Below are 197700 nucleotides of genomic sequence, written 5' to 3' on the forward strand. Positions count from 1 at the left end.
GCCCCGCTCCGCCCCCGACCCAAGGACCGTTCCCCGATGCGCGCAAGTTTCGTCTTCAGCGAGGTCTTCACCGGCTTACGCCGGAACGTCACGATGACCATCGCCATGATCATCACCACCGCGGTGTCCCTCGGCATGCTCGGCGGTGGTCTGCTGATCGTGCGGACGATCGACAAGATGCAGGTCGACTACATGGCCGACGTCGAGGTCTCGATCTACCTGACTCAGGACGTCAGCTCGAACGACAAGGACTGCTCGCAGGACCCGTGCCGCAGCCTGCGCCAGGACATCCAGAACAACCCGGCCGTCGAGTCGGTGGTGTTCGAGAACCGCGACCAGGCCTACGCCCGGTTCAAGAAGATCTTCCAGGACAACCCGATCCTGGTGCAGTCCGCGCGGCCGGAGGCACTCCCGGCGTCGCTGCAGATCAAGCTGCACGACCCGAGCCGCAGCGAGATCGTCCAGCAGCAGTACGGCACCCGGCCCGGCGTGGACCGGGTCGAGGACCAGCAGCAGTTCCTGAACCGCTTCTTCGGCGTGCTCGGGGCTGTCCGGGACGGCACCTTCGTCATCGCGCTCGTGCAGGCGCTCGCCGCCCTGCTGCTGATCTCGAACACCGTGCAGATTTCGGCGTTCACGCGGCGGACCGAAGTGGGCATCATGCGGCTGGTCGGCGCCACCCGCTGGTATACCCAGCTGCCATTCCTGCTGGAGGCGGTGATGACCGGCATCGTCGGCTCGGTGCTGGCGATACTCGGGCTGATCGGGTTGAAGTACACCTTCCTCGACAAGATCCTCGGCGTCGCCTCAGGGGTGATCCCGCACATAGAAGTACTGGACATCATCGTGATCTCGCCGTGGCTGCTGCTGACGTCGATCATCATCTCGGCGACCACCGGCTACGTGACATTGCGCTTGTATGTCCGGCATTGACCCGTACTAACCTGGAACTATGCCCAAGGAACGTGGCCAGAAGGTGATCGTGTCGAACCGCCGTGCGCGGCACGACTACTCGATCATGGACACCTACGAGGCCGGTATCGCGCTGATGGGCACCGAGGTGAAGAGCCTGCGCGTCGGGCGTGCCTCGCTGGCGGACGCGTTCGCCACGGTGGACGACGGCGAGGTGTGGCTGCGCAACCTGCACATCCCGGAGTACGAGCACGGCACCTGGACCAACCACGAGGCGCGGCGGCACCGCAAGCTGCTGCTGCACCGCGGTGAGATCGAGAAGCTGATCGGGAAGACGAAGGAAAGCGGCCTTTCGCTGGTGCCGCTGTCGATGTACTTCAAGGACGGCAAGGTCAAGGTCGAGCTCGCGCTGGCGAAGGGCAAGAAGTCCTACGACAAGCGGCAGGACCTGGCCAAGCGGGACGCCCAGCGCGAGATGACCCGGGCGATGGGCCGCGCGCTGAAGGGGCGTCGCTGATCGTGGAGGCCGGCCCGGAGCGCGACGAGGACATCGCGTCGTGGGTTCGAGGGCTGGGCCTCGACGGCCTGGTCGACCTGCACCTGCATTTCCTCCCGGACCGGATGATGACCAAGGTCTGGGCCTACTTCGACGCGGTCGAGGAACGGCTCGGCGCGGCCTGGCCGGTCTGGTATCGCACGTCGGAGGCCGAGCGGCTCGCGACGCTCGAGTCCTTCGGAGTGCTGCGGTTCGCGCCGCTGGCGTACCCGCACAAGCCCGGGATGGCGGAGTGGCTCAACGGCTGGCTGGCCGATTTCGCCGGCCGGGTGCCGGCGGCGGTGCCGACGGCGACGTTCTACCCGGAACCGGCCGCGGGATCCTATGTGGAATCCGCGCTGCGAGCGGGGGTCCGTTGCTTCAAGGCGCACGTGCAAGTGGGTGCGTACGATCCGCGTGACGAGCTGTTGAGCCCGGTGTGGGGTGCGATCGCGGAGGCCGGGGTCCCGGTGGTAGTGCACGCGGGGCACGGGCCCGAGCGGGGGCCGTACACGGGGCTCGACGTTTTCGGCGAGGTCCTGACGCGGCATCCGCGCCTCACCGCGGTGCTCGCGCACGCCGGGATGCCCGACTACGAGGACGCGCTCGAACTGGTGCACCGGTATCCCCGGACGTACCTCGACACGACGATGGTCGGCGTGCCGTTCACCGAGAAACTGATGCCGAGCCCGGCGGACTGGGTGGGCAGGGTGGCCGACATCGCCGACCGGATCGCGTTCGGCACCGATTTCCCGAACATCCCGTACCCCTATTCGGCGCAGTTGCGGGCGATCGCCGGCTGGGCGGCCGACGATCGACTCGGCGAAGCGTTCCTGCGGCTCGTCCTGCACGACACTCCGGCGAAGCTGCTCAACCTCTGACCGGAGCCGGAACCCGTTTGCCGGCAAGGAGAACGCTCACCAGCACGAGGCAGGCCCAGGGGACCGGGCCGTCGAGCAGGGTGCCGTCCGGGGGAGTGGTGAAGCCGCGGGCGGCGAATCCGAGCAATCCGACGGAGCCGGTCACCGCGGCAACGGCGAGACGTGTCGTGGAAGCGCCGGAAACGCCCGAGTGTCCCGTTGTCTCGAAGCGACCGAAGATGCGCAGCAGCCCGAAAAGGACGGCCCCCGCGCTGGCGATCCACAGTGGCGCGGCCGCGAGCCAGCGTGCGGTGCCGGGTTCCGGTGTAGCGTAACCGAAACCGATCACGCTCACGCCGGTGATGACGACCAGCGCGGGCATATGCCACAGGTACACGCTCATGAAACGCGCGCCGATCCAGCGCAGCGCCGAGCCCGTTCCCGGCCGGTCCGCGAGCGCGGCCAGCCTGGGGCGCAGTGCCAGCACGAGGCCGATCTGTCCGACTGCGAGCGACAACAGGACGGCGGTCGGCGGGCTCATGTTCGACACCGCGGCGCCCGGCATCCCGATCATGCTGGTCGGGTAGGGGCCGAAAGCCACCAGCAAGGCCGTCACCCCGAACCCGCCGAAGCAAAGCTTCATTGCTCCGGAACTGCCGATTGCGCCGAGCTTGCCTTCGGTGTAATGGAACCCGAGCTGGTGCACGGCCATCCATACGAAGATCGCGTTGGCATAGCCGATCATGGGCATGCCGTCGAAGCGCGCGAAGTCGACCAGCGCGGCCAGCCCGGCGAGCGTCAGCGGGACGGCGATACCGAATCGCCGGTGCGCGGCGACCATGAGCGGTGTCGCGAGGATCAGGAGCAAATACACCCCGAGGAACCACAGCAACTGCCCGGCGATCGCGCCCGCGACATGGAGCGGCTGCTCTGGAACACCGAAGCCGCGCAAGAGACCGGGTACGCCCAGCCAGACCGCGGCCAGCGGGAGCACGGGAAGCATGAGCCTGCCGATGCGCGCGGCGAGCCACGCGCGGGCCGACGGCGCGCGCCGCAGCGAGATGAGATTTGCTGCGCCGCCGGCGAAGAACACGAGCGGCATCACGTTGGACAGCCACGTGAAGATCGCCCAGCCCGGGGTGGTCAATGCGTTGCCGGTGGTGAGAAAACCGTTGTGGTAGCTCAAAACCGGCATCAGCCAGTGCTGGCCGATCACCGCGAGGATGGCTCCGGCTCGGACCACGTCGAGGAATTTGTCCCGTGACTGCCGCTCGGACAGGCTTGTTGGCATGGCCACAAGCCTGGTCCGGCAAGGCCTTTCGGGCAGCCGTGCCAGCCGCCGTCTTGATCGTGGGGTTCAGCGGGGGAGTGCTGGTAGGGCGTGCCCTACTCAGACCTCGTCGACCTCCGGGGTCGCGAGCCCGCACAGCCGGTATTCCCAGCCGTTTTCGGGCGTGTAACCGAGCCGGTAGTGCGTCTCGATCTTGGGGCCGTCGTGCAGGTGCACGTGCCGCATGACGCTGCCGCGCACCGGCTCGGAATCGCCGAGCGCCTGCACTCGTCCGTCCAGGGGACCGCCGAAGAAGCGGACGCTTACCTCGGTCATGTGTCCCTCCGGGAAAAGCTCGGGGTGCTGACGTCCGCCTATGGTAGGTGAGCTCTCGGCCGTTTGCCGCCCTCAGATCGGGTGAGAGTTCACCACACGGGACGAAGTGTCACAGGCCGGCGCGTGGCCGTGTCCCGGACGAACTCGCGCAGTCCGTTTTGGAGCTGGTCCAACTGGTCGGCGCCGATCAGCCCCGCCCAGTGGCGCTCGATTTCCGCTGACCAGAACACCATGCGTTCGATGCAGAACCAACCGCGCTGGGTGAGCCTGATCAGGCGGCTGCGGCGGTCGGTCGGATGTGGTCGTCGCTCTACGTAGCCGCGTTGGGTGAGCTCGTCGATGAGCTGGACCGCGGCCTGCTTGGTCATGCCGAGGTGTTCTCCCAGTTCGACCGCGGTCACGCCTTCGGGGCGATGGGACAGGTACTGGAAGGTGAAGGCGTGCGCGGGACGTACGTCGCTGAAGCCTTCCGCCGCCAGGTTCTCGTGAAGCTGATCTATGACGGCGCGGAACGTCAGCGCGAGGAGTCCCGGTAGTTCGCTCATCGACAACTCTTCCCATTGGTCAAGCTGCTTGACTAGTTGGTCAGGCGTCTTTACTGTATTTCTCGTCAAGTTGCTTGACTACTTTGGAGGTTTCCATGACAGTCGCCTCGCTCGCCGACGCTCCCCGGTTCGAGAACTTCGGCTTCGTGTTCCGCCCGCTCGCCGTGCCCAGCCGCGGCTCAACCGAGTTGGCGGTGTGGACGCTCGAAATGCCCCCAGGCGCTACAGGCGAAAGACACACTGTGAGCTGCGAAGAGGTCTTCGTGCTTCAGGCGGGCGAAGTGCGATTCGAGGTCGGCGACACCGTGCCCGACGTCGCGGTCGGAGACGCCGTCATCGTTCCGCCTGGTGGGTCGCTACGCCTGTCCAACCCGGGCAGCTCGTTGGCGAGGCTCGTCGTCTGCACGTCGAAAGGAATCCTCGGCACGATCAAGGGAAAGACCATCGTGCCGCCCTGGGCCCAGTGACCGGGAGAGCAATGAATGTTTGCTACGGCTCGGCTCGCGCGGCAGGTGCGGCGGGCCGGGGCGTAGCAAACGTTCCTTGCTCCCCGCGGGCAGGTGAGGGGCGGCATTGGAGCAAACGCACCTTGCTCCTCAGGTGCGGCCGAGGTAGGTGAGGACGGCGCGGACCCGCCGGTGTTCCTCGGAACTGGCCTCGAGGCCGAGTTTCGCGAAGATGTTGCCGATGTGCTTTTCCACGGCGCCCTGCGAGACCACCAGCGTGGCTCCGATCGCCGTGTTGGACAGGCCTTGCGCCATCAGGCCCAGCACCTCGGATTCGCGCGCGGTCAGTGAGTCGAGCGGGTTCTTGCGGCCACGTGCCATCAACTGCGCGATCACCTCCGGGTCGATCGCGGTGCCGCCGCGGGCGACCCGCTGTACCGCGTCGAGGAATTCGGCGACATCGGCCACCCGCTCCTTGAGCAGGTAACCGACACCGCCGGCCCCGCCGGAGAGCAGTTCGACCGCATAGCTTTCCTCGACATACTGCGAAAGAACCAGCACCGGCAGGCCCGGTACCGCCTGGCGCGCGCCCAGCGCGGCGCGCAGGCCTTCGTCGGTGAAGGTGGGCGGCATCCGCACGTCCACGATCGCCAGATCCGGCCGGTGCGTCACCGCCGCCTGCACCAGATCATCGCCGTTGTCCACGGCCGCCACGGTTTCGATGCCCTCGTCCGCCAGCAGCCGCTGCACCCCGGCCCGCAGCAGGACGGCATCCTCCGCGATCACAACCCGCATGCCCGCTCCCCAGTCCGTGAGTTAGTCGAGGGCTATTCACTCACGGCCGGGCTCACCACTGACACGGCAGGTCGGCCCGGATGACCGTCGGGCCACCGGAGGGACTGACCACCGTGATCACGCCGTCGATCGTCGCCGCGCGGTCCGCCAGGCCGGCGAGGCCACCGCCCGGGCGCAACTCCGCCCCGCCGCGGCCGTTGTCGGTGATCTCGACGATCACTTTTTCGTCCGTGCGCCACACTTTCACCCCGGCTTCGGTGGCGCCGGAATGCTTGGCGACATTGGCCAAAGTCTCGCCGACGATGAAGTACGCGGTGGTCTCGACCGCGGCAGGCGGGCGCGGTTCGACCTCCACCCGCACCTCGACCGGGATCGGCGATTTCGCCGCCTGCGCGGACAACGCGGCGTCCAGACCACGATCGCCGAGCACCGCCGGGTAGATCCCGCGGGCCAGATCCCGCAACTCCGACACGGCCAGTTTCGCGTCCGCGTGCGCCTCGTCGATCAATGCGCGGACGCCTTCCGGATCACCCGTCTTCATCTTGTTCTTCGCGCGGCCAAGGCTCATCGCGACGGCGACGAGGCGTTGCTGCGCGCCGTCGTGCAGATCCCGTTCTATACGACGGCGTTCGGCCTCGGCGGCGTCCACGCCACGGGCCCTCGACGCCTGCAGGTGCTGCGCCTTCACCGCGAGCCGCTCGGCCTTGTTCGGGCCCAGCAAAGCGATCGCGAGCGAACCGTGCATCCAGCCGATCCACGGCGCCACCCAGATCGCCATCGGCAGCAGGATGATCGACGCCAGCCCGATCGCGCCCTCGGCGACCGCCAGCGGGAACGACAACAGCAGGAAACCGAGATCGCGCCATGTCGTGGGATCGACCAGCCGATACCGCCACCGTCGAAGCAAAGGTCCCTCGGTCGGCAGGCGGTCGGCGTCGGGGAGCGGGGTGTCGAGCATGCGCCTCGCGAAGCGGCGTTCCAGGTCGCCGAAACCGCGCACCATGCTCGTCGTGAGCATCAGCAGCGGGATGCCGACCCAGATCACGACGGTGCCGATCCCGACCGCCAGCAACGTCACGATCAGCACGAACTCGACCAGCCGGAGTACGAACCCCGTGATCAGGTAGGTGATGGTGCGCACGGCCCGGGGTCGCGGCTGTTCGAGCGGCGCCCGCTCCTCGGCCATGTCACTCATCATGCCACCGAGTGAACCGCGGCCGGGGTGGCTTCATCGGCTTCCGCCAGCCGTTTCGCGAACGGCCCTGGCCCCAGGATGAACCTCGCGATCCTCGCGTGGGCGCTACCCAGCGCGCGGGTCAGCACGAACGCCAGCGCCAGCACGAACAATCCCAGCGCGGCCCACGGCAACGCCTTGACCGGAGAGTCGACGACGATCCAGCGTTCGTCGTAGCCGGGGAAGAAATACGCGCCGTCGGGCAGATAGCGGTAGTAGAAAGGCAAACCGGCCAAGGCCAGCCCGCTCGACCAGGCCGTCACCATGATCGTGAACTCCGCGATGCCCAGCGGGAACAGCAGAACCAGATAGCCGAGGTCCCGCCAGCTCGCGGGGTCCAGCAACCGCGCACGCCAGCGCGCACGCTGTCCCGTCGCCGGCAGCGGCCGGTACGGCGACGCCACATAGGTCCGGAGCATCCCGTGCACACGGGCGCGTTCGCCGCGCGCCGCCGCCCGGCTGCCCAGGAAGAGCAGCGCCAGCACCGGCAGGCCGGCCCAGATGATCACTGTGCCGAGGCCGACCGACGTGAACGTGACGACGAACACGAAAGCCGCGATGCCCAGCGGCAGGTTGAGCAGCAGATACAGCAGAGAGCCGCCGACCGGTGGCCGGGGCCGGGTTTCGTCTCGTTCGAGCACCGCCGACGCCATGATCAGGTCCTTCCTCCGCCGGATACCCGACCAGCATCGCCTCGGCGCACCCCGGACTACCAGGGGGAACGCGGGCGTTTCCAAGGTAGGGAGAGCCCTACCGGCGGCGGGGAATGAACTCGGTTGCCGCACGCGTTAGACTTGACGAAACACCAACAAGGGGGTGAACGGTTTCGACTTTGGACGTTGAGTCAAGAGAAGCGTGCCGGTGCAGGCGAGAGACCACCGTAAGCGTCATCGCACTAAAATAAGCGCCAAGACGAATAGTCGCGCTGACTACGCCCTCGCCGCCTGAGCGAGCGCGTGTCTGTCGGCCCGGGGGCGCCTCCGCCCCGGTAGCCGGCATCAGCTAGGAGGCTCACCTACCGGACCCGGCCGCGGGGTCCGGATGGGAAAACCACAGCGGCTGGGCCCGCCACATCGGCTTGTTCGCGTGACCGATGGGGCCGAGTAGAGGCATAGCGAACTGCGCACGGAGAAGTCTTGGTGAGGCGCCAGAGGACCCGGGTTCAATTCCCGGCACCTCCACCCGAAATGGCCGGCGAGTGCTCGCGGTGAGCGCTCGCCGGTTTTCGTGTGTCGGTCCTTGTTTGGGGGTCGGACCCCCAAGCCCCCGCCAGGGGGCGAGCCCCCTGGACCCCCTATCGGGCGGGGCGAGTTCGACGGTACGGGGTGTGCATTGTGGACGATCAAAGTTTTGGTGGATTGGACCAGTGGGGCCGGCTGCCGGATACGGGCTGGTTGCGGGGGCGTGACGGAGCGCAGCAAGGGTGGACTGGGTCACCCGGGGCTGCGATGCTGAGTTCGTGCGCGGCGGACAACCGTCGCCATGCGAAGCCGGAAGAAGGTGCCAGATGGCCCGGGTAAGCCGTGCAAGCAGCTCCGACGAGGCCCTCGAACGGGGTTGGCTCGCCGGGGTGCGCGCGGAGGAGAAGGTCCTCCGGGACGTTCAGGAGAGCAAGGCGGTCCGCACCGTCGCCGGGCATTCGAGCAGCGCCACCGAATGCGCCGAACTGCTCGAGATGCTCGGTCTGCACGCGGAGCAGGGCAAACAAGCTCAACTCTGACGCGAACGGCCCCGATCCGCACCGGTCACGGCCCACGAGCCGAAGCAAACGTCCCTTGCTCTTCGCCGGGGCGGAAGTCGGCTCCGCGAGGCGGGAAAGCTGCTCCAGGCCACCTGTCTCGGATATCAGACAGAACCGTTCGAAGGTCTCCTGCGGTGACCGGCTCCGCGGAGTGCAATGAGCGCATGGTGTGGACTGTGCGGCTCGATTCGCGACCGGTGACCAGGGACCAGGTGGTGGCGGTCGCGCGCGGAGCCGCCGGGGTCGAGCTGAGCGAGCCGGTGCTCAAGAAGCTGGCCCTGACGCGGCAGCACGTCGATGCCCTGGCGGACGCCGAAGATCCGACGTACGGGGTGTCCACCGGGTTCGGGGCATTGGCGATCAGGCACATCCCGCCGGATCGGCGAACGGCTTTGCAGCGTTCCCTGATCCGCTCTCACGCGGCGGGTGCGGGGCCGGCCGTGGAGCCGGAAGTCGTGCGGGCCTTGATGTTCCTGAGGTTGCGCACTTTGGCCTCCGGCTACACCGGCGTGCGCCCGGAGACGGCAATAGCGCTCGCCGGCCTGCTCAATGCGGGCATCGTGCCCGTCGTGCCCGAGTACGGCTCCTTGGGCTGCTCCGGCGATCTCGCGCCACTTGCCGCCGTCGCGCTCGCGTTGATGGGGGAAGGGGAAGTCTTCGACGGAACCGTTCGCAAGCCGGCGGCCGACGCGCTGCGGGCGGCCGGGCTGAAGCCCGTGACGCTCGCGGAGAAGGAGGGCCTCGCGCTCACCAACGGCACCGACGGGATGCTCGGGATGCTGGTGCTCGCGCTGGCCGATCTGCACCGGCTGCTGGACACCGCGGACCTGACGGGTGCGATGAGCGTTGAAGCTTTGCTAGCGACCGACCGGGCATTCGCTGCTGACCTGCAGGGATTGCGGCCGCATCCGGGGCAGGCGGTGTCGGCGCGGCGGATGTTCGCGGCGTTGCAGGGCTCGGAGATCGTCGCCAGCCATCGCGGCCCCGACTGCACCCGGGTGCAGGATGCGTATTCGCTCCGGTGCGCGCCCCAGGTGCACGGTGCGGCCAGGGACACGGTCGGCCACGGCGAGCTCGTCGCCGACCGGGAACTGGCTTCGGCGATCGACAACCCCGTCGTGCTGCCGGACGGACGTGTCGAGTCCAACGGGAACTTCCACGGCGCTCCGGTCGCCTATGTACTGGACTTCCTGGCCATTCCCACCGCGGACGTCGCGAGCATCGCCGAGCGCCGGACCGACCGGATGCTCGACATCACGCGCTCGCACGGGCTGCCGGCCTTCCTCGCCGACGATCCCGGTGTCGATTCGGGATACATGATCGCGCAGTACACGCAGGCTGCGGTCGTCAGCGAGTTGAAGCGGCTGGCCGTGCCGTCGTCGGTGGATTCGATACCGAGCAGCGCCATGCAGGAGGACCACGTCTCGATGGGCTGGTCGGCCGCGCGCAAGCTGTGCCGGGCCGTGGACGGGCTGACGACAGTGCTTTCGATCGAGCTGCTTTCGGCGGCGCGGGCCCTGGACTTCCGCGCGCCGCTGCGCCCCGCGCCGGTCACCGCCGCGGTGCGTGATCTCGTTCGCGAACGCGTGGGCGGGCCTGGGCCGGACCGGCATCTCGCGCCGGAAATCGCTGCGGTGGAAGAACTCGTGCGCTCCGGGCGCATTCTGGGAGCACTGGCTGACGCCTGAGTGGTACGTCGTCCGATGTGGACGATTTGGCGCGTAGTAGGCGAATCCGCCGTGGACGGAGAACGACACCGATGCGGGCCGGCTAATTCGCTTAAGCAATCAAGAATTGTGGAAACCCTGAATTCATGGGGAGTTCAACCAGGGTGATTGCCGCTCTCGGTAGCGTGGTTTCAGTTGTTCAATTCCCTTGAGAAGGGCTAGAGGTGGACCCCTCGCTGATCGTCATCGTGGTCGTCATTGCCGCGTTGGCCTTCGATTTCACCAACGGATTTCACGACACCGCGAACGCCATGGCGACGTCCATCGCGACGGGCGCGCTGAAGCCGAGAGTGGCGGTGGCGATCTCGGCGGTGTTGAACCTGGTCGGCGCGTTCCTCTCGATCGAGGTGGCCAAGACGATCTCCGGCGGGATCGTCGACGACACCAAGGTGACTCCCGTCGTGGTGTTCGCCGGATTGATCGGCGCCATCATCTGGAATCTGCTGACCTGGCTGTTCGGCCTGCCGTCGAGCTCTTCGCACGCGTTGTTCGGCGGGCTGATCGGCGCGACCTGGATCGCGTCCGGCGCGGACGCGGTGCACTTCGCCGCGGTGGTCGAAAAAATCCTGATTCCCGCATTGGCTTCGCCGATCGTCGCCGGGGTGGTGGCGTTGGTCGGCACGTTCCTGGTCTACCGGATCACGGCTTCCGCGCGGCAGGACACGGTTTCGAAGTCGTTCAAGACGGCGCAGGCGTTGTCCGCTTCGCTGGTCTCGCTCGCGCACGGCACCAACGACGCGCAGAAGACGATGGGCGTGATCACGCTGGTGCTGATCTCGTCCGGTTCGCTCGCGGCGGGTTCGTCCCCGCCGCTGTGGGTGATCCTCAGCGCCGGCGCCGCGATCGCGGCAGGCACGTACTTCGGTGGCTGGCGGATCATCCAGACCATGGGCAAGAAGATCACTGAAATCCAGACGCCGCAAGGGTTTGCGGCGGAGACCTCGGCCGCGGCGACCATCCTCGCGTCGTCGCACCTCGGGTTCGCGCTGTCGACCACGCACGTGTGCTCGGGCGGGATCATCGGCTCCGGTGTCGGGCGGAAACTGGCCGAAGTGCGCTGGGGCGTCGCGGGCCGGATGGTGATCGCGTGGCTGCTGACGCTGCCCGCGGCGGCCGTCGTCGGCGCGATCGCGTCCGAGGTTTCCAGCCAGGGCAGCATCGGCACGGTGCTGGTCGGCATCGTCGGTGTGGTCGTCGGTGTGGTGATCTACCTATGGTCGCGGCGGCACCCGGTGACGCACGCGAACGTCAACGAGAGCGAGCCGCAGCCCGCGGCCGTGGCGGCGTGAGGAGGCCCTGATGAAAATCGACTGGGCTGCTCTCGGCAGCGTATTCCTGATCTCCCTGGTCGCGGTGGTCGTGGTGACCGGCCTGTTCGCCGTCGGCGTACGCGGTCTCGCCGCGCGGGCCACGGCGCGCGAGGGAGGCACCAGCGGCGGTGGCCCGTTCACGGGCGCGATCGCGTGCTTCGCGGTGTGCGTGGCCGTCGTCGGCTACGGCATCTACCTCATCGTCGCCAAGTAGATCTGGAGCAAACGCACCTTGCTCCCAGGGCGGAGCAAGGTGCGTTTGCTTCGGTACCGATGGGCCTTGGAAGCAAGGGACGTTTGCTCCAATCCGGGGGCAGGGATGTTCGCCACGGCAGCTCCGTAGCAAACATCCCTTGCTTCTTTCCACAGGTCAGGTGGGTTAGCCGGCCAGGTCGTCGCGGAGTGCGGCGAGGCGGTGCGGCGGGAGCAGCCGCGCGATGTCGGCGATGCGCGCGGGGTCATCGAGCATCGCGGCGACCTGCGGGAGCGCGTGGTCCGGCACGACGTCGATGCTGGCCTTGATGGTGCTGTCGGGCAGGTGGTCGACGAACCGCGCGATGGTGATCCAGTCTTCGCGGCGTGCCAGTTCCTTCGCCACCGCCGACACGACCGGGCGCGGGATCCCGGCGATGATCCCCGACGCGCGGCGCGGGTCCAGTTCCGCGGCGACGTCGGCGAGGAAGGCGGGCGAAAGGCGTTTCGAGATGTCGACCCCGCGCGACACCTCAACCAGGCCCGCGATGCGCGCCGACAGCAGCGGGCCGAACACCCGCTCCGCCATTTTCGCCAGCAGCGGACTCGGCAGCAGCTTGCTCGCGCCCGCCATCCGTTCCAGCACACCGAGATGCGCGTCGAACAGCGCGCTCGTCACCTGTTCCCGGAACCGGCGGAGATCGTCCGGCGGCACGTCCCGCAGATAAGCGAACCGTTCGGGCGGCGCACCGAGCACCCTGGCGAGTTTCCGGATTTCCGCGTCGTTCGCCATCTAGAGCCCCACGGCCTTCCGGATGGCGGGCCGCAGCAGCGCCGGGACATACCGCAGGGCGTCGTTACCCGCCTTGGCCAGCGCCGAAGCCTGCCGCCGCCGCGCGTCGCGAACCGCGTCCGCCAGATCCTGCCGGTGCTCCTCCGGCAATTCCTCGATCCCCTCGGGCAAAGTCCCGAGCTGTCCGGCCAAACTGCGGTCGCTCATCGCGCGATCATCTCATCTCACTACGGTTTTTCGCATGACTGCGCAGATCGAGACAGCGAAGATCACCATCGGCGAACTCGGCGCCCACCTCGCCCGGCCCGCGGGCGGCTCCACCGGAGGCATGCTCCTGCTGCCCATGATCACCGGTATCGGTGCCAGGGTCCGCGAATTCGCCGAGGACATCGCGAGGGCCGGGGTCACCGCGTTGGTTTGGGACCCCTTCCACGGTGTGAGCAGCGACGACGCCTCTCACGAGGGACTGTCCGCGCGCATGCGCGAACTCGACGACGAAACCTGCCTCGGTGAGCAGCGTCACCTGCTCGACCACCTCCTCGGCGAGCTCGGCTGCACCAAGGCCGGCGTCATCGGCTGGTGCCTCGGCGGCCGGTTCGCCCTGCTTCTCGGTGGGCGCGACAAGCGACTGTCCAACGTGGTTGCCTACCACCCGACCGTCCCCGGCACCCCGGCCCCGAACCACACCGTCGACGCCGTCGAGCACACCGCGCGCATCACCGCGCCGACGATGATGCTGTACCCGGGCAAGGACACCCTCGTCCCGCGGGAAAGCTTCGAGCGCTTGCAGAACGCACTGCAATCCCGTCCGTCCGGCGCGAGCATCGTGCACGTATACCCGGAGGCGGAGCACGGATTCAGCGACAGCAAGCGCCACGGCAACCCGGTGAACGCGGACGCCTACGCCGTTTCCTGGCCGCAGGTGCTCGAGTTCGTCAAGGCGACGACCGCTTAGTCCGCTTGGTCGCGACCGCCGTGAGCGGGTCGTCGGGCCACGGGTGCTTCGGGTAGCGGCCGCGCAGTTCGGCGCGCACGGAGGCGTAACCGTTCTGCCAGAACGAGCGCAGGTCGCTGGTGACCGCCGCGGGCCGTCCGGCGGGGGAGAGCAGGTGCAACACGACCGGCACCCCCGCCACCCGCGGCGTCTCCAGCCAGCCGAAAGTCTCCTGCAGCTTCACGGCCAGCACCGGTTCGTCCGAGCCGTAGTCCACGCGGATCCGCGACCCCGACGGCACCTCGATCCGCTCGGGCGCCAGCTCGTCGAGCCGGGAAGCCGCAGGCCAGGGCAACAATCGCCGCAGCGCGGGAGCAAGGTGTATTTGCTCCAAATCGGCGCGGCGGCGGGCGGTGGCCAGTTCGGGCAGCCAGTCGCGCGGGGACGCTAGCAAAGCTTCATCGCTCACGTCCGGCCACGGCGGGCCGAGTACGCGGTGCAGGAAGGCGAGCCGTTCGCGCAGGCGCTCGGCGTCCTCCGTCCACGGCAGAATCCGCAGGCCTTCCTGGCGCAAGGCAGCAATGAACGTTTGCTCCAACAGGGCTGGGGAGGGGGTGCGGAGGGGGCGTTCGGACAGGACGATCGCGCCCAGCTTTCGCACCGACCTGGCCACGACGTCACCGTCGGACCACGCCACCTCGTCCGTCTCCGACACGAGGTTCGGCGCCGCCCGCAGGGCCAGCTCCGCGTCGGCGCGCGCCGCGAGGCGGATGACGCCGTGCGCGCGGCCCGGCGCCCGCGTTGCCTCCGCGACGGCCAGCCACTCCACGTCGCCGAGGCCGCTGCCGCTCGGCAGCTCCGCCGCTGTGCCGCCCGCCATGAGATAGACCGGCGAACCCTTTTCCCTTCTCCGGGCGAGCCTTTCCGGATACGCCAGCGCGACCACGAGCGCGGGGTCGGGAGCCTCTGGCGCGTCGGGCACCAGGCGCGCGAGCCGCCGCACCTCGGCGCGCCAGCGTTCGTCTTTGGCGGACCGAAGCCGGCGCAGTTCGGCCTCGACATCGGTGAGCTGGCCGCCATTGTCCAGCACGGCAACGACTTCCGCGGCCGAGCGTGGCCCCACCTCGGCGGCCCCGTCCAGCAAAGCCCGCGCCAGCCGCGGGTGCAGGCCCAGCGCCGCCATTTTCCGGCCCCGGCCGGTGATTTGCCCGCCTTCGACGGCTTCCAGCGTGTTCAACAGTTCGCGTCCCGCGGCCAACGGTCCCTCGGGCGGCGGATCCCACCACGACAGCCCGGAACCGTCCGGAGTGGACCAGCACGCGAGCTCCAGCGCCAGCCGCGAGAGCTCCGCCGTGCGGATCTCGGGCTCCGGATACGCCGGGAGGCTCACCTGCTCATGCCTTGCCCAGCAACGAAAAGCGCGCCCAGCCGCCTCACGGCCCGCGCGCCCGGCCCGTTGTTCCGCCACCGCGGCGGACACCTTCACCGTCGCCAGCCCCGGCAGCCCCCGCTTGTGGTCCACCCGCGGCACCCGTGCCAGACCGGAATCCACGACGGCCCGCACACCGGGGACCGTGAGGCTCGACTCCGCGACCGAAGTGGCCAGCACCACCCGCTGCCGCGACCCCGGCCGGAGCGCCGCATCCTGGCGTGAGGCGGGAAGCCGTCCGTGCAGCGGCACCACGTCGACATCGTCCAACATCGACGAGACCCGGCCGATTTCGCCGACACCGGGAAGGAAAGCCAGCACATCACCGTCCACTTCAGACAGTGCGGTGTGGATGGCCCGTGCCACCGTCGCCTCGATCCGTTCGCCGCGCGTGGGCGGCACGTAGTCGACGTCCACCGGGAACGTGCGCGCATGCGCCGTGACCACCGGCGCCGCGAGCAGTCGGGACAACTTCTCCGAGGCGACGGTGGCGGAAGTGGCCAGCAGCCGCAGATCGTCCCGGAGCCCGGCGCGGACGTCCAGCAGCAATGCCAGCAACAGGTCCGCATCCAGATGCCGCTCATGGCATTCGTCCAGCAGCACCGTGCTCACGCCCGGCAGTTCGGGCTCGTTTTGCAGCCGCCGCACCAGCAAACCCGACGTGACCACCTCGATCTTGGTGCGGGCCGAGACCTTCCGGTCGCCCCGCACCGAATAACCCACCGTCTCGCCGACCGGTTCTCCCAGCAGTGAAGCCATTCTCGCCGCGGCGGCGCGCGCGGCCAGCCGGCGAGGTTCGGCGACCACGACACGTCCGGCCGCTTCCTCGGCCAGCGCCAGCGGGACAAGCGTCGTCTTGCCGGTACCCGGCGGGGCGACGAGCACCGCGGCTCCGTGCTCGCGCAGGGCCGTGGTCAGCTCGCCGAGTACCGCGCGGACGGGCAGGTCGGGAAGGTTCATCGCTCCGTCACGGTAGGCGGAGCCGGCAGCGGGTAGCCCGACGGCCCGATGTTGCGGCGCAAGGAATCCAGCCAGGTACCGGAGGAGATCATCTTCTGGATCGCGTCGTCCAGCGCGGCCTGCCCGCCCGAATCGTGCTGCCGCAGGCCGATCCCGTAGCGCTCGGTGGTGAACGGCTTGCCGACCACCTTCAGCAGCTCCGGGTTCTCCGTGACGTACCCGGCGAGGATGACGCCGTCGGTCGTCACCGCGTCCACCTGCCCGGCGAGCAACGCCGTGACGCAGTCCGGATACCGGGGGTATTCCACCAGCTCCACGGCCGAAGCGAACCGGTCCTTGACCTCCTGCGCCGGGGTGGAGCCGGTGACCGAACAGAGCCTGCGGCCGTTGAGCTTCTCCGGGCCCGTGATGGTGTCGTCGGTCTTGCGCACGAGCAGGTCCTGGCCGGTCTCGAAGTAGGGCCCGGCGAAGGAGATCTGCTGCTTGCGTTTGTCGGTGATGGAGTAGGTGGCGACGACCAGATCGACGCGGCCGGACGTGAGGTCGGTCTCGCGCGTGGCGGAGGTGGTTTCCTTCCAGGTGATCTCCGAAGGCTTCACGCCGAGCTGTCCCGCGACGTACTGCGCGACCTCCACGTCGAACCCGACGAACCGCCCATCGAGCGTGTGCTCGGCGAGTCCTGGCTGGTCGAAGCGGATTCCGATGGTGAGCTCGCCCGCGTCGGCGCGGCCGAGAAGGGTGTCGGGATCGTGCCCCGAACACGCTGTCAGCGCCCCGAGCAGGGCCAGCACGACCATCACCCGGACGAGGGTCAACGGACTGCTCCCTCCCCGGCCGGTGGCGTGACCTCACAGCTTTCTCAGGACCCGCGGCTAGCCTATGTGCGTGTTCCGACCATCCCAAGCCGTACTCGATGTCGTCGGCACGCTGGTCAGGCTCGGACTGGCCGCGGTGTGGCTCGTGTCGGGTTCGATCAAGATCTCCGACCCCGGGCAGACCTACCTTGCGGTGAAGGCCTACCAGGTGTTCCCCGACGGACTCGTGCACCCCGTGGCGACCGCGCTGCCGCTGCTCGAACTCGCGCTGGGCGTGTTCCTGCTGATCGGCCTGTTCACCAGGGTCGCCGCGACGGTCGCCGCCGTGCTGCTGCTGTTGTTCATCGCCGGCGTCGCGCAGTCGTGGGCGCGGGGGCTGACCATCGACTGCGGATGTTTCGGCGGTGGTGGCCAGGTGGCCGACGGGCAGACCCAATATCCTCAGGAAATAGCCCGTGACGTGGGCTTCCTCATACTCGCCGGCTGGCTGATCGTGCGCTCGCGCACCAGGATCGCACTCGACGGCTGGCTGCGTGCAGGGCAGGCGCAGGTACACGCGGACGCGGAGCACCAGAGCGAAGCAGAAAGGATCTGAACAAGGTGGGTGGAGCTGAGCGGTCCGCGCGGAAGCGTCGCCAGAACCAGTCCGCGGGGGCGCGGGCCGTGGCTCAGGCACGCGGCAGGTCGGGCGGTGGTGGCAACCGGACGGTGGTCGTCACGGTGATCGCCGTGGTCGTGATCGCCGCGGTCGTCATCGGCGGCGTGATCTGGTCGAAGTCCTCGAGCAAGGACACGGAGGGCCAGGCGATCGCCGCGCAGCCCGCGAACCCGGCGCTGGACAGCGCGAACGAGCGGAACGGCGTGGTCGTCGTGTCCGGCAAGGCGGACGCGAAGGCGAAGATCGACATCTACGCCGACTTCCTGTGCCCGTACTGCGGCCAGCTGCAGAAGACCTACGGGACGCAGATGGAGCAGCAGATCGAGGCGGGGAACCTGCAGATCAGCTACCACATGATCCCGTTGCTGGCGAGCAGGTCTGACCCGCCCGGTTACTCGCTGGACGCGGCCAACGCCGCACTGTGCGCGGCGGACGAAGGCAAGTTCACCGCCTTCCACGACAGCCTGTTCGCGCAGCAACCCGAAGAGGGACAGCGCGGTTACGACAAGTCGCAGCTGATCAAACTCGGCCAGGACCTGGGCATCACGTCGACCCAATTCAGCAACTGCGTCAACGGCAGCACGTACGACGCGCAGCTCAACCAGGCGCTGCAGACCATCTCGGCGGACCCGAACTTCCAGGGCACGCCGACGATCCTGCACAACGGCCAGTCACTGAACTGGCAGGACCCGAACTGGCTGACCACCCTCGTCGGCCAGGGCTGATCCCGCTCCCGGGGGTCCGCCGCGCGCCGGCCGGACCCCCGGTGAGGGCCGCTTTCGGGGTCATGTACCGTATAGACACAAGCGACGCGGAGTTCACTTCGCGCACGGGGCTATGGCGCAGCTGGTAGCGCACCTCACTGGCAGTGAGGGGGTCAGGGGTTCGAGTCCCCTTAGCTCCACTCTTCGACGGGACCCTTTCGATCTAGCTGTCTAAGCTGGTCGGAAGGGCTTTCTTGTGTTTGCGTGTTGATCTCTGAAGATCGCGATCCGGATGACTGCGATGTCCCGGCTGGGGCGGTTCTGGGGCACGATCTTGTCGCGTGTCGCGTGTCGCGTGTCGCGTGTGGCGTTGGCTCGACGGTGTTTCCGTTGTGCGCATTGAGTTTTCCGTCGGGGCGTCGGGGTGTTCCACCGCGGCACCCAGTACACATCTCGAGAATTCGCCGAATACTGCACGGAGATGGTGTTGGAGAAGTCGCTGTCACTGCGGCCGGACCAGGTCGGGAGTGGAGCTAGCGCGTCCGCCGCCGACGCTGCGGCCAGATGCCTTGCTTGCCGGCGGCAAGGATGCCGTTGGGGTCCACGGCGTCCTTGAGCCGGCCAAGGGATCGTCCTGCTTTCCCGCGTGCGGGATCATGGGCCATCGACGAGATGCAGGTCTTTTTCTATCGCCGCGGCGCATTCCCGCAGTCGTGGCACCATGGCGCGGAGTTCCTCGAGACTGCGCAGGCCGGCGCTGACCGCGATGTTCGCCGCGGCGATGACGGCGCCCGTCCGGTCCCTGACAGGCACGGCGACCGCGCGCAGCCCGCGGTTGAGTTCTTGGTCGGCGAGGCAGAAACCGTTGTCCGCCACGGATTTCACGATCTGCCGGAGCTGGTCGGCGTCGCGAACGGTGCGGTCGGTGAAGGCTTCGAACGAGACACGGGCGAGGTACTCGGTGAACACCTGCTCGTCGAGTCCCGCGAGCAGGACGCGACCCATCGCGGTGGCATAGGCGGGGAAGCGTGAGCCGACGTTGATCGAGACCGTGATGACGCCCGTGGTGGGGATGCGGGCGATGTGGACGACGTCGTCCCCGTCGAGCACCGACAGCGCCGTGGTCTCCTGGACGTCGAGCATCAGGTCCTTCAGGTGCGGTTCCGCGATCTGCGGGGTGCTCAGCCCGCGCAGGTAGGCGTGGCCCAGTTCGAGCACTTTGGGAGTGAGCTGGAACAGGGTGCCCTCGCTGCGTACGTAGCCGAGCTTCTGAAAAGTCAGCAGCGATCGGCGGACGGCGGCACGGGACAGCCCCGTCACGCGCGCGACGTCGGAGAGAGACTGGGCCGGCCGTGCGGCGTCGAAGGCCCGGATGACCTCGAGCCCGCGCGCCAGCGCCTGGACGAAATCCGCCTCGCCCGTGCCCTCGTCACCAAGGTCCATACCTGCGTCCTCCGTCCCCCGCACCGTCCGACGGCGCTAACTCTCGCACACTCGCCGGGCAAGTCCGACGCGCGCCGCGAGCTGCAGTGTACGCAAGGCGAACGGTTGTGCGTGCGACTAGCGCACGTGTGTTCAAAAATGTATGGTTCCGGTCAGTCACTACCGCAGGCCCCGCCGATGGGGCGACGACCAGGAGGAACGATGGAGTTCCGCGCCATGAACCGGAGAACGGCACTCGCGGCCGCACTCGCACTGAGCCTCACCGCCTGTGGGAGCGGCGGGAGTGCAGCGGGCCTCGACCCGACCCCTCAGACCCCGGTAACCGTCCAGGCCGGGTTCATCCCCGTGATCGACGTTGCCGCCCTCTACCTCGGCGACAAGCAGGGCTTCTTCACCAGCCGCGGGATCAAGCTCGACATCAACACCGCGCAGGGCGGTGCCGCGCTGGTGCCCCCGGTGATCAGCGGCCAGTACCAGTTCGCGTTCAGCAACGTCGTCTCGGTGCTTGCGGCCCGCGCGCAGGGCTTGCCGCTGAAGGTGATCGCTTCGGGCTCGAACTCGACCGGCGTCGAGGGCAAGGACGTGTCGATGATCCGCGTCCCGGAGAACAGCCCGGTGCGGACCGCGGCCGATCTCGTGGGCAAGAAGGTCGGCGTCAACACGCTGAACAACCTGCTGCAGATGCTCGGTGACGTCGCGGTGTCGGCGGCGGGTGGCGATCCGGCGGCGGTGAAGTTCGTCGAGATGCCGTTCCCGGACCAGGTGACCGCGCTGGGCAACGGCACGCTCGACGCGATGGTGACGGCGGAGCCGTTCGACACCATCGCGAACAAGGGCACGCGCGTGATTTCCTCGCCGTATCTGGACATGGCCAAGAGCAGCCTGACCACTTCGGCGTACTTCACCTCCGAACAGCAGCTGCAGCAGAACCCGAAGCTGTTCACCGCGCTCAAGGCGGCGATCGACGAGTCGCTGACCTACGCGAACGCCCATCCGGACGAGGTCCGCGGGCAGCTGTCGTCGTTCATGAAGATCGACCCGGCGGTCGTCAGCCAGGTCACGCTGCCCACCTTCGCGCCGGGCATCTCGAAGGACTCCGTCGCCGCGTTCGTCAAGGCGGCCAAGCAGTACAACCTCGTCAGTGCGGACGTGTCCTACGACGACCTCGTGTGGTCGGGCGCGGCGGGCTGACATGACCGACCAGCTACGTAGCCATCTGGACGCCGGCACCGCCCGCTGGGCGGTGCGGCGCGCGGAATGGCGCTCACTGGGCGTGACCGACGAGGAGATGGCACGGCCGAAGATCGCCATCGTCAACTCTTCGTCGGACCTCGCGGCCTGCTTCGCCCACCTCGACGACATCGTCCCGGTCCTCAAGGACGCGATCAGGGCTGCGGGCGGGCTCCCCTTCGAAATCCGTACCGCCGCCCCGTCCGATTTCGTGACCAGCTCCGGAGCCGGCGGACGGTACATCCTGCCCACCCGTGACTTGATCGCCAACGACATCGAAGTCGTGGTACAGGGCGCGTTGCTCGACGGCATGGTGTGCCTGAGCTCGTGCGACAAGACCGCGCCGGCGCACGTGATGGCGGCGGGCCGGATGGACGTGCCCGCGGTGATCGTCGCGTGCGGGTACCAGCACAGCGCGCTCGCCGCGGACGGCGGCCCGGACATCGAGGAGGTGTTCCTGCATGCCGGGCACACCGCGCTCGGCCGGACCTCCGCCGAGGACCTGCGCGTGATGTCCGAGCGCGCGATCCGCGGCCCTGGGGTGTGCGCCGGGATGGGCACCGCCAACACGATGCACATGGCCGCGGAGGCGCTGGGGATGGCGCTGCCGGGCACCACCCCGACGCGCGCGAACGGCGAGACGATGTGGAAAGCGGTGCGGGAATCGGGAAAGCGCATCGTCGAGATGGTCCATAACGGACAGACGGCGCGCAGTATCCTGACCCCGGCGGCGATCCGCAACGCGGTGACGCTGATGCTCGCCGTCGGCGGCTCGATCAACTCGGTCAAGCACCTGCAGGCGATCGCGGTCGAGGCGGGGCTGGACACCGACGTGTGGCGGCTGTACGAGGACCTCGCCGACCGCGTTCCGGTGCTCACCGCGGTGCGGCCCAACGGCCCGCATCTCATCGAGCAGCTCGACGACGCGGGCGGCGCGCATGCGGTGCTTTCCACGCTGATGCCGCTGCTGGACCTCGACACCGTCGGCGTCAGCGGGCGGCCGCTGGGTGAAGTTCTCGCGGACCAAGGGAAACCGGACCGCGAGATCGTGCGCCCGCTCGCGGACCCGTTTTCACGGCGGCCGTCGATCGTGGTCGTGCGGGGCTCGCTCGCCGCGGAGGGCGCGATCGTCAAGCTGCCCGTCGACGAGGAGCGCCCGGCCACCTTCCGCGGGCCGGCGCGCTGCTACTCCTCCCGCGAGACGGCGATCGCGGGCCTCGCGGCAGGCGAAGTCCAGGCCGGGGACGTGGTCGTGTTGCGCGGCATGGGACTGCACGGCGGGCCCGGGATGGCGATGGCGTCGTCGTTCGTGTTCGCGCTCGACGGGGCCGGTCTTGGTGAGCAGGTGGCGGTCGTCACCGACGGGCAGCTCTCGGGGCTGGTGAACAAGGGCATCGTCGTCGGCGAGGTCAACCCGGAGGCCGCGATCGGTGGCCCGCTGGGCCGGATCGTCGACGGCGACCTGATCTCGATCGACCTGAACACCCGCACTGTCGATCTCGAGGTCGACCCGGAAGTGCTGGCGACGCGGGAAATCGCGCCCGCCGAGACGGACCGCTCTCCCGGCTGGCTCGCCACCTACGACCGCGCCGTCACGCCGCTCGCGTGCGGCGCGGTCCTGGGCGAGCGGACCTGCGGCGGCCTGTGCCGGCCGGGCGAAGGAGGTGCTTGATGGAGGTTCTCGAAGTTCCGGCGCGCGCCGAGGCGGCGAAAACCGCGCCGGTGCGGCGGAAACGGCGTCCCGTCGCCCCGATCACCGGCATCCTGGCCGCGGTCGTGCTGGCCGAACTGATCCCGCGGACCGGGCTCATCGCCGGGGACGCGTTGCCGCCGCTGTCCTCCGTCCTCGCCGAACTCGGTCGCGACGCCGGGCACGCCGAACTGTGGGAGGCGCTGGGCCGGACCGTCCGCACCTGGCTCCTCGGCTTGGCCATCGCAGTCGCCGCCGGGGTCGTCGCCGGCTTCGTGATCGGCCTGATGCCGTGGTTGCGGGCGGCCACGGCGTCCACAGTGGAGTTCCTGCGGCCGATCCCGTCGGTCGCGCTCATCCCCGCGGTCATCCTGATCTTCGGCACCGGCTTCGAATCCGGGGTGACGCTCATCGTCTACGCCGGGTTCTGGCAGGTGCTCGTGCAAGTGCTCTACGGCGTGCAGGACATCGACCCGGTCGCGCGGGAAACCGCCCGCTCATACGGCTTCTCGTGGTGGGCGGAGCTGCGCCATGTCGTGTGGCCCACGGCGTTGCCGTTCGTGTTCACCGGTATCCGGCTCGCGGCGGCGGTCGCGCTTGTGCTGGCGATCACCGGCGAGCTGGTGATCGGGACCCCGGGGCTCGGCCAGCTGATCTCCGTGGCGCAGAGCAGCGGCGCGACGACCGAGATGTTCGCGCTGGTGCTGCTGACCGGGGTGCTCGGGGTGCTGGTCAACGTGCTGTTCCGGTTCGGTGAGCGGCTCACCCTGAGCTGGCATCCGTCCATCCGGCGGGCTGGAGGTGCGCGATGAAGTTCGTCAAGCGCGTGCTGCTCGCGCTCGGCTTGCCGATCGTCCTGGTGGCCCTGTGGTGGGTGACCAGCGCGAACAGCTTCAACTACTATTTCCCGCCGCTGTCGAAGACTCTCGACTGGTTCGGGAAGCTGTGGTTCTCGGCGCGCTTCGCCGACGACGTCGTGCCGAGTCTGGTGCGGCTGCTCGCCGGGTTCGCGCTCTCCGCCGTGATCGGGGTGGCGCTGGGTGTCGCGCTCGGGCTGACCGACGCCCTGCGCCGCGGCGCGGAACCGGTGCTGGAGTTCGTCCGCGCGATCCCGCCGACGGTGCTGGTGCCGGTGATCGCGCTCGTGGCCGGGATCGGTGACGGGGCGAAGATCCTCGTCATCGTCTCCGGCTGCGTGTGGCCGGTGCTGCTCAACACCGTCGAAGGCGTCCGTGCCGCGGACGAGGTCATGGTCGACACCGCCCGCAGCTTTCGCTTCACGTGGGTGGCGCGGCTGCGGCACCTCGTGCTGCCTGCCGCGAGCCCCCAGATCGCCGCCGGGCTGCGGCAGTCGCTGTCCATCGGCCTGATCCTGATGGTGATCGGCGAGATGTTCGCCGCCACCGACGGGCTCGGGTTCTCCATCGTGCAGTTCCAGCGCACGTTCGCGATTCCCCAGATGTGGAGCGGCATCATTCTGCTCGGCCTCATCGGGTTCGTGCTCTCGGCACTGTTCTCCCTCATCGAAAAGCGGGCCCTCGGCTGGTATCTGGGCCTGCGTGAAGCGCAGAAGAGGAACGGCTGATGACCGACATGGTCGAGGTGCGAAACCTCAAGAAGGTCTACGAAGCACAGGGCAGGCGCGTCGAGGCGATCGGGAACATCACGTTCTCGATCTCGCGCGGCGAGTTCGCCTGCATCGTCGGCCCGTCCGGCGCGGGCAAGACGACGCTGCTGAAATGCCTGGCGGGACTGGTGACGCCCACCGCGGGTGACGTCGTGCTCGACGGCGACCCGGTGACCGGGCCGCCGCGCGGGATGGCCGTGGTGTTCCAGGAATACGGGCGCAGCCTGTTCCCGTGGAAGACGGTCCAGCAGAACATCGATCTCCCGTTGCGGCAGAAGGGTTTGCCGCGGGCCGAGCGCGACCGGCTGGTGTCGGAGGCGCTCGCCGCGGTGAGCCTCGCCGATGCCGGGCGCGCGTACCCGTGGCAGTTGTCGGGCGGGATGCAGCAACGTGTCGCGATCGCACGGGCGGTCGCCTACGAACCGCACGTGCTGCTGATGGACGAGCCGTTCGCCGCGGTCGACGCGCAGACGCGGGCCGATCTGGAGGACCTTGTGCGCAAGCTGTGGCGCGATCTGGGTATCACGACTCTGTTCGTCACGCACGACATCGACGAGTCGGTGTACTTGGGCGAGCGCGTGATCGTGCTGTCGGCCTCGCCGACGCACGTGCTCGACGACGTCCGGATCGACCTGCCTGCCGAACGCGACCAGGTGACCACGCGCGCGACGCCCGAGTTCACCGAACTGCGGGCCCGGGTACACCAGGGCATCCAGGACGCCAAGGCCGGCCGCCGCGCCGCGGGAGCGGCCGCATGACCGGACTCGCGTACAGCGACGAAGGCGAGGGCGCGCCCGTCCTGCTCGCGGCTTCGCTCGGCACCACGCGCGCGATGTGGGAACCGCAGCGTTCCCGGCTGCGGGAAAACCGCCGCGTGATCAGTTTCGATCACCGCGGCCACGGTGAGTCGCCGAGTCTCCCCGGTCCGTACGCGTTGGCCGATCTCGTCGCGGACACGATGGGGCTGCTGGATTCCCTCGGCATCGAGTCCGCCGATGTCGTCGGGGTGAGCCTCGGCGGCATCGTCGGCCTCGCGCTCGCCGCCTGCCACCCGGAGCGGGTGCGCAGCCTGGTGACCGTCAACTCACCGGTCTTCGCCGACGAGCCCGGGTTCTGGCACGGCCGTGCCGCCGCCGTCCGCCGCGACGGGATGACCGTCGCCAGCCACGGGCTGCTCGGTCGCTGGTACTCACCGGCCACCGCGGCCGCGCCGTCGATGCTGATCGCCGCCACAGTGTCCGAAGTGGACAGGCTGGACCAGGAGGGCTACGCCGGCTGTTGTGCGGCCATCGCGGGCACCGATCTGCGCGACCGGCTCGCCGACATCCGCTGTCCCGTCCTCGCGGTGCACGGCCTCGCTGACGCGGTCGTGCCGGCACACCACGCCGAGCTGATCGCCACCGCCGTGCCGGGCGCGCGTCGCGTGCCACTGCCCAGCGCCGGTCATCTGCTTACCCAGGAAGTGCCCGACGCGCTGCACGAACTGCTCACCGCGCACTGGAACAGCCAGGAGGTCACCTCGTGAACGCCTTCGTCACCGAACCCGCCCGCGAAACACCGATCCTCGGCGAGTGGGAGGTCGTCGTACTCGGTGGCGGCCCGTCCGGGCTCGCCGCCGCGACCGCGGCCGCCCGCGCTGGGCGCAGCACCCTGCTGGTCGAAAAAAGCGGCTACCTCGGCGGCGCCGGCACCGGCGGCGGGCTGTCCACGTTCTGCGGCATGTACTCCAACGTTCACGGCGAGCACGTGCTCACCGTGCGCGGTCACGCCACGGAACTGCTCGAGCGCATCGACCGGCTCGGCGGGTTACGCGCGCCGCACCTGTCGTTCGCCGACCGCATTCAGGCGCAGGCCTACGACATCCCCGCCTACCGCCGCGCGGCCGACGAGCACGTTCTTGCCGCCGGCGCGCAGTTGCTGTATCACGCGTTCGCGGTCGGCGCCGTCACCGGTGGGTCCACAGTGGACGGAGTCGTGGTGGAGTCCAAGTCCGGGCGCGGGGTGCTGCACGCGCAGGTGGTCATCGACTGCTCCGGTGACGGGGACCTGCTCGCCTGGACCGGGGCTTCGCACGAGAAAGCGGACCCGCACGGCGAAATGTTGTTCCCCTCCACCATGTTCCGCATCAACGCCGTCGACGGTGAACGCGCCGGGCCGGCGTGGAAGATCCTGCCGCGCATGATGGACGAGGCCGTCGCCGCCGGACGGCCGAAGTTCCCGCGCCGTGGCGCGATCGTCCGCCCCCAGCGGGACGATCTCGAGTGGCGAGCCAACGCCACCCAGCTGCGCAACCCCGACGGCACGGCGATCGACGGCACCGACGTGTGGCAGCTGACCAGTGGGGAGGTGCAGGGGCGCGCGCAGGCGCAGGAGGTGTTCGAGTTCATCCGCGGCAAGGTGCCCGGGTTCGAACGCGCCTATATCGTCGACATCGGGCCCGAGATCGGCATCCGCGAGACCCGGCGGCTGATCGGCAAGTACGTGCTGACCGAGGAAGATGTCCGTTCCTGCGCGACTTTCGAGGACTCGATCGGCCTCAACGGCTGGCCTGTCGAGGCGCATGTGGACGGTGATCTCGACATCCGCTGGCCCTACGGCGAAGATCCCGTCGGCTGCAACCAGCTCCCGTACCGGATGCTCTTGCCGGCTGACGGGCCGTCGAACCTGCTCGTGGCCGGCCGCTGCGCGGCGATGACCCACGGCGGGCAGTCGGCCGCGCGCGTGGCGGGGCCGTGTTTCGCGATGGGCCAGGCCGCCGGTACCGCCGCCCATCTCGCGCTCGAGGGCGACGGGAAAGTCGCGGACGTCGATGTCGCGCGGCTGCGCACCGAACTCGAAAGCGAGGGCGCATGGCTGAGCGTGTGAGGGTGTCATGTTGCTGAGTCCGGCCGACGAACGGATGCTCGCCGGGAACGAAGGGCGCGCGGTGCGGGCGGCGCTGGAACTGCTCGTGCGGTACGGCGAGCTGATGGGCGCCGAACGGCTGATCGACACCGACAACGTTTGCGGTGCTAACATCTTCGGCCCCCGTCACGCCCGTGTCCTCGGCACCGCGGACCCGGCCGCGCTCTTCTCGCGGTTCTCCCTCGACCTCGACGAAACCGTCGACGTGCCGCCGTTCCGTGCGCACAGCTGCCAGCTCATCGGCCCTCGCGACCGCGAGCATTGGGACGTGCAGGGCATTTCACGGGCCGATGCCGACGCCATGACCGAGAGCGAACGCTATCTCGCGGAGAAAGGGGTCGACCTGCATTCCACCTGCACGCCGTATCAGGTCGGCAACGTGCCCCGCTACGGCGAGCACTGCGCGTGGATGGAGTCCTCCGCGGTCGTCTACATCAACTCGGTGCTTGGCGCCCGCACGAACACTGAGGGCCGCGAGTCCGCCGCCGCGTCGATGCTCACCGGCCGCACCCCGTACTGCGGCTATCACCTCGATGCGCACCGCCGCGCCACGCACCTGATCGAGGTGCGGCATCCCGTTGTGTCCACTGAGGACTGGAACGTCTTCGGCTACTGGGTCGGCGAGCAGGTGCAGGACGCGGTACCGGTACTCGTCGGCGCGGGTCTCAGCCCGGATCCGGTGCGGCTCAAGCAGTTCGGCGCAGCGGCGGCCTCCTCGGGCGACGTCGAGCTGTACCACCTGCCCGGGGTGACGCCGGAGGCCGCGACACCCGAGCAGGCGCTCGGCGGACGGGCTCCGCTGGTGACCTCGGTCTTCGACGCGGCGGCGCGGGCGGCGACCGTGGAGTCGTTGTGCCGCACCGCATCCGATCGTGACGTCGACTTCGTCATGATCGGCTGCCCCCATGCGGCGCTCGAGCAGGTGCGCGAGGTGGCGCGGCTGCTGGAAGGCCGCCGCGTCGCGCCGTCGACGACGTTGTGGGTGTTCACGCCCAGCGCGCTGCGCACCGAGGCCGAACGCAACGGCTACGTCGAGGCGATCGAACGCGCCGGTGGCCGGGTGCTGTCCGATACCTGCCCGGCGATCGGGCAGTTCCTCCCGCCTGGCACGCGCGTGTTCGCGACGGATTCCGCGAAGCAGGCGCACTACCTGCCCGCGATCACCGGCGTGCAGGGCTGGTTCGGCAGCGTCGAATCCTGTGTGGACGCCGCGGTGTGCGGGCGGTGGGCCGATGCCTGAAGTGTTACGGGGCAAAGGTGTCGTCGGCGGCCGCGCGAGCGGGCGCGCGCTTGTGTGCACGGCGCCGATCTCCGGTTGGGGCGGCATCGACCCGAAGACCGGCACGATCGTGGAGAACCGGCACCCTCAGCGCGGGTCGTGTTTCGCAGGCGGCGTGCTCGTCATCCCCGGCGCCAAGGGGTCCTCCGGGTGGTCCGGGCAGTTCCACCTCGCCAAACTGGTGGGCACCGCCCCGGTGGCGATCGTGTTCACGCGCATGAACAGCAAGCTGGCACTCGGGCTGGTCGTGCTGAAGGTGCCCGCGGTGACAGGCCTCGGCGCCTTCGGCACGATCAGCACGGGCGACTGGGTCGACGTCGACGGCGACACCGGCGTGGTGCACGTCGCGCCATCGCGGGAGGGATGAGCAGATGGAACGGTTCACCGGACAAGTGGTGCTGGTGACCGGTGCCGGCAGCGGCATCGGACGCGAACTGGCGCGGAGTTGCGCCGCCGAAGGCGCACAGCTGCACCTGGTGGACATCGACGAGACGGTGCACGAAGTCGCCGCCGGACTCGGCGGGGTCGCGCACATCTGCGACGTCGGCGATCCGGCGGCGGTGCGGTCGCTGTTCGAGCGGGTGGAGTCGCTGGACGCGGCGTTCCTCAACGCGGGAATCAACGGCGTCCCCTCGATGCTCCAGGACGGCGGCGCTGTCGACGAGTTGTCGTTCGACGCCTGGCGCCGGGTGCTGTCGGTCAACCTCGACGGCCTGTTCTCGTGCCTGCAGGAGTCCGCGCACATCATGAAGCGGCAGCAGCACGGCAGTATCGTCGTCACCGCGTCGACGGCGGGGCTACGACCGGAGCCGCGCGTGAGCTACCCCTACGTGGTCTCCAAGCATGCCGTCGTCGGGTTGGTGAAGCAGGCAGCCCTCGAGCTCGCCGGGCACGGGGTCCGCGTGAACGCCATCGCCCCCGGCCCCGTCGTGACCAACATCGGCGGGACGGGCCCACGCCCGCAAGCGGCCGTCGCGGCCTGGGAAGACTCGATCCCGGCCCGCCGCTGGGGACAGCCTTCCGACGTGACGGACCTGGCCCTGCTGCTCGCGGCCCCTGGCTCCGGCTGGCTCACCGGCGGGATTCACGTCGTCGACGGTGGCGCGTCGGTGCTTACCCAGGTGCTCGCCGGCACACTCCCCGGCAACTCGCCCCGAGAATGATCACGAGCCGCCGCCGGCCGCGGCGATGCGGCTTCTCCTCCGGCTCCCCCTAACAGGGGCGACGGCGCTGGTTCCTGTGTGTCGTGTGTCCAAGGTGTAAACATTGGATCCCATATGGTGATTTGCGGATCCAGTCCGGCTTACGGTGGGGCTGCTGGAAGAAGACGGAAACGGTCCTCGGAGGTTTGGGTGTGTTGCTCGCCCTGCTGGTCACCAGGCACGCGGGTTCTTGCCGGGCATGAGGTCCCGGACCGCGACCCGGCGGGCCACGCCCGGCGCCGCGGTCGCCGTGGTGAAACCGATTCCGGGGGAGCGGTCGCCGGGCGGTGTCGGTTCCGTGCCTTCGTGCAGGTAGATCGAGGCGTCCGGGCAGTAGTCGTACAGGAGTTCGCGGCATACGCCGCACGGCGCGATCACTCGGACGGTCCCCGCGGGCCGGTAGAGCACCGCGACGACGGCTTCGACGTCGCGGTCGCCCGCGGTCAGGGCGGCGCCGAGTGCCACGCCTTCCGCGCAGATCGACGACCGGCCCGCCGAGCCGGCCACGTGCAGGCCCGTGAACACCGCGCCGCCCCGGGTGCGCAACGCGGCGGCGACTTCGTGCCGTTCATGCCGATACCCGCGGCCCAGCAAGGAAACCGCCTGCTGCCAGAGGTCGGTGTCGGTCACGCCTGGATACGATTCCATGAAAATAGGATCCCAGAAAACGTGGACCTGTGGTGACGCGCCCGTTGGTCTTCGTCGGTGGGCGGCTCATCGACGGGACCGGCAGGCCGCCGGTCGAGGACGCCGCAGTGCTCTGCGAAAGCGGTCTCATCACCTGGGCCGGTCCCCGCGCGAGGCTCGCGGCTCCGCCGAACGCCGACGTGATCGATGTCCGCAGTCGCACGATCCTGCCCGGCTTCTTCGACTGCCACACCCATCTCACGATGCGGCCGGGGGAGGGCGATGCGCTCGCCCGGCTCACCGCCCCGCAAAGCCTGCGCGTCCTGCAGTCGGTGCCGAACCTGCGCGACACGTTGCTGGCCGGCGTGACGACGGTGCGCGATCTGTCCGGCGCCGACCTCGGCACCAAACTCGCGGTGGAGCGCGGGCTGATCCGCGGACCCCGGGTGCTGATCGCGATCCGGATCCTCAGCATCACCGGCGGACACGGCGACTGGCGCAGCGCGAACGGCGTCGACCTCACCGGCGGTTCGGGTGGGGGAGCGGTCGCCGACGGCCCGGACGCGTTCGTCCGCGCCACGCGTGCGGTGCTGCAGGAAGGCGCGGACTGCGTGAAGATCGCCGCGTCCGGTGGGATGAGCAGCCCGCGCGGCGAACCCGCGCACGGCGGGCTGTCCGCGGCGGAGATCGAAGCCGTGGTGACCGAGGCCGCCCGGCACGGTGACGTGGCCGTCGCCGCGCACGCCCAGGCGGGCCCTGGCCTCCGCGATGCCGTTCGCGCGGGCGTCCGCAGCATCGAGCATGGTTACCACCTCGATGACGCGACGATCGGCGAAATGGTGGAGCGCGGGACTTTTCTGGTTCCGACACTGTCCACTTTGCTCCGTGAACCCGAGGCGTCCGACCGCCGCCGCTGGACTGGCACCGCCCGTGAGCGACTGGCGCGGGCGTTCGCCGCCGGGGTACCCGTCGCGCTGGGCACCGACGCCGGACTCGTGCCGCACGGGACGAACCTGCGTGAGCTGGAGCTGCTCGTCGACTTCGGCCTGAGCCCGATGGCCGCCATCGTCGCCGGTACCTCCGCGGCCGCCCGGTTGTGCGGGGTCGACGGCGAACTCGGCACGGTGGAGCCCGGCAAACGCGCCGACCTCGTCGTCGCCGACGGCGATCCCCTGACGCGGATCGGAGTGCTCGCCGATCCGGCGAACATCGTGCTCGTGCTCAAGGACGGGCAGCTGGAGAAGGACACCGCGGAGCTCTTCCGCGCCAAGGAAAAGACCGGGAGTGCCACCGTATGAGCGAGTACCTGCTGGAAGCCCGTGATCTGCACATCGCCTACGGCGCGAAGCACGCCGTGCGCGGGGTGAGTCTCGGCGTCGGGCCCGGCGAGACCCTGGGCGTGGTCGGCGAGTCGGGCTCGGGCAAGTCGAGCCTCGGCCGGGCTCTGGCCGGACTCGAACGGCCGTACGCCGGTGCGGTCGTCTACGACGGCACGCCGCTTTCCCCCAAGCTGAAGCTGCCGAAGGCGGTGCGCCTCGATCTGCAGATGGTCTTCCAGGACCCGGCGAGCGCGCTCAACCCGCGCCGCCGCCTCGGGCGCGCGGTCGCGGAAGCCGCCGCGGCCCGGAGCGGCAAGCTGCCCGGCCGCGCTGAGCTGGCCGGGCTGTTCGCGCACGTGGGCCTGAACGACTCGTTCCTCGATCGGTACCCGGCGCAGGCCTCGGGCGGACAGCTGCAACGGGTCGTGCTTGCCCGCGCGCTCGCGGTGCGGCCCAAGGTTCTCATCGCGGACGAGCCGGTGTCCGCATTGGACGTTTCGGTTCAGGCGCAGGTGCTGAACCTGTTGTCGGACCTGCGGGCGGAGCTGGAGCTGTCCATCGTGTTCGTCTCGCACGACATCGCCGTGGTGCGGCACCTCGCCGATCGGATCGCCGTGTTGTATCAGGGAGAGCTCGTCGAAACCGGCGATACCGAAGACCTCGTGACCGCGCCACGCCACGACTACACCCGCAAACTGCTGGCGGCCGTGCCCGACCCCGATCTGGTGGAGCCGGCGGCACTGGCCTCGTGACACTGCCCGGCGTCACCGGAACGCCGCGAGCGCTGTACCGCTTCGTGCTGGGGTACGAGCCGATCCGCGAGTCCGTGTCGATCGAGGGCGGCGATCCGGCCCGCTTCCTGCTCGAGCCCGTCACCGCCGCGGCGGTCTGCTACGACGACGCGTGGGTCTTGCTGGACTCCGGCTTCGACACCGACGCCGTGCGCGACCCCGCCAGGCGGGCCGCGCGGTACAACTACGACAGCTACACCGCGCTTCTCCCACCCGGAGATCCGCTCGTGGACCAGGTTCGCGCCGCGGGGCTGGACTGGCGGCGGCTCAGCGGTTGCGCGCTGTCGCATCTCCATCTCGACCACACCGGGGGCCTCCGGCTGCTCGAAGGCGGTCCACCGGTGCTCGTTCAACGTGCCGAATGGGAGTTCGCCACCACGGAAGCGGACGCACGGCACGTCTACGCCCGCGACGACTACCTCCGGCCGGGGCTGGACGTCCGGTTGCTCGACGGGGAAACGGAACTGGCTCCCGGTCTGTCCACACTGGACACTCGCGGGCGCACGCCGGGGCATCAGTCGTTCCGGATCGGCCTCGCCGGGCGGACGGTCGTGCTCGCCTGTGACGCGGCCGACCTGCGCGCCAACATCACCGGCCCGCGGGCCTGTGGCTGGGCCACCGATCCCGTCGCCGCGCGCGTCGCCATCCGGCGTCTGCACGAACTCGACCGGCAGCCGGCGACCGAGGTGTGGCCGGGCCACGACCCGGACTGGTGGGCCTGGCAGGAGCCAGGATTGTATCCGGCTCGTTAAAACAGGATCCGAGATCTAGCTAAGTGGATCCAATATTGCTTAGTGTCGCTGCGGAAGCCATGCCGGGCCCTGTGGAGGAAACCCATGAGCGACAAGCCATTGCGCGATCAGGAGGGCAACCTCGTGCTGCCGGTCGCCCTCAGCAGGCGGGGCTTCCTCGTCCGGGCCGGCGCGGTGGGCCTGGCCGCGATGCCGCTGGGCGCGTTCCTCGCCGCGTGCAGCCAGAACCCCGGCGCCAGCGGGGCGAACGGGGAGATGGCGAAGCTGCGCAAGGGCGGCACCGTCACGTTCGCGATCGACGGCACCAACGGTGTGCTGGACCCGGCCGTCTACACGACACTCGGTGACTGGATGGGCGTCGACTGCGTGTGCCGGGGCCTGACCACGATCGACTTCGACTCGACTACACCGAAGATGGCGATGGCGGAGAGTTCGAAGCTCTCCGATGACGGCAAGACGCTCACATTGACGGTGCGGCAAGGGATCACCTTCCACGACGGCTCCCCGTTCACCGCCCAGGACTGCGTGCGCTCGTTCAACCGGCAGCTGCTCGACGCCGACCCGAGCCGCCCCGCCGCCTCGACCCGCCCGCTGCGCGGATCCACGAACCGCAGCGTGACCGGAGTGCGCGCGGTGGACGAGCGGACTTTCGAGATCAGCCTGTCCCAGCCCGATCTGACGTTCCTCTCCCGGCTGTCCGACCTGTCCGCGCGCATCGTGTCCTCGGCCGCGCTGGACAAGTACGGGACCGGCATCGGCCAGCACCTCGTGGGCGCCGGGCCGTTCAAGCTCGTGTCCGCCGTGCCGCAGCAGTCGATCACCCTCGAGGCCTACCCCGGCTACTTCGGGGGCAGTCCGCTCATCGACCGCCTCGTGCTGCAGCAGGTGACCGACCCGTCGTCGCTGAACGCGGGCCTGCAGAGCGGCCAGATCACCGCCTCGTCTTTCGTCGCGCACTCCGCGGCCAAGGCGCTTTCGGCCAACCCGAAGGTCACGGTCTACAACACCCCGCGCCGTGACGCGATCTTCCTGCTCATGAACACCACCGACCCGGCGCTCGCCGACATCCGGGTCCGCCAGGCGATCAACTTCTGCATCGACCGCGCGCAGATCGCGCAGAACGCGTTCTTCGGCTACGCCGACGAGCCCAAGGGCTACCTGCTGCCGTCGTCGGAGACCGGCTACGACGAGTCGCTCGCGGACCTGTCGGCCTACGACGTGGCGCGCGCGACGCAGCTTGTCACCAGTGCCGGCGCGGCAGGCCGGGCGATCGAGCTGATCGCCCAGAACAACAACTGGTATCCCAAGGCGGCACAGATCCTGGAGGCGAACCTCAAGGCCATCGGGCTGGCGCCGGCGGTGAAGCTCTACGACCCCGGCACGTTCTCCAGCAAGGTTTTCGATCTCAAGGGGCACCAGCTGGCCTTGTGGGAGCGCAACGGCTACGTGCCCGATCCCGAGGACCTGGTCAACAACATGCTGTCCTCCTCGGGAAGTTACGCCACCCGCGGCACCGGACACGCCACTTTGGACAGTGCGGCCGTCGGGCAGCTGGACGGCCTGCTCGTGCAGGGCCTGCAGACGAGCGACGCGGCCGCGCGCAAGAGTGCCTACAGTCAGGCGCAGCGGTTCTTCGCCGAGAAGTTCATGGCGATCTCGATGATCGGGCACTGCCAGAACATCGTCGTCTCCAGCTCGGAGGTGGGCGGGGTCAACGCCGCGGCGCTGTCGAGCCAGCGGATGCTGCTGGAGACCGCGGGGTTCAAGGAATGACCGCGAGCCTCCTCGCCCGGCGGTGGTCGGCCCGCAGGCTCGCTCGCACCCCGGTCGCGGTGGTGGCGTGGGCTTTGCTCGCCCTCTACGTCCTGGTGCTGCTGGTCGGCCCGCTCGTGGTGCCGGGCGATCCGCTGGCACAGAACGCGGAACAGCTGCTACCGCCGTTCTCGCCGGGACATCTGCTCGGCACCGACGACCTCGGCCGTGATCTGCTCCTGCGGCTGCTCTACGGCGGACGGCCGCTGTTGCTGGTCACCGTCGCCAGCAGCGCGCTGGCCGCGGTCGCGGGGTCGGCGCTCGGCATGGTGGCCGGGTTCTTCGGCCGCGCCGCGGACGGGGTCGTGATGCGCGCGATGGACGTGGTGCTCGCGTTCCCGCTGGTGCTCGTCGCGATCCTGATGGTCGCCGTGCTCGGTGGCGGAGCGGTGAACACCGCGCTCGCGATCACCGTCTCCCAGATCCCCTACTTCGCCCGCCTGGCACGGAATCTCACCTTGCGCGAGCGGACACAGGACTACGTCCGCGCGGCCCGCGCGCTGGGTGTTCCCCCGCTGACCATCCTCCGGCGGGAGATCTTGCCCAACCTCTCGGGAGCACTGCTGGTGCAGGCGACTTCGACGCTCGCGGTCGCGGCGGGACTGGCGTCGGCGCTGTCGTACCTCGGGCTCGGGCTGGACGCCGCCACCCCGGACTGGGGCTACATGGTCAAGGCGGGGCAGGAGTTCATGTTCTCCAACCCGGGTCTCGTGCTGTGGCCGGGCCTGCTGATCACGGTGTTCGCGGTCGCCTGCAACTTCGCCGGCGACGATCTCGCCGACGCCTTCGAGACGGGGAGCCGCCGATGACCACGACGGAACGGCCGCCGGCGCCCGTGGTGGCGCCGCGCCGGGGCGGCGGGCTGCTCGCCTCGCCGGTGCTGCGCCGGTTACTGCTGGTCCCGGTGATCGCGTTCGTGGTCGTCGTGGTGGTGTTCCTGGTGGTGCACGCGCTGCCGGGGGACGCCGCGCAGCAGCTGGCCGCGACGATGAACGGCGCCACCCCACAGGATTTGGCGGAACTGCGGCGCAGTCTGGGGCTGGACGGTTCGCTCTTCTCGCAGTTCTGGAGCTACCTCGACGGGCTGGCGCACCTGCGGCTCGGGGAGTCGTTCTACTCGGGCCGCCCGGTTTCGGAACTGCTCGGCTCGGCGTTGCCGGTGACGATCGAGCTCGCCGTCGCCGCCGGAATCGTGTCCACAGTGGCCGGTGTGCTCACCGGGATCGTGGCCGCGCGCTATCGCGGCACGTGGCTGGACTCGGTGATCCGCGGCGGGGCGACCGTCGGGTTCAGCCTGCCCTGGTTCGCGCTCGCCGTGCTCGCCGTCGTGGTGTTCGGCGTCTGGCTGGACTGGCTGCCGATTTTCGGCAGGCTGCCCACGAGTGTCGACTACACGCCCACCACGGGCTTCGTGCTCATCGACGCTTTCGTCCAGGGGCGGTTCGACCTGATCGGCCCCTGGCTGCAGCACCTGATCCTGCCCGCGCTCACGCTCGCCGCGACGTGCGCCGGGTTCGTCTGCCGCATCACCCGCGAGGCCTGCCTGACCGCGTCGGCGCAGGGTTTCGTGCGGACCGCGCGGATGAAGGGGCTCACCGAACGCCGGATCGCGCTCGGGCACGTCCTGCGCAACGCGGCGGTGCCGATCCTGACGGTCTCGGGACTGCAGTTCGGTTCCCTGCTCGGGGGCGCGGTGATCACCGAGGCCGTCTTCTCCTATCCGGGCGTCGGCAGCCTGCTCGTCGAGGCGGTCGGGCGGCGTGACTACTTCCTGGTGGAAGGAGCGGCATTGGCGATCGGGCTGCTGTTCACGCTCGTCAACGCCGTGGTGGACCTGACCGTGCTGGCCATCGACCCGAGGACACGCCGTGCCCACTGAGGAAGTCCTGCGCATTACCGGTCTGAAGGTCGGCTTCGGCGCCGGCGACGAACGGGTGCTCGCCGTCGACGGGGTCGATCTCGCGCTGACCCCGGGCAAGGTGCACGCGCTGGTCGGCGAGTCCGGTTCGGGCAAGAGCGTGACCGGGCTGAGCGTGCTGGGCCTGACGCGGGGTGGGGGCGCGACGATCTCCGGCGAGATCGGCTACGGCGGGCGCAACCTCGTCGAGCTCGCCGAGCCGGGGATGCGGGCGTTGCGGGGCGCCGAGCTGTCGATGGTCTTCCAGGACCCGATGACGAGTCTCAACCCGCTGCACCGCGTCGGCAGGCAGATCGCCGAGATGGCGCGGCTGCACGATCATCTGTCCAAAAAGGACGCGATGCGGCGGGCGGCGGAGCTGCTGGACGAGGTCGGGATCCCGGACGCCGGGCGGGCCCTGCGGGCCTACCCCCACGAGTTCTCCGGCGGGATGCGGCAGCGGGTGATGATCGCCATCGCGCTGGCGTGCCGGCCGAAGGTACTCGTCGCCGACGAGCCGACCACCGCGCTCGACGTCACCATCCAGGCCCAGATCCTGGGGCTCGTCCGCACCCTGTGCGCCGACCACGGCACCGCCGTGCTGCTGGTGACCCACGACCTCGGGGTGGTGGCGCGGTACGCCGACGAGGTCAGCGTGATGTACGTGGGCGAGATCGTCGAGACCGGTGCCGTCGCCGACGTACTCTCCGCGCCACGGCATCCCTACACCCAGGGCCTGCTGGGCGCGATCCCGCGATTGCGGGGCCCGAAACCGGAGCGCCTGCAGACCATTCCCGGCTCGGTGCCCGTGTTCACGGCCGCCGCGGCGGCACGGGCCGGCTGCCGGTTCGCCGCCCGCTGCGGCCACGAACACGACCGCTGCGCCCAGCCGCCGCCGACGCGCGAGCTCGCGCCCGGGCGCGCTTTCCGTTGCTGGCTTGAGGAAAAAGGGAGCACTTCGTGATCATCGACGCCTACAACACCGCGCAGGACGTGCGTGGCCGGTCCGACTACCTGACCGGGGTGCGGCCCGGCGAACAGCCCCCGCCGTACAGTCCGTTCGACCCCGGCCGCCTCCTCGAGCAGATGGACGCGGCCGGCGTGGACAAGGCGATGGTGTGCTCGCTGGCGCAGCGCATCGAGAACGACTTCATCATCGGGCTGGCGGCGAAGTTCCCCGAGCGGCTGTTCGGGTTCGGCCAGGTCCGCCCGCAGGACGACGACGCGCCGGCCGAGGTCGCGCGGATCGCCGACGCCGGGCTGCCGGGGCTGAAGCTGCACCCGACGTTGCACGGCTACTTCGTCTCCGACCACGGCCTGCTCGACCCGCTCTTCCGCGTCTGCGCCGAGCGCGGGCTGATCGTGCTGATCAACGCGCTGGACGATCCCTTCTGCCACCCGCTGGCGATCGAGGAGATCGCGAAGGGCTTCCCGGAGGTGCCGACGATCATCGGGCACATGGGGGCGGTCTGGAACGTGCCCGACGCGATCACGGTCGCCGAGCGCAACCCCAACATCTACCTGGATACTTCGGCGACCTTGTTGTCGGACGTGCGGCGCGCGTATTCGCGCCTCGGCCCGGAAAAGATCGTCATGGGCACCGAATGGCCGGGGCACGACTTCGACCTGGAACGCATGAAGATCGCCAAGGCGATACCCGACGAGGCCGATCGCGCGCTCGTCGAGGGCGCCACCATGGCGCGGCTGCTGGGACTGGCCGATGCGTGAGCCCGAGGTGCCCGCGGAACTGGCGAAGGAACTGGGCGGCAGCGGAACCCCGGTTCGGTGGGAACGGCTGACCGCACCGGAGATCGGCGCGCTGGCCGGGGCGGTGAACGCGGCGATCGTCCCCGTCGGCGCGACCGAACAGCACGGGCAGCACATGGCCCTGTGCGTGGACACCGAAGTCTCGCAGCACGTCGCGCTCGGCGTGTCGGCGCTCACCGGAGTACCCGTCGTACCGCCGCTTCAGTTCGGCGTTTCGGGTTCGCACGGCGATTTCCCCGGCACCATCGCGCTGCGCCCGGAGACGATGATCCGGCTCGTCGAGGATGTCCTCGATTCGTTGTACGCGTCGGGGATCCGGCAGTTCATCCTGCTCAACGGGCACACCTGGAACAGCGGCGCGCTCGACGTGTCCGCGGAGAAACTGCGCACCCGCTACGACGACGCCCGCGTCCGCTACCTCGCCTACGTCACGATGTACCCCGGGTCCGAAGTGGACGGACGGGTCACCTACGGGCGCGCACTGATGCACGCCAACTTCTTCGAGACCTCGCTGATGCTGCACATCGACCCGGACGCGGTGCACATGGACCGGGTGGTTTCGCTCACCGACACCGACAGCTTCTGGGACTACCGCACGGATCAGGTCAGCCGGAGCGGCGTGTGGGGCCGCGAGATCGACCAGGCCACCGCCGCGCACGGCGCGGCCGAGATGGCCCGGTGCATCGAGACGACCGCGCGTGCCGTGGCCGCCGCGATCGCCGAACCGTGGCCGCAGCCCCGCTGAGACAGGAGAGGCGCATGACGCAGACGATCAGCAGGCCGCCGATCGCGGAGCTCGAGCCGATGTTGCTCGGCGGTGCGTGGACGCACGGCGCGGGTGAACTGCTGCCCGTGCTCAACCCCGCCACCGGAGCGGTCCTCACCCGGACCGGACTGGCCAGGGAGTCCGAAGTGGACTCCGCGGTCGGGGCGGCCGCCGCGGCACACGCCGACGGGCGCTGGCGGTCACTGCCGCCGGAGCGGCGACGGGAAGTGCTCGTGCGGTTGGCTTCGCTCGTCGAGGCCGCGGCCGAGGACCTGGCGGTGCTGGAGACACTGGACAACGGCAAACCGATCGAACGAGCGCGCGGGGACGTGGGACTCGGCCTGGACGCCATCCGCCACTACGCGGGCGCACCCGTGCGCCTCGCTGGGCACGTGCAGCCGACCGCGCCGGACAGGCACGTCTACACGCTGCGCCAGCCGGTCGGTGTCGCCGCGCTGGTCCTGCCGTGGAACTTCCCGTTCATGATCGCCGCGTGGAAGATCGCGGCCGCGCTGGCCGCGGGCTGCACTGTCGTGGTCAAACCGGCGGAACAGACCCCGCTGACCACCTTGCGGCTGGCTGCGTTGTGCCTCGAAGCCGGGGTGCCCGAAGGCGTGGTGAACGTGCTCACCGGCGACGGGCGGACGGGCGCCGCGCTCGTGCGCCACCCCGGTGTCGCCAAGGTTTCCTTCACCGGCTCGACTCAGGTCGGGCGCGAGGTGATGGCCGCGGCGTCGGCCAGGATCGTCCCGGTCACCCTGGAACTGGGCGGGAAATCGCCGGACATCGTCTTCGCCGACGCCGATCTCGGGCGGCTGCTGCCCATGCTCTCGCGGACGATCTTCGCCCACTCCGGCCAGATGTGCACCGCCGGGAGCAGGCTGCTGGTGCACCGGTCGATCCGGGACGAACTGGTGTCCGCGCTCGTGCCACTCGTGGAAAACCTGCGCGTCGGCGACGGGCTGTCGGGTGGAATCACCGTCGGGCCGCTGGTGTCCGAGGCGCAGCGCGCACGCGTCACGGGATACCTGGAGCTCGGTGAAGGTGAAGTGCTCACCGGCGGCTCCGCCTTGCCAGGTCCCGGTTTCTTCGTCCAGCCGACCGTCCTAACCGGAGTGTCGCCGGACTCGCGGACCGCGCGGGAAGAGATCTTCGGCCCGGTGCTGACGGTGTTCGACTTCGACACCGACGCCGAGGCGCTCGCACTCGCCAACGACACCGAGTACGGCCTCGCCGCCGGTGTGTGGACGCGGGACCTCGGCCGCGCGCACCGGATGGCGGCCGAGCTGGAGGCCGGCACGGTGTGGATCAACACCTACAACGAGTTCAACTCCGCCGTGCCGTTCGGCGGGATCAAGCAGTCCGGGTTCGGCCGCGACCTCGGTGACGCGGCGGTGGAGGGCTTCACCGTCCTCAAGAGCGTCACGGCGGCCTGGTGAGTGGCGTGAGCGAAGTGGACGTCGCGGCCGAGCGGGCCAGGACCCCCGGAGTGGCCACCGGGCATCACTTCAACGCCGCCGGGGCCGCGATCCCCGCGGCGGAGACGGTCGCGACGGTCGTGGCGCACCTGGAGTTGGAGTCGGCGATCGGCGGGTACGAGGCGGCCTGGCAGGCCGCGCCCCGGCTGGACGGCGTGTACCGGCTCGCCGCGGACGCGCTGGGTGCCCGGCCCGACGAGATCGCGCTGGTGGAAAGTGCGACCGCCGGCTGGCAGCGTGCCGTCGCGGCGTTGCGCCTGCAGCCCGGAGACCGGGTGCTCGCGGCGCGCTCCAGCTACGTCAGCAGCGCGCTGAACCTGCTCACCCTGGAACGGGAGAGCGGAATCCGGGTGGAGGTCCTCGACAACGCCCCGGACGGAGGGGTCGATCTCGACGCGCTGGACCGGGCGTTGCGCTCGGGGCCGGTCGCGCTGGTGACAGCCGCGCACGTGCCGACCTCGTCCGGGCTCGTCGAACCCGTCGAGCGGATCGGCGCGCTTTGCCGCCGCGAGGGCGTGCCGTTCCTGCTCGACGCCACGCAATCGCTGGGACAGCTCGAAATCGACGTGCGCCGCATCGGCTGCGACCTGCTCGTCTCCACCGGCCGAAAGTTCCTGCGCGGACCGCGGGGAACCGGGCTGCTGTACGCGTCGTCCGCGCTGGCGGGTCTGCTGGCCCCGTTGTCGCCGGACGTGCGCGGCGCGCGCTGGACCCACGAGCGCGAGTGGGTCGTGGAGCCGGGAGCCCGCCGGTTCGAGCTGTGGGAGGCGGCGCACGCCCTGCGGCTCGGGCTGGGCGCGGCGCTCGCCGACCTGGCGGCTCTCGGTGCTCCGGCCGTGGCCCGGCGGCTCGCCGGGCTCGGCGGGCGGATCCGCACCGAACTGTCGCAAGTGGACGGTGTGCGGGTCGTCGACCCGCCTGCCGCGGGTGGCGCGATCGTCACGTTCGCCGTCCCCGGCACGCCGGCCGGGCAGGTCCGCGACGAGCTGGCCGCGCGCGGCGTGCACCTGGTCACCGTGCCCGCCTCGCACGGGCGCTGGGACCTCGCGGCCCGCGACCTCCCCGCCGTGCTGCGCGCGTCGGCGCACGTCTACAACGACGACGCCGATGTCCACGCGCTCGTCGAAGCGATGCGCGAGATCACCGCGCGGACGCGGCGGGCGGCGCCGCGGATCCCGGCGCCGGCCGAGCCCGATCCGATCATCTCGGTGCTGGCCAACGGAAAACGCGCGGTCGCCCGGCCCGCGCCGGACGTGCTCGACGCCGTCGTCGTCGGCCTCGGCGTGCACGGCCGCGCGACGCTGCACGAGCTGGCGCGGCGCGGGCTGCGGGTGACCGGGGTGGAACGGTTCCGGCTCGGCCACGACCGCGGCTCGTCGCACGGCGCGACCAGGATGATCCGCCGGGCCTACCCGGACCCGGTCTGGGACCCGCTGGTGGACGAGGCCTACGAGGGGTGGGCCCGGCTGAGCCGGGACGCCTCGACGTCCTTGGTCCGGACCACTGGCGGGATCTACGCCCGGCCGCCCGGCGAGCCCGCGGGCCTGCGCGGTCCCGGCTGCGAGGACTTGACGGCCGCCGGGGCCGCACGCGTCGCGCCGGCGCTGCGGCTGACCGAGGGCTGGACAGCTGTCCATGACCCCGCGGCCGGGGTGATCGACGCCGAGGCCGCGCTGCGGGCGCAGCTCCGGCTGGCCGTCGCGGCCGGTGCCCGGGTGCGCGAACGTGAGCCGGTGCTCGGCTGGCAGCGCGAGGGCGAACTGATCGCCGTGCACACCCCGCGGGCGCGGCTGCTCACCCGCGCGCTGGTCGTGTGCGCGGGACCGTGGATCGGGAGCCTGCTCCCCGGTTTCGCGGGCGAACTGACCCCGATCCGCATCGTGAACGCGTATTTCCCCGCCGCCACAACGGATTTGTTCGGGCCGCCGAGGCTGGGCTGCTTCTCCGCGGAGCTGCCGGAGGGGCTCGCCTACGGCATCCCCGCGCTCGACGGCCGGGGTGTGAAGATCGGGCTCGACACCGGGCCCGCGATCGACCCCGACGTCCCGGCGGAGCCCGCCACGGCGGCCGAACTGGCGCTGCTGGAAGGCATCGCGGCGCGGCTGCTGCCCGGCGCGGGCCGGGTGGGGGAGAGCCTCGTGTGCCGCTACACGATGACGGGCGACCGGCGGTTCCTCGTCGGCCCCGTCGACGGGCAGCCCGGCGTGTTCGTGGCGAGCGCGTGCTCCGGGCACGGGTTCAAGTTCGCCCCGGCGCTCGGCGCCGCGCTGGCCGACCTCGTCCTCGGCCGCCCGCGTGAGGATCTCGCGTTCCTGTCCCCGGCGCGGCTGTCCGAGCGGGATCCGGTGTGAGGGCGTCAGGGGCGGAACACGGTGCGGGACCGGCGTTCGTACCAGGCCGCGAGGTGCTCGCCGGACGAGATGATGTGCGTGTGCATCGCCTCCCGCGCGCGAGCGGCGTCGCCGGCGTCCAGCGCCGCGATGATCTCGTCGTGCTGGGCCACGTTCTCGTGGCGGTGCCGTTCGCTGCCGGCGAGCACGAGCGAGGAAACGTTGCGGGGGAAGCTTTCGTTGATACGCGAGACCATCGACGTCAGCCACCCGTTGCCCGCGGCTTCGGAGATGACGGTGTGGAACGAGTCGTTGGCCGCCTGGGTTTCCGGCGAGCTTTCGCCCGTCGTGCCGGCCAGTGCCGCGCGGAGCACGGAGTTCGCGTCGGTGAGGGTGCCCAGCTGGCTGCGGCTGATGCGGCCGGCGGCGCGCCGCGCGGCCATGCCCTCCAGCTCCGCGCGCACCTCGTAGGCCTCACGCACTTCCCACGGCGTCGGTACGCGGATGACCGCGCCCCGGTTGGGCAGCACCTCGATGAGCCCGCCGTTCTGCAGCTGCCGCAACGCTTCCCGTACCGGGGTGCGGCTGACGCCGAACTCTTCCGCGAGCGAGGCCTGCCGCAACGGCGCCCCGATCGCGAACTCGCCGCTCATGATCCGCGCGCGGATGCTGGCGGCGATCTCGTCGACGAGGGATTCATCGGACTCGGGGGACGGCATCTGAACGCGACCAGCCCTTCCGTGTTCGGCGGCCCCAGCGCTTGCTGGATCCAAAATGTGTCAGTTCGTATCCAATCAGGAGGATAGCCCGTGTACCTCGATCCTGAGAAGGCCATCGACATCTCGTTGCCGATCCACCCGGGAATGCTGCACTGGGGACGGCGCCCCGAGATCGAGGTCGTCGAGTCCCGTTCGGCCGGGCAGCCCTCCAACGTGAGCCGCTGGCGGATCGGCGCCCACACCGGCACGCACATCGACGCTCCCGGCCATTTCGTGGACGGCGGGAAAACGGTGGACCAGGTGGAGTCCTCCGCGCTGATGGGCCCGGCGCGCGTGCTGGACCTGACCGGCGTACCGCACGCGATCACCGCCGCCGACCTGGAACGGGCCGGGCTGGGTGACGAAGGCAGGGTACTGCTCAAGACCTCGAACTCCGCGACGGTCCTGCGCTCGCCGTGGAAGAGCCCGCACTGGGTCGGGCTGGCGCCGGACGGGGCGGCCCTGCTGATCGAGGCGGGGGTGCGGATGGCGGGCATCGACTACCTGTCCATCGAGGACACCGACCACACGACGAACTGGGAGACCCACCAGCTGCTGTGCGAGGCCGGCGTGCTCATCCTCGAAGTGGCCGACCTGCTCACCGTCGAGCCCGGCCGCTACTGGCAGCTCACCCAGCCTATCCCGCTGCAGGGCGCCGAAGCCGCGCCCGCGCCGACGCTGTTGTTCCCGGCGGACTCGTGAACGAGGTCGCCATCGCGGCGCCGCACACCGAAGCGGTGCGGGCCGCGGAACTCGCCGTCGCGGCAGGGGGCAACGCGGTGGACGCGGCGCTCGCGGCGGCGGCGGCGCTGACCGTCGTGTACCCGCACCAGTGCTCCCTCGGCGGTGATCTCGTCGCGCTGGTGCACCGGCCGGACGCCACCGTGCGCTCGGTGCTGTCGATCGGCGCGGCCGCGGCGACCGCAGACGCCGACGCGGTCCGCGCACGGTATTCGCGAATGCCGGGCCAGGGCGCGGAAAGCGTTACGGTGCCCGGAGTAGTCGCGGGGTGGCAGGCACTCGCGTCGTACGGGCGGCTGACGTTGGCACCTCCGTTGCGGCACGCGGCCGCACTCGCGCGAGGGGGCGTCGCCGTGTCGCCGGGACTGGCGCACGCGATCACCTCCCGGCGGGACGCCGTGCTGGCCGATCCGGGCCTGCGCGAGCTGCTCACGACGGACGGCACGCCGCGCACGCGAATGCACCAGCCACGACTGGCCGCCACCCTCGACGCGCTCGCCGACGACCCGTCCGCGTTCTACCGCGGGTACCTCGCCCAGCAGCTCACGGATTTCCTGCGGCACGGCGGAAGTACACTGTCCACATCGGACTTCTCCGCGCATCGGGCGGAGACGGCGGACCCGCTCGTGCTCGATCTCCCGGCGGGCCGCTGGTACGCGGCGCCGCCCCCGAGCCAGGGCGTGGTGCTGCTCGCCGTGCTGGCCGGGATGGCGGAGACCGAGTTGGTCGAGCTGTGTCGTCGCGCCGCCGCCACCAGGGACCGCCTGCTCGGCGACCCGCACGCCGGTCCCGTCGACGTGGAAGCGTTGCTGCGCGCCGAAATCCCCGCGCCGACCACGTCCGCCGTCCGGACGGCCGGGGACACCGTGGCCGTGACCGCGGTCGGTCGCGACGGGCTCGCGGTGTCCCTGATCCAGAGCGTCTACCAGTCGTTCGGCTCCGGGCTGCTCGAACCGGAGACCGGGATCGTCCTGCACAACCGGGCCTCGGCGTTCAGCCTCGAACCCGGACATCCCGCCGAGTTCGGCCCTGGCCGCCGCCCGCCGCACACGCTGTGCCCGGTGCTCGGGCGCTCCACCGGGATCCTCCTCGCGGCCGGATGCCAGGGCGGTCGCGCACAGCCGCAGATCCTCGCCCAGACCGTGCCCGCCTTGCTCGACGCGGGCACGGCCCCGGCGTCCGTGCTGGCACGCCCACGCTGGGTCGTCGGCGCGCGAGATCTCGGCCACGAGCACGAAACCGTCGTCGCCGAGCCAGGTGCCCGGCCCGAGGTACCGGCCGGCATCCCCGTCGTCCGCACCGGCGGACCGGTGGACGAGGCCGGGCACGTCCAGATCGCCCGCCTGGCGGGCCCGCGGCTCGACGCCGCGTCCGATCCCCGTGCCGACGGCGCCGCCGTCGTGCTCGGCAGCCACGAGGAGGACCGATCGTGAGCACCCTGGCGCCACTGGGCACCGAGGCCCCGCCGCATCCGCTCGACCCGCTGACCCCGGCAGAGCTGACCGCCGCCGTCGCGGCTGTCCGCGACAGCGGGAAAGTCGGGCCCGGCGCCCGGTTCTGGGGTGTGACCCTCGACGAGCACCACGCGCGCGGCGGCCCGGACGGGCGCCTGGCCCGCGTCGTGGTGCTCGACCCGGACGCCCACCAGGCGTTCGAGGTCGACGTGACGCTCGGTGAATCCGCGCGTGCCACGGCCTGGCGTGAGCTCGACCCCCGAAACCCCGGTATGACTTCGGAAGAAGCCCGTACCGCAGCTGCCGCCTGCCGTGAGGACCCGGAGTTCCGCGCTGTGCTGGCGCGGCGCGGAATCACCGACATGTCGCTGGTGATGATCGATCCGGAGTCGATCGGCGGGTTCGAGCCGCCCGAGTATGCGGGCCGCCGGCTCACCTGGGGCAGTGTCTGGCTCAAGACCACGCCCGGGGACAACCACTACGCGCGTCCCGTGCAGGGAGTCGTGCCGATCATCGACATGGAGCGCATGGAGGTGCTGCGCGTCGAGGACCACGGTGAGACGCCGCTCGCGGCCGAGGCGGGGGACTTCACCACCGCCCGCGAGCCACGTCCCGGGCTGCGGCCGCTCGAGGTCGTGCAGCAGGCCGGGCCGAGCTTTTCCGTGCGGGGCAACGAAGTGCGGTGGCAGAACTGGTCGTTCCGGGTCGGCTTCACCCACCGGGAAGGCTTGGTGCTGCACGAGCTGGCATTCTCGGGCAGGCCCGTCGTGCGCCGCGCCGCGGTCAACGAGATGTACGTGCCCTACTTCGACACCAGCGCCACCCAGTACCGCAAGAACTTCTTCGACTGGGGCGAGTACGGCGGCGGGCCGCTGACCAACTCGCTCGAGCTCGGCTGCGACTGCCTCGGCGTCATCCACTACTTCGACGCCGCGGTGATCGGCGGCGACGGGGAGCCCCGCGTCATCCCGAACGCGATCTGCCTGCACGAGGAGGACGACGGCATCCTCTGGAAACACCACGACGGACGCCGCGGCACCACCGAGGTGCGCCGTTCCCGGAAACTGATCGTGTCCAGCTCCGTCACCGTCGCCAACTACGACTACGGGTTCTACTGGTCGCTGCACCAGGACGGCTCGCTCGAGCTGGAGATCAAGATGACCGGCATCCTCTCGGCCACCGGGATCGCCGACGGCGAGGACCCGCCCTACGCGCGCAAGGTCGCGCCCAACGTGGCCGTCACCAACCACCAGCACTACTTCTCGGTGCGGCTGGACATGGCCGTCGACGGGCCCCGCACCCGGTTGTCGGAAGTTTTCGTGACACCGGAGGAGGATCCTGCGCTCGACCCGTACGGCAACGCCGTCCGCACCGGCGTCCGCTCGATTCTGCGGGAGAGCGAAGCCGCGCTGGGCACCGACCCGGCCCGCGCGCTGCACTGGCGCGTGGAGAGCGCCGACCGCACGAACCGGATGGGCGAGCCGACCGCGTACCGGCTTTTCGTCGACAGCACCGCGCGGCTGCCGGTGCGCGAGGACAGCGTGTGCGCGCGACGCGCGCCGTTCGTCGGCAAAGCCTTGTGGGCCACGGAATACGACCCGGCTCGCCGCTTCGTCGGTGGCGAGTACCCGAACCAGGCCGAGCCCGGATCCGACGGTGTGCAGGTGTGGCAGCGGGAGGACCGCTCGCTGGACGGGACGGAAATGGTGCTGTGGGCCACCGTCGGGTCGCATCACTTCCCGCGGCCCGAGGACTGGCCGGTGATGCCGGTCGCGAAGGCACGCCTGCGGCTCGAACCGGACGGCTTCTTCGACCGCAACCCCGCGCTCGACGTCCCGCCACCGGTCAGCTGTCACGCCGAGACCGATCACTGCCACTGAAGGAGATCCCGTGCTTTCCCGCGAGGACAACGAACTGGTGACCCGCACCGGCCCGGGCACGCCGGCGGGCGGGCTGCTGCGCGCCTACTGGCAGCCGGCCGCGCTGGTCTCCGAGATGCCGCCGGACCGGCCGGTGAAGGCGCTGCGCCTGCTGGGTGAGGACCTCGTCCTGTACAAAAAGGACAGTGGTGGCTGGGCGCTGGTCAGCCGGTTCTGCGCGCACCGCGGCGTGGACCTGTCGTTCGGCAGGCTGGAGGACGGCGGGCTGCGCTGTCTCTACCACGGCTGGCTCTACGGCTCCGACGGCCGCTGTCTCGAACAGCCCGCGGAACCCGAGCACAGCCGGTTCCACGAGAAGGTCCGCATCGCGGCGTACCCGTGCGAGGAGCGCAACGGCATCGTGTTCGCCTACCTCGGCGGCGGTACCCCGCCGGAATTTCCCGCCTATGACTGCTTTCTCGCCCCGGAGGAGTACACCTTCGCGTTCAAGGGCTTGTGGGAGTGCAACTGGCTGCAGGGCGTGGAGGGTGGCATCGACCCGAGCCACGTGTCGTTCCTGCACCGCTTCCTCGACGAGGACCCGCGGGAGACCTATGGGCAGCAGTTCGCCGAGGAGGTGGCCGGCACCGGGGAGACCTTGTCCAGCCTCGTCGGCCGCAGCTACCGCCCGGACATCGAGGTGGAGCCGGCCGAGCACGGGCTGCGGGTGTTCGCGGTGCGGACGCTGACCGAAACCCTCAACCACGTGCGCGTGACCAACCTCTTGTTCCCCAACGCCTTCGTCGTCCCGTTCGGCAATGACCGGGCGTTCTGCCAGTGGCACGTCCCGGTCGACGACGAGAACCACCACTGGTTCATGATCCTCTACGACTTCCGCGCGCCCACCGACCAGGAAACCCTGCTGCGCCAGCGCCTTCCCGGGGTGACGCTGCCGGACTACCGACCGGTCCGCAACCGGGACAACGACTGGGGCTTCGACCCCGCCGAACAGCGATCGGCCACCTACACCGGAATGGGGCTGGACATCAACGTGCACGACCAGTGGGCCGTCGAGAGCATGGGCCGCGTTCAGGACCGCACCGTCGAGCGGCTCGGGGTGTCCGACCGGGCGGTGACCGCGAACCGGCGGCTGCTGCTGCGTTCGATCGCGGCGCACGCCTCCGGCAGGCCGTTGCCAGGGCGGGGGAGCGGGCTGCGCGGTCCACTGGCCGTGGACACCACTGCCCCCGCCGCGAACTGGCAGGAACACTGGCGCGAAGCCGAAGCCAAGCGCCGCACGGAATCCCCGTGGGCCGGGCAGGCGTGATGACGACGCGATCGGTCGACGAGCGCCCGAAGTCCGGCGGCGGTGGCGGCGCGGCGGCCCGCCCGATGCTGGCGGCGGATCGCGGCGGGTTCGTCGAGCGGCACGGGCTTTGGAGCGACGAGCAGTACGCCGCGGCCGCGCAGCTGCGCCGGGTCATGGACGAGCAGGGCATCGAGTTGGTGCGACTGTCCTTCTGCGACCAGCACGGTGTGCTGCGGGGCAAGACGTTGACCCGCGACGCGCTCGCCGCGGCCCTGCGGAACGGCTGCACGGCGCCATCCTCGTTGCTGCTCAAGGACACTTCCGGCAAGTCCGTGTTCCCGGTGTTCACCCCGGGGGCGGGGCTCGGGATCGACGGGCTGGCCTTCGCGGGGGACGTCGTGCTCGTGCCGGATCCCTCGACGTTCCGTGTCCTGCCGTGGGCGCCGCGCACAGGCTGGTTGTTGTGCGATCTGCGGTTCCCCGGCGGTGACCCGGTTCCGGTGTCCACAAGGGACATTTGCGGCCGGGTGCTCGGTGGACTCGCCGGGCTCGGCTACGCGGCGAAAATCGGTGTGGAGCTCGAGTTCCACGTGTTCCACGCGGACGGCGCGGCCACGACCGGCGGCGGGCAACTGCTGCACGAGGAGGAACTGGACTCGGTCGACGAGGTCGTGCAGCTGCTGCAGGACGCGCTGACCGGACTGGACCTGCCGTTGCGTTCGATCGAGCTGGAGTTCGGGCCGAACCAGCTGGAGGTCACCCTCGCCCCGCTGACCGGTCTCGCCGCCGCGGACGCGGTCGTGCTGTGCCGCAGCGCGATCCGCCAGGTCTGCCGCAGGCACGGCTACCACGCGACGTTCATGAGCCGTCCGCTCGGCGCGGCCAGCGCTTCGGCCGGCTGGCATCTGCACCAGTCGCTGGTGGACGTGGGGAGCGGCGTCAACGCGTTCACGCCGGAGGAGCCGGGAAAGCCGTTGTCGGACACCGGTCGGCACTACCTGGGCGGCCTGCTCCGGCACGCCGCCGCCGCGGCGGCCTTCGCGACGCCCACCGTCAACGGGTACAAGCGATACCAGCCCTACTCGCTGGCACCGGACCGGATCGTGTGGGGCGCGGACAACAAGGGCGCGATGGTCCGCGCGGTCGGCGGCCACGGCGATCCGGCGACACGGCTGGAGAACCGGTCAGGCGAGCCTGCCGCGAACCCGTACCTGTACCTCGCCTCGCAACTCGCCGCCGGGCTGGACGGCATCGGGTCGGCAGCCGAACCAGGCCCGCCGACCACGACTCCGTACGACGGCGAAGCCCAGCGGCTCCCCGCGAGTCTCGCCGCCGCCCTCGACGCCCTCGACGCTGACCCACTGTTCGCCGACGCCTTCGGCCGCGAGGTGATCGACTGGTACGTGACGCTGAAACGGTCCGAGTGGCAGCGCTATCTGAACGAGGTGTCGGAGTGGGAGCAGCGGGAGTACTTCGGATTTCTCTGATGGACCGGGTGGCTACTTTCCCGCGTGCGCGGCGAAGAACTGGGTGAGCATCAGCCGCGCCTGGGCGAGGACGGTGGGGTCGCCGTCTTCGTCGTCGGTGAAGGCGTATTGGGCCAGCCGTTCGAGTGCGTGGAGGGCGACGCTGCAGTGCAGCCGGGTCAGTCCGTCGAACTTCGGGGCGTGCCGCTGGAACTGGGCGAGTACGCGGCCGGCCCAGTCTTCGATGCAGAGCTCGTCGAGGGTGCGGACACGCTGGGTGAGGTTCTGCCGCACCCAGAGCTCACGCACCAGGGGCGTGCGGTGTTCGTCGGCGTAGTAGTCGACCAGGACGTCGACGACCTCGTTCCACCGCCGCCCCCGGCGGGCGTCGAGCGCCTGCTGGAACGTCTCCGTGGAATTCTTCATCTGCCGGTAACAAAGCTCGTCGAGCACGTGCTCGGGTGATTCGAAGAAGGTGTAGAACGAGCCGCGGCTGACGCCCGCCTTCTCCAGCAGCAGGGTCGGCGAACCGACGATCGCTTCGAAACCGACGTCCTCCACGAGCCCGGCGGCTGTCTCGAGTATCTGCTCCACGACCGCCCGCGAACGCTCTTGAACAGGCTGTTTGCGCAGGCCGCCGTCGACTCGTTCGTGCCAGACGAGGTCGGCCGTCCGAGACCTGGACCGTGGCACCGGCGCTCCTTCTCTCCCCGGCCGTCGACCGGCCGGCATCCCCGATTTGCCGGAGTTTACCCACGCGTCGCACGAGCGGGTGCCGGGCCGCGTCGTCCGCTGGGGCGGTGGACACGCGATGAGCCGTGTATTAACCTACCCAAATCGCGACTCCGGTCGCGTCTCAAATCCCGATTCAAGTCAGATTCCACGCATGACAAGGGTGGCGGCATGATCGGAACACAACCCCCACACGAGTCCACCGAAACCCCCGGCACCGCGAGAGCACTGACCGTCGCCATCGTCGGCAGCGGTCCCGCCGGGTGCTACACCGGTCAGTTCCTGGCCAAAAGCCTGCCGGGCGCGGAGATCACCGTCTTCGAGTCACTGCCCGCGCCCTACGGGCTCGTCCGTTACGGCGTGGCCGCCGACCATCAGGGCACCAAAGGCGTGGCCCGGCAGTTCGACCGGCTGTTCACCCGTGACGGCGTGCGGTTCGTGGGCAACGTGACGGTGGGCCGGGATGTCGAATTCGCCCGTATCGCCGCGAATTTCGACGTCGTGGTGCTGGCGACCGGGCTTCCGGGTGACCGCGAGCTCGACGTGCCGCGGGATCCACGCGCACAAGTGGTCGGCGCGGGGACTCTGCTGCGTGCCCTGAACGGCTTTCCCCGCGACCGGATCCGTCCTTGCGCGCCACTGGGGCCGGACGTGGTGGTGGTCGGCATGGGCAACGTCGCCGTCGACGTGCTCCGGTTGCTGGCCAAGGACACCGGGGACTTCGCGGGGACCGACATCGACGACGAAATGCTCCGGCGGCTGCGTCCCGCGCCGCCGAGCACCATCGCCGCGCTCGCGAGATCCGGGGCGCCGCGGTCGAAATGCGACGCCGCGATGCTCCGTGAGCTGGTGAGTCTGCCCGGCATCGGCATCACGGTGTCCGGAATGGACGAACGGGACGAGGGCCCCGTGGTGGACGTGCTGCGCCCGTTCGTGAGCACACCACGGGGCGAGGGTGGCCGCACGAGGGTGACGTTCCACTTCGGACTGGAACCTGAACGGATCACCAGCCGGGAAGGCCGCACCGTGCTCACTGCGCGAGACCGGAACGCGGCCCGGCAAGAGTTCGTCGCGGACACCGTCGTCACCGCGATCGGCTTCACCCACGGCGGCGCGGAGGACGAAACCGCCCCGCGGCACGACTGGTCCGGCGACCACGTCTATCGCGTGGGCTGGTTCAGCAGGGGAGCGCAGGGCACGATCGCCCGCAACCGCAAGGACGCGCAGCAGGTCGCCCGGCGCATCGCCGACGATGTCGCCGCCGGCCGGATCAGGCCGGCGAAGGACGGATTCCGTGCGGTGGCGGGCCCGCTCGCCGATCGAATGGTCGGTTTCGAAGCGTGGCAACGGATCGAGGCCGCGGAACACCGTTCGGCGCTGCCGGGCCGGTGCCGCCGGAAGATCACCGACCTCGGGCACATGCTGGCCGTCGCCACGGGGCTGGACGAGCACGAAAGAAAGGAACTCGCGTGAACAAGCTCAGTATCCTTTTCGGCACCGAGACGGGAAACGCCGAAATGGTGGCTGAAGACGTCGCCGCCGCACTGGCGGAGCACGGGATCGAAACCGGCGTCACCAGCATGGAGGACTGCGCGGTGGACGAGCTCACCGGTGAGGACGTGGTTCTCCTCGTCGTCTCGACCTACGGAGAGGGCGAACTGCCCGAATCCGCGGCGCCCTTCTTCGAAGCGCTCGAACGAAGCGAACCGGACCTTTCCGCTCTGCGGTTCGCGGCGTTCGGGCTGGGGGACAGCACCTACGACACGTACAACAACGGAGTCGCCACCTTGATCGCGAAGTTCACCGCGCTCGGTGCCACGCAGATCGGCGCCACCGGCTACCACGACGCGGACAGCGGGCTGAACCCGTCCGATGTCGCGATCGACTGGGCCGGCACGGTTTTCGCGCCGGTCGCGCCGGCCTGACCGGCCGCGGAGAACACGACGTGCGCGGGGGGCGCACGGAATCCAGAATGTCCGAGCACTCACCCCGTTCCGGAGGCACCACCATGAGTGAAACCACCCCCTTCGTCAACCCGCCGGATGTCGCCGTCGCCGGAGACGGCGAGCCCCGGCACAGGCTCTCGGGCCGCATGGGCGTCGGCTCGCTGATGCTGACCGTGCTGGCCTTTTCCGCCCCGATCGCCGTTGTCGCCGGGTTCATTCCCTTCACCATCACCTATGGCGGTCAAGGGGCCACCTTCGCGTTCATTCTGACGACGGTGCTGTTGCTGTTGTTCGCCGTCGGGTACGTGACCATGGCGAAACGGATCCCGAAACCGGGGTCGTTCTACGCCTTCATCAGCGCCGGCGTGGGAAAGGTGACCGGACTGGGCTCCGCCTTTCTCGCCGTCGTTTCCTATCTGCTGATGCTCGGCGGTTGTTTCGTGTTCATCGGGCTCACCGCGTCGGAACTCATTTCGAGCATGCACGGGCCGGAGACGCCGTGGTGGCTGTGGGGCGTCATCTCGTGGGTGCTCGTCAGCGTTCTCTGCTATTTCCACATCGAGGTGTCCGCGAAGGTGCTCAGCGTCGCCATGGTGCTCGAGGTGACGATCGCGATGATCTTCAACGTGGCCGTCGTACTGCACGGTGGCGGCCCGGACGGCTTCTCGGCCACGCCGCTGAACCCGGCCGCGCTCGGTGACGGGGACGTCGGGGTCACCATGCTCTTCGCGATCATGGTCTTCCTCGGGTTCGAGGCGACCGCGGTGTTCCGCGACGAGGTCCGGAGTCCGAACAAGACGGTGCCGAGGGCGACCTACGGTGCCGTGCTCTTCGTCGGAACCCTGTACACGGTTTCGTGTTACCTGCTCACCACCGCGTACGGCTCGGGCGCGGTCGACGCGGCGACGAACGATCCCAAAATGATGTTCCCTGCCGCCATCGGGCAGTTCGTGGCGCCGTTCTTCACCCAGCTGACGTTCATGATGATCATCACGTCGGAGTTCGCCGCCGCGATCTCGGTGCACAACGTGGTCGCGCGCTACGTCTACAACCTCGGCTGCGACCGGGCGCTGCCCACCTTCGTCGCCCAGGTGCACCCGCGGCACGGGTCGCCGGCCCGCGCCTCGACGGTCGCCGCGGTCGTCATCGCGCTGATCCTGCTGCCGCTGGGGCTCGCCAACCCGTCGGGCGAGGGGCTGGATGCCCAGCTGTTCGGTCTCGCCACCGTGGGAATCCTGGTCCTCATGGCCTCGGTCAGCGTCTCGGTGATCGTCTGGTTCGCCCGCAAGGGAATCCGGCCCGGGGACAACAGGTTCAAATGCTTCGTCGCGCCGGCCGTCGCGACCGTGGCACTCGGGGCGACCGTGGTGCTCGCCGTCTGGCACTTCGATCTGGTGGTCGGCGGCGCGCCGGGACAGAACCTCGTGCTGCTCACCGTGCTCGCCGTCTCCGCACTCGTGGGCGCGGGATTCGCGCTCTACCTCCGCTCCGCCCGGCCGCGGGTCTACGCGGGCCTCGGCCGCGCGTCCGACTAGGGATTGTTTTGGGCCACAGGAAAGGAAAACCGAGATGGAAGCGCTTACCCACGGTGCCACGACGGACTGTCCCGAGGCCACCGAGTACCTGCCTTGGACCGATCCGCGGTTCCGGGCCGACCCCTATCCCTTCTACGCCAGGGCGCTCGCCGAAGCGCCCGTGCTGCGGGACGACTTCGACGGCAGCTACGTACTGACCAAGTACGAGGACCTCATGCACTACGGCCGCCTGCCCTCGGTGCGGATCGCGCCCGAGTGGGAGAAGGCGGGTGCCTGGCGGGTGTTGCGGGACATGGCGCTGGGCAACGACGAACCCGCGCACACGCGCCTGCGCCGCCAGACGAACAAGTGGTTCACCCCCAAGCGCGTGCGGGAGTGGGCCGCCGTGACGGCGGACATCGCCGACCGCGTCCTGGACCGGATCGGCCCGGACGGGCTCGTCGACGGTTCCGCGCTCGCGGTGGAGGTGGCGCACCGCGTGGTCTGCGAGGTCATGCAGGTCGAGGCGGACGGCGTCGAAGAAGTACGGGCGACGATGCGGCGGGCGATGCTGATCCTCAGCGCGCGCCCCACTCCCGAGGACCACGCCGACGCCGAGCTGGCGATGCGGGAAATGCTTCGCGGCTCGGCAGCCCTGCTCGACTACAAGCGCGCGAATCCCGGCGACGGGCTGCTGGACTCCTTGCTGGCCGCACAGGACCGCGGCGAGATGAGCGCGTCGGAAGTGCTGATGACCACGCTCTTCTTCTACGTCGTCGGGCATATGGACGCCGGCTACCTGATGGCCTCGGGGCTGCACCTGTTCACCCGCCGGCCCGAGCTGTTCGAGCGGTTTCGCGCCGATCCCGGGGTGCGGGAGGCCATGGTCATCGAACTCGCCCGCTATGACGCGCCGGAACCGGTCATCACCCGCACCACCACCGAGGACCTCGTCATCCGCGGTGTCCACGTGCCGGCCGGCCGGTCGCTGCGGCTGATGACCGGTGCCGCCAACCACGATCCGGACGTGTTCGACAACCCGGACGAGTTCGACTTCACGCGGCCGCCGGAGCAGAGCCGGAACCTGACCTTCAGCTTCGGCAACCACGGCTGCCAGGGCCGGCTGCTCGCGGAGGCCGAGATCCGCGTGGTGTGGGAGCGGATCGCCGCCCGGTACTCGCGCATCGAGCTGGCCGCCGAACCCGTCCTCAGGAACACCGACGCCTCCCGTCACTACTACGAGCTTCCCCTGCGACTGCACCGTTGACCGAGAAAGGACGCAAGATGACCTCGACCGAACCTGTGCCGACCGTGATCGTCTCCGACGCGCGTGCCATCGAATTGGAGGACTGGGGCCCGCTCGCCGAAGCGACCGGCGAACCGATGCGCCAATGGGGCAAGAAGCTCTGGACCGGCGAAGGCGTGGTGGAAGCCGGGCTCTGGGAGTGCGAGCCCGGGCCGTCCCGGTGGCTTTTCGAGACCAACGAGTCCATCACCGTGATCTCGGGCCGGATGACCGTCACCGAAGACGGCGGCGAGCCGCGCGAGGTCAAGGCGGGCGACAGCGCGGTGTTCCCGCGCGACTGGTCGGGAACCTGGGAAATCCACGAAACGGTCTTCAAGTTCTACACCGCGTTCTGACCACAAAGGAGTGTCGATGACCGCGAAACTGCGCACCGTGCTCGGCGACGTCGACCCCGCCGGCATGGGGGCCACGCTGCCGCACGAGCACATCTTCGGCGACGTGGAAATGTACTGGTACCCCGGCGGCGACCCGCGCGCCGAGAGCGACCCCGATTCGGTGCCGAGGCTGGACAATCTCTGGCACTGGCGCGAAAACCCGGTCGCCAACCGGGGCAACCTGCACATGGGCGACGAGCGGGACGGCATCGACGAGGTCGGCGTCCTGCCGGAGCTGGGGGTGCGCACGCTCGTGAACCTGTCCCCGATCGGCATGGGCCGCAACGCCGCTGGTCTCCGGCAGGTCTCCGAGGCGACCGGCGTGCACATCGTGGCGGGATCGGCCTACTACGTGGCCGAAAGCTGGCCGGAGGAGCGGCGGTCGATGACCGAAACCCAGCTGGCCGAGGAGATCGTGCACGAGATCACCGTCGGGATGGAGGGCACCGGCATCCGCGCGGGAATCGTCGGTGAGGTCGGGTTGTCGTGGCCGCTCGACCCGCTCGAGGAGCGTTCACTGGCGGCGAGCGTGCGGGCGCACCGGGAGACCGGCGCCGCGCTGTCCATCCACAACCCTTATTACGTGCCGGGGGCGGGCCCGCTGCGCGAGATCGGCAAGCGGATCGCCGGGCTCGGAGCCGACATGAGCCGCGTGATCATGGGGCACTGCGACGGGTTCGCCCGTGACCCCGAGTTCCTCGACATCGTCGCCGAGCTGGGTTGCTACGTGGAGCTGGACCTGTTCGGGTACTCGAGCGGATACGAGGCGGAGGTCGATTTCGTGTACCCGTCCGACGAGCTCCGTGTGAACACGATCCTCGCGCTCATCGAGGCGGGGCTCGCGGACCGGCTGCTGTTGTCGCACGACATCTGCTTCAAGACCAGCAGGCAGAAGTTCGGTGGCAGCGGTTACGGCTACATCCATCGCGTGATCGTCCCGTGGCTGCGGCGAAAGGGCGCCGGCGACGACGCGCTGCAGCAGATCCTGGTCCGCAACGCCCAGACCGTGCTGCCGATCGTCGAACCCGCGGCGTAACAAGGGAAACGACAGGGCCCCTCGCCACCCGGCGAGGGGCCCTTTGTATGCGCGCGACTTCTGGCGTCCGATGTGGACATACCCGAGGCGAGTGAGCAGCGGCGCGCCGAGAGTGTGCCAGCCGGTCGAGTCCCGGATATCCCGGCGCCGCCGGAAGAAGACGATGATGGCCGCACTGGTCAGCGTCATCAGCACCATGATGGAGAAGCCGCCGGTGCCGGTGAGCTGCGCGTCCTCTTCGTGGGGGACGAGAAGGAAACCGCCTGCGGTCGAGCGCGGGACAGGCGGTGACGAAACGGACTGAAGTTCGGTTTAGGAACGCGACTACAGTCGGGTATAGTGAGGGTAGCCGCGCTACGGCACCGTGTCTACGGCGACAGCGCGGTTCAGAACAGGGGGGCCGATGAGGCGGATGTCGCGCCAGACGACCGCGGCGGGCCGGCGTGACCCGCTCGCGGGCGGCCTGCGGAAGCTGCCGGTGCAGGAGCGGTCGCGGGCGATGGTGGCGCAGGTGCTGGAGACGGCGGCCGAGCTGGTCGAGAACCTCGGCTACGAGGCCGTGGTGGGGTCGCCCACCCTGTTGCTGGAGAAGTCGGGCGTCAGCCGGGGTTCCTTCTACGCGTTCTTCGAGTCGCCCGAACGCGTGCTCGAAGAGCTGTGCTACCGGCAGATACAGGCCTCGACGGAGGGACTCGAACGCGTCCTGCGTGCTCGTCCTGGCCGGCACTGGACCGAGATCGTCGACATCCTCATCGGCTACTACACCGACGAGCACCGCACCCCGCTGATCCGGGAACTGTGGGTGCGGCAGAACCTGACCGGGCGCATGCGCGCGCTCGACGAGATCTGCATCGACGAGTGGGCCGGCCACCTGCTGCGCGAGTTCCGCCGGCACGCACCCCTGTTCGCCGAACTCGAGCAGGCGCACGTCAGTGTGGCCCTCCACGCGATCGAACGGCTCTTCCAGTTCGCCTTCACCAGCGACGAAGACGGTGACCCGTTGATCATCGACCAGGCCGCCTTCATGCTCACGCAGTTCTTCGCCGCCCACGCGAACACCTGAGCCGCGGTTTTCGCGACAGATGACGTGAGGAGTCGTCCATGGTTCAGCCTACTCAGTCCGGCTCGCGGGCTCTCGTGCTCGGCGGGGGAGGTGTGACGGGTATTGCCTGGGAGGTCGGTGTCCTGGCGGGGCTCAGCTCCCAGGGGATCGATTGGAGCAAAGCCACCTCGGTCATCGGCACCTCGGCGGGCTCGTTCGTCGGGACAGCCGTCGCCGCCGGGTACGACCTGGAGTGGCTGTTCGCCGCTCAGCTGGTGCCGGACGAGAACGAGGTGGACGTCAAGGCGTCCGAAGACACGATGGCCGCGTGGTGGGCGGCCCTCGCCGAAGGAGGCGACGATCCGCGCCAGGTCGGCGCTGCCATGGGGCGGATCGCCAAGGCGGCCCCCGAGCCCGTGCCCGCGGCCACCCGCCGCCGGGTCGTGGGTTCCCGTCTGGTCACCGCCGAGTGGCCGAACGGGTTGAAGGTCACCGCCATCGACGCCGACACGGGCGGACTCAAAGTCTTCGACCAGCACTCGGGCGTGCCGCTGATCGACGCCGTCTCCGCCAGCGGCGCGGTCCCCGGCGTGTGGCCACTCGAACACTTCCAGGGCCGGTCCTGGGTGGACGGTGGCATGGTGTCCACCACCAACGCACGCCAGGCCGAGGGCCACGACAGGATCGTGATCCTGGCACCGATGCCTTCGGGCTACGGGAAAATTCCCGGCGCGGCCGAGGATGCCGAGGTACTGGCCGAGCGGGCCGAGGTATGTCTCGTCGCTCCCGACGAACAGAGCGTCGAGGCGATCGGCCCCAACCCCTACGATCCCCAGCGCCGCAAGCCAGCGGCACAAGCCGGCCGTGCCCAGGGTGAGGCACTGGCCGGCAAGGTGTCGAAGGTGTGGAACCACTAGAGACCGGTGCTGAAGAAGACGTTCTTCAACTCCGTGTAGGCCTCCACGGCGTCCGGGCCGAGTTCGCGGCCAAGGCCGGACTGTTTGAAGCCACCGAAGGGCGTGCCGACCCGTACCGAGGTGTAGGAATTGACCGCCAGCGCGCCGGCGTCGACAGCGCGCGCGACACGCAGCGAGCGGGCCGCGTCGGTGGTCCAGATCGAACCGGCCAGGCCGTACACGGTGTCGTTGGCGCGGGCCACCGCCTCCTCTTCGGTGTCGAACGCCAGCACGGACACGACCGGGCCGAAGATCTCCTCGCGCGCGGCCGGGTGGTCGTCCTCGATGGGGTGCAACACCGTGGGCGGGAACCAGAACCCGGGGCCTCCCGGCGCGGAGCCACGGAACAGCACGGGCGCCCCGTCGACGTACTCCCGGACCCGGCCGGCCTGCTGCGCCGAGACGAGCGGTCCCATGTCCGTCTTCTCGTCCAGCGGGTCGCCGACGACGAGGTTCCCGACCACCTTCTCCAGTCTGTCCAGAAAGGACTCCAGCGCTGGCCGCTGCACGAACACCCGGGACCGGGCGCAGCAGTCCTGGCCGGAGTTGCCGAACACGGCACCGGTCAGCCCGGCCGCCGCCGCGTCCAGGTCGGCGTCCGCGAACACGAGCGAAGCGGACTTCCCGCCCAGTTCCAGCGTGACCCGCTTGATGTTCTCGGCCGCGCGCCGGGCGATGTCCTTGCCCACCACGGTCGAACCGGTGAAGGCGATCTTGCCGATGCGCGGGTGTTCGACCATCGCGCGGCCGAGGGTCCGGCCAGGGCCGACGACGACGGTGAGCAGCCCGTCCGGCAGACCGGCCGCGGTGGCGATCGCGGCGAGTTCGCGGGCGGTCAGCGGCGTCAGCTCGGCCGGTTTGAGCACAACGGCGTTGCCAGCGGCCAAGGCAGGCGCCACTTTCCACGACGCGATGGTGAGCGGAAAGTTCCACGGCGTGATCAGTCCGACCACGCCGATGGGCTCGCGGAACGTCATGTCGACCCCGCCGGCGACGGGAATCGTCTGCCCCAGCAAGCGTTCCGGTGCGGCGGCGTAGTAGCGGAAGGTGGCCGCGGCGCCCGCGACCGCACCCCGCGCGTCGGTGATCGGCATGCCGACGTTGCGGGATTCCAGCCGTGCCAGGCGTTCCGCGTGCGCGTCGATCTCGTTCGCGATCGCGTACAGGACTTGCGCGCGGTGCTGCGGCGACGTGGCGGCCCACTGTTTCTGCGCGGACGCCGCACCCTCCACAATGGAGTCCAGCTCGGCGGTTTCCGTTGTTTCCAGGGTGTCGAGCAGCTGCTCGGTGGCCGGCTCGAGGATGTCGAGAGTGGTCATGCGGGCTGGTCCTCCTTGTCCCGGGTCGCCGCGACGGCGACGAAACCGGTCAGTGCGTGGGGCAGGTGCTCGACCTCCGGATGCCATTGGACGCCGAGGGCGTACTGCCGCCCGGGGAACTCGATGGCCTCCGGGAGCCGGTCGGGGACCGACCAGGCGGTCACGACCGCGCCGGTCCCGACGGCGTCGATTCCCTGATGGTGATGGGAGTTCACGACCTGTAGCCCGCTGCCCGCGAGCTCCGCGGCGCGGGAGTGCGGGACGACGTCGACCTCGTGGAAGGTCGCGTCGTCCAGCCGTCCGGGGCTGCGCCGGTGTTCGGCGAACCCGGCGTCGGGCAGGTGCTGGTGCAGGGTGCCGCCCGCGGCGACGTTGAGGATCTGCATCCCGCGGCAGATCCCGAGAACGGGGAGGTCACGGGCCAGCGCTGCGCGTGCCAGCACGAGCTCGAAGGCGTCGCGTTCCGGCACGGTCGCTTCGGTCTTCACGGACTTGGCCGCCCCGTACGTTTCCGGTTCGAGGTCGACGCCGCCCATGAGCAGCAGGCCGTCGACGCGGTCCAGCAAGGGTTCGATGCCCGTGCCGGGGATCAGGCCGACCGGCAGGCCACCGGCGGACCGCACCTTGTCGAGGTACGTGCCGGGGAGGATCGCGGCGGGCTGCTCCCAGAACCCCCACCGGGCGGATTCGAAGGCGGCGCAGAGGCCGATGACGGGCGTCGTCATGGCGGTTCAGGCGATCTCGTCGGCGAACTTGTGCTCCGCCTCGGTCAGGCACCGGTCGACGATCTCGATCGCGCGTTCGGCCTCTTCCCGCGTCAGGACGAACGGCGGCGCCAGGTGCAGCACGTCCCACACTCGCGTCACGAGGCCCTCCTCCTGGGTGCGCAGGCCGAGGAACTTGATGAACGGGTGAGAGGTGCCCCAGGCCTCCCGGGTTTCCTTGTCCCGCACGAAATCGATGGCGCACAACAGGCCCTGACCGCCGCGCACGTCGCCGACCGTCGGGTGGCTGCGCAGCCCCTGCGCCAGCTCGAACAGGTACGTGCCCATCTCGGCCGACCGCTCGACGAGGCGTTCGCGCTCGAGGATCTCGATGTTCTTGAGCGCGCCCGCGGCCGCGACGGCGTGCCCGCCGAAGGTGATCAGGTGGTTCAGCGCGCGCCCGGACGGCCGGAAGTCGTCGAAAACGGACGATCGCACCGCGACCGCGGCGATCGGGGCGTAGCCGCTGGAAAGCCCCTTGGCCATGGTCATGATGTCCGGCACCACCCCGTAGTGCTCGGCGGCGAACAGCTTGCCGGTCCGGCCCCAGCCGGTGATCACCTCGTCCATGATGAGCAGCACGCCGTAGCGGTCACAGATTTCGCGCAGCATCCGCCAGTAGACGGGCCCTGGCAGGTGGGTCCCGTTGGCCACCGAGATGGGCTCGCCGATGACGGCCGCGACGTTTTCGGGCCCCTGGCTGAGGATCTCCTGCTCCACGTACTTCGCGCACATGATGTCACCGGCTTCGCCCGCCAGGCCGAAGTCGTTGCGGTAGTGGTTCGGCGACGGCACCTTGCTGACCCCGGCCATGAACGGCCCGAAGTAGTTCTCGCTGGCGCTGCCGGTCAGGCTCGCCGCGCCGAAAGTCGTGCCGTGGTAGGAACCCCTCCGCGCGATGACCTTGTAGCGCTTGCCGAAGCCGCGCATCACCTGCACCTGCTTCGCGATCTTCAGCGCGCTCTCCACCGCTTCGGAACCGCCGGAGCAGAGGAACACGCGGTCCAGGTCGCCCGGCGTCACCGAGCTGATCTTCTCGGCGAGCGTGATGGCCGCGGGGTTGGCCGCGTTGGACGCGGCGGTGTACGCGATCTTCTTGGCCTGTGCGGCCATCGCGTCGGCGATTTCCGTGCGCCCGTGGCCCGCGGCGACCACGAAGAGCCCGGCGAGGCCGTCGATGTAGGAGTGGCCGCGCACGTCGGTCAGCGTGGAGCCCCGGCCTTCGACGAAGACGCGGAGACCGCCGTGGGTCAGCTCGTCCCACTCGAGGTCGTTGCTGTGCAGCCACAGGTGCTCCAGCGCGGCGGACTCCAGTGGCTCCCGGTGCTGCGTCGCGGTCATCGGCCGGCTCCTTCGTGCGGGGGAAGTCGCTCCGAAATTGGAGCGTGTGACACTCCTTTTGTAAGCGAGCAGCGGTCAGGAAGTCAAGGCTGGTTTCTTGTGCGCCGAGGTCGCGTCTGTTAGAAAAGGATTCTGTTAGACTCCTTTAGTTCCGGCGACGAAGGGACCCGAGGCATGACCGCGCCCACCACGGCGGCCGGGCAGGCCGGCGAAATACCCGCCGGCACCCGGTCGCTCCTGCTGCTGTTCCCCGACCTCCAGGGCAACCTCCGCGGCAAGATGCTCGATCCCGCGCTCGTCGGCACCGCCCGCGCGCGGGCCGAGGGGCTGCCGACGACGGACCTGCTGCTCGCCGTCGACCCGCGTGACGAGCCGATCACCACTTTGTCGGCGATGGGGCTCAAGGGTGGCGCGAAGGACCTGTTGCTCAGGCCCGACTTCGCCACACTCCGTACCGTGCCGTGGTTTCCCGGCTGCCGACTCCTGCTGGGCGACCTGCACGAAGCCGACGGATTGCCGTGTGAGGTCAGTCCTCGACAGGTGCTGCGACGCGCGCTCGGCGCGCTGGCGGATCAGGGGCTGAGCCTGAAGGCGGCGTTCGAGTTCGAGTTCCGGCTGTTCCGCCAGGACAGCTGGGAGCCGGCCAGTACCGGGCTCAGCTACAGTCCTTCGACTCTGGCCGAGGTCGCCGGGTTCGTTGACACGCTCCGGCGTTACGCGGACGACCTCAGGCTGGGCCTGTGCGTCGTGCACACCGAAGGAGCACCCGGCCTCGTCGAGGTCAACGTCGATCCGCAGGACGGCCTGGCCGCGGCGGACACCGCCGCGCTTCTGCGGCTGGCTGCGGTCGAAGCGGCGCGGCAGCACGGCCTGCGAGCGAGCTTCCTGGCAAAACCCGTTGCGGGCGAAGAAGGTTCCAGCGCACACGTCCATTTCTCGTTGTGGGACGGGGACGGCACCAACGCGCTCGCCGGGGCCGCCGCGGATCCGGAGGACGAGTTCTACCGGCGCGCGGCCTGGGGTGTGCTGGCGAATCTTCCCGCGTCGAGCCTCGTGTACAACCCGAACATCAACTCCTACAAACGCCTCGTGCCCGGGTACTTCGCGCCCGTCACCGCCTCTTGCGGGGCCGACGACCGTTCGTTCGCGTTGCGTGCGCTGCTCCGCGGCCCGTCCGGGAGCCGGTTCGAGCTCCGCCGCCCAGGCGCGGACTGCAATCCCTATCTGACACTGGCGGCGATCGTGGCGTCCGTCTGCTTAGGACTGACGTCCGAGCAAGTTCCCTCGCGTGGGCAACTGGATGCACATGACGTGCCGTTACCGTCCAGTTTGGAGAGTGCCGTCACCGCGTTCCGCTCGCGCGACGCGGGGCTGGACAAGGTACTCGGCGCGGAGTTCTGCGAACACTACTTGCGCACCCGCGAATGGGAGCTGCACGCGTGGCAGAACACTGTCACCGACTGGGAACGGGAGCGTTATGCCTGACGTGGCGGTTGATAACATGCTGCGGTGCCCGAGCGTCCGGTGAACCGGCTGAGCGTCCTGGGGCGTGCGGCCGCGCTGCCGCCCCCCGAGGTCGATGCCAACCACTACGTGGCAGACCTCGTGCGTCGGGAGATCCGTCTTGGCCTGCTCCCGGCCGGTTCGGCGTTGCCCTCCGAGCGCGAACTCGCGGAAACGCTCGGGGTCGGGCGTACCCCGGTGCAGCTGGCTTTCCGGCAGCTGAGGTCGGAAGGGCTGATCGAACAGCGTCGCGGGCGCAACGGGGGAGCGTTCGTGCTCGGCGCGAGCGAGGACGAGCCGCGTTTCCACGACGTGATCGCCGAAGCGGTGCGAAACCGCGACGAGATCCGGCTGGCGATGGAATACCGGTGCCTGGTCGAGCCGGCCGCGGCGAGGCTGGCGAGCGAACGGCGCACCGCCGCGGAGCTGGAAACCCTGCGGGCGGCGCACGAATCCCTGCGGCAGGCGGAGGACGACCCATCGTTCATGCGGGACGACGCGGTGTTCCACCTCACCCTGGCCGCGGTCACCGCGAACCCGTTCCTGATCCGCGGTATCGAGGACTCCCGCCAGTGCTGTCATCCCGCGCTGGCGTTGCTTCCGGAAGGCGGCACCTTCCACGAGGCCACCATCTCGGAGCACCATGAAATCCTGGCGGCCGTGGAGTCCGGCGAGCCGGAAGCCGCGGAGCGTGCGATGAAAGTGCACGTCGAGCGGAGCATGTGGAGCGTGCAGAAGCTGCTCACGGCACTGACGAAACGGCGTCGTCCCGCAGCGCCGTGAGTCGCGGGCCGGTCGGGTTCAGAGCCTTCGCGCGGTGCGGAGGGCTTGGGAGTAGTAGCCGCCGTCGTCGAGGAGGGACGTGCCGCCCAGGTCGCCGAGGGTGGGCCCGTTGGCCTTGGCGCGGCTGGACATGAACCGGTGGTGGCCGGTGGAGTCGAGGCCGAGGTAGATGCCGGCGTGGTCGATCTGGTCGCCGAGGTACGGGTCGATGTTGAAGAAGACGAGATCTCCGGGCTGAAGCGCGTCGTAGTCGGTGGCGCGTACGTTCTGGTTGGGGATCACGGCGGTGCCTTGGCCGTATTCGGCGATGGCCCAGGCGCGGCGGGGGAGACCGGGGCCGGGAGTGTTGGTGCCGCGCAACGGAATCCCGGACCGGTAGCCGTACACCAGGCGGACGAAGCCGGAGCAGTCGATCATGCGGTACCGCGCCGGCTCGGCCTGCTGCGTCCGGGTGTCGGGGAAGTTCCAGTCCTCGCCGAGGTAGTCGTAGAAGTCCGACCGCTCGTCGCGGCCTTTGCCGGTGCCGATTTCCGGGCCGAAGGAGGCGTCACCGGCATAGGCGACGCCTTTGTCGTCGGTGCGGGTCGGGGCGCCGTCGAGGTAGTCGGTGGCGATGGCGAGGACGTCGGGGCGGGTGTTGGCCAGTTCAGTGTCGAGCCAGTTCGTGAACCACGACGCGTTCACCGACTGCGCTGTCCAGGCCTCGGGCGCGAGGCGGACCCAGGCGGTGGTGGTGACGGTCGCGGTGGAGAACCGGGGATCGGCGAAAGTGCGCTGAGGTCCTTTGAGGACAACGGTTTGCGAGCCGTCCGTGAAGGTGGCGAGCTCGGTGCCCGCGGCGTCGGTGACGACGGTGCGCGCGGGCTGCTCGCGCCGGGTGATCTTCAGTTCGGGGCTGCTCGCGGCGGGCTGGGCGACGACGGAGATCCGGCCGTCGTCGCTGCCCTGGGCGAAGTAGACGGCCGAGGCGCCGGAGCCGGCGATGACGGCGAGGACGATAGCGATGCGCACGGGCGCCGAGACGCGGCGGCGGGAACGGGGCACGGTTGCCTCACAGGAGCGGGACGAGCCCGGAGAGCACGCCGCTGGCGAGAACTCCGTAACTGGCTGCGGACACGGACGTGGTGGCGAGGACGGTGGCGCCGACGGGCTGGCGCACGAGCTGGTACGCGATCAGCCCCGGCACGACGAATCCGAGGGTCTGGTGCGCGAACAGCAGCGGATAGTCGCGCAGGATGACCAGGAACAGGGTGGTCTGCACGAGCACACCGAGCAGGACGACGGCGGCGAAGAGCCGTTTCCCGTACAGGATGGTGACCCGTTGCAGCAGCAGGGTTCCGCCGTAGGCGATGGCGGTGCTGAGCACGACGATCGCGGCGCGCCGGTAGTCCTCGAGGATCGTGAGCGCGAGCCAGCCCGGGGTGATCATGCCGCCGGGCGAGAGGTTGGACACGAGGTAGCAGCCCAGGGAGAACAGCAGGCCGACAGCGAGGCCGAGCGCCGCGGCCTGGGGTAGCAATTGTCCTTCGATCACCGTTGTCTCCGTGGTGGGGGCGCCTGCCGGCGGAACCGCAGGGTGGGCTGATCGGCCAGTGGCACGAGATTCGGCGGACGTCCGGCCGGTTTCGCGGGGAGCAGTTCACTGTCGGCGAGGTGCTCGAGCAGGAGTTCGCCTTGACCGTGGATGTTGCCGATGGCCACCAGCGACACCGGGCCGGTGGTGCCGTCCGTGATGGCGGCCAGGATCTCTTCGGGAGCGCGCTTTCCGCCGATATCGCGGACGCGGTCGGCGTGGCTCGCGGCGATCGCGACCCGCGCGCTGCGGGTGGGCTCGCCGATCAGCACGACCCGGTCGGGGTCGATGCGTTCGATGAGCGCCCCCATCTGGCCGTTGCGTTCGATGCGGTCGGGACGGCAGTTGATGACGACGTGCAGCGGCCGCCCGATCGCGCCCTGGTCGAGCAGCCGCTCGACGTTCATCAGCGTGGACTCGGGATCGTTGGCGGCGAACACGTTCGCGACCTGCACGCGCCGGCCGTCGACGAGGCGATGCTCGACCGAGAGCACGCCGGGGTCCGGCGGCGCGGCCCACATGCCTTCGAGCGCGAGATTCCGGTTGACGCCCAGCAGATCGGCGACCGCCAGCGCGATGGCGACGTTCTCCTTGAACGTGATCCACGCGAAGCCTGCCATCTCCTCGTCGGTGACGGAATCGGGGTCCACGACGAGAAGTTCGCAGTCGCGGAGCGCCGCTTCTTCTTCCAGGATGGCGAGCCGGTCGCGTTCGGCGGTCACGCAGATCCCGCCGACCGGCATCGAGCGCGAAAGGGAGCGGGCGACGTCGTCGAGGGTCGGGCCCATTTCGGCGAGATGGTCCTCCCGGACGTTGCACAGCACGCCGATGGTGGAGCGGATCAGCTTGGTCTGGTTGATTTCCTGCAGCTCGGGCATGACCGCCATGCACTCGATGACCAGCACGTCCGGGCGGTAGGCGCCGGCACGGCGCACGATGCCGATCTGCTCGACGACGTTGGCGATGCCGAACTTCCGGAACACCGGTTCCTCGGAGGCGTCCGGGTGGATGAACCGGGCCGCGGTGCCGGTGGTCTTCGCGACGGTGACGAGCCCGCCACCGCGTAACGCACCTGCGGTGAGCCGCGTGATGGAGCTCTTGCCGCGGATCCCGTTCACCAGGACCCGCTCGGGAATGGCGTGCAGGGTGCGCAAATGCCGTTTCTGCTCGACGATCCCGCCGGTCAGGAGCGCGAGGCAGCCGAGGAAGTACACGCAGTAGAGGTAGATCAACGCCTCAGAGTCCTTGCCTGGCCGGGGTTTCCCGCCTCGGCCGGGTGGGGCGCATACGGCGGGTGCGGTCGGTGGCGGCGCCGCGAGGGCGGCGGTCGCGGCCGAGCCGGCGTGCGTCGTCGAGCGCCTGGCGGCAGATGTCCAGGCAGCTGGCGATCGTGCCGATCTGGTCGGCGCGCTCCGGGTACACCACCTCCCCGCGCCCGTGCTCGCCCGCGACGCGAGTGGCGATCCGGGCCACGCGGCGCAATGGCACCACGACCACGAAGTAGTGCCAGCCGAACAACAGCGTGGCGATCCCGATGCCCAGCAACGCGACCAGCTGGGCCCCGCGGCGGATGTCGTTGCCCGCCAGCGGAAGTTCACCGGCTCGCTGATGTTGTACGACTGTCCACTTGAGACTCGACGAGTAGCTGCCGGTGAGCGGCTCGGCGGTGGCGACCGCGCGTGATCCGCCGACTTCGCCGACCAAACTGACCACCCGGTCGCGGGCCTGGGCGGCGGCCGTGCGCAGGACGGGTTCGTCGACTGCCTCGAACGCCAGGTAGCCGCGGGTGGACGCGATGGTGCGCCATCCGTCGTCGACCAGGCGCACCTGCCCGGTGCCGCGGTGCAGCAACGTGATCAGGTGGTCCACGTCGAGCTCGGCGACCAACCTGCTCTCCTGGCCCGCGACCGGCGCGCTGGCGTAGACGATGGGGAGCCTGCCGCTCGTGTTCTCCTGCTTCAGCCCGGGCTCGCCGGGGACGGGAGCCGTGCCGCGCATGGGATCCCGGCCGGCCTTGACCGTGACTTCGCCGGCGGAATCGACCAGATAGGCGCTGCGGTAGCGGGGATGCCCGGTGACCATCGCGTCGAGCATCGGCTGCAGCGCCGCGGGTTCACCGGTCGCGACGGCCGCGACGCCACGGATGTCGGCCACCGCGTCGTTGAGGCTGCGCTGGACTCCTTGTGTGGTGGCCGCGGTTTGCAGGCGTTCGGCGCGCAGCACGGACTCGGGCACCTCCGCGTCGGCGCCGCCGAACGCGAGCAGCATCCAGCCCGACCAGCCCAGGATTGCCGCGCTGGCAAGCACGACCGCCACGGTCGCCGGAAAACCCCTGCCGCTTTCACGGTGCTTGTCCTCGCTCGCGCGCAAGCGTGTGCGCAGTGCGTGCAGTGCCGCGGCGATGGTTCGGATCTCGCGCGGTCCGCCGTGGCGGAAGTCGGTTTCGAGTGAACCCGAGGCCACCGCGAGCGCGCTCGCGCGCAGCCGCCGGATGGGGACGACGAGAGCGCCGGACAACACCGTGGCCACGAACAACGTCACGCCGGCGAGCACGACGGCGGCCACGAGACCGGTCCACTGGGAGGGGATCACCTCGTCGGGCACGTGCATCAGCGTCGCCACACCCATGTCCAGCGGCGCCGAAAACCGGTCGGAAACGACTGGGGCGTAAGCGAGGAGCATGTCCGCGCCGACCGGCGTCGTGCCCTCGTTGTTCGCCGCCGCCGACCGCAGCGCCGATTGCAGGGCAGCCCGGTTCGACTCGCTCAACTTCGACGACGCCGCGCCGCGCGACAGCAGCACGGTGCCGGAGGTGTTGCCGAACGCCAGCGTCTCCCCGGCGTTCGAGTCGAGATCGACGTCCAACGGGCGGAGGTCCACTGCCGCGGCGAGCATACGTCCTTCGCCGGCCGGGACGGCCAGCAACACCGGCAGCCTGCCATCCGCCGCGAGCGGGACCAGCACCGGCCCGTCGAGCACCCCGGGCAGCGCCGACAACTGCAGCGGGCGCCCGGCGGAGGCGATCGCGGCGTGGTCCGGCCCGACCACGGCCACGCCCCGCCACGACGAATGGGTGGCCAGCACGCCGGGCAGGTCCCGGTCGAGTTCCGCGCCGCGGGCGGCGAGCGTGCGAAGATCGCCGGAGGCCTCCGCCGCCGAGGCGCCGACCCCGCTCGCGACCGACGCTGTCAACCGCTGCTGCGCGTCCACCGCTGCCGCGGGCGGACCCGGGTCGGCGGGCACTCGCAGGAGGAACACGGTCAGCGTGGTCAAGACCACCAGCAACACGATCACGACGATGGTCGGCGCGGCCACGCCCGACGGGAATCTGCCCTCGGGCAGCCGTCGTGCCAAACGCGCGACGGCACCGTTCTGCAATTCTGTGGCCACGCTGCTTCGAATCCCTCAGATCGCGAGCTTGGGCGGGCCGGAATTTTTGCGGGCCGCACACCAAAGATCGGTTTGTTACTTCCCCCGTTAACACGAACGAGTGTGACGCCGATTACCTTAACATCTCGCTACGATCCCTGTCGTGATCTCGAAAATGACCCGTCGCGCCCTGGTCATCACCGGTGCGGCCGTCTTGTTGGCCGCTTGCACAGGGCAAAGTTCGCCCGAGGCAAGCGATCGTGACCTTGCCGATGTGGTGAGCGAATTCGCCTCGGCCCTGTCCCCGCGTGCGCCCTATCGGATTCCCGGTCTGGCCGAACGTTCCGACGCGGCGGCGGAAATCCTCGCGGTGCTGGAAAATCACCAGCCGGGGGTCGAAGCGGAAAAACTCGGTCGTCTGGGATTCACCGTCACACAAGGAATGGATTCGGTTACCGGGCGACGATATGTGCTCATCGCGAGCAGGCCCGGTGACGAACGAGGCTGGGGCTTTTTCCTCATCGACCAGGAAGCGCCACGGTTGGTGGTGGAGGTTCCGCACCCGGGTTCCGATCTGCACACCGAGAAAAGCGGGATCGCGCTCTACCGGCAACACCCCGGATCGGTCCTGTTGATGGCCGGTGCCCACCGTCGCGCCGGCGACCGCGCGGCCGATGTCGCGCACCGCGAAGACACCGTCTTCCATGCTGTCGCCGCCGAGCTCATGCGCAGCAGGCTGCCACAGCTACAGATCCACGGTTTCGACGACGATTCGCTGCCCGACAAGGACGTCATCATCTCCGCCGGTGCCGGGAAAGCCACCGCCGCGCACCGCGACACCGCCACCGCGCTCGAAGACGCGAACTTCTCGGTTTGCCGGTCTTGGAGTGAGTCCTGTGGCGACCTCGAGGGAAAGACGAACGTCCAAGGGCGTCTCGCCGCCCAGTTCGAGACGCCCTTCGTGCACCTGGAAACCAACCGCGCCACCCGAGACGACGCCGAGCGCCAAGCGGCACTCGTCAAGGCGCTGGGCGTATTCACCCAGTGACGCTAGAGGTGGTAGCTCTGGACCTGCTTGCCGAACTCGGTCGCGGCTTCGTGGAGCGCGGCCGCGATCCGGCACTCCCAGTCGTCGTCCATTGTGGACTCCGGGCCGGAGACGCCGAGGCCCGCGTGGACGTCGGCCTCGGGAATGATGCAGGCGACGCCCATGGCGAGGACGCCGGTTTCGCTTTCGCCGCGGTTGATGGCGTAGCCGTCGCGGCGGACTTTGGCCATTTCGCGCAGCAGGGCGCTGACCGACGACGCCGATTTGTCCGTGAGGGCTTCGGGCGGCTTGCGGCCGTAGAGGCGGCGGAGTTCCTGGTCGGTCAGCGTGGCGAGGAGGGCTTTGCCGGCGCTGGTGACGTGCGCGGGCAGCGTGGTGCCGGTGCGTAGCGCGGCGCGGATGGTCCGGCGGCTTTCGACGCCGTCGGCGAAGAGGACGTCCCGTCCACGCGGCAGGACGAGGTGTGCGGTCATGCCGGTGGACTCGGCCAGCTTCGCCAGGATCGGCCGGGCGAGCGCGCGGATGTCGAGGGTGCGGGCGGCGGTGAGCCCGATGTCGATCAGCGCGGGACCCATCCGGAACGACTTGTCGACCGGGCTTTGCCGCACGAAGTCGTAGTAGGTGAGCATGGCCATGAGCCGGTGCGCGCTGGACCGCACGATTTCCAGCTCGGCGGCGACGTCGGCGAGCGTGAGGGTGCCGCGGTCGCGCAGGAGCAGCAGGATGCGCAGGGTGTTGTCCACCGACGCGATGGGGTACGCGGGTGCCGCCCGGTTCGCGGGCTCGGGCAGTTCGCCCAGGTGATCGGGCCCGTTGTCCATGCCGCCATCATCTCATTCCGGTCCGCCACGGCCCGCCGCGCGTTCGGCCGCGCGGACGACGTTGTCCAGGAGCATCGCGCGGGTCATCGGCCCCACCCCGCCGGGGTTGGGGGAGCGCCAGGCGGCCCGCTCGGCCGCGCCGGGGTGGATGTCGCCGGCGACCTTGCCGTCCGGGCCCCGGCTGACCCCTACGTCGACGAGCACGGCGCCCGGCTTGACCAGCTCCGCGCGGACCAGCCCGGGGACTCCCGCCGCGGCGATGACGATGTCCGCGGCGCAGACCTCGGCGGCGAGGTCGCGGGTTCCGGTGTGGCACAGGGTGACCGTGGCGTTCTCGCTGCGCCGGGTCAGCAGCAGCCCGAGTGGCCGGCCGACCGTGATGCCCCGGCCGATGACACACACGCGGGCCCCGGCGAGCGGGATGTCGTAGCGGCGTAGGAGTTTCACGATCCCGGCCGGGGTGCAGGGCAGCGGCCCGTCCGCGCCGAGGACGAGGCGGCCGAGGTTGGCCGGGTGCAGGCCGTCGGCGTCCTTGGCCGGGTCGATCCGGTTGATCACCTCGAACTCGTCGAGCCCGGCGGGCAGGGGGAGCTGGACGATGTATGCGGTGCACCGGGGATCGGCGTTGAGCCGGTCGACGGCCGCGAGCACGTCGGCGCGGGTCGCGTCGGCCGGCAGGTCCACCCGGATCGACTCGATCCCGATTTCCCGGCAGTCACGGTGTTTGCCGCCCACGTAGAGCACGCTGCCCGGATCTTCGCCGACGAGAATGGTGCCCAGTCCCGGCGGGCGTCCGAGCGCGGCGACTCGCTTGCGCAGGTCCTCCTTGACCTCGGCCGCGAGGAGTTTGCCGTCGAGCAGCCCGGCGCCCATCAGAACACCACCGTTGTGGTGCCGTCGCGCATGATGCGGTCTTCGCAGAAGGCTTGCACGGCGCGGGCGAGCACCAGCCGTTCGACGTCGGCGCCGCGGCGGACGAGGTCTTCGGTGGAGTCGGTGTGGCTGACGCGGACGACGTCCTGCTCGATGATCGGGCCTTCGTCGAGGTCTTCGGTGACGAAGTGCGCGGTGGCGCCGACCAGTTTCACCCCGCGTTCCTTGGCCTTGCGGTACGGCGCGGCGCCGACGAAGGCCGGCAGGAACGAGTGGTGAATGTTGATCACCGGAACGCCTGCGGCGGCGAGGAAGTCGCCGGAGAGGATCTGCATGTAGCGGGCGAGCACGACCACGTCGACGGTGCCCTTGAGCAGGTCCAGTTGCGCCGCTTCGGCTTCCTGCTTGCGGCCCTTCTCCACGGGGATGTGGGTGAAGGGCACGTCGAACCGTTCGGAGACCCAGGCGAGGTCGGTGTGGTTGGACACCACGTGCGCGATGTCCATCGGCAGTTCGCCGCGGCGGTGGCGCCACAACAGGTCGAGCAGGCAGTGGTCGAGCTTCGAGGCGAACAGCGCGACCCGTTTCGGCGTGGCGGTGTCGACCAGCGACCACCGCAGGCCGAACCGTTCGCCGAGTTCGCGGTGCAGGTCCACTTCGAGCGCGTCCCGCCGGGCGGCGAGCTCGTCGAGGTGGAACACGGCGCGCTGGAAGAAGCGGCCGCCTTCGTGATCGGTGGAGTGCTGGTCGAGCGAGACGATGTTGGCGCCGTGCCCGGTGAGGATTCCGGACACCACGGCGACGATGCCGGGACCGTCCTTTCCGGACACCAGTAGCCGGCCTTTGCCGGTGGTCGGGTGCATGAGCGGCTCCTTCATCCGGCGTCGAGGCGGGCCAGCAGTGCCTGCCGCCAGGCCTCGGCGCCGTGCAGTTCGTTGAAGGTGAACAGGTGGATGCCGGTGATGTTGAGGTCCGGCTCGCCGAGCCGGGGTTCGAAGGCGCGCAACAGTTTGTCGGGCCGGTAGCCGCCGGGGCGGATCAGCTTCCGGATCACGTTCTGCTGCTTGCGCAGGAACCGCGCCGACTGCCCCAGCCCGATCCCGCCCGCGATCCGCATCAGCTTCTGCCTGCTCACCGGGGCGGGCACGCCGATCGTGACCTCCAGCTCCGGGTGGTCGCGGTACACGCGGCGTGCCCAGTCCAGGGTCGTCTTGGCGTCAAAGCAGATCTGGGTGATCACATGCGTGGCCAGCGGGGCTTTCGCGGCCAGCGCGGTGTCCAGCTCGCGGTTGCCGATCTTCGCGTGCCCCTCCGGGTACCCGCCGATTCCGGTGCGCTGGAACGTCCCGGTGTCCGCGAACACCCGCAGCACGTCGAGTGCCTCGGTGAACTCGCCGACGGGGACCGGCGCGTCTCCGCCGATGACGAAGACGCGGTCGATCCCCGCGTCGGCGAGCTGCGTGGCGATGTCCTCGGCGTGCGTCTCGTTCTTCACCATGCGGGCCGCGATGTGCGGCGACACCTGGTAACCGTGCGCGCGCAAGGCACTGGACAGATCGAGCGTCGCTTCCAGTCCCTTGGCCTCGGTCACGGTGACGGTCAGCGGTACCTCGGCCGGCACGTGGTCGAGCACGGCGTTTTCGGTACCGCGGAAGGGCATGATCTCGTAGCTGATGGCGCGCAGGGCGTTCACAGTGCCCGGTAGCTTTCACGAGCGAACCGGACGTACGGCGCCGGGGCAACCGTCGCCCGGATCGCGACCTGCTTGTGCTGCTCCACCAACGGTTTCGCGGAGTTCCGCTCCTCGCCCCAGAGCACCGTGACCTCGGTGCCCGGCTTGCTGTGCGCGACGTCCACAGTGGCCAGTGACACCATGACGTGCTCGTTGGCGAGGTACCCGGCGTCCATGGAGATCCCGGCGAGCTCGCCACCAGCCAGCACCTTGTCGCTCTGGTGCAGCCCGTACCGCGCCTTGGGGACGTCGATGTACTTCGCCGGAATCCCCGGCCGGTAAAGGGATCCGATCGCGTCGGTGACGTCGTCGCTGTGCCACACCAGCGTGACCTTCTCCCGCGGCGGGTTCTTCGCGATCTCCTCCAGCGCCGCGCGGCCGACGAAGTCGTGGTCGAACGCCACGAGCCGCCCGTAGCCGACGTCGTAGGGGGTGACGTAGTAGTCCTCGATGTTCGGCGAGTCCATCGAGCCGGCGAGTGAGCCCATCGCGGTGGTGGGCAGCCATTCGCGGTAGGCCTTCATCTTTTCGCCGGAGAAGACGGCGGGCAGCGGTGCGGGAATCCAGGCGGATTCCAGGTTCGCCGCCGAGTACGCCTTCGCCCCGACCCGCGTGAGCCCGAATTCCCGCCCGGCTTCGAGGATCGCGTCGAGTACCTTTTCGGCTTCTTCCCACGGCCCGAACAGTTCGTAGCCGGGCTGCCCCGCCATTCCGTGGCGCAGCCCGCGCACGGTGTGCCCGGCGATGGTGAAAGTGGCCATGGTGAAGAACTTCACGTCGGGCAGCGGCCCGTCGATGAGCTTCTCCATGATCGCCGCGGCTGTCGGGCCCTGGAGCTCGTAGCGGTAGACCTTCGGCGGCCCGGCGACGCGGTCGAAGGAGTTGTCGTCGCGTTCGGTGGTCGCGTCGTAGCCGCCGGTTTCGAGGTTGAACTGCACCCAGTCCAGCACCATCGGGTGCCCGACAAGGTCGAAGTGCTGCTCCTCCAGGTGGAAGAGCACCGCGTCACCGATCAGCTGCCCGTCGGGGTTGACCGCAACGTACTGCTTCGCCTTGCCAGTGCTGAACTTCGCGAAGCTGTTGACCCCGAGGTCGCTCAGCAGCCGGGTGGCGTCCGGGCCGCTGAGGTAGAGGTCGGTCATGTGATGGGACTGGTCCAGCAGGGCACAGGAATCGCGCCAGGCCCGCTGCTCGCTGCGCCAGTTGGTGAACTCCGCGGCCACCGGGAAGGTGTGCGGCCGGATCGGGGAGTTCCGCAGCAGGGGCACCGCCCCTCCGGCCCGCCGGATTCCCTGCTCCACGGTCTCGGCACTCATCAAGGCCACCTCTCCACTGAGTTCACGATGTCTGTACAGCAGACCAACCGACTGCTATACAGAACCTAACACCGCGCCGGGAATGGCCGCAAGATTGTTGACAATCTCGGTCCCCTGGTGCAGGAGGGAGCCGGTCATCGTGGAGGGTGTCCTCTTGGGAGGGAGCGTCGGCACGTCGCGGGCCCGGGACGTGCTGCGGCAGGCCATCGTGCGCGGGGAGTTCGCCCCGGGACAGCGGCTGGTCGCGGCGGAGCTCGCGCAGTCGGTGCGGGTGACTCGCGGCTGCGTCCGGCAGGCCTTGCCGGAGCTGACCGCCGAGGGGCTGATCGATCCTGGACGCGGCGGCAACGCCCGCGTCCGCCGGATCTCGACGGGCCGGCTCGTCGAGATCCTGGAATGCCTGCGCGTGCTGGAAGCCCTGCAGGCCCGCCGGGCCGCGGTGCGCGCGAGCGAGGACGAACGAAGACGGCTGCGTGCGCTCGGCGAGCGGATGGCCGAGGCGGCGAACCGGGCCGATCCGGTCGGCTTCACCGCGCTCAGTCGCGACCTGCACGACATGATCGCCGCGCTGGCCGCTCAGGCGACGGCCGCCGGACTCGTCGCGCGGCTCACCGCCCAGATCGCGCGGCATCGGTTCCGGCATCCCTTGCGTCCACGCCGGCTCGCCGCCGCCGAGCACCACGCGATCATCGCCGCCATCACCGAGGGCCTGCCGGACGCGGCGGAGCACGCCACCGGTGTCCACATCGGATCGATCATCGCGGAAATCACCGAACAGCAACAGAAGGAGCCTTTGTGCCTCCAGTGAACCTCGCAGCCCACGACGTCGCCCACCTCGGGCACATCGAGCTGTTCACCCCGGTCTTCGACGAGAGCGTCGAGTTCTTCACCCGCTACCTGGGCATGACCGTGAACGGGTCGGCAGGCTCGTCGGTGTTCCTGCGGACCTGGGACGACTACGAGCACCACACGATCACCCTCACCCCGCGCGAGACCGCCGGAATCGGGCGCACCCACGTACGCGCCGCCGACGAGGACGCGTTGCAGCGCCGCGTCGAGGCCATCAAGGACGCGGGGCTCGGCATCGGCTGGGCCGACGGGGATCCCGGCTACGGGCCCACCTACCTGTTCCGCGATCCGGACGGGCACGAGCTCGGCATCTACTACGAGTCCGAATGGTTTCAGGCACCGGAAGACAGCAAGCCCGCGCTGAAGAACCAGGCGCAGGCCTACCCCGGCACCGGTGTCTCCGTGCGGCGGCTGGACCACGTCAACTTCCTCGGTGTGGACGTCGAAGCCAACCGGAACATGCTGCGGGACCTGCTCGGCGCCAAGGTCACCGAACAGATCGTGCTGGACGACGGTTCGGTTTCGGGCAGCTGGACCACGTTCACCAACAAGGGCTACGACGCCGTGTACACCCGCGATCGCCTCGGGCTCGCCGGGAGGCTGCACCACATCGCGTTCGCCACCGACACCCGCGCCGACATCCTGCGTGCCGCCGACATCGCGTTGGAACAGGGTGTGTTCATCGAAACCGGGCCGCACAAGCACGCGATCCAGCAGACGTTCTTCCTCTACGTCTACGAACCCGGTGGCAACCGCATCGAACTGTGCAACGCCGGCGCCCGCCTCGTGCTCGCCCCGGACTGGCAGCCCATCGACTGGACCGAGGCCGAACGCGCGAAGGGCCAGGCGTGGGGGCTGAAGACGATCGAGTCCTTCCACACCCACGGCACGCCACCGGCTCCGGGCCAGTGACCGCGATCGCGCCGGAGGCCCCCGCGACCGCACCGGATCTGCCTTCCCCCGGCCGGTGCGTGGTCATGGGGATCCTCAACGTCACCCCGGATTCCTTCTCCGACGGAGGTCGCTACCTCGCCACCGACCGCGCCATCGCGCACGGGCTGGAACTCGCCGCGGCTGGCGCCGACATCGTGGACGTCGGCGGTGAGTCCACCCGGCCAGGCGCCCGGCGCGTGCCGGGCGCGGAGGAGGAACGGCGAGTGCTGCCGGTGATCCGGACGCTGGCCGAGGCCGGCATCACGGTCAGCGTCGACACCATGCGTGCGGAGATCGCCGAGGCCGCGCTGGCCGCGGGGGCGAGCATCGTCAACGACGTCAGCGGCGGACTGGCCGACCCGCGGATGGCCGCCTGCGTCGGCGCGTCCGGAGTTCCTTACGTGGCAACGCATTGGCGAGCGCCCAGCGTTCGGATGCACCGGCACGCGCGGTATGCCGACGTGGTGGGCGAGGTGGCCGCCGAACTGTCCCGGCGGATCGACGAGCTGGTCGCCGCCGGGGTGGCGGGGGAGCGGATCGTCGTCGACCCCGGGCTGGGGTTCGCGAAGAACGCCTGCCACGACTGGCGGCTGCTGGCCAACCTGGAAGCCATCCGGGCGCTGGGCCGTCCGGTCCTCGTCAGTGCTTCCCGGAAGTCCTTTTTGGACCAATTGCCCGCGGAACCCGGGCGGGCGGCGCGAGACCACGACGACGCCACGGCCGCGGTCTCGGCTCTCGCGGCCTCCGCCGGGGCGTGGGGTGTGCGCGTGCACGACGTCCGCCCCTCCCTGAACGCCGTCCGCGTCGCGGCGGCTTTGCACGCATAGCCTGGCTCACTCGAGGAGTGTCCTATGTCGACGAAACCCGGCCCCGGCCGGATCGCGCTCGCCAGCTACATCGGCAGCGTGATCGAGTGGTACGACTTCAACATCTACGGCCTCGCCACCGCACTGGTGTTCAGCAAGCAGTTCTTCCCCAGCTTCTCCGCGGCCGGCGGCACGCTCGCCTCGCTGGCGGCGTTCGCGGTCGGGTTCGTCGCCCGCCCGCTCGGCGCGCTCGTCACCGGACACTTCGGTGACCGTATCGGCCGCAAGTCCATGCTGGTGGCATCTCTGCTGACGATGGGCATCGCCACCACGCTCATCGGCGTGCTGCCGACCTACGCCACGATCGGCGTGTGGGCGCCGATCCTGCTCGTCGTACTCCGTCTGGTGCAGGGAATCGGCGTCGGCGGGGAATGGGGCGGCGCGGCGCTGATGGCCGTCGAGCACGCGCCCCCGAACCGCCGCGCGCTCTACGGTTCGTTCCCGCAGATCGGGATCCCCACGGGCATCCTGATCTCCCAGCTGGCGTTCTTGCTGATGACGCAGGCGTTCCCGGCGGACGCGCTGCAGTCGTGGGCCTGGCGGATCCCGTTCCTGTTCAGCGGGGTGCTCATCGTCGTCGGGCTGCTCGTGCGGGTGTCGATCACCGAGACCGAGGAGTTCGAGCGGGCTCGTGAGGCGCGCGACATCGCCCGGATGCCGCTGGTGGAGGTGTTCCGCCGCTCGCCGCTGCAGATGCTCGCGGGCAGCCTGCTGTCCTTCGCGGGGCCGACGCTCGGCACGTTCCTGTCGGTGTACATGGTCAGCTATGGCACCCAGCAGCTGCATCTGTCCTCGGGCACGATGCTGTGGATCACCGTGGCGCTGAGCGTGCCGTGGATCGCGATGATGCTCGGCGCCGGGCGGGCCGCGGACCGGCTGGGCCGGAAACGGATGTTCCTCATCGGTACCGCGCTGGCGGCCGTGGGCGTGTTCCCGATGTTCCTGCTCGTCAACACCGCGCTCGTGCCGCTGGTGTTCGCCGGGCTGTTCCTGATGACGGTGGCGAACTCGATCATCAACGGCGCCCAGCCCGCCATGCTCACTCAGATGTTCCCCGCGAGCGTCCGCTACAGCGGTTCCTCGACCTGCTATCAGATCGGGTCCATCGTGGGTGGCGGCATCGTCCCGCTGCTGGCCGCGTCTTCGTTCGCCCGGTTCGGCACCTCGACCGCGGTCGCGATCCTGATCGGCGGCGTCTGCGCCATCAGCCTGCTCGCGGTGCTGCCGGTGAAGCGGAGTCTGCTCGACGTCGGCGCTTCCGTGCCCCGATCGGAGACGGCACCGTTGACCATTCAATAAATGAAGAATAGGGTCGGCCCATGGCGCGTGGGCATGAGGCTTCGGGGTGGGGCGGCAACGGGCGTGGCGGCAGCGTGGCGCGGGTGGTGGAGGCGTTGCGCAGTGACGGGCCGTCCTCGCAGGCCGCGCTGGCCCGCCGCACCCGGCTCTCGCCGGCCACGATCAACAACATCGTCAAGGAGTTGCGCGGCGAGGGCGCCGCGGAGGTCCGGCGGGTCAACGGACGTGAGTCCGTGGTCTCGCTGGTGTCCAGCCATGGCGCCGTGATTTCGGTCCAGGTCAACGTCACCTCGTTGCACGCGGCGGTGTTCGACTTCGCCCACCGCGCCCGGCACGACGTCACGATTCCGCTCCGCGAAGCCGAATCCGAGGGAGGCAGCCCGGAGGCGGTGATCGACATGGTGCGGTCACTGGTCGCCGACGCCGGTCTCGGGACGGCGGACGTGACGGGGCTGGCGGTCGGCATGCAGGCGCCGATCGCCCGCCCGACCGGCGTGGTCACCTCGTGGGCGCGGCTGCAGCTGCCGCGCTGGAAGGACGTGGTCATCGCCGACCGGCTCGGCGGCGAGCTCGGTGTTCCGGTCGTCGTGGAGAACGACGCCAACCTCGCCGCGCTCGCCGAGTGGACCTGGGGCGCCGGTCAGGGCACGGACACGTTCCTCTACGTCCTGTGCTCGGAACGGGTCGGCGGCGGCCTGATCCTCGAAGGCCGGATCCACCACGGCGGGGACGGGCTGGCCGGCGAGATCGGGCACATGGTGCTGGAGCAGGGCGGCCCGGTGTGCTTCTGCGGCAACCGCGGCTGCCTCACCACGTTCGTCGCCGAACGCCCCATCCTCGCCGCGCTCGAAGCGGCGGGCGGGGCGACCGGGTCGCTGGCCGGGGTGATCGACGCCGCGCGCGGCGGGGATCCCGCCTCCTCCCGGGTGCTGTTCGAGGCCGGCCGACACCTCGGCCGCGCCTTCGCGAATGCCGCGAAACTCGTTGCGCCGTCAGTGATCGCAGTCGGCGGGCTGCTCGGCTCGGCGGGTTCGCTGGTCTTCGGCGGGCTGGACTCCTCAGTCGAAATCAACAGCCTCCGCACGGTGGCGCCCTCGCTGTCGGTCGAGGTCGCGCGCCTGGGAGCCGATGCCACGCTGCTGGGCGGGGTCGCCGCCGCGATGGATCACCTCGGAAACGGCCTCAGCGCCCTGCCGGAGTGGATGAAGGCGACCGGGCCCGCTCGATCGTTCACTTCCTGAATGCTTTCACGGCTCATCGTTGACTTCGCGGTGAACGTTCGTACGATGACGTCATTCCTCCTTCCGGAAAACGTTCAAAGTCCGAACGGTTCAAAGGATCTCAACGATGAGAAGTCATCCCACGAGCGCCGCCCCCGGTCCCCAGGACGCGGCCACGCTGCCCGCCGACGATACGGTCAGCGAAAACAAGAGCGTGTTCGTCCGCCTGACCCTGATGATGCTGCTCGAGTTCGTCGTGTTCGGGTCCTGGTTCGCGACCTTCGGCCTGGTCCTCTCGACCTACCACCTGCCGGCGATCATCGGCACGGCCTACTCGCTCGCAGCCATCGCGGCGATCGCCTCGCCGATGTTCCTCGGCGCGATCGGCGACCGGTTCCTGGCCGCGCAGAAGAGCCTCGGTATCGCGCACATCGCGGGCGGCGTGCTGATGCTGTTCCTGCCCGCCGTGGTCAAAGCCGGTAACGGTGGTCTCGCGCTCCTGCTGATCTTCGTCTACTGCCTGTTCTTCCAGCCCACCCTGGGGTTGGCGAACGCCATCGGGTTCCGCCACCTCGGCAGCGACAAGCGGCTTTTCCCGTACGTCCGCGTGTTCGGCACGTTGGGCTGGGTCGTGGCCGGGGCGGGCGTCGGCTGGCTGGGCCTTTCGGCTTCGGTGAACGTTTTCTCCGTGACCGCGATCGCGAGCTTCGTGTTCGGCCTGTACGCGTTCACCCTGCCGGCCACACCGCCGCCCGCGAAGGGCGTGCGGTTCTCGATCGGCGACGTCGTGGGCTCGAAGGCGTTCGTGATGTTCCGCAACCGCAACTTCGCGGTGCTGATGGTCTGCGCGCTGCTGACGTCGATCTCGCTCGGCGTCTACAACACTTACGCCTCACCGTTCCTCGGCGCGCTCGGCATCGGCAACGTCGCCGGCGTGCTTTCGCTGGGGCAGGCGACCGAAGTGGCCTTCATCGTCACGATTCCGTTCGTGCTCAAGCACATCGGCATGAAATGGGCGCTGCTGACAGGCATGGTCATGTGGGGGATCCGGTTCGCCGTGTTCATCGCCGCGGCCGGCGGGGACCACTGGCTCGCCATCCTGGCCGTCGCGCTGCAGGGCATCTGCAACGACTTCTTCCTTGTCCTGGCAGCGATGTACATCGGCGAGGTCACGCCGGTGGAACTGTCCAACCAGGCGCAGAACATGCTGATCATGGTCGTCTCCGGGTTCGGTTCGCTGGTCGGGGCGTTCGTCTCCGGTGAGATCTACGACTCCGTGGTGGGCTCCGACGCTTCGGCCGGCCCGTCGGCCTGGACGCCGATCTGGATCGTCCCGATCGTCACGGCCACGATCACCGCCATCGTGTGGGCGACGCTGTTTCGCCACGGCCGCAAGGAAAAGCCGGTGCCGTTCGTTCCCGTCAGACAGCACCAGTGACAGAACAGGTAATCATGAGCACTACACCGAAAAAGCACTACGACGCGCTCGTCGTCGGTTCCGGCGCCGCGGGCAGTATCGCGGTCAAGGAGCTGACCGAGCGCGGGATGGACGTCCTGCTGCTCGAAGCCGGGCGCGACATCACCAAGGCCGATTTCGTGCCGCAGCCGCCGAAACCGCCCGCGGCGATGAGCATCGACCTCGGCGGGCGGCTGCGCGCGATGCTGAAGGGTCAGCACATCCAGTCGCGGCGCGCGATGTACCAGGAGCAGAAGAACCCGTTCCTGGTCAACGATCTGCAGCACCCGTACTCCAGCAAGGGCGGGGATTTCCTGTGGATCCGCGGGAAACAGCTCGGCGGGCGCCTGCACTCCTACGGGCGCGTGCTGCTGCGGGCCTCGGACCACGAGTTCAAGGGCGCCACGATGGGCCTCGGCGGTGAGGACTGGCCGATCTCGTACGCCGATCTCGCGCCGTACTACGACCGGGTCGAGGAGTTCATCGGGCTCTACGGCACCGAAGAGGGCATCGAGAACCTGCCGGACGGCAAGTACCGGGGCCCTTCGCTGCTGACCGAGACCGAGAAACACTTCAAGAGCACCGTCGAGGAGCGCTGGTCCGGGCGGCACGTGGTGCCGTGGCGGTACGCGGCGCCGAACCCGCACCGGGTGCCGCTCGGGATCGTCGCCGCCAGGGAGACCGGCCGGCTGACCACGCGCACCGACGCGCTCGTGCGGCGGGTCACGGTCGACCCGAAGACCGGCAAGGCGGACGGGGTCGTGTTCGTCGACCGGCACACGAAGCGGGAACACCGCGTGTACGCCGATGTCGTGGTGTTGTGCGCGTCCACGATCGAATCGGTGCGGCTGCTGCTCAATTCCGGCACCGATGGCCACCCTGACGGGCTGGCGAACTCCTCCGGGTTGCTGGGCCGGTACTTCATGGATCAGACCCCGAGCCTGTTGTTCGGTGATGATCCGGCGCACCCGGGGTTCGAGACGATCGACCCCGCCCCGCCGGACCCGTACTATCCGCCGGTCGGCGGGATCTACATCCCGCAGTTCGACAACGTCGGCGAGATCACCGAGACCCGGTTCGCGCACGGCTGGGCGATGCAGGGCACGGTCGGCAGGATGCCCGTCCCCGACGGCCATCCCGGCACGGTCGGGCTCATGGGGTTCGGCGAGATGCTCCCGTATCGCGACAACCGGATCACCTTGCATCCGCGGCGCCAGGATGCCTGGGGTATCCCGATTCCGCGGGTTCGGCTGAGTATCACCGACAACGAGCGCGCGCTCATGCGGGCGCAGGTCGCGGGCCTGCGCGAGATGGCGAACGCCAGCGGGTACCGGGTCAACTTCGCGGGTTCCGCGCTCGGCCTCGACTCGCGGAAGGTGTGGCCGGAGGCCGATCCGATCAGCCGCGCGATCTTCCTGCTGGCCTTCAAGAAGAGCATGGCGATGGGGGCCGCGATCCACGAATGCGGCGGCGCGCGGATGGGCGCGAACCCGAAGACCTCCGTGCTCAACGCCTACAACCAGACCTGGGACGTGCCCAACCTGTTCGTCACCGACGCGAGCTCGTTCGTGACCAACGGGGCGGTGGGGCCCACGCTGACGATCATGGCGCTCACCGCGAGGGCGTGTGAATACATCGCCGAGCAGCACGCCGACGGCGCGCTCTGAACGGGGGGAGGAGTCACCGATGTTCGAGAACTTCCTGATCCGCGAGGACAGCCTGCGCAACGACCGGCGTGACGGGAAGGTGGTGGGTTTCTCCCTTGCCGCCCGCAACGCCAATTACCGCGGCGTGTACCTGTCGCTGCACAACGGTTACTACCTCGAGGTCGACGGCGTCCACTACCCGACGGCCGTGCAGTCCTTCGAGATCAACGGTAAGCCGCCGCGCGGTTTCGACGAGATCCGCACGGCGGTGTGGGAGCACTGGGATTACGACGACGAAGGCATCCTGCACGTCGCCGCGCCCGGCGGGCTCGCGCCCGGCGAGCACACGATCCGGTTCCAGCAATCGGTTCTGGCCGCCTACGGCTATCTGCCCACGGACGAGGAATGGGTGAAGAACCCGCCGGTGCCCGGTTCCGGGGCGGGTTCGGACAAGGCCCCGCAGATCGTGTCCTACACGCTTACCCTGAACGAGGAGGAGAACTGATGGCCATCAAGCGCGGCGTTTCGCTCTACAGCTACCAGCAGGCCCAGTTCTTCAAGGACCTGGATCTGGAGGGCATGCTCCGGGAGGTCGGGGAGCACCTCGACGGGGCCGACGGCATCGAGATCGTGGACGAGATGTCCTTGCGCTACCCCGATCCCGGCGAGGAGTTCGTGCGCGAGTGGTTCGGCTGGATGGAGCGCTACGGCACCCGGCCGGTCGCGATGGACGTCGGGATGGACGTGCTGCAGTTCCGCGATCACGTGATGTCCATCGAGGAATGCGCGGACCGGCTGCGCCACGATCTGCGGCTCGCCAAGCGGTTCGGGTTCGCGAACGTGCGGGTGCTTTCGGTCGTGCCGATCGACGTGCTGACGTCCGCGTTGCCGCTGGCCGAGGAGCTGGACATCCGGCTGGGCAAGGAGATCCACCAGCCGATGCCGCTGGAAGGCAAGCAGGTCACCGAAATCCTCGACGTCGTGGAGCGCACCGGGACCCGGCACCTGGGGATCGTGCCGGACCTCGGGATCTTCCAGTTCCGCCCGTCCGAGGTGCAGCTGGAGTGGTTCGGGCGGCGTGGGGCGCGGGAGAGCGCCCGCCAGGCGTCGGTCGAGCTGGCCGGGCAGCTGCGCCGGGGAGAGGCGCCGTTCGGGTTCGTCGACATGTCGTTCAGTACCGCCGGGAACCTGCGTGGCGACTTCCGCCGCTTCCTCACCACCGGCGAATGCGATCCGGCGTTCACCGAAACCTTCCACGGGCTGCGCAAGTACACCGACGAGCTGGTGGAGAACGCGCAGGAGATCGACTACGTGGTGGTGGCCGAGGCGATCATGCTTTCGGACACCAAGGCCGACACGCTGCGCGAGCTCGCCGGGCACGTCACGCACGTCCATGGCAAGTTCAACAACATGTCGCCCGTGCCGGGCAGGCCCGGCCAGTTCCAGGAGGCCTCGATCGACTACGAGGCCGCGATCGGCGCGCTCAAGGCCGGTGGGTTCGATGGCTACATCAACACCGAGTACGAGGGACAGCGCTACTTCCAGGACCGCGGCCGCGAGGATCTGATGAGCGAGGTGGACCAGGTCCGCAGGCACCAGGAAATGCTGGGAAGGCTGCTCGCATGACCGGGAAACTGGTGGCGTACATAGGTTCCTACCGCGACGCGGCCGGGGACGGCGGCGGGATCACGGTGCTCGACGTGAGCCGCGACGGCCGGTCTCTGACCCCGGTGAGCCACGTCGGGGAGCCGAAGGAAGCGGGCTATCTCGCCTACGTCGGCGGCACGCTGTATGCGGTCGACGAGCGCAAGAACGACGGCCGGGGCCCGGTGGAGCCCGCGGCGAGCGTGCACGCGTTCACCGTCGACCAGGGCGACGGCAGCCTGACGTGGCTCAATGCGCGGCGCGCGCCCGGGCCCCGGCCCACGTTCCTGTGCGCGGACGAGGCGGGGAAGGTGCTCGTCACGGCCAACCACGGGGATTTCGAGCACGTCGAACGCGTCGTGCGCACGCCGGAGGGCGGGTGGGACGTCGAGTACCTTTACGACGACTCCACGGTCATCCTCTACGGACTGGAAGACGACGGCAGCCTCGGCGAAATCCGGGACCTCCACGTGTTTTCCGGTCATGGCAAGGATCCCAACGGCTCGCCGCAGGCCGGCGGGCACGCGCAGGCGAGCCCGCACGCGCACTGCGCGGTGATCGACCCCTCCGGGCGCCACGTTTTGGTGTGTGACAAGGGAACCGACCAGATTTTCGTGTTCGCGCTCGGCGACACGCTGGAGCCGGAGTTCACGTACCGCTTCGAGGAGGAGACCGGGCCCCGGCATCTCGCCTTCGAACCCGGCACCGGGCGCGTCTTCGTCACGTGTGAGTTCTCGTCCGAGCTGGTCTCGTTCGACTTCGACGCCTCCTCCGGGAAACTGCGGCTGCTGGACCGGGTGTCCACCGTCGCGTCCGGACACACCGGCGGCAACGAACCCGCCGAAGTCCGTGTCCATCCACGCGGGGGTTTCGTCTACGTCAACAACCGCGGCGAGGACTCGCTGGCCTGGTTCCACACCAACCACAATGGACAGTTGCTGCGGCTCGGGCACGTTCCCCTCGCCCGGTCGCTGCACCCCGGGGTCGCGGCGCGAAGCTTCGCCTTCGACCCGTCCGGGAGTTTCCTCCTGCTCGCCGACCGGCCGGCGGGCCTCGTCCGCTCCTTCGCCGTCGACGCGGAGGAATGCCGTCTCCGTCCACTCGCGACAGTCGCTGTCGCCGAGCCATCCTTCGTCGCTTTCGCGGAGCTGCCATGACTGTTCGAGCTGCCATCCTCGGGACCGGAATGATCGGTGAGGTACACCGGCGGGCCGCATTGCTGGCGGGTGCGGAGGTGGTTGGCGCGATGGCGTCGACGCCGGAGCGTTCGGTGGAGGTGGCGGCGCGGTGGGGGACCGCGCCGGTGTCGTTGGAGGATCTGGCCGTCCTGGCGCCGGATGTGGTGCATGTCTGCAGCCCGAACGGTGTGCACGCCGAGCACGTCGAAGCAGCGGTCGCGGCGGGTGCCCACGTGATCTGTGAGAAGCCGTTGGCGGTGGGTGTCGATGCGGCGGAGTGGCTGGCGCGGCTGGCTGAGGGGCGGGTGGCGACGGTGCCGTTCGTGTACCGGTTTCATCCGCTGGTGCGGGAGATCCGGGCGCGTGTGGTGGCGGGGGAGTTCGGGCGCTGGCAGTTGTTGCATGGGAGTTATTTGCAGGATTGGTTGTTGTCCCCGTCGGCGACGAGTTGGCGGGTGGATTCCGCGGCGGGGGGCCCGTCGCGGGCGTTCGCGGACATCGGGTCGCATTGGTGTGACCTGATGGAATTCGTGACAGGGGAACGGATCGAGTCGGTGACCGCGGCGACGGCGATCACGGTGCCGGAGCGTGCGGGCGGGAAGGTGGACACCGAGGACGCGGCGACCGTGGTGTTCCGGACGGTCTCGGGTGTGCTGGGGTCGGTGACGGTGTCGCAGGTGGCGGCCGGGCGGAAGAACCGGTTGTGGTTCGAGTTCGATGGGGCGTCGCGGTCGGCGGTGTTCGATCAGGAGAACCCGGAAACGGTGTGGCTGGGTTCGGAGGCGTCGGCGGAAATCCTGGCGCGCGATCCCGGGCGGGGGTCGGGCGAGCAGCGGCGGTTGTCGTCGTTGCCGCCCGGGCATGTGCAGGGGTATGCGCAGTGTTTCGAGAATTTCGTGGCCGACACCTACGCGGTGATCGGGGGTGAGCACCGGGACGGGCTGCCGACGTTCGCCGACGGGGTCCGCTCGGCGCGGATCGTCGACGCGGTGATCGAGTCCGCCCGCTCGGGTCAGTGGGTGGCAGTGAAGGAGGAATCATGAACCAGCCGGTCACGCTGTTCACCGGGCAGTGGGCGGATCTGCCGCTTGAGCAGGTCGCGAAGCTGGCGGCGGAATGGGGCTATGACGGGCTCGAACTGGCCTGCTCGGGTGATCATCTGGATGTGTGGCGGGCGGTGGAGGAGCCCGGCTATCTCGACGGCCGCCGCCGGATCCTGGAGCAGCACGGGCTGAGGTTGTTCGCGATTTCCAACCACCTCACCGGGCAGGCCGTGTGTGACGACCCGATCGACTTCCGGCACGAGGCCATCGTGCGCCCGCGCGTGTGGGGGGACGGGGACGGCGAGGGCGTGCGGCAGCGCGCGGCGAAGGAACTGACCCTGACCGCACAGGTCGCGCGGCAGCTCGGGGTGGACACGGTGGTCGGGTTCACCGGGTCGAAGATCTGGCCGTACGTGGCGATGTTCCCGCCTGTGCCGGAATCGGTCATCGACGCCGGCTACGAGGACTTCGCGCGCCGCTGGAACCCGATCCTGGACGTGTTCGACGCCGAGGGCGTGCGGTTCGCGCACGAGGTACATCCCAGCGAGATCGCCTACGACTACTGGTCCAGCGTCCGCACCCTCGACGCGATCGGGCACCGTGCCGCGTTCGGGTTCAACTGGGACCCCTCCCACATGATGTGGCAGCACCTCGACCCGGTCGGGTTCATCTGGGACTTCCGCGACCGCATCTACCACGTCGACTGCAAAGACACCCGGCTCCGCCCACCCAACGGCCGAGCCGGCGCGCTCGGCTCACACCTACCCTGGGGCGACCCCCGCCGCGGCTGGGACTTCGTCTCCACCGGCCACGGCGACGTGCCCTGGGAAGACGCCTTCCGCGCGCTACGCGCCATCGGCTACACCGGACCGATTTCGGTCGAATGGGAAGACGCCGGAATGGAACGCCTGCAAGGCGCGGCCGAAGCGGTCAAGTTCGTGCGCTCCCTGCTGTGGAAAACACCCACCGCACGATTCGACGCAGCCTTCAGCCACCGCGACTGAACACCGGGATTGACGCCCGCGCGCACCGAATGCACGCTGACTGCACCAGTGCGTGGAGGACGACATGACCGATGACGCCCCCGTCCTCGACGGGGTCCACCACCTCAAGCTCCCGGTCAGCGATCTCGGCCGCTCCCGGGCTTGGTACGAGTCGCGGCTGGGGTACCGGGTCACCACCGAGTTCACCGAACACGGCGAGGTCATGGGCCTCGCGATGACCCACCCCAGCGGCGGCCCGATGCTCGCGTTGCGGCTGGACCCGGAGCGCGCCGCGGCGGCCGCCGGGTTCGATTACTTCTCGATCGGAGTGCCGACGAAGGAGGCGATCGAGGCGCTGGCCGAGCGGCTGACCGGGTTCGGCGACAGCCACGCCGGCGTGCATTTCGCGACGATCGGCTGGATCCTGCCCGAGACCCACGACCCCGACGGCCACGAGATCCGCTTCTACACCACCCAGCACCACACCGGCGTCGAAGACCCCGAGATCCGGCGGGTGGACGACGCCGAAGCCACGGCCGCCCGCCGCGAGCGGGCCGGTCCGTGAAACCAGCTGGACGGAGAGTCGAAAACAAGACCCATGGGTCGAATCCCGCTACACTGGCGTTTTCCGGTCCGCGAAGGAAAGCGACTGCCCTGTGGCCAAGACGTCCGCCGCGCCCAAGGAATCCAGCCGTGTCGAGCGGCGGCGGGACAGGCGCAAGGCCGAGATCGTGCGCACCGCCACGAGACTGCTGTCGGAGTACGGCTACCAGGGCATGAACCTGGAGGACGTCGCCGAGCAGACGGACATCGCGAAAGCCACGCTGTACCACTACTTCTCCGGTAAGGACGAGCTCGTCGCGGCGGTCCTCGAAGGGCTGACCGTGGAGGTCACCGAGCGGCTCGAAGCGGCACTGGACGAGGTGCGGGAGCAAAGCCACCTTGAGCAGCTCCGCGTGCTCATCCGCGAGCAGGTGCGTGTCCTCACCGAGACCGCGCCCGAGGTCGCGACGCTGTTCTCGTGGCCGAAGAGCTGGCCCGAGGCGTTCGAAGGGGTCATCAAGGACAGCCGCCGCAGGCACGACGCCGTCTTCCGGCGCGTGGTCGGCGCGGGGGTCGCCGCGGGCGAGTTCGACTGCCCCGATCCGGCGGTGGCGCTGCACTGCCTGCACGGGGTGTTGAACCAGTCCACGCTGTGGTTGCGGCCGTCGCTCCCGTCGAGGAAAAAGGCCGAACTGCGCGAAGCGGTGGTGAGCACCGCAGCGCGCATGTTCAGCCTCGAAGCGTGACTCAGCCCGCCATGGTGAGTCCGCCGCTGACGCTCAGCACCTGACCGGTCACGTAGTTCGCGCGGTCGGAGGCGAAGAACAGCACGGCGTCGGCGATCTCTTCCGGCTGCGCGAGCCTGCGGAAGGGGATGGCGCGCACCAGCCCGTCGCGCACCTTGTCCGGCAGCGTCGCGAACAGCGGGGTGTCCGTCGGGCCGGGGCAGACGCAGTTGACGTTGATCTTGTACCGCGCCATTTCGCGCGCCAGCGACTTCGTGAAGGAGATCAACCCGCCCTTGGTGCCGGCGTAGACGGTCTCGCCGAGGCTGCCGACCCGGCCGGCGTCGCTCGCGATGTTGACGATCTTCGTGGTGGCCTGTTCGGCGAGTATCGGCTCCAGCAGGGCCTTCGTGAGCCGGACCGGGCCCAGGAAGTTGACCGCCACCAGTGCTTCCCAGAGCGCGTCGTCGTTGTCCATGAACGGCTCGACCCGGTCGAACCCGGCCGCGTTCACGATCACGCCCGGCAGGCCGTGCGCGGCGATCACCTCGTCACGCAGCGTTTGAATCGCCTGCGCGTCGGACAGATCCGCCTGATGAGCCGTGCCGCCGATGGCGCGGACCGTTTCGGCGAGCCCTTCGGCGTCGCGGTCCACGGCCGCGACCGTCGCGCCCGCACGGGCCAGGGTCGCCGCGATGGCGCGGCCGATGCCGGACGCGGCGCCGGTCACCACGGCCACCTTGTCGTCGAGTTCCACTGCGTTGCCTCCTCGCTGAGCACTTCCCCAGCACGGTACTCAGCCGGAGGGCATTTTTTCAACCCATGAGTCAAATTTCATCCTGACTGGTCGGGAACCCGTAGGTGTGGTTGACTGCGAGAGCAGCGACGCGACCGACCGGAGGGCCTGACCATGGGTTTCGAGGACTACCAGCAGCTGACGTTTTCCCGCCGCGACAACGGGGTCCTGCTCATCACGCTGGACCGGCCGGACAAGTACAACGCGGCCGACGAGCAGATGCACGGCGAGCTCGCCAGGGTGTGGAAGGACGTCGCGGCCGACCAGGAGACCCGCGTCGCGGTGATCACCGGCGCGGGCAAGGCGTTCTCCGCCGGCGGTGACCTGGCGATGGTCGAGCGGATGGCGGGGGACTACGACCGGGTCTCGCACATGCTCGACGAGATGAGCGACCTGGTCTACAACATCATCAACTGCGACAAGCCCATCATCTCGGCGATCAACGGGGTCGCGGTCGGCGCGGGCACCGTCGCGGCGCTGCTCGCCGACGTCGCCATCGCCGCCGAGGACGCGAAGATCGGGGACGGGCACGTGAAACTCGGCGTGGCCGCGGGGGACCACGCGGCGATCATCTGGCCGTTGCTGGCCGGAATGGCGAAGGCGCGCTATTACCTGCTCACCGGCGAAATGATCACCGGGGCGGACGCCGAGCGCGTCGGACTGGTGGCGAAAGCCCTGCCGCGCGAACAGGTTCTGGACGAGGCGCTGCGCGTCGCGGACACGCTCGCCACCGGCGCCCAGCACGCGATCCGGCTGACGAAGCGTTCGCTGAACAACTGGCTGCGCACCGCGGGCCCGACGTTCGACCAGTCGGCCGCCTACGAAATGCTCACCTTCATGGGCCCGGACGTGATCGAGGGCTACACCGCGCTGCGGGAGAAGCGGGCGCCGCGCTTCCCGTCCACGCAGAAGTGATGGTCATGCCGCCAGAGTCGACGGTGCGCTGAGGGAAGCCGAAACCCGCGCGACGAACTCCGCGTTCGACTTCGTGGTGCGGACCTGCTCCAGGAACTGCTCGGCGGCACGCTTCGGCTCGTGGCTCGACAGCGCCCGCCGGACTTCGGCCAGCACGGCCAGCTCGGCGGGCGGCACGAGCAGCTCGTCGCGGCGCGTGCCGGAGGCGAACAGGTCGATCGCCGGGAACACCCGGTGGTCGGCGAGGGTGCGGTCGAGGCGCAGTTCCGAGTTGCCCGTGCTCTTCAGTTCCTCGAAGAACACCGTGTCCGCAAGGGAACCCGTGCCGACGAGCGCGGTGGCGATGATGGTGAGGGAGCCGCCGCCTTCGATGTTGCGGGCCGCGCCCAGGATCTTCTTCATCGGGTGTAGCGCGCTGGCGTCGACACCGCCGGAGAGGATGCGGCCCGAAGCGCGGGCGGCGAGGTTGTACGCGCGGCCGAGGCGGGTCAGCGAATCGAGCAGCAGCACGACGTCGCGGCCCGATTCGACCAGCCGCTTGGCGCGTTCGACGGCCAGCTCGGCCACCGCCGTGTGCTCGGCGGGTTTGCGGTCGAACGTCGAGGCGATCACCTCGCCGTGGATGGTGCGCTGCATCTCCGTGACCTCCTCGGGCCGCTCGTCGGCGAGCAGCACCATGAGGTGCACGGACGGATGGTTCGCCGCGACGCCCTGCGCGATCGCTTGCAGCACAGAGGTTTTCCCCGTGCGCGGCGGCGCGACGACGAGCGCGCGCTGGCCCTTGCCGATCGGCGCGACGAGGTCGAGCACCCGGGTGGTGAGCCTTTCGCGGGTGGTCTCCAGCACCAGCCGCTCTTCGGGGTGCAGGGGCGTGAGCTTTTCGAAAACCGGGCGCTCGCGCACCGGCGCGGCGCCGTTGAGGAGGACCAGCTCTTCGTCCTCCACGACGATTTCGTCGCCGCGGCGCAGATCGTGCGCGCGGACGAGTCCAAACGGGACGGTTCTGCCGTCCACAGTGGCCGTTTTGCCACGGATATCGAGAATTCCTTGGTACATGGGTGAACTCCAGAGAGGAAGGGCGATCGACGCGTGCGCGGATCGCCGGAACGAACGAACCCTCGAACCGGGTTCGCGGGGGTGAAGAGAGATCTCGCCGGGCGGCTGGGCCGACATCCGTGCGGATCAAGTGCAGGATAGCTCAGGCGGTCGATGCCGACAAGTACCGGCTTCCTGCATGTCCAACAGACGCGGGCGCCGGATTGTTCCCGCCCGCCATCTTTGCCGCCCCAGTCGGCATGTTGGCCGTTCCCGCTCGTGAGTTGGCCGTTCCCGTCGACGTGTTGGCGTTCCCGTTGGTGAGTTGGCCGATGCGGGGGGATCCATCACGAGGCCAAGGGGCCAACACACCCTCGCCAAACGCCAACGCGTCGACGGGAGGGGCCAACGCGTCGACGGGAGCGGCCAAGACGTGGACGGGAGCGGCCAACACGCGCCTGGCCGAACTGCCTGACAGGCGCGTGTCAGCACCGTGTCAGCACGGTGAGCCAGTGTGTGGTCGAGACAACCACCACGAAAGGAAAATCCGGTGACGCAGACCGTTCCCGTCCCGCAGGGGCTCCCGATGGAGCGCGACTCGGGCCCCTTCGACCCGCCCCGCCGGGTCACGCAGCTCCGCGACGCCCGCCCGGTCAGCCCGCTGGCCTTCCCCGACGGCCACGACGGCTGGCTGGTCACCGGGTACGACGCCGTCCGCCAGGTGCTGGCCGACACCAGATTCAGCTCCCGCCAGGACCTCGGCGTGGTGCACGTGCCGTACGAAACCCCCGGCATGCCCGCGCCCACCGAGCCGTCCCCGCAGCTGCCGGGCCTGTTCATCGCGATGGACCCGCCGGAGCACACCCGGCTGCGCCGCAAGCTCACCGGCACCTTCACCGTCCGGCGGATGAAGCAGCTGGAAGAGCACATCGCCGAGATCGTCGAACGGCAGCTGGACGAGCTGGCGAAGCTGACCCCGCCGGTCGACCTCGTCAAGGAGTTCGCGCTCCCGGTGCCCTCGCTGGTGATCTGCGAACTGCTCGGCGTCCCGTACGAGGACCGGGCGGACTTCCAGGCCAACTCCGCGCAGTTCATGGTCAAGGACCAGACCATCGAGGAGAAGATGGGCGCGTTCGGCGCGCTGAACAGCTATCTCGGCGAGCTGGTCACCCGCAAGCGCGCGGAGCCCGGCGAGGACATCCTGTCCGACCTGGCCCGCCAGGAGGACCTCGGCGTCGACGAGCTGACCGGGATCGCCTTCCTGCTGCTGCTCGCGGGCCACGAGACGACCGCGAACATGCTGTCGCTGGGCACTCTCGCGTTGCTGGAGCACCCCGAACAGGCCGCCGAGCTGCGCGCGGACCCGGAGCTGTTGCCCGGTGCCGTCGAGGAGCTCCTGCGCTACCTTGCCGTCGCGGACATCTTCTTCCGCTACGCCACGGAGAACGTCGAGATCGGCGGCGAGACGATCACCAAGGGGTCGACCGTCGTGGTCTCATTGCTGGCCGCCAGCCGCGATCCCGAGCGCTTCGAGGACGCCGGCACGCTGGACATCCACCGCAACGCCCGCGGGCACACGGCGTTCGGCCACGGCGTCCACCAATGCCTCGGCCAGCAGCTGGCCCGCATCGAGATGCGCGCCGGGTTCGGCGGGCTGCTGCGCCGTTTCCCGACGCTCGCCCTCGCCGTCCCCGTGGACGAGGTGAAGCTCCGGACGGACATGAACATCTACGGCGTCCACGAGCTCCCGGTCACCTGGACCGACACGGCGGACTGAGCCGTGTCAGAGCGGTGTCAGGGCCGTGGCGGCCGGGACACCGATGCTGACCGCATGACGAGTTCAGCGATCGCGGTCTCCGGACTGCGGAAAGCGTACGGGGACAAGACCGTGCTCGACGGCATCGATTTCGAGGTCCGTATGGGCACGGTCTTTTCCCTGCTCGGCCCCAATGGGGCGGGCAAGACGACGACGGTGAACGTGCTGACCACCTTGCAGAAGGCCGACGCCGGGACGGTGCGGGTGGCCGGGCACGACGTCGCCACCGAAACCAGGGCCGTGCGCGCCGTGCTCGGGGTGACCGGACAGTTCGCGGCCGTGGACGAGCTGCTGACGGGCCGGGAAAACCTCGAACTGATGGCGGACCTCAAACGCGTGAGCAGGCGCGTGGTGGCCCCGTTGCTGGAGCGGTTCGAACTGGCGGACGCCGGCACGAAGCTGGTGTCGGCCTATTCCGGTGGGATGCGGCGGAAACTGGATCTGGCGATGACCCTGGTCGGCGACCCGCGGATCATCTTCCTCGACGAGCCGACGACGGGGCTCGATCCCCGCAGCAGGCGCACGATGTGGGCGATCGTCCGCGAGCTGGTGGCCGACGGCGTCACGATCTTCCTCACCACCCAGTACCTCGACGAGGCCGATCAGCTCGCGGACCGCATCGCGGTGCTCGACCATGGCCACCTTGTCGCGCAGGGCACCTCCGAGGAGCTCAAGCGCCAGATCCCCGGCAGCCACGTCCGGCTCCGGTTCGCCGACTTCGCCACCCTCGACGCGGCGGCCCGGATTTTCGCCGACGCCACCCGGGACGACGACGAGCTTTCCTTGCGCGTGCCCGGCGACGGCGGTTCGAAAGCACTGCGGTCCCTGCTGGACCGGCTCGGCGAAAACGCGCTCGAAGCCGAGGAATTCTCCGTGCACACACCGGATCTCGACGATGTCTTCCTCGCGCTGACCGGGCGCGCGAGCGCGGAGGTGACCGCATGAGCAGCGATGCGACGATCATGTTGCGGCGCAACTTCAAGCACAGCATCCGGTACCCGATCACGGTGTTCAACTCGGTGCTGCTGCCGATCGTGATGATGCTGATGTTCGTCTTCATCTTCGGCGGCGCCTTCGCCGTCGGCGTGGACTACGTCGACTACGCGACACCGGGGCTGATCGTGATGACGATCTGCTACGGGCTGGGCGCGACCGCGACGGCGGTGAACTCCGACATGACGAAGGGGATCATCAACCGGTTCAAGGTGATGGACGTGTCCCGCGGCGCCGTGCTGACCGGGCACGCCGTCGCCACCACGCTGCGGATCCTGATCGCCGTCGCGGCGCTCGTCGCGGTGGCCTTCCTGATCGGGTTCTCCCCGTCCGCGAGTTTCGCCGACTGGCTGGCCGTGATCGGGCTCGTCGCGCTGACCGGTTTCGCGGCGAGCTGGCTCACGGTCGCGCTGGGCCTGTTCTCGAAGACCGTGGAATCGGCGGGGCTGGCCGTCGTGCCGCTGGTCATTTTGCCGTTCCTCAGCACGGCGTTCGTGCCCGCGGAGACGATGAAACCCGGCATCCGGCAGTTCGCGGAGTACCAGCCCTTCACGCCGATCATCGAAACCCTGCGCGGGCTGCTGACCGGCACGCCGACGGCCGGGCACGCGATCGCCGCCGTCGCGTGGTGCCTCGGGATCACGATCGTGGGCTACGTCTGGGCGTTGTCCACGTTCAAGAAGCGAGCGTGACCTCGACGAGCCGGCCCCAGCTCGTCGACGCTCCTTCGCGAGCCGCCTCGGCATACCCCTCGCTGCCGAGGCGGCTCCGGACGGCCTGCTCGATCCGCGGCACGTCCGGGTGCGACAGGTCCTGCACCCCACGCAGGGCGGCACCGGCCGCGAGCAGCCGCGCGGCTTGCTCGTACTGGTCATGCCGCAACGCCTGATCCGCCACCCCGACGAGCGCTTGCGCGATGCGAGGCGGGTAGCCGGCCTCGGCCGCCGCCCGGCAGGCCGCCTCGCGATGCGCGCGGGCTTCGGCCAGATCGTCGGTGAGGTAGCCGAGCAGATCCTGTGCTATGGCACGGATATGCGGATGTTCCGCTTCCTCGCCCAGTAGCGTTGTCGCGGTGGCGAGCTGTCGGCGCGCCTCGGGGGCGTCGCCGCGCCAGCGGGCGAGTTCCGCCTTCGACAGGGCCAGGATGGCCAGCGCGCCGGGCCAGGTGACCCCTTCCGCGTAACGCCCGGCGTCGGCCATCGTGGCCGCGCTGGCGTCTTTTTCGCCCAGCAGCCAGAAAAGCTGGGCCTGCCGCGCCCGGAGCGGGATGATGTCGTCGGCCGAGCCGATTTCGGTGAGGGGCGCGATGGCCTCGTCGTAGTACGCGATCGCGCGGGCGAACTCGCCGCGCGTCGCGATCCGGTCCGCGAGTTCGGTCAGTGCGAACGAAATCCCGAACCGCTCACCGAGCGCGCGGAACTCGCCGAGCGCCGTTTCGAGGTACGCCTCCGCCTCCGGCCCGCCCCGGCCGGTGATGATCCGCATCTTGCCGAGGTGCAGCCGGGCCAGCGCGCGTGCCCACGGATCTTCGTTGTCCAGCAACGCTTCGAGCGCGGGCAGCACCTCCTCGGGCGCGGTCAGCATGCGTTCCAGCGGGACGATGAACCCCATCAGCGGATGCCGGGATTCAGCGCCGACGCTGTACTTGTGTGCCTGGCGGATCCAGTGCGCCGCCTCGTTTTCGTCGCTCGGGCCGGAGCTGACGAAGTGCGCGACCAGTCCGTACACGGTGGCGCGCAGGCCGTCGCTCACCTCGCCGGGCAACTGGGTGGCCGCGGTGATCAGCTCCAGGCCCTCGTTGCGGTGCCCGCCGAGCCACCAGTACCAGCCCGCGCCCGCGGCGAGTCGCATCGCTTCCCGCGCCTCGCCCGCGGCGAGCGCCCCGCGCATCGCGGAGGCGAGGTTGTCGTGTTCGGTTTCCAGTGTGGCGAGCCACTGCACCTGGTCCGCGCGGCGAAGACGTGGCTCCGCCGTTTCGGCCAGCTCGGTGAAATATGCGAGATGCGCCTGGCGCGCCGGCTCCGACTCCCCGGCTTCCTCCAGCCGATGGCGCGCGTACTCCTTGATCGTGCCGGTCATCCGGTATCGCGGGACGCCCGAGTGTTCCGCTACCAGCAAGGATTTTTCGGCCAGCGCGGTGAGCAGTTCGAGCACCTGCGGCGCTTGACCGGCGCAGACGCGCTCGGCCGCTTCCAGGCTCGCGCCGCCGGAGAACACCGAAAGCCCGCGCAGCACAGCGCGTTCCGCTTCGGTGAGCAGCTCCCAGCTCCAGTCGACCACCGCGCGCAGCGTGCGATGCCGGGGCAGCGCGGTGCGGCTCCCGCTCGTCAGCAGCCGGAACCTGTCGTCGAGCCGGTCCGCGAGCTGGTCGATCGACATGGTGCGCAGCCGGGCCGCGGCCAGTTCGATCGCCAGCGGCATCCCGTCGAGCGCCCGGCAGACGCGCACCATCGTCGACAGCGTGCCGGCGTCGGCCGCGAAATTCCGGCTCACCGCGCCTGCCCTGTCCCGCAGGAGCCGGATCGCGGGGGAGGACTCGATCTCGGCCGGAGCCGCGTCGCCTGCCGGGACGGCGAGCGGCTCGACCGGCCACAGCGCCTCGCCGGTGATCCCGAGCGGCTCCCGGCTCGTGGCGAGGATCCGCAGGCGGCGGCATTCCCCGAGAACCCGGTGCGCGAACTTCGCCGCCGACTCGATGACGTGCTCACAGTTGTCCAGAACCAGCAACGTTTCCCGGTCGCGGATCGCGGCGATGAGCCGGTCCGTCAGCTCCGCGTGCGACTCCTCGCCGAGCAGCGCGTCACGGAGGCCGAGCCCGGTGAGCGTCGACTGCGCGATGTTGTCCGCGCTCGTCGTTTCGTTGTCCGGGCCGAGCACGGCCAGTTCCACCAACCAGGCGCCGTCGGGCAGATCGTCGAGCAGGGTGCGGGCGGTTTCCGTGGCGAGCCGGGTTTTCCCGGAGCCTCCGGGCCCGATGACCGTGGTCAGCCTGTGTTCGGCGACGAGCTCGCGGACCGCGGCGACGTCGGCGTCCTTGCCGACGAAACTGGTCAGTTCCGCGCGCAGGTTGGTCTTCCGGCTCTCCTCCCGCCGCCTCAGCTCGCCCCGCAGCAGCGCGACGTGCAACGCGGACAGCTCCGGCGACGGGTCGACGCCCAGCGCGTCGGCCAGCGCCTCCCTCGTGCGCTGGTACACGAGCAGCGCCTCGTTGTCCCGGCCCGTCGCGGCGAGCGCCCGCATCAGCGCGGCGACGAGCTTTTCCCGCACCGGGTTCGCGGCCACGAGATCGGTCAGCTCCGCGACGACCTCCGCCTCGTTGCCGAGGTTCAGCTCCGCGTCGAACCTGTCCTCCAGCGCGGTCAGGCGCAGCCCTTCGAGCCGGGTGACCGCCGCGTCGAGCGCCGCGCTGTCCGGCAACCCGATGTCCTGCATCGCCGCACCCCGCCACAAACCGAGGGCCTCGCGCAGCAGCCGGATCCGTTGCGGGCCCTCGATCGTGCGGGCGCGGGCGGCCAGGCGCTCGAACCGCACGGCGTCGACGGCTTCGGGCTCCGACCGCAGCCGGTAGCCATCCGGCTGCCCATCGACCGCGCCTTCGGGCAACACCTTCCGCAGCCGGGAAACCAAGCGCTGCAAGGCATTCGTCGCGTCGGCCGGTGGACGCTCACCCCAGATCCAGTCGACGAGGGTGGCCTTCGGGACCACGTGCCCCGGCTCCAGCGCGAGAGCGATCAGCAGCCCGCGCAACCGCGCGCCCGGCACGTCGGCGAAGGCGCCGTCGTCCGTGCGGACCTCGAACGGTCCGAGCAATCCGATCTGCACCCTTCGATTTTGGCACGGACGAGCGGCGGACCTCGTCAGCCTGCGCTGAAGCAGCTCGCGGGCCGCGCGAGCCCGAGGTTCTCCCGCAGCGTTTTCCCGGTGTACGCGTCGCGGAAGATGCCGCGCTTGCGCAACTCCGGCACGGCCAGCCGGACGAAATCCTCGAAGGCACCGGGCAGGTGCGTGGCCGCGATGACGAAACCGTCGCACGAGCGGGATTCGAACCAGTCCTGCATCTGGTCCGCCACCTGCGCGCCGGTGCCCACGAACCGCGGCCCCTGCAACAGGGTCGCGCGGTGCCCGGCGAGTGTGCGCAGCGTCAGCGGCTGGTCACCCACGTGCCGTTTCACGCCCTGCACCAGCCCGCGCATCCCGGTCACGGAGTTGATCAGCTCGTCGGTGACCAGATCGTCGAGGGAATGCCCGGAGAAGTCGTGGTTCATCACCTCCGAGAGCAGGGTGAGCGACGCCATCGGGTGCACGAGTTGGTCGAGGAACACCGCCTCCTTCTCCTTGGCGATCGTCTCGGTCTCGCCGACGATCGTGTAGGCCATCGGCAGCAGCCGCACCTTCTCGGTGTCGCGGCCTTCGGCGGCCACGAGTTCTTTCTGCTCGCGGTAGTGCTCGAGCGCGATCTCGCGATCCGGGTCCGCGGTGAAGATCAGATCCGCCCAGCGCGCGGCGAACTTCCGGCCGCGGCCGGACTGCCCCGCCTGGATGATCGGCGGCCTGCCCTGCGGCGGGCGCGGCACGGTCAGCGGGCCCTGGACCGAGAAGTACCGGCCGCGATGGTCCAGCTCGTGCACCTTGCCCGGGTCGGCGAAGATACCGGTCTCGCGCTCGCCGAGGATCGCGCCGTCCTCCCAGGAATCCCAGAGCTTGCCGACCACCTCGATGAACTCCTCGGCGCGGTCGTAGCGCTCGTCGTGCCCGAGGTGCTCCCCGATCCCGTAGTTGCGGGCCTCGGAGTCGTTGACCGAGGTGACGACGTTCCACGCGGCCCGGCCGCCGGAGAGGTGGTCCAGCGTCGCGAAGGCGCGCGCGACGTGGAACGGCGGATAGTAGGTGGTCGAATAGGTGGCGCCGAGGCCGAGATGCGAGGTCGCCGCGGCGGCCGCGCCGAGCACCGCGGTGAGGTCCAGCTTGATCGGGCGGGCGCCGTAGCGGACGGCTTCGCCGGGGGAGTTCCCGTAGATCGACGGCATCGCCAGCCGGTCGTCGAAGAACATCAGGTCGAAGGTGCCCTCCTCGAGCACCCGCGCGATCCGCTGGTAGTACCGCAGATCCAGGTAGTCCGGCGCGGCGCTCGGGTAGCGCCACGATCCCGAGTAGACGGTCACGTTCGACGCCTGCATGAAGCCGACGAGCGTCATCGAGTCCGGGCGGTTCATCGTTGCCTCCTTGGGGAATTCACAGTCCGAGCAGATCGGCGGTACGGGCGACCGTGTCGGCGTGGCGCAGATGCGCGGCGTCGACGAGCATTCCGTCGAGCGCCGTCGCGCCACGGCCCTGTGCCTCCGCCTCGCGGTAGGCGGCGACCAGCCGGCGCGCGTGTTCGATTTCTTCCGGCGTCGGCGCGAAGGCCGCGTTCGCGATGTCCACTTGGGACGGATGGATGGCCCATTTGCCGACGTATCCCATCGCCGCGGCGCGGTCGCACGCCGTGCGGTACGCGTCGGGATCCCGGTAGTTCGGGAACGGCGCGTCGATGGCGTCGATCCCCGCGGAGCGCGCGGCCACGATCACCCGCGCCCGCGCGTAGTGCCACAGATCCCCGGGATAGTCGACGAACGGGTCGAAGTTGGTGTCCACGCGCGCGCCCTGCGAGGCCGAAAAGTCACCGGCGCCGAAGATCACGGCCTCCAGGCGATCGCTCGCGCGCACGATCTCGCCGACGTTCTCCAGCCCTTCGGTCTCCTCGATGAGGACTTCGAGCCCGATCCGCTTTTCCAGCCCGAGTGTTTCCTCCAGCTGCGTCAGCAGGACGTCGACCCACCACACGTCACGCGCGCGGCGGACCTTCGGCACGATGATCACGTCGAGTGCTTCGCGTGCTTCGGTGACCACTTCGATGACGTCGCCGTGCGCCCAGCGGGTGTCGACGCCGTTCATCCGGATCGCCCGCGTCGTGGCGCCCCAGTCCAGCTCCCGCAACGCTTTCGCGGCTTTGCCGCGGGATTTCTCCCGCTCCGCCGGGGCGCAGGCGTCCTCCAGATCGAGGAACACCAGGTCCGCCCCGGAGGCCGCGGACTTCGCGAACATCCACTCGTTGCTGGCGGGCGTGGCGAGTTCGGACCGCCGCGGCCGGATCATCAGATCACTCCTTTTTCGCTCAGTTCCGCGAGTTCGGCGTCGCCGAGGCCGAGCCGCCCGCGATACACCTCGTCGTTGTGCTCCCCGATCCGCGGGCCGAGGTGGTCGATCCCGCCCGGTGTCGCCGAAAGCCGGGGCACCGGCGCCTGCACGGTCATCGAGCCCAGCTCGTCGTCCGGGATCCGGGGGAACACGCCGCGGGCGGCGAGATGTTCGTCGGCGACGAGCTGTTCGGCGTTGTACACCGGGGCGGCCGCGACCTCGGCCTCCTCGAACACCGCCATCGCGTCGTCGAGCGTGCGCTCGGCCACCCAGTCCGCCACGACCCGGTCGATCTCCGCCGCGTTGCGAAGCCGTTGCTGCGCCTCGGCGAACCGCGGATCGGTGGTGAGATCGGCCCGGCCGACCGCGCGCAGCGCCCGCATCGCGATGGTCGGCGCGCTGCCCGACATCGCCAGCCAGTGCCCGTCCTTCGTGCGGTACACGTTGCGCGGAGCACTGATGTCCCAACGGTTTCCGGTACGTCCCGGCACCGTGCCGAGCTGGTCGCGGGTCAGCACCGGCTGCTCGATCAGCCGCGCCAGCGGCTCGACGAGGTTCACGTCGATGAGCTGGCCGGGTCCATTGTGGACGTCGCGATGGTAGAGCGCCATCATCACCGCGTAGGTCGCGTTGAGCGCCGCGACCCCGTCGGCGAGCATGAACGAGGGGAGTGTCGGCGGCCCGTCGGGTTCGCCGGTGAGGTGGGCGAACCCGCTCATCGCCTCACCCAGCGTGCCGAACCCGGGCCGGTCGCTCTTCGGGCCACCGGCGCCGAACCCGGTGACGTGCACCATGACCAGCCCTGGGTTGAGCTCCGCGAGGCGCGGGTGGTCCAGCTCCCATCTGTGCAATGTGGACGGACGGAGGTTGATCACCAGGACGTCGGCGTCGGCCACCAGCCGTCGCAGCAGCGCGCGTCCCTCCGGCAGCCGGAGGTTCAGGGTGACGGACTTCTTGTTGCGCCCCAGGCTCTTCCACATCAGCCCGACGCCGTCGCGCTGCGCGCCCCACTGGCGCACCGGGTCACCGGAACCCGGCTGCTCGATCTTGGTCACGTCGGCGCCGAACTCGCCGAGCCACGTCGCCACCAGCGGGCCCGCCGCCAGCGAGGCGGCGTCGATCACCTTCAGCCCCGCCAGTGGCCTGGTTTCACCGCTCATTCCTGCCCTCCAGAACAACGTCCGCGGCCGCCACGCGGGTGCGTGGTGTGCTCCGCATGCCGAATCCCCACGCCAGCGCCCCGATGAGCGCGAGCAGGGCCGCGAGCCCGAGCGGCGCGAGGAAGGAACCGGTGGCGTAGGCGACGGCGCCGGTGACGATCGGCCCGAGGATGCCGCCGACGTTGCCGATCGCGTTCACGAAACCCGTGGCCGAGCCGGTCAGGTTCAGGGCGCGCATGACGTCCTGGGTTGCCGCCCAGACCGCGCCGTTGGCGGTGATGATGCCCGCCGTCGAGATCGACAGGCAGGCGATCGCGAGCGCCGAGGACGACGCGAGCGCGGTGCCGACGATGGCCAGCGCCGCGATCATCCCGCCCACCAGCACGATCTTGCGGGCGTTCAAAGTGGACACTCCGCGCCGCAGCGCGAAGTCCGAGAGCCGCCCGCCGAGGATGCCGCAGAAGAAGGCGACCGTCCACGGGATCGACGTCGCGAAGCCGGAGTGGAGCACCGTCATGTGCCGGTCCTGCACCAGATAGCTCGGCAGCCAGGTGATGAAGGTGTAGAGAATGTAGAGCAGGCAGAAGTAGCCGCCGGTGATCGCCCAGATGTCGCGGTGCCGGACGATTTCACCCCACGGCGCCCGGCCGTCCTGCTTCGGCGGTTCCTGGTCGCGCAGGATCAGCTGCCGCTCGCGCTCGGAAAGTTTCTTGTCGTCGAGCGGGTTGCGGTACCACGCGTACCAGATCACCGCTACCAGCAAGGAAAGCACGCCGGTGGCGATGAAGGCGCTCTGCCAGCCGAACCCGCTCACCAGGTAGGCCAGGATGGGCGGGCCGACCGCCGAACCGAGCGCGACGCCCGAGATGAACATGCTGCTGCCGGTGGCGCGGTCGGATTTCGGCAGCCAGTCCGCCAGCGTCCGGATCGCCGCCGGGGCGAACGGCGCTTCGCCGATGCCCAGCAACAGTCGAGGGCCGAACAATGCGCCCGCCGAGCGCACGAGCGTGGTGAGGAAACTCGACACCGCCCACACGAGCAACGCGAGCGAATACAGCACGCGCACCTGGATGCGGTCGACGAGCATCCCCGCCGGCAGGTTGAACAGGGTGTAGGTCCAGGTGAAACTGGAGAGCAGGAGGCCCATCACCGCGGCGTTGGTGTGGAACTCCTTGGTCAGGATCGGCGCGGCGATCGAGAGGTTGACGCGGTCGATGTAGGCGATGGCCGTGATGATCAGGACGAACGTCGCGACCAGCCATCGGCGGTGATCCTTCACTGTGCTTCCTCCTCGCACTTCGTTGTGCCCGGACGGTTTCGCTCAGTTCTGCGGTGGTGCCGTCGACCCGGCCGGGAGCAGGCGCGGGGCGACGAGGTGTGCGCCGGGGCTCGGGCCCGCGGCGCCGGAGTGGCGGGCGTCCAAGCCCTCGATGAGCAGCTCGGCGGCGCGGCGGGCGAGTCCGGCGTAGTCCACCTGGATCGTGGTCAGCGGCGGGTTCGCCAGCGCGAACCACTGAGGATCGCCATACACCACAAGGGAAAGATCCTCCGGCACGCGCCGCCCGTCCGCCCACACCGCCTGCGCCGTGCCGACCGACAGCGAGCCACCACCGACGACCAGTGCCGTGATCCCCGTGGTAAGCAGGCTTTCCGCTGCCGCGTAGCCGTTTTCTTTCGTCGGCTCGACGAGCCGGGTTTCCATCCGCTCCGGATCGAGCCCCGCGAGCACCATCCCGCGCCGGATCCCGCGCAGCCGGACGGCGCCGTTGGACAGTTCCTCGGGCGTGCCCAGGTAGCCGATCGACGTGTGCCCGAGCGCGGCGAGGTGCAACACGCTCTCGACCATCACCTGCTCGTCGTCGCTGAACACGCCCGGCGCCTCGATCCCGGACGCGCGGTGCAGCTCCACCACAGGCAACCCGCCGAGCAGCCGGCGTGTTTCGTCGAGCACGCCGGTGGTGGGAGAGATGACCAGCCCGGCGATGCGGCTCGCGACCAGCTCGCGCAGCTGGCGCAGTTCTTGCTCGGGGTCGTTGCCGGTGACTGTCAGGATCATCTGCGTGCCGTCGGTGGAGAGCAGCCGCGCGCACTCCGCGGCGACGGCGGAGTAGGCGGGCGTGTCGACGTACGGGATGACGAACCCGACGAACGCCCTGCTGGTGTTGGCCGACAACGCCCTGGCCAGCCGGTTCGCGACGTACCCCCGGGACTCGGCGTAGGCCCGGATCCGCTCCGCCAGCTCGGGCCGGACGGCGGTACTTCCGTTGAGCGCGCGGGAAACCGTCGCCGTCGACACCCCAAGATCCCGGGCGAGATCGACGACGCCCACTGACCCGGCACGTCTCGGCTGAGCGGTCATTGTCAAGCCTTCGCTGTGATGTAAAGGTTTTCAAAGGGCGATGTAAACGTTTACATCGCCCCGTAACTCGATGATGACACCCGGCGAGTTCACCCGTCAACAGCCGGAGATCACGCTGCCCCGAACGGCCCAGGGTTTCGTTTTCCGGCTGGGGCGGGTCTTGAGGGTGGATCGCGCCAGCGATCCGCCCTAGAGGTGGGTGCTCATCCCCAACCACCCTCGCAACCGGCGGCCGACCTACGGGCCATGCCCATCCTGGATCCTGCCTCCCCGGCGGGGTTTTTCTCCTTGTTGTTGGCATTGTGGTTGCGCTGCAACAACAACGGACGCGCGCAGGGCGCGCTGTGTGCACCCCTCCGCCGCCCCGATCCGGGAGTATTTGCGGATTTGGGGGTTCGTCAAGGCGGGAAAGAGTACCTTGACAAACCCCCAAATCCGCAAAAGCAGGCTGGGGATCGGAGCGGCGGAGGGGTGTGGTCGTCGGGACGGCTCGCTTCGCGTTGCCGGGTGGCGGTTTGGGAGTGGGTCGTCGGGTGTTCCCGGCTTTCGTTGCTGGGTGGCGGTTTTCGAGAGGCTGCCCGGTGCATCGCCTTGCATCACCGGGTCACTGTCTTCGGGAGGGCGCCGGGTGCGCCGGCGTTCCTTGCCGGCTGCGGTTTCCGCTACTGCCCCGGTTCGCCGGACCGCACCGCGGCCCCAGCAGCCGCGGCGAGCGCCACCCCGAAAACCGCGTACGAAACCAAAAGCCCGCCGCTCTCCCCGGTATTACTGATCGCCCCACCCAATGCCTGGCCGAGCAGACTGCCAATCGCTTCGGCTGTGATGACCGCCGTCGCCAATTCTGCCGCGCCGAAGCCGCTGGTGCCTGCCGTCGTCGCCATCAAATACAGCGCGGGGTAAGCCAGCCCAACCCCGACACCTGCAACCGTCCAGGCGACGAGCGCCACTGGATAGGACGGGTCGAGAGCGAGCTGGACGGCCAGGACGAGTGTGCCGATCGCCGTCAAAGTCAGGCCCACCACGGGGAACCAGCGTTTCCCGCGCCGGTGCGCGAACCGTGCCGCGGCGAGGCTCGCCAGTGCCCACGCGAGGGGAGCGGCGCTGAGCACAACGGCGGCCCGCGCCAGGCTGACGTGGAATCCGGTGGTCAACAGCACGGTGACCAGACTGTCCGCGCCGAAATAGCCTAGCGCGAACAAGACCATCGCCCCAAGGGCTGCGGGCGTGCCGCGGCTGAGTCGTGCCGTGCCTCGCGGCATGATCGCGACCATTCCGGCCAGCGCCGCCACGGAGCCCAGCACGGTGATCGGCCACCAGCCGCCACCCAAAACGATGCACGCCGCGCCCAGCGGCACCAGCAAAGTCCGGCCGAGCGGACGGGGGGCTTCCTTCTGAGGACGGTCATCGCGAACCGTCCGAACGATCAACAAGCGTCCAATGAGGACGATCGGCACCGGCATCAGCAACGTCCAGCGCCAGCCGGCCAAATGCTCCAGCGCAAGTATCACGGGCGGGCCGACGAGCGCGGGGAGTATCCACATCGCCGACGAAGCCGCGATCACGCGCGCCCGGATCTTGTCGTCGAGATGCTCGATCGCCGCGCTCACCCCGAAAACGCCCAGCACACCACTGGCGAGGCCACCCGCCAGCTGTCCTAGCGCGAACACCCACGCCGTCTGCGAAGTAGCGGCCAGCACCAGGCCGCCGATATACGCGACCGTCCCGGCCGCGAGCGTCGTGCGCGCGCCGAGGTGGTGCAGCACCCGGCCTGCGAGCGGCAGTGCGATGAACAACCCCAACGTCGAACCGGCGATCAGCAAACCGAGCTGGTTTCCCGCACCCAAATCGTCGGCGACTACGGGGAGGAGCGTCGAGCCGACGAACCTGGTGACAGCAGCCGCGAACTCGAGGGTGATGATCCCGCCCGCCAGCACGGCGGGCCTCGCGCCGTTTCCCATGATCTTCCCGACCGTATCGCGAATGCACGAACCGTGCCCCGGCCATTCGGACCAATATTGCCCTGACAGAGCCCGTAAGGCACACTGGCCGTACCGCCGCTAATGGCGTTTCGGCAGGTGAAACGCCGTCCGGGAGCCCGTCACGGAGGCCGCGATGACCGAGCTGCCGGCGAACCCGCTGTCGATCGAGCTCGCGATTTCGCACCGCCGGTTCTGGTGGCAGATCGACGATGAGGATCAGCAGCCCGAACAGTGGCACGTCTCCGCGGACGTCTCCGTGCTCGACGCCTGTCCGGCCCGGGCGCGCCACGTCGGGGACATTTCCTTGGTCATCGCGGACCTGACCAGAGAACGGAATCTGCTCGATTCCGTGGTGCTGGGCGAATGGGCGCTGGAATTCGTCGCCGAGACAGTGCTCGATCCGGACGAGGGGAAACTGCATCCGGAATTGGACGCGAAGATCGGGCCCGGCCCGCCCCGGATGGTGATCCTGCGCCGCGTCGAGGTGATGGAGCCCTGGCGCGGGCACGGCCTCGGCGCTTCGCTGACCGCCGCCGCGCTGCGCATCCTCGCACCGGACGCGCGGATCGGCGCCTGCCGGGTTTCGCCGCTGGAGTTCCGGCCCGACGGCGACAGGGTCACCGCCGAATTCCTCAGCCTGCGTGCCGGTTCGATGCTGGAACGCATCGGTTTCCGCAGGTGGCGCGGGGTGCACGTGATCGACCTGCGTGATCCCGCGCTGCTGGACGCGCGCATGGACGTCCTCGACAGATGGTGGCCCGGCGCCCGCGGGGCCTGACGCCACCTCCCCGTCTCCGCCCGAACTTCCGCGCGCCCGACACTTGCGGACAGTGTCCGCAAGTGCTTGAGTAAGGCTCACCTAACAGAAGGGGGAGGTGCGCGATGTGGGTGCTGGCCGGACTGGCCGCCCTGGTGCTGCTCTTCCGCCGTAAGATCGGGAAAGGTCCTGGTATGGCAACGAGAATCACCGTCGGCGCGGTGCTGCTGGCGGCGTTTTCGGTGAGCACCGCGCAGACGGTCGTCATCGCCGCGCTGCCCGCTTTCGCCCGCGAGTTCGGCGTGTCCGGAACCACCGCGGCCTGGGCGTTGACGGCGTTCATGCTCGCCGCCGCGGTCGCCACGCCGATCGCCGGGCGACTCGGCGACCTGTTCGGTTATCGGCGGATCGCCTTGGTGTGCCTGGGTTTCTTCGTCGTCGGCCTGGTGTTGTGCGCGCTCGCGGGCTCGTTCCCGTTGCTGCTGGCGGGGCGGGCGCTGTCCGGCCTCGCGGCTGGCGTCTTCCCGCTGGCGTTCGGCCTCGTGCGGCGCGCCGCGTCGCGCGAACGGCTACCCGGCCTGATCGCCTTGCTGTCGGCGATGTTCGGCATCGGCGGCGCGGCCGGGATGCTCGTCGCGGGACCGCTGCTCGACTCGTTCGGCGCGGACTGGCTGTTCTGGCCGCTGCTGGTGCTGGGGGTCGTGGCGCTCGTGTTGATGATGCTGATACCTGCTGACGAGTCGGCCGTGGGCGGGCAGGTCGACCTCGCGGGCGCGGCGCTGCTCGGCTGCGCGCTGGTGGCATTGTTGCTCGGCATCAGCCAGGCGAAGGCGTGGCCTGCCGGCGCGACCATGGGGATTTTCGTTGTGGCGGCGGCATTCTTCGCCGGTTTCGCCGCGGTCGAGTTGCGGGTGCGGGGACCGCTGGTCGACCTGCGCGTGCTCGGGCGGCGCGCGATGGCCGTGACGAACCTCGCGACCGTGGTGGTCGGCGCGGCGATGTTCGGTGTGGTCACGCTGATCCCGCACCTGGTCGCGCAGGACAGGATCGCGGTGGCGCTGGTGCCGATGGTCGTGACGATGCTGGCCGCGACCCCGCTCGCACCCCGGCTCGGCGGCAGGTTGTCGGTGCGGGTGGGTGCCGCGCTGGGCATCTTTTCCTGTGTGGCACTGGTTTTCGCGCACGACGAGCTGTGGCAGATCTGCGTCGCGGGCCTGTTGCTCGGCGCCGGTTACGGGCTGTCCTTCGCTGCTTTCGGCACGCTCGTGGTCGACGCCGTCGAACCAGACCAGACCGGCGTGGCCACCGGCGTCAACACGATCGCCAGGACCGCCGGCGGCGCGATCGGTGCCCAGCTCGCCGCGGTGCTCGTGGTCGGGGGAAGTTATGGGCCCGCGTTCACGGTTTTCGCGCTGACCGCTTTGGTGGCTTTGGCCGTCACTGCGGCGTTGCCGCGTCACGTGCCCGTGGCGGTTTGAGCCGGAATTCGAGCAGGCATCGTTGCTCGGTCAGTTCCGTCACCGTCTCCAGGCTGAGCCCGTGTGGCGCGGCGAGCGCGCGGAATTCCTCGACGCGGCGTTCACGGCCGCCGAATATGACGAGCATGGCCAGGTTGATCGCACTGTCCGCGTGCCGCCCGCCCACCGGTTCCACGACCAGGACACAGCCGTCGGGCGCGGCCGCTTCCGCGCAACGGGCGAGGATTCGGTGGGCGTGCTGGTCATCCCAGTCGTGCAGGATGTCGAACAGCAGGTAGGCGTCCGCGCCCGCGGGCAACGGGTCGAAGAAGCTCCCCGCCGTGACCTGCGTCCGTTCGCCGAGATCCCGGGCTTCGAAAGTGCGACGAGCTTCGGTGACGGTCGGTTCGAGATCGACGAGGTGGCCGCGCAGCCCGGGATGCGCGGCCAGGGTCGCGGCGAGCACGGTGCCCCGGCCGCCGCCGACGTCGACCACGGTGGCGAACCGGGCCCAGTCGAAACCGGCGGCGATCCGGGGGAGTTGCTCGCGGGCCCGGTGGATCATCTGCTGGTCGAACGACTCTCTCAACCGGGGGTTCGCGGCAAGGTCGGCCCAGAAGTCCTGCCCGTAGCGGCGCGGGTAGGCGGCCTGCCCGGTGGCGATGCTGTGCGCGAGTTCGACGAACGCCAGTTCGGCGCGGCCGCCCGCCGAGTCCAGATCCAGCAGTAACCGGGTGAGGTCGTTGCCGGCGTCCGCGCAGAGGTGCGCGCCGAAGTCGGTGGTCCGGAAACCGGCACCGCCGCGTTCGACGATGCCGAGGCTCACAAGGTGGTCGAGCAGCAGTTCCAAAGCGACTGGATCGACGTCGAGGCCGAGATCGCCGACCGCCGCGCCGTCACCGCGAAGGAGGTCCGGCAGCCCCAACGTCACCGCGACGCGCAGGGCCATCGGCGTTGCGAGCCCGGCCATGTGGCGGAGCCTGGTCACCGCGTCCACGAGCGTGGTCAACCCTCCGGGTAGAAAACGAAAAGCGTGCAGCCGGTGGCGCTCCCGGGGACGTGCCAGGAGCCGGCCGGGGCGTGCAGGAACGTCCCGGCAGGATAGTCGCGGGCGCCGCCGCGGAGGTCTTCGGCACGGAGCGGGACGGGATGCCGCAGCACCACGAGTTCGAGGCGTGCACGCAAACCCCGGCGCCGCGCGCCCCGCTGGAGGAAACGACCCGCCGGCCGAGGCGATCGCTTCGCGCGCCAGTGGTGAACCTGCACTACCGGTCCCGGGACCAGATGAGCACCGCGCCGTTTTGTCCACTGTGTACGGACCAGCCCGCGACGAGACATCCGGTGAAGTTCTGTCTCTTCCAGGGAATTACCCGCCAGGGTGGTAACGCCTCGCCGCCTCGGGGCGATTGAGCTGAATGTCGTAACCGGGAGAGGAATCGATGTCGCACGTGTTGTGGTGGGTCCTGATCACGCTTGCCGTCCTACTCGCTGTCTACCTGGGCGTCTGGTGGACGGCAACCCGCGCAAGCCGATCGGAACACGTGACGCCGCAAGGGAAACTGTCGCAAACGGACCAGCGGCGGGTGCAGGCGCGGCGGGCCTACGCGGAGGCCCTGAGCGCCGCCGCGGTCAACGCGGCCGACGAGGGTCACAGCGAAGCGGCGGACGTCCTGCGCGAGCACGCCGCGCGCCTGCGCACGAGCGCGGGCGAGCCCGTGATCCCGCAGCCGCGGCGGGCGCCGGGCGTGGGCGAGTCTGGGCTGAGCATCCGCATCGTCCTGCGCAGGCCCGCTCGCACGGCCGCGCGTGCCCGTCAGCTCATGTGAAAGCCGCTGTGCGCCAATGGCTTTCCCATGAGCTGAACAGCGCCTGGTCAGCGCAGCGCGGCGAAGAACGCCCGGATATCGCCGACCACGTCCTCCGGCACCTCCAGCGCCGCGAAGTGGCCGCCGCGCTCGAACCGGCTCCAGTGCACGATATTCGAGTTGTCCCGCTCCGCGAACACCTTGATCGTCTGGAAATCGTCACGGAACACGGCGACACCCGTCGGCGCCTTGTTGACCGGCGCGGGTTCCCCGTCCGCGTTCTCGAAGTACGCCCGCGACATGCCGGCGGCCGCGTTGGCGAACCAGGTCACGGACACCTCGACCAGGATCTTTTCCAGTGGTACCAGCGAAGTCCCGTTGCCGAATGAGTTGAACAGCTCGCTGTAGGCGAGCAGCCCGACGGGCGAATCGCTCAGCCCGGCCGCGACGGTCTGCGGCCTGCTGGCGTTCATCGCGTTGTAGCCGCCGACCTTCTGGAACCACTTCATGTGCTCCAGTCCGGCGTAGTCCCGCGGCTCGAGCCGTTCGAACTCCGCGGGGTCGCCGGACGGGAAGGAGAACAGCTGCAGGACGTGCAGCCCGAGGAACCCGTCCGGAGCGAGCACGCCGAGTTCCCTGGCGACCATCGCGCCGTTGTCGGACCCGTGGACGCCGTAGCTCTGGTAGCCCAGCCGCCGCATCAGGGTGTCGTACGCGCGGGCGACCCGGCCGGTCGTCCAGCCGGATTCGTTGACGGGGTTGGAAAAACCGAACCCGGGAGCGTCCGGAATCACGACGTGGAAGGCGTCCTCGGCGCGCCCGCCGTGCGCCACCGGGTCGGTGAGCAGGTCGATGACGTCGAGGTAGTCCACCGACGAGCCGGGGTAGGTGTGGGCGAGCAGTAGCGGCGTCGCGCCGGCGTGCGGTGACTCGACGTGGATGAAGTGGATCGGCTGGCCGTCGACCTCGGTGAGGAAGTGCGGGTAGGAGTTGATGCGTCTTTCGGCGGCGCGCCAGTCGAATTCGCGCCACGCCTCGACGGCTTCGCGCAGGTAGTGGTTGGGGGTGCCGGTTTCCCAGCTGTCACCGGGAGCCGGCTGTGGCAGCCGGGTGCGGTCGAGGCGCTCCCGCAGGTCGGTCAGCTCGGCGTCGGTGATCTCGATGCGGAAGGGGTTGATCTCCGTGTTCGTCATGAGAACCACGCTAGAGTGCCTATAGGAAGGATTCGTTCCTAATAGCTGAGGCGATGTGAAAAACGACCCCGCGGCACGGTTGCTCGAACTCCTCGCGCTGCTGCAATCGCGCCCTTCGTGGAACGCCACCGAGCTGGCCGAGCGGCTCGGCGTCACCACGCGCACGATCCGCAACGACATCGAGCGGCTGCGCGCGCTCGGCTATCCCGTCGAGGCGGCCCGCGGCTCGACGGGTGGGTATCGGCTCGGCGCGGGCGGCAAGCTTCCGCCGTTGTTGCTGAACGACGAGGAAGCCGTCGCTGTCGCCATCGGCCTGCGCGCCGGGCGCGGTATCGCGGGGATCGAGGCGGCCAGCGCCCGCGCGCTCGCCAAGCTCGAACAGGTCCTGCCGTCGCGCCTGCGCCCGACAGTCGAGGCTGTGGCCACCACCGTGGATCACGCCCCGGAGAACACCGGCACCGACGCGCCGGATCCCGAGGTCGACCCTGGCGTGCTGCGCGCCATCGCCGCCGCGATCCACGACGTGGAATGGTTCCGCTTCGAGTACCGGGACGTTTTGCGCCTCGTGGAGCCGTATCGCCTGCTCGCCTGGCAGCGCCGCTGGTACCTGGTCGGCCGCGATCCGTCGAGCGGCGGGTGGGACGTCTTCCGCGTCGACTGGATCACCCCGCGAATGCGCACGAACCGCCGGTTTTCGCCCGTCGCTTTCCCCGACGGGGACTACACGGCGTTCACGATGCGGCAGGTGGCGAGCAGCGGGTGGCAGGTGTCCGCGCGCCTGCGGATCGACGCCCCGGCCCGCGAGGTCCTGGCGCGGATCAACCCCACGGTCGGGGTGGTCGAAGCGGTCACCGCGACCACTTCGGTGCTGGTCACCGGCGCGGACTCGCTGACGACGATCGCGGCGTACATCGGCATGCTGGGCCTGGATTTCACCGTCGAATCCCCGGCCGAGCTGAGGACGCTGCTGCGCACGTTCGCGGAGCGCTACGCCCGCGCCTGAACGTGTCATCGAAAACTCATCCCGCGTCCCTAGGCTCCCGCACAGCGGGACGGCGCCGATGGGTCCGTCCACTTCGGACGATGGAGGTCTTCGATGTCAGATCTGCTGCACAAGCTGGTTTCCGCGTTGCTCACCGGCGCGCTCGTCGCGTTCGTCGGCTGGCTCAGCGTCACCGTTCGCAAGCGGAAGGTCCAACGGGCCGAAGCCGCCGCGCCGGCGCCGGTGGAGGACCGGTCGCAGGCGTTGCTGCGGCACGCGCAGCAGGCAGACCACGACCGCGACCGGTTGGCGTCCGCCGGGCGGCCCGCCGACGCGGTCGCGCAGGCCAGGATGGCTGTCGAGCAGTGGAGCAGGCTCGCCGAGCTTCGGCCGGGCCGTTTCCAGGCCGAACGGCAGAACTCGTTGCGGCGCCTGGGAGATCTGCTGGCGCAGTCGGGACAGGCTGACGAAGCGACGCGGGTTCGCCAAGAAGCCGCACGGGCTGTCTGAGCGCTGTCATGGCTGGAGCAACTTGGACGGGTCGGCACGGCACGCTGGACGCGGTGGCCGACGACATCGCACGGACGCTCGGACGGGAGCTCGGCCTCGCCGGGACGCCCGCGACGATGACGCTTCCGCCCGAGAGCGCGGGTGTTCCGGCAGGAAGCCTGCTGCCGCCGCGTGAGCGGTTCAGCGGAATACCCGCGCCCACACACGGTTTCATCTACGCCGACGGGCAACAGCCACGCCCGTTCGAGCTGCGGGTTTCGATCATGAGTGGCCGCAACGGTTTCCGCCGGGCGCTCGGGATGGGGACGCTGGTCTACGCCGTGCCGCTCACGACGTCCGGTTCGGCACGCGTCGCGCTGCGGGGCGCCGTGTTCCAGGGTGACCCGAGGGCCATGGACCGGCTGAACGCGGACAAAGCCTTGCTGGACAAGGTGAACGCGCTGGCCCCGGCGGCCGCGGCGCCGAGCGGCATCCACCGGTGGGAAGTGGAGCGGATGGTCGCCCTCGAGCCGATGTCGCAGGGCACCGTGCTGATGCTGCGCACCCTGCACCGCGTCACGCCGAGCGGCTGGACGCTTCGCTCCGGCGCGGTCCTGGAGCTCGCCGCACACCTCGAGGCAGCCCTGCGATGAAGCATCGGGGCGAGTGCTTGCGCCCGGACGGCACGTGCGGCTACAAACGCAAGGGCTGGCAACCGAAAAGCTGGTACTGAACGGAAGAGCGCGAAGCCTGCGGGCTCCCTGACCACAACCGTGACCACCACCGGGACCTCCTCGAAGCCGCCCCGCGCGGTCTGCCAATGTGCGGAACCGGCGGGACGATCAGCTCGTCCCGCCGGTTCCGCCTGAGCCGCTCAAGCAGCCCGGTTGAACAGCTTCTTCGACCAGAGGTACCCGCCGAGGGCGATCAGCGCGCACCAGCCGAGTGCGAAGTACGCGTTGTTACCGATGGGCGTACCCAGCAGCAGCCCCCGCATCGTCTCGATGATCGGCGTGAACGGCTGGTACTCGGCGATCCACCGCAGCCCGGCCGGCATCGAGTCGGTGGGCACGAACCCGCTGGACAGGAACGGCAGCAGGATCAGCGGCATGGGCAGGTTGCTCGCCGTCTCCACGCTCTTGCTGACCTGTCCGAGCGCTACCGAAAGCCACACCAGCGCGAACGTCACGACGATCAGGAACCCCGCCGTGGCAAGCCATTCCCCGAAGGACGCGGTGGGCCGGAAGCCGACGAGCAGCGCCACCCCGATCACGAGCGTGAGGCTGATCAGCGCCTGGACGACACTGCCGACCACGTGCCCCGTCAGCACCGAGACGCGGGCGATGGCCATGGTGCGGAAGCGGGCGATGATGCCCTCGGTCAGGTCGGTCGCGACCGAGATCGCGGTGCCCTGCACGACGGCGGTGATCGTCATCAGGATGATCGCCGGCGTCACGTAGTTCACGTATGCCGCGCGCCCGCCGCCCGGTGTGCCGAGCCCGTCGCCGAGCGTGCCGCCGAAAACGTAGACGAACAGCAGCAGGAACACGATCGGCATACCGGCGAGCAGCACGGTCATGGACGGGTATCTCCGCATGTGCTTGAGGTTGCGGCGCAACATCGTCGCGGAGTCGCGCAGCGCCAGGGCCGGGGTGCTCATCGGGCGGCCACCTTTCCGTTGCCGGTGAGAGTGAGGAAGACGTCGTCGAGGTCGGGTGTGTGCACCGACAGGTCGCCCACCTCGATCGACGCGCGGTCGAGCCGGTCGATCAGCTCCTTGAGCGAGCTGACGCTGCCGTCGCCGGGCACGCGCAGGACGAGCGTTTCGGGCTCCGGGATGGCCGGGCCGAGCGCGCGCTGTGCGGCCGCGAAACTGTGCGAGTCCGGGAATTCCAGCCGGACGTGCCCGCCGGGGATGCGCCGTTTGAGCTCGGACGCCGTGCCCTCGGCGATGATCCGCCCGTGGTCGAGTACCGCGATGGAGTCCGCCAGCACGTCGGCTTCGTCCAGGTACTGCGTGGTGAGGAGAATGCCGACGCCCCCGGCGACCAGTTCCCGCACGACCTGCCACATGTCGCGGCGGCTGCGCGGATCGAGTCCGGTGGTCGGTTCGTCGAGGAAGATCACCCGCGGGTCGCCGATGAGGGTCATCGCGAGGTCGAGCCTGCGCCGCATACCGCCCGAGTAGGTCGAAGCCGGTTTCGCGGCCGCCTCGGTGAGGTCGAATCGTTCGAGCAGATCGGTGATGCGGCGACGGCTCTCGGCGCGGCCGAGGTGGTGCAGATCGGCCATCAGCTTCAGGTTCTCCGCACCGGTGAGGAGGTTGTCCACCGCGGAGAACTGGCCGGTGACGCCGATCGCGGCGCGCACCCCGTCGGGATCCTCGGCCAGCTCGTGCCCCGCTATTCGTGCCGTGCCCGAATCGGGTCTGAGCAGTGTGGACAGGATGTTCACCGTGGTCGTCTTGCCGGCGCCGTTCGGGCCGAGCAGCGCGAAGATCGAGCCCGTCGGCACCTTCAGGTCGACGCCGTCGAGCACCACCTTCTCCCCGAAGGATTTCTTCAGCCCGGTCGCCTCGATCGCGGTCGTGGTCGTCATCGTCGTTTTTCCTTTCGTGGCAGTGAGAATCAGGCGCGCCGGATGGTGATGTCGCCGAACCCGCTGTCCGCGCGGACCTCGACGGTGTCCTCGGTCGGCCCGGGTTCCGCGGCGGGCTCCTCCAGTTCGTTGCGCAGCCTGCCGTAGCCGGTGTGCACGTCGAGCCAAGCGGCGACGCCCTTGCTGATCCCGGCTTCGATGTCGCCGTGCGCGGTCTTGAGCGACACCGAACCGCGGTGCACCGCGCCGACCGTGATGGTCCCGTTGGAGGTCTTGGCCTCCAGATCGCCGGCCGCGTCACCGATGTGGATCTCGCCGTTGGAGTTCTTCGCGACCAGCGCGCCTTCGGCCTCGCCGATCTGCACCCGGCCCGTGCCGGTGCTGATGTCGGCGGTGCCCGCGATCCGGTTCACTTTCACGTGCCCGGCGCCGGTGTCCACGTGAAGCTGGCCGGTGGCGTCGAACTGGACGTGCCCGGCGCCGGTCTTGTACGAGCATTCGCCGAGCTCACCCGTGGCCTGCAGATCGCCGAGCTGGGTCTTGACGCTCAGCCGCGAACCGGCGGGCAGTTCGAGGTTCACGTCGACCGAGCGGGACTTCTTGGACATGTCGAACGCGCGGATCTTGGGGCCGGTGATCAGGAGCGTGCCGTCGTTGTACTCGGTGCGGACCTGCTTCGCCGCCTTGACGTCGGATTCGTCGCCCTCCTGTGTCGGGCGCACTTCGACGACGGTGTCGGTGCGGTCGGTCGCGGTCACGTGCAGGTAGCCGACCCCGAGTTCGACCGTGACGGCGATCGGCGCGGGGGTTTCGAAAGTGGGCATGGTGGTCCCCTTGTGGTGTCGTGGTTGGGAGTTCTTGCTGGTGGCGGCTGGTCAGCGAACCCAGCCGGTGTAGCGCTGCTGCCCGGTTTTCCCGTGGGCGCGGGCGGGCTGTTCCCGGTCCTGCTGCTGGAGCGCGGCCGAGGCGACGCGGACGAGCCAGGCGTTGACCGAGCGGCCTTCCTTGCCAGCGGCCTCCTCGATTGCCGCCTTGAGTGGCTCGGGAAGACGGAAGTTGATCCGCGCCGTGGCGGCGTCTTCGTTGCCCGGCAAGGCTTCCACGGCCGGCGGGGTGTCACGGGACGGTGCCACGTCCGCCGCCCGCTTCGGCTGGGGGAGCCGGACGACGAAATCCGGGTCACGTCCACGCAGGCGGAGCTCGACGGAGCCGGGCGCGAGCTCGCGGGTGATTTCCTCGGCGGCGGACGACAGCGTCTCCAGCAGCGTGAGCCGGATGGCCGACTCCAGCGAACCGGCCAGGCGCTCGATCAGTTCCTGTGCCTCCGCGTCCCCGGTTCCGGCGAGGGTGGCGAACTCACGGCCGAGGCCGTCGACGAACGGTGTCAAGTGCATGACGCCATAGTGGTGCCATCATGGCGCCATGTCAAGCCATAGTGGCGCCGAGATGGCGTAATGCCAGGTGAAGGGCTTGATTTCGGGTCCTGGGTGCCTGCGGTGGAATCTGGGATAACGGGCCATGGGCTGCTGCGTTTGTCGTAAACTCTGAGTATGTCGGCGGTCACGGCCCGGTTCGCCCGGTGTGCGGAAACAGCCGGAATTGCCTGCCCCGGGGCGGTCCGGTGACGGCAGGCGGCGAGTCACCGCCGAGGCTGGAGCTCGCGGTACTCGGTCCTGTCCGGGCCTGGTACGACGGGCAGCCGCTGAGCCTGGGGCCGGTCCTGCGTCAGGCGGTGCTGGTCGCGTTGGTATTGCGCCCCGACGTCACGGTGAGCCAGCGCGATCTGGTCGACAGGGTGTGGGGCGCGTTCCCGCCGGACAGTGACGGCGTGCCGGGGTACGTCTATCAGCTGCGGAAGTCGCTCGTAGCCGCCGGCGTGCCCGCGAAGTCGGTGCTGCGCACGGATCCCGGCGGCTACCGGTTCGTCAGCGCCGGGGTGGCGGTGGACGCGGTACGGCTGGACGAGCTCGCCGCCGAAGCCCGCCGCTCGGCCGAGGCCGGGGAATCGGCCGCGGCGATCGACGCGTACGGCAGAGCGCTCGCGTTGTTCGAAGGCGTGCCGCTGGCCGGGCTGCCCGGCCCCTTCGCGGAGGGGGAGCGGCGCCGGCTCGTCGAGCGCAGGATCGGTCTGGCACAAGGCAAAGCCGACGCGCTGATCCGGCTGGGCCAGTACGACGGGGCGATCGAAGAACTTTCCGCGCTGATAGCGGAGTACCCGGTCAGCGAACCCTTGACGGGCCTGCTGATGCGCGCGCTCTACGGCGCCGGACGGCAGGCCGACGCGCTCGACACGTGGCGCGAGTTCCGGGAAAGGCTGATCGAGGAGCTGGGCCTCGAGCCCGGCGAGGAGCTGCGCCGCGTGCACGAAGCCGTGCTGCGCGGGGCGGACAGCGAACTCGGCGTCGCTTCGCGCCCGGAGCCTGCCCGCCGAATCCGGGACGAGCTTCCCAACGACGTAGGAGACTTGGCGGGTCGGGAGAACGAGCTGGCGTTGCTCACCGTGGGCGCGGCGGGCAACGGGGTTTCGGTGTCGGCGGTGGACGGGGTCGCCGGGGCGGGCAAGACGGCGCTCGTCGTGCGTGCGGCTCAAGCCATGCGCGAGGAATGTCCCGACGGCAGCCTGTTTCTGGAGCTGCACGGGCACAGCGAAGGCCGTGGCGCGTTGGCGCCGGAGCGCGCGTTGCGCCGGTTGCTGCGTTCGGTCGGCGTCGACGACCGGAACATCCCGGACGACCTTGACGAACTGTCCGCGAACTGGCGCGCGGCCACGTCGTCGACGCGGCTGGTGCTGGTGTTCGACAACGCGGCCGGCGCCGAGCAGGTTCGCCCGCTGCTGCCCGGCGGCACGGGTAACAGGGTCTTGGTCACGAGCCGTCGCAGGCTGACCGGACTCGACGTCGAACGCCGGATCTCCTTGGGCCCCTTGGCATCCGAAGCCGCGGCCGGGCTGCTGAGCAGGCTGGTCGGCCCCGCGCGCGCGGGGAACGAACGCGAGGCGGTCCGCGAGCTGGCCCGGCTGTGCGGACGGTTGCCGCTCGCCCTGCGCATCGCGGGCGCCCGGCTGCAGAACCGTCCGATGTGGACGTTCGGGGACCTGGTCGCCCGGCTCGCCGACGACGCGGGCAGGCTCGGCGAACTGACCGCCGAGGCCCGCAGCGTCGAGGCGGCGTTCCGGCTGTCCTACGAGCAGTTGACGACGGAAGAGCAACAGGCCTTCCGCGCGCTGGGGCTCGCGCCCGCGGCGGAGCTGGACAAACTGGTGCTCGGCGCGATGCTCGGCTGGCCGCCGCACGTCGCCGAAAGCGTGCTGGAAAGTCTGGTCGACGCGAACCTGTTGCTGGCGCCCGCGGCGGGACGCTACCGGATGCACGACCTGGTCGCGGTGTACTCGCGGCGGCTTGCGGCGCAGGAGCCGGACGAGGTGGTGAGCGCGCTGCGTGCCGGCGCGCTGCAGCTGTACCTCGACGCGGCCAGGGCGGCCAGCGAGTGGGGTGGTTCCGCCTTCGTCAGCGGGCCGCAGTCCGGCAAGACCTCGTTCGAAGGGCTCGCGGACGCCTCGGCGTGGCTCGACAACGCCGGTGACCTCGCCGAAGTGGTCGCGCACGCCGGCGCGATCGGCCGCGCGGACTACGCCTGCCGGCTGGCCGAGAGTCTTGTCGACTACATGTTCCGGCGCGGCCGGTATCACGAATGCCTGACCCTGCTGGAAGACGCACTGTCCCAAGTGGACAACGTGCCGGACGGGCGGCTGGCCACGTCGTTGCGATTCGGCCTCGGCTGGACGCACCTCAGCCGGGGCGACTACGAGCAGGCGCGGACGTGGGTCACCGACGGGCTGCGCATCGTCGAACAGCTCGGGGACAAGCGGGAGCTGGCGAAGGGCCTGGTCGCGCTCGGCACGGTGACGATGGCCGTCGGCCCGCACGACGAGGCGCTCGACGTGCTGCCGAGGGCCCTGGCGGCGGCGATGGAGGTGGAGGACGACTGGCTCGCCGAACGCGCGATCTCCGCCCTCGGCTACATCCACCACGTGCAGGGCCAACACGAGAAGTCGCTGGAGTTCTTCGCTCAGTCGCGTGTGCTCGCGGAGAAGATCGGCAACCCGGCCATGCTCGGCCGGGCACAGTGCTACATCGGCAGCGTGCAGGCCCGCATGGGGCGGTTTCCCGAGGCGGCCCAAGCGCTGCGCGAGTCCGTCGCGCTCGGCGAGCAGGTGGACGATCTGCTGCTGCTCGTCGGTTCGCTGACCAGGCTCGGCACGGTGGAACAGGAACTGGGCAACCTGGAACTGGCGCTCGAACTCCAGCAGCGCGCGCTCGCGAAGCTCACCGAGCAGACGGCCGGGATGATGGAGGCGGAGGTGCGCAACCGGCTCGGTTCCTGCCTGGTGGCGCGCGGCGAAATCGCCGCCGCCCGGGAGCAGTTCGAGCGTGTGCTCACGCTGCCGTCCGACAGGTCGATGCGGGACGAGCGGGCAGCCGCCGAGGCGGGCCTGACTTCCTGCGAAGCCTGACCCGTGCGGCGATTCGATCAGGATTTCATCGGCCCGCGTTAGCGTGACGGCGGTGCCGAGGCCGCTGCCCGGCTGGGTGCGGCCGCGCAGGGGGCGGGTGCGCTTCGTGCCGGGCACCGGCTTCGCCCGCACCGCGTCGTTGCGGTGCGGGCACTGCGGTGTTCCCGATGCCACTGGTTCGCTGCCCCCGTCAGGTCGTTGGGTAAACCCTGACGGATGGCGATGAAATCCGGATGAAACCGGGATGGGGGCTAGCCGAGCGCGGCCGCGAGCCGCCGCCATTCCGCGCGTGGGAAACCCTGCTGATCGGCCGTGAGCACCTGGATGCACACGTGGTCCGCGCCCGCCGCCCGGTGCTCGTCGATGCGCTTGCGGATGCTTTCGTCGTCGCCCCAGACGATCAGGGCGTCGAAGAGCCGGTCGCTGATCTGAGCCACCTCGTCCTCGGAGAAGCCCAGGCGGAGCACGTTGCGCGCGTAGTTGGGCAAATCGAGGTACGAGCGCAGCCACGATGCGCCGATCGCCTTCGCCTCTTCGCGCGTCGCCGCGAAGATCGCCGTCTGCTCGGGCAGCACGAGCGGACCGTCGCCGAGCGCTTCGCGCACTTCGCGGGTGTGCTCGGGCGGAACGAGATACGGGTGCACGCCGCGCGAGCGGCTCGCGGCGGTCTCGACCATCTTCGGGCCGAGCGCGGCCAGCACCCGGCTCTCGACGGGAAGCGGCGGCGTGGCCTCGTCGAGTCCGTCCAGGAAGGTCCGCATCGCCGTGAGGGGTTTGCGGTAGCGGCCGGGCTCCTTCGAGTCGATCAACGGCGCGTGGCTCACGCCGATGCCGACCAGGAACCGTTCGCCGTGTTCCCCGGTGAGCGACGCGTACGCGGCGGCCGTGTCGGCAGGGGAGTGCATCCAGAGGTTCAGGATCCCGGTGGCGACGGTGACTTCCCTCGTCGCCGTGAGCAACCGCTCGACGTCCGCGAACAGCGCCCCGCCCACGTCCGGCACCCACAGCGCGCGGAAGCCGAGCTCCTCCAGCTCGGCCGCGGCCTCCCCGGCTTCCGCCGGATCGCCGAAACGCAGGTGGTGGCTCCACACGCCCACCCCGGACAGGTCCATGACGTCTTCCCTTCCGCCCGCTTCGCGACCGGTCCGGCCGCGCCACCGACCCTAGTGTCCGGGCCCGAAGTGGATCACCGTCGCGGCCGGGTTGGAGCAAACGCACCTTGCTCCCCGCGTCGGCCCGGGTTGGAGCAAACGCACCTTGCTCCCTGATTGGGTTGATCTCCCATTCGGGGGCTCACATCCGCCGCGATTCTCACTACTCTTGTTCGATGTCCCTGCGAACGTGGGCGTGGTTCACGGCGAAGCGGTTGCTCGCCGACGAGTTGCCGCGCCGCTGGGCCCACACCCAGGGCGTCGCGCGCCGGGCCACCGAAATCGCGAATGCCCTGCCGCGCGAAGAGCGCCAGATCCTGGTCGCCGCCGCCTGGTTGCACGACATCGGGTACGCCGAGGATCTGATCGACACCGGCCTCCACCAGCTCGACGGAGCGCGTTTCCTGCGCCGCGAAGGCATTCCGGTTCGTGTCTGCGCCCTCGTCGCGCACAATTCGGGCGCGGCGTCGATCGCCCGGCTGCTCAACCTTTCCGACGCGCTGGCCGCCTTCACCGACGAGCGCACCCCGACGCGTGACGCGCTCTGGTATTGCGACGTGACAACGAGTCCGGACGGTCTCCCGATCTCCTACGAAGAGCGCTTCACTGAACTTCGCAGCCGTCGCGAGCCGGAGGACCCGGTGATCCGCGCGCTCGACCTGAGCGAGGGCGAGCGCGCCGCCGCGGTCAGCCGCACGGAGGAGCTGCTTGCCACAGCCCTCATCCGCCGCTAGTTCACGCCGAAGTCCGCGGCCACCTCGCCCAGCAGGTCCCAGGTCTGCCCGGCTTCCAGCGCGTTCTCCGAGGCATTGGTCCAGATCCGTTCGTACCGCGCCACGTCGTCGTCGCAGGTGAGTTCGTTGCCGGTCTTGGTGAAGACGAAATCCAGGTGCGCGGGGAAATCCCCGGGGCCGCCCGGCGTGGCGAGCCGGAGCAGCGCGAAGCGTTCGAGGATGCCCTGCTGGGCGATCACACTGGAAGCGGGCCGTCGCGGCCGGAACGGGAGCACCTGGATCGTGATGTGCGGATAGCGCGAAAGCGTCACCAGATGCAGGAGTTGTTCCCGCATCACGTCTTCGTCGCCCTGAACCCGCCGGATGCTCGACTCGCTGAGCACGCAGTGGAACCGGGCCGGGTTGTCGCGGAACAACACGCGCTGCTGCCTGTCCAGCGTCGCTTGCACGGTGTTCTCGGCAAGGCGGTCGGCGCTGCCCTGGCCGCGCTCGAACTCGGCGCGCGCGTACGCGGTGCACTGCAACAGGTCGGGTACGCGTTCGTTCGTCACGTACCGGATGAGTTCGGCGTCCTCCTCCAGATCGATGAACTGCCGGTACACCTCCGGGTGGTACACCGAGCGGAACCCCGACCACCGTCCGCGCTGCGACGTGTCGGCCTGCAGCCCTAAGGCGAGATCGACCACCAGCTCGTCGGTGACGGCGTACAGCTCGAGCAGCCGCCGAAGATCCGCCTCGTCGATGCCGAGGTTGCCGCCTTCCAGCCGGGCGATCTTGTTCTGCCCGCTGGCCGGACTGGCCTTGGGCCACACGGCCACGCCCGCGTCGCGCTGCGTCCACCGGCTTTGTTCACGCAGATGCCGCAGCAGGGCGGCCAGCTGTTGTTTCCGTCCGGTCGGCGTGCGGGCCGCGGCGACAACGGTCACGGGCAGTCACTTCCGGTTCGCGTCTTGAGGTGGTCCGAGCGTTTCAGGGCAACCAACGATCGCGCGGCCGTGACGTTCCGGATTCAGTCCGCCGATTTCGGTTTGAGCAGGCCGCGGTTGAACGCTTCCGCCACGGCCGCCGCGCGGTCGTTCACTTCCAGTTTCGCGTAGATGTTCAGCAAGTGCGTCTTGACGGTGGCCTCGGTGATGAACAACGCGGTCGCGGCATCGCGGTTCGTCCGCCCGCCGGCGACCAGTTCGAGCACTTCCAGTTCCCGTTTGCTGAGCGGCCCCGCGGACGGGGCGCGCATACGGTTCATCAGCCGCGTGGCTACAGAAGGCGAGAGCACGGACTCGCCCCTCGCGGCGGCGCGCACGGCTCGTACGAGCTCCTCGCGTGGCGCGTCCTTGAGGAGGTACCCGGTGGCGCCCGCTTCGATCGCGGGCAGCACGTGGCTGTCCGTGTCGTACGTCGTGAGCACCAGAATCCGCACGGTTCCGCCGAGTTCGGCGATCGCCGCGACACCGTCCATCCCCGGCATCCGCAGGTCCATCAGCACGACGTCCGGCCGCAACGCCCTCGCGAGCTGGACCGCTTCGCGCCCGTCGGCGGCTTCGCCGAGCACTTCGAACTCCGGGTCGCGGGCGAACAACGCGCTCAGCCCGTCCCGCACCACGGGGTGGTCGTCGGCGATGAGCAGGGTGATCGGTCCGTCGTTCACGGGGTCGCCTCCGCGGGGTGCGCCGGGACGCGGGCGGAAAGCCCGGTGCCACCGCCGGGTTCCGTTTCCACCTGCAGTGTTCCGGAAAGTGCTTCGATCCGCTCCCGCATCGCGACGAGCCCGAAGCCGCCGCCCTGCCGTCCCGGGTCGAAGCCCCGGCCGTCGTCGCGGACGTCCAGCGCGACCTCGTCCTCCAGGTAGGACAACGTCACCCCGACCCGGCTCGCCTCCGCGTGCTTGGCCACGTTGGCCAGCGCCTCCTGCGCCGCCCGAAGCAAAGCCACCTCGCTCTCCGGGCGCAACGGGTGGGCGGTGCCGGTGGTGGTGACCTCGACGGCTGGCCCGTTCAGCGCCGACCACCGCTGCGCGACCTCCTCGACGGCTTCGCTCAACCGCCGCGTTTCCAGCTGTTCCGGGCGCAGGGCGTGCACCGAGCGCCGAGCCTCGGAGAGGCTCTCGCGCGCCAAACTCGTCGCGGCCGCGAAGTGCCGGCGCCACGCGTCTGGCTCTTCGCTGGCGTGCTCGGCGGCCTGCAGTTGCGTGATGATCCCGGTGAGTCCCTGCGCGAGCGTGTCGTGGATTTCGCGCGCCATCCGCTGCCGTTCGTCGAGCATCCCGGCCTCGCGCGCCTGCGCCAGCAACTGCCGGTGCAACGCGGCGTTCTCCGCCAGGCTCAGTTCAAGCCTGCGGTTGCCTTCGGTGACTTCGTGCAGGGCCCGCTCCCGTTCCTCGTCGCGATTCTGGTTGCGCCAAAGGATCCACGTGAAAATCGACATCGGCAGGATGTTCACGACGAGCACCGCCGCGAACGCGATCAGCCCGCCAGGACTCGTCTTGTCCAGATCCGCCGCCTGCGCCGTGCCCGCGACGATCGCCACCGCCGCCACCCCCGGCAGCCGCCATGGCCATCGCAGCAGCTGGAACGTGAAGACGTACAAGGCCGGGGCGAAGCAGCCGAACCACGGATCGCGCACCACCAGCACGGCCAGCAAGCCGATGAGCCCGGCGAGGAACACGGCCATCAGGCCCGGACGTTCCCGCCACGCGGGCCGCACCGTGAACAACACGAGCATCCACGCCGCGACCGCCGCGCACAGAACGAGATCGACCAGCAGCGAACCGGGGCTCGCGTGCTTCACGATCACAGTGCACGCCACCAGGACCCCCAGCAGCGCATACGGCCCGATGGTGAGCACTGGTGACCAGTGGCGTTCCGGCTTGTCCATTACCCGCAATCTAGCCGCGCGCGCCGAAAAACGAGCGCATCCGGCGGCTGTTCACCAGCAGTACGACGCCGAGCAGGAGCAGGCCGCACACCCCTTGTTCGAGCTTGAACCACAGCGTGAACGTGCCGGGCAGCGCGAGGATCACGACGATCGCGACGAACAGGATCGCCGACGTGATGCGCAGCCGGAGGTACCCGCGGCTCGAGCCGCGCGCGGTCTGCACGGCGAACGCCAGGGTCAGGAACGAGGTGAGGGCGACGATGGTGCCGCGCACCAGGACGGCGTCGTTCACCATCGCGGAATCGTTGTACAGCAAGAAGATCGCGACGAGCGTCAGCAGGCTCAGCCCGACATAGCAGGCAATGAGGAGTCGTACGGCGTTGAGCGCGGGTGCGTGGGGCATGCTTCGAGCCTCGCAACCGGGGCGCCGGCGCACATCGCCCGAACTCCCGAGATCCGCACCCGGTGCACCGGTGGAGCCGATCCACCGATCGGTTGAGTCAGCCGCGCGGGACGAGCAGGCGCAGGAGTCTGACGAGGATGTCCGGGAGCTCTTCGTCCTCGTGCGCGATCCAGTACTCGTGCGCGCCGACCGTCGCGGCCAGCACGGCGTGGCCTGCCCCGATCGCGAACAGGTCGTCGGTGCGCGTGCCGCGGCGGTCCGCGACGAACTTCGTCGCGATCTCGCGCCATTCCGTATACCGCACAGCGGCTTTCTCCTGCACGGACGGGACGCTGAGCAACAGTTGCGCCCGGTGCAGAGCCCAGGTGCGCTCCTCCGGCGCATGCTGCAGCGCGTCGGGCGCCGCCCGGCACAGCGCGTCGGCGTAGTGCTCGTCCGGTGGGGCATCGGCCAGCAGCTCGCGGAACCGGCCGATCTCGGCGGGCGACTCCACCCACAGCACGTCGGCCTTGGTGGAGAAGTAGCGGAAGAACGTCCGGCGGCTCACCCCGGCCGCCCGCGCGATGTCGTCGATCGTGGTCTGCTCGAAACCGCGCTCCAGGAACAGCTCCTGTGCCACGTCGGCGAGGTGATGAGCGCTGGTCAGCGCGGGCCTGCCGCCCCGGTCGACCTCGGCGCGGGGCTCCTGACGGGAACTGGGCACCGGAAGATTTTCGCATACGCTCGACTTATGGCACAGTGCGCCATAACCTGGCTTCGTTACTCCGTCAGAGTGGACAGGAGAGAGGCATGGGCAAGGTCGACGGCAAGGTCGCGTTCATCACCGGTGCGGCCAGGGGGCAGGGCCGAAGTCACGCGGTCCGGCTCGCGCGCGAAGGCGCCGACATCATCGCGGTCGACACCACCGCGAAGGTCGAAAGCGTCCCGTATTCCCTTGCCACAGCGGAAGATCTGGCCGAAACCGTGCGTCAGGTCGAGTCGGCGGGACGCCGGATCGTGGCCAAGGAGGCCGACGTCCGTGACTCGGCCGCGCTCGCCGACGCGGTGAACGAAGGCGTCGCGAAGTTCGGCAGGCTGGACATCGTGCTCGCCAACGCCGGCATCTCCAGCCCGGCGCCCACGCTCGAAATGAGCGACGAAACCTGGCAGGACATGATCGACATCAACCTCACCGGGGTGTGGAAGTCGATCAAGGCCTCGGTCCCGCACATCATCAAGGGTGGCCGCGGCGGGGCGGTCGTGATCACCAGTTCACTCGCCGCGATCTACGCCAACCCGAACACCGCGCACTACAGCGCGGCCAAGGCTGGCCTGGTGATGCTGATGAAGGTGCTGGCGAAGGAGCTCGCGGAGCACAGCATCCGGGTGAACACGGTGCATCCGACGACGGTGGCCACCGAGATGATCCTCAACGACGCGACCTATCGGCTGTTCCGGCCGGATCTCGAAGCGCCCACCCGCGCCGATTTCGAGGTGGCGGCGCGCGAGCTCAACCGGCTTCCGGTCGCCGCGCTCGAACCCGAAGACATCACCAACGCGATCATGTACCTCGTCTCCGACGACGCCAGGTACGTGACAGGCGCGACGCAGGTCATCGACGCCGGAGGGGCGATCTGAAATGGGACTGCTGGACGGGAAAGTCGCCTTCATCACCGGTGGTTCGCGCGGGCAGGGGCGCGCGCACGCGGTCACCTGCGCGCGCGAGGGCGCGGACGTGATCATCTTCGACATCGCGAAACCGGTCGTGGAAACCGCCTACAAACTGGCGAGCCCCGAGGACCACGCCGAAACGGTGCGCCAGGTCGAAGCGCTCGGCCGTCGCGTGCTCGCCGTCGAAGGCGATGTCCGGGACCAAGCGGCGCTGGACGCGGCCGTGGCGCGGGGCATCGAGGCGTTCGGGCACGTGGACATCCTCATCGCCAACGCCGGGATCTGGACCCAGAACCCGTTCTGGGAGCTGACCGAGCAGCAGTGGGAGGAGATGATCGGGGTCAACCTGACCGGGGTGTGGAAGTCGGCGAAAGCCGTCGCGCCGCACATGATCGAGCGCAAGAGCGGGTCGATCGTGATCACGTCCTCGGCGAACGGGATCGAACCGGGGCTGAACTTCGCGCACTACGTTTCCGCCAAACACGGCGTGATCGGGCTGATGAAGAACATCGCGCTCGAGCTCGCGCCGCACGGCGTGCGCTGCAACTCGATCAACCCGGGCGCGATCCGCACCCCGATGACGGCTCACCAGGCGGCCTGGGACATGTTCGCCGGGCACGAGGGCGGCACCGAGGCCGAGATGATCGAAGGCGGCTACCACTATGCCGCGCTGCGCAACACTTCCTGGCTCGACCCGCAGGCGATCGCGGACACGGCGTTGTACCTGAACTCGCACCTCGCCGCGAACGTCACCGGCGTGACGATCCCGGTCGACGCCGGCCACCTGCTGATGACCGGCGTCAACGCGAACCCCGTGAAGGACTAGGACTTCCCGCGCTTCCCGGTGTGGTTGAACAGCAGGTTCAGCACGAAGGCGGCGAGCGTGGCGCTCGTGATCGCGCTGCCCGCGATGATCTGCGCCCACGCCGGGAAGCGGTGGTAGAACTCGGGGGCGACCACCGGCAGCATGCCGACGCCGATCGCGATCGCGACGATCAGCAGGTTGCCGGTGCCCTCGAACTCCACCTTGCGCAGCGCCCTGATCCCGACCGCGGTCACCGTGCCGAACATGACCAGCCCCGCCGCGCCGATCACCGGCCCGGGCAGCGAAGCGACCACTTCGCCCAGTTTCGGCACCAGCCCGAGCAGGACGAGGAACCCGCCCGCGGCAGCGGTCACGTACCGGCTGCGCACCTTGGTCACTTCGACGAGCCCGACGTTCTGCGCGAAAATCGTGTCCACGAAGGCGTTCATGAACCCGCCGAGGATGCCGCTCAGCCCGTCGCCAGCCAGCCCGCGCGCGACATCGCCGTTGCTGAGCGGTTTCCCGGTCAGCTGGCTGACGGCGAGCATGTCGGCCGTGGACTCGGTGAACGTCACCAGCATCACCACGCACATCGAGATCACCGCCGCGATCGGGAAATGCGGCGCGCCGAAGTGCAGCGGGGCCGTGATGCCGAACCAGCCCGCGTCGCCGACGGACGAGAAATCCACCAGCCCCAACGGAATCGCGACGACGGTGCCCACGATCAGCCCCAGCAGCACCGCGATCTGCGCGATGAACCCGCGTGCCCACCGGTTGAGCACGATGATCAGCACCACGATCCCGGCCGCCAGCGCCAGGTTCACCGGGGCGGCGTAATCGGGCGCGCTGCTGTCCTGCCCGGCGATCAGGCCCGCGGCAACGCTGATCAGCGAAAGCCCCACCACGGTGATCACCACGCCGCTGACCAGCGGCGGGAAGAACCGGATCGCCTTGGCGAACGGGACGGCCACCAGCAATCCGAAGATCCCGGCGGCGATCATCGAGCCGTATACCGCCTGGAGCCCGTACTGCGATGCGATGAGGATCATCGGGCTGACCGCGGTGAACGTCGCCCCGGCCACCACCGGCAGCCGCACGCCGAGCACCTTCCCGACGCCCAGCGACTGGATGATCGTGATCACCCCGGCGATCAGCAGGTCGGCGCTGATCAGCAGCGCGATCGTGCCGGTCGGCAGGTTCGCGGCGGCGCCGAACACCAGCGGCACCGTCACGCAGCCGGTGTACATCACGAGCACGTGCTGCAGCCCGAGGACGATCAGCCTGCCGGCCCCGACCGGGCTGTCGACGGGATGGCGTTCGCGGGTCGCTGCCGTTCTGGTCATGCATCAGCCTCCTAGCGCGGTTGTCCTTGTGGGAGGGAACGGCTGAGAAGGCCCGGAGACACGCCCGGCGTGTGAAGATTCTGTTTCGGCAGGTTTCCCGGGGGCGTGAGGGAGTCGATCGAGAGGGCGTGCCCGTCACTCGATCTGACTGGGCCGAGCGCGTCGTTCGTAGCCGATTGCGCTGAGTCCGCAGCTCGCCTCTCGATGACAGAAACGCTGCTTTCCTTTGCCTCGTAAGCGGTTCCGGCGTCTCGCCCGCCGTTTTCCACTGCCTCGCTTCAACGGCTTCGCGGACCTACGAGGCGCGAAGCCGTTGTGTCAGCGCACTTTCCACTCTACGGAGGTAACCTTGCCCGACCATGTCCTTTGCGCTTGACGGATGGTCGGCGGTGCTGCCATTATCACTTCATGCCGAACGGAAAGGGCGTGTCCGCCCTTAAGCGGTGAGCAGGCGGCGCGGGCGAAGTGCCCGCAGTGTCGTGGCTCCGCTTCATTTTGATCGGGATTTTGAGTTCGTACGCCGGGCCGTCGAGGCCCGTGTCACCTGGTTGAACTATGCCTTGAGATCGAGGCAGGGTTGTCTCCGCTGGCAGGCCGAGGGCCACGCGGAACCGTTGCCCGGTAACGAATATGGGGAAGTTTCACGACGGTGCGCCGTCCTGGCTGATTGACAACTCCACAGTGGACAAATAGCGGCCGAACACCCCACCAACCGGTCGCGCCCGCCTCGCTCAACCACCGGAACATCCACCCCGTCACCGCGGCGAACCCCCCGCCACTTCGCCCGCGGCGAACGTCGCACGCCCAGAGCGAACACCGCCCCCGCAACCGATCTTGCCCGCCTACCGTCGACATCCCAGGCGGAAAGCAAGCAGGAACGAGAAGGTGAGGTCCGACATGACCCTGTCGATGGCCACGGAATCGCGGAGCGGGCAATCGATCGACGATTCCGTCTTCGAACAGCTGCTGAGGGACAGGATCGTCTTCCTGGGCTCGGAGGTGACCGACGAGGTGGCCAACCGGATCACCGCGCAGTTGCTGCTGCTCGCCGCCGACGACGCGGAGAAGGAGATCACCTTCTACATCAACTCCCCGGGCGGTTCGGTCACCGCGGGAATGGCGATCTACGACACCATGCAGCTGGTGAAACCGGACGTTTCCACGTGGGGCCTGGGGTTCGTGGCTTCGATGGGGCAGTTCCTGCTCTCCTCGGGCGCGCCGGGAAAGCGCTATCTGCTGCCGAACACGCGGATCGTGATGCACCAGCCGTCCGCCGGGATCGGTGGGCCGGCGGCGGACGTCGCGATCCAGGCGGAGGTGTTCGTGAAGATGAAGCGCCGCATCGCCGAGATCACCGCCCGGCAGACCGGCCAGCCGGTCGAGCGCATCACGGCCGACGCGGACCGTGATCGCTGGTTCGATGCCGAAGAGGCGCTGAGCTACGGATTCGTGGACCACATCGTCGGAGCTGGCCAGAGCTGAGGAAAAGAGCTTGCCAGGGGCGGCATCCTGACTGAATGACGGACATTCGGATCCGCGAGCCCGAAGACCGGGAATTCGGTGCCGTCGCGGCACTGCGATGGCATTGGGCGGCCGAGACCCAGGCCCCGGAGGCCACCCGTGACGAGTTCGTGCGGCATTTCACAGCCTGGGCACGAGACAACACGCACACGCACCGTTGTCTCGTCGCGTTGCGCGGCGGTGACGTGATCGGCATGGCCTTCCTGGCGACGGTCGAGCGGGTGCCCACCCCGCGCGCGTTCCACCGTCGTTCGGGTGACGTGCAGTGCGTCTACGTGGTGCCGGAGGAACGGGACAACGGAGTGGGTGGGCGGCTGCTCGGCGCGATACTGGACCTGGCCCGTGAACTGGGGTACGAACGAGTCACCGTGCACTCCAGCCCCCGGGCGGTCCCGGCCTACCTGTGCCACGGATTCGAGGCCTCGCCCCGACTTCTGCAGAGTGTTTTGTCCATTTGAAACGGAAGATCCCAAAGATCACCGGATAAGCTCGGCGTGTGAGAGTTCTCGAACTGGTGCGGGAGCGCGCGCGACAGGGGAGCGTGCCGGGCGCGCGGAAGGATCCTTACCGGCTGGCGCTGGCGATCGAGGGCGGCGGCAGCCGCGGGACGTACTCCAGCGGCATGGCGGTCGAGCTCGAGCGGCGCGGGCTGAGCCAGGTCTTCGACGACGTGTACGGCTCCTCGATGGGGGCGATCACCGCCGCCTGGCTGCTGTCCGGGAAAGCCGAGCACGGCGCGTCCTACTGGTGGTACCCGGAGACGATGCCCAACGTGATCCGGCCACGCGCGGTGCTGCGCCGCAAACCTGTGGTGGACCTGGAATTCCTGATGGACCAGGTCTACCAGCGGTGGGCGGGCCTCGATTTCGGGGCGGTGCTGGAGAACCCGGTGCGCCTGCACCCGATAGCCACGGACGCCGACCGCGGCGAGGTGCTCGACCTCCTCCCGTACCTGGAAAACGGCGAGACGCTGAAGCTCGCGCTGCGCGGTTCGGCCGGACTGCCGCTCCTGGCCGGGCCGCTGATCCAGCTCGGCGGCCGCAGGCTCCTCGACGGCGGGCTGACCGAAGCTGTCCCGTTCCATTCCGCGCTGCGCGACGGTGCCACCCACGTGCTCGTGCTGCGCACCCGCCGGGCAGACGAGCCCGCCAAGACGCCCCCCAGGGTGGAAGACCTCGCGGTGACCACGTTCCTGCGCCGCACAGCCCCGGCAACGCTGCCGGCGTGGCGCACCCGGCCCGCCCGCCGTCACGCGGACGACGAGGAACTGCGCAGCGCGGAGAACCTCACGCAGGTCCTGGTGCCGACGGGCGCGCCGGAGGTGTCGCGGCTGGCCGTGGATCCGGTGCTGCTACACCGCGCGTTCGATCTGGGCGCCGAGGCGATGGCGAACGCGTTGACGGAGTCCTGACCCCGCTCAGGACTGGGAACGCTTTCCGTGCCAGACATGCAGGCTGGCCGTGCCCCAGGCCCGCACCGCCTTGGTATCTCTGCGGTCGTCGGGCCGGGCTCACCCTGCCCGAGCCAGGGTGAGTCCGGGCAGGCGGGGTGCCCTCGTCATAATCACCCCATTACTCGCGCGGAACCTCCTTGCGCCCGCGCGCGAGCAACTCGGCCAAATGTGTGCCTTCGCGGTGCGCCAACTGGTCCAGCTGCGTACGGCAGGAGAAACCGTCGGTGAGCACGGTCGCCTCGCCGTCCGCGCGGATGGCCGGCAGCAGGTCGTTCTCCGCCACCGCCACACTGACGTCGTAATGCCCGCGCTCGGCCCCGAAGTTGCCGGCCAGGCCACAACACCCGTCGAGCACCTTCATCTCGACGCCGGCCTTTTCCAGCAACGCGCGGTCGGGGGAGAAGCCGAGTACCGCGCGCTGGTGGCAATGTGGTTGCACCACAGCGGTTTCCCCGGACAGGTCCGGCGGCGTCCAGCCTTCGGCCGTGGCGAGCACCTCGGCGAGTGTTCGCACCCGGTCCGAGACATCCGCGACCTCCTTCGTGGTGCCGAGGAGTTCGGCGGCATCACTCCGGAAAACGGCGGTGCAGGAAGGCTCCAAGCCGACGATCGGCATGTCGCTCCCGGACAGCGACTCCACGCTGCGGCGCAGGATCCGGCGCGCGGTGTCGAGCTGGCCGGTGGAGATCCAGGTCAGCCCGCAGCACAGTTTCCGGGCCGGAATGGACACCGAGAAACCGGCCTTCTCCAACACTTTCACCGCCGCTATCCCCACCTGAGGGGTGAAGTGATCGGTGAAGGTGTCCACCCACAGCATGACCGGTGAACCGGTGGCACGGGGATGCGTGGCGAACCACTGCCGGAACGTCTGCCCGGCGAAGACGGGCAGCTCACGACGGTGATCCACCCCGGCCAGCCGTTTGCCGAGCTTCGCCAGCGGCCCGGACATCGCCCGGTTGACCAGTTTCGGCATCCGCGAGGCCAGCCGGGCCCAGCGCGGCAGCCAGCCGAGCGAGTAGTGCGCGGCCGGCCGGAGGCGCCGCCGGTACCGCTGGTAGAGCGCCTCGGCCTTGTAGGTGGCCATGTCGACACCGGTCGGGCATTCCGACGAACAGGCCTTGCAGGACAGGCACAGGTCCAGGACGTCGTGCACGGCGTCGTCCCGCCAGCCGGTGACGAACGAACCGTTCGCGAGCTCCTGCAGCACGCGGGAACGGCCCCGCGTGGAGTCCTTCTCGTCCCGGGTGGCGCGGTACGACGGGCACATCGTGCCGCCGGGCGAGGTGACGCGGCACTTGCCGACACCCGTGCAACGGTGCACCGCCGCGCTGAAATCCCCGCCGTCCTGATGAAAAGTGAACCCCAGGCCGGTACGCAACGGCCGCGCCGACACGTCACGCAGGTCGAGGTCGGCAGGCCGGGGCCGGACGATCACCCCGGGGTTGAGCACGTCCGCCGGATCGAACACGTCCTTGACCGCCGCGAACGCCTCCATCGCGTCGGCCGAGTACATCAGCGGCAGGAGTTCCCCGCGGGCGCGGCCGTCGCCGTGCTCGCCGGACATCGAGCCGCCATAGCCGGCGACCAGCTTCGCCGCGTCCAGCAGGAAGTCGTGGAAAACCTTGCGGCCGCCCGATTCCCCGAGCGGGAAGTCGATCCTGATATGCACGCAGCCGTCGCCGAAGTGTCCATAAGGGACACCGGACAGTCCGCGGTCGGACAGCAGGGCCTCGAACTCGCGGAGATACGCGCCCAAGTGCTCCGGCGGCACCGCGGCGTCCTCCCAGCCCGCGTGCCCTGGCCGGGTGGGATCCACCCTGGCGGCCAGTCCCGCACCGTCCTCGCGGATCTTCCACAGCGCGGCGGCTTCGGCGCCCGAGACGATCCGGCTGCCCAGCGCGTCCGCCGCGGCGAGCACGCCCTGAGCCCTGGCCGCGATCTCCGCCTCGTCCTCGCCGCCCAGCTCGACGAACAACCAGCCGGTGCCGCGGGGCAGTGCGGGCACCGAGCCGCCCCGGCCGCGGCGCACCACATCCACGATCCGGGCGTCGAGCCCTTCGATCGCGACGGGATCGAAGGGCAGCAGCGCGGGCACCGCGTCGGCGGCGCTCGCCATATCGGGATAACCCAGCACCACCAGCGAGGTCCGGGAGGGGGCGGTGACCAGTTTGACCCGGGCCCGCTGCAGCACGCCGAGCGTGCCCTCCGTGCCGACCAGTGCCTTGGCGACGTCGAACCCGCGCTCGGGCAGCAGGTGCTCCAGCGAGTAGCCGGAGACCTGGCGGCCGAACCGGCCGAACTCGGTGCGGATCACGCCGAGCCGTGAGTGCACGACTTCCTTCAGCGCGGTCAGCGCGGCCGACGAGGTGTCGCTGGTGCGCAGCAGTTCTCCGGTGCCCGCCACCAGTTCCAGCTCCACGACGTTGTCGGCGGTACGGCCGTAGCCCAGCGCCCGCGAGCCGCAGGCGTTGTTGCCGATCATGCCGCCGATCGTGCAGCGGCTGTGCGTGGACGGGTCGGGGCCGAACCGCAGCCCGTGCGGGGCGGCGGCGCGCTGCAGATCGTCCAGCACCACGCCGGGGTCGACCAGCGCCGTCGCCGAATGCCGGTCGATCTCGTGCACCTTGTTCAGGTGGCGGGAGAAGTCCAGCACCACGCCGGAGCCCACCGCGTTGCCGGCGATGGACGTGCCGGCGCCACGGGCCGTCAGCGGGGTGCCCAGCTCGCGGCAGGCATTCACCACCGCCGCGATCTCGTCCGCGTCGTGCGGGAAGACCACGGCGGAGGGCACGACCCGGTAGAGCGAGGCGTCCCCGGCGTACTCGGCGCGGCGGCGGTGGGAGTCGTCGATTTCGGTGACCCCGGCCCGCCGCAGAGCTGCGACGACCGCGGTGCTGGCATCGGTCGAGAGAGTCATCGCCCCCATTGTCACCCTCGCCCCCGGCGGGCGCGGATCAGACCGTGAACAGGTCCGGATCGGCCTCCCGCCAGTCGTCCGCCCAGCCTGCTCGCGGGCCGTCGAGCAGCTGGCCCGGCTCCAGCCATTCGTACAGCTCGGCGTAGTGGCGCACGGTGGTCGAGTCGAGCCGTTTGCGCAGCATGTGCGGCCGCAGCTGGGCGGGGTCCGAGACACCCATGGACGCCATGATCTGCAGCGCCGAGCGGACGGTCGCGCGCTGGAACCGGTGCACCCGCTCGGTCTTGCTCTCGACGTCGAGCGCGCGGGCCCGGCGCGGGTCCTGGGTGGCCACGCCGACCGGGCAGTGGTTGGTGTGGCAGCGCTGCGACTGGATGCAGCCCACCGCGAACATCATGGCGCGGGCGGCGTTGGTGTAGTCGGCGCCCTGGATCAGCCGTTTGACGATGTCCGCGCCGGTGGCCACCTTGCCGGCCGCGCCGAGCCGAATCCGGTCCCGCAGCCCGGTACCGACCAGCGCGTTGTGCACCGTCATCAGCCCGTCGGTGAGCGGGACGCCTATGTGGTCGGAGAACTCCAGCGGCGCGGCCCCGGTGCCGCCTTCCGCGCCGTCGACGAGGATGAAGTCCGGGGTGACGTCCTCGGCGAGCATCGCCTTGCACACGGCCAGGAACTGGGCCCGCGAGCCGACACACAGCTTGAACCCGGTGGGTTTGCCGCGCGCCAGTTCCCGCATCCGCGCCAGGAACAGCACGAGTTCGCGCGGGGTCGAGAAAGTGCGGTGGTACGGCGGGGAGATCACGGTCTGCCCCTGCGGGACTTCACGCACCTTGGCGATCTCGGCGTTGACCTTGCTCCCGGGCAGCACGCCGCCGATCCCGGGTTTGGCACCCTGGGAAAGCTTGAGGGACACGCATTTCACACTGTCCAAAGCGGACTTGCGGGCGAACTCGCGCTCGTCGAAACCGCCGTCGGAGGTGCGGCAGCCGAAGTAGCCGGTGCCGATCTCCCACACCAGGTCGCCGCCGTGCCGCAGGTGGTAGTCGGAAAGCCCGCCCTCGCCGGTGTCGTGCGCGAAACCGCCCTTCGCCGCGCCCGCGTTGAGTGCCAGGACGGCGTTGGCGGACAAGGAACCGAAGCTCATCGCCGACACGTTGAGCAGCGCCATGTCGTACGGCTTCGCGCAGCCGGGGCCGCCGACGCGCACCCGCGGCGCCTCGTCCGGCACCTGCACCGGGGACATCGAATGCACGAAGGACTCGTAACCGTTCTCGTACACGTCCCGTTCGGTGCCGAAGGGCGATTCGTCCTCCGTCGCCTTCGCCCGCTCGTAGACGATGCTGCGCACGTCGCGGTCGAACGGGCGGCCGTCGAAATTCCGCTCGATGAAGTACTGCTGCATCTCCGGCCGGATCGCTTCGAGCAGGTAGCGCAGGTGGCCCAGCACGGGGTAATTCCGCAGCACGGAATGCTTGCGTTGCAGCAGGTCGTACCAGCCGACGAGGGCCGTCGCGGCCAGGGGCGCCGCCGCGAACGCCCACCACGGCGAAACGCCCGCCGCCAGCCACACGGCGGCCGCCGCGACCACGGTCAGCGCGGCGACGATCGCGAATCGCATCAGTCCAATGCCCACTGGGCGAAGATCACGCGCAGTGCGGTGACCAGCGGCAACGGCTGGTCGAGCATCGGGTGGTGCCCGGCGTCGGGCAGTTCGGCCAGCAGCGCCCGGTGGTCGAGCAGCTTGCCGATCTCCTCGAACATGGCGGGCGGCACCAGGCCGAACTCCGAGCGCAGGAACGCCGTGCGGCAGCGCAGCAGCGGCAGCAGCTCGCGCAGCGGTTCCCGCCCGCCGTAGAGCATCGGGTCGAACTTCCAGGTCCAGCCGCCGTCGACGGCCCGGATCGACTCCTCCGCGATGTGCTCGCGGATGTACGGCAGCAGCACGTCCTGCGCCGGCACCGTCCTGAACCGGCCGAGGATCTCCTGCCGGTCGTCGTAGATCTTGGTGGGGCGGCGGCGTTCCCGGAGACGCTCCTCCTCGGGCGGGCGGTCGTTGAGCGGGGAATCGATGATCGCCGCCCCGTGCACGCGCTCTGGGTGCCGCGCGCCGGTGGTGGCGGCAACCCAGCCGCCCATGCTGTGGCCGACCACACAGAAGCGGCCCTCGATCCCGCCTTCGTCGGCGGCGGCGACCACTTCGCGGCCCCAGTGGGCGAGGTCGTAGGACTCGCGCCATCCGCTGTCACCGTGCCCGGACAGATCGGGCGCCACCACCCGGTGCGAACCGGCGAAGAACGGGGCGATGTGGTCCCACCAGCCGGAGTTCGCCGAACCGCCGTGCACCAGGACCAGGCCCGGGCTGCCCGGCTCTCCCCAGCAGCGCAGGTGGACCCGGCTGCCGTCGACGACCGTCTCCCGGTGCTCAGGGGTCTCGGCCAGCGCGTCGGCGAACCATCGCGGCGTCATCCATGCCTCCTTCGGCCTCACGGACCTACGTTAATGGTCTGCCAGGATCGCATTCAGCGCGAATGCTGCGGCCGCCACAGTGGCGCCCGCCACGCACAGCACCTCCGCGCCGCCACCTGCCGTGAGCACCAGGCCACCGGCCGCGGCGCCGAGGGCCTGCCCGAGATAGATCCCGCTGGAATTGGCGGAAATCACCACGCTGGGCGACTCGGGCGCGAGCCCGGTCAGCCGGTGGTTGTTCGGCGTCGCGACCGACCAGGCCGCCGCCCCGGTAACGGCCATCAGGGGCGGCGTGAGTCCGGCAGTGGGGGCGAAACCCAGGCCCAGCAGGGAAAGCGCGAGGATGCCGATGGCAAGCACGAGTGTCCGACGGGGACCGTGGCGATCGGTCAGCCAGCCGCTGCCGAAAGCTCCCGTGCTGCCGCCGATGCCCCAGGCCAGCAGTGCTGCCGTCAACGCGGAACCACTGATTCCCGCGGTGTCGAGCAAAATCCGCGCCAGGTAGGTGTAGACGATGATGCCCGCCGCCGAGGCCAGCGTCGTCACCGCGACGATTCCCAGTACACGCCGGTCGACCAGCAGCGCCAGCCGATCGCGCAGCCGAACCACGGGTGGCAGCGGCAGAGTGGGCAGGGTGACGAGCAGCGCGGCCAACGCCACGAGCGCGACCGCGGCGATGAACAACAGGCTCGCCTGCCAGCCGAAGTGCTGGCCGAGCGCGGTGCCGGCGGGCACCCCGAACACCGTCCCGACGGCCAGGCCGCCCAGGATGATCGACAGCGCGAGCCCTCGCCGCTCCGCCCCCGCCAGCGCCACTGCCGCGGCGGATGCGGTGGGAGTGAACAGCGCGGCCCCGAGCGCCGCCGCAATCCGCGCCAGCAACAGGAACGGCAGGCCCGTGGCGGCGATCGACGCGAGATTCGCGGCGATGAACAGGGAAAGCCCGAAGGTCAGCAGTGTCTTGCGCCGCACCTTGCCGGTGGCCGCGGCGAGGAAGGGCGCCGTGACGGCGTAGGTCAGCGCGAAGGCCGTCACCACCTGGCCCGCGGACGCTTCGGAAACCCGCAGCCCGGAAGCGAGCTGCGGCAGGATTCCCGCCAGTACGAACGAATCCGTGCCCATCGCGAACGTGCCCACGGCAAGCACGAGCACCGGGGCCAGGCGGTGGACGCGGGGTTCGGGAACAGTGATCATGCTTCGACAGTGCGCCGGGAGCCGAACCTGGTACAGGCAGGGAATCATGCTGGTATATCCGGCACCAGGCTGAGCGGCACCGAGGAGGGTTCGATGGCGGACATGGTGCAGCGCAAAGAACTCGCGGCCTTCCTGCGATCCCGGCGTGAGGCCACCGACCCGGTCTCCCTCGGGCTCACGCCGGGCCCCCGGCGACGCACCCCGGGCCTGCGGCGGGAGGAACTGGCGCAGCTGTCCGGCGTCAGCCTCACCTGGTACACCTGGCTCGAACAGGCTCGCGACATCAGCGTCAGCAGGCAGGTGATCGACAGCCTCGCCCGCACGCTCAGGATGCCACCGCCCGAGCGCACGTACCTGTTCACCCTCGCCGGGCTCGCGCTGCCCGCCGAGGATCCCGGTCGGCCGCACGTGGACGGAATGCTGCGCCGTCTCGTCGGCACGCTGCAGCCGAACCCGGCATATGTGATCAACCCCTGGTGGGACATCCTCTGCCACAACGAGGCCTACGGGGCGTTGCTCGGTGGCCTGGACCACCGGCCCGCCGCTGAGCGCAACGGTCTCTGGCTGCTGTTCACCGATCCCGATGTCGCCGCCCTGTTCCCCGACTGGCAGAGCGAGGCGCGGCAGCTCGTCGGGCAGCTGCGCGCGAACCTGGCCCGGTACCCGAAGGACCCGCGCGGGCCCGAGGTCGTCGAAGCGCTGCGGCAGGCCGGCCCGAAATTCGGTGAACTGTGGGAAGACCACGACGTGCGCCGGTTCCGCGCGGCGCGCAAACGTTTTCGCCATCCCGTCGCCGGACGGCTCGACCTCGACTACGTCAAGCTCGCCGCGGCCGACGACGATCAGCAGCAGCTGGTCGTGTTCCTGCCCTCGGGCGAGCAGGACATCGAGAAGCTGGGTCTTCTCCGCTGACGGCGGCCGCACAGCATGGCGGGATATCGTGGCGGCCATGAGCGAAGACGGGGACCGGGTGGACAAGCTCCAACTGCACCTGGACAAGGCCAGCTCGGCGCGCATCTACGACTACATGCTCGGCGGCCGCGGTCCCAACAACTACGCCATCGACCGCGTCTTCGGCGACGACCAGAGCGGACTGCTGCCGAACATGCAGGCCGCGATGCGGGAGAACCGCCGGTTCATCGGCCGGGCCGTGGAGACGGCACTGCAGCTGGGCGTGCGCCAGTTCGTCGACATCGGCTCCGGGCTGCCGAGCCACGGCCAGGCGCACCAGGTCGCCGACCGCTTCGCGCCCGAGGCCAAGGCGCACGTCGTCTATGTGGACAACGAGCTGATCGCCAACGCGCATTCGGAGATCCTGCTGGGGGACGAGGCCGACCCCGAGCGGCATCAGGCCCTGCTGGCCGACTATTTCGCGTACGGGCAACTGTGGCGGCGGGTGCTCGCCACCGGGCTGATCGACCCCGAGCAGCCGGTGTGCCTGCTCGTCACCGCGTTGCTGCACTTCATGCTGCCCGAGGACGAGCCGGAGATCCCGCTCGCCTACTACCGCCGCAAGCTGGCGCCGGGCAGTTTGCTCGTGCTGACCCACGCCCTCGAGGACCGCGAGGACGAGGGGTTGCAGGAGGTCACCCGGAACTACGGGCACACCACGAACCCGTCGCATCTGCGCACCGACGAAGAGATCCTGCGGTTCTTCGGCGACTGGGAACTGCTGGAGCCGGGGCTCACCTGGACCGGGCTGTGGCGGCCGCGGCCCGATCGTTCGGTGGAGCCGTGGTGGGAGGAAGACACCCGCGACCTGCCCCCTGGCGAGCCGTGGTGGGGCGGCGACGAGGCGAAGATGATCTACCGCGGGGGCGTCGCCCGCAACCCCTGAGTCCTTTGTGGACACCCGGATATTTGATCATTTCGGGGAAAGCGGTCACGTATCGTGTCCGCGATCGCGGACGGTGACCTGGACTGGACCTGTTTGCGGATACATCTTTTGGCCCCTTCCGTCCGGTCCCGTTGTGAAATATGTTGTGATCCGCAACATAGCTCTTCGCCGGGTGAAGGGAGTCTCGATGACGAGCACCGCCCTCAGCGTGCCCGCCGGCACGTCGCCGTAACCCGGCTCGTTCTCCCGTTTCGAACCGGCCGCACCGACCCCGACGCGGCTGTTGTCGTCATGCGCGAAATGCGCGATCAAGGAGGATCGTGTGAGAAGAAAGCAGTTCCGGCGCGCCCTCGCGATGGCCGCCGCCGCGCTGGTCGTCAGCTCGATACCCGTAGCTGCCGTCGCCAGTACCGACAGCCGGACCCCGGCGTACCTCAACCCACGATTGCCTGTGGCGCAACGGGTTTCCGACCTGCTGGGCCGGATGACCCTGACCGAGAAGATCGGCCAGATGACCCAGGCCGAACGCGGCGCGATCGACGCCGACCAGTCCCAGATCACCACACTCGGGCTGGGGTCGGTGCTCTCCGGCGGCGGTTCGACGCCCGCGGAGAACACGCCGGAAGCCTGGGCCGACATGGTCGACGGCTACCAGAAGGCCGCGCTCGCCACGCGGCTGCACATCCCGATCCTGTACGGCATCGACTCCGTGCACGGGGACGGGAACATGGTCGGCGCCACGATCTTCCCGCACAACGTCGCGCTCGGCGCCACCCGTGACCCGAAGCTGGTCGCGGACGTCGAGCACATCACCGCCACCGAAACCAGGGCCACGGGCCCGCAGTGGGTGTTCGCGCCCTGCGTCTGCGTCACCCGCGACGAGCGCTGGGGCCGCACCTACGAAAGTTTCGGCGAGGACCCGAAACTGGTGCAGCAGATGGAAACCGCGATCGATGGGTTCCAGGGCAACGGCTCCTCGGACCTCGCGAAACCGGACCGCGTACTGGCCACCGCCAAGCACTACGCGGGCGACGGTGACACCACCTTCGGCACCTCCACCAGCGGCACTTACACCATCGACCAGGGCGTGACGATCACCGACTGGCAGCACTTCCAGCAAGTCGACCTCGCCCCGTACGTGACGGCGGTGCAGCAGCACGACGTCGGCAGCATCATGCCGTCGTTCTCGAGCGTGCAGTGGACCGACCGGGCGGACTCCACCCCGGTCAAGATGAGCGCGAACAAGGAACTGCTGACCGACGTGCTCAAGCAGAAGATCGGGTTCGACGGCTTCCTGATCAGTGACTGGGAAGCGATCCACCAGTTGCCGGGCGACTACGCGACACAGGTGCGCACGGCGGTCAACGCGGGCATCGACATGTTCATGGAGCCCAATTCCGCGCCGCAGTTCGAGCAGGCGCTGCTCGCCGAGGTGCAGGCGGGCCGGGTCTCGATGTCGCGGATCAACGACGCGGTCAGCCGCATCCTGAAGGCCAAGTTCGAGATGGGGCTGTTCGAACACCCCTACACGGACCGGACGAACATCGGCACCGTCGGGTCGGCGGCGCACCGTTCCGTGGCGCGCCAGGCGGTCGCGGAGTCCCAGGTGCTGCTGAAGAACTCGAACAACGCCTTGCCCTTGAAGGCCTCGCAGAAGATCTACGTGGCCGGCGTCAACGCGAACGACATCGGCAACCAGGCCGGTGGCTGGACGGTCACGTGGCAGGGCCAGTCCGGCAACACGATCCCGGGAACCACCATCCTGCAAGGGATCCAGCAGGTCGCCAAGAACGTCACCTACAGCGCCGACGCCTCCGCGCCGACGGCCGGTTCGGACGTGGGTGTCGTGGTGATCGGCGAAACGCCGTACGCCGAGGGCGTCGGTGACGTCGGGAACGGGCACACGCTGAACATCTCGGACGCCGACCGGGCCAACATCGACAAGGTGTGCGGCGCGATCAAGACGTGTGTGGTGCTCGATGTGGCAGGCCGCCCGCAGATCGTGACCGACGAACTGTCCAAGATGGACGCTTTCGTGATGTCGTGGCTGCCCGGCAGCGAGGGCGCCGGCGTGGCGGACGTGCTGTTCGGCAAGAAGCAGTTCACCGGCAAGCTCTCGGTGACCTGGCCGCGCAGTGAAGCTCAGGAGCCGATCAACATCGGCGACAAGAACTACGATCCGCTGTTCCCGTACAGCTACGGGCTCACCACCCGCCGGTAGGAACCCGTCCTCCGCTCCGGTGCCCGCCCCTTGGGCGCCGGAGCGGATGCGGTCCTTTCCGGTACTCCGGTGACGTGCTGTGCGAGCGGGTGATCCGGCTCGCCGAGCTGGACGCGCGTGGGTGCCCGGCGCACGAGGTGCTGTCCGAGATCCCGGCTCGCCCGGCTGTCCCCCGGCACGACGAGCGTCGGGCTCTCCAGAACTCCGGGTCGATCTCGGCCAGCGTGAGCGCCACCTGGTAGCCGTCCATCGAGGTGGCCAGCACGACCACGTTGAGCTGGCCCATCTTGTGCCGCGCGTCGGGGCGGCGCGGGATACGTCCGTTCCCTGAGCACCCTGTACCTGCGGAACCTCGAGCCGGCCTGACCGGGTCTCAGTGCCAGGGTGCCGGGCGCACGCTCACCGCCGCGGCGACAGCCGCCACCACAGCGACCAGCAGGTCGGCGAGCCCGAGCGCCATCGTCGGCGAGTTGTGCACCACCAGCAGTGCTCCCACGATCGCCCCGGCGAGCATGCAGACGACGGACAGCGCGCGGCGCAGGAGCACCCGTGTGTTCCGGGCGCGGAGGTCGGCCACCACACCGGTGAGCGTCATGGTGAGCACGGTGGTCGTGATGTCCGGGACGGCCAGTTTGCGCGCCCCGGCGTTCTGCAGCCCGAAAGCCATTCCGGCGCACGCCAGCACCACGTCGCGCGGCGCGGCGCCGAGGGGATCGCCCACGAGCATCACGATCAGGGCGATGGTCAGCAGCACGAACTGCAGGCTCGTGACGTTCCGCAGCAGGGCACCGCGATGCCCGCCCCAGCGCCCGATCGCGATCCCGCCCACGAATGCGCCGACAAGGAACCCGGCCAGCGCCACGAGAGACGCGTCCAGCACGAATCCCGGCGCGCCGGCGAGCGCGAAGCCGGTGAACACCACGTTGCCGGTCATGTTCGCCACGAACACCCGGCCCAGCGCGAGCACGCTCACCGCGTCGATCAGCCCCGTCGTGACGGTCAATACCAGCAGCAGTGCGGGCAACGGCCCGTGTTCGGGACCCGAGAAGTAATCCCTCGCCACCGAAGGCCGCTCGTCAGCTTCCATGCGGCCGGACGGTACTCAGTCGAAGGTTGCCGCCGCGAGCATCTGGTCGACCTGCGCGTCCACCGTCGGGGTGCCGTTGTACTGGACGACGAGAATCTTGCTCATCGGCAGCCACCACATCCGGACCGAGCCGTTCTGGCGGCCGTCCTGGCAGGTGACCTGCCACTGCGCGTAGTCGGCCTTCTTGGATCCGATCGGCGCCAGTCCGGATTTGACCAGGGTGCTGCCGGTCGCCGCCGAGCCGGGCACCAGCGTCTGGGTGACGCACAGTGGCGTGTCGTTCGCCGGGTACCAGCCGAACTGGCGTTTCGCGCTCGGTTCGGCGTATCCGGCGGGCGGGGTACGCAGGTCGACCACCCGCACCACGCACGCGGTGGTGGCCGAGGCGATGCACCCGTCGAAGGTGCCGTTGGGAGTGCTTGCCGTGTAACGGGTCCCGGCGGGCGGCTGGAGGTGCAGGGTGGCCACCGTGACCGGCGCCGCCGGCTTCAGCGAGACGGTGGCCGCGACGGCGTCGCCCGTGGTCGCTCTCGTGCACGAGGTGCTCGTCAACACCACCAGGCCGGCCAGCACCGCGCACCACAGAACCCGCATGAAAGCCCTTTCTCGACACTGATCCCGGAGAGTCCGACGCACGGGACGCGTGCACGGTTGCGTGTTCAGCCGAGAAGTTCGATCATGCTCCGCTGTCCGAAACGCCGGGCATAGGGGCGACGGCTTGTCGAGATGTCGACTCCACTGTCAGGATGGCGGGGACACGGCCGATCGAGGTCCACAGTGGACAAGGAGGGGCGATGCCCGAGTACCGCGTTCTGGCTTTCGACATCTTCGGCACCACGGTGGACTGGCGGACCGGCGTCGCGGAGCAGGTCGCGGAAATCGCCGCGGCGCAGGGGGTTTCGCTGGACGCCGAGGCCGTCGCCGACGACTGGCGGGGCCGCTACCTGCCGTCGATGCGCCGGGTGAACGACGGCGAGCGGGGCTGGACGTACCTCGACACCCTGCACAGGGAGTCGCTGGACGAGTTGCTCGCCGAACGCGGGCTGGACTTCCCGGAGGACGTGCGCCGTGCGCTCGTCCGGGCGTGGCACCGGCTGCCGGCCTGGCCGGACTCCGTCCCGGGGCTGGCGCGGTTGCGAGAGAAATACGTGGTCGCTGCGCTGTCCAACGGCGGGTTTTCCTTGCTCACCAACCTGATCAAGGCCGCGGGCCTGCCGTTCGACTGCGTGCTGTCCGCGGAACTGGCTCGTCGGTACAAGCCGGCGCCGGAGCCGTACCTGACCGCCGCGGAGCTGCTCGACGTGCGGTCGGAAGAGGTGCTGATGGTGGCCTGCCACAGCTGGGATCTCGACGGTGCCCGCGCGGCCGGACTCGGCACCGCTTTCGTCGAGCGGCCCCGGGAAAAGGGCCCGCACGGCGCGGATCGCCCTGGCGAGGTCGAAGTGGACGTCACCGCAGGCGATTTCACCGAGCTCGCCGACCGCCTGGGCTGCTAGGGGGCCGTAGCCGCCACCCTCCGAGGCGGTAGCTGGTGGCCCAGGCGGAAGCTGCTGGCCGAGGTCGTAGCCGCCACCCTCCGAGGCGGTAGCTGGTGGCCAAGGTCGTGGCTGCGCCACCTTCCAAGGCGGTAGCTGCTACCAGAGGTCGTTGCTGTTACCCGAGGTCGTAGCCGTGGCGGATCGCCAGCGCCACGGCATGGGCCCGGTTCCGGGCGCCGAGCCGGGTGCACGCCGAGTCCAGCGCCGACTGTGCCACCCGCACCGGAACGTCCAGCGCGGCGGCCGTCGCCTCGATGGAGAGCCCGCCGGCGGCGCAAGCCACCACGTTGATCTGGTCCTGTGTCAGGCGGGGGAGCAGTGGCGCGATGGCGTCGCCCGCGGTCAGGACCCGGGGCGAGGCGTCACAGCGGAGTACACCTTGGACAGTGCTCCGCAGCGCGGCCCAGTCCTCCGGGGCGACCTCGTCCTCCCGGCAGGCCAGCAGGAAGATCGACGCGCCGGGGCGGGTGGTCCGGACCTCCCGGAAACGGGGCACGAGGTCCTCGCAGCCGCCGTCGATCAGCACGACGTGCTCGACGGCCGTTTTCGCGAGTTTCTCGGCGAACTGCTCGTGGTGGGCGCGTTCGCCCACATAGTTGACCGTCTGCACGCGAGCGACCCTACGGCGGGCCGGGCCCGGTGACGATCATGAAAGGCCCGTCCGGGTGACGCTCGAAGGGGTTCAGTGGAGCGCGGGCCGCGGCACCAGCACGACGAGCCAGCCGTCGGGATCGGCGAAACCGAGCGCGCCGTTCTCCGCCCAGTAGGGGTTTTCCAGCGGCACCGGCTCGTGCCCGGCGTCGCCCAGCCTCGCCACGGTTTCGTACATCGCCGACTCGCCATCGAAATACAGCACGAGCAGGTTTTCGGCGGTCGGCGCCGGGCACGGGCTACCGTCCACATGGGACGTGAACTCCAGGTGGTGGCCGACGCCGGGCAGGCCGAGCAGCACGCCGTCGTACCCGGCGTGCCCGATGAAGCGGTAGAGCTCCGGCAGGCCGAGGCAGCCCGAATAGAACTCGACCACCTCGGCGAGCCGGTCGGTGGGCCGGGCCACCCGCACCTGCGTCACCCGCAACCCCTTCGGCCATTCGTTCATGACCGCAGGCTAAAACCTCGACAACGCTGGAGGTCAAGCGCCGACCAGCGGGGGCACCCGGAAGTCCACGTAACGTCCGGTGCCGCCCGTCGCCGCGTTCAGTGCGGCCGGTTCGGTCTCGCCGTCCCACTGTCCTGTTTGGACGCGGTGCTCCAGTGCGTTCAGTGCGGCAAGGGTTTCCGCGGTGGTGAACGCGCAGTGCCCGCTCGCCTGCACGTATGCCTGCCACAGCCGGGAAGCGCTTCCCGCGGCCGCCACCTGGTGCCCGTACCAGTTCTCCTGCTCCACCGGGACGAGCTGGTCGGCGACGGTGTGGATGTCCAGCTCGGGCACGCGCAGCCTGCCGGTCGCCATCGAGGTGCGGGCGAGGCGCACGGTGGCCACCGGGTCGGCGTGGATGTTCGCGTCGCGGGTCAGCTTCGCCAAGTCCGCGTCGAGGTCCAGACCAGCCTCGCGGTACAGCGCCCGCACCTGGGCGGCGTGGCTGCTGCGCGCGAACACAGCGCGGTAGTCCACGCCGGCGGTGCCGGAGCTGTTGCCGCCCGCCGCCAGTTCGACCTGGTAGCGGCCGGTCATCATGAACCCGAGCACGAAGGAGGTGAGCTGCTGTGCCTGCTGGGCTTCCTGCTCGTGGTAGTCCGCCGGCGGGGTCGCGCCGGTGAACCACGTCGGCGCGTTGAACAATGCCGCCCCCAGTGCCGTCCTGGCCTGGCCCTGCGGACTGGCCTGCGCGCCGCCCACCACGCCGGCCAGTGTCGCGGCCGCGGCCGTCGCGTCGGCGGTGCTGTCGTAGTTCACCAGCTTCACCGGCACGTCTGGGGCGAGCAGGTGGGAAAGCGCATACTCGCCGTTCAGCTGGTAGTCGTCGAGGTTCAGCGCACCCGCGACGAGGCCGCAGGTGGTGAGGGTGCCGTCGATGCGGTGCCCGCCGTCTTCGGACTCCAGCGCGCTGACGAGCCCGCCCATCGACGTGCCCCACGCGAGGGTGCGCCGCGGCTGCCCGATGAGATTTTCCAGGGCCCGCAACGAATCGAACTGGTCGCGGACGGCCGAATCCAGTGCCCACCACGACGGCCCGGAGTAGGACGAGCCGACGAGCGCGTAGCCGCGGTCGAGCAACGCGTCGCGGGTCGCGTCGTCCGGGGCGTCCTGCGCGGTGAGCGGGCCGAAACCGTGGCTGTACAAGATGATCGTGCCGTTCCAGCCGTCCGGCACGTCGGCCACCCAGGTCGCGCCGTCGGGCAGGGTGCCGGTGTGGTGCTGGTCCGCGGCCTGTGCCGGTACCGTGAATCCGCACAGCACCGCCGCGATCGCCGCCACGGTGCCGATTTTCTTGCCCCACATGACCGTTCCCCTTCCTGGCCACGCCGCACGAGAGAGGTACGCGGGCAGAGTGCCACGGGGGACGCGGCTTGTACAGGATTCCTGTATTTCTGTCAGTGCGGGGGACGGTCCGACAGCGCCGCGTGGCACAAGCCGACGTAATGCCGGAACTCGTCGGACTCGTGCGGGCCGAGGCCGGAGATCATCTGCTCCTCGATGGCCGCGACGGGCCCGCGGAACCGGGCGAGCACGCGGCGGCCCGCCGGGGTCAGCCGGATCACCCGCCGTCGCCGGTCGTTCGCGTCGTCCTCGCGTTCGATGAACCCGCGCTGTTCGAGCGCGGTGACCATGCCCGCCATCGTCTGGTCGGTGACGAAGGAGTTGCGGGCGAGTTCGGCGGTGGTCAGGTTTTCCCGCCGTTCCAGCACGGTCAGCGCCGTGTACTGCAGGGAGGTCAGCGCGGCGGGCCGGAGCGTCTCGTCGAGGCGCGCACGCACGGCCAGCTCCAGCTGCTTGATCAGGTACAGCAGGCTCGGTGGCGAGGACTGGGTCGGCACGGTGTCCATGGTGGCCGATCGCGGGCGCGGGGGCGCGCACCGCCGCGAATACGGACATTCCTGGCGCATGCGGTCACGATCCGGTTTCGCCCGGTGAAGGAATGGACAGGATCCCTGTATGTTTCGCGGCGCCTGGATCTCACCGTGGAGGTTTCATGAGCACCACGATCGGCGCCCGCAGGGCGATCCACACTCCGACGCTGACCGTCGGCACCCAGGTCGCCACCGCGATAGCCGTGTGCGTGGCGCAGGTCGGGCTCGCCATTCCCGCCGTGCTCAACGGGTTGTTCCAGGAGGATCTCGGCACCACGTCGGCGCAGCTGACCTGGATCTCCGACGCGTTCCTCGTCCCGGTCACGCTGCTGGAGCTGACCTTCGGTGTGCTCGGGGATCTGTTCGGCCGCAAGCGTTTGCTCATCGGCGGCAGCCTGCTGCTCGCGCTCGGCGAGATCGTCAGCGTGCTCACCCCGGGCGCGGGTGTCTCCACGGACGCGCGGGTGGCGGTGCTCTGGATCGGCCAGGCGCTGGCCGGGATCGGGGCGGCGGTGCTGTTCCCGACGACGCTGGCGATGGTCGCGGCGGGCACGCACACCGTGCGCGGCCGGGCGCGCGGCATCGCGATCTGGGCCGCGGCGCTGTCCTCCGGCGGGTTCATCTCACCGTTGCTGGGCGGGCTGGTGACGAAGATCAGCTGGGGCGACGACCCGTACGCGACGTGGCGGTGGGCGTTCGTCGCGGTCTGCGTGCTGGCGCTGATCAGTGCCGCGGTCGCGTGCACGGCGCAGAATTCCTCGGCGCCGGAAGGGCGTTCGCTGGACTGGCCGGGGCAGATCACCATCGCGGTCTCGTTGTTCGCCCTGCTGTTCGCGGTGATCCAGGGCTCGACGGCCGGCTGGTCCGATCCCTGGGTGATCGGCGGGTTCGTCGTGGCCGTGGTGTTCTTCGCGTCGTTCATCGTCGCCGAACGGCGGTCCCCGGCGCCGTTGCTGCGGCTGGACCTGTTCCGCAACCGGGCCTTCGCGACGAACTCCGTGGTGACCGTGGTCGGGATGTTCGCCTTCCTCGGCACGGCCTACTCGACGAGCATCCGGCTGTCCGCGATCCAGGACTTCTCGCCGATGAAGACCGCGGTCGCCTTCGTGCTGCTGCAAGGGTTCGCGCTCGTGCTGATGCCGTTGACCGCGCGGGTGATCCATCACTACAACCCGCGCTGTGCGCTCGGCGGCGGGTTCCTGCTGATCGGGATCGGCGACGTCTGGATCGCCACGCGTTCGGTGACGGATCTGGCGCTGCTGCCGATCGTCGCGCCGCTGGTGCTGATCGGTGTCGGGTTCGCCTTCGCGCTGTCCGGGGTCACCGCGGTCGCCGTGAACACGGTGCCGAACCACCTGGCGGGCATGGCTTCCGGGACGACGAGTCAGTTGCGGGACTTCGGGTTCACGCTCGGGCCCGCGGTCGTGGGCGCGATCGCGCTGAGCAACGCCGCCTCGGCGATCCAGGCCAAGATCGCCGGAAGTCCTTCGCTGCAGTCGGCGATGGCCGCGTTCAACGCCGCGCCGGCGAAGGCGCCCGAGGCCGAGCGCGCGACGGTCGAGGCGGCCGTCGGTGCGGTGAACTCCGGCCCGCTGGGCGCGAACGCGGTGCCCGCCTCGGTGAACCCGCTCAAGGACGTCGCCTTCCACGCGCTCGACCACGCCTATTCGATCGGGTACGTGGTGTGCGGCGTGGCCGCTCTGGTGGCCGCCTTCCTTGCGGCGGCGGTTTTGCGAGGTGGCGCGAACCGGCCGATGGTCACCGAAGAGTCGTTGCGGGACTGAGGATCACGGCGTCGTCCCCGCGGGCACCGCGTCACCGCGAACGTTGATCGGGAACGGTCCCGGGTGTCATGATCAGGACGGTTCAACGGCGAAACGAGGAGTGACACGTGTCCGACGGAAGCCTGGTAGTGGTGGCGACGATCGAAGCGGCCGAAGGCAACGAGGAGAAGGTCGAGCAGGCGCTGCGGAACGCGGTGCGCGCCGTGCACGCCGAGCCGGGCTGCCTGCGCTACGCCCTGCACCGGGACGCCGCCAACCCGAGGACGTTCGTGATGGTGGAGAAGTGGGCCTCCGCCGACGCGCTCCGCACCCACAGCAAGGCTCCCGCCCTCGCCGAACTGGGCAAGACACTGAAGGGCCTGCTGACCAAGCCCCTGGACGTGCGCACCCTGGCCGCCCTCCCCGACGGCGAAGACGGCCAAGGGGCGATTTAGCCGCACCGCACCGCCCGCCGTGGCTAGGGGGTGTCCTCAAAGCCTGGTCGATGGGGTTGGTGATCCAGGTGGTTCCTGGTGGTGCCGGGGATTCTCCCTCGTACCGGGTTGTACTCGGGTGAATCCGCGGTGCCCGCCAGGGGCCGCCTGGGCGCCAAGAGCGCGAATGAGGCTTTGAGGACGCCCCCTAGTACTCGCGCAGTTCGATCTCGTTGGCGAATTTGTCCGTCATCTTCAGCATGAGGCCGAGCAGGAAGCGGGACTTGAACGTCCAGTCGCGCAGCTTCATCCGCAGGCGGCTGGGCGGGGCGAGGAACGGGCCGGCGCTGCCGCGGCGGGCGATCTTGGCGTACTCCCGGAACCCGTCCTCGTACCGCTGGAAGGCCACGCGGTGGTCGCCGTTCGCGGCGTGCAGTTCGCCTGCCAGCACGTAGGCGCCGACGACGGCCAGCCCGGTGCCGAAGCCGCCGAGGGTGTTGCCGTAGGCGGCGTCGCCGAGTAGCACCACGCGGCCCTTGCTGTAGTGCTCGACGGTGGTCCGGCTGAGCGAGTCCAGGTAGAACTCACCCGCGGCGGGGACCTTCGCGATCAGCTCGGGCAGGCGCCAGCCCGCGCCGCGATAGGCATCGATCAGCAGCTTCTTCTGCTGATCGGTGTCGTACCGGTCGAAGTCGGTCTCGGGCGCCGCGAACACGAAGAACGCGGGCGCCTTCGGGCCGCCGACCGCCGCCATCCGGCCCGGTTCGTTGTACATCTGGGCGTCGCGGCCGGTGTCGCCGAGGTCGGCGAGGCAGTAGTAATAGCCGAGGTGGGTGACGTAGTCGTCCTCGGGGCCGAAGGCGAGGCGGCGGACGTTCGAGTGGATGCCGTCCGCGCCGACGACCAGGTCGAAAGTCTCTGGCGGCCCCTTTTCGAAGGTGACGTGCACGCCGTCGGCGGTCTCGGTGAGCGAGGCGATCGAGTCACCGAACCGGTAGTCGCAACGGTCCTTCGTGCGTTCGTAAAGCAGTTCGGACAGGTCGCCGCGGGCGATTTCGATTTCCCCGCCGGTGAATTCACCGGGGATCACCGCCAATGGTTTTCCTTCGGCGTTCACGATCGTCTGGTCGCGGCCGCCGGTCTGGCGCCGCCGCACGTCCTCGAGTATCCCCATTTCGGCCAGCACTTTCCGGTGCGTGGCGCCCTTGAAGTCGACGGCCTGCCCGCCGAGCCGCAGCTCGGGCGCCCGTTCGACGACGGTGACGGAGTAGCCGTAGCGGTCGAGCCAGTAGGCGAGCGCGGGCCCGGCGATACTGGCACCGGAAATCAGAATGTTCATGCCCTCACGTTCACCGGGAGTGCTGACCGAACGCTGACCGCGCGCTGACGGAGTTTTGTCACCCGCGCTGCTCGATGGCGGAACCTGAGGCGAGGATGCCTTGCGCCGACTCTCAGGTCTTGATCAGCTCGAGGCTGCCGTCCCAGAGGTCCGCGGCTTTTTCGCGGTCGTAGGAATCCCTCGACGAAGGGATTTCGCGCAGGCCGGAGAAGTACTTGCCGTTCACGCCTGCCAGCGCCGGGTCGAGCACGAGCCGGGCCAGCGCCTGCGCCGAGCGGCGCGGGGTGTGTGCGTTGACCCCGGGCACCACGATGAGCGCCGGGAGCAGGTAACGCCACACCAGCGCGAGGGCGCCCGGATACTCGCGGGCAAGGCCGGTGCCCGGCATGAGGCCGGGGTCGAAAGCGTTGAAGGTGACTCCTTCCGGGGCGCGCCGGGCGAACTCGTACGTCGCCAGCACGTTGCACAGTTTCGAGGTGGTGTAGCGGCGCCGCCCGTTGCCGTCGTCTTCGCCCTCGGCCAGTGAGCGCGCGCCGGTGTACTCGGGCGCCGGCATTCCGGTGCGGTTGCGCGGATCGTGCGTGTCACTGGCGACGAACATCACCCGCGCGTTCGCCAGCCCTGGCAGGAGTTCGTGCACCAGCAGGAAATGCGCGAGGTGGTTGACGGCGAACGTCTGCTCGTACCCGTCTTCGGTGCGCTTGGTGCCGGAAGGCGTTTGAATACCGGCATTGCAGATGACGGCGTCCAGCTTCGGCAGGCTCGCGGCGAATTCACGGACGGCACGCAGTGAGCCGAGGTCGAGCGTCTTGCCGATCAGCCCGACATCGGTGGCCTCGGCCAGCGCCGCGGGGTTGCGGCCGGTGACGATCACCGACCAGCCGGCGTCGGCGAGGAGCCCGGCCGTGTGCCTGCCGAGCGCGCCGGTGCCGCCGGTGATCAGTGCGGTCTTTTCAGGCATGGGCCTGCTCCTTGGCCAGTGCGCGCAGCGCGACGAAGAGGTCTGAGTACATCTGCTCGAGATCCGTCTTCGCCGGTTCGACCTGGCTGGCGAAGAAGCAGCCGTCGGAGTAGGCGACGGCGAACGGGGTCAGCCGCCCGGCCGCGGCCTTGGCGAATTCGGGCGGGTGTTCGGCGGCCAGGACAGTGGTGATCACCTCGCGGAAGTACTCGTGCGCCTGCCCGCGCACGCGTTGCACGAGCGCGGAAGCCCGCTCGTCATCCTGTGCTTCCAAGGAAAGCAGGTAGCACAGGCGCAGGAAGAGCGGGTCACCCGCGACCGCCTTCGAGCCCTCGGCCAGCATCGTGTCGGCGTCACCGCGGGGGAGCGCGGCGAACCAGCGGTCGGCCCCGCGTTCCATCACCGACGCGAGCAATCCCTCCTTGCTGCCGAAATGCCAGTACAGCGAGGTCACCGACACTTCGGCGGCCTTGCAGACGGCCGCGACGGACGTGCCCGCGTAGCCCTTCTCGCTCATCAGCTGCTCGGCGACGTCCAGGATCCGGTCCTTCGTGGCCACGAACGCGACTGTAGCGATCGCTACAGTCCGCCGCAACCGGGGTTGACCTCGGCGGGATGCTGGGGAGGTTGCCTCTCGACGAAGCGAGGATCGATGGACTACGAGAAGCTCTTCCGGCTCGACGGCCGCCGCGCGCTCGTGATCGGCGCTGGCGGGATCGGACAGCAGGCCGCGGCGGCGCTGGCCGCGCACGGCGCCGAGGTGATCTCCGCGGACAAGGCCCCGGCGGACGGTGTGCTGGAGCTCGACATCACCGACGCCGCCGCGGTGGAGCGGTTCGCCGAACAGTTCGGCGAGATCGACGTGCTCGTGCTGACCGCGGCGATGAACGTGCGCAAGCGGATCCTGGACTACGCGCCCGAGGAGTTCGACAGCGTGATCTCCTTGAACCTCAAGGGGACCTTCACGGTGCTGCGGGCGTTCGGCGCGCGGATGGTCCGGCGGGGCAGCGGCAGCATCATGGTGTTCTCCTCCATTCGCGGGCAGACCGTCGAGCCGGGCCAATCCGCTTACGCCGCAACGAAAGCCGGGGTCATCCAGCTGGTGCGCACGGCCGCGGCGGAGTTCGGGCCGTCCGGGGTGCGGGTCAACGCCATCGCGCCCGGGGTGGTGGAAACGCCGCTCACCGCGCAGATCAAGGCCCATCCGGAGTGGTACGACGCCTACGCCGCCAAGAGCGCGCTGGGCCGCTGGTCGAGGCCCGAGGAGCTGGCCGGCGCAGTGGTGTACCTGGCTTCGGACGCGGCCGGTTTCGTCACCGGCTCGGTGCTCACCGTGGACGGCGGCTGGACGGCGATCGACGGGCGCTTCACACCACCGGCCTGAGCGTCAGGGAGATTTCGGGCTGTAGGCGGCGAAGAAGCGGTCGCGGAAGGCGTTCATCGGCCAGACCGGTGCCCGCGGCCCGGGGTGCAGGCCGGAATCCCAGCCCCAGCCCGAAATCCGGTCGAGCACCGCCGGATCCTTCGCGACGATGCTGATCGGCACGTCCCTGCCCGCGGCCTCGCCACCGGTGACGGCCGTGTTCGGCTGGTGGTCGCCGAGGAAGACCATGACGGTGTTGTCGTCGCCGTAGGTCTGCAGGTACGAGATCAGCGCGGTGAGCGAGTAGACGATCGAATCCCCATACGCCGCACGGACTTTCGCGGGGTCGGACCACACCTCGCCGGTCGTCTTTCCCTGCGCGGGCATGGGGTTGAACACCGAGCCGTCGCCGAGCTCGTTCCAGCCCACCATGCGCGGCAGCGGGGCCCACGGCCAGTGGCTGGACACCAGGTCGAGCTCGGCCATCACCGGCGGGTGGTCCGGCTTCGCCAGTTCGGCCTGCTGAAGCTGCGCCAGCGCGAACTGGTCGGGCATGCTCGCGTAGCCGAAGCCCGGGCCCTGGTAGCCGATGGAGCGGAAGTCGTAGCGCTGGCTGTAGTCGTAGAAATCGCCCTCGGGCCAGTCGGCGAAGTTCGCGGGCTGGTCGTTCACGGTGCGCCAGCCCGCGTGGCGGAAGGCGGAGGCGAGGGTGAGCCGGTCGCTGGAAGTGACCGTGGTGTACCGCTTCTGGTTGCTGATCCACAGCCCGGATTCCAAAGTGGAGTGTGCGAGCCAGCTGCCGCCGCCGGTGGTGGACGACGTGAGGAAGCCGCTGCGTGCGTCGAAACCCGCGGCGCGGAGGCTGTTCGTGCCGGCGTCGAGCACCGCATCCACCTTCGGCGCGATGTCCGAGCCCTGCACGGCCACCCGCCCGTAGCTTTCGACGAACACGAGCAGCACGTTCTTGCCCCGCAAGGCGGTCAGCAGCTGGTCGGGTGGGGTGTTCCGGTAAGCGTCCACACTGGACTCCTGCGCGAACTGCCGCTGGTCCTTGATCTCGGCGCCGACCTGGATCGCGTTGTGGTAGGCCAGGGAAGCGGTGGTGCGGGCGGCGATCGGCTGGTTCTCGGCGAACTGGAGGCCGGACACCGCGCAGCCGATCCAGAGCACCGCGAGCACCGCGAGGGTGCGGAAAGCGGTCCGCCGGTGCCCCGCCGCGAGTTTCGTCAGGCGCAGCGCGGCGAACACCAGCGCGACGGTGAAAGCGACCGCCAGCAAACCGATCCCGGCCACCTCGGCGATCGCCCCCGCGTGCCCGGCCGATTTCTCCAGCAGGTCGAAGGCGGGGCCGAAGAAGCTCCAGTCGGTGACCAGGTCGAACGGCCGCTCGAAGGCGACGTTGAACCCCATGTCGGTGACCTTGAGGACCGTCAGCAGCGCGAGCAGCACCCCGGCGAGGATCGCCACCACGCGGCGGGCACGGCCGGGGAGCAGCAGCACGAGGCCGAACCCCGCGATCGCCTCCACCGGGATGCGCAGGAACGCGAGCGGGGTCAGCAGGTTCAGGTCGGGCGGCAGGACCAGCGCGGCCACGATGAGCAAACCACCGAGAACGGTGAGCACCCAGGTGGTGGCGCGGCGGATTTCCGGAGAGAACAAGCCGCTGGTCCTTCCGTGTAGGCGGTGTCGACCGTGTACACGGAGCGCGGACGTGGCCGGTTCAGTCGCGATCGCGCGTCAGGGGACCACCGTGACCGGCCACAGCCCGGCCTTGACCAGGCGCGTCGCGACCGAGCCGACGAGACGGTGGCCCGCGCTCTCCGAGGCACCGACCACCACGAGATCCGCGCGGTACTCGACGGCCGCCTTCTTCAGCTCGAGGTAGGCGTCCCCGCGCTGGACGAGGAAGGTGACGGGCACGCCGGACTCGCCTGCCATGCGCTTGATCGGCTCCCGCAGCTCGGAGATCATCTCGTCGTACGTCTCCTCCTGGGCGCCCGCGAGCAGGCCGGGCGTCATCCCCGCCCACGCCGACGGCGTCAGCACGAAGACCACCACGAGCTGGGACTTCTGCCGCCGCGCCAGCCCGGCGGCGTACGCGCCGGCGCGCAGCGACGTGGGGGAGCCGTCGACGCCCACCAGGACAAGGTGTGGCCCGTCGGTCCCGCGTTCGAACGGGCCCGGCGACCACTTCGGGCCGTACGTCTCCAGCAGGTGCGCACCGGTCGCCTCGTCACTCACAAGACCCATTATCGGTGCGCGCGGAACAGGGCGGCAGACGGGCGCGTTGTCGGCGGTCATGGACTGGAACACGCAGATCATCGAAGAGTTCCGCGCCAACGAGGGCCGGGTGGGCGGCCCGTTCGAGGGCGCGCCGCTGCTGTTGCTGCACACCACGGGCGCCCGCAGCGGGAAGGAGCGCGTCAGCCCGGTGATGTACCTGGCCGACGACGGCCGCTACCTCGTGTTCGCTTCCAAAGCCGGGGCCGACACCAACCCGGCCTGGTACCACAACCTCAAGGCCCATCCGGAGACCAAGGTCGAAATCGGCACGGAGACGGTCCAGGTGCGTGCCGAGGAGCTGCATGGCGAAGAGCGCGACAGGCTCTACGAACGGCAGGCGACCCTGTACCCGGGCTTCCGCGAGTACCAGGAGAAGACCAGCCGCGTCATCCCGGTGGTCGCGCTCGTGCCGGTTCCCTAGGACTCCGCGATGCTGCCCAGGTAGAGGCGGATCACGTTGGGGTCGTGGATCAGCTCCTCGCCGGTGCCCGTGTAGGCGTCGCGGCCCTGGTCGAGCACGTACGCCCGGTCGCAGATCTGCAGGCAGCGCCGGGCGTTCTGCTCGACCATCAGCACGCACACGCCCGAGCGCTTGATCTGGTGGATGCGCAGGAAAGTCTCGTCCTGCCGGACAGGCGAAAGCCCCGCCGACGGCTCGTCCAGCAGCAGCACCGACGGCCCGGTCATCAGCGCCCTGGCCATCGCCACCAGCTGCCGTTCGCCGCCCGAGAGGGAACCCGCCTTGCGCCGCCGGAAGGTGCCGATCTCCGGGAACAGGTCGAGGATCGCGGAGATCCGCTCCGTGAACTGTTTCGGCTTGAGGTACAGGCCCATCTGCAGGTTCTCCTCGACCGTCATGGTCGCGAAGACGTTGTCGTTCTGCGGCACGAAGCCGACCCCGCGCCCGACCAGCTCGTTCGCCTTGTGGCCGGTGATGTCCTCGCCCGCGAGCCGCACCGACCCGCCGCGGATCCGCACCAGCCCGAAGATCGCCTTGAGCAGCGTGGACTTCCCGGCCCCGTTCGGCCCGATGATGCCGACGAGCTCGCCTGGACCGGCGGTGACCGAGCAGCCGTCGACGATGTTCACCCCCGGCAGGTACCCCGCGACGAGGTCGGTGACTTCCAGCGTCATTTCGCCTCCTCGGCGAGCTGCCGGTCGATGATCTCGCGCAGGTTCGTTTCGTGGTGCGCGCCGAGGTACGCGTCGATCACGGCCTCGTCGTGCAGCACCGCCTCCGGCTCCCCTTCGGCGACGATTTTCCCCTGCGCCATCACCACCACGCGGTCCGAGACGAACTTGACCATTTGCATGTCGTGCTCCACGAACAGCACGGTCATCCCTTCGGCCTTGAGGCCGAGGATGTGCTCGAGCAGTGACTCCGCCAGCGCCGGGTTCACCCCGGCCATCGGCTCGTCGAGCATCACGAGTTTCGGCTCCGCCATCAGTGCCCGCGCCATTTCGAGCAGTTTCCGTTGCCCGCCCGAAAGCGAGGCGCCGTAGTCGCCTGCCTTGTCGGCGAGCTTGAACCGCGTCAGCAGGTCCATCGCCCGCTCGATGTCGGCCGCGCGTTTCTTCTTCCACAGCGGGGAAAACAGGGCTCGCGACAGCTTCTCGCCCGGCTGGCCGCCAACACCGGTGAGCATGTTCTCCAGCACCGAAAGCCTGCCCAGCACCTTGGTCAGCTGGAACGTGCGGACCATCCCGTGCCGCGCCACCCGGAACGGCGCCATCCCGTCGAGCCGCATCCCGTCGAACGACCAGGTGCCGCTGTCGGGTTTGTCGAACCCGGTGAGCAGGTTGAACATCGTCGTCTTGCCGGCCCCGTTCGGCCCGATCAGCGCGGCGATCTCGCCGCGCGGCACTTCGAGGTGCTCCACGTCGACGGCGTGCACCCCGCCGAAGCTGCGGCGGACGCCGTCGGCGACGAGGATCGCGTCATTTGTCATCGAAGGCCAGCTCTTTCCTGTTCCCGAGGATGCCCTGTGGCCGGAACACGATCAGCAGCACCAGCACGATCCCCACCACGGTGAACCGCAGCTGGCTCGCGTCGGCGAGCCCGCCGAACCAGCCGTGCCTCGAGCCGAGCTGGATCAGCTGGTCCGAAGCCTGCAGCACGACCCAGAACACGATCGCGCCGAGCACCGGCCCGAGCACCGTGGCCGCGCCGCCCAGCAGCAGGATCGTGAACAGGTTGAACGTCAGCCGCGAGTTGAAGTCACCGGGCGAGATCGCCGCGGGCAGTACCAACATGATCCCCGCGATCGCGCCGAGCACCCCGCCCAGCACGAGCGACTGCATCTTGTACAGGTTCACGTTCTTGCCGAGGCTGCGCAGGGCGTCCTCGTCCTCGCGGATGCCCTTGACCGTCAGCCCCCACGGGCTCCGCATCAACAACCACACCAGCAGCGACGCCACGGCCACCGCGATCCACGTGAGCGTCGCGATCCACAGCTGGGTGGAGGTGAACACCCACGGCCCGAGGTCGATCCGGCCTTCCGGGAACGGGTTGATGGCCTTGAAGTCCAGTGAGTAGCTGGTGCCCATCGTCTCGTTGTTGTTGATGCCCTGCGCGCCGCCGGTGATCCCGGCCAGCACCGAGGAGTTCACGGTGAACCGGATGATCTCCGCCGCCGCGATGGTGACGATCGCGAGGTAGTCCGCGCGCAGCCGCAGCGTGGGAATGCCGATCAGCAAAGCGAAACCCACCGCGAGCGCGATCGCCACGAGCAGCGCGACGATCGTCGGCAGGTGCAGCGAGAGCACGGCGATGGCGAAGCCGTACGCCCCGATCGCGAGGAACCCCGCCTGCCCGAAGTTCAGCAGCCCGGTGAACCCGAAGTGCAGGTTCAGCCCGATCGCGGCCAGCGCGTACGCGGCCGTGACGGGGGAGAGGATCTGTTGCAGTGACGTGAGGAGGATGTCCATCAGCCGATCCGTTCCTTGCGGCCGAAAATGCCCTGCGGCCGGACGAGCAGCACCAGGACGAGCACCACGAGCGCGCCCACGTACTTCATGTCCGGGGGCAGCCAGGTGACCAGCACCTCGGTGAACAACCCGACGACGAGCGAGCCGACCAGCGCGCCGAACGCGGTGCCCAGCCCGCCGAGGATCATCGCCGCGAACATCAGCAGCAGCGATTTGAACCCCATGTCGTACGAGACATCGTTGAGCAGGGCCAAAAGCACGCCCGAGAGCGCGCTCATCGCGCCGGCGAGGATCCACACGACGCGGATCGTGTGCTCCACGTCGATGCCGCTGGCCGAGGCGAGCGGGGAGTTCGCCGAGACCGCCCTGGTGGCCTTCCCGAGGTGCGAGTACTTGATCCAGCAGCCGATCGCGATCAGCACGGCGAGGCTGATCGCCATGCTGAGGTAGGCGCTCACCGGCAGCACGACCGAGCCGATGGTGACCGAGGGGATGGTTTCGCCGGTCACCCGCCGGGTGCCGCTGCCGAAGATCGCGAAGTACAGGTACCGCACGGCGAGCCCGACGCCGATGCTCGCGATCATCGTCGGCACGATCCCGACTCCCTTGCGCCGCAAGGGATGCCAGAGCCCGGCGTTCTGCAGCCAGCCGAACACCGCGCCCGCGGCCACCGCGATCAGCCCGGCGATCACCAGCGGCAGCCCGAAGACCACGCAGAACAGGAACGCGATCAGCGCCCCGAAGGTGACGTTCTCGCCGTGCGCGAAGTTCATCAGCCGGGTGGTGCCGTGGATCAGCGAAAGGCCGATGGTCGCGATCGCCAGCAGCAGCCCGAGGTTCAGCCCGGAGACCACGTGCTGCAGGAAGATCGCGGTGCTGAACGCGGGCCCTTCGTCGGCGGGACCGGCCGCCTTGCCCACCACGCCGCCGTTGGCGTGCTCGGTGAGGCTCACCAGCACCCGTTGCGTCGGCAGCGTGTTGGCCGCCCCGACCTCCTTCTCGACCGCGTAGACCTTGCCGCCCACGAAACCCGCCGGGGTGGCGGAGGTGTCGAAGACCAGGGTGTAGACACCTTTCCCCGGCACGGCAACGGTTTTCCCGTTCCCGGTGGCGTCCGTCGTGGTCTGCCCGAGCACGGCGTCCCCGTTCTTGACGGTGACGCTCACCCCGGCCACGCCGGTGCCGCCCTGGTCGACCACCCGGGGAATGAAGCCCCAGCCGGCCTGCGCGGACGCGGGCGTGCCGGTGAACAAGGAGAGCAGGAGCGCGCCCAGTACGAACAGCAGCGCGCTTCCCGCCCTTTTCCGGTGCGCCGTCACTGTTTGACCGTGTACTTGCCGTCCGCCCCGTAGACGTAGGCGATGTAGTTGGTCTCGGTCTCGTCGTTCTTCTCGTCGAAGGCGATCCCGCCGGTGAGCCCGTCGTAGTCGATCGTCTTGCCGTCCGCGAGGAGTTTCCTGCAGTCGGCGAACGTGGTGCACTTCTCGCCGCCGCCGGTTCCGCCGGAGATTTCCCGCATCTTCTTCGCGATGGTGGCGCCGTCGGTGGAGTTCGCGGCGATCGCGCCGAGCGCCGCGATGATCGTCGCGTCGTAGGTGGAGGCGGCGTAGGCGAAGGCGCTCAGCTTCGGGTTGAGCTGCTTGAGCTTCGCCTCGAACTGGGTTTCGGTGTCCTGCGCCGCGCCGGGCTGGAAAGCCTGCACGCCCTGCAAATACGCCTGGTTGCTCAGCTTGCCCTCGTAGGAGCCGAGGGTGGAGCTGGAGAAGTAGACGTTCTTGGACGGGAAGTGGTTGGTGCCGACCAGTTGTTCCAGCATCGCGCCGGTGTAGGTGGCATAGGAGAGGAAGACCACGGCGTCCGGCTTGGCGGCGACCACGGCGTTGACCTGCGAGGTGAAGTCGGTGGCGTCGGTGTTGAACGGCTGGTTCGCGGCGATCTTGATCCCGGCCGTGTTCAGGTTGTCCACCAAGCTTTTCTCGAAGGCTTCGCCCCAGGAGTCGTTCTGCCACACGATGCCGACCGACGTCCTGCCGTCCTTCACCAGGAGGTCGGCGATGCTGGCCGCCTCCAGCGCGTCGGTGGGCGCGGTGCGGAAGTACAGCGGGCTGATGCCGGTGAGGTTCGAGGAGGTGTTGGAGCCGGACACCATCAGGGCGCCCGCCTGCGTGACCGGTTCCACCACGGCGCCGGCCATCCCCGAGCCGTAGGTGCCGATCACCTCGTCCGCGCCCCAGCTGATCAGCGACTGCGCGGCGGAAAGCGCGGTGTCATTGTCCGAAGTGGAATCCTGCTGTTTGTACTCGACGTTCTTGCCGAACACCCCGCCTGCCGCGTTGATGTCGTTGATCGCCAGCTGGGTGGCGGCGACCAGTGGTTCCACCGCGGAAGCCTGGGAGCCGGTCTGGGCGAGCAGTGAGCCGATCTTGAGCGCCTGGTCGGGTGTGCCGGAGCCGTTCGACCCTCCGCTGGAACAGGAGGCGAGCAGCAGCGTGGCCGCGCACAACGCGGTCAGGCCGGGAAGGGTTTTCATGCGATTACTCCTTCTTCACTCGGAAGGCCGGTGGGATGGGGGTCATCCGGCCTGCTCGGGCTGTTCGGGGAGGCCCAGCGCGGCGGCCAGGATCCGGCGGGTGCGCGCGATGTGCTCCCGCACAATGTGTTCCGCCCGGTCGGCGTCGTGGGCTTCGAGCGCGTCGATGATCGAGCGGTGCTCGGCGTTGACCACCTCGTCGTCGCCGAAGGGCTGCACCATGGAGAGCGAAAAGTTCCAGTGGCTGATGTGCGTGCGTTGCGAGAACTGGGCCAGCAGCACGTTGTCCGCGGCTTCGGTGATGGCGCCGTGGAACTGGCGGTTGAGCTGGTTGAGCGCGGGCCGGTTGCTGGTGGTCCGTTCCATTTCGCCGGCCAGTTCCTTCAGCCTGCCCAGTCCGGCGGGGTCGATCCGGACGGCGGCGAGCGCGGCGGCGGAGCCCTCGATCGCCGCGCGCGCTTCGAGAATGCGCAGGATTTCCTGCGGCGCGTGATCGCGGACGAGCCAGCCGCGGGAGCGGACGATGAGCCCTTCCTGGGTCAGCGCCAGCAGCGCTTCACGCACCGGGGTGCGGCTGACTTCCAGCCTTGCGGCCACTTCTTCCTCGACCAGCCGCTCGTTGGGTCGCAGCTCACCGCGGAGGATCTCGTCGCGCAGCCGCTCGTGCACGAGTTGCGCGGCGAAGGGTGTGGAGTCGGAGGGGCGGGACGAGCGAGCCGAAGTCATCTTCGTTGTCCTCCCTGAGCAGGATGAGAAATGGGTATACCGGACCGCATCCAAGGTTGGATACCGCCGGAAAGCCGCTCGTTATGGGATGGAGACAACTTGATTTCTGACTTAGATAAATTATGAGTTTCGTAGTACTGTGGCGGTCATGACGACACAGGCAGGCGACTACCGCCGCAAAGTCAACGCCATCAACAGGTTCATCCTGGCGCTGAGCAGGGCCGGGCTGACGTTCGGCCCGATGCAGATGCTCACCGTCGCGGGGCGGCGCAGCGGGCAGCCGCGCACGTTCCCGATCGCCGTGCTGAAGCTGAGCACCGGGCGCTACATCGTGCAGGCGTTTCCTCGCGCCGCATGGGTGGCCAACGTGCGCGCGGCGGAAACGGCGCGGCTGAAGAAGGGGTTCCGCACGAGAACCGTGCGACTGGTGGAGCTTCCGGTGGAGGAGCGGCCGCCGGTGTTGCGCGAGGTGGTGTCGACCAACGGGCCGAGCGTCGGAAAGCGTTATGTGACAACGGGTCTGGCTTCGTCACCGACGCCGGACGGGGTGGCGGCCGCGGCGGAGCGCATCGCGGTGTTCCGGGTGGAGGACGTGTAGCGCGCGCATCCGCTACGGTGGCGGTTCGTCCGGCGCGCGCTCGATTTGTCAGCGCGCCAATTCGGCTTTCTTGTCGCGTCATTGCGGAGTTCCCCGACGCCTTTTCGTGCGCCGGAACGGATTATCGTGATCGGCCTTGTCCGGTTCCTTAACCCGTGGGTAGCTTTCCGTCGCTTCCCTTTCCGGCACCGGTTGACGAGGTGGTCTCTGTGCGACGAAGAACGCGGGTTGCGGCGGGCGCCGCCGCGGTGGGCAGTGCCGGCGTGGTCGCGGCGTCACTGCTCGCCTTCGCCGGTACCAGCGACGCCGATCCGGTTTCGCTGACGCTGCAATACACCTGCTCGTTCCCGCTGGTCGGCAACCAGCCGATCCAGATCGTCATCGGCTCCGACATCCCGGCGTCGATCCCGGTCGGCCAGGCGACCCCGGAGTTCGCGATCACCGCCGTTTCCACCGTGCCGAGCACGGTGACGCAGGGCCTGGTGCTCGTCGGCGCCGCGACGGTGGAGGGCACGGCGAGCGCGCAATCCACTGTCACGGCGCCGGAAGCGACCTTGCCGGTGACGGTGCCGACCACGATCCCGTCCACCCCGGTGCCCGCGACCGCGCAGCCGTTCGACGTGACGGCCACGGGTGCCGCACCGGCGCTCACGTTCACGCAGGCAGGCGACGCCACGATCAGCGTCGGTGACATCACGCTGACCATGACCCCGCGCAAGGCGGACGGCACCGAGACCGGCCTCGGCACTTTCGACTCGGCGTGCACCCAGAACGCCGGGCAGAACAACGTGCTGGCCACGTTCCAGATCACCGGCGGCGGCGAGACCACGACGACCACCACCGGCGAAACCACGACCACCACTTCGGAACCGACGTCGACCACGACCATCAGCGAGCCCACTTCGACGACCACCACCACGAGCACCGGCGGCACCACGACGACAACCACCACCACGACGACGGAGTCCTCCAGCAGCGAAAGCGTGCCCTCCGAGGACACGACCACCACCACGAGCGACGCGGGCGGAGCGGCTCCGGTCGGCTCCGACAACAGCGACAACAGCGACAACGGCGACAACAGTGGCGGCAGCGGCGGCTCGGACTACGGAGACCTTGCCTACACCGGGGTTCCGGTGACCACCCCGCTGGCGATCGGCGTGCTCCTGCTCGGCGCCGGCTCGGGAATCCTGCTCTTCCGGCGGCGGCGCCCGAACGACTAGGCGCGGTGGCGACCGGCTTCAGCGCTGGAGCCACTCCAGGACGTCGTCGGTGACCGGCTGGGCCAGGTCCGCGAACTCGGTGTGCTTGACCAGGAACCGGGCGACCAGCGGGCACACCGCGACGACGTGCTTACCCGAAGCGCGGATGTCCTCGAGCGCGCGGGTGACCAGCTCGGTGCTCAGCCCCCGTCCGCCGAAGGCTTCGTCGATCTCCGTGTGGTACATGACCCGGTCGTCCCCGCGGTCGGCGAACGCGGCGAACCCGGCGACTTTCCCGTCGACCGTGAGCTCGTAGCGATCGTCCATCCGCTCGACGGCGATTCGTTCGGTGCTGCTCATCTTCCCAACGTAGCCGCGCTCCCGCCCGGACGGCAGAATGATCAGCCGAAACCGCTGAAAGGGGCAGAGATGCGCGTCTTCGCCGCGATACTGGCCGCACTGGCGTTCGCCGCCGTCGCACCCGCGGCGGAGGCGTCACCCGCGCGGGACCTGCGCGTCGCGACGTACAACATCCACGCCGGCGCGGGCGAGGACAACGTGTACGACCTCGGCCGCACGGCCGCGGCGATCCGGTCGCTCGACGCCGACGTGATCGGCCTGGAAGAGGTCGACGTGCACTGGGGCGAGCGCAGCCAGTTCGCCGACGAGGCCGGGCAATTGGCCCGCGAGCTCGGGATGCAGGTGTTCTTCGCCCCGATCTACGATCTCCCGCCGGACCGGCAGTTCGGGGGCGCGCTGCTGAGCCGTTTCCCGATCCTGTCAGCGGAAAACCACGAGATCACCCGTCTGTCCACACAGGACGCCGATCCGGTGCCCGCGCCGGCGCCCGGTTTCGGCGAGGTGACGGTGAACGTGCGGGGCGTGTTCGTGCACGTGTACTGCACGCACCTGGACTACCGGCCGGACCCGTCGGTGCGGCGGACCCAGGTGGACGACATGCTGCGTGTGCTCGCCGAGGACCGTGGCCCGAAGGTGCTCGTCGGGGATTTCAACGCGGACGCCTCGGCCCCGGAGCTGGCCGCGCTGTGGGGCCCATTGCGCGACGCCGCGCCGCAGGGTGGGCCGACTTACCCGGCTGTCGACCCGGTGAGCCGCATCGACCTGATCACCGTCTCGCCGGACGTCGCCGTGCAGGGCGCCCACGAGGTCGCGACGGTCGCGTCCGACCACCGGCCGGTGGTCGCGGATGTCCGCGTGAACCGCTGACCGTCCACATCGGACTAGGCGGATTCCTCCGGTAGCTTCCGCGCGATCCGCTCCCGCATCGGCGTCCGCGCCAACGCCGCGAGCGCCTCGTCCACCAAGCTGCTCAAGGGAAACGACAACTCGGCCTCGAACTCCTTCGCGGCAGCCGTTGTCGCACGCCATTCGAGATCGAGGAGTGGCAGGAGTTTCTCGGCCTTCGGAGTCAGCCGGGCGATCCGCTGCCGCGCGTCCTGCTTGCCGGACGAGAGGCGGATCAGCTTCGCGCGCACCATCTGCGCCACGGTCTGGCTCGCGGCGGAATGGGTGACACCGATGGCCTCGGCCAGCTCCCGGATCGACGACGGGCCCTCGGCCGCGAGCGTGCGGACGATCGGCGTGTAGCGCGGGCGAAAACCGGCCAGGCCGAGGTCGGCGTAGACCGCGGCGACGTCCCCGTCAAGCAGGTCGAGCAGGAGACGCAGCCGCGTACCGAGGAGTTCGGGTCCCGGGATCGGCATGAGTGGTAATATAACAGCGCTGTTGTATCTCGGGGATGGGGGACCGGTGGACGAGGGCATGCTCGACGTGGGTGACGGGAACCGCGTGCACTGGACTGTCGCGGGGAATCCGGCGGGCAAGCCCGCGGTGATCGTGCACGGAGGCCCCGGCAGCGGGTGCCCACCAGGGCTGCTGCGGTATTTCGACCTTGAGCGCTATCGCGTCGTCCTGTTCGACCAGCGCGGCTGCGGCCAGAGCCTCCCGCACGCGAGCGAGCCGGACACGGACATGAGCGTGAACACCACGTTGCATCTGCTGGCCGACATGGAGCTGTTGCGCCGGCATCTCGGCATCGAGAAGTGGTTGCTGTTCGGCGGTTCCTGGGGTTCCACGCTGCTGCTCGCGTACGCCGAGCGGCATCCGGAGCGCGTCAGCGAGATCGTGATCACCGGGGTCACCACCACGCGCCGGTCCGAGACCGACTGGCTCTACCGCGGCGTGGCGCGGTTCCTGCCCGCCGAATGGGAAAGGTTCCGCTCGCTCGTGCCGGAGGGCGACCTGGTGGCGGGCTACGCGCGGCTGATGGAAAGCCCCGATCCCGGGGTGCGCGCGCACGCCGCCCGCGAGTGGTGCGCCTGGGAGGACGCGGTGATTTCCCATGAGAGCAACGGAAAACCGGACGCGTACAGCGACCGCCCGCACCGGGACCTGCTCGCGCTGGTCCGCATCTGCAGCCACTACTTCTCGCACGGCGCGTGGCTGGAGGAGGGCATCCTGCTGCGCGAGGCGCATCGCCTGGCCGGGATCCCCGGCGTGCTCGTGCACGGCAAGCTCGACCTCGGCGGCCCGCTCGAAACGGCCTGGGAGCTCGCCCGCGCCTGGCCCGACGCCGAGCTGGTGGTGATCCCCGACTCCGGTCACACCGGCAGCGAGGCGATGAGCGCCCGGTTGCGCGCCGCTCTCGACGCGTTCGCCTGAGCCCTGTCACATTTTCCCCGGCCGCGGAGTCCTGTAGGTGAAGCGACCGAACGACAGGGGAGAGTGACCCATGGAAGCACGGCTGAACGTCTTCGGCAGCGAGGCCGCCGGCAAGTTCATCAAGCACCTGAACTCGGCAGGCCACGCGTTCGCGAACTCGGGTGTGCCCGAGTCGACGGTGAACCTGGTTCTGTTGCGTGCCAGCCAGATCAACGGCTGTGGCTTCTGCACCGACATGCACTACAAGGACGCGGTGCACGCCGGCGAGGAGCCGACGCGGCTGAACCTGGTGGCGGCGTGGCGCGAGGCCACCGTCTTCACCGAGGCCGAGCGTGCCGCGCTGGAACTGGCCGAGGAGGGCACTCGCATCGCCGACGCGGCGGGCGGTGTCAGCGACGAGGTATGGGGCAACGCGGCCAAGCACTACGACGAGGAGCAGCTGCTCGCGCTCGTGGCCTCGATCGCCGTGATCAACGCCTACAACCGGCTGAACGTGCTCACGCGGCAGCCGGCGGGCGGCTACAAGGTCGGCATGTTCGGCTGACCCGGGGGTGGCGTCCCGCGCCGGCGCCCGGCCGGCGCGGGACGCACGCCGTCAGCTGTTCCGTTCCGCGCAACCCCACCGCGCTAGAGGCTCAGGCGCGGCCTTCGTAGGCGGCGGTGAGCTCGGCGAGGTCCAGTTTCTTCGAGGCCAGCATGCAGCGCATGACGCGCCCGGCCTTCTCCTGGTCCGGGTCGGTCATCATGTCCAGCATCCGCTGCGGCACGATCTGCCAGGACACGCCGTACTTGTCCTTGAGCCAGCCGCAGCTGCTCTCCTGGCCGCCGTTCTCGGTCAACCGTGTCCACAGCCGGTCCACCTCGTCCTGCGAATCGCAGCGCACCTCCAGCGAGATGGCCTCGTTGAAGGTGAACATCGGGCCGCCGTTGAACGCGAGGAACGGGCGCCCGTCGAGCTCGAACTCGACCACGAGCGTGGTGTCGTACCGCGTCACGTCGGTGATCTTCGAGTCCGGGAACACCGAGACGTAGAAGTTCGCGGCCTCCTCGGCCTGGTCGTCGAACCAGAGGCAAGGGCTGATGGTCTTCATGAGCGGTTCCTTCCGGATTCAGCGCTGGTGTCGGGAAAGACCTCGCGCGTCCGGAAAACTCATCGGACCTACCAGGGGCTGTTGTCCTCGTCGTCCGGCTCCGCGTCGCCGCGCGCGGTGGGCCGCTCGGGCTCGTCCGGAAGCTCCTCCGCGTCCTCTTCCTCGTCTTCCTCGTCCGGGTCGGGGAAGCGATTGCGCAGGTTGTCCAGCATCAGCGACCGGGTTTCGGGGTCCTCGTCGCCGATCTCCTCGGTCATCACGTCGGCGACCTCGTCGGCGATCCCGGACTGGGCCTTCTGCATGGTGGCCAGGATCTGCGCGGACAGCTCCTCCAGCGGCATGGAGCGGGCCCGGCCGGTCAGCTCGAGCCCGCTGACGGTGCCGTCCGCGCGCACCGTGACCTGCACCGAGTTGTCGGAGTTGACCGCGGTGAGCCGGATTCCTTCGGTGCGTTCCTGCGCCGCCTGGTAGCGATTCGCCTTGTCCTGCAGACCCTGCGCCCACGCGTCGATGCTGGCGGCCGCCTGTTCCGGATCCCGCATCAGGCCGCCGAGCCCGTTGCTCGCGCTCGTCATCCCCGCGTGCCTTCCTTCGACGTCTCCACGGTGCCTTCGCGCAGTTGTGCCTCGAACGGGGAAGCGGCCGCCTTGTCCTGCTCGTCGTAACCCGAGGCCGCCGTGCGCACGTTGTCCGCCGTCGTGGTCATGCCTTCGACCGCGGCGTTGAGCGCGTCCGTGGCGTCCTGCTGGCAGGTGGCGTTGATGATGGGCGGGAGGAACGAGCAGATCAGCCCGTACGCCTCGTTGTCCATCGTCACCGTCTTCGCCGCGTCCACCGCGGTGTTGAGCCGGTCCACCAGCCCGTCCAGGTGGCTCGCGTGGGTCCGGAGCTCATCCGGCACGACCTCGAAAGGCATGGGAGCCCCTTACTTCTTCTTCTTGTCGGTCTTGGTCTTCTTCCAGTCACCGATGACCGGCGGCGCGATCACCTGCTCGCCCTCGAACAGGTCCGGCTCGCCCTCGACGTAGTCGGCGATCTTGTGTTCCTTGTCGCCCTCGCCCTTCTTGCCGCCACCGTGCGGCATTCCGCCGGTGGTCCCGCGGCCGGTGGAGCTGCTCGCCCCGCCCGTGCCGCCGCGCCCGGCCGCCGCCTCTTCGGCCGCCCCGGCGCCGGAGACCGAGCCCGCGGAGAGCCTGCTGCCGGCGCTGCCGGAGCCTGCTCCGCCGGAACCGCCGATGCCCTTGATCCCGGCCCCGCCGATGCCGGAACCGCCGGCGCCGGACGATCCGATGCCGCCGATCCCTTCGCCGGCAGGGAAACTGCCCGGCACGTTCAGGCCGTTGAGGCGGTTGGCGATGCTGTCGCCGTTCACGCCGCCGCCGTAGCCGATCGTCGGGATGTTGCCGGTGACGCTGCCCGGTCCGCCGTGCGAGGAAATCGTGGTGCCGGTGACCGAGGACGGCGAGGTGCCGTCGGTCGGGATGTTCGAGCCGGTGTACGAACCGTTCCCGCCCGACCCATTGCCGCCGGAGGTGCCGATCCCCGAGCCGGTGTAGCCGGAACCCGAGCCAGAGCCCGAACCGGAGCCGCCGTAGGAACCGCCGCCGATGCCGGAACCGCTGTAGCCCGAACCGGAACCGGAGCCCGACCCCGATCCGGCGCCGGAACCCGCGAGATCACCCGCGGAGCCGCCGGCCCCGCCCGCGCCACCGTTCAGCGCCGTCGCGGCGGCGAAGTCCCCGCTCTTGGAGAACTCCCCGCCCGAGCCCGCGGAACCCGCGCTCGCGGGCGTGGTGCTGCTGCCGAGCGTGCGCAGCCCGGCGTTGCTCGTGCCCGAGGCGTTCGACGCCGCCGTGCCGCCCGTGCTCGCGGAGCCGCTCGCCAGCTTCGGCGGGGCCTGGAACTCCGGGGTGGCGATCGCGCCGCCGACCGTCTCGTCGTACTGGGTCATGATCCGCGCCGCCTGCTGCTGCGCGGCCTTCTGCTGCCCCACCATCGCCATGTCCGCGGTGGCCTGCGTCGCGTACTGCACCGGGTCGGTGATCGTCTGCAGCCTGGCGTTGGCGTCCTGCACCGAGAACTGCACCGGCGGGTTGGCCGCCATCTGCTTCTGCGTCTCGTTCAGCGACTGGGAGTGGATCTCCTGCTGGCGGCCGGTGAGGCTGGAGCCCTGCGCCGTGGTGCCCAGCCATTTGCCGACCGAGGCCAGGTGCTCGCGCGCGGCGTCGCCGCCGGAGCCCTGCCAGTCGGACACGCTGTCGTTGATCGCGTCGGCGAGGTTCTGCTGGTGCTCGGTGAGCTCGTTGCCGAGCGCGACCCACTCCTCGGAGGTCACCGCGACCGCGGCGGAGTCCGCGTTGTCGGTGATGGTCTGCTGCATCTGCTCGTGGGTGGCGTTGTCCCACATCGTGGTCGGCGGGGCGCCGGGATCGCGGATCTGGAGGTCCTGGTCGAGGCCCTGGCGGGTCTTCTGCAGCTGCTCCTCGTACCGCGTCTGGATGACCTTGTCCTTCTCGGACGGATCGGTCACGTCCTTGAGCCAGCCGTTGGCGATCTCCTCGTCGACGTTCTGCGTCACGTCGTCGCGGATGTCGTCACCGGAGCGGATCTCGTTGTGGATCGGGCCGATGTAGTACTTCGAGTTCGGGTCCGCGGTGACGTCGTGCGCGGCGGAACCCGGTTTGTCGAACTGCACAGCCATTTCCTCAGCCCTCCGCGTTGTAGGTGCGCAACGTGGTACCGGTATCGCCGTCCTGCGACTGGTAGTTCTTCTTGGCGAGCTTGATCGCCTCGATGTACGTGGGCAGCTCGCTGCGGGCCTGCTGCAGCTGGGTGAGCAGGCCCTTGTCGTCGGTGGCCGTGCGGACCATGTGCTGGGACACGAACTCCGCGGCGGGGCCGGTGCTCATCGGCGGCGCCTGGCCGAAGGCCTGCAGCTTGGACCAGCGCGACTCCAGGCTGTCGATGATGCCCTGCAGCGACTGGATCATCTTGTCGCCGGTGGTCTCGTCCACCGCGAACCCGCCGTTCGTGGCGAGGGTCTTGAGCTCGACCCCGCTCAGGGCTCTGCGTGCCTGCAGCTGCGGCTGCGCTTCGGAACGCGCGGTCGCCTTCAGCTGCGTCGTCTCGGTCTGATCCTCGTCGCTCATCCCCATCGCCCCTTCAGTAGACCGCCGAGATCATGTCCTGGATGGCACGGGCCACGTCGCGGCCGCCGGCCGGAACATACCGCGCGGTGAGCGTTCCGTCGGTGCCGGTCGTGGTCTGTACCAGGTAGCGGCCGTCCTCGGTGTCCAGCCAGCTGGTCGGTGACGTGCCGCGCTGCTCGCCGTGCCTGCCCACTCCGGTGACGACGATGTAGCCGCCACCGATCCGAGGACGCGCGAAGATCTCTTCGAGTTGCTCGTAGTCCGGATCCGGTTCCGGGACCGGGCCGCGTCCCGGCCGCACCACCTGGCGCACCTCGACGTTGCCGAAGGCCTCGGTCTCCTCTTCCTCGAACTCGGCCTCCGCCTGGCGCAGCGCCGCCATCGCCGACTTGGGCCTGTCCTCGCGGTGCCGGATGACCAGCGGGCTTCCCGGCGCGGCGGGCGTGGTGGGCAGCGCGGCGGCGAGCCTGCGGACCAGTTCCTCGTCCTCGAAGAGGGAGAAGTGCAGATCGTCCGAGCCGCCGGGCTGGCTGATGAACACCGCCTGCGCGCCGTCGGTGGCCGAGAGCACGGCGAGCTCGCCGAACTCGACGTCGGTGCCCGTGATGGCGACCGAAACCCGTCCGGTGCCCAGCAGCTCGAACGCCAGCCGCACGCCCCGGTGCAGCTCACCGGCGGTGGACAGCTTCCGTTCGACCAGATCGTCGTGGACCATCCGCGCGAGTTGCGCGTAGCGCTCGGGGAAGACGGTGGTGTTGCTGATACGCAAGGGAAACCGGCGAATGTCCACACCGGTGGCGCGGCCGATGACGTCGGCCTCCACGCTTCCCACCGTGAAGTCGAACCGATACACCATCGGTGAAAACGTCACCTCTTCACGAATCGCAGGCTGGTCATCTCCACAAGTTTCCGCGCCGGGCCCGCCGATGTCGAGCAGTGGCAGCTCCGGAGAGCGTCGTCACATCCGAAAGTACCGAGACTGTCCGCAATGGACGGATCGGGCACGGGGCGGGCCACGGGCACCCGGTCAATCTACCGGGTGATCAACTCCGGTGGGCCGATGCGCCGTGAACAACTGCTTACACTTCGCACATTCGAGGACAAGTGGTTAATATGTTTACTACCTGTCGATCGCTAGAGTATAGGGTTCGTGTCATGACCGCTGACGGTGACGGACGGGCGGCCGACCTGGACTTCTGGTCCTTCGTCGAGCTCGCGAACAGCAGGCTGGCCGGGGAGTTCGGCTTCCGGCACCAGCTGGCCACCGAGGTGCTGCTGACGCTCAACCGCGCCTCGAACATCGTCACCTACGACCTGGAGTCCAGTGTGCACCGGCCGCGCGGGCGGTCCTGGTCCGGTTTCCGGTTGCTGTTCGTCACCTGGCTGGCCGGGCCGATGGAGGCGAAGAAGGCCGCGGAGCTCACCGGGATGAGCCGTGCCGCCGTGTCCAACCTGACGAAAACACTGGTGGCGGACGGTCTTCTGGACCGGGCACCGGGTGCGCACGACGGGCGCTCGGTGCTGCTTTCGCTGACCGACGAAGGCCGGCGCGAGATGGTCGAGACCTTCCGGCGGCACAACGAGCGCGAGTACGAGTGGACGAGCGTGCTCACCGAAGCCGAGCAGCGGATTCTGGTGATGTTGCTGGACAAGCTGATCACCAACCGGGACCAGTTCGACGTGCGCGGGCGCAACTGACCCTTGCGCCGGGAAGAAGTAGTACATACATTAACTACATCGATCCGAGCAAGGAGGCGAGGTCATGGCGTACTACCGGCAGGTCGGCTCGGTTCCGCCCAAACGGCACACCCAGCACCGAACGCCCGAAGGCGGCCTGTACTACGAGGAGCTGATGGGCGAGGAGGGGTTCTCCAGCGATTCCTCGCTGCTGTACCACCGCCACATCCCCTCGGCCATCGTGGACTCTGCGCCCTGGCAGCTGCCGGACCTGCGAACGGAGCCGAACTACCCGCTCAAACCGCGCCACCTGAAGCTGCACGAGCTGTTCGCCGGTGAGGAGTGGAAGCGCCACGACGTCGTCACCGGCCGCAGGCTCGTGCTGGGCAACGGTGACGTCCGCATCTCCTACGTCGCGGCGGGCGAAGCCTCTCCGCTCTACCGCAACTCGATCGGCGACGAGTGCGTGTACGTCGAGTCCGGCGAGGGCACCGTCGAGACCGTGTTCGGCGCGCTGCCCTTCCGCCAGGGCGACTACGTGCTGCTGCCGCGCGCGACCACGCACCGCTGGGTGCCGGACGGGCTCGTCCGCGCGTACGCCATCGAGGCCAACTCGCACATCACCCCGGCCCGGCGCTACCTGTCCAAGTTCGGTCAGCTGCTGGAGCACGCGCCCTTCTGCGAGCGCGATCTGACCGGGCCCGCCGAACCGCTGCTCGCCGAGGGCGAGGATGTCGAGGTGCTCGTGAAGCACCGTGGCAGCACGGGAATCGTGGGCACGAAGTTCGTGTACCCGTGGCACCCGTTCGACGTGATCGGCTGGGACGGCTGCCTGTACCCGTACACCTTCAACGTCGGCGACTTCGAGCCGATCACCGGCCGCGTGCACCAGCCGCCGCCCGCGCACCAGGTGTTCGAGGGCGACAACTTCGTCATCTGCAACTTCGTGCCGCGCAAGGTGGACTACCACCCGCTGTCCATTCCGGTGCCGTACTACCACTCCAATGTGGACTCCGACGAGGTCATGTTCTACTGCGGCGGGGACTACGAGGCGCGCAAGGGTTCCGGCATCGGCCAGGGCTCGATCTCGTTGCACCCCGGCGGCCATTCGCACGGGCCGCAGCCGGGCGCGTACGAGCGCAGCATCGGCGCGGAGTTCTTCGACGAGCTGGCCGTCATGGTCGACACCTTCCGCCCGCTGGAACTGGGCGAGGGCGGTGCCGCGGCCGAGGACGACGGGTACGCGTGGACGTGGGCGGGCCGGGGGCCGAAGTGATCCCGCCGCTGTTCCGAGGCCTGCTCGACGACGCCGCGGTCTTCCCGCCCGGGTCGCTGCCGCTGGCCGAAGCGGTGCCGGCGCATGTCCGGCACCGCGCGGCGCCCTACCGCGAGATCGTCGGCCCGCTCGTGCTGGCGGCGCCGGATCTCGCCGGTCTGGGCGACACTGAGCTGGAGCTGGCGGTCACCGCGCCCGGTGGCCCCGCGCAGCTCCCGGAGGTTTTCGCCCGCGTGGCCGGGTTGCCGGTGCGGTTGGCCGGGCTCGAGGTCGCCATGCCCGCGGGGATGAGCGTGGCGGAGTTCTTCGGCGCGCTGCCGGAGACTGAGGTGCCGGTGTTCGTCGAGATCCCGCGTGACGAGCGCCGCGCCGACGTGATCGCCGCCTGCGCCCGCACGGGGCATCAGGCCAAGTTTCGCGCCGGCGGGGTGAAAGCGGAGCTGTATCCGGACGAAACCGAGCTGGCGGCCGGAATCCGCGCGGTGACCGGCGCGGGTGTGCCGTTCAAGGCGACGGCGGGGCTGCACCACGCGATCCGCAACACCGACCCCGCGACGGGGTTCGAGCAGCACGGGTATTTGAACATCCTGGCCGCCACCGCGGACGCGCTCGCGGGGAAGAGTTCCGACGCGCTGGCGGATGTGCTGGCGGAACGGGACGGCCGGGCGATCGCCGATCGTCTGTCTACAGTGGACGACGGTGTCCGTGCGGCGTTCCGCTCGTTCGGCACCTGCAGCATCATCGAACCGCTGACCGAGCTGGCGGAGCTCGGCCTGGTCGACGAAGGAGTCATCGCGTGAAGATCGAAATTCCGGAGGGCTCGCTCTTCGGTACGGCCAACCTGCCCTATGGCGTGTTCTCCACCCCGGGCACCCCGCCGCGGGTCGGCGTCCGGGTCGGTGATTCGGTGCTCGATCTCACGGTGGCGCTGGGGGACGAGGTCTTCGACCACGGCAGCCTGAATCCGTTCATGGCACAGGGTTATGACCGCTGGGTGGAGGTGCGGCGGCGGATCACCGAGCTGGTCGGCGGTGACGTGCCGGAGAACGCGGTGCACAACCTGGCCGACGTGACCCTGCACCTGCCCGTCGAGGTCGCCGACTACGTCGACTTCTACGCGTCGGAGCATCACGCGAGCAACCTCGGGCGGTTGTTCCGTCCGGACGCGGAACCGCTGATGCCGAACTGGAAGCACCTGCCGGTCGGCTACCACGGCCGCGCGGGCACCGTGGTGTTGTCGGGCACGGACATCGTGCGCCCCCGCGGCCAGCGCAAGGCCCCGGACGAGGCGGCTCCCAGTTTCGGTGAGTGCCGCCGGCTGGACATCGAAGCGGAGCTGGGGTTCATCGTCGGCGTGGGCTCGCCGCTCGGGTCGGCAGTGTCCACAGAGGACTTTTCGCGCTGTGTTTTCGGGTCGGTGCTGGTGAACGACTGGTCGGCGCGGGACATCCAGGCCTGGGAGTACGTGCCGCTGGGCCCGTTCCTCGGCAAGAGCTTCGCGACGTCGATCTCCGCGTGGGTGGTTCCGTTGCTGGCGCTGGAAGAGGCGCGCGTGGCGACCCCGGTGCAGGACCCGGAACCGTTGCCGTACTTGAAGGAGTCGCAGCCGTGGGGGCTGGACATCGAGCTTTCGGTGGCGTGGAACGGACACGAGGTCACGCGCCCGCCGTACCGCGAGATGTACTGGTCCCCGGCGCAGATGCTGGCGCACATGACGGTGAACGGCGCGTCCAGCCGCACCGGCGACCTGTACGCCTCGGGCACGATTTCCGGCCCGGAGAAGAACCAGCGAGGGGCCTTCATCGAACTGACCTGGGGCGGCCGGGAGCCGGTGCTCGTCGGTGGCGAAGAGCGGACGTTCCTGCAAGACGGGGACGAGGTTTCGATCTCCGCGACCGCACCGGCCGCAGGCGGTGCCCGCATCGGCTTCGGTGAGGTGAAGGGAAAGATCCTCCCCGCCACAACACCGAAACCATAAGCAATCGAAGCCACTGAAGGCCCCCCACCACCACTCAACGGCCACCCGGCAACGAGAAGCGAGCCGTCCCACCGACCACACCCCTCCACCGCCCCGATCCCCAGCCTGCTCTTGCGGTTCCGGGGGTTTGTCAAGGTACTCTTTCCCGCCTTGACGAACCCCCGGAACCGCGAACACTCACAGATCGGGGCGGTGGAGGGGTGTCACCCACAGCAACCCGCTCCTCCACCCCAGTCGAAACCCGCCGTTCCCCGGGTGGCGGAGCGAGCAGCACCGCGCAGATCGGTACCGCGAGCGTGACCGCTGCGAGGACGAAAACCGGGAACAGGAAGGTGAAAACCTCGCTGCCGGACGGGTCCGGCGCGGACATGTCCAGGTGTACCTCGACGGCGGCCATGCCCGTGTAGTGCATGCCGGTCACGGCCGCGCCCATCACCAGGCCGGCGGCGAGCCGGGGGAGCAGGCGGTCCAGTCCGACGGTGAACCACAGTGCCGCTGTCGCCGCGACGATCGCGATCACGATGGACAGGATGACCAGCCCGGGGTCGTAGCCGAACGAGCCCTTGATCTCCAGCGCCCACATTCCGGTGTAGTGCATGAGGTTCACGGCCAGTCCGGTGATCACCCCGGCCACGATCAGCCGCCACCACGCGAAACCGGTGCGCACACCGAACACGAGCAACCCGCCGAAGACCGATACCACGGCCAGGATCGCCGAAAGCACCGTGCGGCCGACGTCGTAGCGCACCGGCATTCCCGGCGTTGCGAACCCGAGCATCGCGATGAAGTGCATGACCCAGATCCCGACTCCGCCGATCGAGAGCGCGGCGAGCGCGAGCCAGGCCAGCCTGCCGCGCGCGGTCGGCGCGAACCGCGCCTGCAGGGTGCAGGCCAGCCCGAGCGCGCAGCCGACGACCGAGGTCAGGTAGGCGAGCACCAGCAGCCACTGGCCCATCGCGAAGTGTTGCACGTTCTCCATGTCCATGACGGCTGCTGCTCCTCAGCGGACGGCGGATTTCAGCCGCGACATGGCGTGCTCGGTCGCGGCGATGAGGGCTTGTTTGGTCGAGTCGGCCGAACGCGCGTCGCACGTGATGATCGGGACCTCGCCGGGGACGGAAAGCGCTTCTCGCACCTCGCCGAGCCCGTGCCGGTGGGTGTCCTGGAACTGGTTCACCGCCACCAGGAACGGCAGGTTCCTCGACTCGAAGAAGTCGATGGCGGAGAAACAGTCCGCGAGCCGCCGGGTGTCCACGAGGACGACCGCGCCGATCGCGCCTTTCACCAGGTCGTCCCACATGAACCAGAACCGGTGCTGCCCCGGCGTGCCGAACAGGTACAGCACCAGGTCGTCGGCCAGGGTGATCCGGCCGAAGTCCATCGCGACGGTGGTGGACGTCTTGCCGGGCACGATGTCCAGATCGTCCACGCCGACGCTGGCCGCGGTCATCATGGCTTCGGTGCGCAGCGGGATGATCTCCGACAACGCCCCGACGAAGGTCGTCTTGCCGACACCGAACCCGCCGGCGACGATGATCTTCGCCGAGGTGATCGCGGGCCGTCGTTCATAGTGTGCGTAGTCCACTGAGGACCCTTTCCAGCAGATCGTGCCGTTCGTCCCAGGAAGCGTTGTCGCCGAGGGTGTCGCGGACGAGCACCATCCCGGCGCCGAGCAGGTCGCCCACGAGCACTCGCGCCACCTGCAGCGGCACCCCGAGGTTCGCCGCGATCTCGGCGATCGAACGGGGTTGCAGGCAGAGCTGGGTGACCGCGGACAACGGGCTCGCGTGGTTGTAGGGAACTGTGCGCCCTTCGGCAGTGGTCTGCACCAATGCCTCGAGCGCGAGTTCGATGGCGGGCCTGGTGCGGCCCTCGGTCCAGGCGTACGGGCGCGCCAGCGAAGGCCCGGTGCGCGGTTCCCCGCGCCCGGTTTCCCACTGGTCCTGCTCGTTCACGGGCGGGCCTTGCCCCCCTGGCGGATCGGCGTGTCGACCATCTTGCCCACCCGGTCGACCAGCAGCGTCATCTCGTAGCCGACCAGGCCGATGTCGCAGCCGGGGCTGGCGAGCACGACCAGGTTCGACCCGTCGCCGACGCTCATCAGGAGCAGGAACCCGTCCTCCATCTCGATCACCGACTGCACGACCCGGCCGGCGGTGAACAGTTCGGCGGTGCCCAGCGCGAGGCTGGACAGGCCGGAGGCGATCGCGGACAACTGGTCGGCGCGGTCCCGCGGCAGGCTTTGCGAAGCCGCGACGAGCAGTCCGTCGGCGGACACGAGGGCGGCGTGCGCCACGCCCGCGACCTCCTCGGTGAACGCCGACACCAGCCAGGCCGGGGACGGCGCGGTCGGTGATTGGGTCACGATCCCTCCTCGTGGGCGGTGCGTTGCCGGGCCGCCCGCATCCCGTTGTAATGCCTGGACAAGTTGTTCCGGACCGCCGTGGCGTCACGGAAATCCGTGGTGGCCTGCCTGCCGCCGGGCCGTTCGCGAGGCAGCGCCGCGCCGGGCGCCAGCTGCGCGCCCGGGGTGCGGGTCGGCAGGCCCGCCGGGCTGATCGTGGCCGGAGTGGACTGCCGCACGGCGTCCTCGGCGGCCCGGCGCGCGTCGTCCGCGGCGGTGAGCCAGTTTTGTGAGCGCTGCGCGGGTTCCGGCGTGTCCGGGGAATGCTCGGTGAACCAGTTGGACACCACGTTCTCGAAGATCGGCGTGTTCATCGGCGCCTGGGGCTTCCGCTCCGGAAGCGGGTGCGGCCCGGACGGAACCCCGTTGGCCACCGGCAAAGTGCCGTGCGAACTCCCGTTGAGCGTGGGGTAGTTCTCGAGCGAGATTTCGTTGAGCGACGGGTAGTTTTCGAGCGAGGTCCCGTTCGGCTTGGGCGCCACCCCGTTGACCAAGGACTGTCGCGCCGTGCCGCTGTCCGCGATGATCAGCGCGCCCGGCACGTGCACGCTCGCGGTGATCCCCGGCTCCCCGCCGGGCCCGCCCGTCAGCCGCAGCCGCACCGTGACCCCGTGCAGCGAAGCCAGCCGCCCGACCACGAAAAGTCCCATGCGGCGGGCGGTTTCCGGGCTGACGGTGTCCCCGGCGGCGAGCCGGTGGTTGGCCTTGTCGAGGTCCTCCTGAGTCATCCCGAGCCCGTGGTCGACGACCTCGACGAGCAGCCCGCCGTCGGAGCCGCGGTCCGCGGTGAGCACGACCTTCGCCTCCGGCGGCGAGAACCGGGTCGCGTTCTCCAGCAGCTCGGCCAGGATGTGCACGATGTCGGCGGCGGCCTGTGAGCGCACCGAGCCGCCGGGCACGTTGGCGAGCTTGATCCGCCGGTAGTCCTTGACCTCGGAAGTGGCGCCGCGCAACAACTCCACCATCGAAACCGGGCCATGATCGTGCCGTGAGGGGCTGCCGCCCGCGAGCACCTGCAGGTTCTCGCCGTTGCGGCGCAGCCGGGTGGCGAGGTGGTCGAGCCGGAACAGCTCGTCGAGGCGCTGCGGGTCGCGCTCGTTGGACTCGAGCCCTTCCAGCACGGTCAGCTGCAGCTCCACCATCGACTGGCTGCGCCGGGCCAGCGTCATGAACATCTCGCTGACCTGCTTGCGCAGCTCGGCCTGTTCCCCGGCGAGCCGGATCGCCTGCCGGTGCATCTCCTCGAACGCGCGCGCCAGCTGGCCGATCTCCTCGCCGGTCTCCACGCCGACCGGTTCCACCGACTCCCACGAGATGTCCTCGCCGTCGCGCACCCGCTGGATCGTTTGGGGCAGCTCCTCGTGCGCGGCCGTCAACGCGGCCGTGTGCAGGCGGCGCACCGGGGACAGCAGCGAACGCGCCATCAGCAAAGCGATGGCGAGCGCGGACAGCAGCGCGCCGATCACCAAAGCCGCGTCACGCAGGGTTTTCGACCGGATGGCGTTGGTCGCGTCGGTGACCGTGCCGGACAGGGTGGCGGAGATCCCGGCGATCAGGTCGCCGAGCGAGGCGCTTTCGTTGGCGATCGGCAGCAGCAGCCCGCTCAGCTCCGGCGTCCGGTCCACGACGAGCGCCGACTGCAGCACCGCCTGCCGGTCGCTCAGCGCGGCCAACGCGTTCGTCAGCCGCGGCGCCAGTTCCGGGCTGATGTCCCGGGCGACCTGGCTGTGGATCGCGGACTCCTCGGCCGCCGACTGCGCCGCGGCTGCCAGCTCGGCCTGGTTCGCGTTGCCCGAACGCACCGAACGCAGCAGGGTTTCCTGCACCGCCAACGCCGAGCGCAGCTGGATGAGCGAGCGCAGGGTGTACGCGGGCGCGTTCAGGTCCGTGTTGCCCGCGGAGCCGATCACGGTGGGCGGGATGTTGCTCAGCTGGGTCACGATCTCGTGGTAGCCGGTGGTCTTGGCGACCGGATCGCCCGACGCGCGTAGCCCGCTGAGCTTTCCCAGCGACGTGTTCAGCGTGCGCGAGGTGTCGGCGGGCAGTACGGCGAAGTCCACATCCTGTTGCAGCGCCGCGACTTTCGCGTCGACCGCGTCGATCTGCGCGGTGGGCGTCGGGTTCGCGGCCGAGGCGACCAGCTCCTGATCGAGCAGATCGGCCAGCTCCAGGGTGTCCCGCACGATGCTGAGCTGGTCGCGGACCGCGCTCAGCCTGTTGGCCTGGTCCAGCTCGCTGTCGATCCGGATCCCGGCCAGTGTCAGCGCGACGATCGTCGGCAGCAGCAGCACCGCGGCGATCTTGGTGCGGAGGCTCCAGGCGGTGGGCGGCCAGGTGAGGCCGCCCACTCTCGCGGCCGGCGCGGAATCTTCCATTTTTCGGGCCCGCTCGTTTCGTGGCGTCTATCCGGAAAAGGGCGCGGGGTACCCCCAGGTGAAAAACCGGTCTCCCGCCCGTGCGTCAAGCGCGTAGGAGACAACAACAATCGCAGTCTTCTTGTCAAGAGCACCTTCGAGCGGCTAGTACTGGCCGGTTGTTCCCGAGCGTGATCGATGATCGACTAGTTGTACGCTGTTCGGCCCAAAGATCGGCGCATCAGTACGGAAAGCGCTTTCACCGGTACGGACGGTGTCAGTTCGACGGGTGGGGAGCGGGGTGGAGGTGGCCGAAAATTAATCCTGCCGAACAGTGTTGGGCGGCAGTTCTGCCGCCACGCCCGGGAATTGTTTCCGGGATGCCAAGATCGGTTGTTTATTTTCCGCGCCGCGACATCGAACGGGATCCACGCCCATTTTCGAACGCAAAGGGGTGACATCAATTCCGTTCGTGTCACTTTCGGCGGCGGGCTCGACTCGGCCGCGTGTGACGGCTTCTGTCTACAATGGACAGAGCTGTCCCGGACACGGAATGGCCCCGGCGGGGCAGGGGGGACCCGCCGGGGCCAACCGGCGCCACAGCGCCCCGAGGGGGAGGTGGACGCTGGGCGAGGGGGGCGGAGGACTGTGTCCTCGCTCCCTCCGAGTGTAGTGCCGGATGCGGGAGCCGCACAGTGATTCACAGACCGCACACAGGGAAATTCACCCGCAATGGGGTCCTGACCAGTACGACCTCCCCCATCACAAGCTCCCTTATATGACGGTGGGTAGAAGACTCATCACGAAACGTCGACAACCGTGGAGTCGCGCGCCGGCGGTGTGCCGGGGCAAACCGTTGCTGATCACCAGCCTGACGCGGATTCGGTCCTGCACACTGCGAGATGCACGGGGGACCCCGGCCGGTGGATCGTCCACAGTGGAATCGCCGGCCGGGTTTCGGCACCGGCGCCAGGGCTATCCGGAAAGGACACGGACAGCGCGGGCGGGGTGAGGACGATGCTGAGTCAGTTCGAACGGCGTGAGCTGGAACGGATCGAGGCCTGGTTCCGGCAGGCGGACCCCCGCTTCGCCAAGGCACTCGCGGCGGGCACGCCCCCGCCCGGCGGCTTCCGGGCCAGGGCGGGCAGGGCGGCCGCCGATGGGTTGACGACCACCCTGCTCCTGCTCGGCCTGGCCTCCGCGAACGTCTTCCTCGTGTTCGCCGGCATGGCCGGTCTGGCGTTCGCGGCCTGGCTGCACCAGCGCTGATCAGTCGTGATCAGCTTTGCTGGGCGACCAGTTCCTTCGCTTCTTCCCTGCTCTCCACGATCGGCGCGGACCCGTCGAGCGGCTTGTTCGCCGTCTCGCGCGTCAGCATGATCGAGATCGCCCCGATCACCCCGGCCGCGATCAGGTAGTAGGCGGGCCAGTTCAGGTCGCCGGTGGCGGTCACCAGCGCGCTCATCACCGTGGACGTGGTCCCGCCGAAGAGCGACACCGAGATGTTGAACGCGATCGACAGCCCGCCGGCGCGGATGAACGTCGGGAACATCGCGGGCAGCGTCGAGGGCAGCACCGCGGAGAAGCAGATCAGCGTCAGGCCCATGATCAGCAGCCCGATCAGCGTCGGCGCGTCACCGCCGACACGCAGCAACAGCACCGACGGGAACGACAGCACGATCAGCGCGAGGCAGCCCGCCAGCACCACCTTGCGCCTGCCGATCTTGTCGGACAGCCTGCCCAGGAACGTGATCACGACCATCAGCACGACCAGCGTCACGATCTGCAGTACCTCGGAAGCGGTCTCGCCGGTGCCGGTGTGGCCGTGCTCGGGCAGGGTCTCGGTGAGGTACGTCGGCAGGTAGCTGGTGAGCATGTAGTTGGTGACGTTCCAGGCGAGCACCAGGCCGGCGCACACCAGCATCACCGGCCAGTAGTCGACGAAGACCGACTTGAACTCGGACTTCTTCGGCTGCTGCTCCAGCTTCTGCTTCTCCACCATGTGCGCGAACGCCGGGGTTTCCTCCAGCCGCAGCCGCAGGTAGAGCCCGACCGCGCCGAGTGGCAGCGCGAGCAGGAACGGGAGCCGCCAGCCCCAGCTCACCAGCTGGTCCGTCGTGAGCACGGCGGACAGCACGGTGGCGATGGTCGCGCCGAACGCGTACCCGGTGAGCGTGCCGAACTCCAGCCAGCTGCCGAGGAACCCGCGGCGCTTGTCCGGCGCGTACTCGGCGATGAAGGTCATCGCGTTGCCGTACTCGCCGCCGGTGGACACACCTTGCAGCAGGCGTGCCAGCAGCACGAGCAGCGGCGCGGCGACGCCGATCTGGGCGTAGCTGGGCACGACACCGATCACGAAGGTGCCCGCGGCCATCATGATGACGGTGAGGGACAACACTTTCTTGCGGCCGATGCGGTCACCCAGCGGACCGAAGAACAGGCTGCCGAAGGGGCGGATGAGGAACGACACGGCGAAGACGCCGAACGTGGCGATCGTGCCCATCGCGGGCGGCAGGCCGGAGAAGAAGACCTTCGTGATCGTCGTGGCCAGATAGCCGTAGACACCGAAGTCGTACCATTCGGTGATGTTCCCCACGGCGGCGGCGCCCACCGCTCGGCGGACGCTGGCCGGGTCGGCGACCGAGACATCCTCCAGCTTCAGCTTGTCGTTCGATCCGGGTGAATCGGGCACTGACACCACTCCTGTTTTTGACACGGACGTTCCGGAGTGCCCCGACCGTAGTTGGTCCAAACCCGACCGGATACCCTCCACCCGTCATGCCTAATCATCTGCCCGTCGTCCTGCTCACGGGTTTTTTGGGTACGGGCAAGACAACTCTGCTCAACCACCTGCTCCGCGGCAACCGGGGAGTCCGCATCGGAGTGGTGGTCAACGACTTCGGCGCGGTCAACATCGACGCGATGACGGTGGCCGGGCAGGTCGATTCGATGGTGCGGCTGGGGAACGGCTGCCTGTGCTGCGCGGTGGACGCGGCTGGTCTGGACAAGATGCTGGAGCGGCTCGTCGAAGCCGATCTGGACCTGGTGGTGATCGAGGCGAGCGGCCTCGCCGAACCGCGTGACCTGGTGCGCCTGCTGTTGTCCACTTCGCACGAAGGGATCGAGTACGGCGGGCTGATCGAGGTGGTGGACGCCGTCGAGTTCGAGGCCACGCGCGCCCGGCACCCCGAGCTCGACCAGCACGTGGCGTTCGCGGATCTGGTGGTGCTGAACAAGGTCGACCGGCTCGCCGAGGACGAAGTGGAGCGGGTGACGAAGCTGGTCACGGAGGTGGCGGGCGGCAGGCCCGTGCTCCCGACCACACGCGGCCGTGTCGATTTGGAGATGTTGCTGGAGCCGCGCGCGGTGGCGCCCAGCCCGCAGATGTCGTTCGACGAGCTGCTGCACGACGAGCACGACCACGTGCACGCCGGCTACCAGAGCGTGGAGTTCACCGGCGGCGCGCTGAACCCGCGGAAGTTCATGCGGTTCCTCGACGAGCGCCCGGCCGGGCTGTACCGGGCGAAGGGGAATGTCTACTTCGGACTTCCCGGCTACTCCGACCGGTTCGAGCTGCACACCGTGGGCCGGTACCTGCGGTTCACCCGCTCCGAATGGGGTCCGGACGAGGGCGGGACGACGCTGGTCTTCATCGGGACGGGCCTGGATCCCGCCGAGCTGCGCGCTTTGCTGAACGCGTGCACCGAACCGGATCCGTCCGCGGTGGACGAAAACGCCATCCTGCGCGTGTTACGTCACACCGACTGAGCGCGCGCGGCGTGCACGAGGCGCGCATTGTCGTTGGGGCGGAAGCCATCCGTGCGCTGCCACAACGCTGGGTCGACGGCTTCGCGTAGGCTCAGGTCGGTTCGCGGAGTGAACCCGTGCGCGGTGAGCAGCGCTGACATCTCGGCCGGAGTGGGGCAGCTCAGCCAGGGTTCGCCGTGCTCGGCCGAAAAACGGGCGACGGCGGCCGCGTTCTCGTCCAGGCGGCTCGGGGGAACGAAGTAGTCGGCTACGAGCTGGGTGCCGGGCGCGAACCCGGCCAGCGCGGCGAGCGTGCGCCGAAGGGATTCCTCGCCGAGGTACATGGTCACGCCGAGCCAGCTCACGAACGCCGGCTCCGCGAGGTCGAAGCCCGCGGCCGCGAGCTTTTCCGCGAGCGGGTCGGCGTCGAAATCCACTGTGACGTGGCGCACCGAGTCCGGTACCGCGATCGCGGCCGCCGTCAGCCGGGCGCGTTTGGACTCGATGCTCGCGGCGTGGTCGACCTCGAACACCCGGACTCCCGCGTTGTTCCGGTAGGCGAAGGAATCCAGCCCGGCGCCGAGCAGGATGTACTGCCGCAGCCCCGATTCGGCCAGCCTCGCCTCGGCGTGCCGGGCGCGCACCACGACCTGCGCTCTGGCGCCCCGCAACACCGGATGATCGCCGTGCAACCGGTGGTAGGCAAGGAGTTCCTCCGCCTGCTCGCCCAGCAGGGCGGCGGCGAGCGGATCGGTGAAGACGTGCGGCTCCGCGTCGACGAGCGGATGGGCGGCGCGCGCGGCGGCCGCCAAGAGTGCTGTGTTGCTGGATTCCCGGACCATGCCACGAAGATATCCGGAAGAAACCCAAGTATAGCACAAAAAAGAATCTATCTAAAGACCGGAATGGTCACGATCCCATTCCGCGTGTGCCGTCCATGCCTGCAACCGCAGCGTGCTTTCGAACCGGCGCGGGCGTCCGGTGAGCGGATCGGTGAACTCCAGGGTTTTCGCCAGCAGCTGCAGGGGACGGCTGAAGTCGTGCAACGGGGTTTCCACCACCGACGGATAAAACCGGTCCCCGAGGATCGGGACGCCCAGCCCGTTCATGTGCACCCGCAGCTGGTGCGTCCGCCCGGTCGCCGGGACCAGCCGGTACCGCCCGCGGCCGTCCTCCTGCGCCAGCAGCTCCACATAGGTCTCAGCGTTGGGCTCTCCCGGAACCTCTTGCGCCGTAACGATTCCCCGCTCCTTGACGATCCGGCTGCGCACGGTCGCCGGCAGCTCCAGTACCGGGTCGTGCGGCGCGATCGCCTCGTATTCCTTGCGTACCTTGCGATCCCGGAACAACGTCTGGTACGCGCCGCGATCCTCCCTGCGCACGACGAACATCAGCAGCCCCGCGGTGACCCTGTCGAGCCGGTGCGCCGGGCTCAGCTCGGGCAGGCCGAGATCGCGGCGCAGCCGTACCAGCGCGGTCTCCAGCACGTGCCTGCCACGCGGGATCGTCGCGAGGAAATGCGGTTTGTCCACCACCACAAGGGTTTCGTCCCGGTGCACGACGCCGATCTCGAACGGCACCGGGGTTTCCTCCGGCAGATCGCGGTGGAACCAGATCACCCCGCCCGGCCGGTACGGCGTGTCGCGCGTGATCGGCCCGCCGGAGTCGAAGATCCGCTCCTCGGCGAACATCTCGTCGATCCGCTCCGCCGTCAGCCGCGTGATGCGCTCCACCAGGTGGTCCCGGATCGTCGCCCAGTGGCCGTCCGCGGGTAGCCGCATGCGCGCGGGATCGAGCCCGTTGCGGGGCGGGATCGGGGCCTGCAGCTTGCGTCGCACACCACCGACTGTAACCGGCCTCCCCCGGCAACCCCGCTGGTGAACGCCGGTTCGCGGACAGTGTCCGGCGGTGTACGGTCCGACCGTGACCACCTCAGCCGGCCGCCGCGCCTGGGGCAGCCTCGAACGCGGCCAGATCGTCGAGACCGCGATCGAGCTGGCCCGCGCCGAGGGGATCGGCGCGCTCACCATCCGCCGGCTCGCCACCGCGGTCGGCGCGTCGAGAATGGCGCTGTACCGCCATGTTCCGGACAAGGACGCGCTGCTCATGCTGGTGGCCAACGAGATCGCGGAGCGGCACGTCGTGCCCGCCGAGGCGGCCACCGGAGAGTGGCCGGAGCGCCTGCGCGCGCTCGCCTACGGGATGCGCCGCGAGCTGCGGGGGTACCCTGGGTTCGCCGAGCTCATCATGACCCGCAGCAACCACGGGCCCGGTGGGCTGCGCATCGCGGAGACGATCGCGGACATCCTGGCGGCGGCGGGGCTCGACGAGGCCGCGGCCGCCCGGTACTACCTGATCTTCATCGACGTGGTGCTCGGGCGCGCGCACCGCGAGGAGCACGGGGACCCGACCAGCCCGGAGCGCAACGCGCGGCTGTTCACGGCCGCCGAGGACACCGCCGACGCGCCCCGGCTGAAAGCGCTCGTCCCGCGGCTGCGCGGGATCGACGGGGACGCGGTTTTCGCCGCGGAACTGGACATGCTGGTCGGCGCGATCGACGCCACGGCGCGCTGACCGCCGGGGATGTCGGTGTGGTCGGATACCCTGTCCTACCGTGGGTCGCCGGTTCGGCACCACCCCAAACGCCACGACCTGGGAGAAAGACCCTGTGAGCGAGCTTGCGAGCGAGCCATTCAGCACAGCACCGTCCGGTCACGGGCGCGACGAGCGTAGCGAGGTGTACCGGTGACCGCTTCCGCTGAGCCCCTCTACGGGGCCGACGACCTCACCCACCTCGAGGGGCTGGAAGCCGTCCGCAAGCGACCCGGTATGTACATCGGGTCCACCGACAGCCGCGGGGTGAACCACCTCTTCAGCGAGATCGTCGACAACTCGACGGACGAGGGTGTCGCGGGTCACGCCGGCCGCGTGGTGGTCACGCTGCACGCCGACGGAAGCGTCCAGGTCGACGACGACGGCCGGGGCATTCCCACCGGCAAGCACGCGAAATCCGGGCTGTCCGGCGTCGAGCTGGTGCTCACGAAACTCCACGCCGGCGGGAAGTTCGGCGGTTCCGGGTACAAGACCTCGGGTGGTTTGCACGGTGTCGGCGCGTCCGCGGTGAACGCGCTGTCCCACCGGTTCGACGTGGTCGTGAAGCAGTCCGGCAAAGTGCACGAGATCTCGTTCAAGCACGGCGTGCCCGGCGTGTTCGACGGGCCGGGCCCGAAGGCGAAGTTCACCGCGCAGGCCGGGCTTCGCGTCACGGGCAAGATGAAGCGCGGCGAGCGCACCGGCACCTCGATCCGCTACTGGTACGACTCCCGCTACTTCGAGACCGGCGCGAAGCTGGACGTCGAAAACGTGCGGACCAAGCTGCGCAACACCGCTTTCCTCGTGCCGGGCGTGACGTACGTGCTGCGGGACGCCACCGAGGGCGCGATCGGCGAGGAGACCTTCCACTACCCCAACGGACTCGCCGACATGGTGGACTTCCTGGCCCCGGCGGGGGAAAAGCCGGTGTCGGGGATGCTGATGATCACCGGCGAGGGCACGTACAAGGAGAACGCGGCCGACGCGAACGGCGTGATGCAGTCCAATGTGGAGCGTCACGCCGAGGTGGAGATCGCGCTGCGCTGGGGCACCGGCTACGAGCGCACCGTGGAGTGCTTCTCCAACACCATCCGCAACGTGCACGGCGGCACACACCGCAAGGGTTTCGACCGCGGCGCGACGAAAGCCTTGCAGGAGGCCATTTCCAAGACGCGCGGGCTGCTCAAGCCGAAGGAGGACCTGCCGACCCTGGAGGACGTGCTGGAGGGGATGACGGCGGTCATCCACGTGCGCGTCCCGGAGCCGCAGTTCACCTCGCAGACCAAGGACGAGCTGTCCACCGCCGGGCTCACCAAGGTCGTGCAGGGCATCGTGGAGAAGCGCCTCAAGGCGTGGACCGAGGACCGCAAGACCAAGTCCGAAGCCAAGATCGTGCTGCAGAAGGTCGTCGACGCGGCGCGCGTCCGGCTGGTGCAGAAGCAGCAGAAGGACGCGGCCCGGCGCAAGACCGCGCTCGAGGGCGCGGCGATGCCGCCGAAGCTGGTCGACTGCCGCACCACCGGGATCTCGCGCAGCGAACTGTTCCTCGTCGAGGGTGACAGCGCGCTCGGGTCGGCGCGGATGGCGCGGGTTTCGGAGTACCAGGCGCTGCTTCCGTTGCGCGGCAAGATCCTCAACGTGCAGAAGGCCAGCCTCGGCGACACGTTGAAGAACGCCGAGATCGCGTCCATCGTGCAGGTGCTCGGCGCGGGCAGCGGCCGCACCTTCGACCTGGCCACGATGCGGTACGGCCGGGTCATCCTGATGGCGGACGCCGATGTGGACGGTTCGCACATCCGCACCCTGCTGATCACGCTGTTCGCCCGGTACATGCGCCCGGTGATCGAGGACGGCAGGCTGTACTCGGCGATGCCGCCGCTGCACAAGATCATTACCAAGGGCCGCAACGCGGAGACGATCTTCACCTTCACCCAGCGCGAGATGGAGAACAAGGTCACCGAGCTGGAAGAGGCGGGAAAGCAGATCGTCAAACCGGTGCCCCGGTTCAAGGGCCTCGGCGAGATGGACGCCGACGAGCTGTGGGAGACCACGATGAACCCGGCCACCCGCTCGGTCCGCCGGATCACGATGGACGACGCCGAGGCCGCGGAGTCCGCGCTGGAACTGCTGATGGGGGAGAAGGTCGAGCCCCGGCGCAACTGGCTCGTCGAATCCTCCGCGCGGGTGGACCGCGACGCGATCGACGTCTGAGCACGTTTTCCGAGGAGACAACAGTCATGGCACGCCGCAAGACGCCGACCACCAGGGTCGATCCGACCGCGTTCGACCAGGCGGGCGCGCAGGTCTTCGAAAACCCGGTCAAGACGGAGATCGAGGATTCGTACCTGGAGTACGCGTATTCGGTCATCCACTCCCGCGCGCTGCCCGACGCGCGTGACGGGCTGAAGCCGGTGCACCGCCGGATCCTCTTCGCGATGAACGAGGCCGGCTACCGCCCGAACCACGCGTACGTGAAGTCCTCGCGCGTGGTCGGTGACGTGATGGGCCGCTACCACCCGCACGGCGACGTGGCCATCTACGACGCGATGGTCCGCCTCGCGCAGGACTTCTCGATGAACGCGCCGCTGATCGACGGGCACGGGAACTTCGGCAGCCCGGACGACGGACCGGCCGCGAGTCGTTACACGGAAGCAAGAATGTCGCCCGAGGCGATGCTGCTCGTCGGTGAGCTGGGCGAGGAGACGGTCGATTTCCGGCCCAACTACGACGGTTCGCTGCAGGAGCCTTCGGTGTTGCCGGCGGCGTACCCGAACCTGCTCGTCAACGGCACGTCCGGGATCGCGGTCGGCATGGCCACCAACATGATCCCGCACAACATGGGCGAGGTGATCGGCGCCGCGCGGTGGCTGATCAACCACCCTGGAGCCACGCTCGACAAGCTGATGGAGTTCGTGCCCGGCCCTGATCTGCCCACCGGCGGGATGTTGCTGGGGCTGGACGAAGTGCGCAAGGCGTACGAGACCGGCCGCGGCGTCGTGCGCATGCGCGCGAAGGTGGAAACCGGTCCGCTGGAAGGAAGTCGCGGCCGCCAGGCCATCACGGTCACCGAGCTGCCCTACGGCGTCGGGCCGGAGAAGGTGATCGAGAAGATCACCGACGAGGTCAACAAGTCCAAGCGGCTGCACGGGATCGCGGACGTCAAGGACCTCACCGACCGCGAGAACGGCACCCGCCTGGTGATCGAGTGCAAGGTCGGGGTCAACCCGCAGCCGCTGCTGGCCGATCTGTACCGGCTCACCCCGCTGGAACAGTCCTTCGGTATCAACAATCTCGTCCTCGTCGACGGGCAGCCGCAGACGCTGGGGCTCAAGCAGCTGCTGGAAGTCTTCCTGCAGCACCGCTACGACGTGGTCACCCGGCGCACCCGCTACCGCCGCCGCAAGCGCGAGGAACGGCTGCATCTGGTCGAGGGTCTGCTGATCGCGCTGCTGGACATCGACAAGGTGATTCGGCTGATCCGCAACAGCGAGAACGCCGCGGAGGCCAAGGACGGCCTGATGAAGCGGTTCAAGCTCTCGGAGGTCCAGGCCGCGTACATTTTGGACACTCCGCTGCGGCGGCTGACCAAGTACGACAAGCTCGAGCTCGAGGACGAGCAGGACAGGCTGCGCGAGGAGATCGCGGAGCTGACCAAGATCCTCGACGACGATCGCGAGCTGAAGAAGGTCGTGTCGAACGAGCTGGCCAAGATCGCCAAGGACTTCAAGACCGAGCGGCGCACCTCGCTGATCGACGGTGACCTCAAGGAGGTGCTGGCCGCTTCGGTGCCGGCCGGCCCGCGCGAGGTGGCCGACGACCCGTGCCAGGTCATCCTGTCCGCCACCGGTCTGGTCGCGCGCACCGCCGCGGAGTCGGAGGAGACGCAAGAAGGCCGGCGTCGCAGCGGACGCGTGAAGCACGACGCGGTGGCGGCGGTGGTGCATTCCACCGCACGCGGCCAGGTTCTGCTGATCAGCAACCGCGGGCGGGCGTTCAAAACGGACGTACTGCCGTTGCCCGTGCTGCCCGAGCAGTCGGGCACCGTGTCGTTGCGCGGCGGAATGGCGTCGAAGGAACTGGCGCCGCTGGAGAAGGGCGAGCGGATCGTCGGCCTCGCCCCGCTCGGCGATCCCCCGGAGGACACGGATCCGCCGGGCATCGCGATCGGCACCAAGCACGGCGTGGTCAAGGTGTGCGCGCCGGAATGGCCGGTGCGGGCGGACGAGTTCGAAGTGATCTCGTTGAAGGACGGCGACGAGGTCGTCGGCGCCACCTGGCTGACCGACGGCAGGGAGACGCTGGCGTTCGTCGCGTCGGACGCTGCGCTGCTGCGCATCTCGGTTTCGCTGGTGCGGCCGCAAGGGTTGAAGAGCGCCGGCATGGCGGGCATCAAGCTCGCGCCCGGTGCTTCGGTGGTGTTCTTCGGCGCGGTCCGCACGGACGATCCGGAGCACGGTGAGCCGATGGTCGTGACGGCCACGGGGCAGTCGGTGAAGATGACGCCGTTCCGCGAGTACCCGGCGAAGGGCAGGGCGACCGGTGGCGTCCGGGCGCACCGGTTCCTCAAGGGCGAGGAAGCGTTGTCCGTGGCGTGGATCGGCCCGCGGCCGGCGGGCGCGTCCCGCACCGGTGATCCGGTCGAGCTCCCGGAGCCGACGGACCGCCGCGACGGGTCCGGCGCTTCGCATCCGGGGCCGGACGTGGTCGGGCACCTGATCGAGCGAGGCTGACTTCGCCGGGAACCCTTCGGCGGGACCGAAAGTGTGTGACCGGGCACGGTGCGTGAGCGCCTGGCGATGGTGGGCGCGCGCCGCTACCTTGGCGGGGTAAGTGTGTCCCGGCCTGGTCCCCTCGCCATCGGAAGTGTCGAAGACGCCGGGTTTCCGAACGAGCAAGGCTGGATAACCTCGGATCATGTCAATGACGGCGAGTGCTGAAGACAGGCTGCGCCGGACCGGCCTCGTCGGCGCCAGTGCACTCGCTCCGTTCGACGGTGACGACCCGCTCACCGACCTGCTCGTGCGCGTGCGCCAGAGCCTGCGCGCCGACACGGCGGTCCTGCTGCTGATCGAGCCGGGCGGCGCCGAGCTGTTCGCGGCCGCGGCCATCGGGGTGGAGAACGAGGTCTGGCAGGGCGTCCGGATCCCGGTGGGGCGCGGCTTCGCCGGGCGGATCGCGGCCGAGCGCGAGCCGGTGCTGCTGGAGCAGGTGGACGAGTCCACTGTGCTCAACCAGTTGTTGTGGGAGAAGGGGTTGCATACGCTGCTCGGCGTCCCGTTGTTGTCCGGCAACGAGGTGCTGGGGGTCTTGCACGTGGGCACCTTCGCCTCGCACGGGTTCACCGACGAAGACATCGTGACGCTGCAGCGCGCTTCGGAACGGGTCGCGCTGGCGGTGCAGTCCCAGCGTTCGCAGGCCGCGCGCACGGCGGCCGCGGAGTTGCAGCGCAGCCTGCTTCCCGCCGGGCTGCCGCGGATCCCGGCGCTGGACATGGCCGCCCGCTACGTGCCCGGCGGTCGGGCCGGCGTGGCGGGGGACTGGTACGACGTGTTCCAGCTGCCCTCGGGCTGGCTCGGCCTCGTGATCGGTGACGTCGTCGGACGCGACCTGCCCGCGGCGGTGGTGATGGGGCGGCTGCGCAGCGCGCTTCGTTCGTACGCGCTGGAAACCGTGGACCCGGCGGACGCGCTCACGAGGCTGGACCGCAAGTTGCAGCATTTCGAGCCGGGCATGATGGCCACTGTGCTTTACGCCACAGTCGAGCCGGGTTTCGAACGGGTGCACGTGTCCTCCGCCGGCCATCTGGCCCCCGTGATCGCGTTGCCCGGCGGCGAAACCGGGTTCGCCGAGCTGCCCATCGACCCGCCGATCGGAGTGGTGCGTGAGGCCAAGCGCCAGACGACGGTGCTCGATCTGCCGCCGGGCGGGCTCGCCTGCTTCTACACCGATGGTCTCGTGGAGCGGCGTTCGCAGTCTTTGGACGTGGGGCTGGACCTGCTGCGGCAGGTGGTGACAGCCGAGTCGGCCAACAACGTGTGCGCGCACGTGATGGCGAAGCTGATCGGCGACGACCCGCCGGAGGACGACGTGGCGGTGCTGGCGTTGCGCAGGCAGGATCGCGCGAACCTGGCGGCGTTGTCGATGACGTTGCCCGCGATGCCCGAGTCGTTGAAGGAGATCCGGACGGCGATGCGGCGTTGGCTGTCCGCGACGGGCGCCGACGACGAGACCTCCGGCGACCTGTTGCTGGCCGTCGGCGAGGCGTGCACCAACTCGGTCGAACACGCCTACGGCCCGGCGGGCGGCACGGTCAGCCTGCACCTGGAACTGGAAGGCAGCGACGTGGTCGCCACGGTGCGGGACAGGGGGCGCTGGCGCGCGCCCCGCGGTTCCAACCGTGGCCGCGGGATCATGTTGATGCGCAAGTGTTGTGACCACGTCGAACTCGAGCAGACGGACGAGGGCACCACGGTCACGATCCGCCGCGGGCTGGGTGAAGAACGAGAATGACCGACGCGAAGGTCGAGTCCGAGGTCGTCGGCGACCTGGTCCGGATCGGGTTGTCCGGCGAGATCGACCTGGCGAACGCCGCGACGGTGCAGAGCGAGATCAACGCCGCCGTCGGCAACGAAGCGACCGCCGTGGTGCTGGATCTGTCCGAATTGGACTATCTGGACAGCGCGGGGCTGCGGGTGTTGTTCACGCTGGCTTCCCGGCTGCGGGTACTGCAGATGACGCTGGAGCTGTACGTCCCGCCGGGCTCGCGGGTGCGGCGCGCGGTGGAGCTTTCCGGGCTGGAGCCGGTGGCGCCCCTTCGGTCCACTCTGGACTGACGTGTGTCAGTGCGAATCGCGGGGGACGGCGTGGCCGCGTGAGCCTTGGAGGAAGTCGAAGTCGGCGCCTTCGTCGGCCTGCAGCACGTGGTGCGTGTACAACCAGGTGTACCCGCTGGTGTAAGGCGACCCCGGTGGCGCCCACGCTTCGCGGCGGCGGTTCAGTTCCTCGTCGTCCACGTGCAGGGTCAGGGAACGGTTCGGCACGTCGAGGGTGATCTCGTCCCCGGTGCGCACGAAGGCGAGTGGGCCGCCGACCGCGGACTCCGGGGTGACGTGCAGAACGACTGTGCCGTAACCGGTTCCGCTCATCCGGCCGTCGCAGATGCGGACCATGTCGGTGACCCCGGCCTTGAGCATCTTCGCGGGCAGCGGCACGTTCGACACCTCGGGCATGCCGGGGTAGCCCTTCGGCCCGGCGCCGCGGATGACGAGGACGGTGCTCGCGTCCACCGGCAGCTCCGGGTCGTCGCACACCGCGTGATATTCCTCGGCGGAGTCGAAGACCAGTGCCTTTCCCTTGTGTGTCAACAGCTCCGGTGAGGCCGCCGACTGCTTGAGCACCGCGCCGCCCGGGCACAGGTTGCCCGTCAGTACCGCCGTGCCGGTGCCCGCGGGCTGGAAGGGCTCGGCGACCGGGGTGATCACTTCGGCGTTCCAGCATTCAGCGTCCGTGACGTTGTCGGCCACGCTCTTGCCCGTGACAGTGATCGGCCCGGCGTGCAGCAGGTCGGCCTCGACGAGCTGCCGCATGACCACCGGAAGCCCGCCGGCGTAACAGAAATCCTCCATCAGGAAGCGCCCGCTGGGCATGAGGTCAAGGAGCGTCGGGACGTCACGGGCGAGCGCGTCGAAGTCGTGGAGGCCCAGCTCGACGCCCACCCGCCCGGCGATCGCGAGCAGGTGGATGATCGCGTTGGTGGACCCGCCGATCGCGGCGTTGACCCGGATCGCGTTCTCGAACGCTTGGCGCGTCAGGATTTTCGACGGCCGCAGCTCCTCCTCGACCAGTGAAACCACCCGCTGCCCGGCAGCCTGCGCCGTCTCGAAGCGGCGCGCGTCCACCGCGGGCCAGGTCGCCGACCCCGGGAGCTGCATGCCCAGCGCCTCGGCCATGCACGCCATCGTGGAGGCCGTGCCCATCGTCATGCAGTGCCCGTTCGAGCGGGCCATGCACCCCTCGGCGAAGAAGCACTCCTCCTGGGTCATGCGGCCGGCCTTGAGTTCTTCCTCGAACTTCCAGACGTGCGTGCCCGAGCCGACGTCCATATCCTTGTACTTGCCGTTCAGCATCGGCCCGCCCGTGACCATCACCGCGGGCACGTCCACGCTCGCCGCGGCCATCAGCATCGCCGGGGTTGTCTTGTCGCAGCCCGAAAGCAGGACGACGCCGTCGAGCGGGTTGGCGCGGATCAGCTCCTCGACCTCCATCGCCATCAGGTTGCGGTAGAGCATCGCGGTGGGGCGCATGAGCGTCTCGCCGGTGGCCATCGTCGGGAACTCCAACGGGAACCCGCCCGCCTGCCACACTCCGCGCTTGACCGCCTCGGCCACCCGGTGCAGATGCGCGTTGCACGGCGCCAGCTCCGAGGCGCTCGTCGCGATGCCGATGACCGGCCTGCCGTCGAACACCTCCGCGCCGAAACCCTGGTTCCGCATCCACGATCGGTAGATCATCCCCGCCCGGCCGGTCGCGGAGAACCACGCGGCGCTGCGCCTCTCGCTCGTCACGCCGCTTACGTTAAATCATTGGATGAATGGAGTCCAGGAGTTGCCTGGGGGCGGGCGAGCATGGGCGGCGGGCGAGCATGGGTGCGGCCCGCGTGTTTGCCGCTCCCGCTGGCGTGTTGGCCGTTGCGGTGCGTGTGTTGGCTCCCCGCGTCGGTGTGTTGGCCCCCGCGTGAGGGGGTGGCCCGCAGGGCGACTCGGCGACCGGGGGTGGGTTGAGTGCTTGGGTTGCGTTGCGGCAGCAACGGACGCGCGTAGCCGCGCTGTGTGCGCCCCTCCGCCGCCCCGATCTGTGAGGGTTGGCGATCTTGCGGGTTCGTCAAGGCGGGAAAGCGAACCCTCACGAACCCGCAAGATCGCAACTGCGGCTGGGGATCGGGGCGATGGAGGGGTGTGGTCGTAGGG

General features: G+C 69.4%; 191 protein-coding genes, 1 tRNA gene, 1 other RNA gene and 1 pseudogene. 107 read left to right on the top strand and 87 right to left on the bottom strand.

The features are described from left to right. Positions 1–36 precede the first annotated feature (36 nt). The 3 genes from ftsX to FPZ12_RS05200 are packed head-to-tail and all read left to right on the top strand — an operon-like array spanning position 37 to position 2328. Positions 37–933, top strand: coding sequence for a permease-like cell division protein FtsX (gene ftsX / locus FPZ12_RS05190; RefSeq protein WP_144746250.1), 897 nt, complete (start codon positions 37–39; stop codon positions 931–933). Positions 934–952: 19 nt separating this feature from the next. Beyond that, positions 953–1429, top strand: coding sequence for an SsrA-binding protein SmpB (gene smpB, locus FPZ12_RS05195; RefSeq protein WP_144746248.1), 477 nt, complete (start codon positions 953–955; stop codon positions 1427–1429). Between the two features lie 2 nt (positions 1430–1431). Then, the gene (locus FPZ12_RS05200) at positions 1432–2328 is read left to right on the top strand and encodes an amidohydrolase family protein (protein ID WP_144746246.1); all 897 of its coding nucleotides are present in this window, start codon (positions 1432–1434) and stop codon (positions 2326–2328) included. Here FPZ12_RS05200 and FPZ12_RS05205 read toward each other — a convergent pair. The 3 genes from FPZ12_RS05205 to FPZ12_RS05215 all read right to left on the bottom strand — a co-directional run bounded on the left by FPZ12_RS05205 (position 2318) and on the right by FPZ12_RS05215 (position 4458). Next, the gene (locus FPZ12_RS05205) at positions 2318–3598 is read right to left on the bottom strand and encodes an acyltransferase family protein (RefSeq protein WP_144746244.1); all 1281 of its coding nucleotides are present in this window, start codon (positions 3596–3598) and stop codon (positions 2318–2320) included. The genes FPZ12_RS05200 and FPZ12_RS05205 overlap by 11 nt on opposite strands. Before the next feature lie 99 nt (positions 3599–3697). After that, positions 3698–3913 carry a hypothetical protein gene (locus FPZ12_RS05210; protein WP_144746242.1) on the bottom strand — a complete coding sequence of 72 codons (216 nt, stop codon included), beginning with the start codon at positions 3911–3913 and terminating at the stop codon, positions 3698–3700. An 89-nt stretch (positions 3914–4002) separates the two neighbouring features. Continuing rightward, positions 4003–4458 carry a MarR family winged helix-turn-helix transcriptional regulator gene (locus tag FPZ12_RS05215; protein ID WP_243769679.1) on the bottom strand — a complete coding sequence of 152 codons (456 nt, stop codon included), beginning with the start codon at positions 4456–4458 and terminating at the stop codon, positions 4003–4005. 95 nt (positions 4459–4553) lie between these two features. On the opposite strand from FPZ12_RS05215, the gene FPZ12_RS05220 reads away from it, so the two are divergent. Then, positions 4554–4925 carry a cupin domain-containing protein gene (locus FPZ12_RS05220; RefSeq protein ID WP_144746238.1) on the top strand — a complete coding sequence of 124 codons (372 nt, stop codon included), beginning with the start codon at positions 4554–4556 and terminating at the stop codon, positions 4923–4925. Between the two features lie 129 nt (positions 4926–5054). On the opposite strand, the gene FPZ12_RS05225 is transcribed toward FPZ12_RS05220, so the two are convergent. Genes FPZ12_RS05225 through FPZ12_RS05235 form a run of 3 tightly spaced genes read right to left on the bottom strand, consistent with a single transcriptional unit; the run spans position 5055 to position 7586 of the window. Continuing rightward, positions 5055–5699, bottom strand: a complete 645-nt coding sequence (locus FPZ12_RS05225; protein ID WP_144746236.1) for a response regulator transcription factor — start codon at positions 5697–5699, stop codon at positions 5055–5057. 52 nt (positions 5700–5751) lie between these two features. Next, positions 5752–6894, bottom strand: coding sequence for a sensor histidine kinase (locus tag FPZ12_RS05230; protein WP_243769689.1), 1143 nt, complete (start codon positions 6892–6894; stop codon positions 5752–5754). Beyond that, entirely contained in the window at positions 6894–7586 is a 693-nt protein-coding gene (locus tag FPZ12_RS05235) for a sensor domain-containing protein (protein ID WP_144746234.1), read from the bottom strand. Before FPZ12_RS05235 ends, FPZ12_RS05230 begins: the two co-directional genes overlap by 1 nt. 159 nt (positions 7587–7745) lie before the next feature. Here FPZ12_RS05235 and ssrA point away from each other — a divergent pair. The 5 genes from ssrA (at position 7746) to FPZ12_RS05260 (ending at position 11925) form a co-directional block, all read left to right on the top strand. Then, positions 7746–8117: a transfer-messenger RNA gene (ssrA, locus tag FPZ12_RS05240) on the top strand. Between the two features lie 323 nt (positions 8118–8440). Further along, positions 8441–8653, top strand: a complete 213-nt coding sequence (locus tag FPZ12_RS05245) for a hypothetical protein (protein WP_144746226.1) — start codon at positions 8441–8443, stop codon at positions 8651–8653. A 185-nt stretch (positions 8654–8838) separates the two neighbouring features. Continuing rightward, positions 8839–10362 carry a histidine ammonia-lyase gene (gene hutH, locus FPZ12_RS05250; protein ID WP_144746224.1) on the top strand — a complete coding sequence of 508 codons (1524 nt, stop codon included), beginning with the start codon at positions 8839–8841 and terminating at the stop codon, positions 10360–10362. Positions 10363–10565: 203 nt separating this feature from the next. Continuing rightward, the gene (locus FPZ12_RS05255) at positions 10566–11690 is read left to right on the top strand and encodes an inorganic phosphate transporter (RefSeq protein WP_144746222.1); all 1125 of its coding nucleotides are present in this window, start codon (positions 10566–10568) and stop codon (positions 11688–11690) included. 10 nt (positions 11691–11700) lie between these two features. Further along, positions 11701–11925: a hypothetical protein gene (locus tag FPZ12_RS05260; RefSeq protein ID WP_144746220.1), complete on the top strand. Its 225-nt coding sequence runs from the start codon at positions 11701–11703 to the stop codon at positions 11923–11925. Between the two features lie 165 nt (positions 11926–12090). On the opposite strand, the gene FPZ12_RS05265 is transcribed toward FPZ12_RS05260, so the two are convergent. Both FPZ12_RS05265 and FPZ12_RS05270 read right to left on the bottom strand, forming a co-directional pair. Beyond that, positions 12091–12696 carry a hypothetical protein gene (locus tag FPZ12_RS05265; protein WP_144746218.1) on the bottom strand — a complete coding sequence of 202 codons (606 nt, stop codon included), beginning with the start codon at positions 12694–12696 and terminating at the stop codon, positions 12091–12093. After that, on the bottom strand, positions 12697–12903 hold the full coding sequence (locus tag FPZ12_RS05270; protein ID WP_144746216.1) for a hypothetical protein: 207 nt from the start codon (positions 12901–12903) through the stop codon (positions 12697–12699). It lies immediately after the preceding gene. A gap of 34 nt (positions 12904–12937) precedes the next feature. Between FPZ12_RS05270 and FPZ12_RS05275 the strand changes: the two genes are divergently transcribed. Then, positions 12938–13651, top strand: coding sequence for a dienelactone hydrolase family protein (locus FPZ12_RS05275; protein ID WP_144746214.1), 714 nt, complete (start codon positions 12938–12940; stop codon positions 13649–13651). On the opposite strand, the gene hrpB is transcribed toward FPZ12_RS05275, so the two are convergent. Together hrpB and FPZ12_RS05285 are read right to left on the bottom strand one after the other, a co-directional pair. Beyond that, positions 13632–16019 carry an ATP-dependent helicase HrpB gene (gene hrpB, locus FPZ12_RS05280; protein WP_144746212.1) on the bottom strand — a complete coding sequence of 796 codons (2388 nt, stop codon included), beginning with the start codon at positions 16017–16019 and terminating at the stop codon, positions 13632–13634. The genes FPZ12_RS05275 and hrpB overlap by 20 nt on opposite strands. After that, a complete protein-coding gene (locus FPZ12_RS05285) occupies positions 16016–16816 on the bottom strand; it encodes a glutamate ABC transporter substrate-binding protein (protein WP_144746276.1) in 801 nt (266 codons plus the stop codon). Before FPZ12_RS05285 ends, hrpB begins: the two co-directional genes overlap by 4 nt. A gap of 88 nt (positions 16817–16904) precedes the next feature. Here FPZ12_RS05285 and FPZ12_RS05290 point away from each other — a divergent pair, with 88 nt between their 5' ends. From FPZ12_RS05290 to FPZ12_RS05300, 3 genes are all read left to right on the top strand, one after another. After that, complete coding sequence (locus FPZ12_RS05290) at positions 16905–17429, top strand: MauE/DoxX family redox-associated membrane protein (protein ID WP_144746210.1); 525 nt, start codon at positions 16905–16907, stop codon at positions 17427–17429. Positions 17430–17434: 5 nt separating this feature from the next. Then, positions 17435–18217, top strand: coding sequence for a DsbA family protein (locus FPZ12_RS05295; protein WP_144746208.1), 783 nt, complete (start codon positions 17435–17437; stop codon positions 18215–18217). A 106-nt stretch (positions 18218–18323) separates the two neighbouring features. Continuing rightward, positions 18324–18396: transfer RNA gene (locus FPZ12_RS05300), tRNA-Ala, on the top strand. Between the two features lie 454 nt (positions 18397–18850). Here the strand turns inward: FPZ12_RS05300 and FPZ12_RS05305 are convergent. After that, a complete protein-coding gene (locus FPZ12_RS05305; RefSeq protein ID WP_144746206.1) occupies positions 18851–19639 on the bottom strand; it encodes an IclR family transcriptional regulator domain-containing protein in 789 nt (262 codons plus the stop codon). Positions 19640–19840: 201 nt separating this feature from the next. Here FPZ12_RS05305 and FPZ12_RS05310 point away from each other — a divergent pair, with 201 nt between their 5' ends. From FPZ12_RS05310 to FPZ12_RS05355, 10 genes are read left to right on the top strand one after another with little or no spacing between them, the layout of a single operon-like run. Next, complete coding sequence (locus FPZ12_RS05310) at positions 19841–20830, top strand: ABC transporter substrate-binding protein (protein WP_166462581.1); 990 nt, start codon at positions 19841–19843, stop codon at positions 20828–20830. Between the two features lies 1 nt (position 20831). After that, on the top strand, positions 20832–22541 hold the full coding sequence (locus FPZ12_RS05315) for a dihydroxy-acid dehydratase (RefSeq protein WP_144746202.1): 1710 nt from the start codon (positions 20832–20834) through the stop codon (positions 22539–22541). After that, positions 22541–23371: an ABC transporter permease gene (locus FPZ12_RS05320; protein WP_144746200.1), complete on the top strand. Its 831-nt coding sequence runs from the start codon at positions 22541–22543 to the stop codon at positions 23369–23371. Before FPZ12_RS05315 ends, FPZ12_RS05320 begins: the two co-directional genes overlap by 1 nt. Beyond that, on the top strand, positions 23368–24144 hold the full coding sequence (locus FPZ12_RS05325) for an ABC transporter permease (protein WP_144746198.1): 777 nt from the start codon (positions 23368–23370) through the stop codon (positions 24142–24144). The genes FPZ12_RS05320 and FPZ12_RS05325 overlap by 4 nt, the downstream gene beginning before the upstream one ends. Positions 24145–24152: 8 nt before the next feature. Further along, the gene (locus FPZ12_RS05330; RefSeq protein ID WP_144746274.1) at positions 24153–24944 is read left to right on the top strand and encodes an ABC transporter ATP-binding protein; all 792 of its coding nucleotides are present in this window, start codon (positions 24153–24155) and stop codon (positions 24942–24944) included. Further along, positions 24941–25711 carry an alpha/beta fold hydrolase gene (locus FPZ12_RS05335; protein WP_144746196.1) on the top strand — a complete coding sequence of 257 codons (771 nt, stop codon included), beginning with the start codon at positions 24941–24943 and terminating at the stop codon, positions 25709–25711. Before FPZ12_RS05330 ends, FPZ12_RS05335 begins: the two co-directional genes overlap by 4 nt. Continuing rightward, on the top strand, positions 25708–27051 hold the full coding sequence (locus FPZ12_RS05340) for an FAD-dependent oxidoreductase (protein ID WP_144746194.1): 1344 nt from the start codon (positions 25708–25710) through the stop codon (positions 27049–27051). The genes FPZ12_RS05335 and FPZ12_RS05340 overlap by 4 nt, the downstream gene beginning before the upstream one ends. Positions 27052–27058: 7 nt before the next feature. Continuing rightward, on the top strand, positions 27059–28330 hold the full coding sequence (locus tag FPZ12_RS05345; RefSeq protein ID WP_144746192.1) for an aconitase X: 1272 nt from the start codon (positions 27059–27061) through the stop codon (positions 28328–28330). Then, on the top strand, positions 28323–28736 hold the full coding sequence (locus FPZ12_RS05350) for an aconitase X swivel domain-containing protein (protein ID WP_144746190.1): 414 nt from the start codon (positions 28323–28325) through the stop codon (positions 28734–28736). Before FPZ12_RS05345 ends, FPZ12_RS05350 begins: the two co-directional genes overlap by 8 nt. 4 nt (positions 28737–28740) lie before the next feature. Beyond that, the gene (locus tag FPZ12_RS05355; protein WP_144746188.1) at positions 28741–29532 is read left to right on the top strand and encodes an SDR family NAD(P)-dependent oxidoreductase; all 792 of its coding nucleotides are present in this window, start codon (positions 28741–28743) and stop codon (positions 29530–29532) included. A gap of 210 nt (positions 29533–29742) precedes the next feature. Here the strand turns inward: FPZ12_RS05355 and FPZ12_RS05360 are convergent, their stop codons facing one another. Beyond that, positions 29743–30219 (bottom strand): cytidine/deoxycytidylate deaminase family protein, encoded by a 477-nt coding sequence (locus tag FPZ12_RS05360; RefSeq protein WP_144746186.1) that lies wholly within the window; start codon positions 30217–30219, stop codon positions 29743–29745. Positions 30220–30251: 32 nt separating this feature from the next. On the opposite strand from FPZ12_RS05360, the gene FPZ12_RS05365 reads away from it, so the two are divergent. From FPZ12_RS05365 to solA, 11 genes are all read left to right on the top strand, one after another. Beyond that, a complete protein-coding gene (locus tag FPZ12_RS05365) occupies positions 30252–31496 on the top strand; it encodes a metal-dependent hydrolase family protein (RefSeq protein ID WP_208025752.1) in 1245 nt (414 codons plus the stop codon). Beyond that, positions 31493–32269 (top strand): ATP-binding cassette domain-containing protein, encoded by a 777-nt coding sequence (locus FPZ12_RS05370; RefSeq protein ID WP_144746182.1) that lies wholly within the window; start codon positions 31493–31495, stop codon positions 32267–32269. The genes FPZ12_RS05365 and FPZ12_RS05370 overlap by 4 nt, the downstream gene beginning before the upstream one ends. After that, positions 32266–33060: an N-acyl homoserine lactonase family protein gene (locus tag FPZ12_RS05375; RefSeq protein WP_166462582.1), complete on the top strand. Its 795-nt coding sequence runs from the start codon at positions 32266–32268 to the stop codon at positions 33058–33060. Before FPZ12_RS05370 ends, FPZ12_RS05375 begins: the two co-directional genes overlap by 4 nt. Before the next feature lie 84 nt (positions 33061–33144). Continuing rightward, positions 33145–34833: an ABC transporter substrate-binding protein gene (locus FPZ12_RS05380; RefSeq protein WP_144746178.1), complete on the top strand. Its 1689-nt coding sequence runs from the start codon at positions 33145–33147 to the stop codon at positions 34831–34833. Beyond that, positions 34830–35681, top strand: coding sequence for an ABC transporter permease (locus FPZ12_RS05385; RefSeq protein ID WP_208025753.1), 852 nt, complete (start codon positions 34830–34832; stop codon positions 35679–35681). The genes FPZ12_RS05380 and FPZ12_RS05385 overlap by 4 nt, the downstream gene beginning before the upstream one ends. After that, the gene (locus FPZ12_RS05390) at positions 35678–36751 is read left to right on the top strand and encodes an ABC transporter permease (RefSeq protein ID WP_144746176.1); all 1074 of its coding nucleotides are present in this window, start codon (positions 35678–35680) and stop codon (positions 36749–36751) included. The genes FPZ12_RS05385 and FPZ12_RS05390 overlap by 4 nt, the downstream gene beginning before the upstream one ends. Beyond that, complete coding sequence (locus FPZ12_RS05395) at positions 36741–37733, top strand: ABC transporter ATP-binding protein (protein WP_144746174.1); 993 nt, start codon at positions 36741–36743, stop codon at positions 37731–37733. Before FPZ12_RS05390 ends, FPZ12_RS05395 begins: the two co-directional genes overlap by 11 nt. Further along, positions 37730–38497, top strand: coding sequence for an amidohydrolase family protein (locus FPZ12_RS05400; RefSeq protein ID WP_144746172.1), 768 nt, complete (start codon positions 37730–37732; stop codon positions 38495–38497). Before FPZ12_RS05395 ends, FPZ12_RS05400 begins: the two co-directional genes overlap by 4 nt. After that, entirely contained in the window at positions 38490–39281 is a 792-nt protein-coding gene (locus FPZ12_RS05405) for a creatininase family protein (protein WP_144746170.1), read from the top strand. The genes FPZ12_RS05400 and FPZ12_RS05405 overlap by 8 nt, the downstream gene beginning before the upstream one ends. A 14-nt stretch (positions 39282–39295) precedes the next feature. Next, positions 39296–40741 (top strand): aldehyde dehydrogenase family protein, encoded by a 1446-nt coding sequence (locus FPZ12_RS05410; RefSeq protein ID WP_144746168.1) that lies wholly within the window; start codon positions 39296–39298, stop codon positions 40739–40741. 5 nt (positions 40742–40746) lie between these two features. Continuing rightward, positions 40747–43131, top strand: a complete 2385-nt coding sequence (gene solA, locus FPZ12_RS05415; RefSeq protein WP_208025754.1) for an N-methyl-L-tryptophan oxidase — start codon at positions 40747–40749, stop codon at positions 43129–43131. A gap of 5 nt (positions 43132–43136) precedes the next feature. Here solA and FPZ12_RS05420 read toward each other — a convergent pair whose 3' ends face one another. Next, the gene (locus FPZ12_RS05420) at positions 43137–43829 is read right to left on the bottom strand and encodes a GntR family transcriptional regulator (protein ID WP_144746164.1); all 693 of its coding nucleotides are present in this window, start codon (positions 43827–43829) and stop codon (positions 43137–43139) included. A gap of 90 nt (positions 43830–43919) precedes the next feature. Here FPZ12_RS05420 and FPZ12_RS05425 point away from each other — a divergent pair, with 90 nt between their 5' ends. Genes FPZ12_RS05425 through FPZ12_RS05445 form a run of 5 tightly spaced genes read left to right on the top strand, consistent with a single transcriptional unit; the run spans position 43920 to position 50718 of the window. Then, positions 43920–44570, top strand: a complete 651-nt coding sequence (locus FPZ12_RS05425) for a cyclase family protein (RefSeq protein ID WP_144746162.1) — start codon at positions 43920–43922, stop codon at positions 44568–44570. Next, the gene (locus tag FPZ12_RS05430) at positions 44567–46042 is read left to right on the top strand and encodes a gamma-glutamyltransferase (RefSeq protein ID WP_144746160.1); all 1476 of its coding nucleotides are present in this window, start codon (positions 44567–44569) and stop codon (positions 46040–46042) included. Before FPZ12_RS05425 ends, FPZ12_RS05430 begins: the two co-directional genes overlap by 4 nt. After that, positions 46039–47943, top strand: a complete 1905-nt coding sequence (locus tag FPZ12_RS05435) for a primary-amine oxidase (RefSeq protein WP_144746158.1) — start codon at positions 46039–46041, stop codon at positions 47941–47943. The genes FPZ12_RS05430 and FPZ12_RS05435 overlap by 4 nt, the downstream gene beginning before the upstream one ends. Positions 47944–47953: 10 nt before the next feature. After that, on the top strand, positions 47954–49249 hold the full coding sequence (locus FPZ12_RS05440) for an aromatic ring-hydroxylating oxygenase subunit alpha (RefSeq protein ID WP_144746156.1): 1296 nt from the start codon (positions 47954–47956) through the stop codon (positions 49247–49249). Beyond that, entirely contained in the window at positions 49249–50718 is a 1470-nt protein-coding gene (locus FPZ12_RS05445; protein WP_144746154.1) for a glutamine synthetase family protein, read from the top strand. Before FPZ12_RS05440 ends, FPZ12_RS05445 begins: the two co-directional genes overlap by 1 nt. A 12-nt stretch (positions 50719–50730) precedes the next feature. On the opposite strand, the gene FPZ12_RS05450 is transcribed toward FPZ12_RS05445, so the two are convergent. Beyond that, on the bottom strand, positions 50731–51390 hold the full coding sequence (locus tag FPZ12_RS05450) for a TetR/AcrR family transcriptional regulator (RefSeq protein ID WP_208025755.1): 660 nt from the start codon (positions 51388–51390) through the stop codon (positions 50731–50733). 210 nt (positions 51391–51600) lie between these two features. Between FPZ12_RS05450 and FPZ12_RS05455 the strand changes: the two genes are divergently transcribed. The 9 genes from FPZ12_RS05455 to FPZ12_RS05495 all read left to right on the top strand — a co-directional run bounded on the left by FPZ12_RS05455 (position 51601) and on the right by FPZ12_RS05495 (position 59564). Then, on the top strand, positions 51601–52902 hold the full coding sequence (locus FPZ12_RS05455; RefSeq protein WP_144746152.1) for an NAD(P)-binding protein: 1302 nt from the start codon (positions 51601–51603) through the stop codon (positions 52900–52902). Then, the gene (locus FPZ12_RS05460) at positions 52899–53354 is read left to right on the top strand and encodes a flavodoxin domain-containing protein (protein ID WP_144746150.1); all 456 of its coding nucleotides are present in this window, start codon (positions 52899–52901) and stop codon (positions 53352–53354) included. Before FPZ12_RS05455 ends, FPZ12_RS05460 begins: the two co-directional genes overlap by 4 nt. Positions 53355–53437: 83 nt before the next feature. Next, entirely contained in the window at positions 53438–54910 is a 1473-nt protein-coding gene (locus FPZ12_RS05465) for an APC family permease (protein ID WP_208025756.1), read from the top strand. 34 nt (positions 54911–54944) lie between these two features. Continuing rightward, entirely contained in the window at positions 54945–56156 is a 1212-nt protein-coding gene (locus FPZ12_RS05470) for a cytochrome P450 (RefSeq protein WP_144746148.1), read from the top strand. 17 nt (positions 56157–56173) lie between these two features. Then, on the top strand, positions 56174–56530 hold the full coding sequence (locus FPZ12_RS05475; RefSeq protein ID WP_208025757.1) for a cupin domain-containing protein: 357 nt from the start codon (positions 56174–56176) through the stop codon (positions 56528–56530). Positions 56531–56546: 16 nt separating this feature from the next. Next, on the top strand, positions 56547–57605 hold the full coding sequence (locus tag FPZ12_RS05480) for a phosphotriesterase family protein (protein WP_144746146.1): 1059 nt from the start codon (positions 56547–56549) through the stop codon (positions 57603–57605). Between the two features lie 91 nt (positions 57606–57696). Further along, the gene (locus FPZ12_RS05485; protein WP_144746144.1) at positions 57697–57909 is read left to right on the top strand and encodes a hypothetical protein; all 213 of its coding nucleotides are present in this window, start codon (positions 57697–57699) and stop codon (positions 57907–57909) included. Between the two features lie 108 nt (positions 57910–58017). Beyond that, entirely contained in the window at positions 58018–58668 is a 651-nt protein-coding gene (locus tag FPZ12_RS05490) for a TetR/AcrR family transcriptional regulator (RefSeq protein ID WP_208025758.1), read from the top strand. 38 nt (positions 58669–58706) lie between these two features. Further along, positions 58707–59564 carry a patatin-like phospholipase family protein gene (locus FPZ12_RS05495; protein WP_144746142.1) on the top strand — a complete coding sequence of 286 codons (858 nt, stop codon included), beginning with the start codon at positions 58707–58709 and terminating at the stop codon, positions 59562–59564. Here FPZ12_RS05495 and FPZ12_RS05500 read toward each other — a convergent pair. Genes FPZ12_RS05500 through FPZ12_RS05510 form a run of 3 tightly spaced genes read right to left on the bottom strand, consistent with a single transcriptional unit; the run spans position 59561 to position 63027 of the window. After that, positions 59561–60922, bottom strand: a complete 1362-nt coding sequence (locus FPZ12_RS05500) for an aldehyde dehydrogenase family protein (RefSeq protein ID WP_144746140.1) — start codon at positions 60920–60922, stop codon at positions 59561–59563. The genes FPZ12_RS05495 and FPZ12_RS05500 overlap by 4 nt on opposite strands. Then, positions 60919–61647, bottom strand: coding sequence for a gamma-glutamyl-gamma-aminobutyrate hydrolase family protein (locus FPZ12_RS05505; RefSeq protein WP_144746138.1), 729 nt, complete (start codon positions 61645–61647; stop codon positions 60919–60921). The genes FPZ12_RS05500 and FPZ12_RS05505 overlap by 4 nt, the downstream gene beginning before the upstream one ends. Before the next feature lie 6 nt (positions 61648–61653). Next, positions 61654–63027: an aminotransferase family protein gene (locus FPZ12_RS05510; RefSeq protein WP_144746136.1), complete on the bottom strand. Its 1374-nt coding sequence runs from the start codon at positions 63025–63027 to the stop codon at positions 61654–61656. A 174-nt stretch (positions 63028–63201) separates the two neighbouring features. Between FPZ12_RS05510 and FPZ12_RS05515 the strand changes: the two genes are divergently transcribed. Then, positions 63202–64512, top strand: a complete 1311-nt coding sequence (locus tag FPZ12_RS05515) for a glutamine synthetase family protein (RefSeq protein ID WP_144746134.1) — start codon at positions 63202–63204, stop codon at positions 64510–64512. Positions 64513–64536: 24 nt separating this feature from the next. Further along, positions 64537–65313: a FadR/GntR family transcriptional regulator gene (locus tag FPZ12_RS05520; protein ID WP_144746132.1), complete on the top strand. Its 777-nt coding sequence runs from the start codon at positions 64537–64539 to the stop codon at positions 65311–65313. A gap of 18 nt (positions 65314–65331) precedes the next feature. On the opposite strand, the gene FPZ12_RS05525 is transcribed toward FPZ12_RS05520, so the two are convergent. From FPZ12_RS05525 to FPZ12_RS05540, 4 genes are read right to left on the bottom strand one after another with little or no spacing between them, the layout of a single operon-like run. Beyond that, complete coding sequence (locus tag FPZ12_RS05525) at positions 65332–66324, bottom strand: C40 family peptidase (protein WP_243769680.1); 993 nt, start codon at positions 66322–66324, stop codon at positions 65332–65334. Positions 66325–66364: 40 nt separating this feature from the next. Next, positions 66365–66847 (bottom strand): poly-gamma-glutamate biosynthesis protein PgsC/CapC, encoded by a 483-nt coding sequence (locus FPZ12_RS05530; protein ID WP_144746128.1) that lies wholly within the window; start codon positions 66845–66847, stop codon positions 66365–66367. Further along, on the bottom strand, positions 66844–68118 hold the full coding sequence (gene pgsB / locus FPZ12_RS05535) for a poly-gamma-glutamate synthase PgsB (RefSeq protein WP_144746126.1): 1275 nt from the start codon (positions 68116–68118) through the stop codon (positions 66844–66846). Before pgsB ends, FPZ12_RS05530 begins: the two co-directional genes overlap by 4 nt. Positions 68119–68122: 4 nt before the next feature. Then, positions 68123–70276, bottom strand: a complete 2154-nt coding sequence (locus FPZ12_RS05540; protein ID WP_144746124.1) for a HAMP domain-containing protein — start codon at positions 70274–70276, stop codon at positions 68123–68125. Between the two features lie 142 nt (positions 70277–70418). On the opposite strand from FPZ12_RS05540, the gene FPZ12_RS05545 reads away from it, so the two are divergent. Further along, entirely contained in the window at positions 70419–71303 is an 885-nt protein-coding gene (locus tag FPZ12_RS05545) for a hypothetical protein (protein ID WP_144746122.1), read from the top strand. A gap of 2 nt (positions 71304–71305) precedes the next feature. Here the strand turns inward: FPZ12_RS05545 and FPZ12_RS05550 are convergent, their stop codons facing one another. Genes FPZ12_RS05550 through FPZ12_RS05570 form a run of 5 tightly spaced genes read right to left on the bottom strand, consistent with a single transcriptional unit; the run spans position 71306 to position 76045 of the window. Beyond that, positions 71306–72124, bottom strand: a complete 819-nt coding sequence (locus tag FPZ12_RS05550) for an IclR family transcriptional regulator (protein ID WP_144746121.1) — start codon at positions 72122–72124, stop codon at positions 71306–71308. 12 nt (positions 72125–72136) lie between these two features. Then, positions 72137–72997, bottom strand: coding sequence for a bifunctional methylenetetrahydrofolate dehydrogenase/methenyltetrahydrofolate cyclohydrolase (locus FPZ12_RS05555; RefSeq protein ID WP_144746120.1), 861 nt, complete (start codon positions 72995–72997; stop codon positions 72137–72139). After that, a complete protein-coding gene (gene purU / locus FPZ12_RS05560; RefSeq protein ID WP_144746119.1) occupies positions 72997–73860 on the bottom strand; it encodes a formyltetrahydrofolate deformylase in 864 nt (287 codons plus the stop codon). Before purU ends, FPZ12_RS05555 begins: the two co-directional genes overlap by 1 nt. A gap of 11 nt (positions 73861–73871) precedes the next feature. Next, positions 73872–74690, bottom strand: coding sequence for a methylenetetrahydrofolate reductase (locus tag FPZ12_RS05565; RefSeq protein WP_243769681.1), 819 nt, complete (start codon positions 74688–74690; stop codon positions 73872–73874). Further along, complete coding sequence (locus tag FPZ12_RS05570) at positions 74687–76045, bottom strand: aminomethyltransferase family protein (RefSeq protein ID WP_144746118.1); 1359 nt, start codon at positions 76043–76045, stop codon at positions 74687–74689. The genes FPZ12_RS05565 and FPZ12_RS05570 overlap by 4 nt, the downstream gene beginning before the upstream one ends. A gap of 154 nt (positions 76046–76199) precedes the next feature. On the opposite strand from FPZ12_RS05570, the gene FPZ12_RS05575 reads away from it, so the two are divergent. The 14 genes from FPZ12_RS05575 (at position 76200) to FPZ12_RS05640 (ending at position 90451) form a co-directional block, all read left to right on the top strand. Next, a complete protein-coding gene (locus tag FPZ12_RS05575; protein WP_166462585.1) occupies positions 76200–76853 on the top strand; it encodes a GntR family transcriptional regulator in 654 nt (217 codons plus the stop codon). Further along, positions 76850–77806 carry a VOC family protein gene (locus FPZ12_RS05580; protein ID WP_243769682.1) on the top strand — a complete coding sequence of 319 codons (957 nt, stop codon included), beginning with the start codon at positions 76850–76852 and terminating at the stop codon, positions 77804–77806. The genes FPZ12_RS05575 and FPZ12_RS05580 overlap by 4 nt, the downstream gene beginning before the upstream one ends. Positions 77807–77871: 65 nt before the next feature. Continuing rightward, positions 77872–78654: a dihydropteroate synthase gene (folP, locus tag FPZ12_RS05585; protein WP_144746258.1), complete on the top strand. Its 783-nt coding sequence runs from the start codon at positions 77872–77874 to the stop codon at positions 78652–78654. A gap of 24 nt (positions 78655–78678) precedes the next feature. Further along, a complete protein-coding gene (locus FPZ12_RS05590) occupies positions 78679–79992 on the top strand; it encodes an MFS transporter (protein WP_144746115.1) in 1314 nt (437 codons plus the stop codon). 20 nt (positions 79993–80012) lie between these two features. Next, positions 80013–81233: an ROK family transcriptional regulator gene (locus FPZ12_RS05595; RefSeq protein WP_144746114.1), complete on the top strand. Its 1221-nt coding sequence runs from the start codon at positions 80013–80015 to the stop codon at positions 81231–81233. A gap of 106 nt (positions 81234–81339) precedes the next feature. Then, complete coding sequence (locus FPZ12_RS05600; RefSeq protein WP_144746113.1) at positions 81340–82650, top strand: MFS transporter; 1311 nt, start codon at positions 81340–81342, stop codon at positions 82648–82650. A 14-nt stretch (positions 82651–82664) separates the two neighbouring features. Further along, the gene (locus tag FPZ12_RS05605) at positions 82665–84335 is read left to right on the top strand and encodes a GMC oxidoreductase (protein ID WP_144746112.1); all 1671 of its coding nucleotides are present in this window, start codon (positions 82665–82667) and stop codon (positions 84333–84335) included. A 19-nt stretch (positions 84336–84354) separates the two neighbouring features. Next, on the top strand, positions 84355–84819 hold the full coding sequence (locus FPZ12_RS05610) for a C-glycoside deglycosidase beta subunit domain-containing protein (protein ID WP_144746111.1): 465 nt from the start codon (positions 84355–84357) through the stop codon (positions 84817–84819). Beyond that, entirely contained in the window at positions 84819–85940 is a 1122-nt protein-coding gene (locus FPZ12_RS05615; protein ID WP_208025759.1) for a sugar phosphate isomerase/epimerase family protein, read from the top strand. Before FPZ12_RS05610 ends, FPZ12_RS05615 begins: the two co-directional genes overlap by 1 nt. Next, positions 85937–87115 carry a lactonase family protein gene (locus FPZ12_RS05620; protein WP_144746110.1) on the top strand — a complete coding sequence of 393 codons (1179 nt, stop codon included), beginning with the start codon at positions 85937–85939 and terminating at the stop codon, positions 87113–87115. Before FPZ12_RS05615 ends, FPZ12_RS05620 begins: the two co-directional genes overlap by 4 nt. Then, complete coding sequence (locus FPZ12_RS05625) at positions 87112–88179, top strand: Gfo/Idh/MocA family protein (protein WP_208025760.1); 1068 nt, start codon at positions 87112–87114, stop codon at positions 88177–88179. The genes FPZ12_RS05620 and FPZ12_RS05625 overlap by 4 nt, the downstream gene beginning before the upstream one ends. Next, the gene (locus tag FPZ12_RS05630; RefSeq protein WP_144746108.1) at positions 88176–89183 is read left to right on the top strand and encodes a sugar phosphate isomerase/epimerase family protein; all 1008 of its coding nucleotides are present in this window, start codon (positions 88176–88178) and stop codon (positions 89181–89183) included. Before FPZ12_RS05625 ends, FPZ12_RS05630 begins: the two co-directional genes overlap by 4 nt. Before the next feature lie 64 nt (positions 89184–89247). Then, on the top strand, positions 89248–89727 hold the full coding sequence (locus FPZ12_RS05635; protein ID WP_144746107.1) for a VOC family protein: 480 nt from the start codon (positions 89248–89250) through the stop codon (positions 89725–89727). A 91-nt stretch (positions 89728–89818) separates the two neighbouring features. Continuing rightward, positions 89819–90451 (top strand): TetR/AcrR family transcriptional regulator, encoded by a 633-nt coding sequence (locus tag FPZ12_RS05640; RefSeq protein WP_144746106.1) that lies wholly within the window; start codon positions 89819–89821, stop codon positions 90449–90451. A 1-nt stretch (position 90452) separates the two neighbouring features. Here FPZ12_RS05640 and FPZ12_RS05645 read toward each other — a convergent pair whose 3' ends face one another. After that, positions 90453–91187: an SDR family NAD(P)-dependent oxidoreductase gene (locus FPZ12_RS05645; RefSeq protein WP_144746105.1), complete on the bottom strand. Its 735-nt coding sequence runs from the start codon at positions 91185–91187 to the stop codon at positions 90453–90455. Between the two features lie 153 nt (positions 91188–91340). Here FPZ12_RS05645 and FPZ12_RS05650 point away from each other — a divergent pair, with 153 nt between their 5' ends. Next, positions 91341–92141, top strand: a complete 801-nt coding sequence (locus tag FPZ12_RS05650) for an enoyl-CoA hydratase/isomerase family protein (RefSeq protein ID WP_144746104.1) — start codon at positions 91341–91343, stop codon at positions 92139–92141. A 3-nt stretch (positions 92142–92144) separates the two neighbouring features. Here the strand turns inward: FPZ12_RS05650 and rho are convergent, their stop codons facing one another. Beyond that, entirely contained in the window at positions 92145–93197 is a 1053-nt protein-coding gene (rho, locus tag FPZ12_RS05655; RefSeq protein WP_144746103.1) for a transcription termination factor Rho, read from the bottom strand. 529 nt (positions 93198–93726) lie between these two features. Between rho and FPZ12_RS05660 the strand changes: the two genes are divergently transcribed. Genes FPZ12_RS05660 through FPZ12_RS05670 form a run of 3 tightly spaced genes read left to right on the top strand, consistent with a single transcriptional unit; the run spans position 93727 to position 96677 of the window. Further along, complete coding sequence (locus FPZ12_RS05660) at positions 93727–94953, top strand: cytochrome P450 (RefSeq protein ID WP_144746102.1); 1227 nt, start codon at positions 93727–93729, stop codon at positions 94951–94953. Between the two features lie 54 nt (positions 94954–95007). Further along, a complete protein-coding gene (locus FPZ12_RS05665) occupies positions 95008–95937 on the top strand; it encodes an ATP-binding cassette domain-containing protein (RefSeq protein ID WP_144746101.1) in 930 nt (309 codons plus the stop codon). After that, a complete protein-coding gene (locus tag FPZ12_RS05670) occupies positions 95934–96677 on the top strand; it encodes an ABC transporter permease (RefSeq protein WP_144746100.1) in 744 nt (247 codons plus the stop codon). Before FPZ12_RS05665 ends, FPZ12_RS05670 begins: the two co-directional genes overlap by 4 nt. Here the strand turns inward: FPZ12_RS05670 and FPZ12_RS05675 are convergent. The 7 genes from FPZ12_RS05675 to FPZ12_RS05705 all read right to left on the bottom strand — a co-directional run bounded on the left by FPZ12_RS05675 (position 96661) and on the right by FPZ12_RS05705 (position 107639). After that, the gene (locus FPZ12_RS05675; protein ID WP_144746099.1) at positions 96661–99807 is read right to left on the bottom strand and encodes an ATP-binding protein; all 3147 of its coding nucleotides are present in this window, start codon (positions 99805–99807) and stop codon (positions 96661–96663) included. The genes FPZ12_RS05670 and FPZ12_RS05675 overlap by 17 nt on opposite strands. A 35-nt stretch (positions 99808–99842) precedes the next feature. Then, on the bottom strand, positions 99843–101198 hold the full coding sequence (locus FPZ12_RS05680) for an LLM class flavin-dependent oxidoreductase (RefSeq protein ID WP_243769683.1): 1356 nt from the start codon (positions 101196–101198) through the stop codon (positions 99843–99845). Positions 101199–101217: 19 nt separating this feature from the next. Continuing rightward, positions 101218–102120 carry an HpcH/HpaI aldolase/citrate lyase family protein gene (locus FPZ12_RS05685; protein WP_144746098.1) on the bottom strand — a complete coding sequence of 301 codons (903 nt, stop codon included), beginning with the start codon at positions 102118–102120 and terminating at the stop codon, positions 101218–101220. Then, on the bottom strand, positions 102120–103322 hold the full coding sequence (locus FPZ12_RS05690) for a CaiB/BaiF CoA transferase family protein (RefSeq protein WP_144746097.1): 1203 nt from the start codon (positions 103320–103322) through the stop codon (positions 102120–102122). Before FPZ12_RS05690 ends, FPZ12_RS05685 begins: the two co-directional genes overlap by 1 nt. Continuing rightward, positions 103312–104601: an MFS transporter gene (locus FPZ12_RS05695; RefSeq protein WP_166462586.1), complete on the bottom strand. Its 1290-nt coding sequence runs from the start codon at positions 104599–104601 to the stop codon at positions 103312–103314. The genes FPZ12_RS05690 and FPZ12_RS05695 overlap by 11 nt, the downstream gene beginning before the upstream one ends. 42 nt (positions 104602–104643) lie before the next feature. After that, a complete protein-coding gene (locus FPZ12_RS05700) occupies positions 104644–105651 on the bottom strand; it encodes a LacI family DNA-binding transcriptional regulator (protein ID WP_166462587.1) in 1008 nt (335 codons plus the stop codon). Between the two features lie 692 nt (positions 105652–106343). Continuing rightward, a complete protein-coding gene (locus FPZ12_RS05705) occupies positions 106344–107639 on the bottom strand; it encodes an MFS transporter (RefSeq protein ID WP_144746094.1) in 1296 nt (431 codons plus the stop codon). Between the two features lie 154 nt (positions 107640–107793). On the opposite strand from FPZ12_RS05705, the gene FPZ12_RS45470 reads away from it, so the two are divergent. Then, positions 107794–108438 carry a hypothetical protein gene (locus tag FPZ12_RS45470; RefSeq protein ID WP_166462588.1) on the top strand — a complete coding sequence of 215 codons (645 nt, stop codon included), beginning with the start codon at positions 107794–107796 and terminating at the stop codon, positions 108436–108438. 173 nt (positions 108439–108611) lie between these two features. Beyond that, positions 108612–109895, top strand: coding sequence for an MFS transporter (locus FPZ12_RS05710; RefSeq protein WP_166462589.1), 1284 nt, complete (start codon positions 108612–108614; stop codon positions 109893–109895). Here FPZ12_RS05710 and FPZ12_RS05715 read toward each other — a convergent pair. Together FPZ12_RS05715 and FPZ12_RS46975 are read right to left on the bottom strand one after the other, a co-directional pair. Beyond that, positions 109855–110844 carry a methyltransferase gene (locus FPZ12_RS05715; RefSeq protein WP_144746092.1) on the bottom strand — a complete coding sequence of 330 codons (990 nt, stop codon included), beginning with the start codon at positions 110842–110844 and terminating at the stop codon, positions 109855–109857. The two genes, FPZ12_RS05710 and FPZ12_RS05715, sit on opposite strands and share 41 nt — an antisense overlap. Before the next feature lie 35 nt (positions 110845–110879). Next, a pseudogene (locus FPZ12_RS46975) lies at positions 110880–110990 on the bottom strand (cupin domain-containing protein); the annotation flags it as partial. Between the two features lie 323 nt (positions 110991–111313). Here FPZ12_RS46975 and FPZ12_RS05725 point away from each other — a divergent pair. Beyond that, entirely contained in the window at positions 111314–111700 is a 387-nt protein-coding gene (locus FPZ12_RS05725; RefSeq protein ID WP_144746091.1) for a hypothetical protein, read from the top strand. 47 nt (positions 111701–111747) lie between these two features. Here FPZ12_RS05725 and FPZ12_RS05730 read toward each other — a convergent pair whose 3' ends face one another. Continuing rightward, positions 111748–112872, bottom strand: coding sequence for an epoxide hydrolase family protein (locus FPZ12_RS05730; RefSeq protein ID WP_144746090.1), 1125 nt, complete (start codon positions 112870–112872; stop codon positions 111748–111750). 55 nt (positions 112873–112927) lie between these two features. On the opposite strand from FPZ12_RS05730, the gene FPZ12_RS05735 reads away from it, so the two are divergent. From FPZ12_RS05735 to FPZ12_RS05745, 3 genes are all read left to right on the top strand, one after another. Next, on the top strand, positions 112928–113875 hold the full coding sequence (locus FPZ12_RS05735) for a helix-turn-helix transcriptional regulator (protein WP_208025761.1): 948 nt from the start codon (positions 112928–112930) through the stop codon (positions 113873–113875). Between the two features lie 93 nt (positions 113876–113968). Further along, positions 113969–114364, top strand: coding sequence for a hypothetical protein (locus tag FPZ12_RS05740; RefSeq protein WP_144746089.1), 396 nt, complete (start codon positions 113969–113971; stop codon positions 114362–114364). An 8-nt stretch (positions 114365–114372) separates the two neighbouring features. Further along, positions 114373–114996 carry a hypothetical protein gene (locus tag FPZ12_RS05745; protein WP_144746088.1) on the top strand — a complete coding sequence of 208 codons (624 nt, stop codon included), beginning with the start codon at positions 114373–114375 and terminating at the stop codon, positions 114994–114996. Between the two features lie 221 nt (positions 114997–115217). On the opposite strand, the gene FPZ12_RS05750 is transcribed toward FPZ12_RS05745, so the two are convergent. The 4 genes from FPZ12_RS05750 to FPZ12_RS05765 are packed head-to-tail and all read right to left on the bottom strand — an operon-like array spanning position 115218 to position 118335. After that, positions 115218–116003 carry an ABC transporter permease gene (locus FPZ12_RS05750; RefSeq protein ID WP_144746087.1) on the bottom strand — a complete coding sequence of 262 codons (786 nt, stop codon included), beginning with the start codon at positions 116001–116003 and terminating at the stop codon, positions 115218–115220. Continuing rightward, the gene (locus tag FPZ12_RS05755; RefSeq protein WP_144746086.1) at positions 116000–116941 is read right to left on the bottom strand and encodes an ATP-binding cassette domain-containing protein; all 942 of its coding nucleotides are present in this window, start codon (positions 116939–116941) and stop codon (positions 116000–116002) included. Before FPZ12_RS05755 ends, FPZ12_RS05750 begins: the two co-directional genes overlap by 4 nt. 29 nt (positions 116942–116970) lie before the next feature. Beyond that, the gene (locus FPZ12_RS05760; protein WP_144746085.1) at positions 116971–117765 is read right to left on the bottom strand and encodes a DUF4097 family beta strand repeat-containing protein; all 795 of its coding nucleotides are present in this window, start codon (positions 117763–117765) and stop codon (positions 116971–116973) included. Between the two features lie 51 nt (positions 117766–117816). Beyond that, a complete protein-coding gene (locus tag FPZ12_RS05765) occupies positions 117817–118335 on the bottom strand; it encodes a hypothetical protein (RefSeq protein ID WP_144746084.1) in 519 nt (172 codons plus the stop codon). Positions 118336–118562: 227 nt separating this feature from the next. Between FPZ12_RS05765 and FPZ12_RS05770 the strand changes: the two genes are divergently transcribed. Further along, positions 118563–121454 (top strand): AfsR/SARP family transcriptional regulator, encoded by a 2892-nt coding sequence (locus FPZ12_RS05770; RefSeq protein ID WP_150980192.1) that lies wholly within the window; start codon positions 118563–118565, stop codon positions 121452–121454. Between the two features lie 251 nt (positions 121455–121705). Here the strand turns inward: FPZ12_RS05770 and FPZ12_RS05775 are convergent, their stop codons facing one another. Beyond that, on the bottom strand, positions 121706–122566 hold the full coding sequence (locus tag FPZ12_RS05775) for a TIGR03620 family F420-dependent LLM class oxidoreductase (protein WP_144748641.1): 861 nt from the start codon (positions 122564–122566) through the stop codon (positions 121706–121708). A gap of 215 nt (positions 122567–122781) precedes the next feature. Here FPZ12_RS05775 and FPZ12_RS05780 point away from each other — a divergent pair, with 215 nt between their 5' ends. Further along, positions 122782–123339, top strand: coding sequence for an HD domain-containing protein (locus tag FPZ12_RS05780; protein WP_144748640.1), 558 nt, complete (start codon positions 122782–122784; stop codon positions 123337–123339). Here the strand turns inward: FPZ12_RS05780 and FPZ12_RS05785 are convergent. The 5 genes from FPZ12_RS05785 to FPZ12_RS05805 form a co-directional block, all read right to left on the bottom strand. Then, positions 123336–124265 (bottom strand): helix-turn-helix domain-containing protein, encoded by a 930-nt coding sequence (locus FPZ12_RS05785; protein WP_166462590.1) that lies wholly within the window; start codon positions 124263–124265, stop codon positions 123336–123338. The two genes, FPZ12_RS05780 and FPZ12_RS05785, sit on opposite strands and share 4 nt — an antisense overlap. An 83-nt stretch (positions 124266–124348) precedes the next feature. Next, entirely contained in the window at positions 124349–124987 is a 639-nt protein-coding gene (locus FPZ12_RS05790; RefSeq protein WP_144748638.1) for a response regulator, read from the bottom strand. Further along, positions 124984–126213 carry a sensor histidine kinase gene (locus FPZ12_RS05795; RefSeq protein ID WP_144748637.1) on the bottom strand — a complete coding sequence of 410 codons (1230 nt, stop codon included), beginning with the start codon at positions 126211–126213 and terminating at the stop codon, positions 124984–124986. Before FPZ12_RS05795 ends, FPZ12_RS05790 begins: the two co-directional genes overlap by 4 nt. A 10-nt stretch (positions 126214–126223) precedes the next feature. After that, a complete protein-coding gene (locus FPZ12_RS05800) occupies positions 126224–126616 on the bottom strand; it encodes a hypothetical protein (RefSeq protein WP_144748636.1) in 393 nt (130 codons plus the stop codon). Positions 126617–126713: 97 nt separating this feature from the next. Beyond that, entirely contained in the window at positions 126714–127319 is a 606-nt protein-coding gene (locus FPZ12_RS05805; RefSeq protein ID WP_144748635.1) for an acyl-CoA-like ligand-binding transcription factor, read from the bottom strand. 86 nt (positions 127320–127405) lie between these two features. Here FPZ12_RS05805 and FPZ12_RS05810 point away from each other — a divergent pair, with 86 nt between their 5' ends. Both FPZ12_RS05810 and FPZ12_RS05815 read left to right on the top strand, forming a co-directional pair. Continuing rightward, positions 127406–128233, top strand: coding sequence for a mycofactocin-coupled SDR family oxidoreductase (locus tag FPZ12_RS05810; RefSeq protein WP_144748634.1), 828 nt, complete (start codon positions 127406–127408; stop codon positions 128231–128233). 1 nt (position 128234) lies between these two features. Beyond that, positions 128235–129092, top strand: coding sequence for a mycofactocin-coupled SDR family oxidoreductase (locus tag FPZ12_RS05815; RefSeq protein WP_144748633.1), 858 nt, complete (start codon positions 128235–128237; stop codon positions 129090–129092). On the opposite strand, the gene FPZ12_RS05820 is transcribed toward FPZ12_RS05815, so the two are convergent. Continuing rightward, positions 129089–130414 (bottom strand): nucleobase:cation symporter-2 family protein, encoded by a 1326-nt coding sequence (locus tag FPZ12_RS05820; RefSeq protein ID WP_144748632.1) that lies wholly within the window; start codon positions 130412–130414, stop codon positions 129089–129091. The two genes, FPZ12_RS05815 and FPZ12_RS05820, sit on opposite strands and share 4 nt — an antisense overlap. An 897-nt stretch (positions 130415–131311) precedes the next feature. Here FPZ12_RS05820 and FPZ12_RS05825 point away from each other — a divergent pair. The 3 genes from FPZ12_RS05825 to FPZ12_RS05835 are packed head-to-tail and all read left to right on the top strand — an operon-like array spanning position 131312 to position 133346. Then, positions 131312–131896: a ClpP family protease gene (locus tag FPZ12_RS05825; protein ID WP_144748631.1), complete on the top strand. Its 585-nt coding sequence runs from the start codon at positions 131312–131314 to the stop codon at positions 131894–131896. Positions 131897–131931: 35 nt separating this feature from the next. Then, the gene (locus FPZ12_RS05830) at positions 131932–132393 is read left to right on the top strand and encodes a GNAT family N-acetyltransferase (protein ID WP_144748630.1); all 462 of its coding nucleotides are present in this window, start codon (positions 131932–131934) and stop codon (positions 132391–132393) included. A gap of 38 nt (positions 132394–132431) precedes the next feature. After that, entirely contained in the window at positions 132432–133346 is a 915-nt protein-coding gene (locus tag FPZ12_RS05835; RefSeq protein ID WP_144748629.1) for a patatin-like phospholipase family protein, read from the top strand. Between the two features lie 160 nt (positions 133347–133506). Here FPZ12_RS05835 and FPZ12_RS05840 read toward each other — a convergent pair whose 3' ends face one another. The 4 genes from FPZ12_RS05840 to FPZ12_RS05855 are packed head-to-tail and all read right to left on the bottom strand — an operon-like array spanning position 133507 to position 139965. Beyond that, positions 133507–136305, bottom strand: coding sequence for an FAD-binding and (Fe-S)-binding domain-containing protein (locus FPZ12_RS05840; RefSeq protein WP_144748627.1), 2799 nt, complete (start codon positions 136303–136305; stop codon positions 133507–133509). Between the two features lie 37 nt (positions 136306–136342). Further along, entirely contained in the window at positions 136343–137923 is a 1581-nt protein-coding gene (locus tag FPZ12_RS05845; protein WP_144748626.1) for an FMN-binding glutamate synthase family protein, read from the bottom strand. Next, the gene (locus tag FPZ12_RS05850; RefSeq protein ID WP_144748625.1) at positions 137923–138771 is read right to left on the bottom strand and encodes an alpha/beta fold hydrolase; all 849 of its coding nucleotides are present in this window, start codon (positions 138769–138771) and stop codon (positions 137923–137925) included. Before FPZ12_RS05850 ends, FPZ12_RS05845 begins: the two co-directional genes overlap by 1 nt. A gap of 30 nt (positions 138772–138801) precedes the next feature. Continuing rightward, positions 138802–139965 carry an MFS transporter gene (locus FPZ12_RS05855; RefSeq protein ID WP_144748623.1) on the bottom strand — a complete coding sequence of 388 codons (1164 nt, stop codon included), beginning with the start codon at positions 139963–139965 and terminating at the stop codon, positions 138802–138804. Positions 139966–140058: 93 nt separating this feature from the next. Here FPZ12_RS05855 and FPZ12_RS05860 point away from each other — a divergent pair, with 93 nt between their 5' ends. The 4 genes from FPZ12_RS05860 (at position 140059) to FPZ12_RS45475 (ending at position 144265) form a co-directional block, all read left to right on the top strand. Continuing rightward, positions 140059–140877: a helix-turn-helix transcriptional regulator gene (locus tag FPZ12_RS05860; RefSeq protein WP_144748622.1), complete on the top strand. Its 819-nt coding sequence runs from the start codon at positions 140059–140061 to the stop codon at positions 140875–140877. A 37-nt stretch (positions 140878–140914) separates the two neighbouring features. Further along, a complete protein-coding gene (locus FPZ12_RS05865) occupies positions 140915–141802 on the top strand; it encodes an SAM-dependent methyltransferase (protein ID WP_144748621.1) in 888 nt (295 codons plus the stop codon). 355 nt (positions 141803–142157) lie between these two features. After that, entirely contained in the window at positions 142158–144023 is a 1866-nt protein-coding gene (locus tag FPZ12_RS05870; RefSeq protein WP_144748645.1) for a glycoside hydrolase family 3 protein, read from the top strand. Between the two features lie 74 nt (positions 144024–144097). Next, positions 144098–144265 carry a hypothetical protein gene (locus FPZ12_RS45475; protein ID WP_166462591.1) on the top strand — a complete coding sequence of 56 codons (168 nt, stop codon included), beginning with the start codon at positions 144098–144100 and terminating at the stop codon, positions 144263–144265. Positions 144266–144396: 131 nt separating this feature from the next. Here FPZ12_RS45475 and FPZ12_RS05880 read toward each other — a convergent pair whose 3' ends face one another. Together FPZ12_RS05880 and FPZ12_RS05885 are read right to left on the bottom strand one after the other, a co-directional pair. Then, positions 144397–145110 carry a YoaK family protein gene (locus tag FPZ12_RS05880; protein WP_144748620.1) on the bottom strand — a complete coding sequence of 238 codons (714 nt, stop codon included), beginning with the start codon at positions 145108–145110 and terminating at the stop codon, positions 144397–144399. A gap of 15 nt (positions 145111–145125) precedes the next feature. Next, entirely contained in the window at positions 145126–145704 is a 579-nt protein-coding gene (locus tag FPZ12_RS05885; protein WP_144748619.1) for a hypothetical protein, read from the bottom strand. Between the two features lie 200 nt (positions 145705–145904). Here FPZ12_RS05885 and FPZ12_RS05890 point away from each other — a divergent pair, with 200 nt between their 5' ends. Continuing rightward, positions 145905–146606 carry a haloacid dehalogenase type II gene (locus FPZ12_RS05890; protein ID WP_243769685.1) on the top strand — a complete coding sequence of 234 codons (702 nt, stop codon included), beginning with the start codon at positions 145905–145907 and terminating at the stop codon, positions 146604–146606. Between the two features lie 157 nt (positions 146607–146763). Here the strand turns inward: FPZ12_RS05890 and FPZ12_RS05895 are convergent, their stop codons facing one another. The 4 genes from FPZ12_RS05895 to FPZ12_RS05910 all read right to left on the bottom strand — a co-directional run bounded on the left by FPZ12_RS05895 (position 146764) and on the right by FPZ12_RS05910 (position 149636). Beyond that, positions 146764–147258 carry a helix-turn-helix transcriptional regulator gene (locus tag FPZ12_RS05895; RefSeq protein ID WP_144748617.1) on the bottom strand — a complete coding sequence of 165 codons (495 nt, stop codon included), beginning with the start codon at positions 147256–147258 and terminating at the stop codon, positions 146764–146766. Between the two features lie 72 nt (positions 147259–147330). Further along, the gene (locus FPZ12_RS05900) at positions 147331–147747 is read right to left on the bottom strand and encodes a VOC family protein (RefSeq protein ID WP_144748616.1); all 417 of its coding nucleotides are present in this window, start codon (positions 147745–147747) and stop codon (positions 147331–147333) included. A gap of 33 nt (positions 147748–147780) precedes the next feature. Beyond that, positions 147781–149091, bottom strand: coding sequence for an alpha/beta hydrolase (locus tag FPZ12_RS05905; protein WP_144748615.1), 1311 nt, complete (start codon positions 149089–149091; stop codon positions 147781–147783). Positions 149092–149183: 92 nt separating this feature from the next. Then, a complete protein-coding gene (locus FPZ12_RS05910) occupies positions 149184–149636 on the bottom strand; it encodes a MarR family winged helix-turn-helix transcriptional regulator (RefSeq protein ID WP_144748614.1) in 453 nt (150 codons plus the stop codon). 146 nt (positions 149637–149782) lie between these two features. Here FPZ12_RS05910 and FPZ12_RS05915 point away from each other — a divergent pair, with 146 nt between their 5' ends. Next, positions 149783–151444, top strand: coding sequence for an MFS transporter (locus FPZ12_RS05915; protein ID WP_144748613.1), 1662 nt, complete (start codon positions 149783–149785; stop codon positions 151442–151444). 107 nt (positions 151445–151551) lie between these two features. Then, on the top strand, positions 151552–151878 hold the full coding sequence (locus FPZ12_RS05920; RefSeq protein ID WP_144748612.1) for a putative quinol monooxygenase: 327 nt from the start codon (positions 151552–151554) through the stop codon (positions 151876–151878). 187 nt (positions 151879–152065) lie between these two features. Here the strand turns inward: FPZ12_RS05920 and FPZ12_RS05925 are convergent, their stop codons facing one another. From FPZ12_RS05925 to FPZ12_RS05935, 3 genes are all read right to left on the bottom strand, one after another. Next, a complete protein-coding gene (locus FPZ12_RS05925; RefSeq protein ID WP_144748611.1) occupies positions 152066–153196 on the bottom strand; it encodes an FAD-dependent monooxygenase in 1131 nt (376 codons plus the stop codon). A 112-nt stretch (positions 153197–153308) separates the two neighbouring features. Beyond that, positions 153309–154157 (bottom strand): SDR family NAD(P)-dependent oxidoreductase, encoded by an 849-nt coding sequence (locus FPZ12_RS05930; RefSeq protein ID WP_144748610.1) that lies wholly within the window; start codon positions 154155–154157, stop codon positions 153309–153311. Beyond that, a complete protein-coding gene (locus FPZ12_RS05935) occupies positions 154150–154716 on the bottom strand; it encodes a TetR/AcrR family transcriptional regulator (protein WP_144748609.1) in 567 nt (188 codons plus the stop codon). Before FPZ12_RS05935 ends, FPZ12_RS05930 begins: the two co-directional genes overlap by 8 nt. A 93-nt stretch (positions 154717–154809) precedes the next feature. On the opposite strand from FPZ12_RS05935, the gene FPZ12_RS05940 reads away from it, so the two are divergent. Beyond that, positions 154810–155541, top strand: coding sequence for an SDR family NAD(P)-dependent oxidoreductase (locus FPZ12_RS05940; protein ID WP_144748608.1), 732 nt, complete (start codon positions 154810–154812; stop codon positions 155539–155541). Between the two features lie 3 nt (positions 155542–155544). On the opposite strand, the gene FPZ12_RS05945 is transcribed toward FPZ12_RS05940, so the two are convergent. Together FPZ12_RS05945 and FPZ12_RS05950 are read right to left on the bottom strand one after the other, a co-directional pair. Further along, positions 155545–157179: an LTA synthase family protein gene (locus FPZ12_RS05945; protein WP_243769686.1), complete on the bottom strand. Its 1635-nt coding sequence runs from the start codon at positions 157177–157179 to the stop codon at positions 155545–155547. A 78-nt stretch (positions 157180–157257) separates the two neighbouring features. Further along, positions 157258–157761, bottom strand: coding sequence for a universal stress protein (locus FPZ12_RS05950; RefSeq protein WP_243769687.1), 504 nt, complete (start codon positions 157759–157761; stop codon positions 157258–157260). A gap of 58 nt (positions 157762–157819) precedes the next feature. On the opposite strand from FPZ12_RS05950, the gene FPZ12_RS05955 reads away from it, so the two are divergent. Further along, the gene (locus FPZ12_RS05955) at positions 157820–158224 is read left to right on the top strand and encodes a nitroreductase family deazaflavin-dependent oxidoreductase (RefSeq protein ID WP_144748606.1); all 405 of its coding nucleotides are present in this window, start codon (positions 157820–157822) and stop codon (positions 158222–158224) included. Here the strand turns inward: FPZ12_RS05955 and FPZ12_RS05960 are convergent. The 6 genes from FPZ12_RS05960 to FPZ12_RS05985 are packed head-to-tail and all read right to left on the bottom strand — an operon-like array spanning position 158221 to position 163987. Beyond that, a complete protein-coding gene (locus tag FPZ12_RS05960; protein WP_144748605.1) occupies positions 158221–158937 on the bottom strand; it encodes an ABC transporter ATP-binding protein in 717 nt (238 codons plus the stop codon). The two genes, FPZ12_RS05955 and FPZ12_RS05960, sit on opposite strands and share 4 nt — an antisense overlap. After that, positions 158934–159752: an ABC transporter ATP-binding protein gene (locus tag FPZ12_RS05965; RefSeq protein ID WP_144748604.1), complete on the bottom strand. Its 819-nt coding sequence runs from the start codon at positions 159750–159752 to the stop codon at positions 158934–158936. The genes FPZ12_RS05960 and FPZ12_RS05965 overlap by 4 nt, the downstream gene beginning before the upstream one ends. Beyond that, positions 159742–160731 carry a branched-chain amino acid ABC transporter permease gene (locus FPZ12_RS05970; protein WP_144748603.1) on the bottom strand — a complete coding sequence of 330 codons (990 nt, stop codon included), beginning with the start codon at positions 160729–160731 and terminating at the stop codon, positions 159742–159744. The genes FPZ12_RS05965 and FPZ12_RS05970 overlap by 11 nt, the downstream gene beginning before the upstream one ends. After that, positions 160731–162050: an ABC transporter permease subunit gene (locus FPZ12_RS05975; protein WP_144748602.1), complete on the bottom strand. Its 1320-nt coding sequence runs from the start codon at positions 162048–162050 to the stop codon at positions 160731–160733. Before FPZ12_RS05975 ends, FPZ12_RS05970 begins: the two co-directional genes overlap by 1 nt. Beyond that, positions 162047–163261, bottom strand: coding sequence for an ABC transporter substrate-binding protein (locus FPZ12_RS05980; protein ID WP_144748601.1), 1215 nt, complete (start codon positions 163259–163261; stop codon positions 162047–162049). The genes FPZ12_RS05975 and FPZ12_RS05980 overlap by 4 nt, the downstream gene beginning before the upstream one ends. A gap of 42 nt (positions 163262–163303) precedes the next feature. Next, positions 163304–163987, bottom strand: coding sequence for a GntR family transcriptional regulator (locus FPZ12_RS05985; RefSeq protein ID WP_144748600.1), 684 nt, complete (start codon positions 163985–163987; stop codon positions 163304–163306). Positions 163988–164135: 148 nt separating this feature from the next. Here FPZ12_RS05985 and FPZ12_RS05990 point away from each other — a divergent pair, with 148 nt between their 5' ends. After that, positions 164136–164585, top strand: a complete 450-nt coding sequence (locus FPZ12_RS05990) for a nitroreductase/quinone reductase family protein (protein ID WP_144748599.1) — start codon at positions 164136–164138, stop codon at positions 164583–164585. Positions 164586–164794: 209 nt separating this feature from the next. After that, entirely contained in the window at positions 164795–165805 is a 1011-nt protein-coding gene (locus FPZ12_RS45985) for a DUF6801 domain-containing protein (protein WP_208025762.1), read from the top strand. An 18-nt stretch (positions 165806–165823) separates the two neighbouring features. On the opposite strand, the gene FPZ12_RS06005 is transcribed toward FPZ12_RS45985, so the two are convergent. Further along, entirely contained in the window at positions 165824–166144 is a 321-nt protein-coding gene (locus tag FPZ12_RS06005; RefSeq protein ID WP_144748598.1) for a GNAT family N-acetyltransferase, read from the bottom strand. Between the two features lie 69 nt (positions 166145–166213). Between FPZ12_RS06005 and FPZ12_RS06010 the strand changes: the two genes are divergently transcribed. Further along, a complete protein-coding gene (locus FPZ12_RS06010; protein ID WP_144748597.1) occupies positions 166214–167011 on the top strand; it encodes an endonuclease/exonuclease/phosphatase family protein in 798 nt (265 codons plus the stop codon). A 14-nt stretch (positions 167012–167025) separates the two neighbouring features. On the opposite strand, the gene FPZ12_RS06015 is transcribed toward FPZ12_RS06010, so the two are convergent. Further along, positions 167026–167508: a MarR family winged helix-turn-helix transcriptional regulator gene (locus tag FPZ12_RS06015; RefSeq protein ID WP_144748596.1), complete on the bottom strand. Its 483-nt coding sequence runs from the start codon at positions 167506–167508 to the stop codon at positions 167026–167028. Here FPZ12_RS06015 and pip point away from each other — a divergent pair. Then, positions 167507–168466 (top strand): prolyl aminopeptidase, encoded by a 960-nt coding sequence (gene pip / locus FPZ12_RS06020; RefSeq protein ID WP_144748595.1) that lies wholly within the window; start codon positions 167507–167509, stop codon positions 168464–168466. The genes FPZ12_RS06015 and pip overlap by 2 nt on opposite strands. Before the next feature lie 70 nt (positions 168467–168536). After that, the gene (locus tag FPZ12_RS06025) at positions 168537–169010 is read left to right on the top strand and encodes a carboxymuconolactone decarboxylase family protein (protein WP_144748594.1); all 474 of its coding nucleotides are present in this window, start codon (positions 168537–168539) and stop codon (positions 169008–169010) included. Between the two features lie 91 nt (positions 169011–169101). Here FPZ12_RS06025 and FPZ12_RS06030 read toward each other — a convergent pair whose 3' ends face one another. From FPZ12_RS06030 to FPZ12_RS06055, 6 genes are all read right to left on the bottom strand, one after another. Further along, positions 169102–169557 carry a VOC family protein gene (locus FPZ12_RS06030; protein ID WP_144748593.1) on the bottom strand — a complete coding sequence of 152 codons (456 nt, stop codon included), beginning with the start codon at positions 169555–169557 and terminating at the stop codon, positions 169102–169104. 68 nt (positions 169558–169625) lie between these two features. Then, on the bottom strand, positions 169626–170132 hold the full coding sequence (locus FPZ12_RS06035) for a YbaB/EbfC family nucleoid-associated protein (RefSeq protein ID WP_144748592.1): 507 nt from the start codon (positions 170130–170132) through the stop codon (positions 169626–169628). Further along, a complete protein-coding gene (locus FPZ12_RS06040) occupies positions 170129–170473 on the bottom strand; it encodes a type VII secretion target (RefSeq protein WP_144748591.1) in 345 nt (114 codons plus the stop codon). The genes FPZ12_RS06035 and FPZ12_RS06040 overlap by 4 nt, the downstream gene beginning before the upstream one ends. A 9-nt stretch (positions 170474–170482) precedes the next feature. After that, on the bottom strand, positions 170483–172258 hold the full coding sequence (locus FPZ12_RS06045) for a hypothetical protein (protein ID WP_144748590.1): 1776 nt from the start codon (positions 172256–172258) through the stop codon (positions 170483–170485). Positions 172259–172262: 4 nt separating this feature from the next. Next, entirely contained in the window at positions 172263–172706 is a 444-nt protein-coding gene (locus tag FPZ12_RS06050; protein WP_243769688.1) for a hypothetical protein, read from the bottom strand. A gap of 13 nt (positions 172707–172719) precedes the next feature. Next, a complete protein-coding gene (locus FPZ12_RS06055) occupies positions 172720–173562 on the bottom strand; it encodes an ESX secretion-associated protein EspG (protein WP_144748589.1) in 843 nt (280 codons plus the stop codon). A 299-nt stretch (positions 173563–173861) separates the two neighbouring features. On the opposite strand from FPZ12_RS06055, the gene FPZ12_RS06060 reads away from it, so the two are divergent. From FPZ12_RS06060 to fahA, 4 genes are all read left to right on the top strand, one after another. Then, a complete protein-coding gene (locus FPZ12_RS06060; protein ID WP_144748588.1) occupies positions 173862–174404 on the top strand; it encodes a MarR family winged helix-turn-helix transcriptional regulator in 543 nt (180 codons plus the stop codon). A 64-nt stretch (positions 174405–174468) separates the two neighbouring features. Continuing rightward, entirely contained in the window at positions 174469–175659 is a 1191-nt protein-coding gene (locus FPZ12_RS06065) for a homogentisate 1,2-dioxygenase (RefSeq protein WP_144748587.1), read from the top strand. After that, on the top strand, positions 175629–176459 hold the full coding sequence (locus tag FPZ12_RS06070) for a hypothetical protein (RefSeq protein WP_144748586.1): 831 nt from the start codon (positions 175629–175631) through the stop codon (positions 176457–176459). The genes FPZ12_RS06065 and FPZ12_RS06070 overlap by 31 nt, the downstream gene beginning before the upstream one ends. Next, positions 176456–177637: a fumarylacetoacetase gene (fahA, locus tag FPZ12_RS06075; protein ID WP_144748585.1), complete on the top strand. Its 1182-nt coding sequence runs from the start codon at positions 176456–176458 to the stop codon at positions 177635–177637. The genes FPZ12_RS06070 and fahA overlap by 4 nt, the downstream gene beginning before the upstream one ends. A gap of 130 nt (positions 177638–177767) precedes the next feature. On the opposite strand, the gene FPZ12_RS06080 is transcribed toward fahA, so the two are convergent. From FPZ12_RS06080 to FPZ12_RS06100, 5 genes are read right to left on the bottom strand one after another with little or no spacing between them, the layout of a single operon-like run. After that, positions 177768–178616 (bottom strand): MHYT domain-containing protein, encoded by an 849-nt coding sequence (locus tag FPZ12_RS06080; RefSeq protein WP_208025770.1) that lies wholly within the window; start codon positions 178614–178616, stop codon positions 177768–177770. 21 nt (positions 178617–178637) lie between these two features. Then, positions 178638–179222 (bottom strand): GTP-binding protein, encoded by a 585-nt coding sequence (locus tag FPZ12_RS06085; RefSeq protein WP_144757941.1) that lies wholly within the window; start codon positions 179220–179222, stop codon positions 178638–178640. Further along, positions 179203–179592: a DUF742 domain-containing protein gene (locus FPZ12_RS06090; protein ID WP_144757940.1), complete on the bottom strand. Its 390-nt coding sequence runs from the start codon at positions 179590–179592 to the stop codon at positions 179203–179205. Before FPZ12_RS06090 ends, FPZ12_RS06085 begins: the two co-directional genes overlap by 20 nt. After that, complete coding sequence (locus FPZ12_RS06095) at positions 179589–180002, bottom strand: roadblock/LC7 domain-containing protein (RefSeq protein WP_144757939.1); 414 nt, start codon at positions 180000–180002, stop codon at positions 179589–179591. The genes FPZ12_RS06090 and FPZ12_RS06095 overlap by 4 nt, the downstream gene beginning before the upstream one ends. Further along, positions 179999–182416, bottom strand: a complete 2418-nt coding sequence (locus FPZ12_RS06100; RefSeq protein WP_144757938.1) for a sensor histidine kinase — start codon at positions 182414–182416, stop codon at positions 179999–180001. Before FPZ12_RS06100 ends, FPZ12_RS06095 begins: the two co-directional genes overlap by 4 nt. Positions 182417–183412: 996 nt before the next feature. Here FPZ12_RS06100 and FPZ12_RS06105 point away from each other — a divergent pair. After that, a complete protein-coding gene (locus FPZ12_RS06105) occupies positions 183413–183664 on the top strand; it encodes a DUF3040 domain-containing protein (RefSeq protein WP_144757937.1) in 252 nt (83 codons plus the stop codon). A gap of 10 nt (positions 183665–183674) precedes the next feature. Here FPZ12_RS06105 and FPZ12_RS06110 read toward each other — a convergent pair whose 3' ends face one another. Next, positions 183675–185087 (bottom strand): MFS transporter, encoded by a 1413-nt coding sequence (locus FPZ12_RS06110; RefSeq protein WP_166462592.1) that lies wholly within the window; start codon positions 185085–185087, stop codon positions 183675–183677. A gap of 86 nt (positions 185088–185173) precedes the next feature. Between FPZ12_RS06110 and FPZ12_RS06115 the strand changes: the two genes are divergently transcribed. Then, positions 185174–186163: a CobW family GTP-binding protein gene (locus tag FPZ12_RS06115; protein ID WP_144757936.1), complete on the top strand. Its 990-nt coding sequence runs from the start codon at positions 185174–185176 to the stop codon at positions 186161–186163. Here the strand turns inward: FPZ12_RS06115 and FPZ12_RS06120 are convergent. Both FPZ12_RS06120 and FPZ12_RS06125 read right to left on the bottom strand, forming a co-directional pair. Then, on the bottom strand, positions 186151–186984 hold the full coding sequence (locus FPZ12_RS06120; RefSeq protein WP_144757935.1) for a class I SAM-dependent methyltransferase: 834 nt from the start codon (positions 186982–186984) through the stop codon (positions 186151–186153). The two genes, FPZ12_RS06115 and FPZ12_RS06120, sit on opposite strands and share 13 nt — an antisense overlap. 51 nt (positions 186985–187035) lie before the next feature. Continuing rightward, positions 187036–187980, bottom strand: a complete 945-nt coding sequence (locus FPZ12_RS06125; protein ID WP_144757934.1) for an RluA family pseudouridine synthase — start codon at positions 187978–187980, stop codon at positions 187036–187038. An 85-nt stretch (positions 187981–188065) separates the two neighbouring features. Here FPZ12_RS06125 and FPZ12_RS06130 point away from each other — a divergent pair, with 85 nt between their 5' ends. The 5 genes from FPZ12_RS06130 (at position 188066) to FPZ12_RS06150 (ending at position 195567) form a co-directional block, all read left to right on the top strand. Next, positions 188066–188716 (top strand): TetR/AcrR family transcriptional regulator, encoded by a 651-nt coding sequence (locus FPZ12_RS06130; RefSeq protein WP_166462593.1) that lies wholly within the window; start codon positions 188066–188068, stop codon positions 188714–188716. Positions 188717–188887: 171 nt separating this feature from the next. Then, complete coding sequence (locus tag FPZ12_RS06135) at positions 188888–190945, top strand: DNA gyrase/topoisomerase IV subunit B (RefSeq protein WP_144757932.1); 2058 nt, start codon at positions 188888–188890, stop codon at positions 190943–190945. 26 nt (positions 190946–190971) lie between these two features. Continuing rightward, a complete protein-coding gene (locus tag FPZ12_RS06140) occupies positions 190972–193464 on the top strand; it encodes a DNA gyrase/topoisomerase IV subunit A (protein WP_144757931.1) in 2493 nt (830 codons plus the stop codon). Between the two features lie 184 nt (positions 193465–193648). Continuing rightward, positions 193649–195244 (top strand): ATP-binding SpoIIE family protein phosphatase, encoded by a 1596-nt coding sequence (locus FPZ12_RS06145; protein ID WP_144757930.1) that lies wholly within the window; start codon positions 193649–193651, stop codon positions 195242–195244. After that, entirely contained in the window at positions 195241–195567 is a 327-nt protein-coding gene (locus tag FPZ12_RS06150; protein ID WP_144757929.1) for an STAS domain-containing protein, read from the top strand. Before FPZ12_RS06145 ends, FPZ12_RS06150 begins: the two co-directional genes overlap by 4 nt. Positions 195568–195573: 6 nt before the next feature. On the opposite strand, the gene FPZ12_RS06155 is transcribed toward FPZ12_RS06150, so the two are convergent. After that, a complete protein-coding gene (locus FPZ12_RS06155; protein ID WP_144757928.1) occupies positions 195574–197298 on the bottom strand; it encodes an IlvD/Edd family dehydratase in 1725 nt (574 codons plus the stop codon). Between the last annotated feature and the right edge of the window lie 402 nt (positions 197299–197700).

It is taken from the genome of Amycolatopsis acidicola (assembly GCF_007713735.2).
GTDB classification, from domain to species: Bacteria; Actinomycetota; Actinomycetes; order Mycobacteriales; family Pseudonocardiaceae; genus Amycolatopsis_E; species Amycolatopsis_E acidicola.

Excerpts from the sequence above, each read along its gene's own strand:
- FPZ12_RS05390 (WP_144746176.1), top strand. The coding sequence starts at position 35,678 with ATGACCACGACGGAACGGCCGCCGGCGCCCGTGGTGGCGCCGCGCCGG.
- FPZ12_RS05205 (WP_144746244.1), bottom strand. The coding sequence starts at position 3,598 with ATGCCAACAAGCCTGTCCGAGCGGCAGTCACGGGACAAATTCCTCGAC.
- FPZ12_RS06145 (WP_144757930.1), top strand. The coding sequence starts at position 193,649 with ATGTCAATGACGGCGAGTGCTGAAGACAGGCTGCGCCGGACCGGCCTC.
- FPZ12_RS05850 (WP_144748625.1), bottom strand. The coding sequence starts at position 138,771 with ATGACGCCGCGATGGTTCGCCGACGCGCTGGCCGAGACCCCTGAGCAC.
- FPZ12_RS05380 (WP_144746178.1), top strand. The coding sequence starts at position 33,145 with ATGAGCGACAAGCCATTGCGCGATCAGGAGGGCAACCTCGTGCTGCCG.
- FPZ12_RS05710 (WP_166462589.1), top strand. The coding sequence starts at position 108,612 with ATGGCAACGAGAATCACCGTCGGCGCGGTGCTGCTGGCGGCGTTTTCG.
- FPZ12_RS06025 (WP_144748594.1), top strand. The coding sequence starts at position 168,537 with ATGGAAGCACGGCTGAACGTCTTCGGCAGCGAGGCCGCCGGCAAGTTC.
- FPZ12_RS05715 (WP_144746092.1), bottom strand. The coding sequence starts at position 110,844 with ATGGCCGGGCTCGCAACGCCGATGGCCCTGCGCGTCGCGGTGACGTTG.
- FPZ12_RS05800 (WP_144748636.1), bottom strand. The coding sequence starts at position 126,616 with ATGCCCCACGCACCCGCGCTCAACGCCGTACGACTCCTCATTGCCTGC.
- FPZ12_RS06115 (WP_144757936.1), top strand. The coding sequence starts at position 185,174 with ATGCCTAATCATCTGCCCGTCGTCCTGCTCACGGGTTTTTTGGGTACG.
- FPZ12_RS05795 (WP_144748637.1), bottom strand. The coding sequence starts at position 126,213 with ATGGACAAGCCGGAACGCCACTGGTCACCAGTGCTCACCATCGGGCCG.
- FPZ12_RS05360 (WP_144746186.1), bottom strand. The coding sequence starts at position 30,219 with ATGGAATCGTATCCAGGCGTGACCGACACCGACCTCTGGCAGCAGGCG.
- FPZ12_RS05760 (WP_144746085.1), bottom strand. The coding sequence starts at position 117,765 with ATGCCCACTTTCGAAACCCCCGCGCCGATCGCCGTCACGGTCGAACTC.
- FPZ12_RS05820 (WP_144748632.1), bottom strand. The coding sequence starts at position 130,414 with ATGACCAGAACGGCAGCGACCCGCGAACGCCATCCCGTCGACAGCCCG.
- FPZ12_RS05370 (WP_144746182.1), top strand. The coding sequence starts at position 31,493 with ATGAGCGAGTACCTGCTGGAAGCCCGTGATCTGCACATCGCCTACGGC.
- FPZ12_RS05670 (WP_144746100.1), top strand. The coding sequence starts at position 95,934 with ATGAGCAGCGATGCGACGATCATGTTGCGGCGCAACTTCAAGCACAGC.
- FPZ12_RS05470 (WP_144746148.1), top strand. The coding sequence starts at position 54,945 with ATGGAAGCGCTTACCCACGGTGCCACGACGGACTGTCCCGAGGCCACC.
- FPZ12_RS05865 (WP_144748621.1), top strand. The coding sequence starts at position 140,915 with ATGAGCGAAGACGGGGACCGGGTGGACAAGCTCCAACTGCACCTGGAC.
- ftsX (WP_144746250.1), top strand. The coding sequence starts at position 37 with ATGCGCGCAAGTTTCGTCTTCAGCGAGGTCTTCACCGGCTTACGCCGG.
- FPZ12_RS05215 (WP_243769679.1), bottom strand. The coding sequence starts at position 4,458 with ATGAGCGAACTACCGGGACTCCTCGCGCTGACGTTCCGCGCCGTCATA.
- FPZ12_RS06105 (WP_144757937.1), top strand. The coding sequence starts at position 183,413 with ATGCTGAGTCAGTTCGAACGGCGTGAGCTGGAACGGATCGAGGCCTGG.
- FPZ12_RS05590 (WP_144746115.1), top strand. The coding sequence starts at position 78,679 with ATGTCGACGAAACCCGGCCCCGGCCGGATCGCGCTCGCCAGCTACATC.
- FPZ12_RS06015 (WP_144748596.1), bottom strand. The coding sequence starts at position 167,508 with ATGCCGATCCCGGGACCCGAACTCCTCGGTACGCGGCTGCGTCTCCTG.
- FPZ12_RS05230 (WP_243769689.1), bottom strand. The coding sequence starts at position 6,894 with ATGAGTGACATGGCCGAGGAGCGGGCGCCGCTCGAACAGCCGCGACCC.
- FPZ12_RS05615 (WP_208025759.1), top strand. The coding sequence starts at position 84,819 with ATGGCCATCAAGCGCGGCGTTTCGCTCTACAGCTACCAGCAGGCCCAG.
- FPZ12_RS05620 (WP_144746110.1), top strand. The coding sequence starts at position 85,937 with ATGACCGGGAAACTGGTGGCGTACATAGGTTCCTACCGCGACGCGGCC.
- FPZ12_RS05570 (WP_144746118.1), bottom strand. The coding sequence starts at position 76,045 with ATGAGTGCCGAGACCGTGGAGCAGGGAATCCGGCGGGCCGGAGGGGCG.
- FPZ12_RS05310 (WP_166462581.1), top strand. The coding sequence starts at position 19,841 with ATGGAGTTCCGCGCCATGAACCGGAGAACGGCACTCGCGGCCGCACTC.
- FPZ12_RS05745 (WP_144746088.1), top strand. The coding sequence starts at position 114,373 with ATGGCTGGAGCAACTTGGACGGGTCGGCACGGCACGCTGGACGCGGTG.
- FPZ12_RS05465 (WP_208025756.1), top strand. The coding sequence starts at position 53,438 with ATGAGTGAAACCACCCCCTTCGTCAACCCGCCGGATGTCGCCGTCGCC.
- FPZ12_RS06100 (WP_144757938.1), bottom strand. The coding sequence starts at position 182,416 with ATGGAAGATTCCGCGCCGGCCGCGAGAGTGGGCGGCCTCACCTGGCCG.
- FPZ12_RS05605 (WP_144746112.1), top strand. The coding sequence starts at position 82,665 with ATGAGCACTACACCGAAAAAGCACTACGACGCGCTCGTCGTCGGTTCC.
- FPZ12_RS05455 (WP_144746152.1), top strand. The coding sequence starts at position 51,601 with ATGATCGGAACACAACCCCCACACGAGTCCACCGAAACCCCCGGCACC.
- FPZ12_RS06060 (WP_144748588.1), top strand. The coding sequence starts at position 173,862 with ATGACCGCTGACGGTGACGGACGGGCGGCCGACCTGGACTTCTGGTCC.
- FPZ12_RS05970 (WP_144748603.1), bottom strand. The coding sequence starts at position 160,731 with ATGGACATCCTCCTCACGTCACTGCAACAGATCCTCTCCCCCGTCACG.
- FPZ12_RS05500 (WP_144746140.1), bottom strand. The coding sequence starts at position 60,922 with ATGACCACTCTCGACATCCTCGAGCCGGCCACCGAGCAGCTGCTCGAC.
- FPZ12_RS05755 (WP_144746086.1), bottom strand. The coding sequence starts at position 116,941 with ATGACGACCACGACCGCGATCGAGGCGACCGGGCTGAAGAAATCCTTC.
- FPZ12_RS05925 (WP_144748611.1), bottom strand. The coding sequence starts at position 153,196 with ATGAACATTCTGATTTCCGGTGCCAGTATCGCCGGGCCCGCGCTCGCC.
- FPZ12_RS05740 (WP_144746089.1), top strand. The coding sequence starts at position 113,969 with ATGTCAGATCTGCTGCACAAGCTGGTTTCCGCGTTGCTCACCGGCGCG.
- FPZ12_RS05550 (WP_144746121.1), bottom strand. The coding sequence starts at position 72,124 with ATGGACAACGGGCCCGATCACCTGGGCGAACTGCCCGAGCCCGCGAAC.
- FPZ12_RS05650 (WP_144746104.1), top strand. The coding sequence starts at position 91,341 with ATGGGTTTCGAGGACTACCAGCAGCTGACGTTTTCCCGCCGCGACAAC.
- FPZ12_RS05265 (WP_144746218.1), bottom strand. The coding sequence starts at position 12,696 with ATGGCGAACGACGCGGAAATCCGGAAACTCGCCAGGGTGCTCGGTGCG.
- FPZ12_RS06065 (WP_144748587.1), top strand. The coding sequence starts at position 174,469 with ATGGCGTACTACCGGCAGGTCGGCTCGGTTCCGCCCAAACGGCACACC.
- FPZ12_RS05845 (WP_144748626.1), bottom strand. The coding sequence starts at position 137,923 with ATGCGATTCGCGATCGTCGCCGCGCTGACCGTGGTCGCGGCGGCCGCC.
- FPZ12_RS06120 (WP_144757935.1), bottom strand. The coding sequence starts at position 186,984 with ATGGTCCGGGAATCCAGCAACACAGCACTCTTGGCGGCCGCCGCGCGC.
- FPZ12_RS06005 (WP_144748598.1), bottom strand. The coding sequence starts at position 166,144 with ATGAGCAGCACCGAACGAATCGCCGTCGAGCGGATGGACGATCGCTAC.
- FPZ12_RS05880 (WP_144748620.1), bottom strand. The coding sequence starts at position 145,110 with ATGGAAGCTGACGAGCGGCCTTCGGTGGCGAGGGATTACTTCTCGGGT.
- FPZ12_RS05285 (WP_144746276.1), bottom strand. The coding sequence starts at position 16,816 with ATGGTCGTGCTGGCCCTGCTCGGGGCGCTGACAGCGTGTTCGGGGCAC.
- pip (WP_144748595.1), top strand. The coding sequence starts at position 167,507 with ATGAGTGGTAATATAACAGCGCTGTTGTATCTCGGGGATGGGGGACCG.
- FPZ12_RS05555 (WP_144746120.1), bottom strand. The coding sequence starts at position 72,997 with ATGGGCGCCGGGCTGCTCGACGGCAAACTCCTCGCGGCCGAGGTCAAG.
- FPZ12_RS05960 (WP_144748605.1), bottom strand. The coding sequence starts at position 158,937 with ATGACGCTGGAAGTCACCGACCTCGTCGCGGGGTACCTGCCGGGGGTG.
- FPZ12_RS05855 (WP_144748623.1), bottom strand. The coding sequence starts at position 139,965 with ATGATCACTGTTCCCGAACCCCGCGTCCACCGCCTGGCCCCGGTGCTC.
- FPZ12_RS05480 (WP_144746146.1), top strand. The coding sequence starts at position 56,547 with ATGACCGCGAAACTGCGCACCGTGCTCGGCGACGTCGACCCCGCCGGC.
- FPZ12_RS05910 (WP_144748614.1), bottom strand. The coding sequence starts at position 149,636 with ATGGACACCGTGCCGACCCAGTCCTCGCCACCGAGCCTGCTGTACCTG.
- FPZ12_RS05830 (WP_144748630.1), top strand. The coding sequence starts at position 131,932 with ATGACGGACATTCGGATCCGCGAGCCCGAAGACCGGGAATTCGGTGCC.
- folP (WP_144746258.1), top strand. The coding sequence starts at position 77,872 with ATGGGGATCCTCAACGTCACCCCGGATTCCTTCTCCGACGGAGGTCGC.
- FPZ12_RS05495 (WP_144746142.1), top strand. The coding sequence starts at position 58,707 with ATGGTTCAGCCTACTCAGTCCGGCTCGCGGGCTCTCGTGCTCGGCGGG.
- FPZ12_RS05475 (WP_208025757.1), top strand. The coding sequence starts at position 56,174 with ATGACCTCGACCGAACCTGTGCCGACCGTGATCGTCTCCGACGCGCGT.
- FPZ12_RS05515 (WP_144746134.1), top strand. The coding sequence starts at position 63,202 with ATGACCGCGCCCACCACGGCGGCCGGGCAGGCCGGCGAAATACCCGCC.
- FPZ12_RS05730 (WP_144746090.1), bottom strand. The coding sequence starts at position 112,872 with ATGACGAACACGGAGATCAACCCCTTCCGCATCGAGATCACCGACGCC.
- purU (WP_144746119.1), bottom strand. The coding sequence starts at position 73,860 with ATGCACCCGACCACCGGCAAAGGCCGGCTACTGGTGTCCGGAAAGGAC.
- FPZ12_RS05345 (WP_144746192.1), top strand. The coding sequence starts at position 27,059 with ATGTTGCTGAGTCCGGCCGACGAACGGATGCTCGCCGGGAACGAAGGG.
- FPZ12_RS05510 (WP_144746136.1), bottom strand. The coding sequence starts at position 63,027 with ATGACCGCGACGCAGCACCGGGAGCCACTGGAGTCCGCCGCGCTGGAG.
- FPZ12_RS05685 (WP_144746098.1), bottom strand. The coding sequence starts at position 102,120 with ATGATCCGGCCGCGGCGGTCCGAACTCGCCACGCCCGCCAGCAACGAG.
- FPZ12_RS05505 (WP_144746138.1), bottom strand. The coding sequence starts at position 61,647 with ATGACGACGCCCGTCATCGGCCTCTGCGCCGCCTTCGAATCCGCCCGG.
- FPZ12_RS05275 (WP_144746214.1), top strand. The coding sequence starts at position 12,938 with ATGACTGCGCAGATCGAGACAGCGAAGATCACCATCGGCGAACTCGGC.
- hrpB (WP_144746212.1), bottom strand. The coding sequence starts at position 16,019 with ATGAACCTTCCCGACCTGCCCGTCCGCGCGGTACTCGGCGAGCTGACC.
- FPZ12_RS05860 (WP_144748622.1), top strand. The coding sequence starts at position 140,059 with ATGGCGGACATGGTGCAGCGCAAAGAACTCGCGGCCTTCCTGCGATCC.
- FPZ12_RS05600 (WP_144746113.1), top strand. The coding sequence starts at position 81,340 with ATGAGAAGTCATCCCACGAGCGCCGCCCCCGGTCCCCAGGACGCGGCC.
- FPZ12_RS05235 (WP_144746234.1), bottom strand. The coding sequence starts at position 7,586 with ATGGCGTCGGCGGTGCTCGAACGAGACGAAACCCGGCCCCGGCCACCG.
- FPZ12_RS06140 (WP_144757931.1), top strand. The coding sequence starts at position 190,972 with ATGGCACGCCGCAAGACGCCGACCACCAGGGTCGATCCGACCGCGTTC.
- FPZ12_RS05445 (WP_144746154.1), top strand. The coding sequence starts at position 49,249 with ATGACGACGCGATCGGTCGACGAGCGCCCGAAGTCCGGCGGCGGTGGC.
- FPZ12_RS06045 (WP_144748590.1), bottom strand. The coding sequence starts at position 172,258 with ATGGCTGTGCAGTTCGACAAACCGGGTTCCGCCGCGCACGACGTCACC.
- FPZ12_RS05245 (WP_144746226.1), top strand. The coding sequence starts at position 8,441 with ATGGCCCGGGTAAGCCGTGCAAGCAGCTCCGACGAGGCCCTCGAACGG.
- FPZ12_RS05955 (WP_144748606.1), top strand. The coding sequence starts at position 157,820 with ATGGACTGGAACACGCAGATCATCGAAGAGTTCCGCGCCAACGAGGGC.
- FPZ12_RS05870 (WP_144748645.1), top strand. The coding sequence starts at position 142,158 with ATGGCCGCCGCCGCGCTGGTCGTCAGCTCGATACCCGTAGCTGCCGTC.
- FPZ12_RS05815 (WP_144748633.1), top strand. The coding sequence starts at position 128,235 with ATGGGACTGCTGGACGGGAAAGTCGCCTTCATCACCGGTGGTTCGCGC.
- FPZ12_RS05210 (WP_144746242.1), bottom strand. The coding sequence starts at position 3,913 with ATGACCGAGGTAAGCGTCCGCTTCTTCGGCGGTCCCCTGGACGGACGA.
- FPZ12_RS05260 (WP_144746220.1), top strand. The coding sequence starts at position 11,701 with ATGAAAATCGACTGGGCTGCTCTCGGCAGCGTATTCCTGATCTCCCTG.
- FPZ12_RS05270 (WP_144746216.1), bottom strand. The coding sequence starts at position 12,903 with ATGAGCGACCGCAGTTTGGCCGGACAGCTCGGGACTTTGCCCGAGGGG.
- FPZ12_RS05305 (WP_144746206.1), bottom strand. The coding sequence starts at position 19,639 with ATGGACCTTGGTGACGAGGGCACGGGCGAGGCGGATTTCGTCCAGGCG.
- FPZ12_RS05725 (WP_144746091.1), top strand. The coding sequence starts at position 111,314 with ATGTCGCACGTGTTGTGGTGGGTCCTGATCACGCTTGCCGTCCTACTC.
- FPZ12_RS05705 (WP_144746094.1), bottom strand. The coding sequence starts at position 107,639 with ATGGGAAACGGCGCGAGGCCCGCCGTGCTGGCGGGCGGGATCATCACC.
- hutH (WP_144746224.1), top strand. The coding sequence starts at position 8,839 with ATGGTGTGGACTGTGCGGCTCGATTCGCGACCGGTGACCAGGGACCAG.
- FPZ12_RS05965 (WP_144748604.1), bottom strand. The coding sequence starts at position 159,752 with ATGACAAATGACGCGATCCTCGTCGCCGACGGCGTCCGCCGCAGCTTC.
- FPZ12_RS05825 (WP_144748631.1), top strand. The coding sequence starts at position 131,312 with ATGACCCTGTCGATGGCCACGGAATCGCGGAGCGGGCAATCGATCGAC.
- FPZ12_RS05780 (WP_144748640.1), top strand. The coding sequence starts at position 122,782 with ATGTCCCTGCGAACGTGGGCGTGGTTCACGGCGAAGCGGTTGCTCGCC.
- FPZ12_RS05405 (WP_144746170.1), top strand. The coding sequence starts at position 38,490 with ATGCGTGAGCCCGAGGTGCCCGCGGAACTGGCGAAGGAACTGGGCGGC.
- FPZ12_RS05905 (WP_144748615.1), bottom strand. The coding sequence starts at position 149,091 with ATGTGGGGCAAGAAAATCGGCACCGTGGCGGCGATCGCGGCGGTGCTG.
- FPZ12_RS05980 (WP_144748601.1), bottom strand. The coding sequence starts at position 163,261 with ATGAAAACCCTTCCCGGCCTGACCGCGTTGTGCGCGGCCACGCTGCTG.
- FPZ12_RS06055 (WP_144748589.1), bottom strand. The coding sequence starts at position 173,562 with ATGGTGTATCGGTTCGACTTCACGGTGGGAAGCGTGGAGGCCGACGTC.
- FPZ12_RS05990 (WP_144748599.1), top strand. The coding sequence starts at position 164,136 with ATGACGACACAGGCAGGCGACTACCGCCGCAAAGTCAACGCCATCAAC.
- FPZ12_RS05625 (WP_208025760.1), top strand. The coding sequence starts at position 87,112 with ATGACTGTTCGAGCTGCCATCCTCGGGACCGGAATGATCGGTGAGGTA.
- FPZ12_RS05420 (WP_144746164.1), bottom strand. The coding sequence starts at position 43,829 with ATGCCGTCCCCCGAGTCCGATGAATCCCTCGTCGACGAGATCGCCGCC.
- FPZ12_RS05220 (WP_144746238.1), top strand. The coding sequence starts at position 4,554 with ATGACAGTCGCCTCGCTCGCCGACGCTCCCCGGTTCGAGAACTTCGGC.
- FPZ12_RS05890 (WP_243769685.1), top strand. The coding sequence starts at position 145,905 with ATGCCCGAGTACCGCGTTCTGGCTTTCGACATCTTCGGCACCACGGTG.
- FPZ12_RS06080 (WP_208025770.1), bottom strand. The coding sequence starts at position 178,616 with ATGGAGAACGTGCAACACTTCGCGATGGGCCAGTGGCTGCTGGTGCTC.
- FPZ12_RS05225 (WP_144746236.1), bottom strand. The coding sequence starts at position 5,699 with ATGCGGGTTGTGATCGCGGAGGATGCCGTCCTGCTGCGGGCCGGGGTG.
- FPZ12_RS05635 (WP_144746107.1), top strand. The coding sequence starts at position 89,248 with ATGACCGATGACGCCCCCGTCCTCGACGGGGTCCACCACCTCAAGCTC.
- FPZ12_RS05315 (WP_144746202.1), top strand. The coding sequence starts at position 20,832 with ATGACCGACCAGCTACGTAGCCATCTGGACGCCGGCACCGCCCGCTGG.
- FPZ12_RS05840 (WP_144748627.1), bottom strand. The coding sequence starts at position 136,305 with ATGACTCTCTCGACCGATGCCAGCACCGCGGTCGTCGCAGCTCTGCGG.
- FPZ12_RS05350 (WP_144746190.1), top strand. The coding sequence starts at position 28,323 with ATGCCTGAAGTGTTACGGGGCAAAGGTGTCGTCGGCGGCCGCGCGAGC.
- FPZ12_RS06150 (WP_144757929.1), top strand. The coding sequence starts at position 195,241 with ATGACCGACGCGAAGGTCGAGTCCGAGGTCGTCGGCGACCTGGTCCGG.
- FPZ12_RS05765 (WP_144746084.1), bottom strand. The coding sequence starts at position 118,335 with ATGCACTTGACACCGTTCGTCGACGGCCTCGGCCGTGAGTTCGCCACC.
- FPZ12_RS05750 (WP_144746087.1), bottom strand. The coding sequence starts at position 116,003 with ATGAGCACCCCGGCCCTGGCGCTGCGCGACTCCGCGACGATGTTGCGC.
- FPZ12_RS06050 (WP_243769688.1), bottom strand. The coding sequence starts at position 172,706 with ATGAGCGACGAGGATCAGACCGAGACGACGCAGCTGAAGGCGACCGCG.
- FPZ12_RS05410 (WP_144746168.1), top strand. The coding sequence starts at position 39,296 with ATGACGCAGACGATCAGCAGGCCGCCGATCGCGGAGCTCGAGCCGATG.
- FPZ12_RS05330 (WP_144746274.1), top strand. The coding sequence starts at position 24,153 with ATGGTCGAGGTGCGAAACCTCAAGAAGGTCTACGAAGCACAGGGCAGG.
- FPZ12_RS05810 (WP_144748634.1), top strand. The coding sequence starts at position 127,406 with ATGGGCAAGGTCGACGGCAAGGTCGCGTTCATCACCGGTGCGGCCAGG.
- FPZ12_RS05325 (WP_144746198.1), top strand. The coding sequence starts at position 23,368 with ATGAAGTTCGTCAAGCGCGTGCTGCTCGCGCTCGGCTTGCCGATCGTC.
- FPZ12_RS05385 (WP_208025753.1), top strand. The coding sequence starts at position 34,830 with ATGACCGCGAGCCTCCTCGCCCGGCGGTGGTCGGCCCGCAGGCTCGCT.
- FPZ12_RS05490 (WP_208025758.1), top strand. The coding sequence starts at position 58,018 with ATGTCGCGCCAGACGACCGCGGCGGGCCGGCGTGACCCGCTCGCGGGC.
- FPZ12_RS45470 (WP_166462588.1), top strand. The coding sequence starts at position 107,794 with ATGACCGAGCTGCCGGCGAACCCGCTGTCGATCGAGCTCGCGATTTCG.
- FPZ12_RS05335 (WP_144746196.1), top strand. The coding sequence starts at position 24,941 with ATGACCGGACTCGCGTACAGCGACGAAGGCGAGGGCGCGCCCGTCCTG.
- rho (WP_144746103.1), bottom strand. The coding sequence starts at position 93,197 with ATGTACCAAGGAATTCTCGATATCCGTGGCAAAACGGCCACTGTGGAC.
- FPZ12_RS05610 (WP_144746111.1), top strand. The coding sequence starts at position 84,355 with ATGTTCGAGAACTTCCTGATCCGCGAGGACAGCCTGCGCAACGACCGG.
- FPZ12_RS05985 (WP_144748600.1), bottom strand. The coding sequence starts at position 163,987 with ATGACTTCGGCTCGCTCGTCCCGCCCCTCCGACTCCACACCCTTCGCC.
- FPZ12_RS05940 (WP_144748608.1), top strand. The coding sequence starts at position 154,810 with ATGGACTACGAGAAGCTCTTCCGGCTCGACGGCCGCCGCGCGCTCGTG.
- FPZ12_RS05630 (WP_144746108.1), top strand. The coding sequence starts at position 88,176 with ATGAACCAGCCGGTCACGCTGTTCACCGGGCAGTGGGCGGATCTGCCG.
- smpB (WP_144746248.1), top strand. The coding sequence starts at position 953 with ATGCCCAAGGAACGTGGCCAGAAGGTGATCGTGTCGAACCGCCGTGCG.
- FPZ12_RS06035 (WP_144748592.1), bottom strand. The coding sequence starts at position 170,132 with ATGACGAGCGCGAGCAACGGGCTCGGCGGCCTGATGCGGGATCCGGAA.
- FPZ12_RS05900 (WP_144748616.1), bottom strand. The coding sequence starts at position 147,747 with ATGAACGAATGGCCGAAGGGGTTGCGGGTGACGCAGGTGCGGGTGGCC.
- FPZ12_RS05915 (WP_144748613.1), top strand. The coding sequence starts at position 149,783 with ATGAGCACCACGATCGGCGCCCGCAGGGCGATCCACACTCCGACGCTG.
- FPZ12_RS05665 (WP_144746101.1), top strand. The coding sequence starts at position 95,008 with ATGACGAGTTCAGCGATCGCGGTCTCCGGACTGCGGAAAGCGTACGGG.
- FPZ12_RS05320 (WP_144746200.1), top strand. The coding sequence starts at position 22,541 with ATGGAGGTTCTCGAAGTTCCGGCGCGCGCCGAGGCGGCGAAAACCGCG.
- FPZ12_RS06010 (WP_144748597.1), top strand. The coding sequence starts at position 166,214 with ATGCGCGTCTTCGCCGCGATACTGGCCGCACTGGCGTTCGCCGCCGTC.
- FPZ12_RS05680 (WP_243769683.1), bottom strand. The coding sequence starts at position 101,198 with ATGAACCGCCCGGACTCGATGACGCTCGTCGGCTTCATGCAGGCGTCG.
- FPZ12_RS06030 (WP_144748593.1), bottom strand. The coding sequence starts at position 169,557 with ATGAAGACCATCAGCCCTTGCCTCTGGTTCGACGACCAGGCCGAGGAG.
- FPZ12_RS05930 (WP_144748610.1), bottom strand. The coding sequence starts at position 154,157 with ATGCCTGAAAAGACCGCACTGATCACCGGCGGCACCGGCGCGCTCGGC.
- FPZ12_RS05885 (WP_144748619.1), bottom strand. The coding sequence starts at position 145,704 with ATGCGGGTTCTGTGGTGCGCGGTGCTGGCCGGCCTGGTGGTGTTGACG.
- FPZ12_RS05355 (WP_144746188.1), top strand. The coding sequence starts at position 28,741 with ATGGAACGGTTCACCGGACAAGTGGTGCTGGTGACCGGTGCCGGCAGC.
- FPZ12_RS05775 (WP_144748641.1), bottom strand. The coding sequence starts at position 122,566 with ATGGACCTGTCCGGGGTGGGCGTGTGGAGCCACCACCTGCGTTTCGGC.
- FPZ12_RS05595 (WP_144746114.1), top strand. The coding sequence starts at position 80,013 with ATGGCGCGTGGGCATGAGGCTTCGGGGTGGGGCGGCAACGGGCGTGGC.
- FPZ12_RS06040 (WP_144748591.1), bottom strand. The coding sequence starts at position 170,473 with ATGCCTTTCGAGGTCGTGCCGGATGAGCTCCGGACCCACGCGAGCCAC.
- FPZ12_RS05690 (WP_144746097.1), bottom strand. The coding sequence starts at position 103,322 with ATGAGCGGTGAAACCAGGCCACTGGCGGGGCTGAAGGTGATCGACGCC.